Origin of the sequence: Nostoc sp. FACHB-892 (assembly GCF_014698795.1) — a bacterium.
GTDB lineage: Bacteria > Cyanobacteriota > Cyanobacteriia > Cyanobacteriales > Nostocaceae > Nostoc.
On the sequence record NZ_JACJTR010000008.1, the window covers coordinates 1 to 230,686 of the forward strand.

Below are 230,686 nucleotides of genomic sequence, written 5' to 3' on the forward strand. Positions count from 1 at the left end.
GTATTGCTCCGTCAGGCTTTCGCCCATTGCGGAAAATTCCCCACTGCTGCCTCCCGTAGGAGTCTGGGCCGTGTCTCAGTCCCAGTGTGGCTGATCGTCCTCTCAGACCAGCTACTGATCGTCGCCTTGGGAGTCCATTACACTTCCAACTAGCTAATCAGACGCGAGCTCATCTTCAGGCAGTTAACCTTTCACCTCTCGGCACATCCGGTATTAGCCACCGTTTCCAGTGGTTGTCCCAGACCTAAAGCTAGATTCTCACGCGTTACTCACCCGTCCGCCACTGTGCCCTAAGGCACCGTTCAACTTGCATGTGTTAAGCATACCGCCAGCGTTCATCCTGAGCCAGGATCAAACTCTCCGTTTTGTTATCTTTCGAGTTTGTGGCTCCGAAAAAAATCTTTTCCGGAATCCTAGTTATAATTTCGATTATCTTTTTGGGAAATCCCAAAAGCAAAATCTTTTGACGAGGATTGGTTTTTTCTTAAGCTTTCAAAGTATTATGTTTTTCAGGTTCAGCGGTGGTTGGCATCTCTCGCTTTCCCACTTAACTAGAGTAACTAGTCATCCCCTAGTTTGTCAAGGGGTAAATTTATTTTTTTTCTAAAAATCCAAATTGCTTGCCTGGCATCGGTTTCAGGTGAATGGGTTAAGTAACGAGAGGGATGCAGAAACGAAGTGAGCTAAACTTTCCTGTATGAATAATGCACGTTGCTAGTTATTAGTGTCCCTAGATTGGATCTAATTCAGGTTTAATGATGATAATAATCATTATCGAAAAAGGCACTGAGCAGTCTTGCTGGAGGGATTTACCCTGAATTCAAACGCCCGAACTAACTATATATAATAATTAATGCGGAGCTTGCTTGCGGTTTAAGACTCTCATTCTATGGTTGGCACTTGTATCGACATTCAAGTACTCGAAGAGGTTACGCGATCGCCATCGCTATGTTCGCAAAGCTTCTCTAAGATGAGGATAGGCATGATCCGTTACAGTGAGTCTAGCGCTGTAAAAGGATTTCACAATTTATGAGCGAAAAATTTGGGGAAGCGGGAAAAACAAAAACTACCGCAGTCATTGCGGAAATTTAAGTGCGATTGCATGATGATTGTCCAATCAGATTTTTTAATTAGAATTTTTGAGAAAAAGCTAAAAACTAGACTAGGCAATAAATACAGATGATCCGACCGCGCAAGGTCTTTGCTCAACATTGGCTAAAAAGTGAAAAGGCGCTCAATGCAATTATTCAAGCAGCAGAGTGTACAAAAAGCGATCGCTCCACCAAAGGTGATCGCGTCCTGGAAATTGGCCCCGGAACCGGTATTCTGACTCGTCGTTTATTACCTTTAGTGCAATCTCTGGTTGCAGTTGAAATAGACCGAGACTTATGTCAACTGTTGTCGAAGCAGCTTGGTAAAACTGAAAATTTTTTATTGCTGCAAGGCGATTTTCTCACTCTAGATTTACCATCTTATCTAGCAGCCTTTCCCAATTTCCACAAGCCGAATAAGGTAGTAGCCAATATTCCTTACAACATTACAGGGCCAATCATTGAGAAACTACTGGGTACGATCGCTAACCCCAATCCCGAACCATTTGATTCAATAGTGTTGCTGGTACAAAAAGAAGTAGCAGAAAGGTTGTATGCTAAACCAGGCTCAAAAACCTTTGGGGCGTTGAGTGTGCGGGTACAGTATTTGGCTGAGTGTGAGTTAATCTGCACAGTTCCAGCGGCTGCATTCCATCCACCGCCAAAAGTCGATTCAGCAGTGGTGCGGTTGCGTCCCCGAAAAATAGAAATACCAGCGCTTAATCCCCGACAGTTAGAGAATTTCTTAAAGTTGGGGTTTGGTTCCAAGCGCAAAATGTTACGAAATAATTTGCAATCAGTTATAGAACGCGATCGCTTGAACCACTTACTGGAACAATTAAAAATAAATCCCCAAGCCAGAGCCGAAGATATCAGCGTTCAGCAATGGGTAATCCTAGCAAATGAGTTAGGAGTTAAAAGTGAGGAGTGAGGAGTTATGAGTGAATATATAGATGATTGCTTTGATTCAAAACCCAAAATTCATCCATTCCCAACTAGCAACCCATAACCCTTAAATTTTAACTTTCAAAATGCGTTCTTATAGCCTAATTGCCCCTGCTAAAATCAATTTGTATCTGGAAATCATTGGCGACCGTCCCGATGGCTATCATGAGTTATCGATGATACTTCAAAGTATCGGACTGGCAGACCAAATTGATATACATTCCATAAGCACTGACAGTATTCGCATTCGCTGTAACCACCCACAAGTACCGATAGATAAAAATAATCTGGCATACCGAGCAGCAGAATTAATGGCGATGCAATTTCCCGAAGCCTTCGCTCAATATGGGGGTGTGGAGATTAACATAAACAAGCAAATTCCCGTAGCAGCTGGGTTGGCTGGAGGTTCGACAAATGCAGCAGCTGTGTTGGTAGGGATAGATTTATTATGGAAATTGGGATTAACTCAGCCAGAATTAGAGGAGTTGGGAGGTACACTTGGTTCAGATGTACCATTTTGTGTAGCGGGTGGAACTGCGATCGCAACAGGTAGAGGTGAGCAACTTTCTGCCCTACCTAATTTAGATAATATATATGTAGTATTGGGGAAATACCGCAGGCTGGAAGTTTCCACGGCTTGGGCATACAAAACCTATCGACAGCAGTTTGGTAATTCTTATATCAGAGATAACGACAACTTGGCAGCGCGTGCTAATGCAGTTCATTCAGGAGCAATAGTAAAAGCTGTCCTAGATAAAGATGCGGGAAAAATTGCCCAAAAACTGCACAATGATTTAGAGCGGGTGGTATTACCAGCCTATCCTCAAGTATTGCAACTGCGAGAAGTGTTTGCAAATCAAGAAGGCGTTTTAGGAACAATGATGTCTGGCTCTGGACCAACAGTATTTGCTCTTTTTGAGTCGCAACAGCAGGCAGAACTAGTTTTGCTGCAAGTGAGAGAAGCAATTATTGATGAGGACTTAGAATTGTTTGTAACTCGGACAATCACACATGGTATTAAAGTGGCTTCGTCTGTTTAAATAATTCTTTTTGCTTAATGAAGCATAGGGAATAGACAAGAATTATTTCTAATGGCCCAATCTAAAATCTAAAATCGTATGAGTGACCAAAATTTAACGCCACAAACGGATACTAAAATACAGGCGACAGCAAGTCCGTTACGCTGTTTAACTGGGGCGGTTATTTCTGGAGGAATGGGATATGCAATGTATTCTCTGATGATTGCGATCGCTACAAATTTTGCTACTAAACCTGTCCATTCAATTAATCCATTGGTGATTAAAATTTCTTCTGCTGTTCGGACTCTGGTTGTTGGTGTAGTTGCTTTAGGAAGCGGGATATTTGCTATAGTAGCAATTGGTTTGTTGGCTTTGGGAGTGCAATTATTAGTGCAGGAATTGACTAAGCAAAAAAGTAGTGAAAACTAGTAATTTGCTTTTATCTCAATTCATCAATTCGGGTGGATCTCTTGCGATCGCTGGATACCAGCCAATTTCCAACACATATTGTGTCAAAACCTTGAGCTTTAATACCAATTCTGTATAAAGATGCGTCAAACTATATGAGGGACGAACCGCATAGACGCGGAACGGCTTCCCGCAGGATTGGGCGCATTCGGGTAGCGTCTCGTAGAGAAAGACAAAAACAAAGGAGAAGCCAAGAAAATTTGGCGCAGTCTCACACAGAATTGGTATAACGGGACTTAGACAAAAATTAAGCCCAAATCTTGACTTTGACAGATTTCGGGTTGACACTTTATAAACTGGCTCAATATTCGCAAATTTGTGTGGAATTGATACCAGCAACACTGAAGTTGATAGCAGCAACATTACTTGTGAGCAAAATTATGAATACAACCAATAAATATTTTTTACCCCTTATTTTTGTGACAATTATTGTCAGCCTCAGCAGTTGTAGTTCTAACCCCACCGCTCGTAATATTGACAGTGGAACGCCATCTTCTAACATAACACCGACGAATAGCTCATCGTCTCAGACTTCCGACCAGATTCCTAGCGTAGCTCAATTAAGAGAAAAATCTCCTAATAAAGAATCTCCGAAGGAAAATACGCCTTCCTCATCAACTCCTAAAGTTGCCGCTAGCAGAACTACCAACGTGACACTATATACAAGTGATACTCAGTGTCAACAACTCATTCCCGAAAAGGTTTCAGTACCAGCTGAGGAACCAGTGACAAATGTAGTAAGTAAAATTTTAGAAAAACGAGATACAAGCGACTTTAGCTTGTCTGGGTATCGTGTCAACATCAAAAATGGCATTGCTATAGTTGATTTGCGAATATCCCCTGATTCAAAGCGACAAATAGCTTCTCTTTCTAGTTGTGAACAGTTTGCTCTGTTTGGTAGTCTCCGCAAAACCTTAACAAGTAATGCCCAATGGAATATTAAAGAGGTTCGCTTCACCGAGCGAGGTGAAGACATTGTTCTTTAGTTAAATACGGTAGTAAGTGCCATCATCAGCTAGCTAAAAAGATTTTCCAATATGAACAGTTACAGGACTCATATATCAGAAGTATACTAAAGCAGTGCATATTTTAGCCAATTGAAAACAGCTGTAAATAGTGGTATAATTAATGTCAGCCATAAGTTGATAGCAGCAATTCGCGGGTGTAATTCAGTGGTAGAATGTCATCTTCCCATGGTGAACGTCGTGGGTTCGAGTCCCATCGCCCGCTTTAAAATCATAACCTAGCTCTTTATGTTATTGCTCCCGTTGGCACAGTTGCTTATGAGTTTGTTGAGTCAGACTTAACTAAGCATCTATAGTCTGCGGGCATTGTTACTACAATGCATATACTACAGGTTGCCGATAACACGCCGATGTTTAACAGACTGATATTTCTATTAAACTTATCCGAAAATTCAAAAAGCAGTCTGTGTCTGGCTTAGAAATGATTTCAATTCCAGAAATTGATTATGTGTTGCCCCCAATACGTGGTAGGCACAACTGATGAATTGTATTGTCAGCAGATTTTTAGCAATTTACGCACAAACGTCTATGCACTCGCTAATAGATGACAGCTAATGGTAAAAAACAATTAGCGATTCGCAATTAGCACTATGGCAAATTTTCTCCAACCACCAAGGTTACGCATTGGTGAAGACACTGAAGAAGAACGACACGCCACTTGGCTGGAACTGTTTTATGACTTGGTTTTTGTAGTTGCAGTTTCTCAACTTGCTCACAATCTCAACGAAGATGTCTCTTTATCAGGATTATTTGGGTTTGTAGTTCTATTTATACCAGTTTGGTGGTCATGGATTGGCACCACATTCTACGCCAACCGCTTTGACAGCGATGATGTGGGACATCGGCTGCTGATTGGTATACAAATGCTGACAGCAGCAGCAATGGCTATTAATATCCACCACGGTTTGGGTGAGAGTTCCCCTGGTTTTGCCATTTCCTATGCTCTCGGTCGCGCTGTGCTTGTAATAGAGTACGTTCGTGCTGGAAGACATATCCCCTCCGCACGTCCTTTGACTACTCGCTACGCTATCGGTTTTGCGATCGCAGCTTTGCTTTGGCTAATATCAGCATCTGTACCCATTCCTTGGCGATTCGGATTTTGGACACTGGGAATCATTATTGACTTTACCACACCCTTAACGGGACGGAAGTTTCAGATGGGGTTACTTCCCCACGCTTCCCACTTACCGGAACGTTTCGGGCTATTTACCATTATTGTCTTAGGTGAAGCAATCATTGCAGTGGTCAATGGTATTTCTGAACAGAAATGGGATGTTTTAACTGCGATTTCCGCCGTGTTTGGTCTAATTATCGCCTTTAGCTGGTGGTGGGTCTATTTTGATAATTTGGGTGGTAAACCTATTGAGATGGCACGGACACATGGAAAAGTTGGTGTTGTCAATCTCTGGCTCTACACTCATTTACCGCTAGTGATTGGGATTACTGCTGCTGGAGTTGGTGTAGAACAAATACTGTTGAGTAAGCCAACTTTAGCACTACCTGACTCCCAACGATGGCTCATCTGTGCTTCAGTAGCATTATGCTCTCTTGCTGTCAGCATTCTACACAGATTTGGGGTAATCCGTTATTGCAAAATTCGTTCCCAGTATCGACTTGGGGGTGCAGTTGTGCTACTAGCGATCGCCATCTTTGGCAAAGGTTTGTTACCTGTTGCAGTCATTGCCCTTGTAGGTGTAATTTCTGTTGCTCAAGTTGTTCAAGATTTATATCAGAGTCGTCCCACTACCCGCTTGGTTGACCCAGAAATCTAGCTTATAGCGTAGTAGTAGTAGCGGACATCTGCGCGCTACTACTATGTATCAACGCGAAATCAAATTTGGGTAATTATCTGTAAGGCATCTATCCTATGGAGGGTTTTAAGCAAAACATAAATAAATATTTATATAGTTATTTAAAGATTATGTAATTTCAGCATTCAAGCCCGACGCTGTAATGCTGAAAATTCAACGCATAGCTGTCTATCAGGGGTAACAGAACCAATGGATGAATGTCAAGATTAGGAGATGTACCTTTGGGTAGTGAAGTCAAGTAGGTGAAATATTTATTAATATATTTAATAGGAAGTGTAAATTCAACGTCAGGAGTCAGAAAAAATTCTTAATGGCAGGTATTTCACATCAATCATCAGATTTTTCACCAATGGAACAGAAGATCATGAAAGACCAAGAACGATCAGACTCTAAAGAATTCGTCGGAAATCTCAAGAATGGAATCTGGCTGTTCGGATTGTCATCCTGGGTATTCGGCATTACTGATCGCAGTATTGCTTCATTTGCGGATGGTTATCTATCTGCTTTGGATTTGACGCAACTATTCACGGCGGCTACGTTCTTTGTAGCGTGGCTATTTTTGAAACCGACATCCAGAGTTTAAGATAGGCGACTGGTTTGAGTATCGAGTCCTGAAAGGTAGAGCAGAAGTAATCAGATTAAATGCACATGGTAGGTACGTGGAAAAAATGACAGATCATTTTAATTCCACTCCAAAACCAAACTCTTGAGAGGTTTTACATAAATAGCAGAAGCTTGCTCTAGAAGGGCTTTGGGAATTGCCGGGTTAAGAAAAAGACGAAATCAGATTTTTGGAAGAATGCCTCAAAAAAGAGCCACGTACTTACAACAGTCGCCAACTCACCGAAAAATGAGAATGCAAAGCTGCTAGGGGAGTCGCTTCGCTAATGCTGAATTAAATTGAGTTCCGACAGATTATCAGGGGCCTTTATTGTATTGGTAAGCAAGAAGTGTTTACGCACACAGCTTAGGGGATATCGCTAAAAAATCAGGCCGAGTTTAGAAACCACTCAAAATGGCTAATCTATGGGACTACACGCATTCTCACTGGTAAAACCGAAACTCCCAATCTATGTGATACGTACAGAGCGATCGCACCATCTCGATACCAACCACTGAGATAACGCTAAAGGAACAAAGCCAAATAATGATAGTTGTCCCCCATGAGTATGCCCTGATAACATAGATTGTGGTTTGTATTGTGTTATCTTTGCTAACTCATCAATTGATTTGGGTGTATCCAAAAAAATTTTTCTAATTTTCCGGAATTGATTCTGCTCAAGTGGTAGTCTCTATCAGACAAGCGATTTATACTGAAACTCTATAACGAAACCTTCGGGGTATATAACCCCAAATTAAAAGCCCGGTCTTCATGACCGGGCTTTTTTGACAATTACGAGTTAGGAATTGTTCTTAACCCCTAACTGTTCATTAAATTAAGCAAACGCAGCAGTTGTCACATCGTTATTCGATAGAATTTCTTGCAACTCTTCAGCGTCTACCGTTTCTTTATCAACCAACATTTGGGCTATCTGATCTAAAATGTGACGGTTGCCCACTAACACTTCTTTAGCGCGTGTATAGGCTACATCCACAAGTTTGCGGACTTCTTCATCAATGGCTGCGGCGGTTTCTTCAGAGAAATCACGCTCTGACATGATATCCCGTCCCAGGAACATATTACCTTGCTGACGACCAAGAGCAACTGGGCCTAAGCGATCGCTCATGCCAAATCGGGTAATCATCTGACGCGCAACCCGTGCTACTTGTTGCAAGTCATTAGAAGCACCAGTGGTAACTTCTTCTTCACCAAAGATTAATTCTTCAGCAATTCGACCACCCAAAGCTACTGCCATCTGATTTTCCAGATAAGCGCGGCTGTATAAACCAGTGTCCATCCGGTCTTCGCTGGGAGTAAACCAAGTTAAACCACCTGCGCGACCGCGAGGGATAATGCTAATTTTCTGCACAGGATCATAGTCGGGCATCAAAGCACCAACTAAGGCGTGACCAGCTTCGTGATATGCTACCAAGGTTTTGCGCTTTTCGCTCATTACCCGGTCTTTCTTCTCTGGCCCAGCTAACACGCGATCAATCGCGTCGTTGATTTCATCCATCGAAATCTCAGTCAAATTCCGGCGTGCTGCCAGAATTGCGGCTTCATTCAGCAGGTTGGATAAATCTGCGCCAGTAAATCCAGGGGTACGACGAGCAATTTTATCCAAATCTACATCTTTTGCCAAGGTTTTGCCACGGGCGTGAACCTTGAGAATTTCGCTGCGTCCGGCATAGTCGGGACGGTCTACCACAACTTGACGGTCAAAGCGACCAGGACGCAATAGGGCTGCATCTAGAACATCAGGACGGTTGGTAGCGGCAATAATGATGATGCCAGTATTACCTTCAAAGCCGTCCATTTCAGTGAGCAACTGGTTAAGGGTTTGTTCTCGCTCATCGTTACCACCACCTAAACCTGCACCCCGTTGACGACCTACTGCGTCAATTTCATCGATGAAGACGATACAAGGAGCATTGGTCTTAGCTTGTTCAAATAAATCGCGGACGCGGGATGCGCCCACACCTACGAACATTTCTACAAATTCCGAACCGGAGATTGAGAAGAAGGGTACACCTGCTTCACCTGCTACAGCACGAGCTAGGAGGGTTTTACCTGTACCTGGAGGGCCGACTAATAGTACACCTTTAGGAATTTTTGCACCAACGGCGGTAAAGCGATCAGCGTTTTTCAGAAAGTCTACGACTTCGTTTAATTCCAACTTGGCTTGGTCAATACCAGCAACATCACCAAATGTCACCTGAGTTTGTGGTTCCATTTGCACTCTGGCTTTTGATTTGCCAAAGTTCATCGCTTGGCTACCTGGGCCACTTTGAGCGCGACGTAGTAAGAAGAATAAGCCAACCAAAAGCAATACAGGGAAAAATAAGCTGCTTAGTGCCTTAAACCAAAATCCTTCGTCGGTTTGGGGCAAAACAGAAATATCAACGCCTTTTGAAGTCAGAGTATTGATCAGGTCTGGATCGTTGACTAAGGTCACAATCCGTTTAGCTGGGTCATATTTGGGTGTAACCAAGGCTGTAGAACGGTCTGCACTCAAACTGACTTTTTCTACTCTGCCTTGTTGAACTTCTTGAATGAAGCGACTATATCGCCATGTTTCTCTGCTTTGGGGTTGTTTGTCAAAAAATGCTGTTCCCAGCGCAATGACGACAATAAACAGCAGTGCGTACAGCCCTGCATTTCTCCATCTTTTATTCACTAAGGTCTATCCTCCTGTATTTTTCGCGCCATCGCGTAGCGTCTCTGCTCGGAAAAGTCATTATTAAGAATTATGTTAACTTATCTTAAGTGTAACAAAGTGACGTAGCTATCATGCTATGAAAAGCTCCCTTATTTGCTGAAAACTAGGATGGTAGGGATTATATTGTAACGACCCTGAAGGCTGATGAACGGTATGAATGGGAATAATTTCGACCACACTATTAGTGTAGGCGATCGCTTCAAATCTCTGCACTAGCTCCACCGTCCAAGGTTCTTCCCGCACAGGCTGTTGGTGGTTTTGCAACCAGTTTACAAGTTGCGATCGCACAATTCCCGGCAAAATTCCAGCCTTTATTGGTGGCGTGTACCAGCTGCAATCGTACCATCCCCAAAGGTTGCCTGTGCTGGTTTCTAGCCAATTTCCTTGAGCATCAACTAATATTGCTTCTTGAGCATCTAAACTAGTTTTTGCCAACCAAGCACTCAAATAGTTTCCAGTTTTATGAGAGGGGAGAGAACGATAAAATTCCGAACTGGCAACAGCGCAGAATACACCATTATTTTGTTTTTCTGTCAAATCTTGTGGTAATAATCTGCCAGTTATCCATTCCCGCCCATCGGGAAAAAGGGTAATTCTGAGAACGGGGAAGTGGGCGAGAAGAATTTGAGCGCCTTGACGCACAAGCTCCCAATCAGGTTGCTGCCAACCAAAAGTTTGTATTGAGGAGAGTAAGCGATCGCAGTGTGCTTGCCAATTAGTTAAATTACTATCTAGCAAGTTTTCATAAACTCTCAATGTTGTAAAAACAGTTGCCCCATAAAGTAATCCTGGATCGTTAATTTTTAACTCTAAACTTTGAGACTTAATTAGTTTCCCCTTATACCAAAAAACATCATTTTTCACAACCAGATTGCCTGTTGCTACAACTGTATTCCAAAGTGATGACTTGTAATGTTCATGCGCTCCATGAGATAAAACCTGTGAGCAGCAAATCGCTGAACGCCAGAATCAAGACTAAGGTGTTCACAGTCATGATTTCTTGCATATTCAATTAGCCATTGAAATAACTGTTGACCATAACCTTGTGAGCGCTTCAACTCATCAACAACTAAGTCATCAATATATAAAAACTTACCTGATGCTAAACACGTAGAAATGCGAAATCCAGCCACTGCCACAGCTTGCCCCTCAATTTCCAAGAATGCAAGTTGATATCCTTCTTTCATTTGATATCGAACTTGTTCTATAAACTTAGCTTGTTTAAGATGAGGACGCAGCTGAGACATAACAGGAAAACACTCTAATATTTTACAGTCAGATTCTGCTAATTGTATTGATATCACTATTACTCCTAATGATATTGCGTGTAAGGTATGGAGAGGATAGCAATTTTACAAAATTTTATTTGTTTGCAGCAAGATGCTATGAATGACAACTTAATCCTTTGGTGGAAATAAAATTTTATGAGTACCTTCAAGAGTTGTAATTACTTTTCCTCCCAAAGCTTCTATTTCCCTGATTGCTCGTTTCTGAGTTCTTTCATCAACTTGATTATTTAAAACCATTGACCAAGTAGAAATTTGAGCATATTTACTGTTAGGATTTCGACTCAAAAATTCAGCAGTTTTTCGGGAACTATTAGCTACACCCTGACTCTCTGCATCTGAAAAGTTACTAGCCCAGTCTGCCGCCGTTGCAAAAGACTTTTGAGATGCTTGATAATTGCCTAAAAATAGTAACTCATCAATTCCTTTATAACGCCATACGTAATAAGACTTTTCGGGAACGAAGGGAGATAGTGATTTTAGCCCTTTCTCTGATAGTGCGATCGCACGTTCTGGCATAGCAGCATACAATGAAGTGCTGATAGAAAGACTTCGATACGCTGCTAAAAATCGTGGGTCACGTTCTAGAATGACTTCAAAATATTCTGGACTTAAACTATAACCCGTTTTATCTCTAACTTCATCATCTCCGAAATATTGTGAAAAATTGAGATATACCAAGTCTGCAATGAAATTATCATAACCAAAACTAGGTGCTTTTTTGAGAAAATTAAGACGGAGATTTTCTGATTTTATTTCTTTCTCTAGAGTTTCTAAAGAGGCAGATTGTTTGCTATTTATTAGTTTTTGCAATTGGGGGAATTGAATCAAGCCAACTCCTAATATACATACACAAGCTACTATAGGTGTAGTAAAAGCTTGGCGCGATAACAACATATTCATTCCTCTTTTTTATTTTTTTGATCACAGCCACATAATTCTATATATAGTGGCATGGTAAAAGTCTGCTAGCAATTGCATATCTACGCTTTGCTAGGTCAAATACAAAATAGATTGACTAAAATAAGTTTGTTAATTAGTATAACATTATACTTTTTTCTTTGTCTTTAGATCAGGAATATGCTTATGACACTTTGTTTACAAGTAGGAACTAATTTATCCCGATTGATAACGAAGTGCTCAAAAGCTAATTCAAGAATTATTTCAGAGTCATGCCCCTTAAGAAAGCTAACGCAGTAACTCCAAAATCTAAAATAGTATTGTCCTTTGTCTAAGATAAACTTGGCTTTGAAAAATTGTAAACTTACATTTCTTTATAAAAGAATTTTTTGAATTATTAAGTTACTTTTAGTTTAGTTAATTTTATTAAGTAAGATTTTTGGAAATTTTGATATAACATATAATTGTATTTTGTTTATATTTAAATCTGTAACCTTCAAAATGTCATGGTAAATAATACGCTTAACGAAAACACGGAAAGTAATGTTCTTAGCGAGATTGGTGAAACTAATAGTCATTTTAGGAAACCAAGTAGTGAATTTAAAAGAAAAGTTAGGAAACTGAATACTAATGGAGAAAAATTCAATATTGATGACATTATTGATGCTATTCAAACAGCAATAGTTGAAGTTGTAGAATTAGAAATTACAACTTGGGTTCCAGAGTCTTCTGAACAACTGCAAGAGCAACAAATTGCTAAACCAGGTAATCGAATGCACACCATAATAAATCTAATTGATGGTGATATAAACAATGAAGTTGGTAGCCAGTTTGTTGGTAGTGGCCCATATACAGAACTCCGGGAATTTCATCTAAGCCAAATCAAGGAAAGTCGGGAGATTATGCAAAAAAATATAGAAAGTTTGCAGAAGTTGTATGGATTTTTTATAGAGATTATGAAATCTCGAAAAACTTCACAACAATCTCCATCCCGTCCATAGTAGTTATTTATTAATAGTCACACTGAAATACCTACAGCATAGGAATTTGTCTAAACCTGTAGGTTAATTTGTTTTAGAAAAATAAAGGAAACTATTACTATGTCTAACAGAATTCAAGAGCAGGCTAGAGATTTGCTGGGAAAATTAGTCTCATCTGTAAATGGATTAGTTGATGATATTACAGCTTTAGAAGTAAATACAATGGTTGTGGAGCAAATTACTGGCGCAAAGTTTAATGCTTGGCAAGCATATGAAGAGATTTATTCAATAAATGACAAAGACTACTTTGATGTCAAAGGAATTCCAAATCCAGACAATTTAAATTTAACAGAACAAGAAAAAACTCAAGCTGATGAATTACGAAAACGTTATACAAGTCTATTCTCGCAACTTGAAAGAGAGTATTTTTATATTCTCCTTGAAAAAAGTACTGAAGCTAGTGAGCCAGACTCCAGGATAATACAATATCAAGAGCGTCTTAAATATCAGGTGGAACATAAAGCAAATATTGTTCCAACGGATCAGGTATATATAAAGCTAGCTCGACCAATATTGCCTGCTCCAGCTCCTGTTGCAGATGAACAAGATAATCAAAAAAATTTGCGACAAAGGTGGCAAGAGATTGAAGAACTTTTGAATAATGGTAAATTTATTCGTACCTTGCGAAAAATGTCTGAACTTAAAGCTGCACTTGATGGTGGTCAAATCACAAGTGTAGATATTGACGTTATTTATGCTCAAACTGTTATGCAGCTAGATGGAGATATTATCAGCCGTTATCATAAAAAGCTATTTCAATTACCTGAAGGAGATAGAGATTTAATCCTAAAAATTCATAATGAAGGGGTAGTCGCTGGAGAAAAACAGTGGCGTGGAACGCTAGATTTTCTGATTGGTATTGTACAAAATATCGCAAAATTATCCCGAAATGAACGCTTATAAAACATACACAGATCATCAAGTTGATGTTCAACTAACCTTTATTGTACAAATTCCTCAAGGCACTCCTATTGAACTTAAAATTAAGGTTGAACCAGGACAATATAGTTTTTATCTAAATAAGATAGTTTTAAAAAAAATTGAGGCAGCGCGAAAAATAGGCGGTTCTCTGTATATTCCGCCAAAATTATTAGCTTATCTTTGGTATTATAATTGTTTTAGCGATAACATTTCTTTTAGGAAAAGTACTGTAGCATACAATAATTTAGTAATTTCTAAAAAAAACTTAAAAATTTTTGACAATACTTTTATAGTAAATTTTATCAAATTATTATGGAGTAAATCATTACAAAAAAAATCGACGTTACAATATGGACTTACTTTTAATTTTTATTATAGAGAAGATACATCAGCTTTATATTTTTGGAAAGAACAAGATATTGTTTTACAAAGTAATGTTTTATTCTACGGCGACATCATTCACAAAATCAAAAGTAACTTTATCCAAAATCCTGATTGTTTAAATGTTGTTTATGTCCATTATTGGCTTATTGAACAAATATTAGGCTATCTTCGGACTAAATTAAACCTACTAGCTTGGGAGCTAGCTTCGCTATTTCCTGGGGCTTTTATAGCTTGGAAATTACCTTTAATACAATCACTTACAATTTCATTATCAATACTTGCTGGGCTAGTAATATCATTTGTATTTGCTACTATTCGGTATTGGCTTGTTAATCAACTTCCGAGATGGACTTATATTGGTACTTACTATCGAAATTGGCTAGCGTGGGGATTAACTTGTGTTACTTCTGGTATTTTTCTTAGTCCCACTAATTTCTTGTTTTTGCTATTTTTGTCACTACTTGGGCCGCTATTACAATGGATTTTTAGTTTTTTATTAGGGCAAGTTGGTAAAGGTTTTCTGCGTTGGTTACTAGCTTGAAAATGGGGAACAGGGCAACCAGACTAAATAAGACTTTTTAATTACGAATTACATATTACAAAGTTTTTTCAACAACCTCCAAGATCAATTGAGCGATCGCTCAATTTTATTGAGTATTTATCACTAATAACCGCACTGCTGAATCCGATAGCCCTAATTTTTTGTTAGGACACAAACAAGCTTGTCAAGAATAAATAAGTTTAGCGATCAGAGTACTTATTCGCTCAAACTCTACCAAAGTCGAAGTGTTAATGCAAGAGGTTGAGCTTACTGAGTATAAAATTTACATTGGTATTACAAATAGTCTATCTTTGGTATAGTATTTTATGGGCTATGTAAAGAGTTGTAACAATAACTAATACTTGGCATAAAACTAACAGTTTGAACCCGATATCTGAATATAGCTATGTTGGTATTGTTCCATCTAGTTAAACCAAGATTTACACACTTTCATACAGAATTTCTCAAGTTAAAAAGGCTTTTGAAGTATCAAAAGTTCGCTCTTTCCTGCAACATTATTGCAAGATAAAACTTGCCCTGTCTAAATTGAGCAAAACTAGTTCTTTCATCCAAATTATTTAACGAAATGAGGTCACAAGAATGGTAACTCTCAGCGTAGAACAACAAGAATTAGAAGAATTAAAAGATCCGGCAGCAACCACATTCGATACTTCACAAGCACAAATAATTAAACCAGTATCTTTTACAAATGAGAATACTCGATTAGAAAGTCTAGCGCTACTAGAAACAGGTACGAATGTTGCATCTAATACTACAATCTCCAAGCCACTCTCTGGCAAGCAAAAAAGCGAGTTGGTCAGCACTTTGGCGCTTGAAGACAGAAATTTTAAAACTGCCTTGGGGCTTGGGGGTAAAGGGTTTAACACTGTTAAGTCGGTTAAAAGCGATGCGATTCAAGCTGATATTGTCTCTGAGGATGGAGGCAATGTTGACAATGTCATAACTGGTTTGGATAAAGATAGTAATCAAGTAATTAGAGGCACGCCAAATGCGGATATTCTCATTGGTGCTAATGGGGATGACATCATAACTGGTTTAGGTCTCAATGATATAGTCTTAGGTGGCGATGGAGATGACCTCATTAGCGGAGGAAGTGGAAACGACTTCCTCCTGGGCGCTGCTGGCAAAGATATCATCTTTGGAGACAATAGTGCCAGTGGAAATCCAGACTTAATTGCAAGTGGCAATGACACCATTTTTGGTGGTGATGGAAACGATAAACTCTATGGTCAAGGCCTTCAAGATGAAATCTATGGTGATTTTGGTGATGACTATATTGAAGGTGGAGCAGACAACGATAAAATTAATGGTGGAGACGGCAACGACGTACTTTATGGTGATGACATAGAGAACAATTCCGGTGTAAGTGGTAACGATACAGTTTCTGGTAACAATGGCAATGATATAATTTATGGTGGTCGAGGTAATGACTCTCTCCAAGGTGATGATGGAAACGATTTACTAGTTGCTGGACAGGGTTACGACTCTCTTAATGGCGGTATTGGTAATGATGTATTGATTGGTACTGATACAGAGTTCTATGGTCAACAGCAACAAGGATTTGGCTTTGGCGAACAAGATATTTTAATCGGTGGAGAAAATAACGACACATTTGTTCTTGGACTTGAAAAAGCAAATACTAGAAATGTAGATGGTAATGATAGTGTTATTAATAGTGTAGTTTTATACAATGATGGCAATTTTAACGCCAACGGTATTCAAGACTACGCTCTGATTAAAGACTTTGGTTTCATTAATGACGGTGTTATCCGTGGTGTAGATAAAATTCAGCTAGCAGGTTCAGCAAGCCAGTATTTACTGGGTGCATCTCTTGATAGTTCGATATCGGGTACGGGAATATTTTTTACCCAAGGTCAATTTGTGGCTGAACTCATCGGTATTGTTGAAGGAATTTCGCTCTCCAATCTAAGTCTTTCTAATAGCGATCAATTCATTTTTGTTTGACTAGAAATTCAGACTCAAGGTATTGAACCAAAATATTGTCTGAGCGTTACTGCACGTCTTAAAGGCTTCCAATTAAAAAAATATCCAACTTGTAGGGTGCGTTATATCTGCGGTGAATGCACCATGATTGATTAGATAAATTAAGATTTTGCGTTACTTGCCCACGGCATCCTACGCGAACATTAATGCACCCTACAAATTAAGATTGGATGATTTATTTTTTGGTAGTCATTTAATAGCAGAAGGCAAAAAAACTACCTTATTCCTACTTGCAAAAAAAAGGAACAAAAGCTTTATGGCTTCAGATATTGTTATCCAGTTTGCTGAAATACTCGAAAATCCGACAATCTTTCCTGATGAACAGGGAAAACTGGAAATTGTTGTTAAGAATCAAGGTGATACAGGGTTCAATGGGCCTGTAAACCTCAAATTGTATGGATCAACCGATAAAGTTCTTGACATCAATTCCCTAAACACACTCGAACAATCAAGGGGTGCAAGCGATTTACTCAGGGGCAAAGATGAGTTTTTGGGCAGTTTGAATGCTCAAACGGTTAATTTAGCGCCTGGTCAATCTAAAACATTTACTGTGGATTTTGCAGGATCTGAGTTCCGGACTGCAAGTGTTGTCTCTCCAGGACTCTACTATCTGATTGGACAGGTAGAGCCAGGTAGTAACGTTACTGAAAGTAATACCGCCAACAATGTAGCCAGCCAGTTAATTACTGGAGGTGACGTTGTGATTCAATGGAATTCAATTCTCTTAAATGCCATACAAGCATCGGGAACAGCACCTCCACTAGCGGCACGTAATCAGGCGATCGTTCAGGCGGCAGTTTTTGATGCCGTCAACGCAATTGACCGGAGTTATAAGCCTTATTTAGTAAACATCAGCGCGTCGGAAGCTGCCGGGGCATCAAAAGAAGCTGCGGCAGTTGAAGCTGCCTACCGAACGCTGGTCAATTTGTTCCCAAATCAAAAAACTACGTTCGATGAACAGCGGCAAAGGTCTCTTGCAGAAATCCCGGATGGTACGGCTGAGAACAACGGCATTGCGATCGGAAACAGGGTTGCCCAGCAAATACTGGATAACCGGAAAAATGATGGTTCAAGTACTGCACAAGGGCCATACACGCCGGGAACTGGCTTTGGTGATTGGAAGCCAACTTTTACCGATGGTGAAACAACAAATAATAGTACCAATTTTGCATCAGCAGCATTGCCTCAGTGGGGTCTAGTAACTCCCTTTGCTATAGACAGTGTTGTCCTGTTCCGTCCAGATACTTCCCCTGAATATGGTAGCCCTCAGTATACGAGAGATTTTAATCAAGTTAAGGCGCTTGGTGCTGAAAACAGCACTGTTCGCACCGCAGATCAGACGGAAATTGCCCAATTCTGGGCTTACGATCGCGGCGATACTTTCAGGCCACCAGGTCAGTTTAACGAACTCGCCCAAGAAGTAGCATTGGCTCAAAACAATACTCTGGAGGAGAATGCCCGTTTATTTGCGCTGCTGAACATTGCTCAAGCTGATGCGGGTATTGTTGCCTGGGACACCAAATATGTCTATGAGCAATTGCGCCCAATTACTGCAATCCGTAATGCGGATCAAGACAACAATCCCAATACGATTGCTGATCCTAATTGGGAGCCGTTACTAGATACCCCACCATTCCCCGATTACATATCTGGGCATTCTGTATTTGGTGGTGCATCAGCCGAAATTCTGAAACTTTTCTACGGTACTGATAACATCAGTTTTGATATTCCTTCACAAGAATTACCTGGTGTTGCTCGCTATTACGGCAGCTTTTCGCAGGCAGCCCAAGAGGATGCTGATAGCCGGATTTTTGGTGGTGTTCATATCGAAGCAGCCACTATAGACGGGGTGGGAGTAGGTAGGAATGTCGCCAGTTCCGTGTTTAATAGCTTTTTGACTCCGGTTTAGATACAGCAGTTTGCAGCTAAATGAAGTACAGAACCAAGGATTCACAAATCAAATTATTCTTCTCCCTCCTGCCTCCAGCATAGCTGCCTCCTGCCTCAAAACCAGTGACTTTGTACCTCATGCAAAAGAAAACTGCTGTATACTCACAGATTTTAAATTTTGGATTTTGGATTGAAGATTCAAAATCCAAAATTTAAAAAGTCTGAGAGCAAGCGAATTTCAACATGAGAATCAATTTAAAAGCCTAAAGCTAAAACTAAATGGAAATATCAAATATGGATTAAGGTTAAAAACCATATCTTTCGTAAGGGCACAGCAATGCTGTGCCCCTACAGCATCGTCTATTTACGTAGTTTACCGCCGTAGGCATCACAGGATAATTAAGAAAAGCCTGAAAACTTCCTATTTGAGATAATGCATATCACGATGCATTTGTACAGTGCGTAAGTTCTAATATTCTCCTTTTGATGAAAACTTATAGCTATCTTTATTCTCTACGACCCTACTCTTTCTCAAAGTTATGACTGTAGTTTTACAAGTCGGGAACCGCACTATCACATCTGAAGAAATTGTCCCTTTACTAGCTAGTTATCAATTGCTGCCTCGGTTGTTATTTGAATTAATTATTGATGAAGCGATCGCTCCTTTTACCCATACGCTTGAGGAAGAAGAGAGTGCTTATGAGAAGTTTTGTCAAAAAAATCACTTGGATTCAAATAGAGAACTTCAGACTTGGCTAAAACGCAATGGCATGACAGCACAACAACTACAAACTTATGTTAGGCGATCGCTAAAAATTGAAAAATTTAAGCAGGCTACTTGGGGAAACCAACTGGAATCTTACTTCCGAAGTCGCCAGTCGGAGTTTGATCAGGTGCTTTTTTCTTTAATTCAGACTAATGATTTGGCTGCCCAAGAACTCTATTTTCGTATCCTAGAAAAAGAAGCAGATTTTGCTGAACTCGCCCGCAAGTACTCTCAAGATGCTAATGCGTCTAATGGCGGGTTAATCGGGCCAGTTTCTCTAAGTAATTGCCACCAAACGCTGGCAAAGATGCTATCTGTTAGCCAACCTGGTCAACTTTGGCCTCCCACTCGCTTAGGGGAATCGATGGTGATCCTCAGAATGGAAAAGTTGATTCCAGCGCAGTTAGATGATCTCATGCGCCAGCGACTTTTGAGTGAACTTTTCGCAGCTTGGTTACAAGAGCAGTTCAATCAAATAGGTGAAATAGGTATGCTGCCCTAGTCAAACTATTTGTAGCTCAATAACTATTTTTTAATAATTGCCAACACTGCCCGGCGATCGCCCAATCTTCTTGAGTATGGATAACTAATACTCGCACTGCTGAATCGGGTGTGGCAATATCCTCATCAACAGGCTGCTGTTGATTTCTCTCAATATCAAGTTTCAATCCTAAAAAACCAAAGGCTTCACAGGCGGCTTGGCGAATTTCCGCAGAGTGTTCACCTACGCCTGCTGTGAACACCAAAGTATCTAACCCGCCCAAACTACTAAGCATTGCACCGATACCAGAACGCAGGCGGTGTACGTAGATATCCCACGCTAGTTGAGCGCGGAAATTACCTTGAGCAATCGCTTCTCTTACCTCACGCATATCGCTAGATACACCCGAAATTCCTTTTAATCCAGAGGCTTTATTTAATATATGATCCAACCTTTCGACGGAGTAATCACAGTACTGCAATAGGTAAATCAAAATTCCCGGATCAACTGAACCAGAACGATTACCCATCATCAATCCGTCTAGGGGTGTGAATCCCATTGTGGTATCAATGCTGCGACCGTTTTTAATCGCCGCCAAAGAGCAGCCATTACCCAAATGACAAATAATTAACCGCTCAGGGGGAACATCTTGACCGAGAATTTGGGCAGCATGTTGAGAACAATATTGGTGACTGATACCGTGAAACCCATAGCGACGGATACCTTGTTCTACCCACTCATAGGGCCCGGGATAGATTGCTGCGGCATCGGGTAGAGTGGCATGAAAACCAGTATCAAAGACTGCTACTTGAGTGACATCTTTTAAGATTTTTTCAATTGCTTCTATGCCTGATAAAGCGGCTGGATTATGTGCTGGAGCTAGGTTAGATAGACGAGCGATCGCCTTTTTAACATCCTCGGTAATTACCACACTATCTCGATAATCCTCTCCACCATGTACTATCCGATGCCCCACCACATCGATTTCTGACAACCGATCGATTACCTTGGTATCACCATCACTAAGTGTATTGAGTATATAAGAGAGGTGTGCCTGTGGAAAATCACCAGAAATTGATTTTTGCAGTGTTGCACCCGTACCAGTTTTCACATCAATTTCTGCCACACCCCGATCTTGAATCCAGTTGATTTTCCCTTCCCAAATGGGTTGGGCTGCTTGGGTAGGGAGAGCATTATCTGCAATCTCATACAGACAACTCTTTTGGCTGCTCGATCCGGCATTCAGCACCAATATCTTCATATAACAACATAAAAACACGATCTCCTTTGATCGTGTCACTAAGTGTAACCTTATGCTTCTACCCTATAGGCATAATATCCAGCAAAGGTGTGTTTTTAGGGATAAAACTTGCTGAATGATTTTTCAAAGCGATAGCTCATAGATTTTCTATCTCTGTAGTAGCATCTTTAAAGCGAATCAAACTCTCATCTGCAAGATTTGTTGGAGTGGTTAATTGCCCGTATAAATATTGATTTGTTATATTGTTTTTATTTAGTTGAACCATAATTTTTCTCCGATACTTCTGGTTTAATGTCCGAGGGAATTATTATCGAGGCTTCCCACAGTTTTGCAAGTAGTTATCAAAGCGAACTTCTGCTGTTTCGAGTGAACCGTTTTCATTCAAATAACGTACTTTAAAATTAGTAACTACAACATCGCCCGAATCATATCCAAGAATGCGATCAAGAAATTTTGTAGGAGGAACTTCATAAGGACCGCCGGGATTGACGGAACAGCATTCTGGATACAATCCTATATATTCATCGAAGCTTTTATACTTAATGTGCTTGGGATCTGGGAAGTTTTCTATCGGTAATGTATCCCGGCTATTTTGATAATCAAATACTGCTCTAATTTTTTCTTCGTTACTTAGGTAACGCATTTCTGCAAAACAGAAGCCAGAATAGTTTAAACCAAAATAAATAAAAAGAATTAGCAGCACGCCACCGACAAATAAAAACCTTTTCAAGATCAGACCTCAATGCTTGTGAGCCTCAGTTATTTTCACTATTTTCGGTCGATGTATATAATTTTTTAGCGATTGATTTTTCCTCAATGTAAACGACTCGTATTTATTACCTGTATAAACCCATTTGAAAATCTCACATCTGTAAATTTTCTTACTTACTTTATCCGAGTCATTTAAAACTCGTAATATCTTTTGTAACATCTCGCTGGGTTCTATCCATCAATGGAGCGATCGCACCCAAAAAACTATTTAGAACCCTGCCATCGGTGTTGAATGAGAGCATTTTTCAAATCCCCAATTGCTGACTTCGACCATCCACTCAATGTGCCGAAGATAATTCGATTTTGTGGAAACCAAGTTGTTTCAAAAGATTCACCATCTTGGCTCTCAAACCGTAACCGCCAGAATGGATCGCTTGAATCTGCTAATCCATATTCGTCAAGCTTCTGCTCATCAAATTTCTCCCTAACGGGATGATTCACCTCTATGCAGTAGACTTTCCACTTTGTTCGATGCACTTCACCCGACCAAAGTAACTGCTCAGGCAATGGGTCTTGTTTGAGGCTTTCAGCAACCATAAAAATAAAAGTGTTTGCCTTGCAAATATGATCGCTACTAATTCAACAGCATAATCTCATACTACTAAAGTTTTATTCTAGCTAACTCGGCAAATTATCAACCCGCATTAAATCCAATTCGCGTTCAAAAATTTCATCAATTGGCAACATTTGACCATCAACAGTCATAAATTTATGGTCTTTTGTTGCCCGAATTATTGAACCATCTTCCAAACAATACTCAAACACCTCTTGTTGTCCGCGATCGTGCCACTGTGCTACAGGTTGCGTGTAAATATTTCCATTATTATCAACGCTGTACACATTACATTCAATACGTTTTTCTACAATCTCTCCAATCAGCAGGAATCCATATTCTACTGTCAATATTTCCGTGTCATAGCTTAAACAATATTCAGCAAACTTCAACATTTGCTCAAATAATTCATCCGCAACTTTTTTCTGAACGCCATTTTTCGCTGCGCCATCCACGAATTTTTCGCGCTGTTTTTGCATCTCAGAAACTTTCTTCTTACCCATGGCCCGGCGCAGCAAGTCAGCTTGTCCTAAGGAATATCCAGCCATATCCTGAGCAATTTTCATGATTTGCTCTTGATAGACCATAATTCCATAAGTTTCGTCTAATATCGTTTCCAGAATGGTGTGTTGATAATCAATCTTTTCTCGACCATGTTTGCGGTTAATAAACTTAGGAATCAATCCTGCATCTAATGGCCCAGGTCGATAAAGTGCCAAAATTGAAGAAATATCTTCTATATTAGAAGGTTTCAAATCTCGCACTATCTGACGCATACCAGAGGATTCTAATTGAAATATCCCTTCTAACTCACCTGCTTCTAATAGTTCATAAGTTTTTTGTACATCTTTTGGTAGAGTACTATGTTCACCTTTAGCTAATATCTTCTGTGCTTTTCTTTCTTGATGGGTAATTTCATCAGGGTCAACACGATATCCTTTAGTTTCTTGAATTAAATCAAGGGTTTTTTGAATCAGTGTCAGGTTCCGCAAACCCAGAAAATCCATTTTCAACAAACCCATTGATTCCAAGTCTTCCATGAAATACTGGGTTATCACAGAACCGTCATTATTCTTCTGTAGCGGCACAATTTCATCAAGTGGATCGGCAGAAATTACTACACCTGCTGCATGAACACCAAAAGTTTTATTAGTTCCTTCAATTCGCATCGCCATGTCAAGCCAATGGCGAACATGGGGTTCTTTATCATATTTCTGTTTAAACTCTGGTTCTGGGGTTTGATCGGAAACCATCACCTTGAGTTTCGTTGGTTTACCCCGCACCACAGGAATTAATTTCGCCATTTTATCAGCTTCCCCATAAGGAATGTTCAATACTCTGGCGACATCTTTCAAAACTGCTTTAGATGTTAGGCGGTTAAAAGTAATAATTTGGGCAACTCTATCTGCACCATATTTCTCAGTTACATAATCAATAACTTTATCCCGTTGTTCAATACAGAAATCCGTATCAATATCAGGCATGGATTTCCGTTCTGGGTTCAGAAAACGTTCAAATAGTAACCCATGATGTACAGGGTCAATATTAGTAATTCGCATTGCATAGGCAACTAATGAACCAGCCGCCGAACCTCGACCAGGTCCCACAGGAATGTTATTATCCCTAGCAAACTTGATGTAATCCCAAACAACTAAAAAATATTTGGAAAAACCCATTTGTTGAATCATTTTTAGTTCGTATTCCAATCTTTCTTTATAGACGGAATCGACTTCTTGGCGAGATTTGCGATTTAAGCGTTCTAAAAGTCCACTCCATGCAACATCTTCGGCGTAAGTGTCAGCAGTATGACCAGAGGGAATTGGAGGTGTAGGAATCTGAGGCTCACCCATAATATGGTAAGGCTCGACTTTATCAGCAACTTCCTCCGTGGTAGCGATCGCTTCGCTGATCACATCATCCGGCAAATGGTCACGAAATAGCTGCTGCATCTCCTCACCAGATTTGAGATATTCTGTGCCACTATAACGCATTCGCTTATCTTCAATAATTAGCTTGCCAGTTTGAATACATAGCAAAGCGTCGTGGGCTTCAACGTCAAAACAAGAAATAAAATGAGAATCATTAGTCGCAACAATTTTAATGCCAAGCTCGCGCGCAATTTTGACGATTTCAACATTAACAATTCGGTCTTCTTGGGAGCCGTGGTCTTGAATTTCTAAATAATAGTCATCACCAAATACGTCTTTATACCACTGAGCAACTTTCCGGGCTGCATCTGGTCTATTACTGAGAATCGCTTGGGGAATTTCTCCACCCAAACAAGCACTGGTGACAATCAAGCCTTCATGATATTGTTTTAGTAAATCTTTATTAATACAAGGACGAGAAAAAATTCCTTTGCCTTGAACACCTTTGAGGTGAGAAATTGTAGTTAATTTGACTAAATTTTTGTAACCTTTGGTATTTTTAGCTAAAACAACTTGATGATATTTGGGACGGCGTTCTTGTTTCTCAATATCGCCGTTAATTATATACATTTCATTGCCGATAATCGGCTTAATATTTTGACTACGGCAGATTTTGATTAGTTCAACGGCTCCATACATGACACCATGATCGGTAAGGGCGATCGCTTTCATACCCAGTGCGATCGCTTGATTTACCAACTCTGGTAGCTGACTTGCCCCATCGAGTAGACTATAGTCACTGTGAATATGTAAAGGTACAAAGGACATAAGCATCTCCAACCACAAGCCAAGATATCTCTAGGGGCCTACCTTGTGGTATACCCTTTCAAGCCTGATTTTGCAAAGCAACGGAATATTACATTAGCAGTTTTTACCTAAAATTAAAGCTGTTCTTTTTTTGAAATTGCCACTGTCATCAATATTGTTTTAATAGTTACAGCAGTTAATCAGCATCTAACTAATGAGTGAAATAGAGACTACTTCTTTGCCTGAAACCAAAGCTAGCTCTTGGTGGCAGTGTACCCTCCTGAGCAAAGAGGCAGAGGGGAACGAGGCTATTAGCTGGGGGAGCAAGCCCTTCCCCTGTGCGACAAGCGTTGCGTACAGTTGCTATGCAAGGATTTGCACCGTTTAAATCTTTGGATGCATTTATCGTGGCGGTGCTGTTAGCAATGGCATTACAGGCGTGCTACTACCTCACCAGAGTAAAATTTGGTTCTTGGGTACACCCGCTAAAATTGTTCGCTGGCGGTTCTGATGCCTTTTTGACACCTTTTTCAACTTCTTCTTGTGCGGCGGCAATGCCCATAACCTTTGAAGTTTTGGAAAAAAAGTTGGTTTAAGGGAATCTTCTGTTGCCTTGGGGGTATTAGTAGGAGCAAATTTCAATATTGAAGCAATGTCTGCGTTGTATATTTCTCAATTGATTGAGCGACATCTGAGCCTAGAACAGCAGTTAATTGTCATCCTTACCTCGATTTTTGCATCTGTAGGTGCAACGAATATTCCCAATGCTGGGCTGGTAACAATGACACTGGTGTTCACTTCTGTAGGTTTACCTACCCAGTACATTGCTTTGCTAGTCACCATAGACTGGTTTTTGGATCGCTGCCGCACTGCAATTAATGTAATGTTATAGGAGATATAACTGTCAGTGCTTTACTTGACGGCAAAAAGCCTCGTTCTGTAGACGAGGCTTAGTTTTAGGGCTTTTCAGGTACTTAATGCTGTTGAGGCCCTTTGGCATCACATTCTTTAGCCCAGCAACGTTCTAGAAGTCGAAGACGCCAGATCAATGCAAAGCGTTGGGGATTCAATACTAATTTAGTATCCTGACTAAATAAAGGCTGGTTTAGATACTGCCAAAGAGGAAATTGAATTTTGGTGTGTTTTGGAGCCATAAGAACAACAAATATTATAAAAGTTTAGCGGCCATAGTTGGCATTTTGTTTAACAAGTGCCATACTGTTTTTCTAGTTAAAGGCTACACTGCGTTTTTGCAATTGTCTTGGTGGCAATTGCGGAATTTCAGTAAGTGAATTTATCTTGTTTCCGCTTTAATACTGAAATCGCACACAGCATTTTTCTGATTTCGCATTCTGTGACAAGTCATACTATTTCACAACATTTCTAGTATAGATACGTTGGTAAAAGCATATAAATCTATAACCCTACAGTCAATTTATTTGTTACAAAGATTTTTGGAAGCAATGGCATTGCTATCCAGAATTTTAACTAGGTAGCCTGTTAGAAAACCGAGTAGTGTGGCGTTGAGGTGTCGAATTATAGCTTATAAAAAACTTGTAATTTCTGTTACTAACTGTGAATCTATAATCAATTTGATCATAAGGCTGGTTCTATAGTAATTATTAGTTTTTAAAAGGAGCAATGTCTTGCTCCCCTTAATATTTAGACAATAGTAAAATTAGCGGCAGTGAGTGTTGTGGTACTAATGCCAGTCAGCGTTGCCAAGATTTCATCAGTAGCAGCCACTATGATGTTGTTACCAGTGACACAGCCGCCATTTGCCCGATGCTCCCGCCAGCCTTCTGCCACATCTGACTGGCTGACGGCAGTGACGTATTTAGGTTTTCCTTGCTGCATTGCCAACCCATTCAGGTGACATCTATCTTCTGCCGCCGGCTTGCTGATAAAGGTTGGCTGCCATAAAGGAACAAAACTGTGGGTTTCGCTGACTGTTCCCAAACAGCTAAATAAGTCCCTTTAAACAATAGATAGCTTTGTAGTGCAAAAGTATATTGTATGTAATCTAAAATTTAAAAACCCTCAACATTTGTTTAACGATAGATAATCTAGTAGATAACTAAAATTTACTTGGGTGTACTAAAGTTGCAAAGATTTTTGGAAATGCTATAAGTAAGTTCGTAGTAAAAACTTTAGTCGTTGTTACAAACCCTCAAAACTAACTTGACAAAGTAGTAATCTGCATATCTACAAAAAAATGGGACGGCAAGATGCCTATCCCACAAGAAAAAAGAGAATTTTTGTTATAAAACGCTTTGGCTATATTTGAGCTAAAGCGGTTTCGTTAGGTTAAGTTTCTCACTATTTAATAATGAGTGCCAGTTTTGCGATGGTTAATGGCAGTAACAGCATCAGGCTTGAGTAATTTTCCTTCATCCACAGTTGCATACACAACCCAATGGTCGCCACATTCCAGACGTTGATTGACTGAGCATTCTAAATATGCCAAAGCGTCGGTGAGAACGGTACAGCCGTTATCTGCAACTGCTGTACTAAAGTTGGCAAATCGGTCTTCTCCAGGCGCAAAAGATTTACGGAAATGCTTCATGTAATCTTGATGATTGCCTTCAGGTAGAATATTTAAGGCAAACTTACCGCCTGGATACATCAAAGATTCGATCGCTCGGTCTTTAGCGATCGCCACAGTTAATCCGGGTGGGTTGAAAGTGGCTTGAGAAACCCAAGCGCCTAACATTGCGGTAGACACTTCACCTTGTTTCGCTGTCACCACGCAAACGGAACCAACGATCCGACCAACAGCCTGTTCTACTGGAGTAGCAGCTTGTTGTGGTAAGCGTACCTTTTTAGCCTTTTTCAGTGCTTGGGCAAAATCTGTACCTAGTTCTTCACAGAACTTGAGAGTGACATCATCAGGTTTAAACTTCACCTTTAGGGTGTCAAAGCCAAAGCGATATCCAGCATCCCGGAGTTTACCTTCAATTAAGTCAAAGGCTTCGCCACTCCAGCCATAAGAACCAAATACCCCAGCGAGTTTGCTGTTGTCACCGCTTGATAGCACAATACCTAAAGCTGTATGAATGGGAGTTGGCGCATGACCACCAATGGTAGGAGAACCAATGATAAAACCCTCTGACTGTGCTAGGTTGATGCGAATTTCATCAGGGGTAGCAAATTCGCAGTTAATTGATTTGACTGCGACTCCACCTTTAGTTAATCCCAGAGCGATCGCTTGTGCTAAAGTCGCCGTATTCCCGTAAGCTGAAGCATAAAGTAAGGCAACAGAAATCTCGCGATCGTTGTGAGAACGGCTCCACTCTGCATAAGCTTTGGTGAGTTCGATTAAGCTGGTGCGTACCAATGGGCCGTGACCCACAGCATACATTCTCACTTGCAAATCTGATATTTTCTCCAAAGCTGCTTGCACATGAGGAGTTTGGGGAGCCATCAGGCAGTTAAAGTAGTAACGCTGGTCTTCTTTGAGCGCTTCCCAGTTATCATCAAACGCTTCATCACCACAGAGATGAGTTGCAAATAACTTATCTGTGTAGAGAATTTGGGTTTGCTGATCGTAGGTACAAAGTCCTTCTGGCCAACGTGGGCTGGGAGTGGGTAAGAATTTTAAAACATGACCCTTTCCTAAATCCAGAGTTTCTTTCCCCCGCATCACCAAGACTTTCAAATCCTGATCTAGGAAAGCAGCACGCAAATTGTTCGCACCGGGAAGAGAACAGACAAAAGTTACTTGTGGTGCCAGTTCTAAAATTGCTTTGAGGGTTGCAACTCTATTGGGGCTAAAATGACCCAGGATTATATAATCCAAACTTTGCAAATCTAAAGTCTGGCGCAATGCCTCTAAATAAATTTCGGTAAAGCTTTCTGGCGGTGGATCAATAAGTGCGGTTTTATCAGCTTCAATTAAATAGCAATTGGAGGTAGTACCTCTTTCAAGTGCGTATTCAATTTCAAACCGCAGACGTGACCAACTACGTGCTTTCAGAAGTTTAGTATTTGTAGCAATTGGTAGAACTTGTACGTCGCGTGGCTTGGAATTGGTCATAGCTGTTGGTGAATGGGGAATGGGGAGTGGGGAATGGGGAATGGGAAATGGGGAATGGGAAATGGGGAGTGGGGAATGGGAAATGAGCAAAGACTTGTACAAGTTCTTCTCTGCTCATAAGCTCCCCCGCGTCTTTATTCTCTACTCCCTACTCCCCACTCCCCATTCCCTATTTCTTAGTAGTAATTACCTACTTTGCGATGGCGAACGGCTGTCAATCCATCGTTTTTGGAGACACGACCTTCTTGGACGGTGCAGTATAAAATCCAGTGGTCGCTGCATTCCATGCTGCTCTGGATTTCACATTCCATGTATGCTAGAGCATCAGTCAGAATTGGGGAACCGTTTTTCGCGGTTTGAGTTTTTACCCCAGCAAAACGATCAGCACCAGGATGCAAGCGCTTGAGGAAGTGTTTTTTAAGTTCTTGATAATTGCCTTCTTCCAAAACGTTGAGGACGAAGCGATCGCCTACTTGCATTAAGGAATCAATGGCGCGGTCTTTGGCAACGGCAATTGTTAATCCTAATGGTTGCAAACTCGCTTGTGTTACCCAGGATGCCAGCATTGCACTTGAAGCATTATCTTTTTTGGTGGTGACTATATACAGTCCACTACTAATGCGACCCAATGCCTTTTCCATGTTGACATCAAGGGACTTGATTTGCTTGATGTTGCGATCGCGCACCAGTAATTGTCCGATGTCTTTACCCGCTTCTTCACACAACTGGAATGTAGATGCGCTGGGAACCTCTTTAATCCGAATGGGTGGGAAAGCTTCTTTGATGCCAGAGTTGAGAAATTGTCTGCGGAGTGTATCAATGGGTTCATCATCCCCACCATAACATTCAAACAGCCCAATCAATTGCTTGTTCTTGGCGACAGCTAACACCGAACTGATACCAGCTTGAGCGGCGGCAGAAGTAGTCGGGGGCATACCAATAATAATGCCAGCTGCTCTCCCGGCTAGTTCTTGAATTTCTTGGCTCTCAGCAGTACTCAGATCCAGTACTTCTACCCCAATGCCAGTTTTCAGTATACCTTCGGCAATTGCGTGACCAAGGCGTTCGCCATACCCATAATCTGAGACAAAAAACAAGCCAACTGTTGTTTCTGCTTTAGCTTGTTTTTGGCTCCAATTTTCGTAGCACCCCGTTAGAACATCTAGATGGTGATATAGTAACGGACCGTGACCGTTGGCGATAATATTAATCTTTCCGAGATCACCCATCCGCTTCATCGCATTCAGCAACGAACGAGCGTTAGGGCCCATTAAGCAGTCGTAGTAAAATCTAAAGTCAGCTTCGATTGCTTCTAAATCTTCGTCGAAGGTGCGATCGTCACAGAAGTGCATCCCAAAAGCATCACAGGTGTAGAGAATTTGGGTTTTGCGGTCAAAGCTAAAGATTGTATCTGGCCAGTGCAGGTTAGGCGCACTCACGAATTCCATTTCGTGTCCCTTACCTATATCTATGCGATCGCCAGTTTTGACAACTCGCTTAGAAAATGGATCGTGGACTAACCCTTCTAAAAACTGAAGCGCAACTTTTGATGCTAAAACGGTAGCTCTAGGAGCTAACTGAAGAACATCTTCCACCAAGCCGCTATGGTCTGGCTCTGTGTGGCTGACAATTATGTAATCAATTGTTTTAGGGTTAACAAGACTTTTTAGAGTCTCTAAATACAGATCGCGAAACTTCTGGTGAGAAGTATCAATTAAAACTGTTTGTTCACCCCTAATTAGATATGAATTGTAGGTTGTGCCGTTTTGCAGTCCGAATTCGATATCGAAGCGATCGCGATCCCAATCAAGAGAGCGAATCGCTGTTGTATTAGGGGCAATTTCTACAGTTTGTATAGTTAACCGATGCTGAACGTTCTCTGCGTGGGCATTGCCGGTCGTAGACATCGCTACCATTATTCGTCTCCGAGCGCAAATTAACAGGTTTTTCTTCTGCCCCCATTGTCCCTATTATTTTTATTTTAAGTTGTAATGAATGTCAGTTTTTGAAAAATTTAACTTGTATCAAATACTGCTATTTTTTAGCAATATTTGTAACTCCAAAAATATAGTAAATATTATTTTACTTATCAATACGCAGTGAAACTTTATTTATGCTAATTATCTTATATTTTATAGTCAAAAATTGTCATAATCCTACATTTTTTCGCATGAAATATTAAAAACACCTTAAAAAGCCAAGGCTGTTATAACTATATTGATTTTTGCAAATAACCTACTAAACCCTCAAAAAATAGCAAAAACCACAATAACTCCCTGTAATTATGACGTAAAATGTTGGGCAATTGCAAAATCAATGTCTTAAGAAAATAGATTTATATGTGTAGAAAAAGAAATTTTTTTATTTACTCTCTTCTCACTAAGTCGGAAAGGTAGGAAAGGTAGGAAAGGTAGGAAAGGTAGGAAAGGTAGGACAAGTTGCCTCCACCTTTTCAATCCGCATATAATAGGCTGATAGCATTGTTCTTTCAATAAACTATTTAACACTTTTTGCCTCAAATAAGGATTTTGCTACATAAAATATAAATTTTATGTAAACTTAAGAAAACAGATATTTTTTTGGAGACCATGAAGACACATTCCCAGAGCTGATTTGAATAAAAAGGAGCTAGGCTTGTATATCTTTATTTTGGATATCCAATGTCTAAACTAAGGTAAAAACCATTTTTAAAGTTTCGATGAATCTCCGTAACCATACGAATAATCCCAGAAATTTAATGATACAGTTCTGTATTATCGACCTTATACATTAATCAGGTAAACCCAGCCAATTATTGACGTTGTAGGCATAAGCTAGAGGCTTTGGCTATTAAACAAATATGCCTAAACAGTCTAATAACATCATTTTTGATACGCCTACCTTTTTACATCAATCTATTACTAATGATATATGGCAAGTTTTGATAGCGTTCTCAAGCTAATACTTATTGAATAGTAGCCTTTTAGGTGTCGGCATCTTTAATACTTGTAGCCTAGTGCCTCTAGTGTGTTATTAAATACCAATAAAACAAGTATATGCAATTAAAAAGTAAAAAAATTACCACAAATAAATTTAGGTTTTTCAGAGAGATTGAATTCTGCTTTTTCTAAGTTTTAATTTTTGCCTTGTTCGGTGAATAGGCATAAAAATGACAAAAATTAATTGTGTGAAAGGTTATTTTTTATGGGATGCCGATTGAAAGTCTTTTTAACTGAAGAAGAAAAGTTGACTTTAGAAGAGTTAAGAAAGGCCAAAGATGTTCCTCAACGCACCAAGGATCGTGCTCAAGTTTTACTGCTGAATACTCGTGGCTTAAAAAATGAGCAAATTGCTAAAGGCTTGAACTGGGCAATTTCAACAGTACGTCAAACCCTTCATCGTTGGGAAAAGATGGGTTTAGCAGGTCTGTGGGACGCTCCTGGTCGAGGAGGAAAACCCCGATATTCGGAATCAGACTTGGTTTATCTAGAAAATTGTTTAGCCCAAGAGCCGGAGACTTATAACTCAAAGCAACTCGCAAAAAAACTGGCATCTGAGCGTCAAGTAAGCTTGAGTGCAGACCGATTAAGACGGGTACTTAAAACAAGGGGAAGAAGGTTTGGAAGCCCACGTAAACAACCCCAGGAACAAAATAATTAAAGCCTAAATCTATCCTATAATTTATCCCACTTACAGAGGATTTTGCTGTTAGGAGATACAATAAAAACAATAGGTAAACCAATTTTGGAAGTGTTGAGGAAAGCTGAGTAACATAGCAATTAGCAACTTATCAATCGTTTCCGAAGTCTTTGGTGCAAAACGACACAGAAAAGCTTTTAGTTGTGACCATAACATTTCAATAGGGTTGAAGTCAGGTCAATAAGGGGAAATACAGCAGGTTGCAAGTAAGGTACAAAATGCAGGACTTAGGGTTTAAATATAAAGATAAAGAGTTTCTACCTCCTGCCTGAAAGCCCGTAGCTTTGTACTTTATACAAAGGAAAACTGCTGTATAACTAGCTGTCTTTACATGGCAAAAAACAAAATCCACCTTGATAGTAAATTACTAGGTGGACTTGTTAACTATTTTTAGTGGATCCGAGCAGAGTCGAACTGCTGTCCAAATTGGGTATTGACCCCCCGCTCATTCACAGGTTTAGCCTTTCTGACCCTCAAGGCGGGAATCGTTCATTATCCCGAACGTAGGATGCTCTGATTTAATCTTAGCTAGCAAGCCAACCAGAGAACGCTTGCTAGAGCATCCGTTGGGGGTTGGTCTTCAGTCCTTAACGGAGTCAAACTAAAGACGCTCGAACCTGTAAGAGGTTTTTAGGCAGCTGCTACTAGAGCAGGCTTACGAGCAAAGCTAACGATGTTATTCGCATTTACTTTTTGTTTGAGCCTTTGATTTCCGAGAGGAGACTCACTCTCGACCTGAATCACAGAGCAGCGTTCGCCAACCTGTCGAAACCGTGACGGACCCATGCGCTTCATAATTCAATTATAATACGCAATTCTTGAATTCGTAATTCGTAATTCGTAATTAATTAGGACTTACGCAAAACTATATGCGGTAGGGGCAATACCCTGCGGGAAGCCGCTTTGCGTCTACATGAATTGCCCCTACGTGACAATAAGGCTTTTGGCTATTGATTGCGTAAGTCCTGTTAATAATCAAGTTAGGATGTATAGCTCTAATTACTCAAAATAGCCAATCGCTAATTTTAAAACCATTAGCAATTGGCTATTTCCCATAATCCACAACAGGTATTTTCCTAAGTTAGTGCTTCAGCACCGCCTACAACCTCAAGAAGTTCTTGGGTAATTGCAGCTTGTCGGGCTTTGTTGTAAGACAGCGTAAGGGTGTTAATCAGTTCACCGGCATTTTCACTGGCATTACTCATGGCTGTCATCCGGGCTGCTAGTTCACTAGCCGCCGATTCTTGGAGCGCTCGCAATAGCTGGTTACTCAGATACAGGGGCAACAGTGAATCGAGAATCTGCACTGGATCTTGCTCAAAAATCATATCAGGAGCCAACGGACGGACTTGGCTAGTCACTTTCTCCCGTTCGACTTGAAATTGACCACCACGGGTTGTCAAGCGAAAGATTTCGTCATCGCCTGCTTCTAGTCCCTGTGGATCGAGTGGTAGTAAGGTTTGTATCACAGGACGAGAGCTAACCAAGGAGACAAATCTGGTATAGATTAATTCGATGCGGTCTACTTCTTCGGAAAGGAACAAGGAAAGTAGTTGATCGGCAATCTGGTTGGCTTCGGCTGCGGTAGGAATTTGCTCTAAGCCACTGTAAGTCTCATCAATAGGCTGATCGCGGCGTTGAAAGTACTGTGTAGCTTTACGCCCTACAAGCACAAATTTATAGTCTAAACCTTCTGCTTTGATTTCTTTGGCGCGGTTTTCTGCACGACGGATAACGTTACTATTGTAGCCGCCGCATAGACCGCGATCACCTGAAATTACCAATAGCCCGACTGACTTAACTTCTCTTTTTCTCAGTAGTGGTAGGTTTGCTTCTTCAAACCGCAGACGGCTTTGCAAACCATACAATACTTGTGCCAAGCGATCAGCAAAGGGGCGAGTCGCTAGCACTTGTTCTTGCGCCCGCCGCACTCTAGCCGCAGCTACGAGACGCATGGCTTCTGTGATTTTTTTGGTATTTTTGACCGACTGAATGCGATCGCGTATTGCTTTTAGATTGGCCATATTCTTGAGTTAGGAGTTAGGAGTTAGGAGTTAGGAGTTAAGAGCTAGGAGTATTTCATTAACTTTTAACTCTTAACTCTTCACTCCTCACTTTAATTACGCTGCTGCTTTGAAGGTCTTCTTGTATTCGGTAAGTGCTTCCTTTAAGGCAGCTTCTTCTGCATCACCTAGTGCTTTGGAGGCTCTTACTCCTTCGGCATACTGGGTTTTACCAGTCTTTAAGTACTCCCGCAGACCTTGGGTAAAGGTTGTGACTTTATCTACAGGAACGTCATCCAGGTAACCATTGATACCAGCGTAAAGAATTGCTACTTGCTCGTATACCGAGAGTGGCGAATTTTGTGGCTGCTTGAGGAGTTCGCGTAACCGTTGACCCCGTGCCAACTGGTCTTGAGTGGCTTTATCTAAGTCAGAAGCAAATTGAGCGAAGGCTTGCAAGTCGTCAAATTGGGCTAGTTCCAATTTAATCTTACCAGCAACTTTTTTCATTGCCTTGGTTTGCGCCGCAGAACCCACGCGGGATACGGAAATACCGGGGTTCACAGCCGGACGGATACCAGCGTTGAACAAGTCAGAAGATAGGAATATCTGACCATCAGTAATGGAAATTACGTTGGTGGGGATGTATGCTGAAACGTCACCAGCTTGGGTTTCGATGATTGGTAGGGCGGTCATACTGCCTTTACCTAATTCATCACTCAGCTTTGCTGCTCTTTCTAGCAAGCGGGAGTGAATGTAGAATACATCACCGGGGTAAGCTTCGCGTCCGGGTGGGCGACGTAGCAGTAGTGACATTTGGCGATAAGCTTGGGCTTGTTTGGAAAGATCGTCGTAAATTACCAGCGTAGCTTTGCCTTTGTACATAAAGTACTCAGCAATAGTTGCGCCTGTGTAAGGAGCTAGGTATTGTAGTGTTGCTGGTTCACTGGCACTAGCTGCGACGACGATGGTATAATCCATTGCGCCTTTTTCTTGCAATGTCTGCACCACGTTAGCTACGGTGGAAGCCTTTTGACCGATCGCAACGTATACACAAATTACATCTTCTTCTTTTTGGTTGATGATTGTGTCGATCGCGATCGCAGTTTTACCAGTTTGACGGTCACCGATAATCAATTCTCGTTGACCACGACCGATAGGAATCATTGAGTCAATAGCTGTGATACCCGTTTGCATGGGTTCGTGTACTGACCGACGAGCAATGATACCAGGTGCTGGAGATTCAATCAAACGGCTGTCTGAAGTCTTGATGTCTCCCTTACCATCAATGGGACGACCCAAAGCGTCTACAACTCGTCCAATTAAAGCTTCTCCTACGGGTACTTGGGCAATTCTACCGGTAGCGGTTACAGAGCTACCTTCTTGAATTTCTAGCCCTTCACCCATGAGTACCGCGCCCACATTGTCTTCTTCTAAGTTTTGGGCGATGCCAATTGTACCATCTTCAAATTCCAAAAGTTCCCCAGACATAGCCTTTTCCAGACCATAAATCCGGGCAATACCGTCACCTACTTGTAGGACGGTACCAACGTTAGCAACTTTGACCTCTTGATCATATTGCTCGATTTGTTGTTGGATAATGCTGCTAATTTCGTCAGGTCTAATTGATATGCTCATGTGTCTATCTTGTTTGCTTTTGAGACGGGAAAATTCAATAGTTAGGAGTGATGAGTTAAGAGTGATGAGTTAAGAGTGATGAGTTAAAAAAGCAAAGGTTAAAAGTTAAAAGTCAAAATAAATTATTGTTTACTTAACTCCTAACTCCTAACTTTTAACTCCTAACTCCTAACTTCTAACTCCTAACCTTCTAGCTGTTGGTTAAGCGCAATGAAAGGCGGCGCAGCTGACCCCGGATACTGGCATCAATTACTTGCGAACCTACTTTAATGATCACACCACCAATTAACTCACTGTCTACCTTGGTTTCTAGTTCTACCTGGCGAGCATTAGTTATGGCAATCACTTTTTCTGTGATTGCCTGCTGTTGAGCTTCTGTGAGGGGAACGGCTGAAACTACTTCCGCTAATACGGTTTGATTCAGCTGCCGCAACAGCGCCAGATATTGTTGAAAAATAGATTCCAAGAATGCAATGCGGCGTTTGTCTACTAGTACCAACAAAAAGTTGCGTAAGTAGGGGTTAGAGCCTTCACCGAGTATTTGTTTGATGAGAGCTTTTTTGTTCTCAGCCTGAATAAACGGGTTGCTGAAGAAGTTGTGTAGCTGTTTGTCTGCTCTTAACAGTCCCAGGAAAGTCCGCGCATCTTCCCCGAATTCTTCTGTCAAATTTTTCGATTGCGCTATTGACAAAAGTGCCTGTGCGTAGGGTTGGGCTACTTCAGCTGTCGCTACCTGACTTGTCATACATTGCCTCCCAGTTGTGCGATGCTGCGATCAATTAAACCTTGTTGAGCATCGTCAGCAATCCCGCCTTTGAGTTGTGATTCGACTTTCTGCAATGCTAGTGTAGCAACTCGTTGCCGTAGTTGAGCGATCGCTCGCTCTGTTTCGGTGTTTAAATCTGCTGCTGCTGTTTGTTTCAGGCGTTCTACGTCTTGCACTGCCTTCGCTAACAAGGCTTCTTTTGTCTTTTGAGCGTTTTCTACGGCCGATTGGCGAATACGTTCTGCTTCTGCCTGAGATTGCTTCAACTGCTCTTGTGCTTGGGAAAGGGCAGTCTTTGCCTCTTTTAAGCGCCCTTCGGCTTCCTGAATTGCGGTGGCAATATTGGATTGTCGCTCGTTCAGGATATTGCTTAAAACTTTACGTCCGAAGTAGAATAATATGCCAATCAGAATCGTTAGATTGATCAGATTGGTTTCAAAAATGTCTAGGTTTAGACCGAAACCACCTTCTGCTGCGCCTTCTGCCAATTCAGAGTGAACAGCGTTCGCTTCTGCGGCAAGTAATAAGAATGTCCCCATGATACCCATTTACAAGTGCGCTGCTCGCTTGCTAATACGTTGTATTTTCCTCTAGGGAAATGAAATTAAGTATCTTTTCCCGGTACAGAAATTTAAGTATCTTTCCCCAGAAGGGAAAAAGTGCCTTTTTTTGACACTTAAATTTTGCGCTCTGGACTAGGGCCCAGCTGCGCGTATGCTTTCACGGAGCCAGTCTGGTTAGCTTATCTAACTGGAGTTGGCCCCAATAGTTTTTCTAGAATCTGTCTGCTTAGAGCATCAACTTGTTGCTCTAAGGTACGAAAAGCTTCTTGCTTTTGTTGTTCTATTTCAACAGAAGCTTGTTCTCGTTGAGACTGAGCTTCTTTTTGGGCTTCAGCAATTTTCTCGGCAGTAATTTTCTTAGCTTCAAGTTGAGCTGCTTCTACGGTAGCTTGCGATTGTCTGCGAGCGTCTGCGAGTTGCTGCTCATATTCGGTAGCCAAGCGCTCGGCTTTAGCCAAGCTCTCCCGCGCCTCAAGGGTATTCGTTCGGATGTAACTATCGCGATCGTCTAGTACCTTGGTCAGTGGCTTATAGAAAATTGCATTCAACAAAGCTGCCAATAGCAGGAATTGCAATGCCATGAAGGGCAAGGTAGCATCGAAATCAAACATTTGTCTCCTCTTTGGCTGGAGTAGCAGTTTTCATGGCTAGCAACATCATCCAACCTTTCATATTTTAGAGACCCATAGCCAACAAGGGTCAACTGAACATTATAACTATTGAGATACCCAAAACATTTCGATTGTAGAGGCGTGATGATTCACGTCTCCACACTCGCGAAAATTTTCAGGTATTAGCCGAAAGGATTAGCGAACAGCAATACTAGGGCAATTACTAGACCATAGATAGTTAAGGATTCCATGAATGCCAAGGTTAATAGCAGAGTACCGCGAATTTTTCCTTCTGCTTCAGGTTGACGAGCAATACCTTCTACTGCTTGTCCAGCAGCGTTTCCTTGACCAATACCAGGGCCAATTGCAGCTAAACCAATCGCTAAAGCAGCAGCGAGAACTGAAGCAGCCTGAACTAATGGATCCATGTTGATTTTCCTTGCTTTGATTACAAAACTAACAAAAGTACGTTAACGATTAGAAACGTGGTTTTCACGCTGCACATGAGTTCATTTGATCGCGCTTTGCGATGTTTTGAGCGAAAATGCTCTTGGAACCGTGCTATCAACTGAGAAGTTTAATGCTCCTCATGTTCATCTCCGCCATGCCCCTCCATTGCCTCATGAATGTATGCTCCGGCTAGGGTGGCAAAAACCAGGGCTTGGATGGCACTGGTAAATAAACCCAAGGCCATTACAGGCAGAGGTACAAATAGAGGAACTAGCAGCACCAGCACCGCTACTACCAACTCATCCGCCAAAATATTACCAAATAGACGGAAGCTTAGGGAGAGGGGCTTGGTGAAATCTTCTAGAATTGCGATCGGCAACAAAACAGGTGTTGGCTCTATATATTTCTTAAAGTAGCCTAAACCCCGTTTGCTAAAACCTGCGTAAAAGTACGCTAAGGAGGTTAGCAATGCCAATGCAACAGTCGTATTGATGTCATTGGTGGGAGCTGCCAATTCGCCCGAAGGTAGCCTGATGAGCTTCCAGGGAATTAGTGCGCCTGACCAGTTCGATACGAAAATAAACAAGAACAATGTGCCAATAAATGGCACCCAAGGGCGGTACTCTTTCTCACCAAGTTGGTTTTTTGCCAAATCACGGATAAATTCTAAGGCATATTCCATCAAATTTTGGATGCCCTTGGGAATTCTTTGTGCGTTGCGAGTAGCAGCGATTGAAGCCACTACTAAAATGCTAATCACAAACCATGAGGTGAGAAAAACTTGCCCATGAATTTTAAGATTGCCCAACTGCCAGTAGAAATGATGACCTACTTCTAATGCAGCGAGGGGAAAAGAATTAAAGGCGTTTAAGACACTAAGCATTTGCATTCTTCAAGCTTTTTCCCCAACGAGCGAGGATGGGATTACTATCTTTAGTGAGCCTGACTTTTTAAGAATCAGGAATGAACGCAATTTGCACCATATAGACGAGGAGCGTGGCTTTGTAAGTTAAAAATCCCAAAAAAATGGGCAGAATCTGTAGCTCACGCCATTGACTTGCCACGATCATCACTCCAATAAAGAGAGCAAAACGAGTTTTGCTCAGACTGGTTTTCTCACTACCAAGCTGCTCAACGTCTCTAGCCAACATTTTTAAGTAAACCACACCTGTACACGCCCCAATTAAATAATTTAGGGCAATGTTTAAGGAATAAAAAATCCACACAGAGATAAAAATAACCCCCGTCAAGACAAGCGTGATTACCAACAATCGCTGGAAGAGTTGATGGAACTCTTGCATGGAGTTACCTGATTCTGTGTCTCCAGAACCAGTTTTAGCATCTTGTTGCGTTGTCGGAGTGGGCGCAATTGATTCGTCTGACAAGCTCACGGGACTTGAAACCAGTACAGTTAAATATGATGACTGCACATTCAGTCAGCTGAATCATATCACGATCCGGTAACAATACTTTAGGAAAAAACAATTAACTTCTTGGCAACGTTACACAGTCAGTAAGATCGCGCTCACAGAAGCGAGAGAGCGCCTGATGATGTGAGAGAGCGAGGGATTCAATAATCAATAGTTGTTGCCTGAAAATTCAAAATTTCTTCCAATTCCAGTTTTTTTGAGTGAATAATTCTCCTCCAAAGTCGTTACATAACATCTTGGTGTTTGAATTAAGTCGGTGTCAATAAAATCAACTGGTGCTTGAGGAGCGTATGAACGTGCCGCAAATCAAAAATCGTAGAGTAGCGGCAAGTCATTAAACATCGCACCACTGCTGAATTCCAGAAAGCTCCAACTTTTGGGATGTACAATACCCTGTTTCTTAGGCACTTTCCTAATTTACATTAATTTGCCAAAAGTGGTGATGGGCGATCGCTGCTCACGACGAGTATAAATTGACAAATCTTAACTTAGTATCAAATGTCAAGTGTAATTAAGCAGGTGTCAATAAAATCAGCTGCTGCTGAAGAAGCGTTCTTACCCCATCCAATCCCAGTTGCACACCTGTTAAAATATCTGCCACTGTTGAATTAGCATCACATTTTTGCATAAATTCAAACTCTGGTACAGATAAATTAACAATCTGGTAATCGTAATTAAAGAAACATTGGCTGGGAAATCCTTCAATACAAGGATTAAGTTCGGGAATGGCTGCCAGTAGGGCGTTATCGTCTGACCAGTCGGACTTAATTAAGGGAGGACGACCGAGGAAAAATTCGTAATGAGTTACTTCTGGATCTAGTAATTCTATCAGGCGGTAAACCTGGCGATCGCTCAAATCTTTTGCTCGTTCAACTAACTCTGGTGCTTTGCCCAAAAGTCTCTGCAAATCCCAGAAACTCGGATTTGAGAAACCAATAAATTCCAATCCCGAAGCATCTATTAATTCAAACAGCGTCTCAATGTTGTAGTCAATTTCCTGGGGATGTACGTACATATCCGCAAAGTTTTCATCTTTGTGATTTTCTAATGACCAACGCTGTTTATCGTATTTGACAATTCGGTTATTTTCTGGTAAGGAGGCAAATATTTGTCGTCCGACTTGGACACCATCGCGGTAGTCGCCTTTTTTGTCACCTTGAAGAAGTGCGATCGCTTTTTGCATGAGTTGAATTTCCCAGCGTCCCAATTCCCCGTACACAAAAATGTGCATTAAGCCGCCTGGGGCTAACTTTTTCGCCAAAGCTTGAATACCGCGAATTGGATCGGAGGTATGATGCAAAACACCAACACAGTTGATTAAATCAAACTCACCCGGTAACTGTTCCACATCAAACAAGCTGAGGTGATGAAATTCAACGCGGGTAGCCCCTGAACGCTGACAACGTTCTTTTGCTACAGCTAAAGCGCCAGTACTGAGATCAATTCCCACAACAGAAGCTTGAGGATTAAGGTGAACTAAGTACTCTGTACTCACACCAGTGCCGCAACCTGCATCTAAAATCCGAATATCTTGCCTTTGGGGTTTTTGACCTGTGCAGAAGTTATGAGCAGCTAGCCAATTCCAGCGCCAGTTGTAGCCTGGGGGTGGTTCATCCAACAGGGCTTCTGGCGGAAAGGGGTAAGTATTGTAGAGTTTGGCAACAGCAGCACTAACACTTTGGGAATCGGACATGATGAGGAATAACGCAGCATTTCTGAGTTTAACGGATAGTGGATCATTAGGGCAAAGATTACTATTACTTATTTCCTGCTAATTATCCAACAGCAAAGTCAGTAAATTCGCGTTTATAAGGAGCATGAAATCCTAATACAATATCTTCTTTAGATACACCAGCAGCAATTAATTCATTAGCGATGCCGATTTCTGTACCATCTCTTTGTATCCAAATTTTTTTGTCTTTGATATCAACATGAATGATGACTCCATAAATTCTCCGTTGTTCTTTCCAGCCAATATTTAAGACTTGATAATGATGGCGTTCTGCGTCAAACAACAATTGAACCTCTGTCCCATTAGCCACATCATTCGCGGAATGGTTACTTAAAATATCTTGAATGATTTGAGAGTAATTTATTCCTTCCATAAAACAATGTCCTGACTTAAGGAATTAAATATTAAAAGTTTAATTTGATATTCTTTTAAAGAATCTTGAATAAATTGACGTGAGAAAAAGTCTTGGTATGTATCTTGGCTAATAGCTAGATATAGAATGCGTTCTGGTTCTTCTTTTTTTAATGCTAGTCGATAATTCAAGGTTTGACCTAAAGCGAGATGAAATTCTGTTACTTCAGATGCACCTACAAAGGATTTAATTTCTACAGCTATTTTTTGACCTTGTTTTTGTGCTGCTAATAGTCTTTCTGCTCCTAAATCCACAAAAAATTCAATATCATCAACTTTTAGATGCAGTGGATCATGGGTAATTATCCAACCATCTTTTTCTAAAGCAGTGCGGACAGATTGATGAAATATATCTTTAGAAGGCATAGGTATCGTAAAATCTGGCAACAGTAGCGCTAGCAGTATGGGAGCCTAACATTTCACGAGCAATATTGCAGCAATTCTGAGTTTAGCGAATGCTGGACATTTCAGGTAGACAAATAATTGCGTAGGCGCAGCCCGTCGTAGACATCGCCATCAGCCCATATATTTTAGTTAGAGAAGTTGTTTCAGTAAAAACACTACTGCTTAAGTATCTATTATCTAATAAACTTAATTGGAATTTTGTATAAAAACTTACTTATCAAGGAGCATTAAATGGCTGTAGGAATGCCGGAATTCGTTGAGAATCCAGAAAATCGTTGCCCTGTAATTCTGTTACTCGATACTTCTGGCTCTATGTCAGGTCAGCCTATCCAAGAGTTAAATCGAGGACTTGCTGCTTTCAAAGCAGATGTACTAAAAGATTCCCAAGCATCGCTGAGTGTAGAAGTAGCCATGATTACATTTGGCCCTATAGTTAAACTCACGCAAGACTTTGTGACGATTGACCAATTTACACCGCCTACATTGGAAGTAGATGGTGTTACCCCAATGGGTGGGGCAATTGAGTATGCTTTGGATTTTCTAGAAAGCCGGAAACAGACTTATAAAGACAACGGTATTCTTTATTATCGCCCTTGGGTGTTTTTGATTACAGACGGAGCGCCAACTGACTCCTGGCAATCAGCCGCGCAAAGGATGAGAGAAGCAGAAGCACAACGTCGACTTTCATTTTTTGCGGTTGGTGTACAGGGTGCTGATATGAATATTCTCAAACAAATTTCTGTTCCTGAACGTCTACCAATTATGCTCAATGGCTTAGATTTTCGTGAGATGTTTGTCTGGCTTTCTGCTTCAATGAAACGGGTTTCTAGTGGCAAAGTGGGGCAAGCTGTAGCTTTACCGGCTATGGGATGGGGTCAAATTATCAGTTAGAGGAAATTTTGTGAAGTGGAAAGCTGTTGCACGTTCCGAGATTGGAACAAGTCATCAAAAACAGGGGATAGTTTGTCAAGATTATGGGAAATATTGCATCTTTGATGATGTGATTGTAGGCGCTGTTGCTGATGGTGCTGGTAGTGCTAAATATTCTGATATTGGTTCTAAGTTGGCGGTAGAAACAGTACTGAAATGCTTTTCTGATATTAATGAATTTCCTTATAAGCAAGCTTTTTCTCAACCACTTGACAAAGAAGAAGCTCAGAGAGTGTTTGCTAAGATTGTAAACCAAGTTATTACAAAATTACAGACGCAAGCAGATGAAGGAGATTATTCTGTTAATGATTTAGCTTGTACGTTGCTAGTTTTTGTGGCAACTCATGACTGGCTTGCAGCTATGCAAATCGGGGATGGATTTATTGTAATGTGTTCCCAAGATTCAGAATATAAACTGTTGTTTCAGCCAGATAAAGGTGAGTTTGCTAATGAAACAACTTTTATCACCTCAACAAATGCACTGAAAGAAATGCAGGTAAAGGTCATTCCCGAAAAACAAGAGTTTATTTGTGCTTCCACTGATGGACTAGAAAAAGTAGCAATTCGCTTAAGTGACTGGCAACCCTTCTCGCCTTTCTTTAAACCTTTGGAGGAATACTTACACGAACCTGTTAATCCAGAGGATGAAGATAAATATCTAACGCAATTCCTCAACTCTGAACGGCTAAATTCTCGCACTGACGATGATAAAACCTTACTTTTGTGCTTGTTTGATAGAGAGTAAAATTCAATGACAGTTCTCACCTGTGCCAGTACGGGTCAATCGATTGCTCTGCTGGGTGAACCAATAGCTAAGAGTGGTGAAGGTCAGGTTTGGCGAACTAATCACAATGGTTACTTAGCAAAAATTTACCACGACCAAACTCCTGAGCGTGTGCAAAAGTTGGCGGTGATGATAGCGCACCGACCCAAAGAGCCAAACTCTCATCTCAATCATATTTCTTTTGCTTGGCCTAAGTCGGTATTGAAAGATGCTCAAGGTGATTGTGTCGGCTTTTTGATGCCGGAAATTAAGGAAGCAAAACAACTTATTGATGTATACAACCCCCAGAGAAAAAAGGCTTTAAAACTTGGCGTTGATTGGCGTTTTTTGCACACAACGGCGCTGAATATCGCCTCAATTATTGAAGCAATTCACATTTCTGGCTATGTTGTGGGTGACATCAAACCGCAAAATATTCTTGTAAACGATCGCGCCTTACCTTCTATTATTGATACTGACTCATTTCAGGTTCGGAATCCGAAAAATAATAAGGTTTATCGTTGTCTAGTTGGTTCAGAGGGCTTTACACCACCGGAACTGATTGATAAAGATTTTTCTAGTATCGATCAAACGGAAGTACACGATCGCTTCCGGTTAGCAGTCATTATCTATCAGTTGTTGTTTGGTGGTCAAACTCCTTTTGCAGGAAAGTGGATAGGTGCGGGGGAAACTCCAGAAACTAATGAACTTATCCGTCAGGGTTTATGGCTGTATGCACCAAACCGTTTGATTCAACCTGTAGAAAGGACAATTCCTCTTGAGATTATTCACCCAGAGGTTCAGCGATGTTTTCTCAAATGCTTTAACGATGGTTATAAAAATTCTAACTTGCGTCCAACTGCTGGGGATTGGGTAAAGGCGCTCAGACTTGCTGTTAATGAGTTAACTATCTGTGGAAAGGTAGACAGCCACTACTACAGCCAAACTTATGGTAAGTGTTATTGGTGCGATCGTTCTACAAAACTTGGTGTTGATATATTTCCTGGGTTTGCTAGACCAAAACAACAATCTGCTTTTGCTGTATCAACATCACAACCTAAAGCTTTTGCCACAAATAAAATTATAGAAAATATCGCAATAGGAGGGCTAATCCATAACCTCCAAGGGCATTCCGACTCGATTCGTTCCATAGCTTTCAGCCCAGATGGTAAAATCCTTGCCAGTGGAAGTTATGACAAAACCATCAAATTGTGGAATGTTGGTACGGGAAGAGAAATCTACACCTTTCAGGGGCATTCCGACTCTGTTTATTCCGTAGCTTTCAGTCCAGATGGCAAAATCATTGTCAGTGGGAGTGATGACAAGACTATCAAATTGTGGGATGTAGGCACAAGGAGAGAGATTTACACCCTTCAGGGTCATTCCGACTGGGTTCATTCCGTAGCTTTCAGTCCAGATGGCAAAATTCTTGCCAGTGGGAGTCGTGACAAGACTATCAAACTGTGGGATGTCACAACAGGAAGAGAAATCTACACACTTCAGGGGCATTCCGACTGGGTTCGTTCCGTAGCTTTCAGTCCAGATGGCAAAACTCTTGCCAGTGCAAGCTTGGACAAAACTATCATGTGGGATGTCACAACAGGAGGGCAAATCCGCATTCTCCAAGCGCATTCCTCCAGGCTTCATTCCGTAGTTTTTAGCCCAGATGGCAAAATCCTTGCCAGTGGGAGTACCGAAACGACTATCAAACTGTGGGATGTTACAACAGGAGGGCAAATTCACATTATCCAAGGGCATTCTGACTCGTCGGCTGCTTCGGTTGCCTTCAGTCCAGATGGTAAAACCCTCGCCAGTGGGGGTTGTGGTGACATTAAACTATGGAATGTAGCTACGGCAACAGAAATCTACACTCTTAAAGGACATTCCGACTGGGTTTGTTCCGTAGCTTTTAGTCCAGATAGTAAAATCCTTGCTAGTGCTAGCTTTGACAAGACTATCAATTTTTGGCAGCTTATATCATCAAACAATACAGCTACTTCATCACCAATTAAGTTAACTCAATTTAATGTTCCTCAATCGGCAGTTTCTACACCTCATATTTCAGGAAAAACGCATCTAAAGTATATAAATCCTTTAATAGCAAAGGTTTGGGCGTTTTCCTGCTTAGGCTATTTTTTTATCAATATCGTTATCCAGCAAGCATTTCAGAAATTACGTGCGTTTGCCCTGCGTCATATTCAACCTGTAACAACTAAAATACTGATAAAAGCTACCGCTACAACTACTTCAAATACTGAACGAGTCATATTGTTGTTGTGTTTTAATTGCATCTTGTTGGTTTTATTTTTAATTGTTGGGATTGCAATCTTTGCGATTGTGCGTAACTAAAAGCTTATTCACTGACAATGTAATTGCCGCAATACGTAAATCTTGAGTGCCAACGCGAATTTTCTGTTTAACTAATTCAGCATAAACATTACAAGCTTTAGCATCAAATTCAAGTAATTTTATATTTTTGAAATATTCTATTTCATCCCATAATCCCTTGTAGCCCCATATTAATTTGTCATACTTAGAAGCTTGATTGTTATATTTATTGATAACATTCAGCCATCCTTTAACTTTTTCCTCGAATGTAATCACTGTATGTAATGGCTAAATTTTCAGGTTTCTGCTGTCTTATCCGTTGTGTAACTAGTGGATGACTATTTTGAAAGAACGACAGATGATCTGTATCTAATATCCACATAATACTTACTTTGTCTCATTGTCCAAATCAATTTGACTCCGTTCAGCTTCTATGTATTCCAGAACTTCAGTAAAAAGAGGATTATCTTTGTGCATTCCTGCAAATTTCATCCAAGGATGTTCGGTTTGGGGAGATTCAATTTCCAAAGTTACTATTTCTGGCTTTCGCTCTTGTAAAAGTTGAATTAGTTTCTCTAACGCTTCTTCTTTAGTCACACCAGAGCTTTTAAAATCTGGCAAGCCTAGCACTGTCGCACTAACTCCACCATCTGGTTGATTTTCAATCAGCACATCATAATTTAACTTGGGTACAGTATTATTAGGAAAAGTTTTTACAATTAAATTCATAATATTTTTAACCTTGAAGTTTTATATTGATTATAACTGCTGACCTACTTACTGCTAACATTTAGTTTTTACGTGTTAGCAACTGACAACCGCTATATCATATGTCTTTTGCGATCGCACCAATGATTTACAATCAATCAGAGTTTAATTTACGCTGTGAATGGGGGGCACAAGGAGTTGCTCAACTCGCTCCCATCAGTGATGTAATTGTAATAGTTGACATTCTCTCTTTTTCTACCTGCGTGGAAATTGCCACCAACAACGGCGCGATAATTTTTCCTTACGCATATAAAGATGAATCAGCCATAGATTATGCCAAGTCAGTACAAGCAGAGTTAGCAAGTCATAGAGAACGTTGGACTACAACTGGATATTCTCTCTCGCCAAAATCAGTAACTCATATTTCTGCTGGAACTAGACTAGTTTTACCGTCACCTAATGGTTCTTTTCTGACTTTACATACAGGGGATACCCCAACTTTGGCTGGTTGCTTGCGAAATTGCCAAGCTGTAGCGCAGTTTGCTCAAAAGTATGGTGATAAAATCGCTGTGATTCCTGCCGGTGAAAGGTGGAAAGAAGATGGTAGCCTCCGCCCTGCATTTGAAGATTTAATTGGTGCTGGGGCAATTCTCAGTTATTTACATGGCAGTTTATCACCAGAAGCCGAAGTTGCTGTAACAACATTTCAAGCTTTCCAGCAGAATTTATTGGGGTACTTAAAAAAATGCAGTTCGGGTAAAGAGTTGATTGAGAGAGGTTTTGAGTCAGATGTTGAACTGTCCGCCGCCTACAACATTAGTGATTGCGTGCCTTTGTTTACTGATAATACTTATGTAGATTCCAGGCTACAGGCTTAAGAGACTTCCAAATAAAAATATCTCCAAACTGACACAAAAATCCTCTCTATTTCTCCTCTCTCTGTGTTCTCTGTGCGGCAGTCGCTCATGGGGGAAACCCCCAAGACCGCGCTGCCTTGTCTCTGTGGTTAGTTTATTCCTTAGAAATCCCTAATTAAAGGTCGCACTGATTGGTTTGGCAATATTTGGCATTATCTATAAACTCTTGCAATTTATTCAAGGGAATTATCTGAAATGATGACCCACCTTGCACCTCAGCAGTGATGTAAGCAAACTTTTGTCCGCGATAATACTGGTCACGTCCAACTTTGCTAATATATCGGGACTTCTGGAAGTCATTGGCAATATTAGAATTATAAATATTTTGTAACAATTTCACTGCATTGGCATTTTTTGTGGTGAATTTGAGGCGTTTATCACCACTAACGGTTATGCCTTCTTTATTCACTGTCCCATTTTGAGAAGTGACATCAGCATAGAAGTATAAATTTCCCTTTGTACCGTCGTAGCCGTGGGCTTCGCTGTTGTATCTCAGAGTTGGTAGTAAAGGTCTGGTCTTTGCCCACTTCACAACGGTGCTGATGTTTTGCTCTGGAAGCGCATTTACGGGAGTGACAGCCAAAATAACTACGATCGCAGACAGAGTAGCATTGAATAAATAGTTAAATTTACAACTTTTGCTCATAGTATTTTCCCTATATAAAATGTTGATATCTAAAGCTTAATTCAACGGAATTTAAGAATTATTTTCCGTTGGCGTTATTTATGAATATTTAGCTGACAGTAGCAAAAACAACTTAACATCGACTAATGACTACTGTCCACTGAGACTGCCGTAGGCAATTTGATTTCAACTAAAATTTTGTATAAGTTGTAATAATCGTAGGGTGGACACTGCCACAAACATCAAAATAGAGGCTTCCGGCATCAGTAGACCGTGCCTAGCCTATTTCTTAGTTACAAAACTTAGATTTTGTCTCAGCCAAACAAGAGTATGTACTCTTAAAACTGGATGTATCTAAGCTACGGTTCTACACAGTTCTTAATAAACCAGCTTTGAGAACGCAAAACGTTCTAATCTAAAAGCTAACCGGGTTAATTTACTGGCAGTTTTGCAGGCACTACTCTCAAGCTTATAAAGCACAGACACACCGATGTGTCAAGCCTCAAAGCGATCCAGACTTAACACATAAATGATTATGATGGGAGTTTTACAAATCCGATGAGTGTTAAGGCAAGTGGTGGAAGCTCAGTTGCGCGTCCGCAACTATATCAAACCCTAGCTGTAGCGACAATTACCCAAGCCGAGCAGCAAGACCGCTTTTTGGGAAGTGGTGAATTAGATGAACTGGCAAGCTATTTTGCGTCTGGTGCAAAGCGTCTAGAAATTTCCCAGACGCTGACGGATAATGCCGAGATTATTGTATCTCGCGCTGCCAACCGGATTTTTGTCGGTGGTTCGCCAATGGCTTTTTTAGAAAAGCCCAGAGAAGTAGAAGTAGTACCTGTTAGTGCTGGTGCTAGTGTTCAGCAAGGGATGCAACTAGGAACTGTAACCTACGTTGAAAGTCGTGGTGGATTCTTAGAAAATTTACGATCAATATTTAACTCATCCCCCAGTGGCCCAACACCTCCGGGTTTTAGACCAATTAACATTGCTCGATATGGCCCAAGCAACATGGCCAAGAGCTTGCGGGATTTATCCTGGTTCTTGCGCTACGCTACTTACGCGATCGTTGCTGGCGACCCCAACATCATAGCGGTGAATACACGGGGTTTGCGGGAAATAATTGAAAATGCCTGCTCTGGTGAAGCAACGCTAGTAGCTTTGCAAGAAATCAAAGCCGCGTCACTTTCCTTTTTCCGCAAAGATGCTGAGGCTACAGAAATTGTGTCTCAGTACATGGATGTTTTGCTAGCAGAATTCAAAGCAGCCACACCTTCAAATAAAGTTCGCCAACGCCCCTCTAGCGACCAGCAAGGGTTGCAACTGCCGCAAATTTACTTTAATGCGGCAGAACGGCGTCCCAAGTATGTGATGAAAACTGGGTTGTCAGCTACCGAAAAAAATGAGGTAATCAAAGCTACATATCGGCAAATTTTTGAGCGCGATATTACCCGTGCTTATAGCTTGTCGATATCTGACCTAGAATCCAAGGTAAAAAATGGCGACATCTCCGTGAAGGAATTTGTCCGTCGTCTAGCTAAATCTCCCCTTTACCAAAAACAGTTTTACCAGCCTTTTATTAACAGCCGAGTCATTGAACTAGCTTTCCGTCACATTTTAGGACGGGGCCCAAGTAGCCGTGAAGAAGTACAAAAATACTTCTCGATTGTTTCTAACGGTGGTCTGCCAGCCTTAGTAGATGCCTTAGTAGATTCTGCTGAATACAGCGACTATTTTGGCGAAGAAACAGTACCCTACCTGCGGGGTCTTGGTCAAGAGGCACAAGAATGTCGCAACTGGGGACCGCAGCAAGACCTCTTGAACTACAGTGCGCCTTTCCGCAAGATACCTCAGTTTATTACCACATTTGCTGCTTACGAACAACCGCTACCAGACCAACATCCTTATGGTTCTGGGAATGACCCCTTGGAAATTCAATTTGGGGCAATTTTCCCGAAAGAAACTCGCAACCCCAGCACCAGTCCGGCTCCTTTTGGGAAGGATACCAAGCGCATCCTAATTCACCAAGGGGCAGGGATTAATAACCAGAATAGTAATCCCAAAGCGCGGGGTGAAGCTCCTGGTACTCTTGGACCAAAGGTGTTCAAGTTAGATCAACTGCCAGGTACTATTGGTAGAAAGGCAACCAAAGGTTCTAGCGTTAGATTCTCCGAAAGCTCGACGCAAGCAGTGATTAAAGCTGCTTACCTGCAAGTTTTCGGTCGCGATCTTTACGAAGGTCAGCGCCCGAAGGTATTGGAAATCAAGCTGGAAAACGGCGACATCTCTGTACGGGAGTTTATCCGTGCTTTGGCTAAGTCGGATGTATTCCGCAATCTGTACTGGACATCGCTCTATGTTTGTAAAGCGATCGAGTATATTCACCGCCGCTTGTTGGGTCGTCCGACTTATGGTCGTCAAGAACTCAATAAGTACTTTGACATTGCTGCCAAACAAGGCTTTTACGCGGTAGTTGATGCCATTATTGACAGCCTAGAATACACTGAAGCATTCGGTGAAGATACAATTCCTTACGAACGGTATCTGACTCCTGGTGGTGTATCAGGACGACAATTACGCGTTGGTAGCATTCGTGAAGATGTTGCGGCGAAAGTTCAGAAGGAAGTAACGCCGAGCTTTGTGACACTGGGTACAGTCACAGAAAAACGGTCAGAACCAGATGTTCAGTTCCGTGTTAACCAAGGCGTCAGCAAGCAACGTGAACAAACCAAAATCTTCAAGTTGGTGGCGAATACCAATGACAAAGTTGCAGTGCAAACTTTGATTAGTGCTGCCTATCGTCAGATTTTTGAGCGGGATATTGCACCATACATCGCCAAAAATGAATTTACGGCGTGGGAAAGCAAGCTGGGTAACGGCGAAATTAGTGTGAAGGAATTTATTGAAGGTTTGGGTTATTCTAACCTCTACCTAAAAGAGTTCTACACACCTTACCCCAACACCAAAGTGATTGAGTTAGGAACCAAACACTTCTTGGGACGTGCGCCATTAGACCAAGCAGAAATCCGCAAGTATAACCAGATTTTGGCTACTCAAGGTATTCGTGCCTTTATTGCTGCTTTGGTAAATAGTGTGGAATATAACGAGGTATTTGGTGAGGATACGGTGCCTTACCGTCGCTTCCCAACTCTACCTGCGGCAAACTTCCCGAATACAGAGAAGCTGTACAACCAGCTTACCAAGCAAAACGATGACGTAGTTGTACCGAGCTTTAAGCCAGTACAACCGCGTGTAGGAGTTAGCAACGATACGCCGCTTTTGACCCAAGCGATCGCAGATATAGCAGCGCAAACAAATGGTAAGCCCTCATTTGCTGAACTGGGTCGTTCCTACAACGATGGTAGCGGGCAACCTGTGGAAGTGGCTGTGCGTAAACATGCACGCATTTACCGTCTAACTGAAAACACAAACCAAGCCGAAAGACAACAGGCAATCAACGCCATTTACTGTCAGGTATTGGATGTATTTAACGGTGAAGTGCCTGATAATTTCCGCCGTACTGACTTAGACAGCAAACTCCAGAATGGTGAAATTTCCGTCCGGGAGTTTGTACGTGAACTAGCTAGTTCCGAAATCTATCGCCAGCGCTTCTTATTACCTTATCCTCATGCCAAGGTGATTGAGTTCCTCTTCCGCCACCTGTTGGGGCGTACACCCGCAGATCAGGAAGAAATTCGCCAGTATAACAATCTGCTAGCTAATACTGGTTTGTCAGCTACTGTAGAAGCAATAGTCGGAAGCCCAGAATATAGCCGCTACTTTGGTGAAGATGTTGTACCTTACAACCGTTTCCCAATAGGTAATAGCTAATAGGGAATGGGGAATAGGGTACAGATTATTTACTGTCCCCTGTCCCCTTTCCTTTTCGTAACGTTTCGTAATATTGCTCTCAGATTACAGCTAAAACCGAAAATTCTGATAAGCAATATTACAAAGTATTAAGAGCAGTCATAAATGCTCAACAGAATGCCGGAAAATGTTTTGCGGAAGGTAACTGAGTTTCAAAGCTTGTGTTCTTGTATTGACTCAAGAAAACTCGTAATTTATTAGCCGTAACAGTTATTAAACTGTTGTATCTAAAAGAACGAGAAAACAAACTCAGTGAACCGAATTAAAGTCGTACCAGTTTAATCAAATCCTGGTTTCATTCGTATTTGGAGGAATCCATTAATGAGTATCGTCACGAAAGCTATCGTGAATGCTGACGCAGAAGCTCGCTACCTCAGCCCTGGTGAATTGGATCGGATCAAATCCTTTGTTGCTACTGGTGAGCGCCGTGTGCGGATTGCTCAAGTTTTGACAGAAAATCGCGAACGTCTGGTTAAGCAAGCTGGCGATCAACTGTTCCAAAAGCGTCCTGATGTTGTGTCTCCTGGTGGCAACGCTTACGGTCAAGAATTGACCGCTACTTGTCTGCGTGACCTTGATTATTACCTCCGCCTCGTTACCTACGGTATCGTTGCTGGTGATGTTACCCCCATCGAAGAAATTGGTGTTATCGGTGTCCGTGAAATGTACAAGTCCTTAGGAACTCCTATCGATGGTGTTGCTGAAGGTATTCGTGGACTGAAGAATGTAGCTACTACATTGATGTCTGGTGATGATGCTGCTGAAGCTGGTACTTACTTCGACTACTTAGTTGGTGCCCTGCTATAAGGTGATGCTGTTTCTCTGCTGAAACAGAAGTATTGCAATACGGTTGGAAATAAGGAATTAATAACATGGCTCAAGACGCAATTACCGCTGTCATTAACTCCGCAGACGTTCAAGGTAAATACCTAGACTCTTCTGCTTTACAAAAGCTAAAAGGCTACTTTGCCACTGGCGAACTGCGAGTACGTGCTGCTAGCACCATCAGCGCTAACGCTGCTGCGATCGTTAAAGAAGCTGTAGCAAAATCTTTGCTATACTCTGACATCACCCGTCCCGGCGGCAACATGTACACCACCCGCCGCTATGCAGCTTGCATCCGTGATTTGGACTATTACCTCCGCTATGCCACCTACGCTATGTTAGCTGGCGATCCTTCCATTTTGGATGAGCGTGTATTAAATGGCTTGAAGGAAACCTACAACTCTTTAGGAGTTCCCGTTGGTGCTACCGTGCAGGCTATCCAAGCAATCAAGGAAGTAACCGCTAGCTTGGTTGGTTCTGATGCTGGTAAGGAAATGGGTGTTTACCTAGACTATATCTCTTCTGGCTTAAGCTAAGAACTAGTTTGCGCTTAAAAATTTAGGTGCGACTTTATTAAGGTCTGGAAATCAACTGTGAGTGCTAGAACGTTATATTGCTTATCTTGGTAAATTATCACTGATGAGTGTTGGTGGTCTAGTATTGATGTTTGATTTCCAGCCTTTGAATAATTAAAAGATTTGCACTCAAGATTTTGAGATAAAAAAGTTTTCACAAAGTTTACAGGAGATTTTCAAAACATGTCCCGTTTTTTTAAAATTACTGCTCTAGTTCCCAGCCAAACCAGAATTCGTACTCAACGCGAACTCCAAAATACTTACTTTACTAAATTAGTTCCTTATGAGAACTGGTTCCGTGAACAGCAACGCATTCAAAAAGCAGGCGGCACAATCATTAAGGTAGAACTGGCAACTGGTAAGCAAGGTACTAATGCTGGCTTGTCGTAATTACTGTAGATAAAACATTATTTTAGAGAATTAGTAAGAGGTCAGTAAAGACCTCTTTTTTTTGCTGCTTGTATTTTTGAAAATTAAAATAGCAAAGAAGTGGGGAAAACGAATAAGTGAAAATACGGTTGTAATAATGAGTATTTATAGCATTAAAATGCGAACAGTTTTCCCTATTTTTTCGGTTTTAAAGCTGTAATAAAACATTTCAAAGCTTAACTACGGAAAAGCTTGTGATTTAAATAACCCTTTAGGGAATCAGTTGTCAAGTTTCGCTGAAATTCACAAAGCAAAATTAGGTACAGTCATGAGGAGGCTTCCATGTACGGATTAGTAAATAAAGCAATTCAAGACATGGTATGCAGTCGCTTTGGCGAAGAGACTTGGAAAAAAATTAAGCACAAAGCAGAGGTGGACATAGATGTTTTTCTCAATATGGAGGGCTATCCCGATGACATCACCCACAAGCTCGTCAAAGCTGCTAGTGTCGTTCTGAGCTTATCTACCCAACAAATTATGCAAGCTTTTGGAGAATTCTGGGTTCAGTACACAGCCCAAGAAGGTTACGGCGAAATGATGGATATGAGTGGAGATACACTACCTGAATTTTTAGAAAACCTTGATAATCTTCATGCTCGTGTAGGAGTTAGTTTTCCCAACCTTCACCCCCCATCATTTGAGTGTACTGATATGGAAGAAAATTCTTTGAGCTTACATTATCGCTCTGATAGAGAAGGGCTAACGCCAATGATTCTTGGACTAGTTCAGGGATTGGGAAACAGGTTTGATACAGAAGTTGATATTACTCAAACCCAGAATCGGGATGAGGGTGCTGAACATGATGAATTTTTAGTGATTTATAAACCAAATTGAGTGTAGCATGGCTTCTCCTCACCTTACGCTTTCGCCAGAGCTTCTGTCGAAAGCTTTTCCCTTCCACTTTGCCTTTAGCCGTAATCGAGAAATTGTACAAGCTGGTGATGTTTTAGGGCGCATTAGTCCTGAACCACTAGTTGGTAAATTGATTGAGCAGCATTTCCAGATAAATCGTCCAAAAATTTTGGTTGATTTTGATGCTATTAGTAAACAATCTCGTGCACTGTTTATTTTAGAGTTTCTCCACAATGGAATGCAGCTCAAGGGTCAGATGATGTATCAACCAGAGCAGGAAGTTATCTTTTTTCTAGGCTCTCCCTGGATTACAGATACAATTAGTCTGGCTCCTCTGGGTCTTAAACTCAAAGACTTTGCGATTCACGACCCGATTGTTGATTTCCTATTTCTACTGCAAGCTCAGAACACCGCTTTGGCTGATGCTAAAAACTTAACAAGCGAACTTAAACAGCAAAGGGCAGAACTACGGAGTGCATTGCAAATCAAGGAGAATCTAGCAGAAATTGCTGAGGCTCAGGCTAAAAAATTGGAAAAATCCCTCCAAGAGCTACAGCAAACTCAAGCCCAACTAATTCAGGCTGAGAAAATGTCTAGTTTGGGACAGTTAGTTGCTGGAGTTGCTCACGAAATTAATAACCCCGTTAACTTTATTTACGGAAATTTAAAATATGCAAAAGATTATACACAGTCTCTATTAAGGCTTGTGCATCTTTACAAGCAGTTTTATGCTAATCCTGTATTAGAAATTCAAGAATACACAGAGGAAATTGAGTTAGACTTTTTACTAGATGATTTACCCAAAATCCTAAGTTCGATGCAAGTAGGAGCCGAAAGGATCTCTGAAATTGTTTTGTCTCTTCGGAATTTCTCTCGTCTTGATGAAGCGGAGAAGAAAACTGTTGATATTCACCACGGACTGGATAGTACTTTGCTTATTTTACAGAATCGGTTGAAGAATAACATTGATCATCCTGGTATAAAAGTGGTCAAAAATTATGGGAATTTGCCTTTAGTCGATTGCTACGCTGGCCAACTCAATCAAGTATTCATGAATATTATCAGTAATGCCATTGATGCGCTCGAAAACTATAACGATAAACGAACGATCGCAGATATTCACGCTAATCCTAATAAAATTACAATTACTACGCAAATCATCGAAACGAAGTGTGTTATCCGAATTGCTGATAATGGGTCAGGAATGACAGAAGCAATTAAGGAACGATTATTTGACCCGTTTTTTACAACTAAGCCTGTAGGCAAGGGTACAGGATTAGGCTTATCAATTAGTTATCAAATTGTAGTTGAAAAACATAGGGGAACATTAAGATGTATATCAGAACCTGGACAAGGAACTGAGTTTTGGATTGAAATTCCCTTGTCTATAGACAGAGAAGCAGTTAATTCCGTTAAATTATTAAGTTTTATGAATCATCATGATTCAGCAATGCTGACAGTAAGTGAGTAAAACTCACCACTTTATTATTTTGACTCTCCGAACTTCTGAACTAAAGAAGCCTTAGATTGAGGATAATTCTAAATTACCATTTAAATTACTGTATTTGATGTATAAAATTGTGCTTTTTAATTTTAAATGCAGCGATCGCAAAAATTGATCGAGCGGTGTATTGAAGTTTACTATTTTAAGATTTATGGTTGTAAAGCTTACTTATGAGTTATAAATTATGATTTATGAGTTTTACTGTTAACTCCTAATTCCTAACTTTTTACCTATACTGCTCGTGAATCTACGCCGCTTGATTCCAATTTTTGATAGTTCAGTCTCCAACTGGGCATTAGAAGCGCGGCTGTTGCGCTGGTTAACGTTGATTTGGCTGTTCGTCGGCTTGGTAATGCTATTTTCAGCATCCTATCCTGTCGCTGATGCTCGTCATGATGATGGCTTGTACTACTTTAAGCGTCAACTGGTTTGGGTGTTAGTTTCCTTAATTGGATTCAATATTATTGTTAATTTGCCTTTGCAGAAAATTTTGGGACAATCCCATTGGTTTTTATTAGTGTTTTTGACATTAATTTTCATTACACTGATTCCAGGATTGGGAAAGAAAGCTTTTGACGCAGCACGTTGGATAGCGATCGGGCCAATTCCGATTCAACCCTCAGAATTAATTAAACCCTTCTTGGTGCTGCAAAGTGCGCGGCTTTTTGGTCAATGGGAACGAATCAGTTGGCGGGTTCGCTTGGCTTGGTTGGGTATTTTCAGTCTGGTACTTTTAGGAATTCTTGCCCAGCCTAACTTGAGTACAACAGCACTTTGCGGCATGACGATTTGGCTAATTGCTCTAGCAGCTGGCTTACCTTACAAGTATCTGGGAGGAACAGCAATTGGTGGAGTGATGTTGGCACTACTTAGTATTAGTATTAAAGAGTATCAGCGTAGGCGGGTAATGTCATTCCTCAATCCGTGGGCAGATGCGAGAGGAGATGGCTATCAGTTGGTGCAAAGTCTACTAGCTGTGGGTTCTGGTAGAACTTGGGGTTCTGGATTTGGGCTTTCTCAACAAAAACTATTTTATTTACCAATTCAGGATACTGATTTTATTTTTGCGGTGTTCGCCGAAGAGTTTGGGTTTGTCGGCAGTATGGTACTGTTGGCACTTTTAGCTACATTCGCCACTCTTGGATTAATTGTGGCTCTGAAGGCTAAAAATACAATACATCGATTGGTCGCGATCGGCGTGACAATTTTGATGGTAGGACAGTCATTGCTCCACGTCGGTGTTGCTACAGGTTCTCTACCAACTACTGGCTTACCTTTGCCCATGTTTAGTTATGGTGGTAATTCTATGATTGCTAGCTTAATAGCTGCTGGGTTGCTGGTTCGGGTAGCACGCGAGAGTAGTGAAGCTGAGGTAGTACCGTTGCGAAAACCCCTGGTTGAAAATGGTCGTAGACGTCGAGCTTTTCAGAAAAATAGAAATTGAGTTAGCTAAAGCTCTTTGCAGGAATTCAATAGATTATGAAAGAATTAAAACAAACAATAATCAACTACTCCAGCACAGACCTTGAACAGCGCAAAAATTGGTATTCTCCGGCAGCAGAAGCTTACAACAAGGCAAGACCCCGCTATCCTCAGGATCTAATTAAGCAAGTTGTGGAAATTGCTCAACTCTCCACTAACTCCAAAATTCTAGAAGTTGGATGTGGGCCTGGAACTGCAACGGTAGCGATCGCTCCATTGGGTTGTTCTATAATCTGCTTAGAACCCAACCCAGAATTTTTTCATTTAGCTCAACAGAATTGTCAACCGTATTCCAATGTAAAGATTCAGAATACATCGTTTGAAGAGTGGGAACTTGAGCCATTTAAATTTGATGCCGTTTTAGCAGCAAGTTCTTTTCATTGGATATCACCAGAAGTAGGTTATCCAAAAGCAGCAAATGCCTTAAAAGAGAATGGCCACCTGATTTTGTTGTGGAACAAAGAACTTCAACCCAGCTACGAGGTGTATCAAAGTTTATCAAAAGTCTATCAACTACATACTCCATCTCTTGACCGATATGAAAACCAAGAAACTCAAGAATATATCTTGAGACAATTAGGAAATATGGCCATTGATTCGGGAAAATTCAAAGACTTGATATCTGGACAAGTTGTATCAAAAGTAACCTATACTGCCGATGAATATTTAACACTTTTGACCACCTATTCGCCGTACATAAAATTAGATCCACATAACAAAGAGTCTTTATTTTCTGAATTAAGACATTGCATAGAAGATCATTTTGGAGGCAGTCTGCAACTTTCATATATCTCTGCTTTTCACATCGCCCAAAAAGTTATCTCAGAGGTAAAGGACTTTTAAATGGACTACTGTTAGATGGAAGATTAGGCGCAAGTGGGTTAATACTAGGTGTAGGAGTAGGCTCTACTTTTTTGATAACTGTGATTGCAAATCCTCTTTCCTGAGATTGCTGTTTACCTGATATATCATTCACTAACAGTCCGATTCGAGGCGGGAAAGCTTGATTGACTGGAAGCTTTATTGAGCCAACTGGTTTAACATCATTGCCGTATGGCAGAAGTTTAACTTGAATATTTTCTCCCTCTACTCTCCAAGTCAGAGTAGCAGATTCCCCTTCGTTGAGAACCAGATTCGGTTGCTCACTACCGTTGATTCTGAAAGAGACAATTTTAAATGGTTTCGGTAATATAGCAATTTTTGAATCAGTCTTTTTAGAACTAATTTTTTCACTTCCATTATTAGGAAAAGCTTTTATTTCAAAGGCAAAGTTCCCGGCTTTAATAGCTGGTATAGAAATATTTGTACATTGCATCTGTGTATTTTGTTGTTTACACAGTTTTTGAAGTTTAGGATCGGCAATATTACCTTGATTAAATTTATAAGTAATTGGTTCACTATAAGATGTACCGTCATCTGCACTGCCAGAAATTTGGATTTGTTCCAACAAAAATGGACGAGCTATTGTCCAGCTTAAAAGAATATTTTCACCTTTTGTATACTGGGGTTTATTTGCTTGGAAACTAACGACTTCCGCAATTTGCTTTTCAACTACCTCTACTTCAGTTGTTTGGTTGGCTACTTGGTTATTTCGAGAAAACAATTGTATACCATTCCGATAAGAAGCTTGTAATTCAAAAGTATAATTTCCTTTTGTTCTTACTCCAGTTTTAACGTTGCTACAACTTAGTTCTTGTTTTTCTTTTACCTGACAAGGAGGTATTTCATTAGCACTTCCTTTGCCTAGTGTTTCAGGAATGCCATTGCTAAAGTCATAGGAAATAGGCTGAATGGGTTGCGAACCTTTGCCTGTCAAAACCAACTTTTGTAACTGTTTATAATTGTGAATGTCCCAATTCAAAGTTACCTCATCACCTTCAGTAATTTGAGAGTTACTTGCACTAAAATTTTCTAATCTCAAAGGTTCGGGGTTTAAAATTCGCCAAATGATAAACCCTATTCCTCCTAGTAACCCCAAAACTGCCAAAAGCAACAGAATAAATTGCCACCAAGGACGGGGTTTCCATACTAAACTTCCTTGAGGCAATGTGTTAGGTAAAGGTAAATTTTGTTGGTCTTTGATATCTAGTTGAAAGTTGACCACTAGCCCTGCACCAAACCACGGTCGTCGCCACCAAGGTCTGGGTTTGACTGTCAAATTAGCCACAGCGCTTCTATTAGGTAATAATCTTACCTCAGTCGGATCAAATTTGTAAGTATATAGTTCTTCCTCGTCTCGACTTTTTAAGCTTAATATCAGTTCACGGACAATATTGCCCTGGTTAGCCAGTGATAATTCGTACTTGCCAAGACTACGGCTAACTTTTCCCAAAATAGTATTAAATTCTATATCTAAGCGATAATTTGTCGGAATTTGGATGTATACCAAATCCAACAGCACTAAGTCTGGAGAACTTTCTGAATACAAACGGATTGTCGGAGAATAGCTTCCCGCAAGGGTATCTCCAGGTGGGTGAAATTTCAACAATATTTGACCTTGAGTACCAGGGTTGAGTTCTAGTGCCGTTACATCAGACACTAACCCTAAGCCCTCAAATCCAGTTGCAGGATAATTGATTGTAAACCAGTCATCATCTAAATCTGGGCAACTCAAGCGGAACCTGTCTACAAGATAAGAGCGATTGTCAACTATTACCTCCACTTGCAGAGGCTCACTAGGATTAAAAATTAGTGGCTTGTTGGGATTGGTGTTAGGTCTAATGGAAAATGTCGGGTCATTTGCCCGAATTGCAGTCTGTTCTTTTAGCAGAACCTTAATTTGATTTGGAAAGGTTATAGGAGTATCTTGTGGATAATGTAGAGGGGAATCTACGACTAATGTATAGTCATAGGTTCCTGGAAGAGCATTGGCAGCAATTTGAAACTCAAATGTTACTTCGTCGCTATTCTGTTGGGGAGCTAATGCTAAACTTTCTCTAGGAGAACTAGACCAGCCAGTTAAATTTTGAAATACTTCGTCAAAAACAAAATATAAGTCAATAACCGCACTCTGATCTCCCTGATTGATCACAACAACATAGAGTTGAATGGTATCTCCTGGCATTCCAAATTGAATTCCAGGTGGGTTGATAATAACTTGCAGTGGATTGGATTTAGCTTGCATCTGATCGACTCCCTTATTTGATGCGGTGTAGTTTGACCTGAAAATCTTCACCACCACTTACAATCATGGTTTCTTGATTAGTTTTCAAGTCGATACTATTGATTTTTTTAGAGCTTTGGTAAATTGTTTTACCTTCTGTTGCTTTTGTTTTATCGAGCTTATGTTCGGGGGTTAAATACCAAACCACTACTCGTCCATCATCGCCACCACTTACTAAGAGATTACCATCTTCACTAAATGACAGACTACGCACAGATGTTTTTGATGCTGACCATCGGTCTAGTGGTGAACAATTAAGTTCATTAAATTTTTCTTGCGGATTCGGATTTTTGAGAATTTGGCATTGATTTAAATTCCAAATTGTAATGAATCCCGCAGAATCGGAAGTTGCTAGGATTTTTTCTGCTGAGTTAGGAACAAAAGCTAATCCCCAAATATAGTCTTCACGCCCAACTAATGGGTCTAGCTTTTCTAGATTTTGCACTGATAAACTTGGGAATTGTTGATCAGATTGAGTTGGATTCCACTGCCACAAGATGAAACGCTTGAAGTTTCCAGAAATTACTAGAGTTTTTGCATCTGGGCTGAGATTTAGTGCCCGGACTTGGAAACCTGATAGTTTCAATGTATTTTGTACATCGATAACTCGCGGTTCTGCTAGAAAATCGTTGTTAGTCGCTGGTCTTGACCATACTCTAACTTTACCACTGCCATAACCACTGAATAAGTTAAGTGAGTTTGAGGTGAAAGCTAAATCAAAGACGCGATCGCCTTTTGCTTTAGGATCTTTAAGGTCTTGAAGTTCACTGATCTTTACACCTGAGGGTACATCTCTTAGTTCAATTACCCCATTATCTAGACCAACAGCAGCACGATTATTTTGTACCGGCATAAAGCGTAAGACTTGTACTGCGTCATCGGTAATCGCCATCAAACCCTTGGGCTGTTGAGATTTATCACACGCAAATCGCTCAGTGGATGTTACTGTATCATCGGGGTCTAAGCTATCAGCACCGATTCTCCAAAATCTTAAAGTGCAATCATCTGAACCACTAAGCACAGATGAGCCAATGCCACTAAAACGCACTGAGTTTACAGAGCGTGTATGCATTACATTTCTTGGTTGCAGTATCCATGCGAGGAGTGCAGCTAATAGTGCGATCGCAGCCAATTGTAACCATAGAGGTATGATTGGCAAAGTCTCCACTTCTAATGTCTGCGTAGCTGGGTCTGTACTTCCTAAACGTTGGTCAGATAATTCCGATTTAGCCTCTAATAATAGAGTTTTGCCGATTCCTACCCAAGGGCGTTTTGTTTTAACATCGAGGATAACTTTACTTGTTTCTCCTAAATGGAGATTGGCAATTTCGGGAAGCTTTTTAAAACTACATCTTCGCCAGTCTCTACCCTGTACTTGCACATTAATTTGCTGGTTGAGGTTGCTAGCGTTTTTAAATAGTAATTCAAAAGAAGCTGTATCAGACTTCCAGTCAGGTAACCATGCTGATTTACTTGGAATTTTGAGATGTTTTTGTCTGATGATAAAGTCTATAAAACCCACAGGCAAAACTTCAATGTTGCCTTCAGCACTAGTTGGATAACCATTATTGCTAACAGCTTCAATAGTAAAAGGATAATTTTGGCTGGGCGCTTGCACAACAGAAGGAGGTTGGCATTGAAATGTAGCTTCTGCTAAACCACCCGGATCTAAAGATAATCGCCGTTCTGCACTGCCAGTTAGCCAAGACGGATCAACGCCTGTAAAACGTAGTACCACCTCAGTTGGTTGTTGACCCAGGTTCCGCACCCGTACTGGTATATCCACAGAATTGCGAGGATAGACTTGGAACTCTCGCACAGGCAATTCTACACTTAAATGTGTTGGTCTATTGTCTCGCTCGATTTTTAGGCGCAGCACAAGTCTGCACTGTTGTGCTAATTGCGGTGAAAAAATCCTCACCATCAGGTTGACAGTACCCACAAATCCCGGAATGGGTGTATTGAATACAAAAACTTGGAATATGGTACTACTGCCTGGTGGTTTAGCTGCTGCCACCTCTGGCTCAAGCCGATACCAGCGATATCCTGTATTCCGGGTTTCTCCTGCGGCGGCAATTTCTATCTGAAAATTGACAAAGCGATCGCTGTCATTATTGACAGTTACCTCAAACGAGACAGGAGTATCACCTGGACGAAAAGTTAGGTTTTGAGTAGAAAGACTGGCATTAATAACACTTTTTTCCATATTATTACTTGTAATATTTTTTTAGATTCTGCATGATTAACATTATTAAAAAATTAATGTCTATTAAAACGTGGCAATAGTTATTTGCGTTTAAATATTTAAATGTTACATTTTTAAACATTTTGTAATACATATGTTAATTAAGAGTATTAATTTACAGAAAAGATATATATTTAAATTGAATTTCCGCCATTTTGGTACGATTTTCAACAAAATTGATAAACTAATTTATGGGTAAAAAATTTAAATTTGCAAGTTTAACCAGCATAAAATCGGGTTTTTGATTCCCATGCTATATGTAAGTTGCAAAGTCATGTAAAATTACATACTCATTATTGCTTTACAAAAGCATCAACTTGCTAGATGATAGCAACGAAAGGGAACATAATTAGTAAAAATATAGTATTTTTAACTATCGGTAGTTGTGTGAAAATCCTGTAATTACGCGGCTGGAGTCAGTTTGAGTTTCCCTCATCGCCTTAGCTCAAAGTAAAAAAATGACAACACTATATACCTCACACTTCCAAGTAAATTCCGCAACTTCCACCTCCTATAGCCATAATTTAGTCTTCATTGACATGGCAGTTGAAGACTATAACGATTTAGTCAATGGCGTGTTTGATAATACCCAAGTGTTCGTGCTTGACTCAACGCAGAACGGTATTGAAGAAATTACGAAAATCCTGACGAGTTGCAATCGCCCGAATTTGACTAATATTCATATTGTGTGCCACGGTGCCCCAGGTTACTTGCAATTGGGCAACACCCATTTAGGACTCGATACCCTCGACGAGTACAGCCAGCAACTGCAACAATGGCAAAAGATATTTTCAACCTCTGCTAAAAGCAATAACCCCTGGAACTTACTCATCTATGGTTGCAATGTGGCTTTAGGTGATGCGGGAGCAGAATTTGTAGACAAACTGCACCAACTCACCGGAGCGAATATTGCTGCTTCCCGTCAGCGAATTGGTAATGCAGCATTAGGCGGCAACTGGGAATTAGAAGTCCGCACCGTCGATATGGAACTGAGTTTAGTGTTTGCAGAAACGACGCGGCAGGCTTACGCAGGGGTACTGGCTACCTTCACAGTGAATAATACTGGAGACAAAGATGATGGCGATCGCAATAATGGCATCACGACACTCCGAGAGGCTATTAACTTAGCCAATGCTACTGCTGGTGACGATACGATCGCCTTTGGAGGAATATTCAAAGATGCCACCCCGGATGTTATCAGCCTTACTTCTGGGCAACTGACGATTACCGATGATCTGAGCATCTTGGGGACTGGGACATCTAAGCTGACTGTGAGTGGAAATAATGCCTCTACAGCATTCGAGATATCAGGACTAGCGACAGGTGTCACCATCAATGGCTTGGCGATCGCTAGCGGCGGTATTAAGGTTAATAGAACTTCCATCCTCAGCCTAGCTAAGACCAGCGTATCTGGAAATACAGCAGGAACTGGCATCTCTAATAGCGGCATCCTCAGTCTTGCTAACACTAGCGTCTTTGGCAATACGCAAGGCGGTATCTATAATGCTGGGACTCTTAGCTTAACGGAAAGCAGTGTCTATGGAAATACTGGGGGAAGCACGGTTTTTAATGGTAATGGCGGAGGCGGCATTTTTAATGACGCTTCCGTTGGTAAAACTGGTACTCTCAGCCTAACCAATAGCAGTGTCTCTGGCAATACGGCAAACTCCGGCGGTGGCATCTATAACCAAGGCGGCACTCTCACCCTAACAAATAGCAGTGTCTCTGGCAATACAGCAACCTCAGGCGGTGGCATTTTTAACGGAAATGATAATGGTTATAGTTTCGGATCTGCTATTCTAACTAACAGCACCATCTCTGGCAATACAGCGTTAGAGGATGGCGGTGGCATATACAATGACAGAGCCTACGTCAGTGACAATAGCCTTACCATAATCAGTACTACAATTAATAACAACACAGCTGACTCAGATAGTAATGGTACTGGTAATGGCGGGGGTGTTTTTAGTTCCTCTGATTCCTCTGCTAACGTCAAGGTTAGTAACACCATCATTGCAGGCAACTTCGACAAGTCCACCTCTGGTGATATACAGCCTGACGTGAGTGGTGGGCTGATTGACTCCGGCAATAACCTGATTGGCAATAATACTGGTAGCACTGCCTTTACCACCAGCACCCTCGTGGGCACAAGTGCTAGTCCCATTAACCCCAAACTCGGATTGCTGCAAAATAACGGTGGTGCAACCTATACCCAGGCGTTACTTGCGGGTAGCCCTGCTATTGATGCTGGCAAGAATTCTCTAGTTCCTAATGGTGTCACCACTGACCAACGCGGCGGTCGATTTAACCGCATATTCAACGGTGTCGTTGATATTGGTGCTTACGAAGTCCAGCCTTCCATCACCCCGCCACCTGTTAATGCTGGCACAGTGGTAACTAATACCAATGATTCTGGCTCAGGGTCATTGCGACAGGCTATCCTGAATGCAAATGCGACTGTTGGGGCAGATACAATTACCTTTGCGGGCGTGTTCACCGATGCTACCCCAGATATCATCACCCTCACCTCTGGGAAACTAACCATTACCGACGATATTACCATTTTGGGGACTGGGGCATCTAACCTGATCGTAAGTGGGAATAATTCATCGGGCGTGTTCGAGATATCGCGTTCTGGGACAGATGCCAGCATTGATGGCTTGAAGATTGCTAATGCTAATGATCCCTTAGGCAGTATTTTGCTTAATAGCAATACCAGCCTTAGCTTGACTAATAGCACTATCTCTGACAATAAAGGGGAGGTAGGCGGCATCTTTAACAAAGGCACTCTCAGCCTGACTAACACCACTCTCTCTGGGAATCGTGGGTCATCATTAGGCGGCGGTATCTTTAACAAAGGCAACCTTAGGCTAACGGGAAGCACTGTCTCTAATAATAGTGCAAGCGTCAGTTTCAACACAGCCTATGGCGGCGGCGTATTCAACACTGGCAAAGTCAGTATAAATAACAGTACTATCTCTAATAATGGTGCGTTCGCTAGCGGTCTTAATCGGGGAGGCCCTGACCCTTACCCATCTTACGGCGGCGGCATTTATAACTTAGGCACTTTCGATATCACTAGCAGCACTGTCTCTAATAATGGTGCCGCAGACGGTGGTGGCATCTTTAACTCAGGTACTTTTAGCCTGACTAACAGCACAGTCTCTGATAATAGTGCATACTATACCGGCGGCGGCATCTTGAATAGTGGCACTCTCACCCTTACCAATGACACCATTACCAATAACATAGCAGAGGGCTTTAGCTATAACGGTGTTCTTGGCAATGGTGGGGGCGTTGTCAGCAATGGCGGCACTGTTACCGTTGCCAATACCATCATTGCAGGTAACTCCTACACAGTTTATCCTGATGATCCCCGCGATACTGGTTTTTCCCGCGACGTTTCCGGTAACTTCACCGACGCTGGAAATAACCTAATTGGCGATCGCACTGGTAGCACTGGCTTTACTACCAGCACCCTCGTCGGTACTAGAACCAATCCCATTGATCCAAAACTCAGCCCCCTGCAAAATAATGGTGGTAAAACCTTTACTAATGCCTTACTTGGCGATAGTCCCGCCATTAACGCTGGCAATAATGCTCTGATTCCAGCAGGTATCACCACCGACCAACGCGGCGCTGGATTTAACAGAATATCTAAGGGTAAAGTTGATATTGGCGCATTAGAGTTTAACGGGCTGAATGGAACCAAGGGCGCTGATAATTTAGTGGGCAAGAAATATAGTGACATAATTAACGCTCAAGCCGGGAATGATACCATCACAGGGAACCAAGGCAACGACATCCTAACTGGTGGCGGCGGTAAAGATAAATTTGTTTACAACTTAGGTGACGGTGTTGATACCATCACCGATTTTGGTGGGTTAGGTAAAGGCTCAAATCCATCAGCAGCAATCATTGCCGAAGTGGATACCCTCAAATTTCAAGGTACTGGATTGACTGCCCGAAATCTGTTACTCACCCAGAATGACAACAATCTGGAAATCACCTTTGAAGGAGTGGCTGATGATAAAGTTATCCTGCAAAACTTTCCCCAGGAAAACCTAGAGAACGTATCGGCAGTAGGGAATATCCTGTTTAATGGGCAAACCAGCATTAGTGAAAGCTTCGATGTCTTCGATGCCAACTCCACCCAAAGCACCATCTCGAACAAGAACATAGTCACCTTTCTCAATGACCTGAACAACAATGTCAATGGGTTTGACAACTCAGCAGATATTATTAACGGTCAAGGGGGTGATGACCGTATCGACGGCAAGAGCGGCAACGACCTGTTGCGTGGTGGTGCAGGTAACGATACCCTGCTTGGTGGTGCAGGTAATGACATCCTTATTGGTGTTGCAGGTCAAAATAGCCTGAACGGAGGTGCTGGTGATGACATCCTAATTAGCAGTGGTTTGAGTGATACCCTGACTGGTGGTAGCGGTAATGACCAGTTCATTTACCAAAGCTTTAGCAATAATGATACCATTACTGACTTTAATCAAAGCCAGGATAAGTTAATTCTTACTGACTTGTTTAAGAGTAGAGGCTACAGTGGCAGCAATCCCATCTCAGATGGTTATCTACAGTTTGTGCAATCGGGTACTTCTACAGAAGTTCAATTTGCCTACTTTGGTAGCACTTTTTATACCTTTGCAACTTTGAATAACTTCACCGAGACAAATCTGGTAGTTGGTACTAACGTCATCGTCTAGCGCTCAATTCTAGTCTGTAGCGGCTTCGCACACTGGGGCGATGAAGACTTTGAACAAGAGCTATTGCTTAATTTTGGATTTTAGATTTTAAATCATCTAAAATCCAAAATCTATAACTCCTACAGTTGGCGCACTAATGGCTGACCATCTTTGACTTCACCAATCAAAACTAAATCGACACAGTTAACAAAAATACCATTTTCTAGAACGCCGGGAATGTTATTCAATGTCTTTTCTAGGCTGACTGGATCTTCAATAGAGTCAAATCTGACATCTAAGACAAAGTTACCTTGATCAGTAATTACTGGGCCAGCTTTTTTAACACCCATGCGGAGTTCTGGTTTGCCACCGAGTTTTTTAATGGCATTGGTAACAGGAGTAATTGCCATTGGAATCACTTCCACGGGTACAGCGAAACTAGAACCTAAGCGGTCTACTAATTTACCACTATCTACGACGACAATGAACTGTTCTGCCAGGTAATCTACGACTTTTTCGCGGGTATGTGCTGCACCACCGCCTTTGATCAAATTCTTCTGCGGATCAACTTCATCTGCGCCATCAATGGCAATATCAATGTGGTCAATAGCATCCAAAGTGGCGAGAGGTACACCGTATTGCTTCGCCAGTACTTCTGACTGAAACGAGGTAGGTATACCAATAATATCTTGGAGTTCACCAGACTTGAGGCGATCGCCTAAAAACTGAATCGTATACGCTGTCGTTGACCCCGTACCCAACCCCACAATAGAACCCGACTTTACCAGGGCTGCGGCGGCTTTGCCAACTTCTTGCTTCATCAACTTTACGGGATCTGTTGCTGTCATTCCCAAAACTCCTGAAAAACTGACTATAGTTCATAGTCCATAGTAGTAGGCAGATAACGTCAAAACATGAAAGGTAAAAAACAAGTTTTTACTGGTTTTTGCTTCCTTACTTAGGGACTTACAAAAAATAAAACATCCTAATATCCGGAACAAAGGAGATGATCAATGTAATATTAATGTATCTTAATATACGAGAAAAATGAAAAGCTCCCAGTATACTGAGCCTAATTTTGAGCAATTTTTTGCTAAGATTGCCCCGGAAGTAGCAAACACCTTCACAGAGGAGCAATTAGAAGCAATAAAAAAGGGTTTTGCCTCTCGTACTTGGACTCGTCATTCTTTAGACATAAGAGTTTCAGTGCCAATTCCGGGATTAAGGTTTTATGTGGTGTTGTTAGCAGGTCAAGAACGTCGCCCTAAAGTGCGTTTACGCTCTGAAAAAGGTTTATATCCTTTTTGGACACCTGGCAATATCTTGTTCCTTATAGGATTTCTAATTATTATATTGGCTTGTAGCTACACTATATTTTCTTTTACAGTGTCTTCACTTACTCCCATATCTAGCTCCAATTACCCTACTTCAATTCCTTGGATTTACGATAAATCAGAATGTGAACATACTGGTAGAATCTGGAATGATGGGAAGTGCTGGGATTCTGAACACAGCCCTAATTTTTAAAATTTATAGCTACACCCTAAGTCGCGGAAGCAACATTGCCCAGCCTAAATTCGTCATTAGCTGAGTTACAGGTTATTAAAAACACCAAATTTTACGTTAACCTCAGTAACGTAGTTTTTTAAATTCACGTTAGCAGCTAAAAGTGATTATGGTGATGCGTCAGCTTTCAATTGCTCTATCTTTAGTGGCACTATTACAATTACCAGCAATTGCTCAGATCCAAGTGCCAGAAACTACTTCTGGAACCCCATCTGATTCGATTCAACAGGTAACTGCTGTCAAATGGATGACAAACTTTTCCGATGGCAAGTTTTATCCAGAAAGGTTACTGAGTAGGGCCGAATTAGCGTCAATTATGGTAAAAGTATTTGGACTAAATAACAGGCAAGCTGTTAGCAAAGAAAATTTAGTTATTTCAGATGTTCCTCGTTCTCACTGGGCATTTAATGATATACAGACAGTCTTAAAAACTGACATCATGAAAGGCTATCGGGGCAATCAATTTTTCCCTAACCAAAGAGTGACAAGGGCTGAAGCTCTTGCTATTTTCGCCCAGGCTTACGGTGTATTTCAGTTTCCCGATGAGGCTGTTAATGAAATTCTGGCTTCATACCCAGATGAAAAGTCTATCCCAGCTTGGGCTAGAAAAGCGATCGCTACAGTAGCTACTGAAGGATTTCTCAATACAGATGTTCAAGGTAATATTTCCCCATTACGACCCGTTACCCGTGGAGATATGGCTTATGTATTGAGTAGATATTTACAACGACAACAGCAACAACCCGAAACACCAGAAGTTCCGATTATTCCAAATAGCCCACAATCACCTTAGCTAGACCTTGCTCAGTCAAGTACTTAAAATTACCTTTGACCCGATTCTCTATACCTGTCTCGAATCTGGCGAAGATATAAGGAATTAGATTGGGTTGGTTGTTGTAACACATAATTAGATTGTGGTGGTTGCGTCGGTTGCTGCAACCCATAATTCCCATAATTAGATTGTGGTGGTTGCGTTGGTTGCTGCAACCCATAATTCCCATATCCTACAGGGTTTGTGGGGGTGACAACACTTTGACTCGGAATCTGGTTAGAGTAAGGTGCAATATTATTTGGTGCGGCAGAGGTACCTGGGGGCGTTAATGGTGCTACATTAGGCACTACCTGACCATTATTTAAATTAGTATAGGGATTTTGCGGTAAGTTCGTACCCGTTGATGTATAACCTGTCCCAGTATTCAAACCATTACTAGGCAATACCTGACCGTTATTTAAATTACTGTAAGGATTTTGCTGTAAGTTTGTACCCGTTGACGTGTAACCTGTCCCAGGAGTTAACCCAGCACTTGGTAGAGAATTCTGACTGGGTAAGCTGTTAATGGGTGGCATTAACGTTGTTCCTGGCTCAGAGACTCGACCCAAGGCATTTGTCTGAGTTACAGTCCCATTGAAGCTAGAAAACTTCTGGTTTGTGGATTGGTTGAGTGCTGCTTGCAGAGGGCTAATGGAGACAGAATTTTGATTCTTATTGGTTTGATTCGCCAATCCACTTCCTGGGCTAGAAGATGTTTGTTCCGCCCCTGTTGGTTCAGATGCCGTAGTTAAGGTCTTAAGACCTAGAAACTGGTTATTACGATCAAGCATGCCAGTCCGCAATAAATTTTCTGTTTGTACAACAAAAGGATTTTGCATGGCTGGGGAGGTGCCACTATTAATACCTAAACCAGGATTTAATTTGGTATCATTAGCAGACTTTTGTTTATTAGTGACATCCTCTAATAAGTTTTTGCTATTTCCTTCAGTATTTTCCTTGGGGTTATTTGCCGTCCCTGAAGGAATTGGTTGCTGAAAGTCATTAAATAAAACTGGCAGGTTATCAATATCTGCTGCAATGGCTCTGTTTTCTTCTGACAGCGAAGAATCAACAGGGTTTTGTGAAGCGACTTGGTTTTTTTGCTTATAAACGAAAATATTTGGGTTTGACCAGTATTCCCAAGTTGTTAACCCTACTACTGATAAAAAAATTGCAGTGCCCCAAAAACCAGGTCGCCCTAGATTCCATAACCTGGCTTTGAGATAGCGTAAGTAGGCGGGAGGATAATGACGATTTGGCATGGGATTGGTTATTGAAATTTACTCGAAATCGGTAAAACTTGACGCAAGTTGAAAGCGTTGCTGTTTAATTTTTTTGCTTTTTCCAACAGGAAATATTTGAACTGAAGTTGGATAATACCTTTCATCCTAACTTCTCTATGAGTTATTAGTCATTTCCAATAGACATATAGTAGTCAAAAATTTACTTTTTAGCGGCTGGAGTCCTTTGACCAAAGAGGCAAGGGAGCAGGGTAGCAAGATTCTGAAATTCCCTTGCAATCGAAGGTTTTAGCAGCCCTACATTTATGAAGTTCTCCCCCTTACTCCCTGCTCCACTTCGGCTACGCTCAGTGATCACCTTTGCCCCCTGTCCTCTTCCTTGAGGAGATTTTCTAGAAAGTTATGGCAATTTATGATTATTTTTTGGGTATCGGTCACATTGGATAACATCAGGAGTTGACAACTGGTCTAATTTATTGTTGTGGCAAGACAAAAGTTCAACTTTTTTACTTTCTAGTTAGCAAACCGTGCGCTGCAATGCTTCGATACATACGCCTCTGAGGGCGCTGTGCTGCACCGTACTATTAACCAGGAGACTACAGCAATGATGAAAGCTGAAGATATCATGACTAAAAACGTAGTTACCATTCGTGGTTCGGCGACTGTTGCTGAAGCAGTGGGGCTGATGAAGGAAAAAAAACTACGGGCGCTAGTTGTAGATATTCGCCATGACAATGATGCTTATGGCATTGTCACAGAAACGGATATTGTTTATAAGGTAACAGCCTACGGTAAAGATCCGAAGCAAGTGTGGGTTTACGAAATTATGAGCAAGCCTTGCATTGTCGTAAATCCTGATTTGGGTGTGGAATATGTAGCGCGGTTATTTGCTAACACTGGTATTCATCGAGCACCTGTAATTCAAGGTAAGCTGTTGGGCATCATCTCGATTACCGATATTTTGACCAAAAGTGACTTTGTAGAAGCGCCAAAAGCCCTACTGCTAGAGGAAAGAATTCAAAAAGCCATTGAGCAGTCTCGGTCTATTTGCACCGAACAAGGTGCTTATTCTAAAGCCTGTGCAGCCGCCTGGGATGAGGTAGAAGAACTTCAAGCAGAAGCAGCTCATCAAAAAGCTGAGGGGATGGTATCAGCTAAAGTCTCTTTTGAAGAATACTGTAAAGAAAACCCAGATGCACCGGAATGTCGAAATTATCATCCCTAATTGAAGTGTGAGGATGAAGAAAAAGGGGGCATTGGGAATTGGAAAGAGGCAGGGGGCAGGGAGCAGAGGGGGAAGAGGTAATTTTTTATTCTTCCCTCTACTTCCTGCTATCTCGATTTAACGTCTAGCAACTCGCATCAATAAGAATAGACCTATTCCCAAAAAAACAAAGTTGGGCAACCAAGCCCCCATAAAGGGGGAGAGGACACCTGCTTGCGCGATCGCACCACTAATAAAGAAAATTAAGTAATACGAAAAAATAACAACGACACTAATCCCAAAGCTGGTTCCTCTCCCAGTTCGCTGGGGTATGCTTCCCATCACTGCACCTACCAAGCCAAAAACTACACATACAAAGGGTAGTGAGATTTTCTGTTGAATCCGTACTTGGAGTTTACGAATTTTTGCGCGATCGCCACCAAGATATTCTACTTCTAGTTGATCTAGTGATTCGGCAATATTCATCTCACCATAGTCGCGGCTTTTTTCTGCCAGACTTAACGGCGTACGCGGTAGTTGTAGTTGCTGGTGTTCAAATCTGACGATGTTACGATAAGAGCGATCGGCAGCGACAAAATAGATGGTTCCATTGTAAAAATCCCAGACATTTTGAGAAGCATTCCACTGAGCAGATTCTGATACCACAATTTGATTCAGATTTTTTGTTGAACGGTCTATAATCGTCAAACCTGACATTCGTTTACCATCAAATTGGTCGGCGTAAAATAAGCGTGTCAGTATCCTATTCTTAGAGCCATCTTTCTGTGTAACATCCTGATATTCAGGATAGAAAATATTTTGCTGTTTGAAAGTTGGCTTGTCTGATTTGAGGGCCTTTTCTAAAGTCATCGCCGCTTGGTAATTTGCTGCTGGTGCAATTTGTTCGTTAAAGACAAATGTCATTCCTGTAACCACAAGACTTAACATCACAGCAGTTAGCACCATGCGATAGACACTCACCCCACAGCCCCGCAGGGCAATTAATTCGCTCTCGCTAGAAAGACGACTGTATGTCATCAAAGTCGCCAGCAGTGTAGACATGGGAAAGGCTAAAACAATAAAGTTGGGAAACTTTAACAAAAAAACCTGAATGGCAATGTCTATAGGTAGCCCAGATTCTACGATTTTTCTGACTAAATCAAATACAGCATCAATGGTGACACCAATTGATGAAAAAGCTCCGACACCAAAGAAAAACGGCGCTAACAATTCGCTGGCAAGATAGCGATCCATGATCGTAAAAGGCAGCAGCGAATGGAGGCTGTAGAAAGATGCGAGCTTTTTTGATATCATAAGCAATTTGAAAATTCAAATATTAGTAACCCTGGCGAAGAAAAGTATATCTACTGTCATTAAAATTTAATTTTAAATAACTGAAAATTAACTAATAAATTCATGTTTAAAAATGAATAATAGCCTTTAAAATTATGAACTAAAAAACTGTGAATTTAGACCTGAAAATTATCCCCTAAATAATATTGCCGCACCAGGGGATTACTGTAGAGTTCGTCAGCACCGCCAAAAGCGAGAATTTGTCCCTCGCGCATGATGTAGGCGCGATCGGTGATAGCTAGGGTTTCGCGGACATTATGATCTGTAATTAAGATTCCCATGCCGCGATCGCGCAGTTGGGCGACAATTTGCTGAATTTCTGAGACTGCGATCGGATCAACTCCGGCAAATGGTTCATCCAAAAGTAAAAATTTTGGCCCTTCTTGTCCAGCCGCTAAAGACCTCGCTAATTCCGTCCGCCGTCGCTCACCACCAGAAAGTTGAATTCCTTTGCTATTGGCTAATTTTTCCAACCGAAACTCCCGCAGTAAAGTTGTGAGTCGCCTTGACCACTCCCATCGTGGCACATTCGTTTGCTCTAGTACTAACAGAATATTATCCTGTACCGAGAGTTGGCGGAAAACGCTTGGTTCTTGTGCTAAATAGCCAATACCCAATCGTGCCCTTTTGTGCATTGGCATTCCTGTAACGTCCAAATTACCCAACCAAACTTTTCCTTGGTTGGGCTTTTCTAAACCTGTAGCAATATAAAATGTCGTCGTTTTACCAGCCCCATTGGGGCCTAGTAAACCAACGATTTCGCCCTGAGCAACAGAAAGATTGACACGATTGACAATTACTCGCTTGCCGTAAGATTTGTGAATATTCTCTAAAACAATTTTCATTGCTCGTGCCCTTTCTTAATGGGAGATGCTAATTAGAACGCCTCAAAGCTGGAGTCTGGGGGGCAGGTGTTGCCGATTGTCCACCATTATCTGATTCCTCGACCATGTAGATGGACTCTACCTGACGGTTGGATTGGGGTAAGGCAACAAATCGTCCTTCATCAATTAAATAAGTTACCTTCTCAGCCCGCATACTGTTACCGCCCTGTTGCAAAATATAGACGTTGCCACTGAAATCAATTCGGCGTTCCTTACTAAAGTACTGTGCTTGGGCAGATGTTGCCTGAAGCTGGCGAGAAGGATACAACATTTGCACGTTACCGCGAGCTGTGATTACTTGATTTTTGGCGTCATATTCTTGCACATCAGCGCGGATGGTAAGGGGGCGGTTTCCTCCAGATGTTTGTGCAGTAGCGGTTTGCACTTGGGTAGGGAAGGCAAAAGTGCCCAAGAGTGCAGCTGGCAGCATTAAAGCTAATCCAAAGCGACGCATCTGGGATATGGGCAATTGATAGCAGGGCATCATAGCAATTGGGGATTCAGGATTTCAGCTTGCACTCTAATTATCTCAAGTACTTTATCCAGATATGAAATATATAATCTGGAGTGATTTACGATAACTACTGGCTGAAATAGTGACGCTACCCCCAAACTCAAGGTTTCAGGAAATTGGCATTTAAGTGAAAATGAGGTAAGCACAATACCCTTCAAGAAACCGCTTTGCGTCTACATAAATTGTGCCCACCAAGCATTTCGGACAACGCATAATTAATTTACCAGATGTCTAATCAGTAGACAGCACAATTTTGGGCAAAGATAAAACTTGATTTTCACCCAGATCACCAGATGTAATCTTATCTGGTCCTATTTGTTGTAATGTTGTCAACAATGCTGCGCTCTGACTCAATAGTTCATCTACGTCAACGCCCCCGTAACTAGATGGGTAACGGCGTAAGCGATTACCGCCTTCTCCTAATAGAATTACTGCACCTCGCCAGTTCCCATTTTCCAAATGATACAGCGCCACAGAAATTTGGAGAATACCTTGATAAAAGCTTTTTTCCGGTTCGCCAGCTTCAATCCACAAAGCCTCTAAAGTGTCATGGCAGGCGTAGAACTGACCAGAATTGAACTGTTCTACACCTTGCCAAAACTCTTGGGGGATGATTTCGCTCATCCCATGCTGTCTCGTACTTCTTTAATAGTTTCGAGAGAAATGTCTTGTTTTTCTCCAGCAAACTCGTTGTCAGGGGTGAGGAACAACATACAATGGCACTCTTTACGTTCTCTCATTGGCACACAGGGACAGTTCCAATACGTGGCATGAACTTCAGCTTCTTTATCTTCGTAATGGCGACAGGGACATAAAGGCGCACCTAGTTCATCTTTATGTTTGGCTAGTCCTTCAATCACAACTGCGGTAACTGAAGGTTCAGAACAGAAGTATGTTCCAGTCCGCTTGGCGTATTGTTCGGAAAAATGCCGCATTGCCTCTAGACTCTTATCGCTGGATTTTGTGTTATGTTCTGATGTGATCATGTGGATCGGTCGCTCATAATTTAAATATTTCTTTGCATTGTACCTCAGCCTCATGTGGCGATTACTGGGTGAATTTCCCCAACCTTACCCGCCCAAATTGTTTTACGTAGCATAAACAGCAATATACCGTAAACGTTCAAATATTTAAAAATTAAACCAGAGTTGTGTTCTCTAACTCTAAACTCTATTATGACAACTACGCCAAGCTTCAATTCCTGGGTTATCTGTCCCCAACCCAATCCTCAAGCAAACTTGCGTTTATTCTGCTTCCCCTACGCTGGTGGTAGCGCGGCAATTTTTCGCACTTGGCCTAATAATCTACCTAGTAATGTCGAAGTCTGTGCTGTGGAATATCCGGGACGGGGAAGACAGATTAAGTCACCACCCTTAACGCGATTAGAATCTCTTATTGAAGCGATCGCTCCAGTTCTGTTACCATACTTAGACAAACCATTCGCCTTCTTCGGTCACAGTATGGGCGGATTAGTTAGTTTTGAGTTGACCCATCTACTTCGCTCTCAGTATAATCTTACTCCCTTTCACATCTTCATCTCTGCTCGTAGCGCCCCGCAATTGCCACTTACCAAAGCACCCCTCCATGTCCTTTCAGACTCTGATTTACAGGACGAGCTATGCAGTCTTAACGGTACACCTAAAGCAGTGTTGGAAAACCCGGAACTGATGCAGATGTTCCTCCCCATTTTGCGGGCAGATTTTGCAGTTCTAGAAACTTATATTTACACTCAAAAACAGCCACTGGAGTGTCCTATTACTGTTTTTGGTGGTTTGCAAGACCAAGAAGTTAGTCATGAAGCTTTGCAAGCATGGCGAGAACAGACTATTGCTGGTTTCTCATTACATGAGTTCAACGGCGACCACTTTTTTATCCATTCACACCCAGAATTATTATTTAAATTTATATATCAAGAATTGCAGATGTGTAAGCGTAGCTGGTAGTAGTTATCACGCACAAAGGAGTTAGGAGCCAGAATATAGAATTTTCCTGACTCTCTGAACTTCTGATATACAATATTTCTACTGTTTATTTTTGGGTAGCGATCGCTAATTTTGCCCCTTCAACTTGACGTACGCGATCCATCACAGCCACTACCTTCCCGTGACCAACTTTTTCATCAGCATTAATAATTACCAACACTTCTGAGTTAGAACCAACTAGAGCACGTACTTGCGCTGTTAAATCATCAACAGTGGTTGGTTTGCGGTTTAAGCTTACTACTCCTTGTTCATCTACCGTGATAGTAACTTTAGAGGGAACTTGTTGTTGTTTTGCTGTGGCTGCCTTCGGTAAATTTACTGGCAAACCTTCTGAGCGTGTTAAAAACAGAGTTGACATGATAAAAAATGTCAAAATCGCAAATATCACGTCAATCATCGGCACGATATTAATCTGTGCTGGGATATCTGGTTCATCTTGTAGACGCATACGTTTTTTCTCCTCGTTCATAGCGACGACGGTAAAGTAATTCTAGCTGTCCCCCATACTCCTGAATTAGGGCGATTTGCCGTTGGTACAGTCCCCGGAAGGTATTGGAAAACAAGAGTATGAATATAGCAACTATCAATCCTGCTGCTGTTGATACTAGGGCTTCACTAATCCCAGCTGTAACACTTGCCGTTCTGCTACCTCCCACGTCACCAAGATTTAGCGAAGCAAAGGAGGTTATCAATCCTAATACTGTGCCGAGAAGACCTAACAGTGGTGACAGACTAATGATTGTATCGAAAAGGTTTTGGAAACGTTTTAACACAGGTATCTCAGCCTGCGATTCGCTTTCTAACGCCAAACGAAATTCCTCTGGATTTGGCTCTTCTAATTCTAAAGCCGCTAGAAAAATCCGGGCGAGTGGCAAGTCTGCATTTTTCTGAAGTTTATCCATTGCACCGACAACATTATCGAGACGGTAGAGATTCAAAACATCTCGCACCACGCGGTTTTGACGCTTATTGATCCTTACCCAAAACCTGATCCGCTCGAAGATTAGTGCCACACCCAATACCGAAAACGCCAACAGGGGCCACATGACCACACCGCCTGCTGCAAACAAATTCTGAATTCCCATGTAGTGCCTCTATAACGTCGTCCACAATACAAAATCAGACTACCAGAATCTAGAGAAAAGCTGAAACTTTTTCTCAATAAAATATAAAATATAATGATAAATTTTTCAAATGTAATGTTCATGACTTTTATTTACTTATCCGTTTGTTTTACATAAAATAATTTAATTGAATTGAAACAAAAATTAACTTTGTCCAAAAACCATGATATTGGTGGTTTGAAAAGATGTTTTTGCTAGTGCAGGGTTCCGTAACGCGATCGCAAGTAATTTTAATTTTTTACTTGATATTTGTAACCTTGCATTCTAAGATAGCTAAGTTAGTGAGAATGGGTAGCAATAGCTATGAGCTTTTCTGGCATTAATGTCGAGCAACGTTCCAAAGAAGTTGAGGCTCTCAAGTCTTTTCTGACTTACAGTCTGATAGGTTCACTGGCGCTGCATATCGGCCTACTGTCCTCAGGCATAAGTAATTATTTGACGAGAGTCCCTACGGGAGAAGAAGAACCAATAGAGGTGGCGATCGTGGATTCTCCGACTGCGGAACCAGAAAAACCGCTCGAAAAAATTCCAGAAGAACCCAAAAAATTACCAGAAGTTATTCAGAAACAGTCTATAGAAACTCCACCATTACAAAAACCAGTACAAGAATTTATTGAAAAACCAAAAATTCAGCCAGTTGAACAACCAAAACAAACTACTCAAACTCAGCCAGTTGAACAACCAAAACAAACTACTCAAAACCCACAGCCAACAAATACGCAAATTGCTCCCAAGCCATTCGTCCCTCTGACAACTGTTGCTCCTCAGAGTAGTGGCGGTGGTGGTGGTGGTGGCGGTGGCGGCTCTGGTGTTGGTTTAGGCTCAGGTAGTGGTATTGCTGTAGGTACAAGCACTGGTACTGGCACTGGTGGAGGTACTGGCACTGGCACTGGCGGAGGCATTGGTAGCGGTACTGGCACTGGTACTGGTAGCGGTACTGGCAGTGGCACTGGCAGTGGAATTGGTAGTGGCACTGGCAGTGGAATTGGCAGTGGCATTGGCAGTGTTACAGGTAGCGGCACTGGAAACCGTCCTACAGTAGCAACAGCGCCTACACCTCCAAAAATTAACAGTTCAGGTAATGGTAATGGTCGTGCAGCCTGCCGCGAATGTAATGCCAAATATCCAGAGGCAGCAAGACGGCGAGGAATTGAAGGCAGAGTAGAAGTAGCTGTAGATACTGATGCACAAGGTAATGTTACCAATGTGCGGGTTGCTCGTTCCAGTGGAAACCGTGACTTGGATGAAGAAACCATGAGACAGGCGCGTAACTGGAAATTAAAACCCGCAGAAGGTGGTAGACAAGGGGTAGCTATAGCCACTGAATTTGCCATCAAAGGTTCACGGCGATCGCGCCAAGTTCAAGAACGCCAAGCACAAAGACAAGCAGAAGAAAGAACTCGGCAGACAACGACTGCCAACTCTACACAGGAAACTCCAAGACGTAGGCGCAGAGAGATGATACCTGCATCTAATCAAGCTACAGCCACAAAACCAGCAATATCTGGATTTAGTAGACGGTTGGAACCTCAAAGAGCAGAAAGTACTCCTAGAAACTCATCATCTAGAGTTAGGACAACTCCCACTCAAGGAAGTGCAAGAGAGTCTTTACGCCGCATCCGGCGTGAGCAAACGGTTACCGATTCATCACAAAAGCCCCAACCAACTGCAAATCGCCGTCGTCGGCGGCGGACAGACAACGCTAGTCAGAACAAGTTGCGGGAATCTTTGCGCGGTTTACGTCAACAACCTCAATCGCAACCTGCTGCTCCCAGTCAAGAGTAAGTTAGCAGTTAACTGTTAATTGTTAACAGTCAACACTCACCTATATCCCATCCCCTTTTAGGGACGGGATATAGGTGAGTGTGACAGTTTCAGTCTGAAAAAAATTTGGCTAAAGGATTTTAGGACTTGTGTGTATACCCTAGCCTCGGGAGGTAGAATTTGGTTGAACTCACCTTAATCTAAAACCGTAGATGGACGCGGATGGATGCAAATAATTTTGATAATTAATCATCTGTGTTTATCTATTTTAATTGGTTATGAATGAAGAAGTCTTCAGCAAGGTGATCAGCTATGTTTACGAAAGGCTATGTCTACGCATTTCTCATCTAGAGCAACTAATACCCGACTCTCTACAACAATATAAGGGGGTATTGTTGTCAATTGAGATTATGGTAAGCGTAAATAGTTCACTTCCTTCTTTTGAGGTGAGTGATGCAGCCTAAAGTTATTTTTGGGAATGCTGCAAGCGAAGGTGCAAATCGCTGGGGCTGGTTTATGGGTTACTTCATCACTCCAGATGATGATCCTCGCTCAACTACAGCGCTGGAAATAAAGTGGGGTGTCCATAAAGCGGGAGACTGTAGGAACGAGTGGGGAGTAAACAACACCGCCGCTACTCTTTCCATTTTGATTAATGGCGAATTTTGCCTTCAGTTTGAGGATAGAGAGATGATTCTATCTCGTGAGGGTGATTATGTGTTGTGGTATGCAGGTGTACCACATTGTTGGGTTGCTCAGTCCGACTGTACTATTCTGACGGTGAGATGGCCTTCAACACCATGTGATAGTGTAGCAGTGCGATCGCCACAAGAATAATTTTCAATCCACATTCCGCACTTCTTAAGAATAAAGCGGTAACTATTTGCTTTGATAGAAATAACTGAAAGCTTCCTTGACTAAAACCTAAATAACATTTTGTGTTAGCAACGTGCGTTACCGCACGAATTTCCATGTTGATTTGCATCGAAGCTCATATCCCCTTTCCTCGTCCTTTGGTTTATGCCACTTATCGAGACAAGCTAACGGAACTTGTGCCGTATATGTCAAAGGTTAGACAAATTAAGTTCAAATCAAGCCAAGAGCAAAACGGACTTTTATACCTAGTTCATGATTGGTATGGTGGTGCCAATCTTCCAGCGCTAGCGCGTGCTTTCCTAAGCGAAGATTTGCTCAATTGGACAGAAGATTCTATTTGGAATAATTCTGAATATACAACTAGTTGGCAGATCAAAACCCACGTTTTTAGTGAAGCAGTTCACTCTACAGGCAAAAATCACTTTCTCGAAGATGATAAAGGAACGCTAATCCAGAGCCGGGGTGAACTAATTATTGACCCGCAGCAGATCAAGGATACACCACAACAGTTAACAGTGGCGATCGCCCGCATTGTTGAGAATTCATTAGGAAAACAGATTACACCTAATTTCCAACAAATGAGTGAAGGAGTTCGTCACTATCTGAAGAAAGTGCAATAAAGTACGAACTTAAATGGTTGCCAATTTCACAACTTATTAGTCAACAGCCTATAGGACTTACGCATTGACAAGAAATACCAAATATTAGTCAAGCTTAAAAACCATATCTTTCGTAAGGGTACAGCAATGCTGTGCCCCTACAGCATGGTCTATTTATGGTCGCAGGATAATTAAGAAAAGGCTGAAAACTTCCTCAAGATAGGTAATTTACATCACGATGCATTTGTACAGTGCGTAAGTCCTAGCCTATAGCTTTTGATGACTGACATATCAACATAGCCAATATTCCAAATATTAAGCCAAGTTACAGGACTGCCGTACAAAACTGAAAAGAATTGCCTCTTTAATTGCAGCAAAGTTGAGAGTTTGACTTTAGACTATTCACCCTAAATTAAAAAATGTTAATCAAAAATCTCATCTTCAAGGATGTATTCAATATCTCTAAAGACTGATGGTTTAGTGTTAATTTTCATAGTTAATTGAAATTAACTTAATATTAGGAGTCGTTATTGTGGAAAGTATTAGCAAACAACTCATAATTATTGGCGGCGCTGAAGATAAAAAGGAAGATTGTGAAATCTTGCGTGAGTTTGTACGACGTGCTGGGGGTACGAAGGCAAAAATAGTAATTATGACAGCAGCGACAGAACTACCTAGAGAGGTTGGAGAAAATTATATTAGAGTATTTGAACGGTTAGGAGCTGAAGATGCTCGTATTGTTGATACGGAAACTCGTGATGATGCATCTTCTTCTACGGCATTAGAAGCTGTCAGTAAAGCTACAGGAATATTCTTTACTGGAGGAGATCAAGCTCGGATCACAAGCGTTCTTAAAGATACTGAACTTGACACAGCTATTCACAAGCGTTTTGCTGAAGGGGCAGTTATTGCAGGCACAAGCGCAGGAGCAGCTGTGATGCCAGATAAAATGATTGTAGAAGGCGATTCTCAAACTAACCCTCGGATGGAAATTATAGAGATGGGGCCAGGTTTAGGGTTTCTGCCTGGAGTAGTAATTGACCAACATTTTCTACAGCGTGGACGCTTGGGGCGCTTAATTTCAGCTTTGATACAAGAGCCTGCTGATTTAGGATTTGGTATTGATGAGAATACTGCGATGGTAGTTACTGATAGACAGGTTGAAATCATTGGTGAAGGTTCAGTTACAATTGTCGATGTAGAGTCTACATATGACAATATGGGCGAAATTTTAAAGGATGAGGCTTTAGCAATTTGTGGAGCAAAGCTTCATATATTACCGCGTGGCTACAAATTTGATTTGAAAACTCGCCAACCTATTTTAAATAATGTGTCTGTATTAGCAGGTTCAGGAAATACTTAACTTTGAACAGATACATTTCAACCCACTAGATAAATGGTAAGAAAAAACATTTAAAGCGGAATATGTTTGTTGGTTTTTAAGCCAATTTATTTACCGTGCTAGTTGCAATCGCCTCTTTCTAAGTCTATCCCTTACCAAAGAGTTAAAACCTTTCAAAAACCGTTAGTCATGCTTAATAAGCGTGCCATTCGTCTCAGAACGGAATGGCACGCTTATTAAAGTTTAACTGAAAATTTGTATCTCCAAAAAATGCGATCACTACTTTATCACTCTCTACTTTTTCAAAGTTTTAGAATTATTAAAGAAGAATTCCGAATCTAGGAATCAGCAATTTTTCAGTGGGTAATTCAACAAAAAGCTGGAACTAACGAAATCAGGAAATTTATTGCGAATTGCGAATTGGACTTATACCATCTCTATAACCTTAGAACGTTGGGATTGAGTAACTTGCTCAATGATATTTGCTGCCCGTTTCACGCCGCCTGAAAGTTGAATTGACTGCTGAATTCTGCGGGCATTGTTTTTGTAAGAATTTTTTGTCAACACTCGCTTAATTGCTGATCGCAGGTTGGAAATATTTAGTTTTTCTAGAGAAATCACCTCTCCTACTCCAGTGGAGTGAATTCGCGCGGCAGTTCCTGGTTGCTCAAAGGTGATCGGAATCGCTACTACAGGTACGCCATAGCTAAGTGAATCTAATGTCGTATTCATCCCTGCATGAGTTATTGTCAGACTAGCGTGCGCTAGTATATCTGGTTGCGGAGCATACTCAACGACTAAAGGAGAACCCGAAAGCGAACGCACTGCTTCTTCACTCATCCCACCCCCATGAGCGATTACTAGTTGTACATCCAGTCCTTTACAAGCAGCAGCAATACAACGAAATACTGCTTCTTTGGTGTTTTGCACGCTTCCAAGAGAAGCGTAAATCATCGGCTGTCCAGTCAACTTCTCATAGGGAAATGTAACTAATTGTGGTGAAGCATTTCGCAACGGGCCAACATAATGTAGGTGCGGTGGCAGGTTGGCAATGGGAAACTCAAATAAGCCAGGTTGTTGACTAATATGGGCAAGTTGTGCATTAGAAGCATTACTTATAATGTTCTTGATGCTAGCCAAAGTAATAGCAACTAATGAGTGACCAAAAAACTGGTAATGAAATCGTTTGAGCGTGATGGGAATGAACTTAACTTTGTTCAAGTTATCAATGGGGCAAAAATGTACCAAAATGAAACACTTGAATGGGTCGTTTAAAAAATAATATTCAAGCGTTAATTGCAGCTTTTCTGCTCGATTTAATTGGCTGCACTCTAAATATAAAACTAGGTTGTTTGACTTCTATAAAGCTAGTACCGCAAGGCGGAAGTCAAAAGGATTATAGAATTGGCTTTTTACTTTTTAGCGATTTTTAATGGTTGCTCTATCTATGCTGTGGCGTACTAGATTGATATTGGGGTATCATTATTGGCTACTGGCAAGAGTTCTCCCCTCCCAACTTGATTTTTCCACAAGTAATACTGTTGTTTATGAGAGTTATTCTGCCTTCTAAAACAGACTAATATTAAATACCTTTGTGCTGATAAACACAAAGGTATTTAACGCTACATAAAACTAAAGAATCTCGCTGCTCGATGCCTAAATCTTTAAGATATGCTCCAGCATTTGCGAGGGATGCCATGCCATTGATATCGTAGTATTATTTGTAACGTTATCTCCGGGGTTATCAAAATTATTGAAGCGTTAATATAACACAATCTAGTAATAAAAATTAGGTATAATTTAGTAAACAAAACCCAAGCAATTTTATATCAATAGAGCAGTTGTATTTAGTGATTTTAGGTAAGCTACACGAGCTATTGTTTAATTACTTAAAGTTAGGCTGAGTTTAAAATACCAATGCATTAGTACCTTCATTAAATTTCATGAATTTCAGACTGGTTTGCATTTTTCAACACCAGGTCTGCACAACACGACCTTTCACTTGTTGTCCTAACCAAGGTGTATTTTGTGAAAGTGTATAAAGATTTTTTCGTTCGACTTTCCAGGTTTCTTGGGGATCAAATAAAGTAAGTTCTGCTGGTTGATGAGGTACGATCGCACTGACTTTTTGCCCCAAACATTCTGCTGGATTGGTACTCAATGCCCGCCATAATTCTAAAGCTGTAAATTCCTCAGTTTCAACGAGATATTGCCACAGCAAGGGTAATGCTAACTCTAAACCAATTGCTCCTGGAGGTGCTTCGGCAAAGGCTTGGACTTTTTCTTCGTAGCTGTAGGGTGTGTGGTCAATAGCGATCGCATCTATCACACCCGCACGCACCCCTGCGCGTAACGCCGCCACATCACTAGGATTTCCTAAAGGCGGGTCTAAATGCAAGCTAGTGTTATAACTCTTAACTGCTTTTGTATCAAGTAAAAGGTGCATCCAGGTGGTGCTGGCGGTGATGGGTAAACCAGCAGCCTTAGCTGAAGCAATCAGTTCCACGCTGCGAGATGTGGAGACGCGCATAATATGGACTGGTGTACCGATGGCTGCAACCAATTCAAGCATTGCTGCGATCGCAGTAGTTTCAGCGCTGGCGGGTATTGGGGGTAAACCAAAACGCAGAGCATCTGGCCCTTCTCTCATTACACCATTTGCTGATAACTGGCGATCGCTAGGCCGAAATGCCACAAGTTTACCCAACGGCTGGAGATATTCTAATACTCGCCGCACCAGCGCCAAATTTTCAAAGGGTTTACCATCGGTAAAACCAACAACTCCACTAGAGGCTAAATCTGCAAATTCCGTCATTTGCTTTCCAGCAACATCTAGAGTGATAGCACCCCACAGATGAAGCAGGGGGAGAGGAGAAGCAGCACTTTGACTACGCCCTTTTCTTTGAGAGGCAACGCCTTCGACGCGGCTCAGGCTAAACTCAGTAATTGGGGGAGCCAAACTAATTTTCTCCCTCTCTCTCATCTCTTCGCATCTCTTCTGCTGCAACTGTGCCACAAGTGCAGGGTTATCAATAGCTGGGGATGTATCAGGTAAGATGTTAACTCTGGTAAAGCCGCCAGCAGTAGCAGATTGTAACAGAGATAACAGGGTTTCCCGTTCTTCAAATCCTGGTTCACCGGAGTGACTGTACAAATCCACTAATCCAGGCCCGAGAACTAATCCCTGACAATCTCTGATTTGAGTATCGGGACTTATATCCGCAATGTGCGAAGCTACTGCTTGGATAGAACCATTACCAATCAGCACATCAAAGAGTTCGTCGATTTCAGAAACCGGGTCAATTACCCGTACTTTTTGCAGCAATTCAGTCATAAAACTTTTTAGTTAGGAGTTAAGAATAAAGTTAGGAGTTAGGAGTTATAAGTTATGAGTTATCAGTTATTTGTTCCTTGCTCATCATTTTTAACTTTATTCATCACTCATAATTTTTCACTCCTAACTTTTTTACAATGCCCCTGCTGCTGTTTTATCTAATACGCCTCCACCGAAGTGAGCGGTGATGTTCATCGCTTGCAATACTGGTAAACCATCGATTCCAGCAGGGTAATCGATAACGCTGACTGCGCCATTACCCTGGCGAAAATTCCAGAAATTTTCTAGCGGTAAACCCAGAATGTGACAAAGTAAGGTTTTATTAGTTGCGTCGTGAGCTACTACTAATACAGTTTTGAATTGATTAGTTACTGCGGCTTCCACAATTGATTGCCAAGCTGCAACACTACGTTCCCACACCTCTTGCAAATTTTCCCCTTCAGGCATTTGCACTTGGGTTGGTACTAACCGCCAACGCTGCAACTCTCCGGGAAACTCTTGCTCTATCTCTGTTTCTAATTTTCCTTCCCAGAGTCCGTGGCTGATTTCTCTTAAACCAGCTTGCAAGTCTAACTTTACATTAGGATGTTGTTTTAAAATAATCTCTGCTGTTTCTTTAGGGCGCAGCATTGTGCTACTTACAGCAAAATCAATCGCTACCTCTTTGAGAAATTCACCTGCTTTTTGCGACTGTTGTCTACCGTTGTCGTTGAGGGGGACATCAATTTGCCCTTGAAACCTGGTTTGGCGATTCCATTCGGTTTCACCGTGACGCACCAATAGCAACCGTATCCCTTGATGATCTGGTCGCAATGAGGGTAAAGTTTCCCCAGTGTGTTGCGTCTGATTTAAGGATTCTAGCTGGACTGGTTCGCCCAATCCCCCAGCAAAATTTAGTACAGTGATGCCACAGTTAGATTGCTGGATTGAATGGTAGCGACTTGCAGGTATTCCCAAGGCTGTGCTAATTAGGGCGCGATTAATGCCGTTATGTCCCACTATCAAAATAGTTTCACCTTGATGTTGAGACAAAATTTCTTGCCAAAACTGCCGCGCTTGTTCGTATAAAGCAAGAACAGGAAAATGTTCTCTTGTTCCTTCTGTATCATTTAGCAGCATCCGCAATTGATCGGGGCGTTGATGCCAAGTGCGATAGTCATCGGCAAACTTCTGCTTAACTTCAGCAGTCAGCAGTCCTTCCCATAAAGGGAGGTCTATTTCTAGCAGTAAATCAGAAACTTGAATTACAGCAGATTGTTCAGGATGAGTAGCTAACTCACTATGGATAATATCTGCTGTGTGTTTCGCTCGTTGCAGGGGACTGCTATAAATCGCATTAAATAAAATATTGCTGAGGGCTTTGCCTACTTTACTGGCATCGTTACGACCTTTTTCAGTTAATGTTGACGCATCAGTGCGTCCCTGAATACGCCGCTCGGTGTTATAAGCGCTTTGACCGTGGCGCACAATGATGACCTTAGTCATCTAAAAGCCCTCCTCTTATCTAGACGATTAATTCTACTGCAAAATGATTGCACAATTAGCGGCTAAGGAAGGTGCATTTAGCTAAGACGGCATTTACATCGCTGCTGGAATTGCTGTCTCTATCGCCTTGAATATCCCACTAGCCTGTATTTTTGGAGACATGAGGGAGAATTATTTGAGATGCACTGGATTCTATTTAAGTTTTTGGTGATAATACCTAATTTACATGACTTTTAGCCTGAACTGAAAACAGCAGGCTTTCCTATGGATAAAGTTTCTGTATTTGGGCAGAATGCAAGCTCTGATGAGATAGTGACTGCCAGCAGTAACTTTAACTTTTCACGTTATGTAGAAAAGTTCACGAAAATCTAACCCTCTAACCCCCTTCCCGACACGGGAAGGAGGAAAATTCAAAGTCTCTCTCCTTAAAGGAAGAGAGAAATAGAAGTGAGGTTTTCAGATACCGTGAAAAGTCAGGGTAATAACCAAGGTCAAAAAAAAAGGAAAGGGTAGAGAAGAAGAGCCAATACATAAAGTATTGGCTCTAAAACAACAATAAATAAGGGATCTACATTCAAAACTACAGCATCAAATTTTATAGCTGAATTATTCTCCCTCTAAATCGAACTGTACTTGCAATCGGTCATTTTCACTCCCAGACTGAGCCGGCGCTAAGAAAACAGAAATGTCTGGTAATGATAATGATTCGTTAAACTCGATTCTAACTGGAGTTTTATTCTCTCTTGTATTATTATTGTTGGAAATGCTTGTTCGATTAGTTTGCTCAAAAAAACTTCTAAAGTCATCTTGGGCTGTTCTATTATTAATTCCAACTAGAGAATCACCAGTTAATCTGTATTGTCCTGGATTTAAGCTTGATATTGGTGACGACTGTGCGTACACCTGGCTTTCTAAGCTTGCAAAGCCTGCCATAATCCCTAAGAAAGCAATAATTTTGGTGTTCATTTGTTTCATCCAAATTATCTTTAATATTGCTCGTCTATTATTCTCTGGGAAAATTATTTTGATTTACTCTATTGTTAGGTGCTACTACAATAATTTTATTGCGTATATACTTAGCTTGTCAATGATTACGTTGTTTTAAGCATTACCAAGCTATAGCCTTGGCATCTCTTAGTAAATTGGATTATCTAGTTCAGTTGCCAAGCAATCGCAGTTAATTTCGTTAAAATATACCAAGCTTAAATCAGGGATATTGTCAGGTACATCAGGTACATCAGTTACATTGGCTCGTTTAGTGGCAATCACTGTCTGACAACAAGCTTCTTCTCTACGATGCTGTGCGATCGCATCTAGCCCAATTTGCCACAAGACCGAAAAGCGATCGCTAATCAATATCATTCTTGTTCTAAAATCCCTGGTAATCAAGCAGACATAATACAACTACCTAAAGGCTCAAAATTTAGTGTTATGGAAACAAAGCCTTCTTGGGTGATGGGCTTAAAATAAGAAAGCGGTAAACTCAAAAGATAACAAGATAGCAATTCCTTTGACTATCAGTTAACCTCAACTTTCGCTTCCCATACTTGGGAAAGTATATGCCACAGCTTCTAATCATTGTGTTTTTTGTTCTGTTAGGTTCAGCACTTTGTTCTAGTGTAGAAACAGCCCTCTTCTCTGTTTCGATACTGAGAGTCAGACAATTAGCACAATCAAATAACCCATCAGCAGTGAGACTTTTAGCGATTCGTGAAAACATGAATCGGCCTATTGCGACTATTGTCATCCTCAACAATACTTTCAATATCATTGGGAGTATTCTCACAGGTAGCATTGCTACTCAAGTATTAGGAGACAAATGGCTTGGTGTATTTTCAGGAATATTGACATTCTTGATTATCATTTTTGGTGAAATCATCCCCAAGACAATTGGAGAGCGTTATTCTGAGCAAATCGCTATATTTGCAGCCCTACCTGTGGCTGGACTTGCTATCGCTTTTACACCCTTAGTCTGGATTCTAGAAAATGTTACTGCACCCTTTGCCAAAGGGAAAAAACGACCAACGACGAATGAGGCTGAAATAAAGCTGTTGGCGAAAATTGGACATCAAGAGGGAATTATCGAAAGTGATGAGGCAGAAATGATCCAGCGAGTGTTTAGATTAAATGATGTGACAGCATCTGATTTAATGACACCCCGAATTATGCTGACGTACATCCACGGGGATATGACTCTTGCTGAGGCGAAAGCAAACATTATTGCGTCTCAACATACCCGGATTATTGTGATAGATGAATCTCTTGATGAAGTAATTGGATACGCCTTAAAACAGAATTTATTGACAGCAATGATTGAAGGAAGTAACAATCGAAAAATCGCTACTTTGACTCGAAAAGTTAACTTTGTCCCGGAAATAATTCGGGCAGATAAACTGTTGAAAAACTTCATAGAAGCTCGTGAACATCTAGCAGTAGTGGTAGACGAATATGGAAGCATCGCTGGTGTAATCACTTTGGAAGATGTGCTTGAGGTGATAACTGGTGAAATTGTAGATGAGACTGATAGAACTGTTGATTTACAAGAAATTGCCCGCAAGAAGCGAGAAAAAATGTTGCAGTCTATGAATACTGGAAATTAAGCTTAATTCTGCCTGGATATCACAAATAATCTGCATTGTCTCGACGCTGACTGTGCAGACTCTTTTTCAATGTAGCTTCAGTAAAAAACTACAGATTGCTGATAACACGGATTTTATATTTAGTAGTAGATTGATACTATTGCAAGTATACTGATGCAAATATAGGACTCATATTTGATTTTTGAACAAAACTCAGTACACCTTTATTCCTTCTTCCCAGCCCCCAGTCTCCAATAAAGAGTCCCTTACCTCTACGAGTGATTCAGAAATCAAATCGGATTGTTATATTTACAAATTATAATTATATAAAAAGTAGAAACATTGTATTTGTTGTGTGTTTTAATAAAGTTAGATAAATAAGATAATAAAAACTTGAAAATGTTCAGTATCCTACTTTATAACCACAATCTACTTGGTTAAGCGATCGCTCTTGCATTTATGGTGAAATAAACTAAAGTAACTAGTTCAGCAATCAGCTGTCTTTTCACTAACCTCCATCTTCCATCAGTTGCCAACTTGACATCAAATGCACTAAGCTAGCTCTAGCGCAAGGGGCTTCGCGCTGACTCTGTTTGGTTGGGCAAAAAATGGATTTTAGTCAAACTTTAATTGCAAAAAGTGATGCCATTCTTGATCAATGGGTAGAAGCGGTTTACCAAGATGAACAAATTGAAGCTACTAATGAACTTACTTTTAAAGCTGTACGAGATAGCTTACCCCGCGTTTTAAAGGCGTTAGCAACAGTACTTTCTGAATCTGAAACGAGCGATTTGCAGACAGTAGTAGATGCAAGTTTAGAACACGGTACACTTCGCGCCCAACAGGGATTTGAGCCAGAGGAAATTGCACGAGAGTATCGTTTACTCCGGTTTGTGATTTTTGCTTTTTTAGAAGAAGATTTATTACAAGGATCTGCACAAGAAGTACTAAGAGCTGTTCGCCTGATTGATACAGTAATTGATGAAGCGATCGCCCGTTGTTTTAACAGTTATACTCAAGGGAGATTACAAGAGCTTAAACAGCTCCAAAGTCAGTTGCGGTTGACTAACCAAGAGCTAACTCGTTTGGTTCGCGCCAATCAAGATAGCCTCTCTCATTTGGCTCATGAACTGAAAACGCCCCTCACTTCAATCATCGGTTACGCAGACTTATTTCTGCGCCAGCAGCGTCAACAAGCAGAACTCAAAGACAGCTATGCAAATCTTGAAAGTATTGAGCGAGTTCTCAAGAATGGTAGACTTCTTGTCCGATTAATTAACGATACTCTGGAAATTTCGCGCTATGATGCCGGACAGATGAAATTGCAGCCTACTTTAACTGATGTGCGTAGTTTAATCAACTTCATTTTAGAAATGATTGAGCCATTAGCGCGTGCTAAAGAATTATCTTTGGTTGTTGAATGCGAACATGCTCCAAGTCAAGTTAGCACAGATCCTCTTCGGCTTCAGCAAATTCTAACAAATCTGCTGAGTAATGCAATTCGCTACACAGAATCTGGTTCAATTCATTTAGAGTGCTGGACGATATCTCAACAGCAGTGGGCTATCTCAGTTACTGATAGTGGTATTGGTATTTCTCCAGATGCTCAAGCACAAATCTTCAATCCCTATTTTCGTGAAGTAACTGCTCGCCAAGTGCAAAGTTCTGATGGTACAGGATTAGGTTTAGCAATAGTTTCTCGATTGGTTCAGTTAATGCATGGTGAAATTAAAGTAGATTCACAGCTAGGAAAAGGGTCTACATTTACAGTAATTTTGCCATTAGAAACAATGCCTACGACAGGCTACACCTAGGCTCAGATATGACTATCGAAACGCTTTGGAGTCATTAGTCATTAGTCATTGGACTAATGGCTAAATCCGTGGATGGTTATTTGGACACCCCTTGAGGGGATGCAATTCCCGCCGATTTTTTTGACTTTTGCCTTGCTGTACTAGCCGTGCTTGATCGTAGAGATTCCAACTCATACTGTCTTTTTCTGACTTAACCGCAACAATTGTGACCCTCTTCAGTTCGAGAAGACAAACGTGTTACAGAATATTAACTCGCACATGGCCTTAACAAAGTACTCCTAAGATTAAAACATTAACAGATATCAAACATCATCTAAGTAAGGAGAATAAGATGGCTGACACAAATAATCTCACAGGTGCGAGTGAGCAGGCTCTTGTGTTCATCGCTCCCCTGACTAGTATCACTAATGCAAACACTGCTCAGGTATTGGAAGTTACTGGTCAAGGAGAGGTCACTGTTCCTACTACTTTAACTGAGGTGCAACTGGGGATTGAAGTACAGGGAGAAACCGCAACCGAAGTTCAAGAACAAGTTGCCGAACGTTCAACAGCAGTAGTTGATGTGCTGCAAAACCTTGGGGCACAAGAACTTCAAACTACATCTATTCAACTAAATCCCGTCTTTAGCTTTGAAAATGGTACTCAAACCTTAACTGGCTTTCGAGGAATCAATACACTTCAGTTTGAGTTACCAACGGAGCGAGCTGGGGCAGCAATTGACACAGCTATCCAAGCAGGCGCGAATGTAATACAGAATATAAGCTTTACTGCCTCAGACGAAGCATTGCAGCAGGCACGCCTGCAAGTTCTTAGCGAAGCTGTTAAAGACGCTCAAGCTCAGGCTGGGGCTGTTTTTAATACCTTGCAGTTAACCCCCGGAGAGATTATTAATATTGATATTAACTCAGCTAACAATCCTAGCCCATCTCCTTTGCTGTTTAATGTAGCAGAAGATAGGGCTTTGACAGCAGGTGCTACAACTCCGATTATTGGTAGTCCTGAGACGATAGAAGCTAGTGTTTCTTTAGATATCAGTTATTCTCCAAATTCAGTAGGCACTCTCGCTTCGGCTACTGATATCACAGGTGCGAGTGAGCAGGCGCTTGGGTTCATCGCTCCCCTGACTAGTAGCACTAATCCAAACACTGCTCAGGTATTGGAAGTTACTGGTCAAGGAGAGGTCACTGTTCCTACTACTTTAACTGAGGTGCAACTGGGGATTGAAGTACAGGGAGAAACCGCAACCGAAGTTCAAGAACAAGTTGCCGAACGTTCAACAGCAGTAGTTGATGTGCTGCAAAACCTTGGGGCACAAGAACTTCAAACTACATCTATTCAACTAAATCCCGTCTTTAGCTTTGAAAATGGTACTCAAACCTTAACTGGCTTTCGAGGAATCAATACACTTCAGTTTGAGTTACCAACGGAGCGAGCTGGGGCAGCAATTGACACAGCTATCCAAGCAGGCGCGAATGTAATACAGAATATAAGCTTTACTGCCTCAGACGAAGCATTGCAGCAGGCACGCCTGCAAGTTCTTAGCGAAGCTGTTAAAGACGCTCAAGCTCAGGCTGGGGCTGTTTTTAATACCTTGCAGTTAACCCCCGGAGAGATTATTAATATTGATATTAACTCAGCTAACAATCCTAGCCCATCTCCTTTGCTGTTTAATGTAGCAGAAGATAGGGCTTTGACAGCAGGTGCTACAACTCCGATTATTGGTAGTCCTGAGACGATAGAAGCTAGTGTTTCTCTAGACATTCTTTATTTTCCAGCTCCAGTAGGACTCTCGACTTAGTACACCACGGCGTAAATAGAGCAACCATTTAAAATCTCTAAAGAGCTTATTCCGTAACACTTTTGACTTTTGACTTTCGCCTTGTAGTACTAGCTCTTTGTGAATTTCAATGAACTTAAGCTGGTGCGTTACACTCCATGAACGCACCCTAGCAATTACCTACTCGTCAATTTGACCAACGCGGCGGATATTCAAAATATCGCTCATTTTCTTAATTTGGACAAACACTTGCTCTAGTTGAGAGCGATCGCGTATATCTATTCCTAAGTCGATCAATGCAGGTTGACCAACAGAGGTTTTCACCTGAGCATGACGAACATTGATTCCTTGGTCACTCAACCTTGACAAAATATCCTTTAGCACCCCTACGCGATCAAGAGCTTCAATTTGAACATCCACAGGATACGTGTGCGGACGACCACTATTTTCGGCGGCTGGGTTCCACTTAACTGGTACTAAGCGCTCATACTCTACAGTCTCCAGATTATTACAGCCTTGGCGATGAATTGAAATCCCCCTACCTCGCGTCACCACACCAATAATCGGTTCGCCAGGAATTGGGGTACAACATCCAGCTAAATAATATACCAACCCCTCTACCCCAATAATTGGCGAATCTGTGGAGCGGGAGGTGGTTGGCGGTGCATCTCGTAAAGCTTTTGATGTAGTTGGTTCTTTGGGAATAAATAAAGGCACGGTGGAAACTGGTTGATGTGCCTTCGCCACTTCTCGCCAACGATTTAGCACCAAGTTCAAGGTAACTTCTCCGTAACCCAAACCGGCAAGTAAATCGTCTACGCTGTGGTAGTTACACTTTTGGGCGACAGTCTCCATTGCATCAGACTTCAACAGACTATCAAAACCAGTTTTACCAAGTTCCTTTTCTAACAATTCCCGTCCACGGGCGACATTTTCTTCGCGGCGCGATCGCTTGTACCATTGTTTTATCCGATATTTCGCCGCCGAACTTCTGACAAAGTTCAACCAATCCAAACTCGGATGGCAGTTCTTTTGAGTGAGAACCTCTACAATATCGCCATTATGTAGCCGCGTTGATAGAGATACCATTCGTCCATTCACCCGCGCCCCTGAACAATGGTTTCCCACTTCCGTATGAATGCGATAAGCAAAATCTACAGTGGTCGAACCGGGGCTTAAAGGCACAACATCCCCCTTAGGGGTGAAGACATAGACATCATCTTCAAATAGATTATCTTTGACGCTATCAAGATATTCTTGTGCATCTTTAAGATCAGTTTGCCATTCCAGCAGCTGTCGCAGCCAAGTAAACTTGTCATCTGTCGCTGTCAAATGGCTAATACTAGAACCTCCTGTTTCTTTGTACTTCCAATGAGCGGCAATCCCATACTCGGCGATATGATGCATTTCGATTGTCCGAATTTGCACCTCTAAAGGACGGCCAGTTAGTCCAATCACCCCAGTATGCAGCGACTGGTAACGATTAGGTTTTGGCAGTCCAATGTAGTCTTTAAATCTCCCAGGAATTGGGCGAAAAGCATCATGAACCACCGCCAACGCCCGATAGCATTCTTCATTGGTTTGAACAATAATCCGCAGCGCCGCCAAATCGTAAATTTCATGAAATTCCTTTTGCTGGCGGTGCATTTTTTGGTAAATGCTATAAAGGTGCTTGGGACGACCGCTAATTTCCTGAAAGCGGATTCCGGCTTGCTGCAAACGCTCTTGCAACATATTCGTAGCTTTAGCCAATTTCTCTTCTCGCGCCGTCCGTTTTTCGGAAACATGCTCTTGCATTTGGCGGTAGGCTTCCGGTTCCAAATACTTAAAAGCCAAATCTTCCAGTTCCCATTTAATTCGCCAAATCCCCAAGCGATTGGCTAGAGGCGCGAATATATCTCGCGTTTCTTGGGCACTGCGGCGGCGACTGGCCTCTGACATATATTGTAAAGTTCGCATATTATGCAAACGATCTGCCAATTTCACCACAATAACCCGAATATCTTGCGCCATTGCCAAAAACATCCGCCGGAAGTTTTCGGCTTGGCTTTCGGTTTTGCTAGTGAAATTGATTTTAGAAAGCTTGGTGACACCTTCAACCAATTGCCGCACTTCTGGTCCAAAGCGTTCTTCTATTTCTTGACTTGTTACTTCTGTATCTTCAACGACATCATGAAGAAATCCAGCTGCTATCATAGCAGCACTGCCACCCAAGTCACGCAACAATTCAGCCACAGCAATGGGATGAGCAATGTATGGTTCTCCTGATTTGCGGTATTGACCTTGATGCAGTTGGTAAGCAAATTCAAATGCGCGACCAATTAAGACGGCATCACTATGCCTTCGGTCATCTTCCACCACGCTGTTACTTGTAGATGACTCCTTCAAACATTTCTTTAACCATTCTGGAATGGTTAGATCAACTGATGAATTTATAGCTAGACTGCTCATAAAATCGGGTTTGGATAGGATCGGTAGATAAGTGAATGATAAATAAAACTGGCAGCATCAACCTAAGAAGATGCTGTAGCCCAGAGTCGGATAGAATAAACCGTGTAAGGATGATTGTCCAATTGCCGACGGTAGTTATCCAGTTTGAGTTTCAAGGATCATAAAGAAAGAATAATCCATTGATGGCAAACAAAGCCTCAAATAACGATTTGAGGCTTTTAGTGCTGATAAGTCTTTAAGAAAGTTTATTGTAGAAGAAAAATTACTTGACATTAATACTATCTTAACTAGCACTGGATGTCTTTAAACCGTGAGAAATATCAGGCACTCGTAACCTTGCTAGAGCAATTACGCTCCGATGCCACAACTACCCAAATCGTTGCGTCCGAACTGCGACAGCGTGTAGCCTCGTTGCAGCAATTTTTCGGGCAGCAGATTGTGCCCTTGGCTGATGAAAACTGGCGAGTCCAGTCTTATCAAACGGAAATGAGCAAGCAGTTGCGCTTGTTGGCAATAGATGTAATGTTTTTGCAAGGAGCGCGGCAAGCATCTACTGCACAAACGAGACTTCAAACGATTAGCGATCGCTTGACAACCCTCATTCAATACTGTAATGCCATTTTGCAACCAGAAGCGGAAGGAGAAAAATAACAATTGTTCACCTTTTTCTCTAATTAATCCATCATCTCATTTACAACCGTTCGTGAAAAGTTATTTTGGCAACAAGTTGGGAATAGGGAAGAGGTATTTAAATTTTTGCTTTGGGGATCGCTCTGACAATGGTCACTAAGATTAAACGTTTTAGTTTTGACCAATTTGGTTATGTACAGGGGCCATTGAAGTGGGCGCTGGCTTTTACAGCTTTCCTTTGTGCGATCTTTTAGATGGTAACTGGATATGCGATCACAAATGTTGTCTTAGGGAACTCCAAAAAATAAATTATTCAATTTCTGGACTTCACTACGACTTTCCCTGCCCCTATAGCGAGGGTATATTTTTTATTTGGAAGTCCCTAAGCTAATCGTTGTTTAAATTGCACCATTTTCATGGTAATAAAAGCTGCAAAACCTCTCCATTGCTCCCAGCAAGAACTGGCCCCCTGCGATCTCAATGTGCTTTCTTATATGCTTAACGGCTTACCCAAGCTGCTATTTGATCTTACGCAGATTGCTTTCGAGTGGGGAGCTTGCTGTTTATTTGCTTACTACCCGTGTTACTATTTTTGAGTAAAGGCGATGCAGGAGCGAAAGCGCCAATTAGTCACTAGGGAGAAATAGCGATCGCACCCTAATTTTAAATTCTTTTTGATTCAACTTGGTACTTGTCGTGGTGGCATATTGTCTTAGCCTTTTGTAAATCTTTTCTTCACGTTGTTGACATGACTTAAAGTTGCTGAATGTGGATTAATCATAGTAAAATCCGTAGCTTTTTGACTACCAAATAGTTTTTTGAATGGTGATATTGCGATTGTCAATGTGACAAAATTTCGGATTTTAAATTTTGGATAATGGAATTGAAGAGTCAAAATCTAAAATTCAATGGCAGAGCCAGTGACTTGATTGCTGGGGTCAATCTAAAATCTGAAATCTAAAATCCAAAATTGCCTTACTTGATTACGTTCGCAAATTATTCGTAAATATCAGCTTTTCAGGCGCTTTTCAAACAATACAAACTAAATTGAAGGAAACCTTATTAATGGCTTTGACACAAGGCGATATTGCTTTTATCTCTTTCAATGCCGATGAAGATGGCTGGTCTATTGTCACCTTTGTAGACATAGATCCGAATACAACTATTTACTTTAGTGACGGCACAGCTGCGAGTCCGACCGCTATTGGTAACAGTGAATCCTCGTTTGTATGGAATACGGGATCTCAGAAAATTGCTGGTGGTACTGTAGTTCGCTTTAGTGCAATTGATAGTACTAGTCGCGCATCATCTATTGGTACATTTACAGTTGTTACCTCAAGCGAGTTGGGACTCAATACAACTGATGAGACTGTTTATGCCTTTCTGGGAAATAGTGCTACTGCCCCAACCACAATTCTAACTGCCGTCTCAACTGAGGCGAATAATAACAGTCTGACTACTGTTGGACTAACTGATGGAGTTAATGCGATTAAACTCACCAGTAGCACTGACTATGGTCAGTATACTGGTTCCCGTACTGGACAAACCAGTTTGGTAGGCTATAAGGCGCTTGTTAACAACAGTGCTAATTGGACAATTGATACCGAAGGTGACGGGGCTAGGATAGTTCCTAACACCACAAACTTGGCGATCGGCAGTGGAAATCCCACAGTCAACTTATCTCTCAACACTAACTCAGGAACTGAAGCAGGAACAACCCAAATCATTGTCACCGCTACTGCATCCAGTGCCGTATCTAGTAATCAAACAGTCAATTTAGGTGTAACAGGAACAGGTATCACCACCAGTGATTACAACCTTAGCAACAATATCATCACCATTCCTAGCGGACAAACCGCAGGTTCTGTCACCTTCAGCGTTGTAGATGATGCTGTAATTGAAGGCACAGAAACCGCTACATTAACCATCAGTAATCCTTCCGCAGGTATTACACTAGGCACTACTTCCCAAAACATTGCGATCGCTGATAATGATATTGCTGCCTTCCCAACCGTCAACTTATCCCTGAGTACTACTGCTGGCTCGGAAGCAAACACAACAGCTATCACCGTTACTGCTACTGCATCCAGTGCCGTATCTAGTAATCAAACAGTCAATTTAGGTGTAACAGGAACAGGCATCACCACCAGTGATTACAACCTTAGCAACAATATCATCACCATTCCTAGCGGACAAACCGCAGGTTCCGTCACCTTCAGCGTTGTAAATGATGCTGTGGTTGAAGGCACAGAAACCGCTACATTGACCATCAGTAATCCTTCCGCAGGTATTACACTAGGCACTACTTCTCAAAACATTGCGATCGCTGATAATGATATTGCTGCCTTCCCAACCGTCAACTTATCCCTGAGTACTACTGCTGGCTCGGAAGCAAACACAACAGCTACCATCGTTACTGCTACTGCATCCAGTGCCGTATCTGGTAATCAAACAGTCAATTTAGGTGTAACAGGAACAGGCATCACCACCAGTGATTACAACCTTAGCAACAATATCATCACCATTCCTAGCGGACAAACCTCAGGTTCTGTCATCTTCAGCGTTGTAAATGATGCTGTGATTGAAGGCACAGAAACCGCTACATTGACCATCAGTAATCCTTCCTCAGGTATTACGCTAGGCACTACTTCTCAAAACTTCGCGATCGCTGATAATAATATTGCTGGCTTTCCAATTATCACGGTTTCTAGTAACAATACCGGGCCCGCCACTACAATCTTTGGAAATGGTGGCACAACTACCCCAATAACGGTACTCGATAACAACACTATCAGTAATTTAGTGTCGAATGCTCCCACAATACTACAGAACAGTACTATTACTTCTAGCCCTGGGCAATCGACGATTACTACTAACAACGTCGGAAACCTTAACTCAGTTAGTGATCTAACTAGCTTTAACAACTCCACTGTAGTCAATTCCCTAACTGGGAGCAATCTCGTGGTCGGCACTGATGCCAGTGAAAATATAAATGGTAGCCCAGGCAATGACTACCTTGATGGCAAGGGAAACAACGACACCCTCCGTGGAGGCGATGGCAATGACACAATTTTAGGCGGACTTGGCAGTGACTCCCTTTTTGGAGGCAAGGGCAATGACCGCCTCATTGGTTGGGGGGGTGGGTCAGGCGAAATTGATCTACTCAACGGTAATCAAGGTGCAGATACTTACGTCTTGGGTGATGCCAGTTCAGTTTTCTATGCCAGTTCGGGTAACGGTGACTATGCCGATATTGCCAGCTTTAAGGCTAGGGATCAAATTGAACTCAAGGGACTTGCTAATAATTACTCACTAGGGTCTGCATCAACGGTGTCTGATGACAAGTCTGCTGTCGGCATCTTTACCAACAATGGAACAGAGTTAATTGCTGTTGTTAAAGATGGGTTAAAGCTCAATACAAATTTGGCAACCGATACTGGCTTTGTATTTGTTTAACCTGTTTGCGTAATTCCCCATCCCTTTAGGGGGTGGGGATGTAAGCGAGTCAAAAACGAAACGTCCTCAAAGTATTTTTCCCACTAGCTGGAACAATCTTGAGGACAGTTGAGTTTTTGACAACATATATTATGTAAGTCCTAGTTAAATTACAATGATCGAGATCACGTTAAAAGCAAAAGCCCCGCTCAATTTTGAGCAGGACTATGTGAAGTTTTATTGCTAAAATTAGAAATGTTTATCTTAGAAAAAGTTCATTATTGTAATAACACTAACGCTAGTCAACATCATTAAAGCGCCCATGATTATAGATTCACCTAAGCGATTGGTAGATTTTGAAGTGTTCATTTAAGTAAAATCCTTTTTATTAATTGTTCCTTAACCATATCAAAATCAGTATAAATATCTATAAAAGCATTGTAAAACTTAAATTACCGCAAAGTTTCTTAGTAATTGCTTAATTTATACTTAAATATTTTTACTGAGAATGCGCCATTCTCGTAGTTTCCCCTATACCGTTCGGTTAAGGAATTTCTTGGTTGAGGCAGACAGGCGGCAGTTCGGGAATAGAACCTGTTCCTGAGAGAAAAATTATTCAACAATAACCCTCTTTCCTCAAAAGCTTCCCCTGCTCCCCCTACCGAACCGGATCACTAATTTCTCTACAACCCATTCTCCAGTTCCACAATGTAGTAATTTCCGAACAGAATAATTACCTTATCTCCGACCGGAATACGCGCCTTGGTGAGGTAAAATAAATTTCAATCAAGGTAAAATTATTTGAACAGAAAATTATCATGACAACTTCCACGCCATCTATAAACCAAGCGATCGCTTTTGACTTAGAAAAATTAAATCAGCAATTTGAAACTGCCACTCCCAAAGAAATACTGGCATGGTCTATAGAGAATATCCCAACGGGACTGGTGCAAACAAGCGCCTTTAACGTGGATGACATGATAATTACCCATATTCTTTACAGTGAACTGAAGCATCCCGTTCCTGTAATCTTTCTCGACACCTTGCACCACTTTGCCGAAAGCTTAGAATTAGTAGCCAAAGCCAAACAAGTCTACAACCTGGATTTGCAAACTTTCAAAACCCCAGACGTAGACACCCGCGAAGCCTTTGAAACCAAGTATGGCGACAAACTTTGGGACAAAGATATTGCCCAATTCCACCACATTACAAAAATTGAACCACTGTTACGGGGTCTAGACGAACTCAACAGTGTCGCTTGGATTACTGGTCGCCGCCGTGATCAAGCAGTAACCCGTGCGAATATGCCCATATTTGAATTCGACGGTAAAGGTCGGCTGAAAGTAAATCCTATCGCTACTTGGACACGCCAAGATAGTTGGCTTTATGTGGCTGAACACGGAGTCATCTACAACCCCCTCCACGACCAAGGTTATCCCAGCATCGGCGACCAACCCATCACCACCAAAGTAGGCGAAGGCGAAGACGAACGCGCCGGACGTTGGCGGGGAAGTGATAAAACAGAATGCGGAATTCATATTTAGTTGTTATGTATTAGTCATTAGTCATTAATATTTAGACAAATGACTAATGACTAAGAACAAATATGATTAAAATCCTCCATCTCTCCGACATCCACATGGGAAGCGGCTTCTCCCACGGACGAATTAATCCAGCAACCGGATTAAATACACGACTGGAGGATTTTGTCAATACCTTGTCTATATGTATTGACCGAGCGCTGACAGATGCTGTTGACATGGTGATATTTGGTGGCGATGCTTTCCCGGATGCCACACCACCGCCTTATGTACAACAAGCTTTTGCCAGCCAATTTCGTCGTCTCATGGATGCCAATATTCCAACAGTGTTGTTGGTAGGTAACCACGACCAACATTCCCAAGGACAGGGAGGAGCGAGTTTAAATATTTACCGCACTTTGGGAGTGCCAGGATTTGTTGTCGGTGACACATTAACCACTCACTGCATCGAAACCCGTAATGGCACAGTGCAAGTAATTACCCTGCCTTGGCTAACGCGTTCGACTCTGATGACTCGTCAAGAGACTGAAGGCTCGTCTTTGGCAGAAGTCAACCAACTGTTAACAGAACGTCTGCGAGTTGTTCTAGAAGGGGAAATTCGCCGTCTTGACCCCGATGTGCCTACTGTCCTTTTGGCTCACTTGATGGCTGACAATGCTAGCTTGGGGGCAGAACGCTTTTTGGCAGTAGGTAAAGGTTTTACTCTACCCCTATCTTTGCTGACGCGACCTTGTTTTGATTATGTAGCGTTGGGACACGTTCACCGCCACCAGAACCTGAATAAATCCAACAACCCGCCTGTGATTTATCCAGGGAGCATTGAGCGAGTAGATTTTAGCGAAGAGAAAGAAGACAAAGGCTATGTGATGATAGAACTGGAGCGGGGGAGGGCTGAATGGGAATTTTGTCCCTTAACAGTTCGGACTTTCCGTACCATTGAGGTGGATGTCTCGAAAGCAGATGAGCCGCAAGCGGTTTTAATGAAAGCGATCGCTAAATATAATATTGAAGATGCTGTAGTGCGGTTAATTTACAAACTGCGCTCTGAACAGATGGATTTAATTGACAGTTCCTGTCTACATACTGCTTTAAGTCCTGCTCATACCTACACCATTCAAGCAGAATTAGTGAGTCAGTTGGCTCGACCCCGGATTCCTGAATTGAGTGCGAGTAGTAGCATCGACCCAATGGAAGCCTTGAAAACTTACTTAAATAACCGCGAAGACCTCAAAGACATAGCAACATCAATGCTAGATGCTGCACAGAAGTTGCTAGCAGATGATGTAGAAGTTTGGCTAGAAGCAGCAACTAGTGAATAGGATAGATAGATATAAATTATATTTAGTACAGCGTGTAGAGACGCGTTACCAAAACTGGATAAAGTCCATCCAATTTTGCGTCTCTACTAAATCTGACAATTCAAGGTCATCTGTAAAAACCTAACCCTCTAACACCTTTCCGGACGCGGGAAGGGGAAATTTCAAAGTATCTCTCCTTTTAGGCTAAGGTATACACACAAGTCTTTCTGAACACAATTTACGGTTAAGTCTCAGAGCTACTTAGACACCTCACCCTGATTTTACTACGTAAAACCTGTCCTTCTCCTTACTAAGGGGGGATGTCCGATAGGATAGGGTGAGGTTTTGGGGGACTTTTGGGTAATCGGATAACTTGTGTGTAGGTCGTAGCCTTAAAGGAGAGAGATTTAGAGACAGGTTTTTCTACAGGGTGCTAGAACCCTTTGATAGATTGTCCGATACAGGTTAGGATAATCCATCAATTAGAGGAAAAACTTTAAGCACGCTTCATCGCGCTGCAACACAAAAATCACCTAAATTTATATTTGGGCAGATTTTTGAGGAGTTTGCTACTCTACTATCAATTGTTTTTCTTCTAGCCAGAGGAAATTTTGTAATCAGTAAACAAAATATTGAGCCTTGAATAAGCTATTCTTTACGGGTAAATCTTTTCGTTTTATAGCTTTTGTCTTACCGCTAATTACGTGGTGGGGATACAAAGAAGTACAAAACCAATTTGTACAGCCCCAAGCAGTTGTAGTGCTGGGTGGTTCAACGAAACGTTTAGAGCGAGAGAAGTTTACGGCCCAATTTGTCCGCCAGCATCCAAACATACCAATTTGGATTACTGGGGGTAGTCCACCTACATTCACACAACGAGTGTTTACCAAAGCTGGTGTTGATCCCAAACGTTTACACTTGGACTATGAGGCCGTAGATACAGTTACTAATTTTACTACTTTGGTAGATGATTTGCAAGCTCGTGGCATCAAGAGCGTTTATTTGATTACTTCAGATTTCCATATGCGTCGGGCTTGTGTCATCGGCGAAATTATTTTGGGTAGTCGAGGTATTTATTTAAAACCAGTGCCCGTTCCTTCAGAAAAACCCTCTGAATCTATTGAAAAATCTATTAGAGATGGAGCTAGAGCGATAATTTGGATAGCAACTGGTTACACTGGTGTAGATGCAGCTAAAAATAAACGGTAAATTATCAGTGCGAATTCGCATAATTTTGGTCTAACTCAATATAGGCAAATTAAGACAATTAATGCCAATAATAATAACTAAGTAATAAAAAACACATGAAACTACAATTATCCAAAAACTAGCGCAACACCAACCTTCAAACAACACAATATAAAAACCAATTAATAATTTTTACTCATTTGGTTGCTTGGTAAATACTTTGCGTCCATCAAAGTTTCGAGCTGCGACTTGGGTAACTCGAATCTATCTGTGTAGTTCAGGGAAAAAACGCCCCAACTTCTCTCACAATTTGATACCCTAGCTTAAATAGATTTGAGAAAAATTAAAGCGTGGAAATTCAACTTGGGCGGGGAAAAACAGCTCGCAGAGCTTACGGAATAGATGAAATTGCTTTAGTCCCCGGTAACAGAACACTAGATCCCAGTTTGGCAGATACTAGATGGCGTATTGGCAATATTGAGCGAGAAATCCCGATAATTGCCAGTGCGATGGATGGTGTAGTAGATGTTCGTATGGCTGTACGTTTGTCACAGTTAGGAGCATTAGGTGTCCTCAATTTAGAAGGTATTCACACTCGCTATGCTGACCCAGAGCCAATATTAGATCGGATAGCCTCTGTGGGGAAAGATGAATTTGTTGCCCTGATGCAAGAACTCTATGCCGAACCAATAAAGCCGGAATTAATTGAAAAACGTATTCAGGAAATTAAAGAACAAGGTGGCATTGCGGCGGTAAGTGCGACTCCAGCCGGTGCAAGTAAATACGGCGAGGCGGTGGCAAAAGCTGGGGCAGATTTATTTTTCGTACAGGCTACGGTAGTTTCTACTGCACATCTGTCGCCAGAGTCTATAGTACCACTTGATTTAGCAGAATTTTGCCGTTCCATGCCTATCCCTGTGGTGCTAGGTAATTGCGTGACTTACGAAGTTACGTTGAATTTGTTGAAAGCTGGGGCGGCTGGGGTATTGGTGGGAATTGGGCCTGGTGCCGCTTGTACCTCCCGTGGTGTGTTGGGTGTTGGTATACCACAGGCAACTGCGATCGCGGATTGTGCTGCTGCACGAGATGATTACTACAAGGAAACTGGTAACTATATCCCCGTTATCGCTGATGGCGGTTTAATCACCGGTGGCGACATTTGTAAATGCATCGCCTGTGGTGCTGATGGTGTGATGATTGGTTCCCCCTTTGCTAGAGCCGCAGAAGCCCCAGGACGAGGTTATCATTGGGGTATGGCGACTCCTAGCCCTGTTTTGCCTCGTGGCACCCGCATTCGCGTTGCTACCACTGGTAGCCTAGAGCAAATACTCGTTGGGCCAGCAGGGCTAGATGATGGCACTCACAATCTTTTAGGAGCCTTAAAGACCAGTATGGGCACTTTAGGAGCCAAAAATATTAAAGAAATGCAGCAAGTAGAAGTTGTGATTGCGCCTTCCCTATTAACCGAGGGTAAAGTTTACCAAAAAGCTCAACAATTAGGTATGGGGAAATAGAATTGGGGTATGGGGCATGGGGCATTGGGCATGATGTACTAGTTCATCTCCCCCTGCCCAATTCTTAAAAAATTTCTCCAGCCCCCTAAACAATTGCTGGAAAAATTCGATATGTCGCCTACAATAGAGATAGCGGAGACAAATGTTTCCGTTCACTCCTCACACCACACTCCGCCCGGACTACTGTTCGGGCGGTTCCTTATGTTTGTAAATAAATTTTAGAGCTTCTTTGCAAATGTACATCCTTGGACTCCCAAGCTGAGGTTTATTGCTATGGTAGAATTTTCACCAAGTTCAGATATTATTGGCGAAGGTTTTAGGCATGTCAACAGCCGCACAAGTTACCGATTCTAGTTTTAAGCAAGAAGTACTCGACAGCGATGTACCCGTTTTAGTTGACTTTTGGGCACCCTGGTGCGGACCATGCCGTATGGTAGCTCCTGTTGTCGATGAAATCTCCGAACAGTACAAAGGTCAAATCAAGGTCGTCAAAGTCAACACGGATGAAAATCCCCAAGTTGCTAGTCAGTACGGCATCCGCAGTATTCCCACATTAATGATTTTTAAGGGTGGACAAAAAGTGGATATGGTGGTGGGCGCTGTGCCTAAAACTACATTAGCTTCCACTCTTGAAAAGTATCTTTGAAGCTCAATTGGCAATAAAATCCTTTTGAGCTATCCATGTTGTTCTAACTTTAGGTTAATTTTTATAAACAAGTTTGAGAGGCGCGAATTTTGCCGTCTATCAAACTTGTTTACATTTGTATATAGTTTCAGGTTCCGAATATTTTTAGGAGTTTTCTAGCTCAAAAACAACTCCTTAATTCCCGTACTACCAATTTCCACCGCTAGCGCCGCCAATAGAAAGCCCAAAAGTTGGGTCACAATCACTCCACCTTCTGCACCAATCCACTGGTCAATCAGATTTGCTAAACGCAAAATCAACCAAGTAATAAACATCGCCCCTAATATACCTACCACCACAGCAATATGTGGACTCTGTGATTTCGACATCAGCAACATCACCGTCGTCAAAGTCCCTGGCCCCGCTAGCAGTGGTAAAGCTAGTGGAGTAATTGCGACATCGCGTCCTTCCTCAATAATCGGCTGATCTAATTCTCCCCGCAGCATTTGCAAAGCAATTAACAGCAACAATAGACCTCCAGCTATTCGCAAAGAGCCGATACTGATTTCTAAATAATTTAAAATTATTTGCCCAGCAAAAGCAAATAGCAAAAGAACTGCGATCGCAACGATAATTGCTTTATCTATAACTTGGTTTCTTTGGTCTGGCATCATGCCCTTAGTCAAAACTAAAACAATCGGTATATTGCCCACGGCATCCGCCAAGACAAACACAGCGATAAATGTTTGAATGAGAATAGAAATATCCACAGGAGACAGCTTTTATCAAGGTTTGATCACAACCTAATCTTTATCTTGCTCAGTTTACTAGAACCCAGAGGAAGATTAAGATCAGTAATAAAACAAGTCTGTTGAAGAAAATCTTGGCTGACGCATTTCTAATTAAGTTCCACAGATGTTGAAGTAGCGATATATTTTGATAATCTCTTTTCCATCAATCAACTGTTCGTTGTTGAATCTATGAAGCCTTATTTAGCCGCCGCTATTCAATTGACCAGTGTGCCCGACCTACAGAAAAATTTGGCACAGGCAGAAGAATTAATAGAGCTTGCCGTGCGTCAAGGTGCTGAATTGGTAGGTTTGCCAGAAAACTTTTCCTATATGGGAGAAGAAAAAGACAAACTCGCGCAAGGTGATGCGATCGCTCTTGAAAGCGAAAAATTTCTCAAAAAAATGGCTCAACGCTTTCAAATTACGATCTTGGGCGGCAGCTTTCCAGTTCCCGTAGACAATACAGGCAAAGTTTATAACACCACTCTACTCATTGACCCAAACGGTCAAGAACTTTCTCGCTACTACAAAGTACACCTATTTGATGTTAATGTCCCCGACGGCAACACCTATCGGGAATCCAGCACGGTTGTGGCTGGTACAGAACTACCACCTGTCCATTTTTCAGAAAAACTTGGTAATTTAGGGCTTTCCATTTGTTATGATGTCCGCTTCCCTGAACTGTACCGTCATCTCGCAGATAAGGGAGCTGATGTTATCTTTATTCCCGCCGCCTTTACCGCCTTTACTGGCAAAGACCACTGGCAAGTACTACTACAAGCCAGAGCCATCGAAAATACCGCCTACGTCATTGCTCCTGCCCAAACAGGCAATAACTACGCCCGCCGTCTAACCCACGGCCACGCCGTTATTATCGACCCTTGGGGCGTAATTTTAGCCGATGCTGGGGAAAAACCGGGAATTGCGATCGCAGAAATCAAACCCACTAGGTTAGAACAAGTCCGCCGTCAAATGCCCTCTTTACAGCATCGGGTGTTCTAGGGACTGGAGAGCAGGGGGAGCAGGGGGCAGGGGAAGCAGGGGAAGCAGAGAAGAAAGAATAACTAATGCCCCATGCCCAATACCCAATGCCCCATGCCCCATGCCCAACCCTTATGAATAAAACAAAAAACCGGGTAATCACCCGGTTTCTGACAACATTTAAATCCTCAGTTTTTTAGGAGCATAGTAGCACTATGCCCCGATTTATTTTTTGTCAAAATTAAACTTTAGCAGCTGACTTGGTAACAACGTTGAGTTCACCTTTAGCATACTTAGCAGCAAAATCTTCTAGAGAGATTTGCTTAATCTTGCTTGCGTTACCAGCTGTGCCAAATTGCTGATAGCGTTCAGCACAAACCTTCTGCATATATGTGATAGAAGGCTTGAGGAAGTGACGGGGGTCAAACTCCTCTGGTTTTTTAGCCAAAGCTTCACGTACAGCAGCAGTAATAGCCAAACGGTTATCGGTGTCGATGTTTACTTTACGTACACCACTCTTAATACCTTTTTGGATTTCTTCTACAGGTACGCCGTAGGTTTCAGGAATTGCACCACCATACTGGTTAATCAGTGCAAGCAAATCTTCAGGTACAGAAGAAGAACCGTGCATTACCAAGTGGGTGTTAGGCAGACGGCGGTGAATTTCTTCAATGCGGCTGATTGCCAAAATTTCCCCAGTAGGCTTGCGGGTAAACTTGTAAGCACCGTGGCTTGTGCCAATAGCAACAGCCAAAGCATCTACTTGGGTTGCTTCTACGAAGTCAACAGCTTCATCGGGGTCAGTTAACAGTTGAGAGTGGTCGAGTGTACCTTCAAACCCGTGACCATCTTCAGCTTCACCAGCACCAGTTTCTAGAGAACCCAAACAACCGAGTTCACCTTCAACGCTGACACCCAAAGCATGAGCTACATTTACAACTTCGCGGGTAACATTAACGTTGTACTCGAAGCTAGCGGGAGTTTTCGCATCAGCTTCTAAAGAACCATCCATCATTACGCTGGTGAAGTTGTTCTTAATTGCTGAGTAGCAGGTAGCAGGCGCATTACCATGATCTTGGTGCATGACAATGGGAATGTGAGGATAGGTTTCTACAGCTGCCAAAATCAGGTGGCGTAGAAAGTTTTCTCCTGCATAATTACGAGCGCCGCGTGAAGCTTGCAAAATTACGGGGCTATCTGTCTCGACAGCAGCCTTCAGGATTGCCTGAATCTGCTCCAAATTGTTAACGTTGAAAGCTGGGATGCCGTAACCGTTTTCAGCTGCGTGATCCAACAGCAGCCGCAGTGGTACAAGCGCCATAGATAGTCCTCCTAATGTGGTTGTCAGCTAGTCGGTCTGAGAAAAGCGTATTTATTACGCTAAATCTTAAGAGTTTTTTCAACTTATAGGAAATTATAACTAGTGTCGTGTATCTATGTTGAAAAAGTTTACGCCATCGTTATTATAAATGTGTTCTATACTTGCTCTCTACTGCTGTACTATGCCCTATACTTGCTCTGTGTTGCTGTACATTTAGTTACCCTACAGCTAGTAGCTCTGGTAGCCCACTATCCCAAATGGTTATTTTAAAGCGATCGCACTCCTAACTATTTTGGTAAATCTACAAGCGATCGCATCAGGCAAAAGGCTCTAGTTTCTGGACAAATGCTGCGTGTTCAGGAGATTGCAAGCCTGTTTGTAAAATACTCAACACGGACTGCATATTCCCCGCTAATAACTCTGCAACCGCTAACCACAACCCTGGAAAAATTTGACTTCGCAGAATTCCGTTACTATCAGTAGCCAACTCTACATACTCACCCTGTTCCAAATAGAACCAGGCCAATTTTTGATCGAGTACTTGCCAAACGATATATTCTTTGACTCCATTGCGACGATAGGCTTGCTTTTTAGCATGGAGGTCGATGGCGACACTACTAGCAGAAATTTCGACAATTAACTCTGGTGCGCCTTCAATATAATCATCGTCACTCAGCCTTGCTTGACCTCCCGCTTCTGGGTTGATCAGAAGTACAGCATCTGGTTGAGGTTCGTTATCTAAATCTAAGCGCACAGTGGGTTCTACTCCTAAAGCTACACCAGGTGTCGCAACTTCGTAAGTACCGAGCCATGTAAGAATCCAACCATGCGGTTGACCGTGACTTCTAAAACGTAAAGCAGCAGGCATGATGTAGACAATTCCCTCAATCAATTCGGCTTTTTTCAAGTTAGGCATGGCATTGTAGCGACGCTCAAATTCATAAAGACTGAGTTTGTCGCCATTTTCCAAAAGGGGAATTGTCCAATGCTGTGGAATTGTTTTTACCATGACAATGGTGTTTGGGATTAGTCTATGCCTATCCTACCGAATTGCAGAAATTTCTTGGATGCTGCGATCGCCTTCTTTTAATCTAAATAATATTATGTTGATTTTATGGGTCGCCCGGGATTCGAACCCGGAACTAATCGGTTAAAAGCCGAGTACTCTACCGTTGAGTTAGCGACCCTTTCTTTGCATTTCGCAACTTTGCAATCATAGCATATACATCTATAGATTTGTAAAGGGGTTTAGAAAAAATTAGCCGTCAACCTTACAGATGCTGTATAACTAGCTCCTGGTGCTAACACAGTCAGGTTATCACCAGTATTGAGAGAGTTACGGGTGGCACTCCACGGTTCTAAACAGTAGAATTCTTTGCCTTTGACTGTCCAAAATACCAAGTAGGTAGAGAAATCATCATAATCCAAAGTGAGTTTTAACTTCCGGCTGCGATCTATGGCAGTGGCCGATTTACTCGTTAACTCTCCAAAGGCAAAATCAATTTCATCACGGCTAAAGTCAAAATTGCCGTCAAAAGAGTGAAATTCCTTAGTTTGATTATCTTGATACTGCTTAGAGGGAATTTCAACCTCTAGCTGAGTTTTATCACCACACAGAAAGTAGGGATGAAAACCAGCCGAAAAAGGCATTGGTGTGGATGACAAGTTTTTATACTGCTGCCGGACTTCTAAGGTATTACCTTGAAGTTCGTAGGTGAAAGCCAGTTGAAAATCAAAAGGATAAACTGCTTTGGTTTGCTCATTGCTATCAAGAACGACAGTGAGACTAGCTTTATCTCCAGTTTCTTGTTCTGTTGCTTTCCAGGGCAATTCACGGGCAAAACCGTGTTGTTTGAGTGTATATTGTTGCCCGTTGTAAGTGTAAGTATTATCTGGTAGATTGCCACAAATAGGAAACAAAATTGGATTCCCACCTCTGACACTCAACTCAGGATGAGTAAAACGTTCTGTGTCCAGGTAAAAAATTTCTTGCCCTTGAATGCGCCAACGAGTGATGATCCCACCGCGTTCTGGTACGACTTCTAACTGAGAACCTCCGGCTTCATCAGAAAGAATGTAGGTCTTGTACTGTTGCTGTTGAACTGCAATACTAAACACAAATTTTAGTCCTACTTAATTGGGCATGGGGTATTGGGCATTGGGCATTGGGCATTAGGCATACTCTAAATCCCCACTCCCTATTCCCTACTCCCTACTCCCCACTCCCTATAATTTACTCGTCTTCTGCAAACACGAAACGATATAACTCGCTTGGGTCTGGTTCTGGGCTGCTTTCGGCGAATTTAACCGCGTCGTCGATTACATCCTGAATTTTACGATCAATGGCTTTGATTTCTGCCTCGTCCGCCAGATTTTGCTCCAGCAAATAAGCTGCTAACTTCTTAATTGGGTCACGGGCGAACCAAAATTCTTTCTCAGCTTTGCTTCGCATTTCATCAGGGTCAGCCAAGGAGTGACCCCGGAAGCGGTAGGTAAGCGCCTCAATTAATGTTGGGCCTTCACCTGCACGGGCACGGGCTACAGCTTCTTGAGCCACGGCTCGGACAGCTAGTACATCCATACCATCTACTTCTACGCCCACCATGTTAAACGCACTGGCTTTTTTATAAATCTCTGGCTGGGAAGTTGCCCGTTCGTGAGACATCCCAATAGCCCACTTGTTATTTTCGACTACAAAAAGAATTGGCAGTTTCCATAAAGCTGCCATATTTAGCGTCTCGAAAAACTGACCATTGTTAGCTGCACCGTCGCCAAAAAAGCAAGCCGTTACTTGGTCAGCATTTTTATCTCCTAGGACTTCGCGGCGGTATTTGCTTTGAAAAGCCGCTCCAGCTGCCACAGGAATTCCCTCAGCCACAAAAGCATAGCCACCTAGCAAGCGATGTTCCGCAGAAAACATGTGCATGGAACCACCGCGCCCTTTGCTGCAACCTGTGGCTTTACCAAATAATTCTGCCATTACTTCTTTTGCTGGTACTCCCGCACTCAGAGCATGAACATGGTCACGGTAGGTACTGCAAACGTAATCTTCACCCGGTCGCATTGATTGCACGACACCACTACAAACGGCTTCTTGACCGTTGTACAAATGGACAAAACCAAACATTTTGCCTCTGTAATACATTTCAGCGCACTTATCTTCAAACAAGCGCCCTAATACCATGTCCTCATACAACCGTAACCCTTCTTCTTTAGTAATGTGCGTAGTAGCAGGATTAAATGTGGGTAAAGTACGCTCTTGAACCATTATTTTTGAGTATTCCTCTTGTAAAACTTAAAGTTACGGTCGTGAAGTACTTACACTGTATATAAAGTATCAGTGTAGGTTTCGCGTCTCATTCGCCGATGCTCTGCCCTTGTGTATTCATTGCTGAATACTAGGAACTAAATCCGGTCTGAGTCTTACGCAGCGTTTCTGGCCTTGTGACCTTTATCTCCTTAAGGAAGAACCCGCGCAGCCGCCTACCTTCCGTAGGCAGTTTGATTTTCTTCGTACAACAACACCGCTTGGATTTACTGCAATGGCATACCAGCGATAGCGTGTTAAATAAGTTGGTCTGATAACAACCTCAGCTTTTAACAGGCTAGCGTTTGCAAGACTCAACAATCAAACTTTATTTATGCACCAAAAAAGGCCCTTAGGGAATAGCTGAATTTTTAATGTTTGATTTTTAAGTTTTCAGTCACTGCTCTGTGAGGAGTTGACTCTAACGACGATATCTGTCGCTTTAAGTTTTTCTCTCTCACCGAAGCAGTTTTGAGCGCCGTTAGCGGTAGCGAGTCGTTTAGCCCATAACGAGTACTGAGTAAAAACTAATATGACTCGGCTTAGGCATCAAATCAGTTCTAAGTAGTGAGTAATTACTACTTTTTACTCAGCAATTAGCACTCACCACGGGCTAAAAGCCCCGCTACCGCTAACAGCGCTCCTAAATATTCCCTTTCATAGACTAGCAATCAAGATAGACTGCTTTCTGCATATCCATTAACAATTTAAAAAAAAGAGACAAAACTCTCTACACTCAAATAGATAATTGTAATTAAAGATAAATTATGATATTATTTTCTTCTATAGTTATCAGGGTCAACCCCCAAAAGTAGTATCTTACTAACCTCCTAGTGGGAAAGTCCTTAAAAAATCAATCATCAATAGATTCTTGCAACCACAACAATTATGCCGTGATTAAAAGCGGTAGTTGTGGTTTGTGCTATCGAAGGCTGATAATAGTTGTGTTAAACAAAAATACTAAGAATTAAGACAGAAAATTGAGGTTTTCTAGGCGAAAGCAAAAAATTAGTACTAGAATGTGACTCAAAATTTCGGGAAGGTACAAAACAAGTTGTTGCAATATACACTTGTAGAGTAAATTCTATACGGCATTTTTATGGCACGGTTTTACAGGCCTGGAAAGCTCTAGGTGAATTATGTTGATCACGGTGCAGGGGAAGTAGGCTGTGCGAATTCCGCTAGATTACTACCGAATTTTAGGACTACCGTTGGCGGCAACAGATGAACAATTGCGACAGGCATACAGCGATCGCATTGTACAGTTGCCACGACGTGAGTATTCTCATGCAGCAATTTCTTCTCGTAAACAACTCATAGAAGAAGCTTACGTGGTTTTATCAGATCCAAAACAACGCAGTACCTACGATCATCTCTATCTTGCCCACGCCTATGACCCTGATAACCTTGCTGCTGCCACAGTAGCACTGGAAAATCGTACAGAAAGCACCAAAAGGGGTATTGACACCCAAAGTCTTGGTATTGAAATTAACCAAGACGAATTAGTTGGCGCTTTATTAATTTTACAAGAGTTAGGGGAATACGAACTTGTACTGAAACTAGGTCGTCCGTACTTAGTAAATAAAAATGGTGCTACAAGTGCAAGAAAAGGTCATAGTTTAGCAGACGAAGAAATTTCCGAAAGTCCTGAACATCCAGATGTTGTTCTCACTGTTGCTCTTGCTTGTCTAGAATTAGGTCGTGAACAGTGGCAGCAAGGTCACTATGAAAATGCCGCCATATCTCTAGAAACTGGTCAAGAACTGCTAGTACGTGAAGGGTTGTTCTCTAGTGTACAGGCGGAAATTCAGGCGGATCTTTACAAGTTGCGTCCATATCGAATTTTGGAGCTGCTGGCACTACCTCAAGAAAAGACTGCTGAACGAAGCCAAGGCTTGGAATTATTACAAAACCTTTTAGAAGATCGTGGTGGCATTGATGGCACGAACAATGATGAATCTGGTTTAAATATAGATGACTTTTTGCGATTTATCCAGCAGTTACGCAACCACTTAACAGTCGCAGAGCAGCATAAATTATTTGAAGCTCAAAGCAAACGTCCTTCTGCTGTTGCCACTTACTTAGCTGTTTATGCCTTGATAGCACGGGGATTTGCTCAACGGCAACCTGCTTTAATTCGTCAAGCAAGGCAAATGCTCGTGCGCCTCGGCAAACGCCAAGATGTACATTTAGAACAGTCGCTATGTGCATTACTTTTGGGACAAACTGAAGAAGCAACTCGTGTTTTAGAACTTAGTCAGGAGTACGAAGCTTTAGCTTTTATTCGGGAAAAATCTCAAGACTCTCCAGATTTGTTACCAGGGCTGTGTCTATATGCAGAACAGTGGTTGCAACACGAAGTATTTCCCCATTTTCGAGATTTGACAAATCAGCAAGCTTTCCTAAAAGATTACTTTGCTAATCAACAGGTACAAGCTTATTTAGAAGCACTCCCAACTGATGCAGAAACAACTAATGAATGGGCTGTTATTAACCCCCAGTATTTTCCTAAGGCACAGACAAATAAGCCTCATTTCCACAACAATTCAACTAAGACCTCAGCACAATTTAATCACAGCAGAACACCTGATCTAGATTTGCCAGAAACACCAACGCCCGAATATTCAAACTTATCATCACCCCTGTGGAGTTCATCTGGAAGTATAAAATCAGAGGTTCCTGCTGCTGAACGGATGACGACCAGAGGCACTAATCAGCAGTTGAATGGTTCAGCTAAAAGTGCTGCACCTGGTCATAACCAAAAGCGTAGGCGGAGAAAACCTACTCAATCTACTATCCGAGAGCGTATCCCAGATAATCGTCCTCATTCTCGTCGTCCGCGGCGGCGGCGAACTTTTGCTAACACCGTAGAAGGAAAAACACGGCTGGTATGGAGAGTGTTTATTTCTTTGGTGAGTCTATTAGTTCTCTGGGTGGTAGCCACAACAACTTTTGGATGGTTAAAAAATCTGTTTTTCCCTACACCACCTATACGTGGTTCAGAGTTGTCTGTACAGATAAATCAACCACCAATACCTATTCCTACTCCAAATAGTAAACCAGGAGCATTAGATGGCCCTTTAACAAATGCAACGGCAGAGGAAGTTATTCGGACTTGGTTCTCGACCAAAGCCGCAGCTTTAGGGCCCAATCATGAGATTAATAATTTAGAGCAGATTTTAACTGGTTCTGCTTTATCTCAATGGCGGCTGATTGCTCAACAGTATAGGTCAGACAATCGCTACGGCAAGTACGACCATAGCCTGAAAATAGAATCTGTTGAGAAAATTGATTTATTTGCAGATCGTGCCGCAGTGGAAGCTACGGTTAAGGAAGTTACACAGTTCTATGAAAATGGCCAGTTTCAAAACTCTTCTAACGATGATTTGCGAGTTCGGTATGATTTGATTCGAGAACAAGGGAAATGGCGCATTCAGAGTATATCTGCTGTGAATCGAATAATTAGATAAGGTTAAATTTTTAGGCAAGTTTGGAAAGCCATTGCATCAACTTAGTAGTAAAAGCTGGGGAAAGCATCTTTACTAGGTCTACCACGTCCAGTATGTTTTTTTACCTCCTTAACCTGGATATTAGCTAGTTGGTGTAAGGGCAACTTAGAACTGAGCCGTTACGCAACCAGAGCATCTTTTGAGCAAGCAAATTTTTGGTTTAGCAACTGCCGAAGTTCAAATTAGTATTTTTGCAGCAGTTAGAGTACCTGGGACTCTCGATACCCAACGAAATTTAAATGTTCTGGACGCATCCCTTCTCCTAAAAGATGCTCTGTCGCTTTGCCTACGAAAAAATTTTCAAACAAATATAATGGCGCACTTACGAACCCTAAGCCGTTTAAAATTATTGCTTTTACAACTTAACCAGCACTAATGATTTCTTGAGGGTGAGTTCCCAGGAGTCGGTTAATTTGTTCTACTAGATTCATCTCATCACAGATGCCTGCGATTATGCCGCAGTGGTCAATATCCTGTACTCTGATATCTAATGGTGATGCTGTCATGCTTCTCAAATGCAGCATTTAGGTCATTTTCAAAAATACAGCATTTACGAGCCTACCTGTGGAATTTGGGGTCAACAGTCTTTCGTGTTATTCCATCCCCTAAAAGGGGATGGGATGAGCTTAATCTTCCTTAGGGACATCCAAAAATTAAATTACTCAATTCCTACGTCCAATACGACTGTCCGATTTCTGCTTCCCCTGCTCCCCCTGCTCACCAAAGCGATTGATTATTTTTTTCTTTGGAAGTCCTTTAGCATCTTTGGCGATTTGTAAAAGAAACTTGGGTATCTTCAGATGGATAAGAGTAAACAAGTTAATGGAAGTCTATTTTAATTCATTTCATGATGCTTGTCTCCAGAAACTATTGGGAAACATAACCATACGAATAATCAAAGAGAATTACTATGTCCTTCAAAATTTTGGCTTTAGACGGTGGCGGTATTCGTGGAGTCGTTGCAGCACGAATACTTCAACAAGTAGAACAAGAAATTAGAAATCAGGGGAAAGGGAACTTCTTACACGAATACTTTGATCTTATTGCTGGCACTTCTACTGGTTCAATATTAGCAGGAGGGATTGCTGTAGGAAAACAGAGTGATGAACTCATTAATCTGTATAAAAATAGAGGTAAAGATATATTTCCGCCAAGTAGAAAAGATCGTTATAAAAACTTTCCGTCCATCATTAAATCAATTATTGATGTATTCTCACCATCTAAATATTCTCATGATGGAATTATTAGCGTCCTCAAAGATGCCTATAAATCCACAAGAATAAAAGATATTGAAAAACCTATTATTTTAATTCTTGCTTACGATACTTTGTATCGTAATACGACATTTTTTACAAACTGTCATCCCGATCTAGAAGATAGATGGTACGATGACTGTTATTTATGGGAGATATGTACCGCTTCTGCCTCAGCTCCTACTTTTTTCCCACCATATAAATTAGAACCTGTAGATAAAGAAAAATTTGGCGATTGGGAATTCCCTCACATTGATGGAGGAATTTCCGCTAATAACCCTGCTCTCGCAGCTTTGAGCCTAGTTATGAGGATTAGTCAATCTTCAGTATCCCCACCAATCAAGCAAAAATATAAACTTGATAATCTACGATTAGAAGATATTTCTATTCTTTCTATTGGCACAGGTCAAACTGGTGAACCATATCAATATGAGCAAATAAGCAAATGGAGAGGCTTAGACTGGGTAAAAAATCTGACTAACATTTTTATGGAACCTACATCTGAGATTGATAGTACTATTTGCCGACAAATTATGGGTGGGTACGATTCCAAACGTTACTTACGGCTTCAGTTTGATTTAAATGAAACATTCCAACCCAAACCAAAAGAGACTTATAAAGATCCTCGCATTGTATTACCTCCAGAAGAGCGAAAAAACCGATTTACAGGGAAAAAAGTTAGTGAAGAAATAGATAACACTAATTCGGAGATTATTCAGCAGTTAATAGATACTACTTCTGCATTCATTGATCAAGGTCTTACGTACTATACTAGAAACAACTCTGGTTCTCCGATAAAAAAGGCGATCGCCTCTTTTATTAAAGATAACTAGTACAGCGCGGCGGAAATAAACAACCCATTGTAAATCAACGAAACGCCTACACTATATTCATTTTGACTTTTGACTTCCGCCTTGCGTTACTAGTGTATTCACGTAGGCATATTAATATTAACTAATATTAGGATCAGATATCTCGTATTTCTACGATACTTATGTAGAAATACGAGCTATTTTATTGAAAACTTTATTAATATCAGTGTGAATTACAGATGTGAATAGAAGAAATTCTTGCTATTTCAAATTACTTACATTAATCCTTAAATATTTTATAAATCAGTATTATTGTGTATACATTGTGACTTTAATTTGGGTATATTGAATATAAGGACAAGTTAGACAAGTTCTACAGAACTTAATGTTTTTAACTTTTCTCTACTAGCTTTGGCTACTAAATAATCCAGATTTGTTCTCTTAATGACAGTAGAGAACAAATCGGGTTAAATCAAGCTGACTAAGTTCTGTGAAAACTCTTATTTCACCAAACAACAGGTTACATTTTCTTAATTAATACACTATCTAAATCAGTTTTTTAACTGATTATTACAGCAATAAAGCTGCTGTTACAAAATTTTTTCGTTTATTTTAGGTTGAGATAACAATGTTAGTAATTTACAGTGGTGAGCGTGGTAGTGGCAGATAGAAGGAGTGTGGAGTTTTCCTTCGACTGCTTGCATAAATTTTCTCATGTTGTACTCAAAAAAGTGACATTTTTCGTATTAAAGTCGGGAGATAAGTTTAAATCGCGGCAATGAACAAATAATTACTAATTCGTAATACTCGCCTCTGGCAAGAAGCAAGCTACGTAATTCGTAATTGAAGGATACAGAGTCACTTGATTAATCATTACAAATTATTTTGACTTCGTTAATGACACAATTGAATGGGATGAGTTCGACTTGACGAGTACCCCCATGCCCGTAGGTCAAACTCACACTTAGATAGCTATCTGGCTTGTAGGGCAATCGTTCCGCCCATTCAACTGCCACAATTCCTGGTATGACTTCAATACCTTCCCAGTAACTTTCTAAATTCAAGGCTGCAACTTCTTGTGGATTTAAGCGATATAAATCTAGGTGGTAAAGGGGGAGGCGTCCTTCCGTGTACTCATTAATCAGGGTGAAAGTTGGACTGACAATAGGTTCAGCGATTCCCAAACCCTTGCCAATACCTTGAACTAGGGTAGTTTTACCAGCACCTAAATCACCTTCTAGTAAAATTACACTGCCAGGGGTCAGGGATTCACTGAGAGTAATACCTAAGCGTAATGTCGCTTCTGTATCTGCAAGGAAAAGTTTCATAATTAGTCATTAGTCATTAGTCATTAGTCATTAGTCATTAGTCATTAGTCATTTGTTTAGACTAATGACTAATTTTGATTTTCCTTAATTTTGAATTTTGAATTTTGAATTCCCCGAAGGGACTGACTTCTGCCGTACCACCGTAATAGCACTCGTGCTAGTTTCTGCGGATTGTGACGGACAAAACCCGTTTCATCTTCATACAAAACATTAGCTGCAACAATCCTTCGCCCTAGCTGAGTTACGGCTTCTCTATCTAGGAAAACCGGATGGGAGTTTTGTTCGGCGTAGCGGATGAGTGATTGCTCTGAGGGGGATTTTTTGTGGATTAGCACAGCATCGAATAGCCGTCTTTGCCCACAAGCAGCATCAATTGCTCTGATGTGATCGGCAACAGTGTAACCTTCAGTTTCTCCTGGTTGAGTCATTATATTGCAGATATAAATACGGGGGGCATCTGTTTGAGCGATCGCATCGGCAATTTCTGGTACTAATAAATTAGGAATCAAGCTTGTATAAAGGCTACCTGGGCCAATAATAATGTAATCAGCTTCTTTAAGTGCCTTAATAGCTGCTGGTACTGCCGGAGGATTAGCTGGAATACAGCCAACTTTGACAATTTTACCGCCAGCTTTGGGAATGCTAGACTCTCCATCAATGCGGCGACCATCGGCTAATTCTGCCCAGAGGTGAACATCACTGAGAGTTGCTGGTAGTACTTGTCCCCGTACTGCTAGTACTTTGGAACTAGCTGCAACTGCTTGTTCTAAATCTCCAGTAATGTCACTCATTGCCGTTAAAAACAAATTGCCAAAACTGTGACCCGTTAACCCATCTCCAGCCCGAAAACGGTATTGAAACAATTCTGTTAATAACTTTTCTTCATCTGCTAGCGCAGCCAAACAATTGCGAATATCCCCTGGTGGTAGCACTCCAAATTCTTGACGCAACCGCCCAGAAGATCCACCATCGTCGGCGACAGTAACAATAGCAGTAATATTAGCGCTGTAGGTTTTTAGTCCCCTCAACAACGTAGAAAGTCCCGTACCACCACCAATTACCACTATTTTCGGGCCTCGGTACAATCGATGATGCGCCAGCAAGACATCGATGAGTTCTTCTCCGCCTTCTGCTCTTAGTACCTTGGTAATTGAGCCTACAGTGCGAGTTTGTCCCCAAAGCACTAACAGCAAGCCGCCAAGCAGCACCAAAGGCCCACTAACATAGTTGGGTAAAATGTTGGTGATTACTCCCAGGAAACCCCTAAACAACTCAATCATCCAAAAAATTGGGGTCAGCTTAATCCAGATAGCTAACCCCAAACTCGCCAGCAGTACACCCCCAACACTGATTAACAACCAACGTTTTACCGACAGTCCAGGGGATAACCATTTGAACCACTGGTTAACCCGATAGGAAGTACGAGAGCGCGACTGCTTTTGCAGGGCGTTGAGGGCTTGTCTGAGAAAACCAATTGACATACCTGATTTACAGCAGTGCTACAAACAATAATTAACAGAAAATGTACACCACTTGGTTTAAAACACTAGGCGTGAAACTATTATATTTGTCAATCCCATTAGACTAAGAGCAAGTGGTCATGATTGCCAGTATTCCTAGTTAAACAATACCCTGGCTTGGTAAAAGTGAATTTAATGGAAAAACGAATTTTAGGATTAGATCCAGGACTGGCAATTTTAGGATTTGGGGTAATTACCTGCACGCAAATTCCTAACAAGGTACAAGAAACTACAGTAAATATGCTGGATTTTGGGGTAATTAAAACATCAGCAGATGTAGAAATGGGACAGCGCCTATGTACTTTGTTTGATGATTTACACACCGTGATGGAAGAATTTCAACCAGATTTGGTTGCGATCGAGAAACTATTTTTTTATCGAATGTCAAGTACTATTCTGGTTGCACAGGCGCGGGGTGTACTCATTTTGGTCTTGGGCCAGCGTCGTCTTCCCTATGTAGAGTTTACTCCTGCTCAAATTAAGCAAGCTTTAACAGGGTATGGCAATGCTGATAAATTAGATGTGCAAGAAGCGGTGGCGCGGGAGTTGGATTTAGATGAAATTCCCAAGCCTGATGATGCTGCTGATGCTTTGGCGGTAGCTTTGACAGCTTCGTATCAGCTGTAGAGGTATGTACATAAACAATAAAAGGCGTTGCATAAATACGGGATGAATTGGCGGTTAAAACCATTGAAAATTCGTTCTAAATTAAGCGAAATCATCCCATAATTCAGCAACACCAAAAAATAATAGTAGATAAAGATATTTTAAGTATTTTAAAAAACTAGTACCCCTGAGTTAGCTTTGTGCCAACTATCGGTACAATCAGCTAGTCGATAGTTATGTGTCATACAAATCACTACAAAGCTAGAGGGAAGTTCAAGATGGTTGCATTTGCTTTAAAACCAAAACAGATAGTTGGAGGCATAGTATCCACATCGCTACTTAGTTTAGCGGTCTTAGAGGTTCTTACCACTACAGCGATCGCCAACCCGCCGGCTGCGTCTGTTGAAACTAAGGTGAAAGTGCCTAGTACAATGACCTCTGAACCCTTTAATATTAACCGTTACTTAAAAGTACCGCCCAATTTCTCGATCTCTGTTTATGCTCGCATTAAGAAAGCTCGCTTTATGGCAGTTGCTCCCAATGGGGATCTTCTAGTGTCACAACCGAGTACGGGTAAGGTATTAATTGTCCGGCCAAATGGCAACAAAGACCCAATTATTTCTGACTTTGTGACGGGTCTACGCAGACCACACGACATTGTGTTTCATAAAATTAACGACACTACATACGTTTATATCTCTGAGACTCATCAAATTAACCGCTTCATCTACAAGTTTGGAGATACAATCGCAAAAAATCGCCAAATCGTCATAGCTGGTTTACCAGACAGCAGCACATCAGAACTCAAAGGAGCTTATGGTCACGAACTAAAAAATATCGCACTTGATGCCAATCACAAACTGTACGTGTCGATCGCCTCTGCATGCAATGCCTGCAAAGAAGATACTGTCAGTAACCCAAAACGTGGTGCGATTTACCAATACGACGCTAATGGAACTAATCGGCGGCTTTTTGCCCAAGGGTTACGCAATGCCGAAGGATTAGCATTCTTACCTGGCACAAATGACCTTTGGGTAGTCGTTAATAATCGAGATAACATTGCTTATCCGTTCAACGATAGCACTGGCAATTACGGTAAAATTATCCGTTCTTACGTAGACAACCACCCGCCAGAGCCGTTCACGAAAGTTCGAGATGGCGGCAACTATGGTTGGCCATTCTGCAACCCCAATCCTGACACATCAACTGGCCTCAACAATATGCCCTTTGACCGCGACTATCAGTGGAATGCTGATGGAAGTGTTAATTGCAATGCAATGGACAGGATTGATAAGGGTATCCAAGCTCATTCGGCTCCCTTGGGACTAACATTCTTACAAAATACCAAGTTTCCCAGCCTGTACTCAAATGGAGTAGTAGCGGGGCTGCATGGTTCATGGAATCGGCAGAAGAAAACGGGCTACAAAATATCTTACTTTCCCTGGAACAGTAATACAAAGACTTTAGGGGAGGAGATGGATTTAGTTAACGGTTGGTTAGTTTCAGCAACGCAACAAGTCTGGGGGCGACCGGTGGATATGGCAGTCGATCAGCAAGGTAATTTGTTTATTTCGGATGACTATAGCGGCACTATTTACAAGCTTTCCTACACGCCGTCAGTACAGGTTAAGGTCTATAGAGATTCTAATTTGACTGGAGTTTCTCAGTCTTTCCCTACAAGTCCAGGAGTATACAAAGCCATTGAAGGTGACTTAAATATTGTTGGGAATGACGCTATTAGCTCATTAAGTGTACCACCGGGTAAAGTGGTACGTGTTTGCCAAAATGAAACTGGTGGTCAATGCCGTGAGTTTAGTGCTGGTGATTATAAATCTCTTGGAGCTGACTTAGATAACCAAATATCTTTTATAGAGGTTAAATAGCACCACTTGCTGAAGTTTAGATTTTAAATTTTGGATTTTGGATTGAGTAGTTTAAAATTCAAAATTTAAAAAGGTTAGGACTTACGCACTGTACAAATGCATGGTGATATGCATTACCTAAAATAGGAAGTTTTCAGGCTTTTCTTAATTATCCTGCGATGCCTACGGCGGTAAACTACGTAAATAGACAATGCTGTGCCCTTACGAAAAATATGGTTTTTAACCTTAATCCGTATTTGGTATTGCTTGTAAATGCTTAAGTCCTAAAGGTTTGAGAGCAAGCGAATTTAAACGGGAGAAAAATTTTATTAATTGCTCCACCTGAAAAAAGGACGGGCAAAATACCCATCCCAGAAAATTCACTTTTATTCAGATAGCAAAACTTTTATTGCACTTGGGTGGGGAAAGCACCAGGTCGCACAGCTATGTTAAGATTTTGCCCATTGCGACGTAATTCCATACGTAAATCGCCCCCGACTTGGCTATTCTCTACTGCCCTTTGGACACTGCTGGCATCTTTGACTGATTGCCCACCAAGCTTTTGGATAACATCGCCAGCACGTATTCCCGCTTTAGCAGCTGGTGAATTTGGTACAACTTGTACAACTAATACACCATTATCTTCATTCATGCTCAAACCGCTATTGGGATCTGAGTTGATACTTTGTTTTAGCTGAGGTGTTAACCCCACCATTTGAATTCCTAAATAAGGATGTTCTACTTTACCTGTAGCTATAAGTTGATTGGATATGCGTTGTGCTGTGTTGATGGGAATAGCAAATCCTAATCCTTGTGCCCCTTGAATTATAGCTGTATTCATACCAATTACCTGACCACGGGAATTTAGCAAAGGCCCGCCAGAGTTACCGGGATTAATGGCTGCGTCGGTTTGAATATACTCTACTCGCTTATCGGCAGCGCCGATTAAATTGCTACTGCGTCCGGTAGCACTAATGATTCCGGTAGTTACTGTATTATCTAGTCCAAGGGGATTACCGATCGCGATCGCCCATTCTCCCGGTTGCAGTTGATCTGAGTTACCTATGGCTACTGAAGGTAGATTGTTTGCCTCAACTTTGATAACAGCAACATCGGTTAATTCATCTTTTCCTAACACCTTACCTTCCAAGGCGCGCCCATCCTTGAGTGTCACTGTCACCGTATCAGCACCATCTACCACATGGGCGTTAGTAAGAATCCGACCATCGGCACTGATAATAAAACCTGAACCAGTACCCCGTTCTACCCTTTCTCGTGATTGTGGCAGTTGGGAACCAAAAAAGCGGCGAAAAAACGGATCGTTAAATTCATCTGGTATCCGGCTTCTTACTGTTCGGGAAGAGTTAATCCGTACTACTGCTGGCCCGACATTTTGCACCACCCGTGTTACAAAGTTAGGATCTGTCGCGGCTACTACTGGAGGAGCGGCATTTACTCGGCTAACTGCCAAATTAGATGCACTCTCAGACACCTGCCGAGAATTTCCAGCCATATAGCCCCCTGCCAAAGTCATACCTGATCCCAGAAGCACCAGCGATAGAGAGGCGGCAGCCTTTTTCCAGGGTGCTCGATTATGAGATTTGGCATCAGCAGTGTTATGTAAAATGCTATTTAATGGGTGTTCTCTGTCGCGAGATTCGTTTTGCATTGCTGTCTGGAAGGATATTTATATCTATTACTAATGTAGATATGATTTATGACAGTTTTGTTGCAAAGGTATTGCGTTGTTGTGAAAGCTTTGGTATTTTACTGAACCATATTGGAATATAGTCATTCTTAGAGGCGCACAGCTTCGCGCTACGTGTTCTTTACTTACCATGCCTGAAGGAAGAAAAATGGCACAGGGGAAAATCTTACTTAAACCTGGCACTTTATGGACAAGTGTTAAAGAACGGACTGAACACGCTTTACAATGCGGGGCGCTACTGTCGATACCAACCGAATTTGAATTTGTCGAACAGGATGGCGTGCGCTTTTTGGTACGGATTTTGTCTAACTTGAATCGCAAAAAAGCAGCCAAGGAGAAACAGAAAAAACAATCTGCTACCTCTGTTCAAGAGTTTAATCCTTTTTTGCCCTACGAAGAGGATTTATTTGTGGCGGATATTTCTAATACTCATGTATGTATTTTGAATAAATTCAATGTTGTTGATTATCATCTGTTAATCATCACCCGTGCCTTCGAGGAACAGGAAAGTTTGCTGACTCTGGAAGATTTTGCGGCTATGTGGTCATGTTTGGCTGATTTCGATGGTTTAGCATTTTACAACAGTGGCAAAACCGCAGGTGCTAGTCAGCGACACAAGCATTTGCAATTAGTACCACTTCCACTTGCACCTTCAGGACCACAGATACCTATTGAACCTCTACTAACAGCAGCACAATTTCAGGAATCAATACCTTCTGGTGTGGTGGGCTTTACTAACATAATACCAAAACTTCCTTTTGTACACGCTTTCGCACCATTAAATCCCGATTGGATGCAGTCGCCGTTCACGGCGGCGCAAGCAACACTGGAAGTTTATCGGACTTTGCTAGATGCTGTGGGTTTAGATACAAGGCAATCTGGTGCTTACAATCTGCTAGCGACACGAGAATGGATGTTGATCGTACCGCGATCGCACGAGCATTTCCAATCTATATCTGTGAATTCATTAGGATTCGCTGGTGCTTTACTAATGCGAAATGCAGCAGAAATGGAGATTCTCAAAGCTCAAGGCCCAATGACTATCCTCAAGAGTGTTGCTGTATAACTACAATTAGCAAGAAAGCCATTATTCCTTCTGCTTCCTGCCTCCTGCCTGATCGCTTGACTTGATAAGGCGATCGCTACAAACTGTGAACAAGTGGCTGATAATTAGATATGTGATCTTTGACGACAAGCCGCTCTGTATCTATGCATCCTTTGGAAATATACTTTTTCAGTAGCTTACCCACAATTGAAATACCTTGCTCAATCTCCTCTGGGGAGAGACAGAAAGTCAGACGCATCGCTGGATAACCCTGCTTATCGGGGAAAAATGCCGAACCGCACGCCAAGTAGACATTTTGTGCAAAAGCTTCCTTACGAATTGCCCCAATCGGAATATCATCTGGTAACTGTACCCAGAGAAATAATCCCCCTGTGGGAACTGTCCATCGGATTTCTTCAGGAAAATAACGCTCCAAAGCTTGCAGCATAGTATTACGACTTTGGAGATTATCAGTGCGAAGTCGACTGAGGTGACGGCGGTAGTGTCCTGAAGCGAGGTATTCGCTAACTATTGTTTGCGAAATACTGGATGTGTGCAAGTCATGGAGCAACTTCTGCTCAATAATTGCTTGATAATGCTTACCTGTAACTACCATATAGCCCACTCGTAAACCAGGCATTAAAGTTTTAGAAAATGTGCTTAAGTAAGTCACTAAATTATTTTTATCTAAAGCTTTAATTGGTGCTGGCACTGCATCGAAGTTTATTCCTTCATAAGCATTATCTTCCAAAATTGGGCATTCATATTTTTCAGCTAATGCTAGTAATTGTTTACGATGATTTTGTGTAGTTGTCAATCCAGTTGGATTGTGAAAGGTACTAATCGTATAAATTAATTTCGGGCGGTGGCTGTGGAGATATTGCTCTAATAAATCTAAATTCATTCCCTCCGCAGTCATGGGAATACCAATAATCTTAGCTCCTAAGTTTTCTAAGATAGAAATTGCACCATAATAAGTGGGAGCTTCGACAATTACCCAATCTCCAGGTTGTACATAATAATTCATCGCTAATGACAACCCTTGCTGAGAGCCATTAGTAATAATTAAATCCTCTGGAAAAACCTCTAATCCTTGATGTACTAACATCTGGGCAATTTGTCTGCACAGAGTTAGTTGTCCTTGGGGCATCTCGTGGGGAAAAAAGATATCAGCATCATCTTGTCTTAATGCTCGTCTAGCAATGAGGTTGATATCCTTTGGGGGACGGGGATAACCGTAGCCAAAATTAATTATTCCTGGCTCCGTTTGTGCTTGCACCAGTGGAGTATACATCTCATAAAAAGAACACTTTCCTGGTTTTGTAATTATGACATTTTGGGCTGGTGCAAATTTAGATTCTAAGTTAGCGCTCTTAACAGAAACGCTGCTAACAAAGTATCCTGAACCCTGACGAGCAGAAACAATTCCATCTGCTTCTAAAACGTTATATGCTTCAATAATCGTGAGTTTGTTAACTTGTAAACTTTCTGCAAGAGAGCGGATTGAAGGGAGGCGATCGCCACTTTTGAGTGCGCCAGATTTAATCAGACGACTGATGCGATCGCGGATTTGCAAATAAATAGGTTTGGGTGACTGCCGTTCTAATAAAATGTTCATTTTGGCGCACTCGTCAATGATTAAATAATCACCAATATTGGCAATATAAACTATTTCTATTAACTTTACCTAGTACAGTTGGGAGTTTTTTCACTATACCAGTTGGGATGCTGCTTAACTGTACTAGATTAAATCTGCCAAAACTGTACCTTCTCAGTTAAAAATTCTTAGGTGAAAGTAAAAGTAATAGTTCACTCTTTCTCAGGTGCTTTCACTATGAATAAATCTAATTTTTTGTTAAATTTACGAAAATATTGGCAGCATTTTGTTATATGGATGAATAGTGGTTCTGACCTCCAAGTGTGGCCGGAATCAGACCGTCGTGGTAACATTTCCTGTTGGCACGCTTATGATCCGATCACAGGACACTCTGTCTGTTTTGGTTCTGAAGAAGAAATGCGAATTTGGATTGACAAGTGTTACCAGAGATAAAATCTTTCGCTAATCAATATGACAAATAGGCACTTCGGAAGAATCGATGACATTTGAAAACATCTGTCATTAGCTAAAATTCTGAGAGTTGAAACGCTAGGATACTCGACCAAATCCGCCTCCTCCAGGAGTTTCTATGACAAAAACATCTCCGGGTTTCATCTCTGCTGTTGCTGTGCTGTCTAAATTCTCTTCAATTCCATTCTGACGTTGTATCCAATTGCGTCCGACAATTCCGGCTTTCCCGCCATTTAATCCAAAGGGAGGGACAACCCGATGGCCAGAGAGAATATTAGCTGTCATGGGTTCTAAAAACCGGATGCGGCGGACAACTCCATTACCACCAGAATATTTTCCTTTACCACCGCTATCAAGACGAAGACTAAAGCTTTCTAAAAGTACAGGATAACGGGTTTCTAAAACTTCTGGATCGGTCAAACGGGAGTTCGTCATGTGAGAATGAACACCATCAGTTCCATCAAAATCAATTCCTGCTCCAGAGCCGCCGCAGATAGTTTCATAATATTGATATTGCTGATTACCAAAAGTAAAATTATTCATCGTTCCTTGAGAAGCAGCCATGACACCCAAAGCACCATATAAGGCATCGACAATGGTTTGAGAAGTTTCGACATTACCCGCTACCACTGCTGCTGGATAAGTTGGATTTAGCATACAGCCGACGGGGATAATAATTTCTAGAGGGTTAAGACACCCGGCATTCAGAGGAATATTATCATCAACCAAAGTCCGAAAGACATATAAGACTGCGGCTTGAGTTACAGCTTTTGGTGCATTAAAATTACTATTTAGTTGTGCAGAAGTCCCAGTAAAATCAATGGTAGCACTACGATTTTCGGAATGAATCGTCACTTTAACTTGAATTATTGCCCCATTATCCATTTCATAAACAAATGAGCCATCTTTGAGGAAGTTGATAGCTTTTCTCACCGACTCCTCAGCATTAGCTTGCACAAATTTCATGTAAGCTTGAACAGTATCGAGCTTGTATTGGCCAACCATTTTAGCGAGTTCTTGTACTCCCCGTTCATTTGCGGCAATTTGTGCTTTAAAATCAGCGATATTTTGGTCAGGATTACGAGCAGGATAAGTATGAGTTGAAAGGTGCTGTCTTACTGCAATTTCTCGAAAATTGCCCTCTTCAACCAAGAGAAAATTATCAAAAATAATTCCTTCCTCTTCTATTGTGGTACTGTGGGGAGGCATTGAACCGGGAGTAATTCCACCGATATCTGCTTGGTGTCCGCGAGAAGCAACAAAAAAGAGGGGAGTAGGGAATGGAGTATTTTCACGATTCTCTAGAAAAACAGGGGTAATTGCAGTTACGTCAGGAAGATGTGTTCCCCCATTATAAGGATTATTAGATAGATATACATTCCCTGGTTTTAGGGTGTCTCGTTTTTCGTTAATTAAACTACGGACACTTTCGCTCATTGAGCCTAAATGTACAGGAATATGGGGAGCATTAGCGACTAATAATCCAGAAGAGTCAAAAATAGCGCAGGAGAAATCTAGCCTTTCTTTGATATTTACAGATGCTGCCGTATTTTGGAGAACAATTCCCATTTGTTCTGCAATAAATTGATAGAGATTTTTAAATATTTCTAAACGGACGGGATCGGGTTGAGATGTTGTGTACATTTTTAACTTTTCCAGCATAACAGCTAGTTTATATACGTTCTAAAATTAGATGATTTCGTGCAGTTAATTTCGCTTGCCAATTAGGTTCTACTACAATTGTGCTAATTTTTTCAACAACGATCGCAGGCCCATTAATACTATCTTCTGGTTGTAAATCTTCTCGTCTGTAAACAGGAGTATCATACCATCTATCAGTACTAAACATCCTTACGATCTCAATAGTTCGGGGAGGTTCAACTATAGAGCGTGTACGAGTAATTAAGGGTTCTTCGGGAGTCTCCATTTTCTGAATTACTTCTACTGAGGCTGATTCGACAATTAAAGTTTTATCTAATTGAATAAAACCATAGCGGGATTTATGTTCATACTCAAATTCTTGCCGCATCGATACCACATTATCGGCAAAGTTAACGGTTAAAGTAGAGTTAGTTCCTTCATATTTTAAGTTGACTTTTTTTACTATTTCTGTTTGAGCATTAACTTCATTTATTTCACTTCTAGCTTGAGTTTCTAAATATTCCATTAACTGGTGTAATTTAGGAATTAATGCTTGGGTTAAAGGCTGTTCTACTCCTCCTTCTCTAATGGCCCGGACATCAGCTAATCCCATTCCATAAGCAGAGAGAACACCAGCATAAGGATGAAGAAATATTTTTTTCATTCCCAAGGTATCGGCAATTAAACAAGCAACTTGCCCACCTGCACCGCCAAAACAACAAAGCACATATTGGCTAACATCATAACCCCGTTGCAGACTGATTTTTTTAATTGCGTTTGCCATATTTTCTACTGCGATCGCAATAAATCCAGCCGCTACTTGTTCGGGAGTAGAATGATTTAATGTCGCGGCTTGAATCTCTTGGGCTAATTGTGTAAATTGCTGAATTACAGTATCTTTATCTAAAGGTAAATTCCCATCAATTCCAAAAACCGAGGGAAAATATTGTGGGTGGATTTTGCCTAACATCACATTAGCATCAGTAACCGTTAATGGCCCCCCGCGTCGGTAACAAGCAGGGCCAGGATTTGAACCAGCAGATTTAGGGCCGACACGATAACTAGAACCATCAAAAAAGAGAATTGAACCGCCTCCAGCCGCAATAGTATTAATTGCTAATACGGGAACTCGCATCCGCGCCCCAGCAATTTCCGAATCTAGTTGTCGTTCATACTCTCCTTTAAAGTGGGCGACATCTGTACTTGTTCCTCCCATATCAAAGGTAATAACTAACTCAAAACCTGCTCTCTTACTAGTTTGAACTGCGCCGACAATACCACCAGCCGGGCCACTTAAAATACTATCTTTGCCCTGAAATTGTTGGGCTGCAACTAAACCGCCGTCAGATTTCATGAACATTAATTTTACTCCAGGTAGCTGACTCGCTATTTGGTTGACATAGCGACGGAGAATAGGAGTTAAATACGCATCGACTACTGTTGTATCTCCTCGGCTAACTAATTTCATTAACGGGCTAACTTGATGAGATACAGATATTTGTGTAAAGCCGATTTCTTGGGCGATTAGGGCTGTTTGTTGTTCGTGTTCAGGATAGCGATCGCTGTGCATAAAAACAATAGCACAACTCCGAATTCCGGTGTTGTAAATTGCTTGTAAGTCATCTTTGACTTGTTGAATATTTACAGGAATTAATTCATTGCCATGAGCATCATAACGTTCATCAATCTCAATTACCTGCTCATAAAGCATGGTTGGTAAAACGATATGACGAGCAAAGATGTTAGGGCGGTTTTGGTAGCCAATTCGCAGCGCATCTTTAAATCCTTTGGTAATGAGAAGAACGACGCAATCGCCTTTCCTTTCTAATAGTGCATTTGTTGCTACTGTTGTCCCCATTTTTACTACTTCTATCGCTTCAGTAGGAATGGGTTCGTTGCTGGAAATATTCAGAATATCCCGTATACCTTGGATAGCTGCATCTTGATATTGTTCGGGATTTTCTGAAAGTAGTTTATAGACTACAATCCATTCTCCTTGAGGTAGAGGAACAATTAAAAAACGTTCAGGATGTTTTGATAGTTTATCTATAATTGCCTGATTATTTGTAACGGCAACAATATCTGTAAATGTACCACCGCGATCGGCAAAAACTTTTAACATTGCTCTATTTCCTTAATGCTGTCATATATGAAGTTTTAACTTTAATCCAGCAAGGTAAGTGTTCAGGTAGATGATACCCTAATGGCAGTCGTGAAGCTATGACTATACCGTTTCTTTGTGAAGCTGCATATATTTACCCCCCAGCTACGCCGCCCCCCGAATTCGCGGCAGAGCCACAATGAACTACAGTTCTTCTACCTGAAAACAAGATTTATAAAAGTTTTTTCGATCGCTATTCCCACACATCTATATAATAAGAAAACAGTCACTATGAGCTATAACTATATTTTGAAACGTATATGTGCATACAGACAGCAAATCCTAAAAGAAAATAAAGAAACCTGCCTTTCGTTCAACCAAATAATAGGATACTAATAGTAGTAGCATATACAAAAAATCCATTTTTAGCCTTATTTAACTCATATTTGAGTGCATCTGAGTACAGCTTAATATATTGCAAAATATCTTGACGAAATCTTAGCAAAGGCTTACGGGTAAGGTTTCTTGTAGCGTGAACAGAAATTCTTAACCCCTGCCCCAAAAATACTAGTACCCCCATCGTTAAATACTAGCGCCCCTAACCCCAGACAAATTTTAACTTTATGTTAAGTCGGGGTTTTAGCGTTTGAGTACAACCTTAATCAATCCAATAAATCCAATCAGCATTGGGTTTCCTATCGAGTTGGAAGTCACCTGATATAAGCATAAAAATAGCAGATGACTCTTTTACCAGATAGACATTACCGATGCAACAGTCTTTAGACAGTATTAGCGATGTCTCCGACGGGCTTCGCCTACCCCCCAGTACCAAAACACAGGATTCTGTACATACATCCATGCTGAAAAATTTACTCTCTGGCGTTTTTTTTGAGCCATTATTGAGTGATTTTCGCATTATCTTTGAGCGCGATCCAGCAGCACGGAATTGGCTAGAAGTGGTGTTTTGCTATCCAGGATTGCACGCACTCTGTTTGCATCGTCTTGCTCACTGGTTACATGGTCGAGGAGTGGGTTTTATCCCCCGTTTCATTTCCCATTTGGGGAGATTTTTGACCGGAATTGAAATTCACCCAGGTGCAAAGATTGGTCAGGGTGTGTTTATCGACCACGGAATGGGTGTTGTCATTGGCGAAACTGCGATCGTGGGCGACTATACACTGATTTACCAGGGCGTTACCCTTGGCGGAACTGGTAAAGAAAGCGGTAAGCGTCATCCCACAGTGGGTAAAAATGCAGTAATCGGGGCGGGTGCGAAAGTTTTGGGTAATCTGCAAATTGGCGATCGCGTCCGTATTGGCGCAGGTTCCATTGTATTGCGGGATATCCCCAGCGATTGCACAGTTGTGGGCGTTCCCGGTCGAATTATTTCTCGGAATGAAAACGCCAGCCTTTCTCCCTTAGAACATGGAAAGCTACCCGATGTGGAAGCAACCGTGATTCGTTCTTTGCTCTCGCGCATTGAGCAACTCGAAAAACAACTGCAAACTTTAAGGCAAGAGTCATTAGTCATTAGTCATCAGTCATTAGCAAAGGACAAATGACATAGACGCATCTGCGGCTACTCTTCGAGAACGCCAAGGGCGAACCCGTAGGGTAGGACAAAAGACAACTGACAACTGACAACTGACAAAGGACAAATGACAAATGACAAATAATACTTTAGGGGATCAAGTTTTGCAGATTCCTTTGAGCGATCGCTGGCGAATCTATCACCGACTGCAAGAGTTAAAAATTAAAAGCTACTGTCCCCCCGATGGTTCTTTACGAGTACAAGTGAACAATTTGCTGGAAGCGATTCTAATTCGCAGTACAGTTATGCAACTTCTTGCTTCTCGTCAGGAATTATTAGAGTGGCTAGAGCGTTGCTGGCTTTACAGTGATGAGTCATGAGTCTTCTAATTCAGACCCTATTAATCTTGAATTCATGACGAAATTACTGTACTTCATCCTTTTTGTTCATAGATGCACAAAGCTCAAATAGGTTTAGAGTTTGAAGCTACTGTGTGCTTGCAGAATTTATTGCAGACTGAGATGGATTCGATAGGGTTTAGATTTTATTTCTGCTAGTAAATCTAAAATTACCCTGACATATAGCAACAATTAAAAAGGCAAAATTTCCAGGTGGAAACTGGAAATTATGATTTTTAATCCTTTTCCCAAATTAGAAATTGAAAGTTCAATCATTTATGGCGACTCGGAACCGAGATATAAAACTCCTCACTTTTTTGCACAACGAACTTGAACTTTCAAATGCCGATATTGCTGTAGCTCTGCGACACCGTGAATTAGAAAACGGGCCACTACCGATGCTCCTCTGGCAGTATGGTTTAGTTGACTTGGAGCAGCTAGGAAAGATTTTTGACTGGCTAGCAGAACACAGTTAGCTAATTTGTACCTTGTAGCTTTGAGTCCCATTACCTGCCGAAATTACACACCAATGCTCTAGAAAATCTGAGGTTACTAAGATGATTACATCCTTAATTGCTGGATTCTGTGTTTTACTTTGTTCAGGGTTTGCTAATAGTTATATTAGTTCATTGCTACTCGAAGAAGTTTCAACTGACATCGGTAAAAACGATTAGTAAATTATACATTGTTTTAGTTCCTTGTCATACAGATGTGATGCTAATAATGGGGCAATAATTAAGGATCATGTATCCTACATTATGAATTGTGATATTTTTAGCATTTGCCATCGCTGGAGATTGTAGAGAGAAAGGTTATTAAGAATACTTCCAAGAGAGGGATATTTGCAATGAATCAAATCATAATTAATGACACTACATTACGTGATGGCGAACAAGCAGCAGGTGTTGCTTTTAACCTAGAAGAAAAGGTTGCGATCGCTAAGTTTCTCGATGCCATTGGTATACCAGAATTAGAAGTCGGTATACCAGCAATGGGTGACGAAGAAATGCGGGCGATCGCCGCAATTTCTGACTTGGGTTTACAAGCAAAACTCCTCGGCTGGAACCGCGCTGTCATCTCAGATATTAAGGCTTCTATTGCTTGCGGACTGAACCGGGTACATATTGCCATTCCCGTCTCTGGTATCCAAATCGCCGCTAAATTCCACGGTCAATGGCGAATTAGTTTACAAAAGCTCAAAGACTGTATCAGCTTCGCGGTCGATCAAGGTCTTTGGGTAGCAGTCGGCGGAGAAGATTCTTCTAGGGCTGATGAAAACTTCCTCTTAGATGTAGCGCTTTATGCCCAAGAATGGGGTGCATCCCGGTTCCGCTTCTGCGACACCGTAGGAGTTCTTGACCCTTTCACCACCTACAACAAGGTCAAACGGCTGGTTTCAGCTTTGATGATTCCCCTAGAAATCCACACCCACAATGATTTTGGTCTGGCAACAGCCAACGCCCTTGCGGGTATCAAAGCTGGAGCCTTATCGGTGAATACCACAGTCAACGGATTAGGTGAAAGGGCGGGAAATGCAGCTTTAGAAGAAGTTGTCATGGCGATCAAACGCATTTACGGCGTTGATTTGGGCATTGACACACCCGGTTTGCTGGAACTGTCTCAACTAGTTGCAGCCGCATCAGGAGCTAGCGTACCACCCTGGAAAGCGATCGTTGGCGAAAATACCTTCGCTCACGAATCTGGTATCCATGCTCACGGAGTACTACAAAACCCCATTACCTACGAACCATTTGCTCCCGAAGAGGTGGGTTGGGAACGGCGTTTAGTATTAGGTAAACATTCTGGACGGCATTTGGTTTCAAACTTGCTAGAACAGCATGGAATTTTCTTGAACTCCCAAGAAACCCAATCTGTTTTAGATGCAGTGCGCCATCAATCGGTACAGAAAAAACGCAGCCTGACGACAGAAGAACTATTGAATTTGGTTAGAGAACAGAGGTACTCTCATGCAACGCGATGAATTAGAACTAAACTTGCCACCTGCTTTTGAAATTGGTGAAAAAGTCAGAGTTCGGAAACTGCTCAAGAACGATGGTACTTTTCCTGGTAAAGAAGTTGGGCAAGTTTTAGTGAACAAAGGAGATATCGGCTACATAGCTAGTATAGGAACATATTTGCAGACTTCCTATATTTATGCTGTGCATTTCTTGGAAACAGGATTCGTCGTCGGCTGTAAGAAAAAAGAACTAGAATCTGTTGAGGAATCTCATGAAAGTAATGCTACGCATGAATGATGCCGGTACTTTAGTAGTCTACGTTGCTAAAAAAGACCTTGAAGAAGAAGTAGTCAAACAAACCGATGGAAATGATGGCAAAGTTCTCACCCTAGCAAATGGTTGGGAATTAGAATTTCGTGATTTGCCAGACACAGCAAATTTACCTCAAACAGTAGAAGCTAAACGCCTCGCTTAAAAATAGTTAGGAGTTAGGAGTGATGAATTATAAATCTTAACTTCTAACTCTTAACTAATGACGAATTACGAATGACGAATGACCAATGACTAGTTACTAACTTTTTATCAATTATGGGTGACAAGTATTTGACGTTATCAGAATTGAACCTTGAGGGACAGTTACTAGGTTTTGTTGGTGGCGAACCAGGAAAATATAAATACTTACAATTGGCAGTTCCATCTGGAGATGTAGAAATAAAATTGCCTAAAGAGTTGCGCCGTTCTCTAAGTTCATCTTTAGTTCCTGGCCAGAAAATTCGCGTTTGTGGCCATAGTAAGGTAGACTCGCGCACAAGTAAAATTAAAATTAAAGCTTATCGGGTGACGCCAATTGATGGGTGTCCAAAGCAAGATTTACCACCTCAAATCAAAGCGAGGATTATGGTATGTCAAAAGGGCGGTTGCCTTAAACGTGGTGGTAAAGGATTATTATCAGAGTTAGAAAAAACTTTGTGCGATCGCGGTTTGTTAGACAAAGTTACCATTGAACATACCAGTTGCCAAAAATGCTGTGGTAGCGCTCCCAACTGTGTTTTACAGCTTGGTAAAAAGAAATACAAGAATATTCATCCTGAAGCGATCGCATCTTTGCTAGAAAGTCACTTAACTTAAGTTACAAAAATGCTTATAATCTAATTACATAGGTGGAAAAGGTAGATTCCTACTTCCACCTATTTTTAGTGTAAAAACTAATACCTGCCTCTACATCGGCATTGCCGCAATAGCGATTGTAATTTAAAGCTTGGTTGTGCCGTCTTTTAAAGTTTGATTTTGCCACCGCATTGTCTCAAATTCCATTAACTCCGTTCCACGAATATCCACAATATAAGCAGTTTTTAAAGCCTGAGTTTGCCGAAATAGCAATTTTAAAGTTTGACATTGCCGAAATAGTTTGAACTTGTTATGGTGTTTTTATAGGTAAAATTGTACTAATTTTAGAGGAGATAACCATGCTCTATGATGTCGAGTTTCAAGCATGGTGTAATAATTTGCGGCTCTCCCAACAACAAAGAGATTTGGTTAACCAAATTAGGACTTCCCCACCTGCTCGTAAAGTCCAAGGAGGAGGAAGAAACGTTCATGGTTCCTATGCTAGCTCAAAGATGGGTAGAACGATTCAATTTGAGTCTCATACTGTTGAATTACCGGCTATTACTCAATTTTATGAATATGACGACCAAGTTTTAGAATATTGGGATCAACCGATTAAATTTAGTATTAAATGTTCACCACAAGGTAAACAAGCCACAACTATCGGTCATTATCCCGATTTCTTTGTAATGAGAAAGGATTGTTGTGGTTTTGAAGAGTGGAAAACAGAGAAAAGACTGGAAAAACTTAGTGAGGAACAGCCTTATCGCTATCAAAAAATAGAAAGACAATGGGCAAAAGTGTTGAATGTTAAGAAAAATCCGATAAAAACAGCCCAAAATATGTTAATTTTTGGGCGGAAGATTAAAGTATATCTATTTGATAGTGATTATAAATTCATTTCCCAAGATTGTCAAAGATATCTTGAGAGGACTGCCAAAAAACGATTATCCAGTATTAAACAGTCGTCTATTCTTTGAGTGCTGGCTATCTTATGCTATGGATAACAGCTTAACAAGTATGCGAGATTTGTTTAACAGGTTAAATAACACAGGGTTTGAGGTAGATATTTCTACTTTCTCTAAAGCAAACTTACATCGAAGCCAAAAACCTTTTCAAGAAATTTACCAAAAATTAAATGAATTAGTACAGAAGAAAGTTCAAAAAAAGTTACACGATAAATATGCAATTTGTCCAATAGATTCAACAATTATTACTCTCACCAGTAAATTGTTATGGGTATTAGGACACCATCAAGTAAAACTTTTTAGTTCTCTAAATCTAGCTACTGGAAGTCCATCAGATAACTTCATAAACTTTGGACATGACCATGATTATAAGTTTGGTTCTAAAATCATGTCTAGTCTCCCAATAAATGCTGTTGGGGTAATGGATAGGGGTTTTGCTGGATTAAGATTTATCCAAGAATTAGTACAAGAAAACAAATATTTTGTTTTGCGGATAAAAAACAATTGGAAATTAGAATTTGAGAGCTCAAATGGGTTGGTCAAAGTCGGTGCATCTGATGATGCTCAAGCCTATAGAGTAATTAACTTTTGTGATTTAGAGACGAAAACCGAGTTTCGCTTAGTTACTAATTTGCCTGCTGATGGAGAGGCTGGTGTTAGTGATGATGAGATTAGGGATATTTATCGATTACGTTGGGGAGTTGAATTGTTATGGAAGTTTTTAAAGATGCACTTAAAACTTGACAAATTAATTACTAAGAACGTCAATGGTATCACCATACAAATTTACGTTAGTTTAATAGCTTATCTAATTTTACAGATATTATCTATCCCACAGCAATGGGGACATACGCTATTAGATAAATTCCGCTATTTACAATCTTGCATGTGTCAGAAAATCAGTTATGTTCATTGGTTTGAGGAGATGATGTCATGTTGACTATTTTAGGCTTTTTAGAGTTAGTGTAACTAGATATGTAAAGTTTTGTATTAGCATTCAACATTTCTGGAGTCCAGAAGTCTTGAAAGACGGTTTCGACTTTTTCTTCGGGTTCAAGGGTGGGTAGCCGCTCTTCGATAAATTTCTCAAGCAGATCCCGCTTGCTGCGTAGTTGGACTTCTTTCCCGATTAGCTCAAGGATAGACGCTTTCTGATTTTGGTAATCTTCCTGGGTAGCATCATCCTTGATGTCTCGCTGGAGGTTAGCCAGCAGCTTGAGAATATAGGAGACGTTAATTTCGTCTCGCTGGATCAGTTCCAGTTCAAAATCGACTTCTTCAACCAAAGATTCTTTCTCTTCATCGGGTTTGGATCGCGTTCTATCATAGATGTCCAGATATTTGCTTTTATAATCTTCAAAGGTTTGTTCATCCAGATTTAAGTCGGAAAAACTAAATTCAGTAAATGATTTACTTACATTCTGTAAACGGATAAGATTACGAAAGGCTTTAACGAACTCAACTTGGTCGTCTTCACTAATCAGTTTATTGACATCGTTAGGGATAGTGGCGATCGCTCTCAGTTCTTGCACCCCATCATTAAATTTTTCAATGTAGTATTCGTAGGGTTCAATGAAAATTTCTTCGCTGGCGTTGGTGTCGGAAAAGAGGGCAACGGCTTGATCAGTGTTCTCTTTGAGGTTACGGAAAGAGACGATATTCCCTTGGGATTTAAGTTCGCCCAAAATGCGATTAGTGCGGGAGTATGCTTGAATTAATCCGTGATACTTCAGATTTTTGTCAACGTAAAGTGTATTGAGCTTTTTGACATCAAAGCCGGTGAGAAACATATTGACGACTAACAGAATATCGGCGCGTTCCTGATCCTGAAAGTTTTCTCGATCGCGGTCTTTCATCCGCTTGGCGATATCTTTATAGTAGGCATAGAAAGCCTGACTATCTTTGGCTGAATGTTAGGTTTGGTACATTTGGTTATAGTCCGCGATAAATTGATTCAGTTTGTCGCGGCTATGGCTACGGTTGCTTGTATCTGCGCTGATATTAAAATCAGGTTCTCCAATTAAGCCGTTTGCGTCTTGGTCTTCTTCGTTATAGCCAGGGGTAAAAATTGTGATCACTCGTAGGTCATGTAATCCCTGTTTTCGTTTGTTTTTGAACGTGTCGTAATAGGTAATTAGGGTGTCTACGCTGCTGGCGTAGAGCATGGCGGAGAATTTTTTGCCGTGGGTTTTACGGTGATGGTTGGCAATAATCCAATCGACAATTAGAGAAATTCGGTCGGGATTTTCAAAGAATTCTCGGTCTAATTTTGGCTCTGTGATGAGAGTGCCGTCTTTGCGTTTGATTTTTCCCCAATACTCGACGGAAAATTTAAGAACGTTTTCATCAGCGATCGCATTGGTGATCACATATTTATGCAGACATTCCTGGAATAGGTCTTTGGTGGTGCGTTTACCATGTTCGTTGCTAGCAGCGTTATCGGCAAAGATGGGAGTCCCGGTAAAGCCGAACATTTGGGCTTTGGTAAAGAATTTGACAATATTTTTGTGAGTTTCGCCAAATTGAGAACGGTGACACTCGTCAAAGATGAACACAATGCGCTTATCTTTCAAGCTCTCCATTGCGACTTCATGGCGAGGCTTTTTGATGGCGGTGTTGAGTTTTTGGATAGTGGTGACAATGAGGCGATTATCCCCAGCCATTTGTTCTACCAGTTGGCGTGTGTTGTCAGTGGTGTCTACGCAGTCGGGGCTGAAATAATTAAATTCTCTGCTGGTTTGGTAGTCAAGGTCAGCGCGATCAACCACGAACAGCACTTTATGCACTTTGGGGAGTTGGGTGAGAATTTGGGCAGTTTTGAAACTGGTGAGGGTTTTGCCTGAGCCAGTGGTATGCTAGATATAGCCGTTTTTATCGGTATTCTTCACTCGCTCGATAATGGCTTCTACTGCGTAGTATTGGTAAGGACGCAGCACCATAAGCACTTTGTCGGATTCGTGCAGGACGATGTATTTACAGATCATTTTGGAGACATGGCATTTCTCCAGAAAGCTGTCGGCGAATTCTTCCAGTTGAGTTATGTGGTTGTTTTCTTGGTCTGCCCAGTAGAATGTTTGTTTAAATTCTTGTTTGCGGTTGTTGGCGTAGTAGCGGGTATTGACACCGTTAGAGATGATTAGAGATGACGAAAATTTGGACGTATTGAAGTAGTCCATTGTCTGCGCCGTAGGAATGGCGTTGGTAGCGGTTGATTTGGTTAAAGGCTTCTTTGAGTTCCAGTCCTCGGCGTTTCAGTTCAATTTGCACGAGGGGTAAGCCGTTAATCAGCAAGGTTACGTCGTAGCGGTTTTTGTAATTGCCTTGCTGGGTGATCTGGTTGGTGACTTGATATTGGTTGTGACACCAATGTTCGGTGTTGAGGAATTCTAGGTAAAAGGTTGTGCCATCGTCGCGGCTGAGTTCCATTTTGTCGCGAAGGCGTTTGGCGCGATCAAAGACGTTACCTTTGTCGAGGTGGTTGAGGATGCTTTTAAACTCTGTGTCGCTGAGTTTGATGTGGTTATGTTTTTCCAGTTGGGTTTTGAGGTTGGCTTTCAGGTCTTCGGCATTGCGAAGGGTGAAGGGTTCGTAGGCTAATCCTTTTGTTAGACGTTCAATCAGTTTTTGTTCAAGTTCGGCTTCGGTTTGGGGCATAGGGGAATGGGGAATGGGATAAAAGTATTACCTACTACCTATTCCCTAATGATGTCTGTTGGGGTTTCTGGGGTGAGGGTTAAACCGCGATAGACTTGTTCAATGGGGAAATTGAGGTTAATGCTTTTGAGTTCGATTGTGTCGCCTGCTTTGTAGTTGATAATCAACCAGTCGCCTGCGTCGTTTTTGTGATACAGGTCGATTTCGATGCTGGTGGAACTGACTAGTAGGTAATCGATTAAGGCTGGGTTATGGCGGTACATTCGGAATTTGCCGCCTCTGTCGTAGGCTTCGGTGCTGGCGGAGAGGACTTCGACAATGAGGCAGGGGTAGGTAATATATTGGGTTGTGGTTTTATCGCGATCGTCGCAGGTAACGCTGGCATCTGGGTAGGTATAGTTATTAGTTCCTACAATATTAACTCTCAGGTCTGAGTTACCTGTTATGCAACTACTAGCGTCTAAATGAGTATCAAACATAGTCGTAAATCGAATTGCAATGCGGCTATGATTAACGCTGCCGCCAGTCATGGCGTAAACTTCGCCGTTGATATACTCGTGCTTTTCCAGTTGGGTTGCTTCCCAGGCAAAGTACTCGTCTGGGGTGAGGTGGGGGGCGTTGTCTTTGGCTGCGATCATTGTGGGGAAACTCCTGGATTGGATGACTCGCAAACTTTCATATAGAAAAATCTCTGCTGCACTTTATTTTACACAAATAGATTTATCGGTAATGCCCTACTCTTCGTCTAACAATGCTTGTTCATCAAGGAAGTGCGACAACAACCATAAGTTGTCCACAGTGACAACCCAAAGTTGACCAAGACAGTGTCACTTAAAGGATAAGATGGCCGTTTTTAAAGGATAAAGTGGCCGCCCCAATCAAGCTAGAATGCTTATTTTTCCGTGTACAAAATCTGTAGCGTTCGCATTCAATCCTTTCAAATACGCTTTGGTCAAAGGTTCTGTTCTGCGGCCACTTTGGGGTTTAAAAACGCCACTTTATCCTTTAAGTGACAAACTAAAACAATCCTGCGATGAGGTAAAACAAATTGCTCTCCAGCTTCATAATCAGGGAACTTACCCCTCAGAAACTCTCGTTGCAAAGTTTATGACTATGCCTGGATACTTGAGGTATAAGAAAGTTCGTGCCAAATTACAAGAAGCACAACTCGAAGTCTGTAAATAAGCATATAGCAGCTAAACTATATTCCAACTTTACTGTCTTATCTATAAAAATTGACAAGCATAAGTTGACTACCAAGAATTACAAGCATAAAGTGACCATCTTGGACAACTTATGGTTGTTGTCGCACGACGACAAATAATTAGTCACTGTACAACAAATGGACGTAACTGGATTCGAACCAGTGACCTCTACGATGTCAACGTAGCGCTCTAACCAACTGAGCTATACGTCCTTACCACACGATTTATAACCATAGCATACATTTGCTTAATATGCCAAAAGAAAAGGCGCAAATTAAGGAAATTCTGTAATTGTAGCCAAAATAATATATTCTTAAGAGTCCCCAGCCTTAGCCATTAAGCTTTCTTGGGGTAGTTTACGACAAAATTAAATCAACAATTCATCTCTGTCTGGGATAGTTGATGAGCGATCGCTCCGGGAGCAATTTTTGGTCATATCTTTTTCCTAGATAACCCTAGTGTATGATCGATAAGGTTATTCGGTTCTGGTGGGGAGCAGCTACCAGAGGTAACGGGGAAAGTTCGGTGCAAATCCGGCGCTGTCCCGCAACTGTAAACCAATTTGAGATGTAATCTAAAATCCCAAATAGAGTGAGTCAGGATGCCCGCCGAAATAGATTAATTAGTTCCACATATCTGCGAGGTACAGATGACTACTATTATCAATATTTCCCCAACTAGTCCCTTAGGTGTTGCTGACCATACTTTATTTGTTTGCAAAACTTGTGCTAGCGTTTGGCAAGATGGAAAACGTTTAGGTGAAAGTGGCGGTCAAAAACTTCTATCCCAACTTCAGCAGCTTGCACAAGATTGGGACTTACGAGATGAATTTCCAATTCAAGAAGTTGAATGCATGAGTGCTTGTAATCGTTCCTGTGTAGTTGCCTTTGCTGCCAAAGGCAAATTAACATATTTGTTTGGTGATTTAGCTGTTGATGGTAGTGCATCTGCGGTATTAGAATGTGCTAGTCAATACTATGGCAAAGCAGATGGTTTATTGCCTTGGTCAGAGCGTCCAGAAGCCCTAAAAAAAGGCATTTTGGCAAAGATTCCACCTTTATCTCAATGATGCGCGTTTTGATACTGGGTGGAACGGGAGATGCCGCAGAACTAGCTGCCCAAGTAGCGAATATTCAAGGGTTAGAAGTAATCACCTCTCTAGCTGGCCGCACCCGTGAACCATCAGCTCCATTGGGCGATTTACGGGTTGGAGGCTTCGGTGGTGTGGCTGGATTGGCTAGTTATCTGCGAGTAATGCAAATTGACTTATTAATTGATGCAACCCATCCTTTCGCTACTCAGATTTCTTTCAATGCGGCAGATGCTGCAACCGAAGTCGGAGTACCCCATTTGATGTTAATACGCCCCCCTTGGGAAAAAGAAAGTGGTGATCGCTGGATTGAAGTTGACAGTATTGAAACCGCAGCAGCATTTCTGCAAAACCAGGCACAGCGCGTATTTTTGACAGTTGGCAGGCAAGAACTCGCCGCCTTTGCTCACTGCGAGAAAATTTGGTTTCTGATGCGGATGATTGACCCTCCTACCGATGATGCTTTAGTGCCACCAGGAGTAATATTGTGCGATCGCGGGCCCTTTACCCTCAATAATGAAAGGCAAATCCTGATTCATAACAAGATTGATACCATCGTAAGTAAAAATAGCGGTGGTGATGCAACAAAGCCCAAAATTATTGCAGCGCGAGAACTGGGCTTGAAGGTTATTATGGTAAATCGTCCAGCCATACCGCCAGGTGAGCAAGTTACTGATGTTGATGGTGCTTTGACATGGCTATTTGACAAGTTGCGCGACTAGTGGAAAAGGCAAAAGCCACCGATCAGACTTTTAGAAGTGCTAAGATTTCCCCTTAGGAATTGACCCTTCAATTCCCTCAACATACCAATCCATCGCCAGTTGTTCCTGATCATCCAAAACCTTACCTCTTGGTATTCGCACTACCCCTTTTTGGTCTTTCACCGGGCCATCAAAAGGATGTGCAGTACCTTGGATAAACTCATCGCGCTTCGCATTCACCAGTTGTTGCACATCCGCCGGAATTACCTGATTCATTGGGGAAATATCTACCATTCCTTGAGCAATGCCATCCCAAACCTCTTGAGACTTCCAAGTATTACTCATTACAGCCAAGGCTTTATCTGTATAGAATTTGCCCCATCTGTTAATAGCTGATGTCAGGTGGGCTTTTTGACCAAACTTACTCATATCAGTGTTGTAGCCAAAAGCATAAATGCCTTTCTCTTGTGCCAATTGGACAACAGCACCAGAATCGGTATGCTGCGTAAGTACATCCGCACCTAAATTGACCAAAGCTTGAGCCGCTTCTCTTTCTTTAGCTGGATCGTACCAACTTTGTACCCAAAGTACTCTAACTTTTGCTTGGGGATTTGTTAACCTTACTCCTTGAGTAAATGCACTGATTCCCCGAATCACTTCTGGAATTGGGTATGCGCCAATAAAACCAACTACATTTGATTTTGTCATCTTGCCAGCAATCATGCCGGTTAAATAACGTGGTTCTTCAACGCGTCCTAGATAAGTGCCGACATTGGCAGCACGTTTGTATCCTCTACAGTGTTCAAAGACAACATCACTAAAGTCCTTGGCAACTTTAATTGTTGGGTTCATATACCCTAAGGAAGTTGTAAAAATCAACTTATTACCATCTAATGCGAGTTGCCGAATCACCTTTTCAGCTTCAACACCTTCGTTGACATTTTCCACAAAGGTAGTTTTTACCTTATCTTGAAGATTGGCTTCCATGTCTCTGCGACCTAAATCATGGGCATAAGTCCAGCCAAAATCACCTACATAATCGGCATAAACAAATCCCACCTTTAGAGGTTCGTTTACCTCTACAGGCGACGCTGAGGGAGATACCTCACCCTGCGATTTGGAATTTTTGCCTTGAGAGCAACTATTTAAAGCAAAGCTAGATCCTGCTAAAGTGACATACTTTAGAAAATTCCGACGATCCATATTTTATTAATAGGTTTACCCATTAAAAAGATTTTTATGATTCCTGGTAATGGCAGACACGGTTTAGATTAGCTATTTACTTAATTTTAACTTTTTATTTCTGCCGTCAATTTACTTAAGAAAGAAGTCAAATGATGGTAATATTATAGACAATTAAAATATTTTTTCAGAAAGCAGATATTGAAAGCCAGTTTTTTGATATGAAGTGCGATCGCAGGATAATTAAGAAAAGCCTGAAAACTTCTTATTTTAGATAATTCGCATTACGATGCATTTATACAGTACGTAAGTACTAGGTATAATGCCATTTATGTTAATGACACCTATAACAGATGTACGCCCCTACGTTTGCGGAGCGTCCCGCAGGGATGGGATGTTTTTTACTGGAAGTCTCTTATTTCGAGAAAGTTTCCTTAGAGGTCGTTTGAAAAGTGTTTCGCTGTGATAGGCACTTTTAGATCCCCCATAACTCACCTTTTTTAGAGGGGAACCGGAGTTAAAGTCCCCCTTTTTAAGGCAAGCCACTCTTGTTGCATCTGGCGTGGATTCAGAGGTATCTAAAACCTTTTATACCGACAACAGGACTTTTCAAACAACCTCTTAGCGATTTGCTACCAATTTCTGAGCAATTTTTTGCTTAAATAGGCGATAAAAAAACAATGGATTACCAATAATATAACGATCCCATAGACGAGTAGGTTCAGTAACTAGGCGTGTTAACCACTCGAAGCCATTATTCGTCAGCCACTCGGGGCCACGATATGTAGAGTTAGTATAAAAATCTAGACACGCGCCTAAAGGTAAAAATACACGAGCTTCAATTTTATTGAAGTTATCTAAAATCCACCTTTCCTGTAATGGCATACCAAAACCGATATATAAAATATCTGGTCGAAAATTATTAATTTTTTCTATTATTAAATCATTCTCTTTTCCTGATTTATCAAAATAACCATGATGTCCGCCTATCCGAAGGTTAGGTGCAATTGATACTAACTTTGTAATTGCTTCATCGACTATCCCGGGTTTTCCAGCTAATAAAAATAATGAGATATTTTCTTTTTCACATTTCAATGCTAAATCTTCTATATAATCTGGTGCTGTCATGCGATGTGCAGAATCCAGAGAATAACCACTTAAGTTAGCCGCTAACAATACACCAAATCCATCGCAAAATACTAAATCTGCGTTATTCAAAAAATCTCGATACCAAGGCTTTTCATAAGCAAAATTCATTGCTCTAATATTTACATTTTCGACAATTGTCTTTTTTGGTTTTTTGACTGATTCTACTAAATAATCGATTAGTTCTTGTACTTTAACTTGATGGAATCTTGTATCAAACAACTTGATTTCAGGGAAAGTTTTTGTATTCATTGTTTCCATTGTTATTTCCTCTTTGTCTACTTTACACAAACTTATGGTTAATCAATGATCATCAGAATATGGCTCTTAACCTACGACTGATGCATAAATGTATTTTAAGGATGCAAGATAATTGCTGATATCCAAGTGTTTAACACTTATCCGTGCATTATTTCCTAGAGATATTCTCAAATTTTTATCTGCAATCAAAGATTGCATTGCCTCTGACAACTGTTGAATATCACCCGGATTAAGTAATAAACCATTCTGGTTTTGAGTAACTACTTCGGGTATTCCTCCTACTTTCGTAGTTATGACAGCTAAACCCCAACTCATTGCTTCTAGTAGTGCCATCGGCAAACCTTCGTTGTAAGAAGGTAAAACAAATACATCAGCTTTAGTTAAAAGCTCGTCGCGTTTTTCTTTGTCCACCCAGTCAAGGATAGTGATGTGGTCAACAAGATTTAGAGTTTGAATTAAACTACGAGCTTTTTCTACATCTCCATCCCCTGCCATAATCAACTTTGCTTTACTTTTCTCTTCGGCAGGTATAGAAGCGAATGCGTTAATTAAATCAAATGCACCTTTACGTTGACCAATGCGCCCTAGAAATAAGAAAAATACCTGGTTAGAATCTATATGCTGTGGGATTTGGGCAGGAATTCTTACCGCGTTAGGCAGAACAATAACTTGCTCTGGCTTCAAACCAAGATTTTCGATATAGAATTTTTTCCAGCTATCTGATAAAACAATAAAACGGGTACATTTACTAAAAGACCAACTAAGCCATTTCTGAAGCAATTGAGGAAGCTCAGAGTAAAACAAATGAAAGTCAGCACTATGAGCATGAATAATTAGCGGTTTTTTAAATAGCCAACAAACAAGACTAGTGATTGAGTGACGAAAAGCGCTACCTCTCTCTGAAACATGAACGTGAATTAGGTCTGCTTTATTATTTAATAAGTTCCAAAATAACTCCCCTATTGCCTGCACAAACACTAATACTTTTTTGGGAGCAGAGCCATTGGGTAAAGTAGTTATATGTGTAAATTTAATGTCAGAAGTAGCTTCAGTGGCTTCTTCAAGGATGAGCTTTTGCACGGAAACTATTCCACCTTGCCGCTCCAAGCTTTCGCCTAACATAGTAATCTTTATAGGACTCATAACAAAAGAGCTTATTTAGGGTAGATAAATTCATCAAATATTTATGTACAGCACATTGTACTTAAACTATGATTAAGTTATGTATTTGTCAATGATAGTCATTAAGAGCTTTAGTGTAATAAAGATTACCATGTCGCAAAGGCCGGGCTAAACGTTGTTTACCCGTGGCGTGTACTTTATTCTTAAAACTGATTGAATTATCCGTTGACAGGGCGGAAAACTAATGAACTTATTTGAGCTTTTAGCAGGGGAAGACAATCATCTAGCCCTAGTTACGCCGTCTGAGCGATCGCTAACCTATAAGCAATTGCGCGAGAATATTGTTGGACTGGTATCGCAACTTAACAGCTTTGGATTAAAACGGGGCGAACGCATTGCCATTGCCATGAATAACGGTTCACCAATGGCTATTACCTTTTTGGCTACTGCCCTGTGTGGCACTGCTGCACCCTTAAATCCTAAATATAAACAAGAAGAATTTGCCTTCTATTACGAAGATATTCAAGCAAAAGCACTGATTACCTTGTCTGAGGAGCCAAAAGCAGCTATTGCCGCCGTCACACCAGACATGATGCTGATTAACGCCAAGGTAAACACGGACGGTACATTGAGCTTTGAATTAATCAAAGCAGGCTCAGAACCAGCAGAAGCCTCAAACCCCGCAGCCCCCAACGCCGATGATTTGGCGATGATTCTGCATACTAGCGGCACCACCAGCCGTCCCAAGCGTGTGCCGATTCGTCATCGCAACTTAATCGCCTCAGCCGGCAACATTATGGGTGCTTACTCACTCACAGCAGATGATACTACACTTTGCCTAATGCCCCTGTTCCACATTCACGGATTGGTAGGCTGTTTACTGGCAACTCTCGCATCCGGCGGCACATTAATTTGTCCCAATGGTTTTAATGCCCTAGAGTTTTGGAAACTGGTAGATACCTACAAACCTACCTGGTACTCCGCAGCGCCAACCATGCATCAAACAATTTTGACCCGCGCTAGCCGCAACACAGAAATTGTCAAAGCTAACCGCTTTCGTTTCATTCGCTCTAGTAGCGCTCCTTTGCCTCCGATTGTTATTGAACAACTAGAAGCAACTCTTAATGCTCCCGTGGTGGAATCTTACAGCATGACTGAAGCATCTCACTTAATGACCACCAACCCCCTACCGCCAAAAGTGCGGAAACCGGGTACTGTCGGTTATGGCTTCGGTGTGGAAGTCGGCATTATGGACTCCGAAGGCAATTTATTATCTCAAGGAAGCTTGGGCGAGGTGGTGGTAAAAGCACCGAATGTCATAGATGGCTACGAAAACAACCCGGAAGCTAACGCTACAGCTTTTGTAAACGGTTGGTTCCGCACAGGGGATCAGGGTACATTGGATGCAGACGGTTACCTCCGCTTGACTGGACGCATTAAAGAATTGATTAACCGGGGCGGGGAAAAAATTTCTCCTTTAGAAGTAGATGATGTCTTGCTGCGCCATCCCGCCGTCGCTGAAGCCTTAGCTTTTGCTGTCTCCCACAAATCTTTAGGAGAAGATATCCACGCTGCTGTTGTCCTTAAGGGAGAAGTCGGTGAAAAAGAACTTTTAGCTCACTGTTCAACCATGCTGGCAGACTTCAAAGTTCCTAAACAAATTCACATTTTGGAGCAACTACCTCGTGGCGCTACTGGGAAACTGCAAAGGTTGGCTATGGCGAAATTGCTTAACATAGGCTGAATCAGCGATACACTAGGGAAAATTCCTTGAGGAAGCTTTGATGGCACGGTCAAACGGGGTTAAAACTGAAATGTCTGCACAGGAATTACCTACAATATCAGATGAAGATACAGAAACAATTGAAGATTCGCCAGAAGTAGTGGAGGATGTTCAGGATATTGACGACATCTTGAACTCACTCAAAACTTTGCTCAGTAGCCTAGAAAAACTCCAAAAAGTCAGGCAAGAAGTGGGCGATATCAAACCGTTAATCGGGCGGATGCTTGATGGTGAACTGGTTGCTGGTGAAGAACTTGAGCAACTCAAGACAGGTGTGAGCAGTCTTTCTCGCCTTGTTCGGGCTTATAATGACCATCAAATAGCGTTAACTAAAGCACAATCGGCTAGAAACTTGCTAGATCAAGTCCTTAAAGAGCGTAAAGCTAATTGAAATAAGAAGCAAGCGATCGCATTTTTTTTAAGAGGCGATCGCTGTAAATTAAAGGTGTAACTCAAACTCGCGGCTATCCCTATGAGGTCTTTACAAGACTACACTACTGTTATCCGTCCCGATAGCAATGGTACATTTGTTGCATATGTACCAGCGATTTCCGGTTGTCACGCTTGGGGACAAACGCCAGATGAAGCACGTGCTGAACTTGTCTATGTTTTTGAAATGATTCAGGAAGAATACGAAGAACAAGGACGTTCTCTACCCAAAGACGTTGAACTGGTAATTGCAAATGCCAGCTAAAGCCAGTGAATTAGAACGGGTGGCGCGGAAACTCGGTTTTGAAAAAGTACGGCAGAAAGGCTCTCATGCTCGTTGGCAACATCCAGATGGACGAGCAACCACAATTCCTATTCATAGCAATGCTGAAATTGGTAAGTGGTTATTTTATGAAATTCTAAAGCAGTTGGGTATTACAGAGGAAGATTTTAACCAACTGCGATAAATACTGTGTATTAGTATTACAAAACCGTATTTTACCTATTTATTGTCAAGTGATCGCTTCATAAATAATAACTATCCACATGAATCAACAATTAGAATTGCCATCTCAGGAATTTTCTTCTTGCACTTCCAAATCCTTGGACAGTTCATCAACATTCATTAATAACATGAAATTGCCAGTTCATCGCTGGTTTAGATTTAGTGCAGGTTTCTCTGCACAATGGGTTGAAACTATAATTAGCCAAGCTAAAGAACTAGGAGAAATTACTGTCTTAGATCCATTCTCTGGTTCTGGTACAACCTTACTTGTATCTGAAAAGCTTGGAGTTGAATGTTTGGGAATTGAGGCTCATCCCTTTGTTGTGCGTATAGCAAGAGCTAAACTTTTATATCAAACTGACGCTGATACTTATCTTGAACATATAGAACAAGTTATAAAACGTGCCGAAAATGTTCAACCCTATATAGATACATACCCAAAGCTGATTCATGAATGCTTTAGTATATCTTCACTTGAGTCTCTAGATAGATTGCGCCAATCTTGGGAAAAACTTGCTGATGATTCATCTGAATCTCAGTTAGTTTGGTTAACGCTTGTATCAATTCTTCGTCATGTTTCTCATGCTGGAACTGCACCTTGGCAGTACATTTTACCAAATCAAAAGAAACAATATTCTTTAGATACAATGTCTGCTTTTCGTCTAATGGCAGAGAGTATAGCTACAGATATGAGAATTGCCGGGAAAATGGCGGCTTCTGTTGCTACACTTATTCAATCTGATGCTAGGACTTGCCAGGGTGTACCTGATAATTTTGCCAACTTGGTAATCACATCACCACCGTATGCTAATAACTATGATTATGCAGATGCTACACGTTTAGAAATGTGTTTTATGAAAGAAATTTCCGGTTGGGGTGATTTACAAAGTGCGGTGAGGCAATACTTAATTCGTTCATGTTCGCAGCATGTAACCAATAAAAATGTAAACATAGACGAAGTTCTAGCATCTCATGAATTAGATCCAATCAAAGCTAGTATTATTGAAATCTGTTACAAATTGTCCCAAGAACGACATTTACATGGAGGTAAAAAGAATTATCACTTGATGATTGCCTGCTATTTTTTGGATATGGCTAGAGTTTGGATAGCACTTCGCAGAGTCTGCAAAAGTCCTGCAACAATTTGTTTTATGATTGGTGATTCTGCTCCCTATGGTGTTTATATTCCGGTGATTGAATGGATGGGTTTATTAGCACAAGCAGCAGGGTTCAAATCTTTTAATTTTGAAAAAGTTCGTGACCGAAATATAAAGTGGAAAAATCGCAAGCATACAGTTCCTCTTTGCGAAGGTTGTTTGTGGGTTTACGGATAGGGTAATCACAACACAAATTATTTTTGCACGAATGTAATGGCAGAGTCATTTTCACATAAATGGGGTCAGATTTTAGGGCATTTCATCCAAGAATTTATTCGTGAGACACTTCAACAAGTGGCTGATGAGCATGGTTTTTACTTAGATTATCAGAGAAAACGCAAGGCACGAATCACTAAAAAGGTATCATGGCAGGATCGCTACGGTAACTATCATGACCTTGACTATGTACTGGAACGAGGAGGTACAGAAGATACTCTTGGTCTTCCAGTAGCATTTATTGAGACTGCGTGGCGGCGTTACACCAAGCATTCTAGAAACAAGGTTCAAGAAATTGAAGGAGCGCTTATTCCTTTGGCAGACACCTATAGTCACCTTAACCCATTTTTAGGAGCTATTCTAGCAGGTGTCTTTACTCAAGGAGCGCTTGACCAATTAGAATCTAAGGGCTTTAAAATTCTTTATCTTAAGTATGAAAACATCGTTAAATCATTTATATGTGTTGGTATAAATGCATCTTTCAATGAAAGTACGCTAGAAGCAGACTTCCAAAATAAAATTGAGCAATGGAAAAAATTATCAGAGCAGGATATTACTAATATCAAGAATCAAATGCTAAGTCTTGAAAAATTCCAGATAGATAAATTTATCAATACCCTAGAGCAGTCATTTGCTAGACTAATTCAACAGGTAAATGTCATTGTCCTACATGGGCTATCTCAACAAAGTGCCACTGTCGAAAATGCTATTGAATATATTCATAATTATCCAGAGAATAAACCTACATTTGCCCCACCATTAAAATACGAGATTAATATTCGTTATAATAATGGTGATTTAATTCACGCCATATTTAACAATAAAATTGAAGCACTCAAATTTCTAAGAACATTTATTTAAAGTGCTAATTAAATAATTCGTAATTAAGTAATGATGAACGTTGCACCCGCCATTGTAATACTAGGTCAAAATAGCGTCACAGTAGCACGCAAAATAATCACTGTGCTACCAGGGGCGACATTATACGGTCTAGCGGGTCGCACATCTGGAGTTGATGTCAGCTTTACTAACTTTGGCGAGACGTTGCGCGAGTTATTTGCCCAAGGAACGCCGCTCATTGGCATTTGTGCCGCCGGCATTTTAATTAGGACGCTAGCTCCCGTACTCTCGGATAAACAACAGGAACCACCTGTGCTAGCTGTGGCTGAAGATGGTAGTGCTGTTGTCCCCCTCTTGGGCGGACTTGGTGGAGTAAACGATTTAGCCCGTCGCATTGCCGAAGCGCTTGATGTCAAGCCTGCAATTACGACCACAGGCGATTTACGTTTGGGTACAACGCTGTTATCTCCTCCCCCCGGATACCATTTAGCAAACCCAGAGGATGCTAAGAAATTTATCTCAGATTTGCTAGCCGGGGCACAAGTCAAGTTAGAAGGCACAGCGCCTTGGTTAAGCCATAGTAAACTACCCATAGATCCACAGGGAGATTTGACCATTCAGGTTACGGAACGTTTGGTGACTCCTACAGCCAACTGCCTTGTCTACCACCCAGCAACGATCGCGATCGCAATTAGTGCCCCCATTGATGATGCAGTAGCTTTAATACAGCAACTACTAACTGATGCCAAACTAGCAAAAGCATCAGTCGCCGGGATATTTGCACCCATCACCACCGCAGCCGATCCCGCCATCCATGCCGTAGCTAGCGCCTTGGGAGTGCCTGCCCGCTTTTTTACCCCAAATCAGCTAGAAAGTCTATTATCACAAGGTTATAGCCCCGCCCAAGCAATAGCGATCGCAGCCACAGGCACATCCCCCTTATCTTCCTTATCTCCCCATATAGCGATCGCCATTGCCACTCAACCAATTGACCCCAACACCATCGGTCAACCACGGGGACGGTTAGCGATTATTGGCACTGGCCCTGGTGGCTCGCAGTGGATGTCTCCCGAAGTGAGGGAGATACTCAAGTCGGCAACTGACCTAGTGGGTTATAAAACTTATTTAGATTTAGTTAGTTCTCTAGCTGATGGCAAGCAACGGCATGAGTCTGACAACCGCGAAGAAGAAGCACGGGCAAAGATGGCCCTTGATTTGGCGGCAACTGGGCGATATGTAGCTGTCGTTTCATCTGGTGATCCTGGTATCTATGCAATGGCAACAGCAGTTTTTGAAGTATGCGATCGCTATGCCAAACCCGAATGGGACACTATCGACATTCATGTAGCCCCAGGGATCTCAGCTATGCAGGCAGCAGCAGCAGCTATTGGTGCGCCCCTTGGGCATGACTTCTGTGCTATTTCCCTATCTGATATTTTGAAGCCTTGGTCTGCGATCGAGCAACGCATTACTGCTGCTGCCGAGGCTGATTTCGTAATTGCTTTCTACAATCCTGTTTCCAAAGAGCGTACCTGGCAACTAGCAGAAGCGAGAAATATTTTACTGCGACATAGAAGACCGGATACACCAGTAGTGTTAGCACAAAATCTCGGTAGACCAGGACAAACGGTGAAAGCGATCGCACTTGACCAGTTAACACCAGCAAGCGCTGATATGCGGACAATTATCCTCGTTGGTTCCACAAAAACCCGAACCATCAAGCGCAACGATGCTAATATCTGGGTTTATACGCCGCGTCGCTATACCGAACCGCAGGCATGATAAGCGCTGAAGAGAGCAGGGGAGAAATCCGGGCTTAACTGAACCGCATGGGGAACTATGATGAAAAGTTTTTCCACCTTCTTGGGTATTTTCTTGCTGGGGGCAAGTCTTACTATCAGCAGAGATAATTTTCATCAATGATCAGGAGAATAGAAATGGAAAATAAACAACTCCCACCTCAGTCTCAATGCCGAGGTGGGAGTTGTTTAGCTACGAATTATCTCTACATTGGAGATGCATTTTATATTTTGGGAGAAGTAATTGAAACGATTGATGAAGTAAAGCAAATCACTCAATAAAAGGAAGGAGCTATAAATGATTGAGCCAAAAAAACTCATCAAAGGAAAGCTGTACGAGTTTCGTGGGGTGCAAATGCGCTACAGTCACCCCTGCCAATATGCAGCGCAGGCTCGGTTTGCGTTCATTGACTCAAAGGGTCAACGCAAAGAATTGGGGATACTGCTTGTAAAGCGGGAACTACTTGAGGTTAGAGAGTTAGCAAATAACTAAGCACGCACCCCGTCCCTTTGTTTCAATACTTTTGAATTTGTCTATTTTCAACTCCAATTGGGTTTGGGGTAAAGGTTTTTTCTGTACCCCATACAACCTGCCCCTTATCACTAAAAAGGGTTTCATCTCCCCTTTTCCCATTAACCGAGCAGTATTGGGCTACAACACCAATTTACACATTCGGGCAGTTCATCATAGCTGACAAAATGTTTGGTTTTATTAAGAAGTGTAAAGTTATGTTACACTTAGTTACGAGTCGGGAGTTGCTCGCAACCGGCATCTGATAACAAGCTAATTTACCCAACATTCCCACAGAACTTACAAAATGACTCTATCGACTCGTCCCGATCTAACTTCTGCCGATCAGGTACTGTCATCTTTAGCAACTGGGCAACAGCAAACTGTAACAGAAGCCCAAATGATGCAGGCTGTGCGTACTTTGCTGATTGGATTAGGAGAAGATCCAGACCGTGAAGGACTAAAAGATACTCCGAAAAGAGTGATGAAAGCCTTACAGTTTCTCACAAAAGGATATCATGAATCTTTGGATGAACTGCTAAACGGAGCAGTATTTACAGAAGATGCCAATGAAATGGTATTGATACGGGACATCGATATTTTTAGTTCCTGCGAACATCACATTTTACCAATTATTGGTCGTGCTCATGTTGCTTACATTCCTAATGGCAAAGTCATAGGATTATCTAAAATTGCCCGTATTTGCGAAATGTATGCACGACGTTTACAAGTCCAAGAACGTCTGACCGTACAAATTGCTGACGCTTTACAACGATTACTCAAACCTCAAGGGGTAGCAGTGGTAATAGAAGCAACGCATATGTGTATGGTAATGCGTGGTGTGCAGAAACCCGGTTCTTGGACTGTTACTAGTGCAATGCGCGGTATTTTTGCAGAAGATATGCGGACTCGTGAGGAATTTATGAATTTGATCCGACACAATTTTAATTTTCATTAAATAACTTTGGATATGAGCATCACCAGTTTTTAAACTGACGTTTGCCCCTTAAAATCTAAACAGTTTTGAAGGGAAAACTTTGGGATCTTCAGGCTAGATTTTGAGGAACCATTAACCTGTTATAGTTTGAGTTATTTTCACCAACCTACTTACCTAATACCAAACTATCAACAGATACAGAAAAAGTGGGGATAATGATAGGTTGAGACTATAGAAAATAAATAAAAACCCATTGTGAATAATTCAGCATTAATTACCTTTACCCTATTAGCGTGTATAGTTCTGTCGCCAGTTAGCAAAGCTGATACTGCCCAAAGCTCGACCAATCATGCCATCAAAATGTCTTCATTTAACCTCAGTTCCCAAAAATGGAAAAACCGTGTGCTAATAGTCTTTGCATCGTCTGTTGATAACCATATCTATCAGCAGCAAATGCAACTATTGCAAAAGTATACCAGGGGTTTGGCAGAGCGGGATTTAGTTCTCGTTGAGATTTTGGCAACAAATGAAAGCTATGCCAACAGACAGCCAATAGATGAGTCTTCTGCTGCCAAGTTGCGCGACTCCTTTGGTGTTGACAAAGAAAATTTCCGTGTGATTTTGGTGGGTAAAGATGGTGATATTAAGCGAAGTGATGCTACACCAGTGCAGGCGACAGCAATTTTTGAGGAAATCGATGCTATGCCCATGCGTCAGCAAGAAATGCAAGAGCGACGCAGAAAGTAGGCGTTGCAGAAAATTGGGATGAATTGGGGCAAGCAGGGGAGGCAGGAGAAAAGCCACCAAATTGTACAACTCGTAATATTCCTGATACGCTTTACTTGCACTGTAAGATTTAATCGGATAATTTAAGCGATCGCAATTCTTTTTTAAGGAAACCAATGAACAAATTCATACTGAGTTTGCTTTCTTCCCCTATAATGATTAGCTCTATTCTCTCTATGGGAGTAATGCTCAATCAAGCACAAGCTATAGAGCCACAACTAGAAGCCAACACCACAGACCGTCTATCTTGTATACGCAACAAACATAAAGTGGGTTTAGTATGTGCAAGAGCTTCCGTATTGGCTCAAATTCCTAGTTATCAGCGCGAAATAGAGTTTTCTCAAGAAGATTCTCCCATGCTAGAGTTCAATGTCGAGGAAAGCGATGTGGCAGTCAACTTATTTAACTGCGATTGTCCTGCTTGTATAAATTCTTTACGTCAGATGCGTGGCGTGACACCCTTGGTATATTAGGATTTTGCAAATATACCTTTGTTTATAAGCAACATTCCCAAACTTTAGTGAGGGCATAACAATAACATTGTTATGCCCTCAGTAATATGTTGTATTCAAAATAATTACGCTGATTTTTCCACTCGCAAACCAAAGTAGGTCAAAACAAGCTCAGTGGAACCACTATTGACAACTTCATGTACTTCTCCCGGTTCTATCGCTATACAGTTCCCTGGAAGCAGGGGATATTCTGTACCATCAATGTGAATTACTCCCGAACCAGCTTCTACAAAGAATACTTCGCACATATCTTGATGCGCGTGTGCTGGTGCGGTTTGTCCAGGGGCAAAACGTGCTTGAGAAAAGTTAGTTAGGTGAGGCAAATCGCCAAAGCGTAGCATCACCTTTTTCTTGATTTCGGCATTGTGAGAAACAGATTCTTCTGGCAGGTTTTTCAGAGAAGTAGTAATCATTCGGGTCTTAAATCGTTAGATAATTCCACAATACCCCTAGAGCCATCAATCCTTACCCGTTGACCATCTTGCAGGAGCCATGTAGCGCCTTTAACATCCATCACTGCGGGAATCCCATATTCACGAGCCACGATCGCACCGTGAGAAAGCCGTCCACCAACTTCGGCAATTAAGCCTCCAGCCCTTAATAATAAAGGGGCCCAGCCGGAATCTGTGTAAGGTACTACCAAAATCGTATCTCGATCAATGTCTGGCACATCTTGTAAATTTCGCAACACCTTCACCCTGCCTTCAGCTTGCCCGTGGCTGGCCCCAATACCTTGTAAGAATTGGTCAGAGTAGAGGGCAGAGGGAGCTAATGGGTGAGGGGGTGCATTGCCGTACACTAAAAGAGGTATTTGAATGAACTCGCTATCTTGGACAAATTGCGATCGCCTTGATTCCACTAACTCATCCAACTGCTCAATTAACTTGGAATCCCCATCCACAATTAAACGCCGCACTTCATCAAACTCTAGAAAAAAGATATCTCCCGTTTTCTGAAGTAAGCCGGACTTTAACCAAATTTTCTCTAAAGCTACAAAACTCCAACGCAATTCAGCCAAAAGCCGGGAATAAACTTCGGTAACTCGTCCTTTAATATCCACACGCCGTTGCACAAATCCACGTTTGCGCTTACCCGCAAAAATGCTATTAATCGCGTCTTTAGCGCCTGATTGTGGTTCGTTACCCTGCATTAACTGCACAAACATTTGCTTAATCATCTGGGGATTTTCCCGCCAAGTGGGAACGGAAATATCAGTTCCCACTTCACTTAAATAGCCGTAATCCTGAAGCAACTCGTCAAATTCTTGCAGGATCTTTTCTCCCTCTGGGGTTTGCTTTAATTGCTCAAATACTTGCTGTGGCTCAAACTCAAGCAATACTTGCTTGGCATCTGTTGCTATTGCACTTAGCGATCGCAATGCCGCTACCTCTGGAGTAACGCTATTATCAATTTGCCCATCCTTCACCCGAAAAATCGCCTGCCGCAGGGCAGCACTTAAGGGAGCTAAAATGCTGTAATACGTTCCTCGATGCAGCAACTCTAGAATCGAGTCAATTCTTGCCAACAGCTTGGCTGGTTCCAAATTCTCTACATTTTCCTGCGCCAATTCCGACAAAGCAGGAATGAAGCGTTTGTGATAATCTTCCTTGAAGTCCTTTTCTAAACTTAATTCCCGCCTTAGCAACTTTCCTAGTCCTGGCAAGTTCTCCCAAGTTGACTGCAAGGATGGTTTACTTAATTTAGCTCCTCTGGTTAAAAATTCCAGACTTTCCGGCGGCAATCCCATCCGGATAAAGATGCTCCCTAAGAGAGATGCATTAAAGTAAGCTCTGGAATAATGCAGAGTTGCTGTTTCATTAAAATCTAACCCCAAGGCGCGATCGCCCAAAACTAGAGTAAAAAATTCTCCCCAAACTCCACAAGTTAATGGACGATTAATTGACCATGTTAAGGGGTGAATTACTCCGGGGATCACTTCGGCGGCGATTTTGCGTGTCCAGATGGGCAGTAGAGTAGTGATCGGTCGAGATTGCAACACCCACAGAGTTTGACCGTCATAACTCCATTCAATATCTTGAGGAGTGCCATGATAACGTTTTTCGAGTTGATAGGCTAAGTATGCAACTTGCTTAATTAATGCTTGTGGGATTCGTCCTTGACCCTCTAATTGCACAGAGGAAGAATTTTCTGTTTCAATGACAAAAGCGCGATATTGTTCTGGTGTAACTTTTCCCGAAACGACTTGTGTCGGGCTGCCTGGAAGGGCTTCAATAATGATTGCATCACCTTGCTGAGTAATGGGATCGCGGCTGAAAGCAACGCCAGAATATACACTTTGGACTTGTTGTTGAATCAACACAGCCATTGCAGTATCATTTAAGCCGCGATCGCGCCGATATTGCACGGCAGATGGATGATTGTAGGAAGCTTGAACTTGGGCGATCGCTGATTGCAATGCCTCTGGGCTGGTAACATTTAAAACTGTTTCATACTGCCCAGCAGCCGAAGCCTGTTCTGAGTCTTCTCCAATGGCAGAAGAACGCACCACTAAGGGAGATAATTGTGATGGTTGGAGAAATTCTGTCAACCCTTTAGGATCATCGATTGGGGCAAGTACCCACCCCTTCGGCACTGGATAACCCCAGCGCTTAATTTGAGATAATGTAGCCGCCTTTTCTCCGACAATTGCAGCATCCAACTCTTCATCTAAAGAAACCATCGCGCAATCGCCACGTAAAAATTCCAACATCGCAAGAGATTCTGTTTGTGCCTCTTGGGCTGGCAGATTCATATCATCTGGAATTTTTGCATAAATCCAGGCCATTAAACCAGCCAAGACCACAGCAGCAAAGATTCTGGGGTAATCGCTAATATGCAAAACTATCACAAACAAAGGAAAGAGAAGCAAAACCCCAAATTTAACTATTTGTCTCGATTGCAGAATTGTAAAGCTAATACCTGCAAAGAAAGATACAAATACTGCCACTAATGGGTCATGTACCACAAATCCCCAGACGACATTTGTCGTACCTGCCCCTTTGCCTATCGAGTATCTACCTATTACCAAAGCGATGAGGGCAATCAATTCCCAAAACGATCCCTCTGGGAAGAAAAGGCGGGTGAGTAAGACTGCTGCGATTCCTTTAAAAGCTTCTGACAAGACTGCCAGAATTCCTACAAACTTACCGCCATGATAAAAAGCAGCTGATACACTAATGTTTTTTGTACCAACTTGTGATAATTGCTTACGCGTCAGCGCGTAAGTTATCCATGCAATCAGGGGTAATCCGCCCAAGAGGGGGCAGGCAATTAAAATAACTAAGACACCCCAAGGTTCAAACATTCTGGATTTTGGATTTTAGATTTAAATTTTCCATCTAAAACCTCAAATCTAAAATCTAAAGTTTTTCTGAAATTTTTGATGGTTATAAAGGCGTTTTTATTTACTAGTTCCTGAATGGACACTTGGCTAAGACGGAAACCGTTTAAGACAAGTGCCCTTCTAGGTTACTAATGGTTTTAGTTTAGCGCATAGGCAGCTTGCAGCGCCCAAATTATCAGAGCAGCGATCGATCCCAGAAGCAACACGGTAGAGATAGTGACTACTTTTGGGGAATCTGCACCCTCAAATTTCATAATTCCGCGATTTAAGTCGGACATAGCTTTGTAATCCTCTGTTGTTGGAGCATGAAACATTTGTCCGTTTTGATTGTAGTCCTTCTATTTACGGATAATGTTAAATTCCTCCTATTATTTTGTTTCCGCTTCGCAATTTTTCCATCACCACAATTGCTTAGTTCTTTGGAGGTATTAGTTGTATTTATACAAATGTGGGAGTGGGGAGTCGGGGCAGCGAGCAGGGGAGGCAGGGGGAGCAGGGGAGGACAAGGGGACAAAGAGAATAACCGATGCCCAATGCCCAATTCCCAATCTCATCCAATATGTACTAAAATCAATGACTTGAGTCACAAAGAGAGCAATCATGGCATCCATCCGCGAGTTGCACCAACAGCTGGTTAAGAAAGAACGTTCTGCCGTTGAAATTACCCAAGAAGCTTTAGACCGCATTCAAGCGTTAGAGCCGAAATTGCACAGCTTTTTATGTGTGACTACAGAACGGGCATTAGAGCAGGCAGGTGCTGTAGATGCCAAAATTGCTGCCGGAGAAGAAATTGGGCTGCTAGCAGGCATTCCTGTTGGGATCAAGGACAATATGTGTACCAAGGGAATCCCTACCACCTGTGCTTCCCGGATTTTGGAAAATTTCGTGCCGCCTTATGAATCAACGGCGACGCAAAAACTGGCAGATGCTGGCGCGGTAATGGTAGGCAAAACCAACTTAGATGAGTTTGCGATGGGTAGTTCCACAGAAAACTCTGCCTACCAAGTCACGGCTAATCCTTGGGATTTGTCACGAGTTCCAGGTGGTTCTTCTGGGGGTTCTGCTGCGGCGGTGGCGGCTCAAGAATGTGTAGTTGCTCTTGGTTCTGATACTGGCGGTTCGATTCGGCAACCGGCATCTTTTTGCGGTGTGGTGGGAATGAAACCGACTTATGGCTTGGTTTCCCGTTATGGTTTGGTAGCTTACGCTTCATCTTTGGATCAAATTGGCCCATTTGGAAACACAGTAGAAGATGCGGCAATATTATTAAGTGCGATCGCAGGTTACGATCCCAAAGATTCCACCAGTCTCAAAGTTGGCATTCCCAACTACGCCGCCAGCTTAAAACCAGATTTCAAACCCAGAGGTCAGCTAAGAATTGGCATCATCAAAGAAACTTTTGGTGAAGGTCTAGACTCTGTAGTGGAACAAGCTGTTACCAAAGCAGTAGACCAACTACAAAGTTTGGGAGCAGAGATTCATATAATTTCCTGTCCCACCTTTCGTTATGGCTTACCCACCTACTACATCATCGCCCCATCAGAAGCGTCAGCAAACCTAGCTCGTTACGATGGCGTTAAATACGGTTACCGCGCTCCTGATACCGATAATCTGTTATCGATGTACACTCGCACCCGTGCCACTGGTTTTGGTACAGAAGTCAAACGCCGGATTATGATCGGTACTTACGCACTTTCGGCTGGCTATTACGATGCTTATTACCTGAAAGCGCAAAAAGTCCGCACCTTAATTAAGCAAGACTTTGAAAAGGCTTTTGGCGCAGTTGATGTGTTAGTTTGTCCCACATCCCCCACTACAGCATTCAAAGCAGGGGAAAAGACTACTGACCCCTTGAGTATGTATTTAACTGACTTGATGACTATCCCTGTGAATCTTGCTGGTTTACCCAGTTTAAGTTTGCCATGCGGTTTTGATGATCAGGGGCTACCGATAGGATTACAGCTAATTGGCAATGTGCTACGAGAAGACCTACTGTTTCAAGTAGCTTACGCTTATGAGCAATCCACTACTTGGCATCTGCGTAAACCGCAAATATCTTGAAATTGGGAATTAGGAATTGGGCAAGAGGACAAAGGGACAAGGAGAATTGGAGACAAAGGGAAACACTTGTTTCAAGTTCTCACGCCTTGTCCCCTTGTCTCCCCTGCTCCCTCATCTCCCCCACTCACTGATTAATTACCATTGACTGTTGACCATTGACTTTTGGAGTCAGAGATTCAGATGTAATTTGTGGTGGATTAAGTATATATAAAAGACCCGTAGATGCAGCTACTAATAATAGAATATAGGTGAGGACAAGAGGTATGTATGTATTTGATTTGTTGTCTGAATTATTATGATCATTATTGGAGTCTTGGCGGACTACATTGCTTATAAGAGTATGTGATAAAGCATTTCCATCCAGCCCTAAAACATCTCCATAGCGACGGATGAATCCTTGAATAAAAATAGGCTCAGGCAATTCTTCAAATCGTTGTTCTTCTAAAGCTTGCAAAACACCTGCTCGAATGAGCGTTTGAGCGGCTATTTCTTCTATGCATATAGATTTTTCTTGTCTTACCTGTCGCAATTGTGTGGTTATTTCTTTTAGCTGCTCTACTTGAGCTTGGTTTAAGAGCGTCACTGTCTTCTCCTGTATAGGCTAATTCTCTATTCATATAGTGAGAAAGCTTAAATATGCATACGTATTATTACTGAATAATTGATTTTAAGGTAAAATCTTTTGAGAATGCTTGAAATCTAGATATAAAAATGCTACAGCTATCTAACTAAGTAATTTCCTTGTAAATATAAACACTTTATATTCTCTAAAAAGTTAGGGCATGAAATTTAATAAACTGCAATTTATAATACAAGTATTTTCCCAACTGCTATTCTGGGGTGGAATCATTGCAGTGTTGGCGTACTCTGCCATCTGTCTATTTCTTTTTATTGGGCAACCTCGGTTCATTTTTTTTCCCTCTGCTGTCATTGAAAAGACCCCAGAGTTTTTTAATCTACCTTACAAAGAGGTTTGGTTACCTGTACCAGTTAAAGCAGGCAAGGTGGAACACATTCATGGTTGGTGGATAGAAGCCAAGCAACCCAATGCTAAGGTGTTGCTATACTTACACGGAAACGGTATCAATATTGGCGCAAATATAGCTCATGCTAATCGGTTTCATCAGCTAGGGTTTTCGGTATTGCTGATTGATTATCGGGGTTATGGTCGCAGTGAGGGGATGTTTCCCAACGAAAAGCGTGTTTATGAAGATGCATTCACAGCTTGGAATTACTTAGTGCAGCAACAAGAGATTCCACCTAGCCAAATTTTTCTTTATGGACATTCTCTTGGGGGTGCAGTAGCCATCGACTTAGCAGTGAAACAGCCACAAGCCGCCGGTTTAATCGTGGAAAGCTCTTTTACATCTATCCGCGATCTAATAACTTATCGAAACGTGTTTTGGATGTTTCCTGTGGATTTAATCTTGACACAGCGCTTTAATTCCATTGAAAAATTGCCAAAGTTAAAAATGCCAGTTTTATTCATTCATGGTGCTGCTGATTCGACTGTACCTTCTTTCATGAGCCAAAAATTATATGCCGTTGCTCCCGAACCAAAGCAACTATTGTTGGTTCCAGGAGCAGATCATAATGACACAGCAGTAATTGCCGGTTTGCAATATTTGCAATGGGTAGAGTCTTTTTTTGAAAAAGTGTGATCTAGTAGCTATTCCCTTTGGGTGCGGCTATTGTCATAATACGTATCTTCATAATGAGTAATATTAAAGACTTATTGCAGATATTTATGGAAATAATCATTAGACTTGTCGCTAAATTCTGCAAAAAAAATTACAGATTCATCACCGAAATGAAATATGCTGTAACTATTCAAGCAAACTTGATTATAAGTTTTAGGATTAAATTAGAAGATTTCTAAATACATTTTATTAGTTACATATGTTTCAACGAGTTTTGATTTGCACAGACTTTTCCGACGGTTTGCATCGTCTAAGACATCTTGTTTCTAGTCTTGCGCTTACGGGGATGAAGCAAATAGTTTTTTTGCACGCTGTTCCATTATCGGAAAGAGGCATTATTCCACAAGTCGATAGTGAAAAAATAGAACAAGCTCAAACTCGATTCGCAGAAGCTGTTGGCGAAAGCCCCACTGATGTAGAAGTAAAAATAGAAGTTCAATCGGGAAAGCCTGTTGATACCATCCTTAATGTTGCCCAAACTTATCAGTCTCAATTGATTATCTTGGGTTCTCAAAGCCGCAGCTTATTCACGGAAAAATTGGTGGGTAGTACAATGGCTAACTTATCTCGTCGAACACCTATTCCCTTACTGGTACTGCGTCCTCAGTTAATTGGTGCTTATACTTCTGAGGAATTAATACTCCGTTGTCAGCACCTTTTCCGTTCTTTGCTAATTCCCTACAACGGTACTCAAGAGGCGGATTATTTGGTAAAACAAGTAAAGCAATTGGCTCAACAACAATCTGGTAAATATCTACAACAATGCAAGCTTTGCTGGGTTTTAGAAGATAGTGGTCGTCGAGAAATACCAAGGAAAATCTCACCACAGCAGGCTGAACATACTCTATCTCAGATTAAAGCTGATTTGGAGGGGATAAATTTACAAGTAGAGACAGAAGTTCGGGAAGGATACTTTGTTACCGAGATTTTAGAGGCGGCTGCAATGGGTGATATTAGTGCGATCGCAATATCTTCAGGAACGATAGGTAAACTCCAAGAATGGTTGGTTTCCAGTTTTACAGCTGAATTATTGCGTTTTAGCTGGTATCCCGTACTCTTTTTTCCAAGCCAACGTGGCTAAACCTGTGCCACAGACTTACTAGCCGCTATCATTGTTAACCCATCCCTACCCTACTAAAAGTTGAGGCTAGGGACTGCCGCGATATGTTCAAAAATCTTCATCAAAATTCTATTCCGATATATCGTGATATATTGCGATATATCGTATATTAGAGAAAGTTGATTTGAGATTGATTTATGTTTAGACACTTTCGGTCACGTTTTGGCGCACCTGCATGGGCAGGAGTTGACGAAGATGATTCATTGCTTGTCAGGTTTTGGTTTGGGCATGGCAAGCATCATGGTAGAGATCATGACAAACACTTTGGCAATGAAATGTTTGGTCGTGGTTGGGGAGATGAATATCGGACTCGTCGGGGTGATATTAAGTTCATCCTGCTGGAATTGTTATCCGAGCATCCTAGTCATGGTTACGACCTGATCAAAGATGCGGAAACTCGCTATGGTGGTTTCCGTCGCCTCAGCCCTGGCTCGGTGTATCCAACACTCCAATTGCTGGAGGAAGGTGGTTATCTCAAGAGCGCACAAGAAGGTGGCAAGCGGATTTACACTATTACTGATGAGGGTAGACAATTATTGGCAGAACGTGCCCAACAGGATACTTCAGATTCTCCTTGGGATACCTTCAAAAGCTTCGTGAAAGGTAAGCCCCAAGAGTTTATTGAGTTGCGGAATGCTGCAACCGAATTGGCTGCTGTTGTGGTGCAGGTTGCTCGTAGTGGCAATGTGGAGCGAATAAATCGGGTGCGTGAGCTTTTAGAGCAAGTTAAACGGGAAATTTACGCGATTCTTGCCCAAAAATAAGTAGAGACAGGTTAGCAAATTCGTGTCTCTACCTTGATGTTCTCAGATTTTGTGCTTATGAGTTAGAAGCGATCGCACTTAAATCTGGTTCAATGAGTGAGTTGAGCAATGTCCACAACTGCAAATCAGTAAAATCTGGAATTGCCATAAATGCGCCGATTTCCTGTAAAACTTGGGGATCGTGGGTGGAGGCGATGCCAATAGTGCGGATATGTGCGCCCACCGCCGCCCGAATTCCGGAGGGAGAGTCTTCTAAAGCGATCGCTTCCTCTGCTGTAATCGCCAAATTATTCAGGGCGACTTGGTAGGGTGCAGGGTCAGGTTTACCTGCTACACAATCATCCGCTACAACAACTGTATGGAAAGCTTCTTTTATTCCCAAAACCTCTAGCATAAATTCTGCATTTAATCTAGGAGCATTAGTTACTAATGCGCGTTTTAACTGATGTGTCTCTGTCCATTTTAATAGTTCGGAAAATCCACTTAGCGGTTTGAGATCCGGGGCGAGTTTGCGGAAAAGCGCCTCTTTTTCATCTGCAAATTTTTCCCCTTCTGCTATTGATAATTGTGGCAGAATATCCTTAACAATTTCTGGATTTAGCCGTCCACTAATTCGGGATTTATAAAATGTTTCGTCAATTTCTATGCTGTAATTTAACAGCATTTCCTGCCAAGCTTGGTAGTGTATAGGATCAGTATTGACAATAGTCCCGTCTAGGTCAAAGAGAATTGCAGCTAGCATGATTTTTGGGTAAAATGTAAATAATTGTTAACTTAATTTAAATAGTTTACATTGTTTTTTTGTCCTTATACAGCGTAAAAAGCTATAAATTAATCTGCTAAATCCTAAAATCTATACTGGATAGGGCATATAAGCGCAGACAGGTAGAGCCTCTCAAAAAACTGCCGTATAATTGATAACCTTCAACGTAAGCAAATGCTAGCCGATCCAAACTTTTTTCGCGTTGATGATTTACTAGTGCAGATTTACAACTCTGAAGTCGAAATGGCCCAGAATGTTGCAGAAATCGCGCAAAAGCATTTACAGTCAGTTCTCAAACAACAAGATACAGCTGCTGTATTGTTAGCAACAGGTAACTCCCAACTCAAATTTCTTGATGCTTTGATTGCATTGGGTGGTGTAGATTGGTCACGAATTATTCTGTTCCATCTAGATGAATATTTAGGAATTACTGCTGACCATTCTGCCAGTTTCCGGCGCTATATGCGAGAACGTGTAGAGAAGCGGGTTGCTCCTAGGCAATTTCACTATATAGAAGGTGATGCTTTGCAACCAGTAAACGAGTGCGATCACTACACTAAATTATTGCAAGCACAACCAATAGACTTATGCTGTCTTGGTGTTGGCGAAAATGGACATTTAGCTTTTAACGATCCAGCAGTAGCAAATTTCCAAGATCCTTACAGTGTGAAACTAGTAAAACTAGATACAGTGAATCGTCAGCAACAAGTAAGCACAGGTCACTTTCCGAATCTAGAAACTGTTCCACAATATGCTTTTACTGTCACTATCTCAACGATTTGTTCAGCTAAAAAAATTCTCTGCCTCGCTCCAGAAAAACGTAAAGCGAATGTGGTGAAAGCAATGTTGCAGGGTTCTATAAATACAGACTGTCCGGCTTCTGTTCTGCGTCAACAACCCCAAGCGACGTTATTTTTAGATGTCAATTCTGCTAGTTTGCTGTCGTGAAAAACGAAAACTGCTGTATAATCCTACCAAACACATACTGTTAGCAGTATTGAATGCTGCTATCAACAGAAAGTGCATCCCCCTCCTAGCACCAATCAAAAAAAATCCCTAGACCTTTTCTTAGTATGCGGACTCCAAAGTTTAGGACAACATTGTGTTGCAGTCCTCAAGGAGTACGATGTTAAAGTTAGCGCCATTGATGATGTGCAGCCCGAACATTGGGAAGTCCCAGAAGTACCAAGCTTACTAGAAAAGTTAATTATAGGAGACTGCCGCCAGCCAAGTGTTTTAGAGCAGGCAGGTATAAGGCAGTGTCGTTCAATACTTTTAGTGACCAGAAATGAGCGGATAAACATAGAAGCCGCCTTTGCAGCACGGCGACTTAATCCACACGTTCGCCTGATTGTCCGTTCTGACAAACAAAATTTTAACAAACTCTTGGGGGAAAATCTCGGCAATTTTGTTGCCTTTGAGCCTACCCATCTCTCAGCTCATGCCTTTGCTCTGACAGCCCTCGGCTCTGAAGCTATTGGATATTTCACCTTAGAGGGGCAACTATTGCAAGTGATCAAGCATCAGGTACAAGCGAAGGATAGCTGGTGCAATGGCAAGCCCTTACATAGACTTAATCTTACAACTCGCCGTATCTTGAGCCACACAACTGTTTCATCTGATCCACTCAGAGAATTGTTTGGGTTTGATCCAGAAGCAGAAGTGCAGGTAGGAGACACAATCGTTTACATTGATGTTGCATACGAACTAGCTTTATCTGAGCAACATCCAAATAAATCTTATCGCCAAAGTTGGCAGTGGCAAGAGTTTATCCAAGGCATCACAGCAAAAAATCTTAAGCAGAAAATAATACAATTTTGGCAATCTTATTACCAAAGCCAAAATCAAATCCGGCGAATTGCGACAATCTATGCGATTACTGTACTCATCCTGTGGTTTCTTGGAATAGTTCTTTACCGCTTGTATTATCCTGACATCACCCTGCAAGAAGCTTTCTATGCAACAGCAGTCTTGCTCTTAGGAGGATACGGAGATTTATTTGGCGGTGTTGAGTTTAGCTCGCAATCAGAATCTTCGGGCCATATCCCTTGGTGGTTGCGGTTCTTTAGCCTGGGACTGACGTTGACAGGCCAAGCTTTTGTAGGAGTATTATATGCACTGGTAACTGATGCTCTTGTCACTTCAAGATTCCAGTTTTTCAATTCCCGTCCTCCAATACCACAACGCAACCATGTGGTGATTATTGGCTTAAATCGCTTGGGATTGAGGGTGGCTGCTCTTTTGCAAGAACTCAACCAGCCGTTAGTAGGAATTCATACTACTACTCTCGACCAAGACACTTTACCGGATATGCCGCTTATTGTTGGCAATGCTAGCGAAGCATTGGCTAAAGTTAATCTCTCCCGTGCTAAAAGCATCGTTTTAGTTGGGGACGATAATATGGAAAATCTGGAAATTGGTTTGATGGCTCATGGAATGAACCCCACCACCAGCTTGATTATCCGCTCTCAAGATCGCCATTTTAGTGATAATATAGCCCCTTTGTTTCCCTATGCTCAAGTTCTGTGTGGCGCGGCTTTATCGGCAGAAGTCTTTGCTTGTTCTGCTTTTGGAGAAAATGTTCTGAGCTTGTTTCACTTGAGCGAGCAAATAGTCATGGTGACGGAATACAAAATTGAAGATGGCGATACTCTCAACGGGTTGCTTCTATCTGAAATAGCCTATGGCTACAATGTTGTGCCGATTCTTTACCAGAAATATCAGCGAGACAATTACTCGTTAATGCCTTGGTATGATGTTAAGCTTTATGCTGGCGATCGCTTGATTGTTTTAGCCACAAGCAGTAGTTTGCAGCGAATTGAATGGGGCGAAATGCTGCCTCGCCTTTGGCAAGTGCAGATTGAAAAAGCTCTGACTGCAAATGCTATTATGTATGGTGCTGAAGAAATAGTCTTGATTACGGGATGTAGTTTTGCTAATGCTAGGCAATGGATGAATAATTTGCCTAAAGTCTTGCCAATATCGCTTTATAAACATCAAGCTCAACGTCTTGTACGTGAGTTAACAAAAATACAAGTTTTGGCAAATGTAATGTTCATCAGGCAAGACAATAGCTCGACTTGAGCAAAGTGGTGTGTCATTGTAGGGGCACAATATCATATTGTGCCCCTACGCATCTCATCTAAGCACTGTAATAGCCTGAAATGGTCACAAATGCCGACTGTACGGCTTCTATCTACAGTGGGTAATACTATCTACGAGTGCTTGTTACTTCATTAGGATCTCTATAAGCCTGAACTTTTTCGCGCTTACCAGTCAGACCTGCTAAACCGGCTAAACCAAGTAAACCTAGCCAACCCCAATCGAAACCGCGATCGCTAGTTCTCTCGACAGTTATAACGCCTGTATTCCTATTAGTACCTGTTGTGTCAGTACCTGTAGTTCCAGTACCTGTTGTGTCAGTACCTGTTATACCAGTGCCTGTGGAATCAGTGCCTGTAGTTCCTGTTGTACCAGTGCCTGTGGGATCAGTGCCTGTAGTTCCTGTTGTACCAGTGCCTGTAGTTCCAGTACCACCAGTGCCTGTAGTTCCAGTGCTTGAGCCAGTTCCTGTGGTTCCAGTGCCTAACCCAGAACCTGAGCCAGTGCCAGTTCCTGTGGTTCCAGTGCCTAACCCAGAACCTGAGCCAGTGCCTGTATTTCCAGTGCTTGAGCCAGTTCCTGTGGTTCCAGTGCCTAACCCAGAACCTGAGCCAGTGCCAGTTCCTGTGGTTCCAGTGCCTAACCCAGAACCTGAGCCAGTGCCTGTAGTTCCAGTGCTTGAGCCAGTTCCTGTGGTTCCAGTGCCTAACCCAGAACCTGAGCCAGTGCCAGTTCCTGTGGTTCCAGTGCCTAACCCAGAACCTGAGCCAGTACCTGTGGCATCAGTACCTGAGCCAATGCCTGTGGTTCCAGTGCTTGAGCCAGTTCCTGTAGTTCCAGTGCCTAACCCAGAACCTGAGCCAGTGCCAGTGCCTGTGGTTCCAGCGCCTGTGGTTCCAGCGCCTGAGCTACTGCCACCACTAGCAGCTCCGCTGCCGGAGCCTCCACTTTGGGCAGAAACAGAAAGAGGTAAGGACAAAGAAGCGAAACTTATGGCAAAGACAGTAGCCAAAACAGCTTTAGATAAATCAAAAGGCTTCATAGTTATGGTTCCTTTTATGTTTTAGATTTCTGTGGTTGATTGATTTTCAAAAGTGATATTGTCTACTCAAATCCACTGCTAAATTAGAGGAGTTTTGACAATACAGTAGGAGTCTTTCATTTAATTTGTTTTGGAAAAGCTGAAAGCATTTGAAGCTCCCATAACAACTTACTATTCGTCATATTCAAACTAATTCATAATCAGTAATTATTTATTGTATGATATAATTGTGAACTCATTAGCAAACCCACTTGTTCACAAAAACAAGGAATAATAATATTTATTTTTCATAAACTTACATTCACTTGCATCTTAATTTATAATTACTTATTGTGAATTATTTTGCTATTCCCTATTCAAGATAGCTGCTAGTCTTTTATCTGGCTTCTACCATAAGAGTATAAAAATTCTATCGCAAGAATTAGTTTGGCATTAAACTTATTTGATTAACGTGAAGATAATGAAATTTTTTCGAGCTTGCAATTAGATAAGCATACCTCAAGATAAACACAATCTTCACACTGAGGATTTTTCCCTGGATTGGTACATCCACAGGGAGGGTTTACAAAACACTCAGAAGGATCTTTATGTTTTTGAAATTTTTTGGATATAAAGTACAAAGCTGCTTCTTGTAAGCAAAAAACAAAATCTTTAACCATAAAATTTCTACCAATTATAGTGAATCTAAGGATTTGTTAGTTACTTATCTAAATTCATTAATTAAGTATGCAAGAATAAATAAAACTATGCTACGTATTAATGTAGAACTAATTAAATGAAATGGCTTCTTATAAATAGCGATTAAAGCCATAGATAGAAGATATGATGTTTAGCTTGCTTTCCCAAAAGTTCAGTAAAACCTTTTCTTTATTCACATCTACCTACTTGATAATTACAAGCGATCGCTAAATAAAAAAGTATTTTTGATTGACCAAAACTAATTAGTTTATTTGACATTATTCTTAGTTAAGTTTCAATCAAATATAATTTTAAAGCTGCCAGATACTATGAACAGTTGAAACTACATTAAGAATACTATACAAGTCTATTTCACCTGATAGATTATAACTTCATACTCCAGATGTGCATTACATTAGACTTAAGGAATATTTTATTGTAATTTCTAATGACTGATACAAATCCTTTGCGTGTCGTTTTAGCTCGTATGGAGTTAATTATTTGCTTCACCACGTTACTCAGAAGACGTTTGAAGAATTCGGATCATCCGCCCTGATGGTTCAAAAAGTGCATATCAAAGCGAATGGCATTTATGATAAGCTGATGCGTGCCTAAATTGTATAAACCTCTTTACGGTGGTTAAGTATTGACGGTTAACGGTTATCAGTCATCAGTTATCAGCCTTCATGTAAATGTTCAAGTTAAGTGCGTAACAGCTTATTCAGTTGATTACACTTTCTCTTTAGGTGGTGTTGCGATACCGCGCTTAACTAGACTCGCTTCAAGTTCCTTAATGAATTTTAAGTCTTCCTCCAATAGAGGCTGGCTTTCGCTAAAAGAAAAGTCCTTACTTACAGAGGGATTTTTCTCAAGGAAAGCAAATGCTTGCCGAAATTGACGCGGATTTGCTTTAATTAGCGAGTCAAAGTGACAGGAAATAATCTGCTGAAAATCCCAACTTGCAACTCTATCAGCCCAGTCGAGGACTTGCCTTGGTGCTTGGGGAAGAATGAGGATTTGCAGAATCGGTGCGACAAATGGTCGCCCTTGACCTCGTAAAGCATCGAATGCCTGCTTCCAGGTTTCTTGCCAGCGAAAAGGAAATAAACCAAAGTATGCTTTTAGCGATCGCTGTGGTGCTTTGAGAGCATCACGAAACATCTGTCCGATTGCAGTAACTTCTAGCGCACTTGGACGTAAGTAAAGCGCAAACAATGAAATTCGTTGCCATCCCTTGCGGCGGTTGTCTTCATTGTCCTCGACCGTCTCCAAGGCGTTTTCCCTTGCATGAAACAGTAGGGGATAAGGATCTAATTGTATGATTTCTGGTGGGTCTTCAGGTACAGAAAGTATAGAATCAGTTACAAGCAGAGTGCGCGATCGCTTGTGAAGTACTGCAACTTCTGCAAAAGATCCTCGTCCCAAATTGATATCCAATATTGCATAGTCAAACTCCAGAGCGAAGGGAGCAAGGCTTGAGTCCTCTGGCAGTTCTTGAGTTCGTTTTTGGGGAAAGCCTAGCCAACTAAGCGGCAGGTTGAACGGGAAACTCCACTGGTGCGGGGCAACAAAGACTTGTGCTTGAGGAAAGCGGCGAGAAAAGGGGCCCACGAAGACTTTATGCTCCAGACCAGAACTGGTTGGCAGTACGATGTACTTAACTTCACCGTGCTTTGCTACTAACTCATTAACTAAGCGGATACACTCAGTTGTTGGAGCGACAGGTGCATAGACCAGAAGTCCTCCGGCAGCGAGCTTGACGATAGTCATGCGAATCGGCACGATGGTGTAGAGAATACCGTGTACCTGATCGAATGTCCAGATAGTGTCAAAAACTATTTCCTTGCGAAGTGTCCGCCGCCTGCCGTAGGGATAGAGTGGGACAGTAGCCCAGAATGGCCATGACCAATCTTTTGGGTGGTTCATCGTCGTTCCATTGTCCTGGCGTGGGCCAGTTGTGAGAGTGCTGTAGTTGCGACAAGCAAGATTGACTTAGCACACTTGTCGGGCGAGAGCAACTAGCTAGAACTAAAATTATAACGCATCTTACATAAGCGATCGCTGTGCAAAAGCTCTCACATTGCCGGAGGCTGGTGTAGCATTCGATGACCTACACTGCTACCAACAAATCGCACACCACAGACATACACCCACTAAGAGTTTGTTTGAAAAGTCTTTGGCTGTGATTTTAGGCACTTGTTGATCCCTCCTAACCCCCTCAAAAAGAGGGGCTAGGGGGGATCTAGGTTTCAGGCTTCAGTGCGTAAGTCCTAAAGAAATCGGACAGTCCCATTGAACACAGGAATTGAGTAATTTAATTTTTGGATGTCCCTAAACAAAGCGACCGCTTGATTGTTTGCGTTGAATCCCAATCACACTTGGACGCGGTGGCCCGTCAGAATTCCCTTCAATGTTACTGGGCCAATTACTACCACGAGGTACACTGCGTTTTTGAGTAAACAAAGTACCATCCAAGTTCAAAATCTCAATATCTCGGCTGAGAGTTTGCTGAGGGGTGAATGGTACTTCTTCTCCAGGATGCTGCACTGAAATAATCAGTGTATCGCCAACGAAAGTAGGCCCGGTCAACTCACAGCGTGGTGGCCCATAAGCAAAAGGTACAACTTCTCCAGCATCAGGGCCACTGGTGGGAATGAAGAAAAGAAAGTTATTGCCAAAAACCCCAATCAGGTTAGAAGTTCTGACATTAAAATTAGAATCATCCGCACTGGGTGAATTAGAACCCACTACCCGATGGTCTACCCGTAATACTTCTGGGTTAGCGCCTGTGCTGAAACCATTGTGCGCTTCAGTAGACATATCAGTGACACCCCAAATGTTACCTTGGCTATCAAATGCTAAATTATCTACATTAGCAAAGCCATCTCCCGGTTCTGCTCCCGCTTCACCACCTTTAGCAAATCGCTGCCAACGGAAGGTTGTACCTGTGCCATCAGCACTATCTTCGATAATCTTAAAAAGTTCCCCTGAAGGTTGAGCAGCGTTGACTTTAGCACTATACTTGGAAACTACAAAGATTCGTGAATCAGGATATCCATCTCCTGATGGCGCACCATCTGTGTAAGCGATAAAGACTTCGTTATGATTTCTCGGATTGATTTCTATGTCTTCAGGACGAGCCGTTGGAGTTCCGCCGATGAGATTAGCAGCTAAAAAAGCATCAACTAATACCGCACCCTGGCTCGTGTAGAAATCTGACAACTTCTTACCCTTATAGGCAGGTAAAGCTTCAGTCTCACCATAAGAGCTAATAGTTCCGCCTGAATCAGTAACTGTTTTTATCGTGACAACAATTGATCCACCATTTTCAGTTTGTCCTAAAATCCCACTGCGTTTAGGTAGCCGAGTATTACCATTATTAGAAGCCTGTCCTAATGCGGCAATTTCTACAGAAGCAAGAGTTGAAGGTGGAATCGGATTTGTCGGCGTATTTAGTTTGAGAGGTATCCATTGTCCTGTACCGTTGGGATTGTAACGGGCGACATATAGAGTGCCGCTTTCAAATAAGCGACTATTGTTTTTATCAGTGGGATTTGTAACTGTACCAGAACTGACAAACTTCCAAGTGTGCCCGCCGCGTCGATCATCTCCCATATAACCCACTAATGGTTTCCCAGCTTTCGCACGCACAGCGATATTTTCATGACGGAAGCGACCTAAAGCAGTATGTTTGCGTGGGCGGAAACTTTGATTCGATGGATCGATTTCTACCATCCAGCCGTATTTTTCACCAACTAAGCCAAATGTAGCGCCTGTTGTGCCTTCGATGTAGCTTGTTTGTGTGCCATTGGGCTTGACAAGTTCCTGAACTCCGACAAAAGAGCTTGGACTGGCTTGAAAGTTTTCTTCGGCTGACAAAACAGTTCCCCAAGGAGTTGTACCCCCAGAACAGTTAAATCCGGTGCCGATGATTTTGTTACCGAGTCCGTCAGAACTGAGGGGGAAAACTTCTGTCGCACTTGGTCCAGTACCAATCAGATAATTGTTATCTCCTCGCTGGTAACTTCTGCCACCCCAAGATGTGATGTTTTTATAATTATCAGTGCGATCGCGATTAATTGCTAAACCAGAAAGTCCGTGAATGCGGCGGTTATTCGGGTCACGAACCACAGCAAAGCGGCCACTGCGATTTGGGCGGGCAATCCGCACAACAGAGCCACCAATGTTATACATGAATTCACCCAAGACTTCGATATTAGTTCTGTCTTCTGGTAAATCTCGACCAATGATTAGGGGGTAAGATGTGGGGAATCCTCCTAAACCGCTATCAGTTAAAAAGCCAGGTACAGTTGTAGAAAATGGGTAGGAGATGTATTCGTGATTGTTCCAAAGGTAGCCGTCATTGGGGCTTCTACCATCAATGGGAATAAAGCTGGTGTAGTCGCTATTGTAGCCAAAGTAATCTTCTTGATTTGGAAAAACGCGATCGCCCCAACTCACAATCACATACCGTTCGTATTCCGGTGGAACCACAACATCATCTACTATGCTATAGCTACTTAACTGGGCATTAGCAGAGGGTTGTAATACACTTCCTTGCCCAATTCCTGTTGGTAAGTAGCTTGTTTGTTGTGTGTAAATCGGTAAAGGATGGGGCAACCGAATTGGGGTAAATTTTAAGGGTTGAACCGCATTAGCAGCATTACCGCCCAAAAGTTTTTCTCCAAAAGCAGGAACTAGGACAGTTGCACCAGCGCTTGCACCAAAGAAAGCGAGTAACTGTCTACGTGTAAATTTAGTCATTAGGTTACCTCTTGTTAGGAATAGCGGAAATGATTAGCCTAAAATTTTTACCATTTCTTCTCTAGAAATGATTAATTTTATCCATCGTTATCAGTTGAGTATTTGCTGCATCTAGTAACTGGGATTTTCATTCGATTGATATTAACAAAGATGCAGATATAGCAGTAATTAATATTGTTCTGGAGACTTACTAATTACTTTTAATTTTGCAACTATTCGGCATAAAGAATATTAATTTACATTCATAACTATGTAGGTATACCTTTACCAATAACATCAATCTTAAGAAATAACTATATTTCTACCTCAAGGATGTTTATTGGATAGCTTGTTATTTTTAATGTCTACTTAAAGTTTTTTTAACCTTCTACTTTTTAATTTGAGTTATAGATAGTTTTTGCAGTGAATTTTTATGTAAATACCCATAAAAAATACAGTATTGAAAGTTGAAGCTAAAAATTAAGGAGTAAATAATGAATATAGTTATTTCCGCTACTGTTAGTATCTTTGCAAGTTTGGCTCTACCTAATGCTGCTGTAGCTGCAATCATCAACGGTGGCTTTGAAAATAGCTTTGACAATTGGCAAACGTTAGGCGATTACAGAATAGAGACTTCAGCTTTCGGGAGCAAAACAGTAGAAGGAAATTCTCAAGCTTTTCTATCAACTGCTTATAATGAAGTAGTTGGTGTTGACGAAAATGGTAGAGAAGTTATAGGAGGAAGTGCCGCTCCTGCTACCTACATCACAGGGATTGCTGAAAACTCATTAGAGAACTTTTTAGATGTATCATCCTTCTTTGGAGAAGACTTTCTAACAGATGCGATTGAAGGTTCTGCTATTAAACAAACATTCACAGCACAAGCAGGAGAAACCTTATCTTTTGCTTGGAACTTCCTTACCAATGAATCAATTGGCGATAATAGCAATCCTAATTTTAATGATTTCGCTTTCGCAACTGTGAGTAATAATTCTCAAAACTTATTTTTCAGATTAGCAGATACCACTACAGATTTTTTGGCTAGAGATTCTGATTCCAACTTTTTTGAAGAAACCGGATTTAAAACTTTTTCCTTTACCCTACCAACTGATGGAGAATATACTTTAGGCGTTGGAGTTGTAGATGTAGGTGAACCAACAATAGTTTCAGGACTGCTTGTCGATAAAGTGCAAGCTGTTCCCGAAACAAATTCAACATTCAGCCTGTTAATTTTGGGAATTGTAGGACTATTTTCTGCGCTCAAACATAGTCAGAAATCGCGCTATTAATTTAGGTAGAAAATTAGGATTTTATTGGAATAATCAACGCTTAACCTGATTGCAAAGAAGCATTAAAGTTAAGCTGTTACACTTTGCTGTGATCCAAACGCGACAATAAGGGGAGTATATGCAGAACTTGAACTTTGATCGCTTGTTATCAAATCGGGTGAGACGGCGACAAGTTTTGATTGGGACTGGAGCCTTAACTGGTTTGGCGATCGCCAATCAATGGCCTAATAAAGTTCTCGCCCAGCCCCGATTTTCTAATTATCCCTTTAGTCTAGGTGTCGCTTCCGGTGAACCACTTCCAGATAATGTAGTGCTGTGGACACGTTTAGCTCCCGATCCGCTCAATGGTGGTGGGATGCCACAATATAATGTTCCAGTGCAGTGGCAGGTTGCTACCGACGAAAAGATGCGGCAAGTTGTCCGCAGTGGCACACAGATGGCTACTCCAGAATTTGGCCACTCTGTTCATGTAGAAGTGCAAGGATTACAACCCGCCCGTTGGTATTGGTATCAGTTTAGGGTGGGCAATGAAGTTAGTCCAATCGGGCGAACTCGTACTGCTCCTAACCCGCGCGATCGCGTTGAGCGCTTCCGCTTTGCCTTCGCTTCCTGTCAAAGCTGGCAAAGTGGTTATTATGCCGCCTACAAAAATATGGCTCAAGAGGATTTAGACCTAGTGGTTCACCTCGGTGATTATATTTATGAAGGCGCGCCAAGTACAACTGCGCCGCGATCGCACGATGGCAATGGTGAGCCATTTACCTTGCAGGAGTATCGAAACCGTCACGCTCTCTACAAGACTGACCCACATCTACAAGCAACTCATGCGGCATTTCCTTGGCTAGTCACTTGGGACGACCACGAAGTTGATAATAATTGGGCAGACGAAATCCCTCAAGACCCCGAAGTACAATCACGCTCGGTGTTCCTTGCCCGTCGTGCTGCTGCTTTTCAGGCATACTACGAACACATGCCACTGCGGGACTTCTCAAAGCCTAGAGGTCTTGATTTGCAGCTCTACCGACGGTTGACTTTTGGCGACCTCGTTGAATTCAATGTCCTAGATACCCGCCAGTACCGTACCGATCAGCCCTGTGGTGATGGACGTAAGCCGCGATGCGCTGAAGCTACTGCTCCAACTGCCACAATGACTGGTTCCGAGCAAGAGCGGTGGCTGTTTGAGGGACTAAATCGCTCTGGCGCACGCTGGAACGTCATTGCACAACAGACTATCATGGCTCAGTTTGACTACAATACTGGAGCTGAAAAAGTCTTCAACCTTGACCAATGGGACGGTTATGTTGCCTCTCGCAATCGCATTCTCGGTTTCATCCAGCAACGCCGCCCCTCAAACCCCGTAGTCATTACTGGTGACTGGCATTCTAGCTGGGTTAATGACCTTAAGGCTAACTTTGACGACCCCAACTCACAAACAGTAGCGACTGAGTTTGTCGGTACTTCGATCAGTTCAGGTTGTCCCTGGACATTTGACGTAGAAGCAGCATTGCCACAGAACCCGTGGGTGAAATATTTCAATGGTAGACTGCGCGGTTATGTTCGCTGCGATCTCAACCGCGATCGCTGGCGTACTGACTACCGACTGCTGCCTCAGTCTCAACCTACTGAAATTACAGTGTCAGATCCAAATGCACCTGTCATTACAGCAGCTTCTTTCGAGTTGCCAAATCAGGGAGTTGTAGCGCAAGTCTAGTAGTCTGGCAATGCAACATCAGCCTCAAAATGAAAAACTCCACCCACAAAGGGATGGAGTTTTTGGGCATTCAAGCCCCTAAATTTATTTATGCGTAGGATAGAAACATTTATTTCGAGGCGCACAAGCGCGAGAAATAATACGTCTTTGTTCCAGAGCCAATACATTTATGTATAGAACCCATTTGAGATATATACAGGAGGGCAATCGAATTTGGCTGAACTACGAGCTAAGTTACAAATTTTATAGATTGATCGTCAGGATTTTTTTCTTGCTTTTTTTGTCGCTCAACACGACTGTATTGTAGGGTAATGTATCCGTTCCCAGCGGAATTGGCAGCTTAAAACTGGGGCTTTTATGATCGAGTTCGCCTAAATCAATGCTTTTCCTTATATCGCCATCTGTTGCAAGATTTGCGGTAAGTTCGCCTTTATAATCTTCAATTAAAAAGTCTCTAAAGAAAAGGACTGCCCCACCCTCAGGATCTATACCAAGGATGACCGTACCGCTGAAAGTTGTGCCTTTTCGTTCTTCATCAACCGTTGCCACTGTGATTTCCGAGGGGTCTTGACCGGACTTATCTGCCATAAACTTTTTTCTTTTGCGAATTCTCAACAATTGAAAATGATTTTACAAGAGCGCTATGGGCGATCGCAAAACTCTCAGGACGTATTTCTGCATCGGTCTTGCAAATGTATAGCCAAGTTATCGAGCCGTGAAGCGTAAAGCCCCCGTCATTCATGCGGGGGATATAAGCGAATAGCTGAATTTATTCCTATGATCGAGAACCCTAAGTTTCTTCGTGTCGGAGAAAAGGTTCTTAAACGTTCACAACGTCGAGTTTCTAGAAAAGTGAAAGGTTCAAAAAACAGAGGCAAGGCAAGACAGATTTTAGGTAAACGCCACCTCAAAATAAGTAGGCAACGTAAAGACCATGCTGTGAAATTAGCACGGTGCGTAGTTCAGTCAAACGACTTGATCGCCTATGAAGATTTGAGGATTAAAAATATGGTGAAAAATCACTGTTTAGCCAAGTCTATTAATGATGCATCTTGGTATCAGTTTCGTGTCTGGGTTGAATATTTTGGAAAAGTATTTTTAAGAGTCACGGTTGCGGTTAATCCGCAATACACAAGCCTTGAATGCTCTAGCTGCGGCGGAATCGTGAAGAAAACTCTATCCACCAGAACGCACGTATGTTCTTGTGGATGTGTAATGGATAGGGATGAAAACGCAGCAAGAATAATCCTTAGTCGAGGATTGGGTACTGTAGGGCATACAGGAACCTTTGCGCTAGACGCAAGCAACGCTTGGGGAGATGAAACCTCTACTCTCGTTGGTGAAAACCTGCAAGAGCAAGTTATGTCTTAGATTCAAGAATCCCCGTCGATTTATCGCGGGGAGTGTCAATTCTGGTTATACGCCTAATTGGAAGATTGAGTAGGGATGAGTAGGGGCCCAAAGCGATCACGTTAGCGAAGCGAGGCGTTAGCCTAGCGTTGCTGCAAAGCAGATCGCATCGCAGAAACCTGATAAAGGGGAGACGTTGAGAAGTTTCCGGATAACTTGATCCGACCTTGCCTCGGCAGTAGAGTGCCCCCTGCCTTCTTCATTGACTACCACGGCTTTGAGCTTCACTCCAAACTAATTTTCCACAACCCCTCTAGCGGATTGGGCTGTTGCAATTGACTATCACTCGTGCTGGGCCAATTATTGTCATATACCAACCCAACACTGAATATATTATTTACAGGATATTGCCCTATTTTTCCAAAACCTTCAATATTGTTTGAGTCAGTGATTACCTGTTGGTTCAGCTGTATAGTTATTTGGTTGCCGTCATCAAAGTAAATTGTGGCTCGTTTTTTATGAAAGCGTACCTGAACTTTATAAACCCCACCAGTTGCATAATAGTAAGCTCTCGCAGGCAACTTTTGACCATCGATATTCTGGCCTTTCAACTCGACTGCGATCGCAGGCGTACCTAGCAGCAACAGGACTGGCAGAAGGAACCCTAACATTTTCATTGGTTTGTTAACAAACGCTGTTTATCAAACTATTTCCCACTTTAAAACATAAATTTTAGCTGCGGGGTACACTTTCGCACTAACTCATGCGGGATGATCTATATAAAGTGTAGGGAGATGGAAAAGTATGGCTGAACACCCATTTCATGACCAACTGAGTTTAGAAGAACAAGCTGAGAAACTCGGAAAGCAAGCAGTAAGCTTGGGTTTGATTCCCAGCTTTGTGGTGCATTACTTTCCTGATACCTGGGTATTTTATATACCTAATGAAAGTAAATCAGAAGCACTGACACCAGAAGAGGCATACTTTCGTTTAAAGAAATTGATTGAAGAATAGATTTTTTGGCGACAAGTTTTTGAAGACAACAGCTTAGGCACAGCAATTGTTAAGTAACAGTAGTTATGGCGAAACCTGCAATTTTAACTGTCGATGATGATCCAGAAGTGTTGCAAGCAGTGTCACGAGACTTGCGGCATCAGTATGGCGATCGCTTCCGCATTGTCCGCGCAGATTCCGGTATTACTGCTCTGGACGCGGTGCAGCAACTCAAATTACGGAATGAAGCAGTTGCTCTATTCTTGGTGGATCAAAGAATGCCACAGATGGGAGGTGTGGAGTTCCTTGAACAAGCAAAAGGCATCTTTCCTGATGCGAAACGTGCTTTGCTGACGGCGTATGCAGATACGGATGCTGCAATTAAGTCAATTAATAGTGCCAGACTTGATTACTACTTACTTAAGCCCTGGAATCCACCAGAAGAAAGATTATATCCGATTTTAGATGATTTGTTAGATGACTGGCTAGCTGGATTCCGCCCACCCTTTGAAGGGATTCGAGTCATTGGTAATCGCTGGTCGCCTTTTTCCCATCAGGTGAAAGACTTTCTAGCGCGTAACCAGATTCCCTATAAGTGGTTGGATATTGAACTGGAGCCGGATGCAGCAAAATTAGTAGAATACGCAGAAGCTGATGGCAGACAGCAATTACCCTTGGTGCTGTTTCCCGATGGTTCCCGATTAATCCAACCATCGAATTTAGAGATTGCTGCCAAAATCGGACTGCAAACCCAGGCAGAGCGCCCATTTTATGACTTAGCGATCGTGGGTGGTGGCCCTGCTGGGCTAGCAGCCGCCGTTTATGGAGCTTCTGAAGGATTGAGTACTGTCTTAATTGAGCGTGAAGCACCAGGTGGACAAGCAGGTACGAGTTCACGCATTGAAAACTATCTGGGGTTTCCTATTGGCTTAAGCGGCAGCGATTTGGCCAGGCGGGGAGTCACTCAGGCGCGGCGATTTGGGGTAGAAATTCTCACTCCTCAAGTAGTAACTGGAGTCAAGCTACAAGATCCTTATCGGGTTCTACAATTGGCCGATGGCAGCGAGATTAGTTGCCATGCACTTTTAGTTGCAACTGGCGTTTCCTACCGTTGGTTAAATGTCCCAGGAGCCGAGAAGCTGACAGGGGCAGGAGTTTATTACGGTGCTGCTATGACTGAAGCGATCGCCTGTACCAATGAAGAAGTTTACTTAATAGGTGGGGCAAATTCTGCCGGACAGGCAGCAATGCACTTTTCTAAGTATGCCAGCAAAGTGATCATGTTGGTGCGGGGAGAATCGCTTTCATTGAGTATGTCCCAATACTTGATTGACCAGATTGCGGCTACTGAAAATATCCAAGTTTGCACAAGTTGTAGCGTTGTGGAAGTGAAGGGAGATGATTCTTTAGAAGAAATTGTGATTAAACACGCCAAGACTGGACAAACTGAAACCGTACCAGCGCGATCGCTTTTTATCTTCATCGGTGCTAGCCCTAAAACTGATTGGCTCGATGGTGTTGTTCGACGCGATGCTCAGGGATTCATAATCACAGGCCCCGACTTGATGCACAATGGCAAACCTCATCCAGGTTGGGGTTTGGAACGCTCACCTTTCTTACTAGAAGCCAGCGTTCCTGGCATATTTGCAGCCGGAGATGTCCGTTCCGGGTCAATTAAGCGGGTGGCATCCGGTGTGGGTGAAGGTTCGATCGCCATTCAATTTGTTCACCGCTATTTAAGCAATGTTTAGCTAGATCGGGAAAAACTAAGGAGATTGATTAATGTTGTGTATTGAAGACTTGATCAACTTAGACCCGTTTCAACGGCTTCCTAAAGAGCGATTGGAGTGGGTGTGCGATCGCGCTGGTACAGTTGAACTTCGTGCCGGAGAAGTGTTGGTGCATGAGGGAGACTCTGGACGCGGCTTATTTATCCTAGTCAAAGGAAAAATGAATATTACCCGCCGCACTGAAGGAGTTGAAATTCCCATTGGGCAACACGAAGCCCCATCCTTTTTTGGTGAAATTCCAGTCCTCACAGATGAGCCTGCACCTGTGACAATGCGAGCATTCAAAGATTGCTACCTCTATGAAGTTAAGCCAGACGACTTCCGTAAGCTGCTGCATGAATGTCGTGATTTTGAGCGGATGGTCTTCCGCATTATGGAACGTCGTCTGCGGGGACTAGAATCTTTCATTCGGGGGCGAGAAAAAATGGCAGCTTTAGGGACACTTGCCGCCGGTCTAGCTCATGAACTTAACAACCCAGCCTCAGCCCTTGTTCGGACTTTAGGAGAAATGCCAGCCGCGATCTTAGAGCTACAACGAATGAACTTAGTTTATGGGCAACGCAACGTTGAGGAAGCGCATACTCAAGACTGGTTGAGATTGCGCGATCAAGGCTATGATGCGATTTTAAATAATCGTCTAGATCCAGTGACACTAAGCGATCGCGAAACCATGTTGCTGGATTGGTTAGAAGATTATGGTGTGAAGCAGGCATGGAAATTAGCAGAACCTTTAGCAGAAGGCGGCATTGAGGTCGAAACTTTAGATCATCTCATGGAACGTTGGCGCAATGACGGCACTGAATTGCGTGAAATGGGATTGCACTGGCTATCGCTCTCTTTTGAAGTCATGTCGATGATTAAACATGGTTTGCGAGGAGCCGAAAGGATTTCCGAACTTGTGCAAGCGATGAAGTCTTATTCTTACCTCGATCAAGGCGTTCAGCAAGAAGTAAATGTACATCAAGCTTTAGAAGATACCCTGCGATTGTTTGCTCATAAACTCAAGTGCGGCATCCAAGTACAACGCAATTACGATCAACATATTCCTAGAATCCTGGCTTATGGCAGCGAACTGAATCAGGTGTGGACAAACTTAATTGACAACGCCATTGATGCAATGGAGGGTAAAGGAGTGCTAGAAATTACAACACACCATTGCGATCGCTTTGCCCATATTGACATCATCGATTCTGGTAGTGGAATTCCACCTGAAATTAAAACCCGCATTTTTGAACCTTTCTTCACTACCAAATCAGTAGGGCGTGGTTCAGGACTCGGTTTAGAAACCGTTCGCCGGATTGTAGAAAATCGTCATCACGGTACGCTCTCATTTGAGTCGCAGCCAGGTAGAACTTGTTTCACCATCTGCTTGCCTTTGTCAAATCAATGAATCATTTATCTGGCGGCGCTTTTATTAATTGCTGGACATGGGGTTGACGTAAAAAGCTAGCTTCGATTCTGTTCCAGTTAATATCTAGAACTTTTGATACCGACAAGAAGACTTTTCAAACATCCTCTAAAAGGGGATGGGATAACACGAAAGACTGTTGACGGCCTAAAAAGGTCAGCTTGTTTTCAAGTATATATACTTATAATAATTTTAGCATTTACCTTATGACTTATGACAATCCTCCAACTGATTGAACCCGAAATTAAAAATCTGGGTGAGTCTTTTGCCCGCCGCAGTTTACCATATCCTAATCGCCAAATGGTTGGGCCGTTTATCTTTTTTGATCATCTTGGCCCGTCGGTTATGCCCCCCAATCAAGGCATTGATGTCCGACCACATCCCCATATCAATCTTGCAACGGTGACTTATTTATTTGATGGTGCTTTGATGCATCGTGATAGTTTGGGTACCGTGCAAGAAATCCAACCAGGTGCAGTGAACTGGATGACAGCTGGAAAGGGAATTGTACATTCAGAGCGATCGCCCGACCATGATCGTTATAATGAAGCCATCATTCATGGCATTCAAACTTGGGTGGCTCTGCCTGTTGAACACGAAGAAACCGAGCCAAACTTTATTCACTATCCTGCTGAAATCCTTCCTACTTGGGAAGAGAATGGCGCTCTCATCAAACTGATCGCGGGAAAAACACTTGGCTACGCTTCACCTGTGAAAGTTTTCTCACCTATCCTCTATTTAGATGGAGTGTTGTCTGCCAATGCTCACTTCACTATTCCTACTGATTATTCAGAAAGAGCAGTATACAGTGTCACAGAAGGATTGAGGATTAATGATGAACCAATAGAGCAATATCGTCTCGCTATCCTACAACCAGGCGAGCAGATCAAGGTTTCTGCTACTGCCGCTGCTCGGTGTATTGTTATTGGGGGTGAGCCGTTAGGTACACGCTACAAATGGTGGAATTTTGTTTCTAGCCGATCAGAGCGAATAGAGCAAGCTAAAACTGATTGGCGCGACTGCCGCTTTGCTTCTGTGCCAGATGAAACAGAGTTTATTCCACTGCCAGAAGTAGTGACAGAAGCTAATCCTTTTTCTTGACACTGTTGCCGTCAAAGAAATCTGTGTAGAAGTATCCCTGCGGTCGGTTTTATACTGGTCGCAACTCATGAAGCAACGCGTTAGGTGGTTCGCTGACTTGTACTGAATCCCCAACTGATTTGCTCCTCTAGCAATAACTGCCTCCTTTAATAGTGGTATCGGTTTATAGTTAGGTTTTTTCGTGCTTACTTATTTACTGAGTTAGTTAAAATACATTAGCCACTGCTGGTTTTGTATTCTTGATTACCCAATAAAGTTAATATATTCTATGCCTTTAGTTATAGAAGCAAACCTAATCTTCTATATCTATAGGTAGATAAATAAAATAGTAATAAAAGTTTAAATCTTAAAAAGAGAAAATTAAACTTGTAAAATATCCCTATAGCTTTAGGTTTATCCTTTTACAAGAATCAAATACGTCTCATTTGTCAACATTTAAGAAGGCTGCTTCTTCAAACCTAGTAATCTTACTTAAAAAGTGTTGCATTAACCGTCAAATAGCTGTATTGTTAAAGGTGATTTCTCTAAAAACATTAACGATACACACGCAAGTAGTAAGGATGAAAAAATGACTTTGCTTAATTGATTAACAGTGCTAATCTCCCTTTTCCCAGATTCTCCTTTACGAATAAGTATTTCATTTACCTAATGTGCTAATTTTTCGTTTTTAAGGGATCTATTCAAAGGTAGCAGTTGTTAACCATGACATTATATCCTTAGATACACATGATATCTTTAGATAAGATCGCTGTAATGTTTACTTGAGATAGTAGCTCTCCTACAAAAATCAACTAAAAGCCATAGTAAATTTGGATTTACCTTTAAACATCTAAAATGCTACCAAGGTAAAATCTAAGTTATGACTTAAACCAGGACATTTCCCCCTAGCCTCCGAAAGTACTAGAGGGATCATCCCAGTTTTAGTTGTTTATCAGGCTGCTAAAAAATTAACCTTTGTGGGTTAGCTTTTTGTGCATTTTTCTGCAAAATCTCGGGCAAGAGAAATTCAGAATTTAGCTGCTGCACTTTCGTGCAACTGCTCTTTTACCATGAACTACAACTAATTTCAATTATGACACTTAAACTCCCTCAAAATCAACCTTCAGTTAAGCAACCTTTTGTAAGGTATAAGGCTTACAATACTGATTGTTTGACAAATGTAGTACTAAAACTAGAATTTTGCCTTAATAACCGAAATTTTGGCTTAATATATAAATTCCTTTCTCTATTAATTAAAAAATTGCAAATTCGCCACGAAATTAGCGTTTTTAAATCTTAACACGCTAGGCTCATTTTCTCGCTAACGTAGGTGCTAGCTACAATCTTTAGAACCTCAAAGAGGCTTAATTTTGGGTTTTAATAGATAAAATTTGCTAATGTAAATTTTTATGTGGCAACATACATACATTTTGCTAAAAACGCGAAATTCAATAACTAGCAACTTAGGTTAGCAAATCTGAATTCTGTAGATTCTTGATAACCTATGCACCTCCAATCAAGAGAAATAGACATATGCGGGAATTACTTGTTCACGCATTGATGATTTCTTTCAAGTTAAAGCAGGATAGTTGCATTCCAAGCAAGATATGTACATAGAAAGCAGAGATCAAAATTTTTAATCCTGTAGCCCGTTTTTGAAGATGAGTAAGTGCTATCTATATTCTTCGAGTATCAATTCGCGATCGCTTATTCTTTCGCACTGAACTTTGGGATTTATTGCTGGCTTGTTGTGGTAACTCACGCCAGCATCGGATAACTGTACCAAGTATCTGCAATCTTTTAAGCGGTGTGATCCCAGACTGAATTTTTCATTCTAAGAACTTTATTAAGATTACCAAGATTGCAATATAGGACAGAATAAATATTGTTCACAAACTTAGTTGTATACAACGCCAATTGCCGTTATTAACTTAGAAATTGCCCTAGTTAATTGCAACTACTAAAGTTATTTAGTATTTGCAAATAATTAGTAATTAAATTACAGAAATACAAATGTTAACTGATTTATGCTTAAAGTGGGTAAAACAGAGTTTGTAATAGAATTTGAATTAAAAAACATATATTTATGAGCAAATCAAATGATCAAGGTCACTATTTAAGAATGAGGTTTACAATGACAAAACAATATTTTTGAAATAAATTTATAGCAAAACAAATAGCAGGTATTTAGTAATTTGAGCGAATACTTACAACTAGAACCAGCTGTATGCATAGTTTATAGGCTCAAATACTTTTGTTAACTAATTTTAAATTAGCTGTAAGAAGCTAATTAAATTAAAATGCGACAGCCTAATTGGTGTATTAGGTTTTGATTTTTCATGCAAAGTTTTAGCTTTTAAAGAGTATAAAAATCAAAATAATCAAATATAAATTTTACGTAAACCTATCAATTTATTCTATCGAATATATTGACTTATAAAAGAAATAAGAGTAACCTAAATCTAGAAAGTAAAAAATAAATTTTGTAAAGTAAGCCTACAGACAGAATAGAACCTATAAGCTTAGGTGAATTAATCTTATTAACACAAACATCTTAAAGATGTGTTAAAAAACCTGTTATAAATCCAGATTTTTGGCACAGATTTAATATGTCTGCCTTACAAAGAGAACTGTAATAGTATAGAGAGAGGTACATTAAATGAGTACTGATTCTAATAGTTTGATAACGCAGCACCATTTTTCAACGTTAGTAGAATTGCTGACTTACAGAGCAAAAAATCAATCTGAACAGAAAGCTTATACTTTTTTACAAAGTACAGAGACAGAAGCACTATCGTTGACTTATAAAGAGCTACATTTGCAAGCGCAAGCGATCGCAGCTAGTCTGCAATCTTTAAATCTAGTTGGCGAACGTGCTTTGCTCCTATATCAACCGGGTATAGAGTTTATTGCTGCTTTCTTTGGATGTTTATATGCCGGCGTTGTTGCTATTCCTGCATATCCACCTAGACGAAATCAAAAGTTGTCCAGGTTGCAGGCTATAGCGGCAGATGCCCAAGCCAAGGTTGTACTTACTTCTCAATCTCTTTTGCATAGCCTGCAAACCAGCTTCAATGAAGAGGATTTAGAACTTTCTGGATTGCATTGGCTAGCTACCGATGGCTTGAGTAACGATCTAGCCCAAGCATGGCAACCGCCGGAACTCAACGGTAATACCTTAGCTTTCCTCCAATACACATCTGGCTCTACAGGAACACCAAAGGGCGTAATGATCACTCATGGGAATCTGCTGCATAACGAGCGGATGATCGAGAAAGCCTTTGGACATACAGACAAAACTATTGTTGTTGGTTGGTTGCCTGTTTTCCATGACATGGGACTCATTGGAAATGTGTTGCAGCCCATATATTTAGGGGTTCCTTGCATTCTCATGTCTCCAGTTGAGTTTCTCCAAAAACCAATTCGCTGGTTGCAAGCAATATCCCGCTACAAAGCTACAACGAGTGGTGGGCCAAACTTTGCTTATGACCTCTGCATTCGCAAGGTGACACCCGAACAGTTAGCGACTCTCGATCTCAGCAGTTGGGAAGTTGCCTTTACTGGTGCTGAACCTGTCCGGGCTGAGACTTTGGAGCAGTTTGCTTCTACTTTTGCACCTTGTGGCTTCCGCAAGGAAGCATTTTATCCCTGCTACGGTATGGCAGAAACTACTCTGATAGTAACCGGGGGTGAGAAAACAGCTTTACCAATCACTTGCAACGTAGAAAAAGCAGCATTAGAGCAAAATCGAATTGTCAAGCAGCCCGACGGCCGCAAAGATAGCCAGATAATAGTAGGTTGTGGGCAAAGTCCTTCTGATCAGAAGGTGATCATTGTTGATCCCCAATCATTAACCCTCTGCGATCCTGAGCAAGTGGGAGAAATCTGGGTAGCTGGGCCGAGTGTTGCTCAAGGTTATTGGAATCAACCTGAAGAGACAGAAAAAACTTTCAATGCATACTTAGCAGATACAAATGTTAACAATAGTGCAGTGTCAGGCCCATTTCTTCGCACGGGAGACTTAGGATTTTTGCAAGATGGGGAGTTGTTTATTACAGGGCGGCTCAAAGATGTAATTATCGTCAGAGGGCAAAATCATTATCCCCAAGACATTGAACTGACTGTTGAAAAAAGTCATCCATCTCTGCGAGCCGGTTGTGGAGCAGCATTTGCTATTGATTTCAAGAATTCTGAACGACTAGTTGTTGTTCAAGAAGTAGAACGGAGTTATCTGCGAAAGTTAAATGTTCAAGAAGTCATCGGACAACTCAGACAAGCAGTAGCTGCTCATCACGGTTTAGAAGTTTTCGCTAGCGTACTCGTCAAGACTGGAAGTATTCCCAAAACTTCTAGTGGCAAGATTCGCCGCCAAGCTTGTCGGAGTGCATTTCTTTCTGGAACTTTAGATGTTGTAGAGGATTGGAGTGAAAATCCTCAAAACAAATCTAAGTTTATCAATCTACAAGCTGATGTTGATTCTATGTTAGGAAAACTAACAGCTGGTAAACAGCTATGAACAAACTTACATCTTCACAAGTTCAGTTTTTAGGAACTCATGTCAAAGGCTGAAAGTGGCAAAATAAGTTACTTGATTCAACTTGTAACAATCTTATTGCACAAAGCATACACCTTCATCAATACATAGGAAAGACTAAACAATGGAAACGCAAAATCTTCAAGTGAACACCATGTCTAGAGTTTCAGAGATTAACAAAGTCGATGCACCCAAACAGATACGGACAGCAGCAGAGATTCAAGCTTGGACAATCTCTTATTTAGGTGAACTGCTGGAAGTTGATCCCGAAGAAGTTGATATTACAATTCCCTTTGATCGCTATGGTTTAGATTCTTCAGCAGCGATTGGTTTAACTGGTGATTTAGAAGATTGGTTAGGATCTGAGGTTGATCCAACCCTCCTTTACGATTACCCAACTATCGAAGGACTTGTTAACCATTTGAGTGCCAATTTGAATTGAAGCCTTAGAAATCTATCTTACTTGGTTTACTTGAAAATACCTGATTTAAGAGGAAGGAAAATTGTGACTACAGCTAATCTATTGAATGAGAAACCCAAAGTTGTAAATGTCCCAGTGGACAAACAAAAGAAGCATTTTCAAGTCATCGATAAAACGTACCAGAACAATACAGAATCTGATTACACCGAGAAAATCGAAGCTCTGGGTAAAAACTTTGACTATAGCCGCAACGGTGATCATTTCTGGGGCGATCGCCAGCTTTCTACTCTATATGGGACTCCTCTTTACGAACAAGCTTCTCACTCCCAAAAACTAGCTCTTAACCACCTTTACTGGGTGGGGCAGTATCAACATACTGCATCTTCTGAAGCAAACACCATGCTCTACAACCAAATTACATCTGGTGTTTTTGCTCACGTTGGCGGATATGAAACTCTCTGCCAAGAGCTAGACTTTGAAACCAGTCAGGAACGTTACCACATCAACACGTTCCATAAAATTGGTTACAAAACGAAGATTGCTTTACTGGGTAAAGAATCCCTTGGCAATCCTCTCCATAAAAAGTTGAATAACCAGACTAACAAAAATCTACTGCCAAAATTACCAGAACTTCCCAATAAAGAAGCACTTCAGAATTCCACCTTTCGCTTTCTCACCAAACTGATGCATCCAGGTAAGGGAGGCTACTATTCACAGTACTTGAACGAAAAAGGTGACACAATTCCGACAACCACTGGTGGACTGGCTGGACTCACTGCATCTCCATCAGCCTTTAAATACCTGAGTTTAAATTGGGGTAGCTCTCCCTTCTTAGCCGCTCAATATTACTCGGTGCGGATGGTTGCAAATATGTCGTTAAAAGCATACGAGTACAACTACTACAAACAGTTCAGGGATTTAGATAAAAAAGGTGAGTTCATCCCAGATCCAATCGCTGTATCTTATTATCACTTGTTGGATGAAGCCTTCCACACCACAATGTCTCAGACCATTGCTCAAGAGGTATATAAGGATTTTCCGAAGCCAACAGTATACGAGAAGTTGCTGTCTAACGCGGTTATCTTTTTGTTACAACGGGGACTTTTGGGCGGACTGTCTGCGGCACTACCAGCTACATTCCGGGATGATGTAAATTTCATGCCTTCGTATTATCGCCTGTTGACATCTCCTCTATTTAATAAAATGTCCCAAGAAGACGCACTCCATTGGATGGAAAAGTGTTTGTGTCAAGAACACGAAGGTTTCCATGTCAATCTCAAGTATCAGCAAACTCTGCTGAATGATTTGAAACGCTTCTTCGGTCATCTTGAATACCTGTGGCCAGTTAACCGCGAAATGCGCGTGATGGCTGAGGGTGGATCGATAGAAAAGGCAATCAAACGTAATCAAATAGCCTTTAAGCAATTCGCTAGCTCTGTTGCTGCGTAGAGCGATCGATCGCACCTTTAAGCGTATAAAGCAGCAATACATCAGTATTGAGGACTTAATTAGTGGAACCCATTGCTATTGTCGGTATTGGCTGTCGCTTTCCTGGCGCTAGCAGTCCAGAGGCTTTCTGGCATCTTTTGCATCATGGTATTGATGCTATATCCGAAGTCCCTATGGAACGATGGGACGTAGATAGTTTATACGATCCCGAACCTGCTACACCGGGAAAAATGAGTACTCGTTATGGCGGATTTATCGAAGGCGTAGATAGTTTTGATCCGAGCTTTTTCGGTATTTCGCCCCGCGAGGCAGAGCGGATAGATCCCCAACAGAGAGTGGTTCTGAAAGTTGCTTGGGAGGCTTTGGAAAATGCAGGAATTGCACCTTCTAATCTCTCTGGTACTCAGACAGGAGTCTTTATTGGAATTGGGAACTATGATTATGGAATTGTGGTTTCTAAGGATTTAGAACGCATCAATGCTTATGATGGCACTGGTAATACACTTGGTATTGCTGCAAATCGCTTGTCTTATCTGCTCAATCTGCGGGGGCCAAGTTTAGCGATTGAAACTTCTTGTTCTTCGTCTTTAGTGGCGATTCATTTAGCCTGTCGCAGTCTGCAAAATGCAGAGTCCGATTTATGCTTGGTGGGAGCAGTTAGCTTAATGTTGTCGCCACAACAGACAATTATCTACTCCCAAGCTCGGATGATGGCATTGGATGGTCGTTGTAAGACCTTTGATGCTAGTGCTGATGGTTATGTTCGCGGCGAAGGATGCGGTATTGTTGTGCTGAAGCGTCTTAGCGATGCGATTAGAGATGGCGATCGCATTCAAGCTGTCATCCGAGGTTCGGCAATTAATCAAGATGGTTTGAGTAATGGATTGACTGCTCCCAATGGCCCTTCCCAACAGGCTGTGATTCGTCAAGCTCTCGAAAATGCCGGAGTAGAGCCAGCGCAAATTAGTTATGTTGAGGCTCACGGAACTGGTACATCCTTGGGAGATCCGATTGAGGTTAGATCCTTAAAAGCAGTATTGGCAGAGGGACGCAGCACCGATCAACCTTGTCTAATTGGCTCAGTCAAAACAAATATCGGTCATCTGGAAGCTGCTGCTGGGATGGCTAGCTTACTCAAAGTAGTACTGGCGTTACAGCACAAAGAAATTCCAGCGCACCTGCATCTGAAGCAGTTGAATCCATATATTTCCTTGAGTGGAACACCCTTTGCGATCGCCACAGAACGTCAACCTTGGAATGTGAGTACAGAGTCTCGTTTGGCAGGCATTAGTTCCTTTGGTTTTGGCGGTACTAATGGGCATATCATTGTCGAGGAAGCACCCTTACAAATTCAAAATTCAAAAGATGGTACTGAAAGCAAAGGGGCAAATGACATTTCCCCTTTCTCCCTGCCCCCTGCCCCCTTGCCTCTTGTTGAACGTCCTTTACACTTGTTGAGTCTTTCGGCAAAAAGTGAGCAGGCATTGCAAGATTTAGCCCAGCGCTATGAAGCAAATCTGGCAACGCACCCAGAATTATCTCTGGCAGATATTTGCTTTACTGCTAGTACGGGGCGATCGCATTTTGACTACCGCCTAGCTGTGACAGCTCAATCTGTGGAACAGTTACAACAGCAGTTGAGTGCTTTCGTTACCGGGCAGCAGCCTCATGGATTAGTAACTCGTCAGGTTATCAATCGCAAACAACCGAAGATAGGCTTCTTGTTCACTGGGCAAGGTTCTCAATACGTGGACATGGGACGCGAGTTATACGAAACGCAGCCCACTTTCCGCCAAACCCTCCAGCAGTGTGATGAGATTCTGCGTCCTCATCTCAAAAAATCTCTCTTAGAGGTGATTTATCCCAGCAATAAAAATGCGGGTGTTTTGGTAGATGAAACTGCCTATACTCAACCAGCACTATTTGCTCTGGAATATGCCTTGTATAAACTGTGGCAATCTTGGGGCATTAAACCTGCTGTGGTGATGGGACATAGCGTTGGTGAATACGTTGCTGCTTGTGTAGCAGGCGTGTTTAGCCTAGAAGACGGATTGAAATTGATTACTGCACGGGGACGGCTGATGCAAGCCCTACCTGCCAATGGGATGATGGCGGCAGTCATGGCTAGCCCTGAACAAGTAGCAGAACAGATTGCACCCTACTGTGCCGATAATTCGTTAGCAAAACGGGACACAGTAGTATCTATAGCCGCTATCAATGGGCCCCAGAGCGTCGTGATTTCTGGAAAGCGCCAGATGGTTGAAGCAATATGCCAATCCTTAACAGCATCTGGAGTTAAGACAAAACCATTAACGGTGTCTCACGCTTTCCACTCACCATTAATGGCCCCAATGATGGAGGAATTTGCAGCAGTTGCCAAGACTATTAAATACTCCCTTCCTCAAATTAAGTTAACTTCCAATGTCACCGGAAAACTAGTTAGTGAAGAAGTAGCCAATCCTGAGTACTGGTGTAATCATGTGCTACAACCTGTGCTATTTGCTGAGGGAATGCAGACTTTAGCGCAGCAGAAATGTGACGTATTACTAGAAATTGGCCCCAAGCCAACACTGTTGGGTATGGGCAGACAGTGCTTGTCTGAGGCACAAGTAAAACAACTGCTATGGTTGCCCAGTTTGCGCCCAGGCCAATCTGATTGGCAGCAATTACTCCAAAGTTTGGCAGAACTGTATGTGCAAGGGGTTGCTATTGACTGGAAAGGATTTGACCGAGATTACAACCGTAAGCGCGTAGCACTACCGACTTATCCCTTTCAGGAACAACGCTACTGGGTTGAATCTGTTGATAATCAGCCTGCCCAGACAGAAATCCCTGTTGTGAATATTGCACAGACTCCCATGTTACACCTGTTACAGCAAGGAGAGATTCAACAGCTAACAGAACAACTTACTAAAACGGCGAATCTGTCTGCTGATGAACAAAAATTTCTCCCGAAGCTGTTAGAAGCATTGGTGAAGCAGCACAAGCAGCAATCAATCGCTGCCTCAATTCAAGATTGGTTCCACAATATTGAGTGGCAATCTAAGGCAAGAGAGATAACGGAAGTTGACAAAAAGCCACAAATCGGTACTTGGTTGATTTTGGCTGACATTGGAGGAGTAGGAAAGGCTCTCGTTGAACATCTGCAAAAACAAGGTAACTCTTGTATTTTGGTTTATCCAGGAGAATTTTATCAGTCAAAAGGAGGCTCTACCTGGGTTATCAATCCTGCAAGTACAGCAGATTTTGAGCGGTTGCTGAATGAAATTAGAACAGTTACTCAAAGCCAGCTACAAGGTGTTATTCACCTGTGGAATTTAAATACAGCTAAATCTGAGGTAACAGTAGCGGAGTTAGAGAAATCCCAGGTGTTGGGCTGTGGCAGCGTCCTATCTCTAGTGCAGACTCTTGCTCGTCACAGTAATATTGATTCACCTCGGCTGTGGTTAGTGACCAGAGGCGCACAGCCAGTGCAAACTTTACCAGAAGTTACCCAAGCATCATTATGGGGTATGGGTAAGGTAGTAGCACTTGAGCATCCAGAACTATTCGGTGGCATGGTGGATTTATCTCCTGAGCCAACATTAGAAGAAATATCTTTGCTATTGTCAGATATTGCAGATGCTCAAGGTGAAGACCATTTTGCATATCGTGGCGGACAACGTTATGTAGCTCGTTTGGTACGTAAACAACTACCAGCCAATGTTGAAAGTTGCTCAATATCCGCAAACAGCACTTATCTGATTACAGGTGGACTGGGTGCGTTAGGGCTGAAAGTAGCAGAGTGGTTGGTGGAACAGGGAGCTAGACAACTGGTGCTAACTGGACGTAGACAACCTAATTCTGAAGCAGAAACTGCGATCGCTCACCTAGAAAAGATGGGAGCTACAATCCTAGCAGCCCAAGCTGATGTTACCCAAGAGCAAGATTTATTGCAACTATTACATCAAGTACGGACAACAATGCCACCTCTAGGTGGGATTATTCATGCAGCAGGAGTTGTGGGATATGAAACATTGCAATCTCTGCAATGGGAATCGCTAGAGGCAGTATTGCGTCCCAAAGCGATCGGTACTTGGCTTTTACACCAACTCACCCAGGATATAAAACTGGATTTCTTTGTTGTCTTCTCTTCTATTGCCTCAGTCTGGGGTTCTCGTGGACAAGCTCATTACGCGGCTGCCAATGCTTTCTTAGATAGTTTTGCCCACTATCGCCAAGGGCAAGGAATGCCGACGTTAAGTGTGAACTGGGGGCCTTGGGCTGATGGTGGTATGGCTTCTGATGAAGCTCAAACTTGGCTGGCTCGGATGGGAATTGGCATATTGCAACCAGAACAAGCGCTCACGGCTTTGGGTTTGTTGCTGGGATCAAATACAGTCCAGGCAACGGTGGCTCAGGTGGACTGGGCGCTGTTCAAAGGGCTATACGAGGCCAGAGGACGGCGAACCTTACTTGAGGAATTGTCAGTTCAACCATTAGCTGATAGCCAGCCGCAGTCGATTGCTACATCAGTTCTGGTGGCAGAGTTAGAAGCAGCCCCAGCCAGCGATCGCCCAGCCATGTTAACTGCTTATCTCCAGTCAGAAGTCGGTAAAGTACTAGGCTTTGAACCATCACAACTACCTAACCCAGAGCAAGGCTTTTTTGATTTGGGTATGGATTCGCTGATGGCAATTGATTTAAAGAGCCGGCTAGATAAGAGATTAGGAACAACATTACCCTCAACAATTACATTTGAGTGTCCCACAATTGCCGATTTGGTCAAATATTTGGGTCGAGAGGTATTTTTCTGGGACAGCACAGCCAGCGATGTCACAACTTCGCCAGATGAAGAGGAACGGGCTGCAACAGTGGAAATAATTCAGCAACTATCAGAAACTGCACTTGAAGCCTCAATTGCAGAGGAACTGGCAGGGTTAGAATCTTTACTGCAAAGGACTTAACATGGGTGAGCATTCTCCAAAAGTAGACCAGTTGAATTCATCGCAGCGCTTGCTTTTGGCGTTAAAGGAAGCGCGGGCTAAACTTGAGGCGGTGGAGCTATCCAAAGCGGAGCCGATCGCTATCATTGGCACGGCTTGCCGATTTCCAGGTGGAGCTAATGATCCAGAGGCATTTTGGCAACTGCTGACAAACGGGGTAGATGCGATCGCAAAGACACCCAGCGATCGCTGGGATGTTGACGCATATTATGATCCCAATCCTGATACTCCAGGGAAAATGTATACCCAGTATGGGGGATTTTTACAGCAAGTAGATCAATTTGACGCTCAATTCTTTGGCATTTCTCCCCGCGAAGCTGTGAGAATTGATCCCCAGCAACGCTTGTTGTTAGAGGTGACTTGGGAAGCTCTGGAGAATGCAGGTTTAGTTAATAACAAGCAAGCAGCCAGCCAAACGGGGGTTTTTGTCGGAGTAACGACAAATGACTACGCACGCCTGTTGATGCCCTACGGGGATCTGAGCCAAATGGATGCTTATTACCTAACAGGTAATCCCCTAAATGCGATCGCTGGACGTTTGTCATACACTTTGGGGCTACAAGGGCCTTGTATGGCAATCGATACAGCTTGTTCGTCGTCTCTAGTAGCCATTCACACGGCTTGTCAAAGTCTGCGGAACGAAGAATGCACCCATGCTCTAGCAGGTGGAGTCAACCTAATTCTCTCACCAGAAAACAATGTGGCGCTCTCCAAAGCCAAAATTCTTTCTGCTGATGGTCGGTGTAAAACTTTCGATGCCTCGGCTGATGGTATCGTCAGAGGTGAGGGTTGCGGAATCATAGTACTTAAGCGCCTTAGTGATGCGATCGCTGATGGAGATAATATCCTCGCTTTGATTCGAGGATCGGCTGTTAATCAAGATGGTGCTAGTAGTGGTTTTACAGTTCCCAATAAAGCGGCTCAGGAAATTTTGCTCCGCCAAGCCTTGACAAGGGCAAGAGTAGAACCATCAGAGGTAGACTATGTAGAAGCTCATGGCACAGGTACACCACTGGGAGATCCGATTGAAATCAGAGCATTGGCTGCTGTGTTTGGTAAAGGGCGATCGCTAGAAAACCCCCTAAAAGTTGGTTCAGTAAAAACCAATATAGGACATTTAGAATCAGCCGCCGGAGTTGCCAGTGTAATTAAAGTTGTATTATCTCTGCAACATCAGCAGATTCCTCAGCAGTTACACTTACAGCAACTCAATCCCTACGTTGACTGGAACGAATTGCCAATATCTGTAACAACAAGTCTAACGGCTTGGACTGCAACCCAAAAGCGGCGGATTGCTGGAGTTAGCGCTTTTGGAGCTAGTGGTACTAATGCTCATGTAGTCTTAGAAGAAGCGCCTTTATTACAGCCAAAGACAGAATCAACAACGCAGCGATCGCTACATTTGTTAACTCTCTCAGCTAAGACAAAGGAAGCTCTCAAGCAATTAGCTGCTCGTTATCAAACACATCTAGCTGCCAACCCCATAGATTTAGATTTAGAAGATATCTGCTTCAGTGCTAATACTGGACGCGGTGATTTCAAACATCGTCTAGCTGTGCTTGTATCTTCAACCACAGAAGCTTCTCAAAAGCTGTCTGCCTTTGCTCAAGGGCAAGAAGTTGCAGGAATTATTTGCGATCGCATGGAAGGAGCAACTTCTCCAAGAATAGCTTTTCTATTCACCGGTCAGGGATCGCAGTATGTCGGTATGGGGCGGCAACTCTATGAAACCCAACCAACTTTTCGTGTAGCACTCGATCTCTGCGATGAAATATTGCGATCGCAATTCGATTTATCTTTGCTGAAAGTTCTCTATCCGCAAACAGAGGATGTAAGTAATTCCCACATTTTAGATGAGACAGCTTATACTCAACCCGCCTTATTTGCCTTAGAGTATGCCCTCTTCCAAATGTGGAAATCCTGGGGTATAGAGCCAGCAGTGGTAATGGGGCATAGTGTTGGAGAATACGTTGCCGCTTGCGTAGCCGGAGTTTTTAGCTTAGAAGATGCTTTAAAGCTGATTGCTACACGGGGACGATTGATGCAAGCTTTGCCTCAAGATGGGGCAATGGTGGCGGTGCTAGCAAATCCAGAGTTAGTAAAGACTGCTCTAGAACCTTTTAGCGATCAGGTATCAATTGCTGCATTCAATGGCCCTAAGAGTGTGGTGATTTCTGGGAAACGGGAAGCCGTAAAATCAGTTTGCGCTGTTTTGCAACAAAGAGCAAAAACAAAAGAACTGCAAGTTTCTCATGCTTTCCACTCGCCCCTGATGCAGCCAATGCTGACAGAGTTTCGGCAGGTAGCAAGCGAGGTTACTTTCTCGACTCCGCAATTGAAACTTATTTCCAATCTGACTGGAGAACTGATCACAGACGAAATAACTACTCCTGAGTATTGGTGCAATCATATTCTCAATCCTGTGCAATTCGCAGCTAGCATGAAAACGCTGTTGCAGGAATATGAAGTATTTCTGGAAATCGGTTCCAAACCAACATTGTTGGGCATGGGTCGCCAGTGTGCATCAGAGGAGGGACAAGTATGGCTGCCAAGTTTACGTCCTGGACAAGACGATTGGCAACAACTCCTGCAAAGCTTAGGAGAATTGTACGTCCGGGGAGTATCAGTAGACTGGAAAGGTTTTAATCAAGATTATCAGCCTCGCCGAGTATTATTACCAACCTACCCATTTCAACGAGAACGATTTTGGGTAGAAACAGTTAACAAGGCAATAGAGGTAAAATTCCTCCCATCAAAAGAGCAAAATACAGATTGGTTGTATGAAATCGCTTGGCAATCCAAAGCCCTCAACTCTGTCCAAGCCGGAAAATCAGGTAGTTGGTTTATCTTCGCTGATCAAGGCGGGATGGGGCTAAAGCTAGCTCATCTGCTGGAGTCACGGGGTGAGTATTGTATCATCGTTACTGCCGGGTCAAGTTACAAGAAGTTACAAGATGAGCATTATCAGATTGATCCGTCGAATCCTGAAGATTTCCAACGTTTGCTCCGGGAGAGTATAAGCCAATATCAACCGCCTTATCGTGGTGTTGTCCATCTGTGGAGTTTAAATGATCAACCATCAGCATTAGAAGTTTCTCAGGGAGAACACTGTGGTAGCGTGTTGCATCTGCTGCAAGCGCTGACTCGAACTGAATGGGTTGAATCGCCCCGGTTGTGGTTGGTGACTCAGGGCGCTCAAGCAGTAGGGAAATTAACACCACTGCAAGTGCAACAGTCTACTTTGTGGGGTTTGGGACGAGTGATTGCTCTGGAGCATCCAGAATTGCGCTGTTCTCGCTTGGATTTAGATCCATCCGCCACACAAGAACAAGTGTCAAATTTATTGGCGGAACTGTTAGCACAAGATGCAGAAGACCAAATAGCATATCGTCAAGGCGATCGCTATGTTGCCCGCTTAATACAACATACCTCCAGCATATCTGCAATTAACCAAAGAAAGGTCATCCGCGAGAATAACAGCTATCTGATTACCGGCGGTTTAGGAGCATTGGGATTGAAGGTAGCCCACTGGCTGGTGGAGCATGGAGCGCAGCACCTCGTGCTTACAGGACGGCGTGGAGCTTCTGAAGCAGTGCAGCAAGAAATTAACAAGTTAGAGCAAGCGGGGGCGCAAGTACTGGTTGTTCCAGCCGACATCTCAAATCGAGACGATGTTAGTAAGTTGTTGGCGAATGTGAAAAATTCCATGCCTTCCTTGCGAGGTATTATCCATGCTGCCGGCGTGTTGCAGGATGGAATGCTGCTAGGGCAAACTACGGAAAGTTTTAGCAAGGTGATGGCTCCCAAAGTAGCTGGAGCATGGAATTTACATACCTTGACTCAAGATTTAGAGCTAGACTTTTTCGTTTGCTTCTCATCTGTATCTGCCTTACTAGGTTCCCCCGGACAAGGAAACTATGCTGCCGCTAATGCTTTCATGGACGCGCTGGCGCATCACCGCCGCGCCCTAGGATTACCAGCAGTCAGCATCAACTGGGGTCCTTGGAAAGATGCAGGCATGGCAGATGCTTTAAGCAGTCGAGAACAAGCGCGTTGGGCAGAGCAAGGTATAAGTACAATTGGGCTAGAGTCAGGATTGCAGATATTGGAGGATATTCTAACTCAGGATGTCGCTCAGATAGGTGTGCTACCAGTAGACTGGTCTAAATTCTTGGGACAACTGCCACAAAATTTAGAATTTTCCTTCCTTGAGGTATTTGCTTCACAGGTAGAACCAGCACAAACTGCAAAATCTGAGTTTCTCGAACAATTAGAAGCAGCTCCTGCTAAAGAAAAGCGATCGCTATTATTAACTCACGTTCGCTCCCTAATTGCCAAAGTCTTAAATTTGAAATCACCTGAAGAAATAGACATATATCAAGGTTTTACAGACCTGGGTATGGATTCGCTTATGGCTGTGGAGTTAAAAAATCGCCTCCAAACCAGCTTGGAATATTCGATTCCTGCATCCTTAGTTTTTGACTATCCCACAGTAGCAGCCTTAGTTGACTATTTAGCTGGGGAAATGCTGGCAACATCTGATGTCGTTGAGAGCGAAGTTGTAGAGCAAATTATCCCTGAATCAAATTTTGACGATTTATCCGATAGTGAGGCCGAAGCGTTACTACTTACCAAATTAGCAAGCATGAGGTATTAAAAGCAATGAGTGTAAATTCCGAGCAAGCACAGTCTCCATCTCCAATCAAGCAGGCGCTTCGAGCTATAGAAAGCTTACAAACCCAGCTTGACGCGCTCAAGTACGCCCAACAGGAACCAATTGCGATCATTGGCACGGGTTGCCGATTTCCTGGAGGAGTAGAAAATCCAGAGGCTTTCTGGCGGCTGTTGCGCGACGGAGTTGATGCCATTACCGAGGTTCCTGCTGACCGATGGGATCTGGAAAAATACTACAATCCAGAACCGGATATGCCTGGTAAAGTATGTACCCGCGAAGGTGGTTTTTTGACAGGAGTTGATACCTTTAACCCTGAGTTTTTCGGGATTTCAGCACGGGAAGCAGTAAGCATAGATCCTCAGCAACGGCTTTTGCTAGAGGTTAGCTGGGAGGCTTTAGAAAATGCTAATCAAGTACCAGAGCATTTACATAACACAGCTACAGGGACTTTCATCGGTATTTACTTAAATGACTACAGCAAAGTCATGTCATCGTTAGGAGATGTATCCCAGATTGATGCTTTTTCTGCGATCGGTAACTCTTTAAGTGTAGCTGCTGGGCGCTTATCCTATTTTTTAGGACTAAAAGGCCCTAGTATGGCTGTCGATTCGTCCTGTTCTTCCTCTTTGGTATCAGTACATTTGGCTTGTCAGAGTTTGCGCTTAAAAGAATGCAATCTAGCTTTAGCTGGCGGAGTTGGGTTAAATCTCGTCCCAGACACAAGCATTGCTCTTTCCAGAACACGGATGCTCAACCCTGATGGGCGCTGCAAAACATTTGATGCTGCTGCCAATGGCTTTGTCAAAGGAGAAGGGTGTGGCCTTGTTGTCCTCAAGCGCCTCTCGGATGCTTTGGCTGACGGGGACAAAGTTTTAGCCTTGATTCGCGGTTCTGCGGTTAACCATAATGGACGCAGTAGTAGCTTAATTTCTCCCAACGGACTATCTCAGCAAGCCGTGATTCGCCAAGCCTTAGAGAATGGCGGCGTGGAACCAGCGCAAGTAGACTATGTAGAGGTTCAAGGCACAAGCACATGTGTAGGAGAACCGATTGAGGTAGCAGCCTTAGAGGCAGTGTATGGCAAGAATCGTCCTCAAGACAAACCTTTGGTTATTGGTTCGGTAAAAACCAACATTGGACATTTAGAACCAGCTTCTGGTATTGCAAGTTTAATTAAGGTGGTGCTTGCCTTACAACATGGGGAAATTCCAGCCCATCTGCACTTCAAACAACCGAATCCTCATATTAACTGGAATGAGTTGCCACTGAAAGTTCCTGCACAACGTATGCCTTGGCAGATAACAGAAAAGCGGCGGTTAGCGGGAGTAAGTGCTTTTGGCTTTAGTGGCACTAACGCCCACGTAGTTCTAGAAGAAGCTCCGGTTTCAAAGCCAGTAGAAAGAACAGTGGAACGTCCCCTGCACCTGCTGACTTTATCAGCGAAGACAGACGAGGCACTTGTGCAGTTAGCTCAAAGGTATGAAAAGCACTTCGCTAATAATCCAGATTTAGCTGTGGGAGATATTTGCTTTAGTGCTAATACCGGGCGATCGCACTTTCAACATCGCTTAAGTGTGGTAGCATCTTCATCTACCGAACTCTGTGACAAACTAACTGCCTTCAGCGCTGGGCAAAAAACAGTCGGATTATTCCAGGGAAAAGTTACAGATTCCCCCAAAATCGTCTTCCTTTTCCCCGATACAGGTTCAGAATATGTCGGAATGGGTCGTCAACTCTATGAAACCCAACCAAAATTTCGGCAAGCTTTCGACCGTTGCAATGAGATTCTGCGTTTTTATTTAAAATGCTCCTTGGTTGAGATTCTGTATCCCGAATCAGGAACAAGTTCTCTGCTCAAAGAAGCTGCTTACAGCCAACCTGCCTTATTTGCCCTCGAATACGCCTTATCCCAGTTATGGAAATCTTGGGGTATAGAACCCGCCGCAGTTATGGGCTACGGTGTTGGGGAATATGTTGCAGCCTGTGTTGCTGAAGTTTTCAGCTTGGAAGATAGCTTGAAGTTGGTTGCTGAACGTGGGCGCTTAATGCAAGCATTACCCGAAGTTTTTACTTTTGAAAACCAAGCCATCCTCAAAGAAGTCACCTACTCTCAACCACAAATTCCTTTAGTTTCTCATCTGACTGGTGAATTAACTACTAGTGAAATAGCTACCCCTTTATATTGGAGCCGTCAAGGGCAACAACCCTTGAAATTTGCCGCCAGCATAGATAACTTAGCTCAACAAGGTTACGAAATATTTGTGGAAGTTGGGCCAAAGCCGACTCTAGTTGATGGCTTGCCTAATATTGAAAAAGTTTGGCTTTCGACTCTGAATCCTGGTAAAGATGATTGGCAACAAATACTTGAGAGTTTAGGTTCTTTATATGCGCGTGGGGTAAAAGTAGAGTGGTTAGGTTTTGACCAAAATTACTCACATCAATATGTAGAACTACCCACTTATCCTTGGCAACGAAAGCGCTACTGGTTTGAGCCTAATAACAATGGACATAAAAAAGTTGACATTTCCTCTCAAAATCATGACTTTCTCGCTCAGATAGATAACCAACAACTGATCGAGCAGTTACAAATAACCGGAGAACTCTCAAAAGAGGAATTAAATTTGCTGCCTAAACTGCTTGGGTTGTTAATGAAGCATCCTCAGCAGCATGATGAATCAAAAGGGGAAAAGCAAACAGATATAGCACAAGCGATTAATGCTCAATTTTTGACAGTAGAAGATATTCAAGTTTGGTTAACTAACCAAATTGCTAATGATTTAGGAGTCAAGCCTGATGAGATAAATATTCGAGTACCTTTCGATAGCTACGGATTGGATTCTGTATTAGCGATCGCGATCGCTAACGCTGGTAAACAATATCTTGGAATTGATATGTCTCCACTTCTCTTGGTGCATTATCCCACCATTGAGTCGCTTTCACAGCACTTAGCCCAAGAGTTAGAAGCTTCTGACTCAGAAATTTTTGAAATTTAATTGCAAAACTTGTTTAAAACAATTACAAATTAATGGAGATTAAGAATCTATGAACGTATCAGAACTTTTAGAAGATTTAACTCAAAAAGGCGTTCAGTTGTGGACTGACAATGGTAAACTAAAAGTCAATTCTCCAAAGGGATTGCTATCAGCAGAACAACGCACTGAATTAGCTCAACGCAAGACAGAAATTCTGGCGTTTCTGCAAAGAAGTAACGAAACTACTAATGATAATTCTGGAACTAAAACTCAAGACCTCAGCTTGCAAACAATTGGTCGTTTAATTGGAGGTTTTTGCCGTAAAGTTGCAGGTTTTACCCCTCCCATTATTGATCCAAAGGCGATGGCCAAAAAGCTAAAAGTTGCTTTTAGACCTTTGCCAGATGGATACAATGAAGAAACAATTTTGAAATTTAGAGAAGAGTTAGAAGATAAGCTCCGGGGCAATGGAGTTCAAATCTTAACTTGGGAAGAAGCAACTAAACAGGTTGATTACGAAATTACTATTCCTTTGATTAATTGGAAAAAGAACATTACCACAAATGTCATTAAAACAGGTGTTAGTGCTGTTGTTGATGTGGATAAACATCCTTCTTTAATTGGAAAAATGAAGATATTTGTGGTAGAGTTACTTTATAAATTCTATTCTCGATTTATTTTAAAAGACCGACAGCTATCTGCTTCTAAAATTATGCAGTTTATTAGTTGGGCAGAAGAAAATATCCTACCACTTGAAGACCCAACAAATACTCAAGTTATTATGTTAACGAAGCTTAATAAAGAGTTTGTTGATCCAAGTATTCCATATCAGAAAAAAATTCCTATTGGTGTAAACACTCTAATTAGAACATTTTCTGAAATTGTAATTGGAGTTTCAAATGAAAAGATTTCCATTTTAAATATGAACTTGTCAGACTCTGTATTTTCTGCTGAGTCGGTTGATCAATTCGTTTGTAACTCTTTAATTCCTAAAATTTATGTCCCAATTCTGCCACTATCTCTGAGCCGATTTGAGATTGGTGAGTATGATCCGAAAGAATCTATTTATGCAAAACAATTAGTCAGATTAGGTAAGGAGTTAGCATCAACAGGTCTACTACCTTCTGGTTTTAAAATTGACGATGTGATTAAAAGAAAGTCTCACCGAGATATTGTAGATTGGATGGCTAATGGTAGAACAGGCGTTTCTTATGGTTTTGTTGCCTACGCCGAGCCGCCACAATATATAGGTGCTGTAGAAATATCTGAGCAAGAGTGGGAAAATCTATCTTCTATTGAAGGATTCAGTTGTGATGAACTGCGCCAGAATGAAATCGGTAGAAGATATATCAAAACCAGAATTGGGGGAAAAGAGGTATTTAAACAGCTACCAGATATCTGGGTGATTAGTTCTCGTTCAGGCGCGAATAAAACAAACCTGAATTTAGAAACTGATGTGTTGAGGTTGGGGCTGCAAGATAGATTATTACTGCAATTACCAAAAGGTATGGATCTAGTAGTGGGTGATATTAAACCCTCTTATGATCTTTATGTCATGGTTGCGATCGCACTAGCTGCGGCTTTGTATGCGCCAGAACTTATTAAAAATGGTACACCAATGGTTCATTTCCACGGGTATCCCTCAACTCAGTGGTTTGAGCCAGATAACGAGTATTGCACTGGAGTACACAATCCCTCAGTTCCTTGTGGAACCTATGAATCAGGAGTTTTCAACTTCTTAGGCATACACGATTTAGTCAACAAATATGGCAGCGATATTGCCCTAGCCAGCCTGATTGAACCAGATCATGGCACAAATATCATCGCCTCTGACTGGGAGTATTTAATCGCCAGAATCAAAACTGGAGTTGAAAAGGGACAAATTGATTTGGGTGGTAAGCATTTCCCTTCTCTCAAAGAAACCATCACTACTCGCTGAACTGGGTTGGTACTAATGAATGAGGATATTAAGCAATCATGTCAATAATTGCAGGTCAGACAGTACTTTTAACAGGTGCATCACGCGGAATTGGAGCCTTTATTGCTCGCGGTTTGGCAAAAGAAAATGCAACTATAGTTGGTGTGGCGCGATCGCAAGAAGGACTGGATCAATTATCTGCCGAAATCAAAGCTTTAGGTGGTCGCTGGTTAGGCATTAAATATGACCTCAGTAACCTAGAAGATATGCCAAATCTGGTTGAGCAAATCAATAAACTTGCAGGACCTATTGACATTTTAGTTAACAACGCAGGTATCGAGATTTACAAAAACTTTCAAGATTACTCTGCCTCAGAACTACAGTCAGTATTGACAATTAACCTGCTGTCTGCGATGGAATTATCCCGTTTGTTATTGCCAACAATGTTACGTCAGAAAAGGGGCCACATAATTAATATCGCTTCTCTATCTGCTAAAAAAGGAAATCCCTACAACAGTATTTATTGTGCCAGTAAAGCCGGTTTGCTCATGTGGAGCGATTCTCTAAGGCAAGAATTGTCAGGTACTGGTGTAGATGTTTCGGTGATTTGTCCGGGATATGTTTCTGGTCAAGGGATGTTTGCTGATACTGGTATACCTGCGCCAAGTTTAGCAGGTACATCGAAGCCAACAGACGTAGCGATCGCAGTAATCCAGGCTATTAAGCAAAATCAGGCAGAAGTGATTGTTAATCAAGACCTGATGACAGCAAATTTTACAAAACTCTTACTGGCCTTATGGCAAATTTTCCCCCGATTTGGAGATAAATTTTATCAGTGGATTGGGGTAAATAAACTCAACCAAAAACGCGCTGAAAATCAAATGCAAGTTGCGTTTAAAGCTGATGAAAGTAGAACAATGGTCGGCGCAACACCAGATTTGAAATAAATCTGTTGATTTGGTAGCGATCGCTAATACAAACCTTATAAAAAAAAGCGATGAAAAAAGTATATTTGATGATTTATGATGCTGGTGCAGGCCATCGCAGCACTGCCAAGGCTTTGCAAAAAGTTATCGAGGAGCGAAAACTGCCTTGGGAAATCCATTTAGTCGAGGCTTTTATAGAAATCCTTGGAACCTCTGCATCGCAGGATTTTTATAATAAGTTCGTACTCCAAAAAACTTGGGCAAAACTTATTAACGAACCCCTATTGGTTCCCTTATTCAAGCTACAAATCCGCCTTCAACATTCTGCTTGGTTAGCACGTTTGAAAAAATACTGGCAGCAGCATCAGCCTGATATGGTAGTTTCAGTGCAACCGTATATTAATCGAGTGCTTTGTGAAAGTTTGCAAGCAGCATCTCCAGGTGTACCATTCGTCACATTTATCACCGATCATGCCGATTGTCCGCCCCACTTTTGGATTGAAAAGCAAGAGCAATTTTTGATTTGTCCGACTGAAAAGGCAGTTGAACAAGCCAAAAACTTTGGTTATACACAAGATAAAATTTTCCGCACATCAGGAGTAATCATTCAGCCTCGTTTTTATGAACCCGTTTTGTGCGATCGCCAAATTGAAAGAAAACGCTTAGGACTAGACCCAAATTTAGCTACTGCTTTAATCACTTTTGGTAGTCAGGGTTCAAACGTGATGCTAGAAATTGCCGATTCTCTGGAAAAATCACAATTAAACCTGCAACTTATTTTTATTTGCGGACGCAATGAAGAATTAGCAGTCACCTTGCGCCGTCAACAAAGCCGTTTACCAAGGTTTGTGGAAACTTTTACCAGCGAGATTCCTTACTATATGCATCTGTCTGATTTCTTCGTTGGTAAATCTGGCTCTGTAGGTGTTAGCGAAGCTGTGGCGATGAACTTGCCAGTAATTACAGATTGCAATGCCTTAAGCTTGTTTCAAGAACGGCCTTCGGCTGAGTGGATTGCAGATAATGAAATTGGGATTGTAGTCCGCGATTTTCGAGATATTAACCAAGCTGTAGCAAAGTTAATCGAGCCGGAAACTCTGGCTCGTTACCGTGCAAATGCTGCCGCCATTAATAATAAAGCAGTGTTTGAAGTTGTAGATATTTTAGAAGGAATCTTGGAACAACCACAGTTAGAAATACACAGAGAAGGCGATCGCACTCCTAATCTTCGTTATGCATAAAAGAAACTTTGAAGTTCTGAGCAAAAAATAACTGAGGGGTGAAATAAATGATATTTGATTGGCTAATCGTCGGGGCGGGATATTCAGCCTGTGTAACGGCGGAACGGATTGCAACCCAGTTAGGACAGAGGGTGCTGATTGTAGAGCAGCGAGATCACATTGGTGGGAATGCTTATGATTACTACAACGAGCATGGTATTTTAGTTCATAAATACGGGCCTCACATCTTTCACACCAAGTCTAAGAAAGTCTGGGATTATCTCTCCCAATTTACAGAATGGAGACACTATTATCATCATGTACTAGGAGTTGTAGAAGGAAAGAAAGTTCCGATTCCTTTTAATCTGAATTCTCTTTATGCTCTTTTTCCTCCCCACTATGCACAAAAGCTAGAAAACTTACTTCTAGAAAACTTCGGTTTTGGGGTTAAAGTACCTATTTTAAAACTGCGTGAAAGTGCCAGTGGAGACTTAGCTTTTTTAGCTAATTATATTTATGAAAATGTCTTCCTTCGCTACACCATGAAGCAATGGGGAGTGAAACCAGAGGAACTTGATAAGGGAGTAACCGGAAGGGTTCCAGTTTACATCAGTCGAGATGACCGTTACTTTCAAGATCCTTACCAAGCTATGCCTAAGCTTGGCTACACCGAAATGTTTCGCCGAATGCTAGCTCATCCTAACATTAAGGTGCTTTTAAATACAGATTATCGAGAAATTATCAAAGACGTTAAGTTTAACCGGATACTCCATACTGGATCGATTGATACTTTCTTTGATTATATGTATGGCGAGTTGCCATATCGTAGTTTGCGCTTCCAGTTTGAGACTTTGGATCAAGAATTATACCAAGAAGTTGGTACAGTTAATTACCCCAACGATTACGATATCACCCGCATCACCGAACAAAAGTATTTATCGGGGCAAACTTCTCCTAAAACTACCTTAGTGATGGAATATCCCCAGGCTTATGTACCGGGGAAAAATGACCCTTATTATCCCATTCTCAATGAGGATAATCGCGATCGCTTAAATCTTTACCTCAAAGAGGCAGAAAAACTCAACGGTACAGTACTATTTGCCGGACGACTTGGAGATTACAAGTACTACGACATGGATCATGCAGTGCTGCGAGCATTAGGTTTGTTTGAAAAAGAGATTGCAAATTCAACATCTGAACCACAAGTTGTTCTTGCAAGATGAAAGAAATGCAGCGATATCTCTTTCCTAATATTTCTGTAGTTGTGAATTCTTTCTTGATAACAGTTCAACAAATAACTACTGTTCAAAATTGTATTTATGAAAACAACGCAATTATCATCATCTCCAAAAAAAGAGTTTTTGATTAATGTTCTCACTTCCCAAGGTGGTGGGGGGCATTACGCTATGTACAATGCACTACGCGCAGTTGTTGAGCAGCAACAACTACCTTGGCGTTTTAGTGTAACCGATATAGACGAAATAGCGGATGGTTTAGCAGAGCAAAAAAAGATAGTCAGTGCCTACAAACTATTTGGATTTTCTGGGCATGACTTGTATAACCTGATGCTGAAAAGCGGCTGGACATGGCTTTGGCCGTTAAAGATGCGCCTAAATAAACTACTTGTCAAACTAAATCACGATGTCGGTGTCAAAATATTTGAGGAATACTGGCGTGAGCAACAGCCAGATTTAGTAGTTTCCGTAGTCCCAATGTATAGCAAAGGGTTATGGGAAAGTGTACAAAAGGCAAAACCAGGAACCCCTGTAGTAACTATTATTGGAGATTATGCTGATTCTCCGCCTGCATTTTGGATAGAACCAGACACAGGAATTAATTTTGTCTGTGGAACTGAAAAAACAGTAGAACAAGCTCGTTCTATGGGAGTAAAAGAGGAACTAATTATTAAAACTTCGGGAACGATTGTTCATCCTCGCTTTTATGAACCCATTGTGTGCGATCGCCGTGCCCAAAGGCAACGTTTAGGTTTAGATCCAGACTGTCTCACCGGACTTGTGTTATTCGGTGCTAATGGTTCTAAAGTAATGTTAGAAATTGCCAAGCGTTTGGAGAGTTTTGGACAAAAACTACAACTCATCTTTATTTGCGGACGCAATGAAGAACTAGCCCAAGAACTACGCGAAAGCCAAGGTATTCAAAAGCGGTTTGTTACCAGTTTTACCAAAGAGATTCCTTACTATATGCATCTTTCAGATTTTTTAATCAATAAACCAGGTGCTTGTAGTATCAGTGAGGCTCTGGTTATGAAGCTGCCAATGATTACGGAACGTAACTTTTCTACTCTCATCCACGAACGCTACAACGCTGATTGGGTAGAACAGAAACAAGTGGGTCTAGTTGTCGATGATTTTCGTAATATCGATAAGGCAGCGAAGAAGTTTCTAGAGCCGGAAAATTTTGCTCGCTACCGTGCAAATATTGCTGCTGTAAACAATCAAGCGGTGTTTGAAATTTGCGAGAACTTGCAAAAGATTCTCGCTGATAGGTACAAAACAACAGAGACAGCATCACTTGAGTATAGGTAACAGCAGACATGAATCAAGCGCGTGTTAAAGCGATGACGCTGGCGGCAATGTGTTTCGCCCTCTTCATGTCTAATACCGACGATACCTCCTTGAATGTAGCACTTCCCAGTATTCAGGCTAGTTTTGGTTCTCATGTATCAGGGTTGCAATGGATTATTAATGCCAATACCCTACCTGCGGTTAGTTTAGCGTTACCGAGTGGTGCGTTAGGAGATAATTTTGGGCGTAAGCGAGTCTTTCTGACAGCATTGGTAATCTATACTTTCGCCTCTATAGTTTGTGGTTTTGCTCCTAGTTTAGGTATTTTGATTAGTGGGCGATTTCTTCAAGGAATTGGTGCTGCTGCTTTAGTCCCGACTTCTTTATCTATCCTCGGAGATACATTCCCTGATCCGAAGGAGAAAGCTAAAGCTATTGGTATTTGGTCTGCGGTATCAGGAATTGCCCTCATTACTGGCCCTGCCCTTGGCGGAGTATTTGTAGATATTTGGGGATGGCAGAGTATATTCTTTTTTAATGTACCAGTCGGCGCGATCGCCTTTGTGTTGACTTGCAGTGTTGTTAGAGAAAGTAAAAATTTAACGCAGCAGCGTCTTGATGTACCTGGTTTGCTATTGAGTATAATTTTTTTGGCTTCGCTCACCTACGCCATAATTGAGAGCAACAACCTAGTATGGCACTCGCCGCTGATTGTCTTGCTGTTGGCTATTGCCGGGTTCAGCCTTATAGCATTTTTGATTGTGGAATCCCGCAGTAGCCACCCAATGCTGCCACTACAGTTGTTTAAAAATCAAACCTTTGCTGTAGTCAATTTTGTTTCGGTTTTAGTATTCTTTACTTTTTTGAGCTTGCTGTTCATCTTCAGCTTATTTTTACAACAAGTGCAAGGCTATTCAGCAACAATGGCGGGTTTGTGCTTTGTGCCGTTGAATGGAGCTTTTGTCATCGCATCGCTGGCTTCGGGATGGTTGACTGCTCGGTTTGGGTGGCGCTATGTGATCGCGGCAGGATTGACTATGGGGAGCGTAACTACTCTGTCGTTCATCCGAGCCAATGCAGATACAGAGTATGTAACAGTTATGTGGAACCTCGTTTTATGTGGCTTTGGTAGTGGCTTGGCAGTCTCGCCTCTAGCAGCAGCAGCTATAAGTTCTGCACCTCTAACCAAGGGAGGGATTGCTTCAGCGATACTTAATAGCAGTAATCTGCTCGGTGGTATTTTGGGAATTGCTTTAATCGGAACCATTCTTGCCCAACAGTTAACTTCAGATTTGGTGCGATCGCTTTCTGCCTGGGGTGTACCTGAAAATATCCAAAAAACGTTGATTGCTGATGCTTTGCACGGTGGAGTTAATATTCCTAACGACCTTCCCGCCAACATTTCTGAGCTTGCTGTGCGTCAAGCGATTAGTAACGGGTTTGTCTCAGGTCTACACACAGCTGTACTCATAGCTAGTCTTGCCCTACTAATTGGAGCATTTTTAATTCTGGCGTTTGTTCAGCAAACTTTAAAACCAGCTGTCAATGATTCCCTGCTTTCTGTAAGTGAACCTCAAAGTGATAAAGGGATTTACAAGAGGTACTAATAGATCCATTAGCAAACATCTAAATTCTTGAAAGAAAGGAATAAAAAAATGAGTGATTTTAAACTGAACGTCTCCTTATATACACCTGGTGGCGACATAATTGTAGGTGGTTTTTCAAATTATGAAGCCCTTTTCGGTCGCGGGGGAAATGATGCTTTCTATGGTGAAGCTTCTGGTTCCAGCACCAGTCCAAAAGAAAATATTGATTTTTGGTTTGGCGATGTCTTTGATAACTCGCCCCAAGAGTATGAAATTATCCTGAATATTCAGCAAGGTAATCCATTACTGATCTTAGACAGAGATATCCCATCAGTGGGAGCAGACAAATTTATTCTTGGAGATGAATCTCAGCCTTACTATACAAATAGCGGTACTCCAGATGCCTTATTGACGACTAACTTTCTCGGTTTGAACGAGTACGTCGTCATCTATGATTTTAACTCCACTAATGATCTCATTCGCCTCAACGGTACAGCCGAAGACTATCGATTAGTAGAAGTTAATGGATTAAAGGTTGAAGGAGTCGAACAACTCTTTTATGGCAAGGCTATATTTTCAGTACAACAGGGATTACCAGATTTGGTTGCTTATGTAATTTCCAAACCAGAAGTGGAGTTAGATTTAAAGGGAGAATATTTCGATTTTATCGGTAAAAAGCCAGCAAAGAAACCAGAATCCAAAAAGATTGCTCAGTTAGGCACTACAGGTATTGACTTTAGTACTGCTGCTGATACAGACGCTGCTGGAAATGTTTACATTACAGGATATACTACAGGGCCAATAGCAGGAACTAATCAGGGTTCTACAGATATTTGGGTAGCTAAGTATGACAACGTTGGTAACCAATTGTGGATCAAACAATTTGGCTCTTCCAATTCAGATCAGGCTTATTCTGTGGTTACAGACAAAGAAGGTAACTTTTATTTAGCAGGAGACACAGGCGGTAGCTTGTTTTCAGCCAAGCAATCAACTGAACTTGATATTTGGGTGGCTAAATATGATAGCAATGGCAACCAATTGTGGGGTAAGCAGTTTGGCCTTGATGTAACAGATGGTTATTCTAATAGCTCCTTTGGTCTGGATGTAGATTCTTCGGGTGATGTCTATTTATCGGGCTTATCAATTAAAGAAAATACCAGAAGAGACATCTTAGATTTTTCGATTCAGGATGATTCTTGGATCACTAAATTCGATAATCAGGGCAACCAGCAGTGGTTTACACAGCTAGGAAAAGATACACCAATAGGGAATTTTCTTTTTGATGAAACTTATGATGTGACTGTTGACAAAGATGGCAACAGTTACGCTACCGGATGGACTCAAGGTTTAGTTCGAGAATCAGACCCATCAAGAGATTTATTGAAGTACGATGCTTGGCTAACGAAGGTCAAGCCCAACGGTGAGGTAGAGTGGGTTAAACAATTTGGCAGTCAAAATGAAGGTGTTGAGGTGGGCTGGGCTGTTGACACCGACAGCAAAGGCAATATCTACGCTACAGGATGGACTTCTGGCAATATAGGCACAGATCCCACAAAGGTTAAAACAATAGAGAATAGCGATATTTGGCTGACTAAATTTCGTCCCGATGGCACTCAAGAGTGGACTAAACAGTTCGGCACAACTGGTAATGATGGCACTTACTTAGGTGACATCGAGATTGATGCCAAAGACAACATCTTTATCACCGGAAATTCTATCCCGAAGGCAGACACAAAAACTGCTAAACAAACAACTAATGCCTTTATCGCCAAATTCGACACGAGTGGCACAAATCAGTGGTTTCAGGAGCTTGGCAGCAAAACAAAAGTTACTTACGCTTCAGGTGTGACTGCTGACGATACTGGCAAGCTGTTTGTGACAGGATTTACTGATGCGTATTTAGGGTCTACCTCTACTGGGAGTAATGGTACATCTGTGGACGCTTGGCTAGCTATTGTTGATGCAGAAAAGGGAGATGTGAAAAAATTTGATGGGCTGGCTAAGGATGTCCTCGGCACTACCAATCCTGGCTCAATTTCCACTCTTGATATCAGTAGTAATATTGTGGTTAACGAGCTATTGCCCAATGGTGATAATATTATTAACCCGGACGCGGGGCTGGATAGAAACTATGATCCATTTAGCTATGGGCAATTTACTTCTGAGCTTGGCGACATATTCAGTCCTACTACCCAAAACTCTTTTGCTTCAGTCTTGTCTGCGGGAGTTAATAGTGGTAATGCTCCCTTCCTCAGTAACGATGATTTGAACTTTTTGAAAGGTTAAATTTGGAGACGCAAGTAGCATCAGACATTTGTTCAGCTAACTTTTAACCGAACCGCCAATAATTCCTCTCTTCCCCTCTTAAAGAAAGAGACTAGGGCGACTTCATTATCATCAGAGAAAATATAGAACCCTGATTCAACTGAAAAGCCATGAGTTTGAGCGTAGACGCTCGAACTCATGGTTTTTTTTGCTTCTTTCTCGAATATCAGACAAGTCTTCAATTCCTACTGCTACATTATTTTTTAGTGCATCCTGAATGATCTGTTTGCTTATATTGTGGTTCAGCCATTGTTGAAAGCGTCTTTCTTTGGCAGACAACCAGTAAACATTCAGGTCTAAAATTTAACAAGCAAGGACGGGCGAGACTGATAATCATTAAACTCAGCCAGTAATACTTCTGCAAAAAAATCAATCACAGACCTGCCTTGATGACGACACGGCAATTGCTTCAAGTCGGCAAAGCCGCTCAACACGCTGCCTTAAGTTTGCACCACCGTCAACAAATTGGCAATGTCTCTAAACCTATCGCGTTAAGTGTGAGTCTCCTTCTCCGTAAGAGTATGCGTTCTTTACGCTTGCTTGCAACAAGCCACTTTGCGTCTACGTTTTTCTTTCTTATACTTCAGTCCTAACATGGTTTAACGGATCTTCATACAGGATTGGTATAACTACTTAGAAAAATAAATAGTAAAGTGCGAGTTTGATGGAAAGCCCTTTATTTTTTGCTTTTTGCTTTTGTCTGAGTCTTCTAGCAGGTATTTGCTGTCCGATAACATATCATAAAATGTTTTACTTTTACATAGGAAATTATCTAGGTTTTTTATAAAGTTTTGATGAACTATTGATAATGCCTTGACAGACTAAGTATGAATTTACAATACTACTAACAACTGCTTCGTTCGTAGAAAAACGCTGATTTAAGCCTGTACACTTTTGAAAAATTTTTCCTTTAAGTTAATTATTTCATTTATCTGCGATTACACTTTCTTTGAAAAGGGAGCATCAATTTAAAGTTTTTGCTTTTGCAATAAATAAAGCATATTTTACTAAGACATGAGGCTCTAATGTTTCTTTGGCATAGTGGACTTGTGCCAGGATTTAATTAAATCTTCAGCGTTGCATATTCGCAGGATAACTTAGCTTAGGGCAGACAAAGCATTATAGTACTGCACGTACTATAAGATAGCTTCACCATGTTTATTTGAGCATAGATATTGACTGCATAGGAACATCTCTTTGAGGAATATTACTTTATGAATTAATGATTGTTCTAGGTTCTCAATCCCTGTACTTTATCATACTCTATCTGCACCTAGTCAAATAATTTACTAGAAATTTCCTGATTTATACAAACAGAAAAAGAGAAAATAGGTAAATTTTTGAAGCGTCTTTACACGAACTAATGGAAATTAGTAGCAAATCTATGATTTCCGTTTTTAGAAAATTCAAATCTTTGAAACAAAGGACTTAACAAAGTGGATGATTTTCAACTTAAAGTTGCATTATATACACCGGCTAGCGATATTCTTTTAGGAGGATTTACAAATTCTGAAGCCCTTTTCGGTCGTGCAGGGAATGATACTATTTACAGTGACATTCCTGATATAAGCAAGAATCAAAAACAAAATATTGATTTTTTGTTTGGTGATCTATTTGATAACTCACCAGAAGAATACGGAGTTATTCTTGATATTCAGCAAGGTAATCCATTATCCATCCTAGATAAAAATATCCCATCAGTAGGAGCAGACACATTTGTTCTTGGAGATGAATATCAGCCTTACTATTCAAATAGTGGTACTCCAGATGCCCTACTTACCACAAATTTTCTTGGTTTAAACGAGTTCGCTGTCATTTATGATTTTAGCTCCGTTCAAGATACCATCCGCCTCAACGGTACAGCAGAAGATTATCGATTGGTAGAAGTTAATGGATTAAAGGTTGAAGGAGTCGAACAACTTTTTTATGGCAAGGCGATCTTTTCGGTACAACAAGGATTGCCTGACCTGGTTGCTTATGTGATTTCAAAACCAGAAGTAGATTTAAGTTTAACAGATAAATATTTTCAGTTTGTCGGTGAAAAACCAGCAAAAAAAGCAGCGCAAAAAAAGATTGGGCAATTAGGGACTACTGGTATCGATGTTGGTCTTAGTACTGCTACAGATCCTTCGGGCAATGTCTATGTAACAGGCTCAACTACCGGGCCTTTAGAAGGAACTGCTAATGGCTCTACAGATGTCTGGGTAATCAAATATGACAACAAAGGCAACAAGCTGTGGGGTAAGCAGTTTGGCACTTCCAATTCTGACCAAGCTTATTCCGTTGTCACAGACAAGGACGGTAACTTTTACTTGGGGGGAGACACGGGAGGTAGCTTGTTTTCATCCAAGCAATCAGACGAGCTTGATGTTTGGGTGGCTAAATATGACACCAATGGCAACCAGTTGTGGGGTAAGCAGTTTGGAACTAATGTGACCGATGGTTTTTCCAATAGCTCCTTTGGTCTAGATGTAGATCAAGCAAACAATGTCTACTTATCAGGATTATCAATTAAGGAAAATAAAAATCTAGAGATATTCAATTTTGCTGTTCAAGATGATTCTTGGATAACTAAACTTGATACCAATGGTAATCAAGAGTGGTTTACGCAGCTTGGGAAGTCTACGCCGCTTGGGAATTTTGTTTTTGACGAAACTTACGATGTTACCGTCGATAAGGATGGTAACTCCTACGCCGCAGGCTGGACTCAAGGCCTAATAAAAGAGTCCAATCCATCTCAAACTCTTTTGAAGTATGATGCCTGGCTGACAAAGGTAAATCCTACTGGTCAGGTGGAATGGGTTCAACAATTTGGAAGTAAAAATGAGGGTCTTGAAGTTGCGTGGGCTATTGACACCGACAGTAAGGGTAATATCTACGCTACAGGATGGACTAACGGCGATTTAGGTACAAAGGATAAGAAGGGTAGCAAAATCGGGTCTTACGATGTTTGGCTCACCAAATTTAGCCCAGATGGGACTCAGCAGTGGATTAAACAGTTTGGCTCTAAAGACGATGATGGCACTTACTTAGCTGACATGGTGATTGATTCACAAGACAACATCTTCGTGACAGGATATTCTAACGGTAAGTTAGGAAAAGGTACCAAAGATACGGCTTATAATGCCTTTGTAGCAAAGTTCGACACCAATGGCGCAAATGACTGGATTCAACAGTTTGGCAGCAAGTCGAGGCTTGACTATGCCACAGGTCTGACTGCTGACGATACTGGTAAGCTGTTCGTTACAGGATTTACTGATGGCTTGTTGGGAACTAATAATACTGGGGTTAAAGCTTCGGGTGTAGATGCCTGGGTAGCTGAACTTAATGCAAATAACGGAAAATTGCAAAAATATACTGGCGATTCAAAGGATATTATCAGCATTGCCGATCCTGGTCCAATCTCCACCATTGATATTAGTAATGATTTTCTGATTAACGAAGAATTGCCTAGTGGTGATAATATTATTAACCCGGCTGAGGGAATCGATACGAACATCACTCCATTCAGCTATGGACAATTCACTTCTAACCTGGGTAATATATTTAACCCTGATGAGCCAAACTCTTTTGCTTCAGTCTTGTCTGGGGGAGTTTCTAGCGGCAATGCCTCTTTCCTCAAGAATGATGATTTGAACTTTTTGAAAGGTTAAATTTAGGAGCGCAAGAAGAGTTGAAACCTATGCGGGCAATACTTGTGTGTACACCGTAGCTAGAAATTGAGGGGAAAGATAGTAGGGCAACTTCAATAATGGAAAACCATGTAGCATTATTGCCGATGGGTTGAATCTGGATTTGCTCCTGATCGCTCCAGGCTAACAAATGCGATCGCTGGGTCAAATCTTAAGGGGGAGCAGGGGGGAGAGGAGAATTACCAAACAATAACCCTCTTCCCTCCCCCGGTTTTGCGTTGAAAGGTGTACTTGGCGTAATCACCAACTTCTTTAAGAAACTTAAACATTAGTAAACTAATTTCAGCTCAACAAAACTATTAATCAGGACGATAATAGCTGCTGTTAGCATCAACATTGTTCAAAAGGAATGCTCATTTTTAAATATAATTGTGAGCTAGGATACAAAATTTTAGCAAGAATATATAAACTGGGCTAACCTCCTTTTATAACTTTAGTAAGAATAAAACTAGATAAAACTTGCTTGAAATAGTTCGCACATCATTATTCAAAGCTTAAATTTCTTGATCTCTACCAATAGCCAGTTCTTTCTTGCTATGCTTCAACTGTTTCCAAAGCACCCTTATTTGCTGGTAAGCTTCTTCTGGAGAAAGTTTTCCGCCTGTTTCTAGGCAAGTGATGTAACTAATTTTTTGGGCAAATTCTTGGAGGTTGGCATTAAATGCTAAAGTCTCTGGCTGGAATTTACCATAGTATCGGCTACGAGGGTAAAGAAAGCTATCTTTGTCTTGCGAGTTGTTTTGTGTCATTAGTTTGTTGCTCACAATTTTTATTAAAAGTTTTAAACTTGATTTTTCTACGTGTAATTACAGATTATAAAATCCAAATTCCAGAAGAAGTTAATATTATAATTAGAAATATACTTATACGGCTACTGTAAGAAGATAGAAATAACTCATCCAGTTCATAAAAAGTTAACTGTCTAAGCTTCTTACTTAATAATGATCGCGTATGCTTTTCTTGCTTTGGCTACTGCGCTTTTTGATTCACCTGTAACAAAATTTCTAAACTTACAACGCGTCTGGTAAAATACAGCAGATCGCTTGCTTTAAAACTGCTTTTTCTCCCACTCCAGAAAGGAGAACACTAACGGGTTCGTTGGCTGGTGGTGTAATAGCGGGTACGAACACAGATGCGATCGCGAACTCGGTTATACCATGTCCGCATTCCTTAGTTACAATTCTCACAGTCATTGCACCCCACCCCCAACCCCTCCCCGCAAGCGAGGAGGGGATTTGTGAAGCTCAAAACACAATAATCGCCCACATACTAACTCCCAACCCGATCGCTGCTAGGTGTTGCCAAAGGAGCGATCGCAGTGGTTGCTTTGCAATTTTCTGCGTTAATAATATAGTCAGTAACACTGAGAAAATTATCGTTGCACCTTGCAAAAAGGCAATGACAGCCGGGTGAGCAACCAATATTGGCAACTGTTCATCACTCAAACCAAGAGTAGCAAAGGTTACAGGTAAAATCCGCCCACCTTCGCCTAAGCCCAAACGCAGATAGTGAGCCAAGTTTCCCCCTAACACCAATGGTAGGTAGCCATAGGCAAGTTCTACAAATGTGCGAGACTTACGGTTAAAGTTGAACAGTTGTAGTAAGCCATAAGCCGCAAAGATAAAAATCGCTGGCATAATTAACACTAGCAGCGATAATCCCAAATGCTGCCAAAACTGAGTTAAATCCAGTTCTAGCCCCAACCAAGATTGCAATTCTGGCAAGCGATGCAGATATATCCCACCCAATAGCAAAAACAATAATGCTACTTCATAGGTGCGGGGTACATGAGTTGTCCACAGTTCAATCCCAGGGGGACGCAAGTTGAATTCGACGGAACGATGGGGACAGGCTTTAAGGCAAGTCATGCACAGTACGCAATCTCTATTATCTTCTAACTGCGCTGGGTGCGAGTATAAAGGACATCCATTAGTTTCCATCCCTTCGCCCTTTTGCGGTCCACCTTTATAACACTGATAGGTGGTGCAACTGGCAGAACAAATCCCTTGCTGGGCGCGGAGTTCCGTCATTGAGAGTTTGGCAAATAAACCATTCATCCCGCCGATGGGACAAAGATATCTACACCAAAATCGCCGCTCAAAAATCGCAGAGAAAATCATCGCTCCAGCAGTAATTAACAGTAGCAAACAAGCGCTCAGGTAGGCAGTATTTTCTAAATGCCAAAGTTCTTCCCATAAGAAAATTAGGGAGAACAAACCAAACATGAACCATCCGCCCCATTTTTCAGCTTGCTGTCTAGGCCAGCGCTTGAGTTGTCGAGGCCACAGCCAGAGAGATAACTTTTGGGTAATTTCCCCGTAAATCATGAAAGGACAAACAGAACACCAGATACGACCCAAAAAGGGAAAGAGAAATAGGAAGAAAGGCCACCACCAAGCCCAAAATAGATTTAATACGAAATTGCGATCGCGGGTTTGCGGTCCAATAAATAAGACTGCAACTATAATCGCAAAAGCCGTTGCAGTAAAACCATAGTTAATGCGATCAGGCCACCAGGGACTACGCAAAAATCGCCGCAAACGAGGATAGGCATTTAACAGATTCACCCGAAATCGTTTTTTCTTCGTTTCGGCTGGCCAGAAAATTTCTTCTGTTAATTCATTAGCACCCTCCGCTTGCACAATCGCTCTTTCTACGAGATTTTTTAATTCCTTGAGATTGCCAGGAAAATCATAAGACTGGAGACGACGTAAAGCTTCTGGGGTGATGTGCGGTTTAGGAATGCCTCTAGCCCGAATGTAAAGACTAGTATAATATTCTACCTGTGCCTGAATATCAGCTTTCCGCACCCGTAGCGGTGGGACTTTAATAATGTGACCGATACAACGTTCAATTGTCGGCTGAGTTTTTTCTGAAACAATCAAAATTCTGGCTTTACTGGGACGAGGTTCAGTTGCTGCTTCTCCAGAACGGCTAACGGGGGTATATGTGCCAGTTTTGAGCAACTGTGTCACGGGAGGTAATAATTCTTCGGGCAATTCTTGGATGTTGTTGAGAACTAAAGTACCTTCTCCCAACCATTCCAACAATCCTGGTTTACCGCCGGCGCGACCGAATAAATCTGCACCGCTAGTTTGCAGAATACCGCAATTTACTTTAATAATTGGTTCTCGTCGTTTTGGAGAACCAAAGTGGATGAGGGCTGCTATATTATCTTTTTCTAACCCTGGTTCTCCAAAAATATCCACTGATTTGCGGTCAGCAGCCGATAAACGAATTTGCTCACGTAGCCTTATGGCATAGCGACTTGTACCGACAATTCCGCGTTGCGCTTTGGTGACTAAATATGGTCGCAAAGCTACAGAACGTTCTTGTTCATAGCCAAGTGCAGATGTTGCCTGAGCTAATTCTTGAGCCAATTGGCGAGAAAAAGCCTGAGCAATTTCGGGGTATTGAGTGGCTAATTCACGAAATTTATCACCGGGTACAACCCACAAATTACATTCAGTTACTGTAGTAATTGTGAATGGAGTTAATTCATCCAACAGCAATTCTTTGAGTTCAATCACTGCACCGGGGAGAAATCCACAAGCAAAGGCTGGGTTAGTTTTATTGGTGCTATTGCTTTCGAGTTGACCTTTTTGGAGAATATAAAGGGCTTCTGGACGAGTGCCTTCCCTAACTAAATCAGTTTTGGCACTCACTACTTGTTCTTCAATTACTTGAGCGATCGCATTTAACACCTCATGTGAAAGAATTCCTAGAGTACTGCGTTCTTGTAGCCATGTAACCATTTCTGGAGATGTCATATTAATTTCTCCGTATAGGCTGCTGTATAAAACGAATTATCCCTTGAAAACTAGGTCAAAATATCTGTATCTAGCGGTCGATGCGTAACAATACAGAATTGGTGTCAGTGAAGTTATGAGTAGTTATAGAAAAAGAGGCAAGGGAGCAAAGAGAAAAGAGGAGAATGCTTTCCCCTTCCTCTTAGTTAAATGTCTGGTTCTTGCAGCCATCGGGCGACCATACCCGCCAAAACTCCACCCAAAATTGGAAACACAATGAAAATCCAAAGGTCAGCCAATGCCCAATCACGAGTAAAGACAGCTGTGGCTAGCGATCGCACAGGATTAACACTAGCATTTGTCACCGGAATCAGGATCAGGTGCGCCAAGGTAAGCCCTAAACCTATGGGTATGGGTGCAGACACTTTGAAAACGGGAGAAGATGTGACGCTTAAGATCAACAGCACAAATCCACAGGTAACAATCAATTCGGCTAATGCACAAGCCCACCAGCTATAGTTACCAGGGGAGTGAATTCCCACCCCATTAGAACCAAAGTTGGCTGTTGTAAACCCAGGCTTGCCCATGCAAATCAAAAATAGGATAGTAGTTCCCCAAATTCCGCCGAGAACTTGACTTCCTATATATGGCAAAACGTCTCGGAAAGAAAATTGCTTGGCTACCCAAAAACCAATTGTGACGGCCGGGTTGATGTGACATCCACTGATCGACCCAAAAGTATAGGCAGCAGTCAACAAACTTAAGCCAAAAGCGATCGCCACCCCAGTAACTCCAACCCAAGGTACTGTACCAGAAATAACCGCAGTACCCACGCCCATTAGAACCAACCAAGCTGTACCTAGAGCTTCTGCAAAACATCGTTTGGCTAACGAGTAACGATTCATGAGAAATGCTATAACTGGCTAGACGTAATTGATACTTGTATACATTAGCCGAATAACACTAAGATAAATACTCGCTTCTTGATTATTAAGTATAAAACGTAACGATATACTGTTGGTTGCCTGATTGACAAACTTGAGCAGAAATTAAATTTATCCATATTGAAAACTGCTGTAACTTGTCACGACTCATGTGCAGCTATTGCATATTAATATTGGGGAATAGATCGGGAGAAATTATGGCACTATATCTAGACTCAGCGATCGCATCTGAAGCTGAAGTTGTTAAGCTTTGGGGATGGGTGAAAGGCATTACAACCAATCCCACGCTGTTGTCTCAAAGCGATACGCCACCAGAAACCACACTCAAAAAATTGGTTGCCTTGACAAATGGCCCCTTATACTATCAACTCGTGGCAGCTGATAAAGCCGGGATGCTAGCTGAAGGTAGAAAAGCTTTCGAGATTATTGGTTCACAAACAATTTTGAAGATTCCGGCAACACCGTTAGGTTTTGAAGTGGTGGCGAGTCTATCACCAGAAATTACCTGTTCGGTGACAGCAATTTACAGTGCAGCACAGGCAGCAGTAGCACGGGAAGCGGGAGCTAAAATTGCCATAGCTTATGTAAATCGTGCGACGAGGTTGTTAGGTGATGGTATTGCTTTGGTGCGAGATATGGCTAGCGTACTCAAAGGCAGTGATACGGAAATCTTGGCAGCTAGTATCAAATCTCCCGAAGAAGCAGCTGCATCATTGCAAGCCGGGGCGGATCATTTGACTTTACCATTGGCAATGTTGCAAGCGATCGCTACTCACGAATTCTCACAGAAAACTGTTGAAGAATTCGCTAAAGGAGGCATCGGTTTAAGATAATTCGTAATTGGTAATTAAATATGAGTTTGTCAGATGTCCCTAATCTTTGGGTTCCCTTGGCACTTTTAGGTTTAATTATTGTCGCTGCTGTATTTTTCAGCCGCAGCAGCTGATATTTAACTCTTACAGTGAAGATGGAGGTTCAGTTCTATGTTTGCTGTTGTCACACCCGATACAATCCATTTACCTCCAGGCGCAGTAGTACGCCTACCCGGAAGTTGGCAAGACTATCAAGCACTGAATGAACAACTAGGCGTAGGCGTAGCCCGTCGTAGACATCGCTCTTCTCCTCGCATTAAGTATCGAGATGGAGAAATTCTTTTGATGGCACCGCTACCAGAACATGGGCGTAAAGTAAGTGTAATTGCAGATGTAGTCAAAGTTTTACTTTATCATCTGGGACGAGAATACGAAGCATTTACCCCAATCACAATGGAACTGCCACAAAAAAGTGGTATAGAACCAAACTACTGTTTTTATATTGATAACTGGCAAGCGATTGCAGGGAAAAACCGCATTAATTGGGGTGTTGATCCATCACCCGATTTAGTGGTGGAGATAGACATCACCAGCTACACCGATGTCAATGACTACCTGCCTTATCGAGTACCAGAAGTTTGGTTGTTCAGGAAAAACCAGCTTGTGATTTACAGATTGCAAGGCGATGTCTACACTGTTGAAACCAGTAGCCGCTATTTCCCTAACATTAATGTGTCAGAGGTAGTTACAGAGTCTTTAAAAATTGCCTACGAGCGTAATACTAGCGCTGCTATTCGGGAATTGCGCCAGAAATTGGCAAGTGAGAATTAAATATTGTGCGATCGCTTTCAGGAGGTGATTGTCGAATGGAAAGAGTAGAACAGTATCGCCAAAGCATACGCCAAATATTAATGTCTCACGCTACTTTTGAGAGTGGTAATTCAGATATTGAGTCTCAGCTTGTCTTTGATACAGAACATGACCACTACCAGCTTTTAGAAGTTGGCTGGGAGGGACTTAAACGAGTTTACAACTGTATCATCCATTTGGATATTAAAGATGGAAAGATTTGGATTCAGCGCAATATGACTGATGTAGATATTGCGCGAGAATTAGTAGAAATTGGCGTGCCGAAAGAAAATATTATTCTGGGTTTACATCCGCCGTATAAGCGTCCGTATACAGGGTATGGAGTAGCTTAAAGGAAAGCAACGATAGCATATCAAGGATCACCGCGCAGACAATTTTCATCAACGACCACTACTTGGTACGATAAAGTGCAGAGTGTCACAACTTACTTTCAAGTAAATAAAAAGGAATGCGTAAATGGGTAAAGGGAGGTTAGAAGCATTCAGTGATGGGGTGATTGCCATTATCATCACCATTATGGTGCTGGAAATCAAAGTGCCGCATGGGTTTGATTTAGCTGCGCTGCGTCCCCTGATTCCAGTATTTCTCAGCTATGTGCTGAGTTTTATCTTTCTCGGCATCTACTGGAACAATCACCATCATCTCTTACAAGCAGTCCGACACGTTAATGGGCATATCCTTTGGGCTAATCTGCATTTGCTATTTTGGTTGTCGCTAATCCCCTTCGTCACTGGCTGGATGGGTGAGAATAGCTTTGCTGCTATGCCAGTAGCACTTTATGGCACGGTATTGTTGTTGTCTGCGATCGCTTACTTCATCCTTACCCGCACCCTAATTTCTCATCATGGCAGCGATTCGACATTAGCGATCGCAGTGGGTCGAGATTTCAAAGGAAAAATATCGATGGTGTTGTATGCAGTGGCAATTCCACTTGCCTTTGTGAACTCATGGCTTGCCTGTATACTATACGTTCTGGTTGCAGTTATGTGGCTCATCCCCGACCGTCGCATTGAGAATACTCTTACTCTTTAAACGAATTACGAATTACTTACAAGTGCAATACCTAAATACAAAAAATATCAGAAATGCAAAACCAGTCGCAGCATAAAATACGCTATTAATTCCGCCAAAACCAAAGGCATAGCCCATTAACAACGGCCCTAATGTTTGTCCTAATCCATAGAATGTTCCGTTTACGGATATAATCGTTGCTAAATATTCTTTTGGTGCTAAATCTGCTAAAAGTGTTTGGATAGTAGGAAAACCAATACCAAGCCCAATACCAAAAATTGTACTAGGGATTAATAGTAACCAGATGTTTGACACAAAGGGAACTATTAACATAGCTAAAGCATAAAAAACATAAGATGCACTAATTAAACTTGTGCCACTAAATCTTCTACCTAATCTACCTAATTGGGATGCTGTGATAGTAATTGCTACAGAAACACTAGAAAGTAGCAATCCAATAATCGTAGGCGGCGCTTTAAAAGTATCGTTAATTAACTGTGGTAAATAGGTAACGTAAGCGCCATAAAGAAACACAAAATTAGCCGCACTGGCAATAAAAAGTCCAAATAGCTGACGATTTTTTAGAACTTTGACGGCATTACTTAAATACTGTTGAAGGTTGCGATCGCCTTTTGGTTCTGGATTTTTGAGTGCAAACAAAACTAGTAACCCAAGAGGAATCGCTAATATTGGCAGCATGAAGGGATAATACCAGCCTGCTGTTGCTAATGCACCACCAATTATTGGATAACTTGATGTGCCGACGCTGCTAATACTTGCATTGTAACCCATTGCAGCAATTCGTCTGTCTCCTGTGTATAAATCGCCAATTAAGGTGATACTCAGAGAAAGCAAAGAAGCAGCACCAATTCCTTGCAGCAAACGCAACCATAGCAATAAATTAAAATCACGAGCAAAGGCGCAGGCTGTACCAGCTATGCCAAATAAAAACAGTGAAGGAATAATAATTCTCTTTCTGCCCCATCTATCGGCAAGAATACCAATAATTGGCCCTAAAATCAGAGATGGGAATGTAAATGCTGTAATCAATAAACCTAAATTTTTCGGGTTGATATTTAAGTCTTTGGCTAACTTGGGAAAAGCCGGAGTCACGCTAGAAACTCCAATAACAGCAATCAATGCAACTGCACAAATAATCTGAAAATTTAGCTCTAGATAAATTGGCCTCTGTCGTTGAAATTGGCTGTTATCTTCTGGTGAATTCATGATTTTACTTTGGTGTATAAATAATCAAGAACGCGAAGCATCTCTTAAGAGGCTTCGCGTTTATGTGCAAAAAAGAGTGCCTAATTGATTGTCGTCTTAAGCTGCAACTTTTTCCTCAAATGGTTTAAAGGTTTTTTTGTTAGCACCGCAAATCGGACATTCCCAGTCATCGGGAATTTCTTCAAAAGGTGTACCAGGTGCAATTCCCGAATCAGGATCGCCAGCAACCGGATCGTAAATCATGCTGCATTTTTTGCAAATCCATTTCCGAGTTTTGGCATCTTCACCTGCAACTCTGGTTGCTGTTTGTCCTCCATTTAATACTTCTAAGGCTTCAGCGTAGCGATCGGCGTGGTAATTTTCGATAAATTTTAACAACCCAAAACGGTGTGCTGCTTCCCGAAATGTGTCGGCATGATCGCTAGATTCTTTAGCTTGTTTAAGAAATTCTTCAGCCGCAGAATTGTCGCGTTGGCTCTGCCCGCCGTAGGCATCGCGTTGAGCATCTGCGGCA

At 41.7% G+C, this 230,686-nt stretch carries 187 protein-coding genes, 3 tRNA genes, 1 rRNA gene, 1 other RNA gene, 5 pseudogenes and 1 riboswitch (1 of these 198 cut by a window edge); of the genes and pseudogenes, 111 read left to right on the forward strand and 86 right to left on the reverse strand.

Annotated elements, in window-relative coordinates; translation table 11 throughout:
* Nucleotides 1-367, reverse strand: a 16S ribosomal RNA gene (locus H6G96_RS12770); the annotation flags it as partial.
* A gap of 812 nt (nucleotides 368-1,179) precedes the next feature.
* Between H6G96_RS12770 and rsmA the strand changes: the two genes are divergently transcribed.
* The 3 genes from rsmA to H6G96_RS12785 all read left to right on the forward strand — a co-directional run bounded on the left by rsmA (nucleotide 1,180) and on the right by H6G96_RS12785 (nucleotide 3,484).
* Nucleotides 1,180-2,022, forward strand: coding sequence for a 16S rRNA (adenine(1518)-N(6)/adenine(1519)-N(6))-dimethyltransferase RsmA (rsmA, locus tag H6G96_RS12775; RefSeq protein ID WP_190911813.1), 843 nt, complete (start codon nucleotides 1,180-1,182; stop codon nucleotides 2,020-2,022).
* Between the two features lie 100 nt (nucleotides 2,023-2,122).
* Nucleotides 2,123-3,076: a 4-(cytidine 5'-diphospho)-2-C-methyl-D-erythritol kinase gene (gene ispE / locus H6G96_RS12780; protein WP_190911814.1), complete on the forward strand. Its 954-nt coding sequence runs from the start codon at nucleotides 2,123-2,125 to the stop codon at nucleotides 3,074-3,076.
* Between the two features lie 78 nt (nucleotides 3,077-3,154).
* Nucleotides 3,155-3,484 carry a DUF3082 domain-containing protein gene (locus tag H6G96_RS12785; protein ID WP_190729961.1) on the forward strand — a complete coding sequence of 110 codons (330 nt, stop codon included), beginning with the start codon at nucleotides 3,155-3,157 and terminating at the stop codon, nucleotides 3,482-3,484.
* A 15-nt stretch (nucleotides 3,485-3,499) separates the two neighbouring features.
* Here H6G96_RS12785 and H6G96_RS12790 read toward each other — a convergent pair whose 3' ends face one another.
* Nucleotides 3,500-3,811, reverse strand: a complete 312-nt coding sequence (locus H6G96_RS12790) for a hypothetical protein (RefSeq protein WP_206757669.1) — start codon at nucleotides 3,809-3,811, stop codon at nucleotides 3,500-3,502.
* Between the two features lie 92 nt (nucleotides 3,812-3,903).
* Here H6G96_RS12790 and H6G96_RS12795 point away from each other — a divergent pair, with 92 nt between their 5' ends.
* The 4 genes from H6G96_RS12795 to H6G96_RS12810 all read left to right on the forward strand — a co-directional run bounded on the left by H6G96_RS12795 (nucleotide 3,904) and on the right by H6G96_RS12810 (nucleotide 6,942).
* On the forward strand, nucleotides 3,904-4,509 hold the full coding sequence (locus H6G96_RS12795) for a sporulation/spore germination protein (protein ID WP_199339517.1): 606 nt from the start codon (nucleotides 3,904-3,906) through the stop codon (nucleotides 4,507-4,509).
* Between the two features lie 172 nt (nucleotides 4,510-4,681).
* A tRNA-Gly gene (locus tag H6G96_RS12800) sits at nucleotides 4,682-4,753 on the forward strand.
* Nucleotides 4,754-5,138: 385 nt separating this feature from the next.
* Nucleotides 5,139-6,320 carry a low temperature requirement protein A gene (locus H6G96_RS12805; RefSeq protein WP_190911815.1) on the forward strand — a complete coding sequence of 394 codons (1,182 nt, stop codon included), beginning with the start codon at nucleotides 5,139-5,141 and terminating at the stop codon, nucleotides 6,318-6,320.
* A gap of 403 nt (nucleotides 6,321-6,723) precedes the next feature.
* Complete coding sequence (locus tag H6G96_RS12810) at nucleotides 6,724-6,942, forward strand: hypothetical protein (RefSeq protein ID WP_190911816.1); 219 nt, start codon at nucleotides 6,724-6,726, stop codon at nucleotides 6,940-6,942.
* Between the two features lie 487 nt (nucleotides 6,943-7,429).
* Here H6G96_RS12810 and H6G96_RS12815 read toward each other — a convergent pair whose 3' ends face one another.
* The 5 genes from H6G96_RS12815 to H6G96_RS12835 form a co-directional block, all read right to left on the reverse strand.
* Nucleotides 7,430-7,603 (reverse strand): hypothetical protein, encoded by a 174-nt coding sequence (locus H6G96_RS12815; RefSeq protein WP_190911817.1) that lies wholly within the window; start codon nucleotides 7,601-7,603, stop codon nucleotides 7,430-7,432.
* 192 nt (nucleotides 7,604-7,795) lie between these two features.
* Nucleotides 7,796-9,637 carry an ATP-dependent zinc metalloprotease FtsH3 gene (ftsH3, locus tag H6G96_RS12820; protein ID WP_190729958.1) on the reverse strand — a complete coding sequence of 614 codons (1,842 nt, stop codon included), beginning with the start codon at nucleotides 9,635-9,637 and terminating at the stop codon, nucleotides 7,796-7,798.
* 111 nt (nucleotides 9,638-9,748) lie between these two features.
* On the reverse strand, nucleotides 9,749-10,543 hold the full coding sequence (locus tag H6G96_RS12825) for an aminotransferase class IV (protein ID WP_190911818.1): 795 nt from the start codon (nucleotides 10,541-10,543) through the stop codon (nucleotides 9,749-9,751).
* Between the two features lie 17 nt (nucleotides 10,544-10,560).
* Nucleotides 10,561-10,926: a GNAT family N-acetyltransferase gene (locus tag H6G96_RS12830; RefSeq protein WP_199339523.1), complete on the reverse strand. Its 366-nt coding sequence runs from the start codon at nucleotides 10,924-10,926 to the stop codon at nucleotides 10,561-10,563.
* 150 nt (nucleotides 10,927-11,076) lie between these two features.
* Nucleotides 11,077-11,862, reverse strand: coding sequence for a hypothetical protein (locus H6G96_RS12835; protein WP_190911820.1), 786 nt, complete (start codon nucleotides 11,860-11,862; stop codon nucleotides 11,077-11,079).
* Nucleotides 11,863-12,371: 509 nt separating this feature from the next.
* Here H6G96_RS12835 and H6G96_RS12840 point away from each other — a divergent pair.
* The 6 genes from H6G96_RS12840 (at nucleotide 12,372) to H6G96_RS12865 (ending at nucleotide 19,934) form a co-directional block, all read left to right on the forward strand.
* A complete protein-coding gene (locus H6G96_RS12840; protein ID WP_190911821.1) occupies nucleotides 12,372-12,866 on the forward strand; it encodes a hypothetical protein in 495 nt (164 codons plus the stop codon).
* A gap of 99 nt (nucleotides 12,867-12,965) precedes the next feature.
* Nucleotides 12,966-13,808 carry a hypothetical protein gene (locus tag H6G96_RS12845; RefSeq protein WP_190911822.1) on the forward strand — a complete coding sequence of 281 codons (843 nt, stop codon included), beginning with the start codon at nucleotides 12,966-12,968 and terminating at the stop codon, nucleotides 13,806-13,808.
* Nucleotides 13,795-14,751 carry a hypothetical protein gene (locus H6G96_RS12850; RefSeq protein ID WP_190911823.1) on the forward strand — a complete coding sequence of 319 codons (957 nt, stop codon included), beginning with the start codon at nucleotides 13,795-13,797 and terminating at the stop codon, nucleotides 14,749-14,751. Before H6G96_RS12845 ends, H6G96_RS12850 begins: the two co-directional genes overlap by 14 nt.
* Nucleotides 14,752-15,351: 600 nt before the next feature.
* A complete protein-coding gene (locus H6G96_RS12855) occupies nucleotides 15,352-16,737 on the forward strand; it encodes a calcium-binding protein (protein WP_190911824.1) in 1,386 nt (461 codons plus the stop codon).
* A gap of 295 nt (nucleotides 16,738-17,032) precedes the next feature.
* Nucleotides 17,033-18,685: a vanadium-dependent haloperoxidase gene (locus tag H6G96_RS12860; RefSeq protein ID WP_190911825.1), complete on the forward strand. Its 1,653-nt coding sequence runs from the start codon at nucleotides 17,033-17,035 to the stop codon at nucleotides 18,683-18,685.
* Between the two features lie 520 nt (nucleotides 18,686-19,205).
* Nucleotides 19,206-19,934 (forward strand): peptidylprolyl isomerase, encoded by a 729-nt coding sequence (locus H6G96_RS12865; RefSeq protein ID WP_190911826.1) that lies wholly within the window; start codon nucleotides 19,206-19,208, stop codon nucleotides 19,932-19,934.
* Nucleotides 19,935-19,950: 16 nt separating this feature from the next.
* Here H6G96_RS12865 and H6G96_RS12870 read toward each other — a convergent pair whose 3' ends face one another.
* The 5 genes from H6G96_RS12870 to H6G96_RS12885 form a co-directional block, all read right to left on the reverse strand.
* Nucleotides 19,951-21,174: an acetate kinase gene (locus H6G96_RS12870; RefSeq protein ID WP_190911827.1), complete on the reverse strand. Its 1,224-nt coding sequence runs from the start codon at nucleotides 21,172-21,174 to the stop codon at nucleotides 19,951-19,953.
* A gap of 136 nt (nucleotides 21,175-21,310) precedes the next feature.
* The gene (locus tag H6G96_RS42365; protein WP_277932913.1) at nucleotides 21,311-21,439 is read right to left on the reverse strand and encodes a hypothetical protein; all 129 of its coding nucleotides are present in this window, start codon (nucleotides 21,437-21,439) and stop codon (nucleotides 21,311-21,313) included.
* A 42-nt stretch (nucleotides 21,440-21,481) separates the two neighbouring features.
* Nucleotides 21,482-21,904 carry a hypothetical protein gene (locus H6G96_RS12875; protein WP_190911828.1) on the reverse strand — a complete coding sequence of 141 codons (423 nt, stop codon included), beginning with the start codon at nucleotides 21,902-21,904 and terminating at the stop codon, nucleotides 21,482-21,484.
* A 245-nt stretch (nucleotides 21,905-22,149) separates the two neighbouring features.
* Nucleotides 22,150-22,482: a hypothetical protein gene (locus H6G96_RS12880; RefSeq protein WP_190911829.1), complete on the reverse strand. Its 333-nt coding sequence runs from the start codon at nucleotides 22,480-22,482 to the stop codon at nucleotides 22,150-22,152.
* An 81-nt stretch (nucleotides 22,483-22,563) separates the two neighbouring features.
* Complete coding sequence (locus H6G96_RS12885; RefSeq protein ID WP_190911830.1) at nucleotides 22,564-25,194, reverse strand: DNA polymerase III subunit alpha; 2,631 nt, start codon at nucleotides 25,192-25,194, stop codon at nucleotides 22,564-22,566.
* Nucleotides 25,195-25,526: 332 nt separating this feature from the next.
* On the opposite strand from H6G96_RS12885, the pseudogene H6G96_RS12890 reads away from it, so the two are divergent.
* Nucleotides 25,527-26,127: pseudogene (locus H6G96_RS12890) on the forward strand (cation:dicarboxylase symporter family transporter); the annotation flags it as partial.
* A gap of 20 nt (nucleotides 26,128-26,147) precedes the next feature.
* Here H6G96_RS12890 and H6G96_RS12895 read toward each other — a convergent pair.
* The 4 genes from H6G96_RS12895 to H6G96_RS12910 all read right to left on the reverse strand — a co-directional run bounded on the left by H6G96_RS12895 (nucleotide 26,148) and on the right by H6G96_RS12910 (nucleotide 31,125).
* A complete protein-coding gene (locus tag H6G96_RS12895; RefSeq protein WP_190911831.1) occupies nucleotides 26,148-26,327 on the reverse strand; it encodes a hypothetical protein in 180 nt (59 codons plus the stop codon).
* A 508-nt stretch (nucleotides 26,328-26,835) separates the two neighbouring features.
* Nucleotides 26,836-27,132 (reverse strand): DUF4915 domain-containing protein, encoded by a 297-nt coding sequence (locus tag H6G96_RS12900; protein WP_199339518.1) that lies wholly within the window; start codon nucleotides 27,130-27,132, stop codon nucleotides 26,836-26,838.
* 364 nt (nucleotides 27,133-27,496) lie between these two features.
* Nucleotides 27,497-29,209 (reverse strand): diflavin flavoprotein, encoded by a 1,713-nt coding sequence (locus H6G96_RS12905; RefSeq protein WP_190911832.1) that lies wholly within the window; start codon nucleotides 29,207-29,209, stop codon nucleotides 27,497-27,499.
* A gap of 176 nt (nucleotides 29,210-29,385) precedes the next feature.
* Nucleotides 29,386-31,125, reverse strand: coding sequence for a diflavin flavoprotein (locus H6G96_RS12910; protein WP_190911833.1), 1,740 nt, complete (start codon nucleotides 31,123-31,125; stop codon nucleotides 29,386-29,388).
* A gap of 1,267 nt (nucleotides 31,126-32,392) precedes the next feature.
* Between H6G96_RS12910 and H6G96_RS12915 the strand changes: the two genes are divergently transcribed.
* A complete protein-coding gene (locus tag H6G96_RS12915; protein ID WP_190911834.1) occupies nucleotides 32,393-32,848 on the forward strand; it encodes a helix-turn-helix domain-containing protein in 456 nt (151 codons plus the stop codon).
* 430 nt (nucleotides 32,849-33,278) lie between these two features.
* Here H6G96_RS12915 and ssrA read toward each other — a convergent pair.
* The 12 genes from ssrA to H6G96_RS12975 all read right to left on the reverse strand — a co-directional run bounded on the left by ssrA (nucleotide 33,279) and on the right by H6G96_RS12975 (nucleotide 42,857).
* Nucleotides 33,279-33,671, reverse strand: a transfer-messenger RNA (tmRNA) gene (ssrA, locus tag H6G96_RS12920).
* A 292-nt stretch (nucleotides 33,672-33,963) separates the two neighbouring features.
* On the reverse strand, nucleotides 33,964-34,911 hold the full coding sequence (locus H6G96_RS12925) for a F0F1 ATP synthase subunit gamma (protein WP_190911835.1): 948 nt from the start codon (nucleotides 34,909-34,911) through the stop codon (nucleotides 33,964-33,966).
* Nucleotides 34,912-35,007: 96 nt separating this feature from the next.
* Nucleotides 35,008-36,528, reverse strand: coding sequence for a F0F1 ATP synthase subunit alpha (gene atpA / locus H6G96_RS12930; protein ID WP_190911836.1), 1,521 nt, complete (start codon nucleotides 36,526-36,528; stop codon nucleotides 35,008-35,010).
* A 190-nt stretch (nucleotides 36,529-36,718) separates the two neighbouring features.
* Complete coding sequence (gene atpH / locus H6G96_RS12935) at nucleotides 36,719-37,273, reverse strand: ATP synthase F1 subunit delta (protein WP_190911837.1); 555 nt, start codon at nucleotides 37,271-37,273, stop codon at nucleotides 36,719-36,721.
* A complete protein-coding gene (locus H6G96_RS12940) occupies nucleotides 37,270-37,842 on the reverse strand; it encodes a F0F1 ATP synthase subunit B (protein WP_190911838.1) in 573 nt (190 codons plus the stop codon). Before H6G96_RS12940 ends, atpH begins: the two co-directional genes overlap by 4 nt.
* Before the next feature lie 194 nt (nucleotides 37,843-38,036).
* Nucleotides 38,037-38,468 (reverse strand): F0F1 ATP synthase subunit B', encoded by a 432-nt coding sequence (locus tag H6G96_RS12945; protein ID WP_190894666.1) that lies wholly within the window; start codon nucleotides 38,466-38,468, stop codon nucleotides 38,037-38,039.
* Nucleotides 38,469-38,650: 182 nt separating this feature from the next.
* Complete coding sequence (gene atpE / locus H6G96_RS12950; RefSeq protein ID WP_012411162.1) at nucleotides 38,651-38,896, reverse strand: ATP synthase F0 subunit C; 246 nt, start codon at nucleotides 38,894-38,896, stop codon at nucleotides 38,651-38,653.
* Nucleotides 38,897-39,045: 149 nt separating this feature from the next.
* Complete coding sequence (atpB, locus tag H6G96_RS12955; RefSeq protein ID WP_181984851.1) at nucleotides 39,046-39,807, reverse strand: F0F1 ATP synthase subunit A; 762 nt, start codon at nucleotides 39,805-39,807, stop codon at nucleotides 39,046-39,048.
* Nucleotides 39,808-39,868: 61 nt separating this feature from the next.
* Complete coding sequence (locus tag H6G96_RS12960; protein ID WP_190911839.1) at nucleotides 39,869-40,309, reverse strand: ATP synthase subunit I; 441 nt, start codon at nucleotides 40,307-40,309, stop codon at nucleotides 39,869-39,871.
* Between the two features lie 550 nt (nucleotides 40,310-40,859).
* A complete protein-coding gene (locus H6G96_RS12965; protein ID WP_190911840.1) occupies nucleotides 40,860-42,041 on the reverse strand; it encodes a class I SAM-dependent methyltransferase in 1,182 nt (393 codons plus the stop codon).
* Nucleotides 42,042-42,123: 82 nt separating this feature from the next.
* On the reverse strand, nucleotides 42,124-42,453 hold the full coding sequence (locus H6G96_RS12970) for a XisI protein (protein WP_190911841.1): 330 nt from the start codon (nucleotides 42,451-42,453) through the stop codon (nucleotides 42,124-42,126).
* The gene (locus tag H6G96_RS12975; RefSeq protein ID WP_190911842.1) at nucleotides 42,441-42,857 is read right to left on the reverse strand and encodes a XisH family protein; all 417 of its coding nucleotides are present in this window, start codon (nucleotides 42,855-42,857) and stop codon (nucleotides 42,441-42,443) included. Before H6G96_RS12975 ends, H6G96_RS12970 begins: the two co-directional genes overlap by 13 nt.
* Before the next feature lie 270 nt (nucleotides 42,858-43,127).
* Here H6G96_RS12975 and H6G96_RS12980 point away from each other — a divergent pair, with 270 nt between their 5' ends.
* The 3 genes from H6G96_RS12980 to H6G96_RS12990 are packed head-to-tail and all read left to right on the forward strand — an operon-like array spanning nucleotide 43,128 to nucleotide 46,938.
* Complete coding sequence (locus tag H6G96_RS12980; protein ID WP_190911843.1) at nucleotides 43,128-43,787, forward strand: VWA domain-containing protein; 660 nt, start codon at nucleotides 43,128-43,130, stop codon at nucleotides 43,785-43,787.
* Nucleotides 43,788-43,797: 10 nt separating this feature from the next.
* Nucleotides 43,798-44,571, forward strand: a complete 774-nt coding sequence (locus tag H6G96_RS12985; RefSeq protein WP_190911844.1) for a protein phosphatase 2C domain-containing protein — start codon at nucleotides 43,798-43,800, stop codon at nucleotides 44,569-44,571.
* 6 nt (nucleotides 44,572-44,577) lie between these two features.
* Complete coding sequence (locus tag H6G96_RS12990) at nucleotides 44,578-46,938, forward strand: hypothetical protein (protein ID WP_190911845.1); 2,361 nt, start codon at nucleotides 44,578-44,580, stop codon at nucleotides 46,936-46,938.
* Here the strand turns inward: H6G96_RS12990 and H6G96_RS12995 are convergent.
* Both H6G96_RS12995 and H6G96_RS13000 read right to left on the reverse strand, forming a co-directional pair.
* The gene (locus H6G96_RS12995; RefSeq protein ID WP_242063269.1) at nucleotides 46,897-47,193 is read right to left on the reverse strand and encodes a hypothetical protein; all 297 of its coding nucleotides are present in this window, start codon (nucleotides 47,191-47,193) and stop codon (nucleotides 46,897-46,899) included. The two genes, H6G96_RS12990 and H6G96_RS12995, sit on opposite strands and share 42 nt — an antisense overlap.
* A 111-nt stretch (nucleotides 47,194-47,304) precedes the next feature.
* On the reverse strand, nucleotides 47,305-47,646 hold the full coding sequence (locus tag H6G96_RS13000; RefSeq protein ID WP_190911846.1) for a hypothetical protein: 342 nt from the start codon (nucleotides 47,644-47,646) through the stop codon (nucleotides 47,305-47,307).
* Nucleotides 47,647-47,768: 122 nt separating this feature from the next.
* Here H6G96_RS13000 and H6G96_RS13005 point away from each other — a divergent pair, with 122 nt between their 5' ends.
* The gene (locus tag H6G96_RS13005; protein ID WP_190912026.1) at nucleotides 47,769-48,503 is read left to right on the forward strand and encodes a 2-phosphosulfolactate phosphatase; all 735 of its coding nucleotides are present in this window, start codon (nucleotides 47,769-47,771) and stop codon (nucleotides 48,501-48,503) included.
* Between the two features lie 154 nt (nucleotides 48,504-48,657).
* Here the strand turns inward: H6G96_RS13005 and H6G96_RS13010 are convergent, their stop codons facing one another.
* Nucleotides 48,658-49,188, reverse strand: a complete 531-nt coding sequence (locus tag H6G96_RS13010; protein ID WP_190911847.1) for a hypothetical protein — start codon at nucleotides 49,186-49,188, stop codon at nucleotides 48,658-48,660.
* 537 nt (nucleotides 49,189-49,725) lie between these two features.
* Between H6G96_RS13010 and H6G96_RS13015 the strand changes: the two are divergent.
* From H6G96_RS13015 to H6G96_RS13050, 8 genes and pseudogenes are all read left to right on the forward strand, one after another.
* Nucleotides 49,726-52,983, forward strand: a pseudogene (locus tag H6G96_RS13015) (phycobilisome rod-core linker polypeptide); the annotation flags it as partial.
* Between the two features lie 378 nt (nucleotides 52,984-53,361).
* On the forward strand, nucleotides 53,362-53,847 hold the full coding sequence (gene apcA, locus H6G96_RS13020) for an allophycocyanin subunit alpha (RefSeq protein ID WP_190911849.1): 486 nt from the start codon (nucleotides 53,362-53,364) through the stop codon (nucleotides 53,845-53,847).
* A 65-nt stretch (nucleotides 53,848-53,912) separates the two neighbouring features.
* Nucleotides 53,913-54,401, forward strand: coding sequence for an allophycocyanin subunit beta (gene apcB, locus H6G96_RS13025; RefSeq protein WP_100899351.1), 489 nt, complete (start codon nucleotides 53,913-53,915; stop codon nucleotides 54,399-54,401).
* A gap of 222 nt (nucleotides 54,402-54,623) precedes the next feature.
* Complete coding sequence (locus H6G96_RS13030; protein WP_190911850.1) at nucleotides 54,624-54,830, forward strand: phycobilisome linker polypeptide; 207 nt, start codon at nucleotides 54,624-54,626, stop codon at nucleotides 54,828-54,830.
* Between the two features lie 321 nt (nucleotides 54,831-55,151).
* A complete protein-coding gene (locus H6G96_RS13035) occupies nucleotides 55,152-55,703 on the forward strand; it encodes a heme NO-binding domain-containing protein (protein ID WP_190911851.1) in 552 nt (183 codons plus the stop codon).
* 7 nt (nucleotides 55,704-55,710) lie between these two features.
* Complete coding sequence (locus H6G96_RS13040) at nucleotides 55,711-57,192, forward strand: ATP-binding protein (RefSeq protein WP_190911852.1); 1,482 nt, start codon at nucleotides 55,711-55,713, stop codon at nucleotides 57,190-57,192.
* Between the two features lie 274 nt (nucleotides 57,193-57,466).
* A complete protein-coding gene (locus H6G96_RS13045; RefSeq protein WP_190911853.1) occupies nucleotides 57,467-58,669 on the forward strand; it encodes an FtsW/RodA/SpoVE family cell cycle protein in 1,203 nt (400 codons plus the stop codon).
* 35 nt (nucleotides 58,670-58,704) lie between these two features.
* A complete protein-coding gene (locus H6G96_RS13050) occupies nucleotides 58,705-59,550 on the forward strand; it encodes a class I SAM-dependent methyltransferase (RefSeq protein ID WP_190911854.1) in 846 nt (281 codons plus the stop codon).
* Here H6G96_RS13050 and H6G96_RS13055 read toward each other — a convergent pair.
* Both H6G96_RS13055 and H6G96_RS13060 read right to left on the reverse strand, forming a co-directional pair.
* On the reverse strand, nucleotides 59,525-61,831 hold the full coding sequence (locus H6G96_RS13055; protein WP_190911855.1) for a hypothetical protein: 2,307 nt from the start codon (nucleotides 61,829-61,831) through the stop codon (nucleotides 59,525-59,527). The two genes, H6G96_RS13050 and H6G96_RS13055, sit on opposite strands and share 26 nt — an antisense overlap.
* Nucleotides 61,832-61,844: 13 nt before the next feature.
* A complete protein-coding gene (locus tag H6G96_RS13060; RefSeq protein WP_190911856.1) occupies nucleotides 61,845-64,076 on the reverse strand; it encodes a hypothetical protein in 2,232 nt (743 codons plus the stop codon).
* A 497-nt stretch (nucleotides 64,077-64,573) separates the two neighbouring features.
* On the opposite strand from H6G96_RS13060, the gene H6G96_RS13065 reads away from it, so the two are divergent.
* Nucleotides 64,574-68,833, forward strand: a complete 4,260-nt coding sequence (locus H6G96_RS13065; RefSeq protein WP_242063270.1) for a DUF4347 domain-containing protein — start codon at nucleotides 64,574-64,576, stop codon at nucleotides 68,831-68,833.
* A gap of 119 nt (nucleotides 68,834-68,952) precedes the next feature.
* Here H6G96_RS13065 and rpiA read toward each other — a convergent pair whose 3' ends face one another.
* Nucleotides 68,953-69,660 (reverse strand): ribose-5-phosphate isomerase RpiA, encoded by a 708-nt coding sequence (rpiA, locus tag H6G96_RS13070; RefSeq protein ID WP_190729931.1) that lies wholly within the window; start codon nucleotides 69,658-69,660, stop codon nucleotides 68,953-68,955.
* A gap of 199 nt (nucleotides 69,661-69,859) precedes the next feature.
* Between rpiA and H6G96_RS13075 the strand changes: the two genes are divergently transcribed.
* On the forward strand, nucleotides 69,860-70,339 hold the full coding sequence (locus H6G96_RS13075; RefSeq protein ID WP_190911857.1) for a hypothetical protein: 480 nt from the start codon (nucleotides 69,860-69,862) through the stop codon (nucleotides 70,337-70,339).
* A gap of 154 nt (nucleotides 70,340-70,493) precedes the next feature.
* A complete protein-coding gene (locus H6G96_RS13080) occupies nucleotides 70,494-71,171 on the forward strand; it encodes an S-layer homology domain-containing protein (RefSeq protein ID WP_190911858.1) in 678 nt (225 codons plus the stop codon).
* Nucleotides 71,172-71,200: 29 nt separating this feature from the next.
* Here the strand turns inward: H6G96_RS13080 and H6G96_RS13085 are convergent, their stop codons facing one another.
* Nucleotides 71,201-72,451 carry a hypothetical protein gene (locus tag H6G96_RS13085; RefSeq protein ID WP_190911859.1) on the reverse strand — a complete coding sequence of 417 codons (1,251 nt, stop codon included), beginning with the start codon at nucleotides 72,449-72,451 and terminating at the stop codon, nucleotides 71,201-71,203.
* Between the two features lie 583 nt (nucleotides 72,452-73,034).
* On the opposite strand from H6G96_RS13085, the gene H6G96_RS13090 reads away from it, so the two are divergent.
* On the forward strand, nucleotides 73,035-73,655 hold the full coding sequence (locus tag H6G96_RS13090) for a CP12 domain-containing protein (RefSeq protein WP_190729927.1): 621 nt from the start codon (nucleotides 73,035-73,037) through the stop codon (nucleotides 73,653-73,655).
* Nucleotides 73,656-73,772: 117 nt separating this feature from the next.
* Here H6G96_RS13090 and H6G96_RS13095 read toward each other — a convergent pair whose 3' ends face one another.
* From H6G96_RS13095 to H6G96_RS13115, 5 genes are all read right to left on the reverse strand, one after another.
* Nucleotides 73,773-74,888, reverse strand: a complete 1,116-nt coding sequence (locus H6G96_RS13095; protein ID WP_190912028.1) for an LptF/LptG family permease — start codon at nucleotides 74,886-74,888, stop codon at nucleotides 73,773-73,775.
* Between the two features lie 215 nt (nucleotides 74,889-75,103).
* Nucleotides 75,104-75,832, reverse strand: coding sequence for an LPS export ABC transporter ATP-binding protein (gene lptB / locus H6G96_RS13100; RefSeq protein ID WP_190911860.1), 729 nt, complete (start codon nucleotides 75,830-75,832; stop codon nucleotides 75,104-75,106).
* Between the two features lie 28 nt (nucleotides 75,833-75,860).
* Nucleotides 75,861-76,358: an LptA/OstA family protein gene (locus H6G96_RS13105; RefSeq protein WP_190911861.1), complete on the reverse strand. Its 498-nt coding sequence runs from the start codon at nucleotides 76,356-76,358 to the stop codon at nucleotides 75,861-75,863.
* A gap of 258 nt (nucleotides 76,359-76,616) precedes the next feature.
* Nucleotides 76,617-77,009, reverse strand: coding sequence for a DUF309 domain-containing protein (locus H6G96_RS13110; protein ID WP_190911862.1), 393 nt, complete (start codon nucleotides 77,007-77,009; stop codon nucleotides 76,617-76,619).
* Complete coding sequence (locus H6G96_RS13115; protein ID WP_041565931.1) at nucleotides 77,006-77,371, reverse strand: ferredoxin thioredoxin reductase catalytic beta subunit; 366 nt, start codon at nucleotides 77,369-77,371, stop codon at nucleotides 77,006-77,008. The genes H6G96_RS13110 and H6G96_RS13115 overlap by 4 nt, the downstream gene beginning before the upstream one ends.
* A 189-nt stretch (nucleotides 77,372-77,560) precedes the next feature.
* On the opposite strand from H6G96_RS13115, the gene H6G96_RS13120 reads away from it, so the two are divergent.
* Nucleotides 77,561-78,328 (forward strand): thioesterase II family protein, encoded by a 768-nt coding sequence (locus tag H6G96_RS13120; protein WP_190911863.1) that lies wholly within the window; start codon nucleotides 77,561-77,563, stop codon nucleotides 78,326-78,328.
* Nucleotides 78,329-78,413: 85 nt separating this feature from the next.
* Here H6G96_RS13120 and H6G96_RS13125 read toward each other — a convergent pair whose 3' ends face one another.
* Nucleotides 78,414-78,815 carry a biopolymer transporter ExbD gene (locus H6G96_RS13125; protein WP_190911864.1) on the reverse strand — a complete coding sequence of 134 codons (402 nt, stop codon included), beginning with the start codon at nucleotides 78,813-78,815 and terminating at the stop codon, nucleotides 78,414-78,416.
* The gene (locus H6G96_RS13130) at nucleotides 78,799-79,452 is read right to left on the reverse strand and encodes a MotA/TolQ/ExbB proton channel family protein (RefSeq protein ID WP_190911865.1); all 654 of its coding nucleotides are present in this window, start codon (nucleotides 79,450-79,452) and stop codon (nucleotides 78,799-78,801) included. Before H6G96_RS13130 ends, H6G96_RS13125 begins: the two co-directional genes overlap by 17 nt.
* Before the next feature lie 342 nt (nucleotides 79,453-79,794).
* Here H6G96_RS13130 and H6G96_RS13135 point away from each other — a divergent pair, with 342 nt between their 5' ends.
* The 5 genes from H6G96_RS13135 to H6G96_RS13155 all read left to right on the forward strand — a co-directional run bounded on the left by H6G96_RS13135 (nucleotide 79,795) and on the right by H6G96_RS13155 (nucleotide 84,093).
* Nucleotides 79,795-81,276: an energy transducer TonB gene (locus H6G96_RS13135; RefSeq protein ID WP_190911866.1), complete on the forward strand. Its 1,482-nt coding sequence runs from the start codon at nucleotides 79,795-79,797 to the stop codon at nucleotides 81,274-81,276.
* A gap of 257 nt (nucleotides 81,277-81,533) precedes the next feature.
* Nucleotides 81,534-81,719 carry a hypothetical protein gene (locus H6G96_RS13140; RefSeq protein ID WP_190911867.1) on the forward strand — a complete coding sequence of 62 codons (186 nt, stop codon included), beginning with the start codon at nucleotides 81,534-81,536 and terminating at the stop codon, nucleotides 81,717-81,719.
* A complete protein-coding gene (locus H6G96_RS13145; protein WP_190911868.1) occupies nucleotides 81,709-82,092 on the forward strand; it encodes a signal peptidase I in 384 nt (127 codons plus the stop codon). Before H6G96_RS13140 ends, H6G96_RS13145 begins: the two co-directional genes overlap by 11 nt.
* 134 nt (nucleotides 82,093-82,226) lie before the next feature.
* Nucleotides 82,227-82,751 carry a hypothetical protein gene (locus H6G96_RS13150; protein ID WP_190911869.1) on the forward strand — a complete coding sequence of 175 codons (525 nt, stop codon included), beginning with the start codon at nucleotides 82,227-82,229 and terminating at the stop codon, nucleotides 82,749-82,751.
* A gap of 508 nt (nucleotides 82,752-83,259) precedes the next feature.
* On the forward strand, nucleotides 83,260-84,093 hold the full coding sequence (locus H6G96_RS13155) for a cyanophycinase (protein ID WP_190912029.1): 834 nt from the start codon (nucleotides 83,260-83,262) through the stop codon (nucleotides 84,091-84,093).
* A 405-nt stretch (nucleotides 84,094-84,498) separates the two neighbouring features.
* On the opposite strand, the gene H6G96_RS13160 is transcribed toward H6G96_RS13155, so the two are convergent.
* Entirely contained in the window at nucleotides 84,499-85,293 is a 795-nt protein-coding gene (locus tag H6G96_RS13160; protein WP_242063271.1) for a glycosyltransferase, read from the reverse strand.
* A gap of 41 nt (nucleotides 85,294-85,334) precedes the next feature.
* Between H6G96_RS13160 and H6G96_RS13165 the strand changes: the two genes are divergently transcribed.
* Complete coding sequence (locus tag H6G96_RS13165) at nucleotides 85,335-85,505, forward strand: hypothetical protein (RefSeq protein ID WP_190911870.1); 171 nt, start codon at nucleotides 85,335-85,337, stop codon at nucleotides 85,503-85,505.
* Between the two features lie 536 nt (nucleotides 85,506-86,041).
* On the opposite strand, the gene H6G96_RS13170 is transcribed toward H6G96_RS13165, so the two are convergent.
* The 4 genes from H6G96_RS13170 to H6G96_RS13185 form a co-directional block, all read right to left on the reverse strand.
* Nucleotides 86,042-87,406 (reverse strand): dihydroorotase, encoded by a 1,365-nt coding sequence (locus H6G96_RS13170; protein WP_190911871.1) that lies wholly within the window; start codon nucleotides 87,404-87,406, stop codon nucleotides 86,042-86,044.
* A 132-nt stretch (nucleotides 87,407-87,538) separates the two neighbouring features.
* Nucleotides 87,539-88,891 carry a histidine phosphatase family protein gene (locus tag H6G96_RS13175; RefSeq protein WP_190911872.1) on the reverse strand — a complete coding sequence of 451 codons (1,353 nt, stop codon included), beginning with the start codon at nucleotides 88,889-88,891 and terminating at the stop codon, nucleotides 87,539-87,541.
* Between the two features lie 606 nt (nucleotides 88,892-89,497).
* A complete protein-coding gene (locus H6G96_RS13180; protein ID WP_190911873.1) occupies nucleotides 89,498-89,857 on the reverse strand; it encodes a hypothetical protein in 360 nt (119 codons plus the stop codon).
* Between the two features lie 168 nt (nucleotides 89,858-90,025).
* Entirely contained in the window at nucleotides 90,026-90,253 is a 228-nt protein-coding gene (locus H6G96_RS13185) for a hypothetical protein (protein ID WP_190911874.1), read from the reverse strand.
* Between the two features lie 197 nt (nucleotides 90,254-90,450).
* On the opposite strand from H6G96_RS13185, the gene H6G96_RS13190 reads away from it, so the two are divergent.
* From H6G96_RS13190 to H6G96_RS13200, 3 genes are all read left to right on the forward strand, one after another.
* On the forward strand, nucleotides 90,451-91,491 hold the full coding sequence (locus H6G96_RS13190; protein ID WP_190911875.1) for a hemolysin family protein: 1,041 nt from the start codon (nucleotides 90,451-90,453) through the stop codon (nucleotides 91,489-91,491).
* Between the two features lie 587 nt (nucleotides 91,492-92,078).
* Nucleotides 92,079-93,284, forward strand: a complete 1,206-nt coding sequence (locus H6G96_RS13195; RefSeq protein WP_190911876.1) for a HAMP domain-containing sensor histidine kinase — start codon at nucleotides 92,079-92,081, stop codon at nucleotides 93,282-93,284.
* A gap of 331 nt (nucleotides 93,285-93,615) precedes the next feature.
* The gene (locus H6G96_RS13200; protein WP_190911877.1) at nucleotides 93,616-95,082 is read left to right on the forward strand and encodes an SIMPL domain-containing protein; all 1,467 of its coding nucleotides are present in this window, start codon (nucleotides 93,616-93,618) and stop codon (nucleotides 95,080-95,082) included.
* A gap of 159 nt (nucleotides 95,083-95,241) precedes the next feature.
* Here H6G96_RS13200 and H6G96_RS13205 read toward each other — a convergent pair whose 3' ends face one another.
* Entirely contained in the window at nucleotides 95,242-97,512 is a 2,271-nt protein-coding gene (locus H6G96_RS13205) for a bifunctional (p)ppGpp synthetase/guanosine-3',5'-bis(diphosphate) 3'-pyrophosphohydrolase (protein WP_190911878.1), read from the reverse strand.
* 297 nt (nucleotides 97,513-97,809) lie between these two features.
* Here H6G96_RS13205 and patD point away from each other — a divergent pair, with 297 nt between their 5' ends.
* From patD to trxA, 7 genes are all read left to right on the forward strand, one after another.
* A complete protein-coding gene (patD, locus tag H6G96_RS13210; protein ID WP_190911879.1) occupies nucleotides 97,810-98,163 on the forward strand; it encodes a heterocyst frequency control protein PatD in 354 nt (117 codons plus the stop codon).
* A 1,044-nt stretch (nucleotides 98,164-99,207) separates the two neighbouring features.
* Nucleotides 99,208-101,598 carry a Calx-beta domain-containing protein gene (locus H6G96_RS13215; protein WP_190911880.1) on the forward strand — a complete coding sequence of 797 codons (2,391 nt, stop codon included), beginning with the start codon at nucleotides 99,208-99,210 and terminating at the stop codon, nucleotides 101,596-101,598.
* Nucleotides 101,599-102,395: 797 nt separating this feature from the next.
* Nucleotides 102,396-103,121 carry a phosphoadenosine phosphosulfate reductase gene (cysH, locus tag H6G96_RS13220; protein WP_190911881.1) on the forward strand — a complete coding sequence of 242 codons (726 nt, stop codon included), beginning with the start codon at nucleotides 102,396-102,398 and terminating at the stop codon, nucleotides 103,119-103,121.
* 62 nt (nucleotides 103,122-103,183) lie between these two features.
* On the forward strand, nucleotides 103,184-104,437 hold the full coding sequence (locus H6G96_RS13225; protein ID WP_190911882.1) for an exonuclease SbcCD subunit D: 1,254 nt from the start codon (nucleotides 103,184-103,186) through the stop codon (nucleotides 104,435-104,437).
* Between the two features lie 618 nt (nucleotides 104,438-105,055).
* Complete coding sequence (locus H6G96_RS13230; protein ID WP_199339519.1) at nucleotides 105,056-105,625, forward strand: YdcF family protein; 570 nt, start codon at nucleotides 105,056-105,058, stop codon at nucleotides 105,623-105,625.
* 329 nt (nucleotides 105,626-105,954) lie between these two features.
* Nucleotides 105,955-107,118, forward strand: a complete 1,164-nt coding sequence (locus tag H6G96_RS13235) for a GuaB3 family IMP dehydrogenase-related protein (RefSeq protein ID WP_190731615.1) — start codon at nucleotides 105,955-105,957, stop codon at nucleotides 107,116-107,118.
* Between the two features lie 322 nt (nucleotides 107,119-107,440).
* On the forward strand, nucleotides 107,441-107,764 hold the full coding sequence (gene trxA / locus H6G96_RS13240) for a thioredoxin (RefSeq protein WP_190731613.1): 324 nt from the start codon (nucleotides 107,441-107,443) through the stop codon (nucleotides 107,762-107,764).
* A 155-nt stretch (nucleotides 107,765-107,919) separates the two neighbouring features.
* Here trxA and H6G96_RS13245 read toward each other — a convergent pair whose 3' ends face one another.
* Nucleotides 107,920-108,513 carry a MarC family protein gene (locus H6G96_RS13245; RefSeq protein ID WP_190911883.1) on the reverse strand — a complete coding sequence of 198 codons (594 nt, stop codon included), beginning with the start codon at nucleotides 108,511-108,513 and terminating at the stop codon, nucleotides 107,920-107,922.
* 210 nt (nucleotides 108,514-108,723) lie between these two features.
* Between H6G96_RS13245 and H6G96_RS13250 the strand changes: the two genes are divergently transcribed.
* Nucleotides 108,724-109,536 (forward strand): carbon-nitrogen hydrolase family protein, encoded by an 813-nt coding sequence (locus tag H6G96_RS13250; protein WP_190911884.1) that lies wholly within the window; start codon nucleotides 108,724-108,726, stop codon nucleotides 109,534-109,536.
* Nucleotides 109,537-109,756: 220 nt separating this feature from the next.
* Here H6G96_RS13250 and fba read toward each other — a convergent pair whose 3' ends face one another.
* From fba to pdhA, 5 genes are all read right to left on the reverse strand, one after another.
* Nucleotides 109,757-110,836 carry a class II fructose-bisphosphate aldolase gene (fba, locus tag H6G96_RS13255; RefSeq protein ID WP_012411833.1) on the reverse strand — a complete coding sequence of 360 codons (1,080 nt, stop codon included), beginning with the start codon at nucleotides 110,834-110,836 and terminating at the stop codon, nucleotides 109,757-109,759.
* Nucleotides 110,837-111,152: 316 nt separating this feature from the next.
* The gene (locus H6G96_RS13260; protein ID WP_190911885.1) at nucleotides 111,153-111,845 is read right to left on the reverse strand and encodes a Uma2 family endonuclease; all 693 of its coding nucleotides are present in this window, start codon (nucleotides 111,843-111,845) and stop codon (nucleotides 111,153-111,155) included.
* Between the two features lie 106 nt (nucleotides 111,846-111,951).
* A tRNA-Lys gene (locus H6G96_RS13265) sits at nucleotides 111,952-112,023 on the reverse strand.
* A 61-nt stretch (nucleotides 112,024-112,084) separates the two neighbouring features.
* Nucleotides 112,085-112,954: an aldose epimerase gene (locus H6G96_RS13270; RefSeq protein WP_190911886.1), complete on the reverse strand. Its 870-nt coding sequence runs from the start codon at nucleotides 112,952-112,954 to the stop codon at nucleotides 112,085-112,087.
* A 115-nt stretch (nucleotides 112,955-113,069) separates the two neighbouring features.
* On the reverse strand, nucleotides 113,070-114,104 hold the full coding sequence (pdhA, locus tag H6G96_RS13275) for a pyruvate dehydrogenase (acetyl-transferring) E1 component subunit alpha (protein ID WP_190911887.1): 1,035 nt from the start codon (nucleotides 114,102-114,104) through the stop codon (nucleotides 113,070-113,072).
* Nucleotides 114,105-115,312: 1,208 nt separating this feature from the next.
* On the opposite strand from pdhA, the gene H6G96_RS13280 reads away from it, so the two are divergent.
* Nucleotides 115,313-117,613 (forward strand): IMS domain-containing protein, encoded by a 2,301-nt coding sequence (locus H6G96_RS13280; RefSeq protein WP_190911888.1) that lies wholly within the window; start codon nucleotides 115,313-115,315, stop codon nucleotides 117,611-117,613.
* Nucleotides 117,614-117,885: 272 nt separating this feature from the next.
* Here the strand turns inward: H6G96_RS13280 and H6G96_RS13285 are convergent.
* Nucleotides 117,886-118,158: pseudogene (locus H6G96_RS13285) on the reverse strand (DUF4277 domain-containing protein); the annotation flags it as partial.
* A 404-nt stretch (nucleotides 118,159-118,562) separates the two neighbouring features.
* Here H6G96_RS13285 and H6G96_RS13290 point away from each other — a divergent pair.
* The gene (locus H6G96_RS13290; RefSeq protein ID WP_190911889.1) at nucleotides 118,563-119,738 is read left to right on the forward strand and encodes a patatin-like phospholipase family protein; all 1,176 of its coding nucleotides are present in this window, start codon (nucleotides 118,563-118,565) and stop codon (nucleotides 119,736-119,738) included.
* An 845-nt stretch (nucleotides 119,739-120,583) separates the two neighbouring features.
* Here the strand turns inward: H6G96_RS13290 and tsaE are convergent.
* Together tsaE and H6G96_RS13300 are read right to left on the reverse strand one after the other, a co-directional pair.
* Nucleotides 120,584-121,045: a tRNA (adenosine(37)-N6)-threonylcarbamoyltransferase complex ATPase subunit type 1 TsaE gene (tsaE, locus tag H6G96_RS13295; protein ID WP_190911890.1), complete on the reverse strand. Its 462-nt coding sequence runs from the start codon at nucleotides 121,043-121,045 to the stop codon at nucleotides 120,584-120,586.
* A 68-nt stretch (nucleotides 121,046-121,113) separates the two neighbouring features.
* Nucleotides 121,114-122,526 (reverse strand): gluconeogenesis factor YvcK family protein, encoded by a 1,413-nt coding sequence (locus H6G96_RS13300; RefSeq protein WP_190911891.1) that lies wholly within the window; start codon nucleotides 122,524-122,526, stop codon nucleotides 121,114-121,116.
* Nucleotides 122,527-122,700: 174 nt separating this feature from the next.
* On the opposite strand from H6G96_RS13300, the gene ruvC reads away from it, so the two are divergent.
* A complete protein-coding gene (gene ruvC / locus H6G96_RS13305) occupies nucleotides 122,701-123,192 on the forward strand; it encodes a crossover junction endodeoxyribonuclease RuvC (protein ID WP_190911892.1) in 492 nt (163 codons plus the stop codon).
* Nucleotides 123,193-123,449: 257 nt separating this feature from the next.
* Entirely contained in the window at nucleotides 123,450-125,054 is a 1,605-nt protein-coding gene (locus tag H6G96_RS13310; protein ID WP_190911893.1) for a sugar dehydrogenase, read from the forward strand.
* Nucleotides 125,055-125,439: 385 nt separating this feature from the next.
* On the opposite strand, the gene H6G96_RS13315 is transcribed toward H6G96_RS13310, so the two are convergent.
* Nucleotides 125,440-126,702, reverse strand: a complete 1,263-nt coding sequence (locus tag H6G96_RS13315) for an HhoA/HhoB/HtrA family serine endopeptidase (protein ID WP_190911894.1) — start codon at nucleotides 126,700-126,702, stop codon at nucleotides 125,440-125,442.
* A gap of 187 nt (nucleotides 126,703-126,889) precedes the next feature.
* Here H6G96_RS13315 and H6G96_RS13320 point away from each other — a divergent pair, with 187 nt between their 5' ends.
* Nucleotides 126,890-127,807, forward strand: a complete 918-nt coding sequence (locus tag H6G96_RS13320; RefSeq protein ID WP_190911895.1) for a phosphorylase — start codon at nucleotides 126,890-126,892, stop codon at nucleotides 127,805-127,807.
* A 76-nt stretch (nucleotides 127,808-127,883) separates the two neighbouring features.
* Here H6G96_RS13320 and H6G96_RS13325 read toward each other — a convergent pair whose 3' ends face one another.
* Complete coding sequence (locus H6G96_RS13325) at nucleotides 127,884-129,404, reverse strand: PLP-dependent aminotransferase family protein (protein ID WP_190911896.1); 1,521 nt, start codon at nucleotides 129,402-129,404, stop codon at nucleotides 127,884-127,886.
* A gap of 216 nt (nucleotides 129,405-129,620) precedes the next feature.
* Between H6G96_RS13325 and H6G96_RS13330 the strand changes: the two genes are divergently transcribed.
* Entirely contained in the window at nucleotides 129,621-129,836 is a 216-nt protein-coding gene (locus tag H6G96_RS13330) for a hypothetical protein (protein ID WP_190911897.1), read from the forward strand.
* A gap of 96 nt (nucleotides 129,837-129,932) precedes the next feature.
* On the opposite strand, the gene H6G96_RS13335 is transcribed toward H6G96_RS13330, so the two are convergent.
* Complete coding sequence (locus tag H6G96_RS13335) at nucleotides 129,933-131,498, reverse strand: hydantoinase B/oxoprolinase family protein (protein ID WP_190911898.1); 1,566 nt, start codon at nucleotides 131,496-131,498, stop codon at nucleotides 129,933-129,935.
* A 28-nt stretch (nucleotides 131,499-131,526) separates the two neighbouring features.
* Nucleotides 131,527-133,617, reverse strand: coding sequence for a hydantoinase/oxoprolinase family protein (locus tag H6G96_RS13340; RefSeq protein WP_190911899.1), 2,091 nt, complete (start codon nucleotides 133,615-133,617; stop codon nucleotides 131,527-131,529).
* A gap of 836 nt (nucleotides 133,618-134,453) precedes the next feature.
* Between H6G96_RS13340 and cysE the strand changes: the two genes are divergently transcribed.
* The 9 genes from cysE (at nucleotide 134,454) to H6G96_RS13385 (ending at nucleotide 140,498) form a co-directional block, all read left to right on the forward strand.
* Nucleotides 134,454-135,158: a serine O-acetyltransferase gene (gene cysE, locus H6G96_RS13345; protein WP_242063280.1), complete on the forward strand. Its 705-nt coding sequence runs from the start codon at nucleotides 134,454-134,456 to the stop codon at nucleotides 135,156-135,158.
* Between the two features lie 103 nt (nucleotides 135,159-135,261).
* Complete coding sequence (locus tag H6G96_RS13350; protein WP_190732975.1) at nucleotides 135,262-135,507, forward strand: Asr1405/Asl0597 family protein; 246 nt, start codon at nucleotides 135,262-135,264, stop codon at nucleotides 135,505-135,507.
* A 296-nt stretch (nucleotides 135,508-135,803) separates the two neighbouring features.
* Nucleotides 135,804-136,001 (forward strand): DUF2949 domain-containing protein, encoded by a 198-nt coding sequence (locus H6G96_RS13355; RefSeq protein ID WP_190911901.1) that lies wholly within the window; start codon nucleotides 135,804-135,806, stop codon nucleotides 135,999-136,001.
* A 371-nt stretch (nucleotides 136,002-136,372) separates the two neighbouring features.
* Nucleotides 136,373-137,506 carry a homocitrate synthase gene (gene nifV, locus H6G96_RS13360; RefSeq protein ID WP_190911902.1) on the forward strand — a complete coding sequence of 378 codons (1,134 nt, stop codon included), beginning with the start codon at nucleotides 136,373-136,375 and terminating at the stop codon, nucleotides 137,504-137,506.
* Nucleotides 137,493-137,780 carry a nitrogen fixation protein NifZ gene (locus H6G96_RS13365; RefSeq protein WP_012407236.1) on the forward strand — a complete coding sequence of 96 codons (288 nt, stop codon included), beginning with the start codon at nucleotides 137,493-137,495 and terminating at the stop codon, nucleotides 137,778-137,780. Before nifV ends, H6G96_RS13365 begins: the two co-directional genes overlap by 14 nt.
* Nucleotides 137,755-137,958: a putative nitrogen fixation protein NifT gene (gene nifT / locus H6G96_RS13370; protein ID WP_100900485.1), complete on the forward strand. Its 204-nt coding sequence runs from the start codon at nucleotides 137,755-137,757 to the stop codon at nucleotides 137,956-137,958. Before H6G96_RS13365 ends, nifT begins: the two co-directional genes overlap by 26 nt.
* Before the next feature lie 113 nt (nucleotides 137,959-138,071).
* A complete protein-coding gene (locus tag H6G96_RS13375; RefSeq protein ID WP_190911903.1) occupies nucleotides 138,072-138,611 on the forward strand; it encodes a (2Fe-2S) ferredoxin domain-containing protein in 540 nt (179 codons plus the stop codon).
* 338 nt (nucleotides 138,612-138,949) lie between these two features.
* Nucleotides 138,950-139,570 (forward strand): TnsA endonuclease N-terminal domain-containing protein, encoded by a 621-nt coding sequence (locus H6G96_RS13380; RefSeq protein WP_190911904.1) that lies wholly within the window; start codon nucleotides 138,950-138,952, stop codon nucleotides 139,568-139,570.
* Nucleotides 139,476-140,498: an IS4 family transposase gene (locus H6G96_RS13385; protein ID WP_190911905.1), complete on the forward strand. Its 1,023-nt coding sequence runs from the start codon at nucleotides 139,476-139,478 to the stop codon at nucleotides 140,496-140,498. The genes H6G96_RS13380 and H6G96_RS13385 overlap by 95 nt, the downstream gene beginning before the upstream one ends.
* On the opposite strand, the gene H6G96_RS41335 is transcribed toward H6G96_RS13385, so the two are convergent.
* Together H6G96_RS41335 and H6G96_RS41340 are read right to left on the reverse strand one after the other, a co-directional pair.
* Nucleotides 140,458-141,414: a hypothetical protein gene (locus H6G96_RS41335; RefSeq protein WP_242063272.1), complete on the reverse strand. Its 957-nt coding sequence runs from the start codon at nucleotides 141,412-141,414 to the stop codon at nucleotides 140,458-140,460. The two genes, H6G96_RS13385 and H6G96_RS41335, sit on opposite strands and share 41 nt — an antisense overlap.
* Before the next feature lie 57 nt (nucleotides 141,415-141,471).
* Nucleotides 141,472-142,365 (reverse strand): DEAD/DEAH box helicase family protein, encoded by an 894-nt coding sequence (locus H6G96_RS41340; protein ID WP_347242232.1) that lies wholly within the window; start codon nucleotides 142,363-142,365, stop codon nucleotides 141,472-141,474.
* 150 nt (nucleotides 142,366-142,515) lie between these two features.
* Between H6G96_RS41340 and H6G96_RS41345 the strand changes: the two genes are divergently transcribed.
* Nucleotides 142,516-142,698, forward strand: a complete 183-nt coding sequence (locus H6G96_RS41345; RefSeq protein ID WP_242063273.1) for a hypothetical protein — start codon at nucleotides 142,516-142,518, stop codon at nucleotides 142,696-142,698.
* On the opposite strand, the gene H6G96_RS41350 is transcribed toward H6G96_RS41345, so the two are convergent.
* Nucleotides 142,685-143,212, reverse strand: coding sequence for a type I restriction endonuclease (locus H6G96_RS41350; protein WP_190911906.1), 528 nt, complete (start codon nucleotides 143,210-143,212; stop codon nucleotides 142,685-142,687). The two genes, H6G96_RS41345 and H6G96_RS41350, sit on opposite strands and share 14 nt — an antisense overlap.
* A gap of 38 nt (nucleotides 143,213-143,250) precedes the next feature.
* A complete protein-coding gene (locus H6G96_RS13405; protein ID WP_190911907.1) occupies nucleotides 143,251-143,850 on the reverse strand; it encodes a Uma2 family endonuclease in 600 nt (199 codons plus the stop codon).
* A gap of 250 nt (nucleotides 143,851-144,100) precedes the next feature.
* On the opposite strand from H6G96_RS13405, the gene H6G96_RS13410 reads away from it, so the two are divergent.
* Nucleotides 144,101-144,397 carry a hypothetical protein gene (locus H6G96_RS13410; protein ID WP_190911908.1) on the forward strand — a complete coding sequence of 99 codons (297 nt, stop codon included), beginning with the start codon at nucleotides 144,101-144,103 and terminating at the stop codon, nucleotides 144,395-144,397.
* 158 nt (nucleotides 144,398-144,555) lie between these two features.
* On the opposite strand, the gene H6G96_RS13415 is transcribed toward H6G96_RS13410, so the two are convergent.
* A tRNA-Val gene (locus tag H6G96_RS13415) sits at nucleotides 144,556-144,629 on the reverse strand.
* A 251-nt stretch (nucleotides 144,630-144,880) separates the two neighbouring features.
* Nucleotides 144,881-145,045: riboswitch (cobalamin riboswitch) on the forward strand.
* 21 nt (nucleotides 145,046-145,066) lie between these two features.
* On the opposite strand from H6G96_RS13415, the gene H6G96_RS13420 reads away from it, so the two are divergent.
* Entirely contained in the window at nucleotides 145,067-145,486 is a 420-nt protein-coding gene (locus tag H6G96_RS13420; protein WP_190911909.1) for a DUF1636 family protein, read from the forward strand.
* A complete protein-coding gene (locus H6G96_RS13425) occupies nucleotides 145,486-146,229 on the forward strand; it encodes a cobalt-precorrin-6A reductase (protein ID WP_190912031.1) in 744 nt (247 codons plus the stop codon). Before H6G96_RS13420 ends, H6G96_RS13425 begins: the two co-directional genes overlap by 1 nt.
* A gap of 39 nt (nucleotides 146,230-146,268) precedes the next feature.
* Here H6G96_RS13425 and H6G96_RS13430 read toward each other — a convergent pair whose 3' ends face one another.
* From H6G96_RS13430 to H6G96_RS13440, 3 genes are all read right to left on the reverse strand, one after another.
* Nucleotides 146,269-147,411, reverse strand: a complete 1,143-nt coding sequence (locus H6G96_RS13430; protein WP_190911910.1) for a BMP family ABC transporter substrate-binding protein — start codon at nucleotides 147,409-147,411, stop codon at nucleotides 146,269-146,271.
* Nucleotides 147,412-148,011: 600 nt separating this feature from the next.
* Nucleotides 148,012-148,797, reverse strand: a complete 786-nt coding sequence (locus H6G96_RS13435) for a WecB/TagA/CpsF family glycosyltransferase (protein ID WP_190911911.1) — start codon at nucleotides 148,795-148,797, stop codon at nucleotides 148,012-148,014.
* A gap of 66 nt (nucleotides 148,798-148,863) precedes the next feature.
* Entirely contained in the window at nucleotides 148,864-149,940 is a 1,077-nt protein-coding gene (locus H6G96_RS13440) for a glycosyltransferase family 4 protein (RefSeq protein ID WP_190911912.1), read from the reverse strand.
* A gap of 223 nt (nucleotides 149,941-150,163) precedes the next feature.
* Here H6G96_RS13440 and H6G96_RS13445 point away from each other — a divergent pair, with 223 nt between their 5' ends.
* From H6G96_RS13445 to H6G96_RS13500, 12 genes are all read left to right on the forward strand, one after another.
* The gene (locus H6G96_RS13445) at nucleotides 150,164-151,663 is read left to right on the forward strand and encodes an acyl--CoA ligase (protein ID WP_190911913.1); all 1,500 of its coding nucleotides are present in this window, start codon (nucleotides 150,164-150,166) and stop codon (nucleotides 151,661-151,663) included.
* A 40-nt stretch (nucleotides 151,664-151,703) separates the two neighbouring features.
* Nucleotides 151,704-152,093, forward strand: coding sequence for a hypothetical protein (locus H6G96_RS13450; RefSeq protein ID WP_190911914.1), 390 nt, complete (start codon nucleotides 151,704-151,706; stop codon nucleotides 152,091-152,093).
* 81 nt (nucleotides 152,094-152,174) lie between these two features.
* Nucleotides 152,175-152,396, forward strand: coding sequence for a type II toxin-antitoxin system HicB family antitoxin (locus H6G96_RS13455; RefSeq protein WP_190911915.1), 222 nt, complete (start codon nucleotides 152,175-152,177; stop codon nucleotides 152,394-152,396).
* A complete protein-coding gene (locus H6G96_RS13460; RefSeq protein WP_190911916.1) occupies nucleotides 152,386-152,598 on the forward strand; it encodes a type II toxin-antitoxin system HicA family toxin in 213 nt (70 codons plus the stop codon). The genes H6G96_RS13455 and H6G96_RS13460 overlap by 11 nt, the downstream gene beginning before the upstream one ends.
* 79 nt (nucleotides 152,599-152,677) lie before the next feature.
* Nucleotides 152,678-153,970: a DNA methyltransferase gene (locus tag H6G96_RS13465; RefSeq protein ID WP_190911917.1), complete on the forward strand. Its 1,293-nt coding sequence runs from the start codon at nucleotides 152,678-152,680 to the stop codon at nucleotides 153,968-153,970.
* Nucleotides 153,971-154,006: 36 nt separating this feature from the next.
* Nucleotides 154,007-154,870 carry a DNA methylase gene (locus H6G96_RS13470; protein ID WP_190911918.1) on the forward strand — a complete coding sequence of 288 codons (864 nt, stop codon included), beginning with the start codon at nucleotides 154,007-154,009 and terminating at the stop codon, nucleotides 154,868-154,870.
* 30 nt (nucleotides 154,871-154,900) lie between these two features.
* Nucleotides 154,901-156,631: a precorrin-3B C(17)-methyltransferase gene (gene cobJ, locus H6G96_RS13475; protein WP_190911919.1), complete on the forward strand. Its 1,731-nt coding sequence runs from the start codon at nucleotides 154,901-154,903 to the stop codon at nucleotides 156,629-156,631.
* Nucleotides 156,632-156,786: 155 nt separating this feature from the next.
* A complete protein-coding gene (locus H6G96_RS13480; protein WP_190911920.1) occupies nucleotides 156,787-156,930 on the forward strand; it encodes a hypothetical protein in 144 nt (47 codons plus the stop codon).
* A 16-nt stretch (nucleotides 156,931-156,946) separates the two neighbouring features.
* A complete protein-coding gene (locus H6G96_RS13485; RefSeq protein WP_190729342.1) occupies nucleotides 156,947-157,141 on the forward strand; it encodes a hypothetical protein in 195 nt (64 codons plus the stop codon).
* Nucleotides 157,142-157,466: 325 nt separating this feature from the next.
* Entirely contained in the window at nucleotides 157,467-158,117 is a 651-nt protein-coding gene (gene folE / locus H6G96_RS13490) for a GTP cyclohydrolase I FolE (protein WP_190911921.1), read from the forward strand.
* Nucleotides 158,118-158,351: 234 nt separating this feature from the next.
* On the forward strand, nucleotides 158,352-158,843 hold the full coding sequence (locus H6G96_RS13495) for a DUF4174 domain-containing protein (RefSeq protein WP_190911922.1): 492 nt from the start codon (nucleotides 158,352-158,354) through the stop codon (nucleotides 158,841-158,843).
* A gap of 155 nt (nucleotides 158,844-158,998) precedes the next feature.
* Nucleotides 158,999-159,355 (forward strand): hypothetical protein, encoded by a 357-nt coding sequence (locus H6G96_RS13500; protein WP_190911923.1) that lies wholly within the window; start codon nucleotides 158,999-159,001, stop codon nucleotides 159,353-159,355.
* A 104-nt stretch (nucleotides 159,356-159,459) separates the two neighbouring features.
* On the opposite strand, the gene H6G96_RS13505 is transcribed toward H6G96_RS13500, so the two are convergent.
* From H6G96_RS13505 to H6G96_RS13515, 3 genes are all read right to left on the reverse strand, one after another.
* On the reverse strand, nucleotides 159,460-159,807 hold the full coding sequence (locus H6G96_RS13505) for a cupin domain-containing protein (protein WP_190911924.1): 348 nt from the start codon (nucleotides 159,805-159,807) through the stop codon (nucleotides 159,460-159,462).
* Entirely contained in the window at nucleotides 159,804-162,698 is a 2,895-nt protein-coding gene (locus tag H6G96_RS13510) for a glycerol-3-phosphate acyltransferase (protein WP_190911925.1), read from the reverse strand. The genes H6G96_RS13505 and H6G96_RS13510 overlap by 4 nt, the downstream gene beginning before the upstream one ends.
* A 176-nt stretch (nucleotides 162,699-162,874) precedes the next feature.
* Nucleotides 162,875-163,015, reverse strand: coding sequence for a hypothetical protein (locus H6G96_RS13515; RefSeq protein WP_041565237.1), 141 nt, complete (start codon nucleotides 163,013-163,015; stop codon nucleotides 162,875-162,877).
* Between the two features lie 322 nt (nucleotides 163,016-163,337).
* On the opposite strand from H6G96_RS13515, the gene gatA reads away from it, so the two are divergent.
* Entirely contained in the window at nucleotides 163,338-164,798 is a 1,461-nt protein-coding gene (gene gatA / locus H6G96_RS13520; protein WP_190911926.1) for an Asp-tRNA(Asn)/Glu-tRNA(Gln) amidotransferase subunit GatA, read from the forward strand.
* 124 nt (nucleotides 164,799-164,922) lie between these two features.
* Here the strand turns inward: gatA and H6G96_RS13525 are convergent, their stop codons facing one another.
* Nucleotides 164,923-165,381: a helix-turn-helix transcriptional regulator gene (locus H6G96_RS13525; protein ID WP_347242227.1), complete on the reverse strand. Its 459-nt coding sequence runs from the start codon at nucleotides 165,379-165,381 to the stop codon at nucleotides 164,923-164,925.
* Nucleotides 165,382-165,580: 199 nt separating this feature from the next.
* On the opposite strand from H6G96_RS13525, the gene H6G96_RS13530 reads away from it, so the two are divergent.
* The 3 genes from H6G96_RS13530 to H6G96_RS13540 all read left to right on the forward strand — a co-directional run bounded on the left by H6G96_RS13530 (nucleotide 165,581) and on the right by H6G96_RS13540 (nucleotide 168,382).
* Nucleotides 165,581-166,459: an alpha/beta fold hydrolase gene (locus H6G96_RS13530; protein ID WP_190911927.1), complete on the forward strand. Its 879-nt coding sequence runs from the start codon at nucleotides 165,581-165,583 to the stop codon at nucleotides 166,457-166,459.
* A 238-nt stretch (nucleotides 166,460-166,697) separates the two neighbouring features.
* Nucleotides 166,698-167,579, forward strand: a complete 882-nt coding sequence (locus tag H6G96_RS13535) for a universal stress protein (protein WP_190911928.1) — start codon at nucleotides 166,698-166,700, stop codon at nucleotides 167,577-167,579.
* 176 nt (nucleotides 167,580-167,755) lie between these two features.
* Nucleotides 167,756-168,382, forward strand: coding sequence for a PadR family transcriptional regulator (locus H6G96_RS13540; protein WP_190911929.1), 627 nt, complete (start codon nucleotides 167,756-167,758; stop codon nucleotides 168,380-168,382).
* 55 nt (nucleotides 168,383-168,437) lie between these two features.
* Here H6G96_RS13540 and H6G96_RS13545 read toward each other — a convergent pair whose 3' ends face one another.
* Nucleotides 168,438-169,124: an HAD-IA family hydrolase gene (locus tag H6G96_RS13545; RefSeq protein ID WP_190911930.1), complete on the reverse strand. Its 687-nt coding sequence runs from the start codon at nucleotides 169,122-169,124 to the stop codon at nucleotides 168,438-168,440.
* A 195-nt stretch (nucleotides 169,125-169,319) separates the two neighbouring features.
* Between H6G96_RS13545 and H6G96_RS13550 the strand changes: the two genes are divergently transcribed.
* A complete protein-coding gene (locus H6G96_RS13550; RefSeq protein WP_190911931.1) occupies nucleotides 169,320-170,093 on the forward strand; it encodes a glucosamine-6-phosphate deaminase in 774 nt (257 codons plus the stop codon).
* A gap of 72 nt (nucleotides 170,094-170,165) precedes the next feature.
* Nucleotides 170,166-172,229 (forward strand): NAD-binding protein, encoded by a 2,064-nt coding sequence (locus tag H6G96_RS13555; RefSeq protein ID WP_190911932.1) that lies wholly within the window; start codon nucleotides 170,166-170,168, stop codon nucleotides 172,227-172,229.
* 127 nt (nucleotides 172,230-172,356) lie between these two features.
* On the opposite strand, the gene H6G96_RS42825 is transcribed toward H6G96_RS13555, so the two are convergent.
* The 3 genes from H6G96_RS42825 to H6G96_RS13570 all read right to left on the reverse strand — a co-directional run bounded on the left by H6G96_RS42825 (nucleotide 172,357) and on the right by H6G96_RS13570 (nucleotide 178,731).
* The gene (locus H6G96_RS42825; protein WP_347242233.1) at nucleotides 172,357-172,578 is read right to left on the reverse strand and encodes a WGxxGxxG family protein; all 222 of its coding nucleotides are present in this window, start codon (nucleotides 172,576-172,578) and stop codon (nucleotides 172,357-172,359) included.
* A gap of 2,118 nt (nucleotides 172,579-174,696) precedes the next feature.
* Entirely contained in the window at nucleotides 174,697-175,893 is a 1,197-nt protein-coding gene (locus H6G96_RS13565) for a DUF4336 domain-containing protein (protein ID WP_190911934.1), read from the reverse strand.
* A gap of 405 nt (nucleotides 175,894-176,298) precedes the next feature.
* On the reverse strand, nucleotides 176,299-178,731 hold the full coding sequence (locus H6G96_RS13570; protein WP_190911935.1) for an alkaline phosphatase PhoX: 2,433 nt from the start codon (nucleotides 178,729-178,731) through the stop codon (nucleotides 176,299-176,301).
* Between the two features lie 473 nt (nucleotides 178,732-179,204).
* Here H6G96_RS13570 and H6G96_RS13575 point away from each other — a divergent pair, with 473 nt between their 5' ends.
* Nucleotides 179,205-179,999 carry a hypothetical protein gene (locus H6G96_RS13575; RefSeq protein WP_190911936.1) on the forward strand — a complete coding sequence of 265 codons (795 nt, stop codon included), beginning with the start codon at nucleotides 179,205-179,207 and terminating at the stop codon, nucleotides 179,997-179,999.
* A 118-nt stretch (nucleotides 180,000-180,117) separates the two neighbouring features.
* Nucleotides 180,118-181,710 (forward strand): alkaline phosphatase D family protein, encoded by a 1,593-nt coding sequence (locus tag H6G96_RS13580; RefSeq protein ID WP_190911937.1) that lies wholly within the window; start codon nucleotides 180,118-180,120, stop codon nucleotides 181,708-181,710.
* 243 nt (nucleotides 181,711-181,953) lie between these two features.
* Here the strand turns inward: H6G96_RS13580 and H6G96_RS13585 are convergent, their stop codons facing one another.
* The gene (locus H6G96_RS13585; protein ID WP_190911938.1) at nucleotides 181,954-182,298 is read right to left on the reverse strand and encodes a hypothetical protein; all 345 of its coding nucleotides are present in this window, start codon (nucleotides 182,296-182,298) and stop codon (nucleotides 181,954-181,956) included.
* Nucleotides 182,299-182,496: 198 nt separating this feature from the next.
* Between H6G96_RS13585 and H6G96_RS13590 the strand changes: the two are divergent.
* Nucleotides 182,497-183,081 (forward strand): annotated as a pseudogene (locus tag H6G96_RS13590) (transposase); the annotation flags it as partial.
* A gap of 263 nt (nucleotides 183,082-183,344) precedes the next feature.
* Here H6G96_RS13590 and H6G96_RS13595 read toward each other — a convergent pair.
* Nucleotides 183,345-183,731, reverse strand: a complete 387-nt coding sequence (locus H6G96_RS13595; RefSeq protein ID WP_242063275.1) for a hypothetical protein — start codon at nucleotides 183,729-183,731, stop codon at nucleotides 183,345-183,347.
* Between the two features lie 133 nt (nucleotides 183,732-183,864).
* On the opposite strand from H6G96_RS13595, the gene H6G96_RS13600 reads away from it, so the two are divergent.
* From H6G96_RS13600 to H6G96_RS13680, 17 genes are all read left to right on the forward strand, one after another.
* Nucleotides 183,865-184,074, forward strand: coding sequence for a hypothetical protein (locus tag H6G96_RS13600; protein WP_190911940.1), 210 nt, complete (start codon nucleotides 183,865-183,867; stop codon nucleotides 184,072-184,074).
* A gap of 65 nt (nucleotides 184,075-184,139) precedes the next feature.
* Nucleotides 184,140-185,804: an FAD-dependent oxidoreductase gene (locus H6G96_RS13605; RefSeq protein ID WP_190911941.1), complete on the forward strand. Its 1,665-nt coding sequence runs from the start codon at nucleotides 184,140-184,142 to the stop codon at nucleotides 185,802-185,804.
* Nucleotides 185,805-185,835: 31 nt separating this feature from the next.
* Nucleotides 185,836-187,233, forward strand: coding sequence for an ATP-binding protein (locus tag H6G96_RS13610; RefSeq protein WP_190911942.1), 1,398 nt, complete (start codon nucleotides 185,836-185,838; stop codon nucleotides 187,231-187,233).
* 231 nt (nucleotides 187,234-187,464) lie between these two features.
* Nucleotides 187,465-188,352: a pirin family protein gene (locus H6G96_RS13615; RefSeq protein WP_190911943.1), complete on the forward strand. Its 888-nt coding sequence runs from the start codon at nucleotides 187,465-187,467 to the stop codon at nucleotides 188,350-188,352.
* Between the two features lie 2,638 nt (nucleotides 188,353-190,990).
* Nucleotides 190,991-192,847, forward strand: a complete 1,857-nt coding sequence (locus tag H6G96_RS13620) for a fatty acyl-AMP ligase (protein WP_190911944.1) — start codon at nucleotides 190,991-190,993, stop codon at nucleotides 192,845-192,847.
* Nucleotides 192,848-192,989: 142 nt separating this feature from the next.
* Nucleotides 192,990-193,307, forward strand: a complete 318-nt coding sequence (locus H6G96_RS13625; protein WP_190911945.1) for an acyl carrier protein — start codon at nucleotides 192,990-192,992, stop codon at nucleotides 193,305-193,307.
* A gap of 63 nt (nucleotides 193,308-193,370) precedes the next feature.
* Nucleotides 193,371-194,735 (forward strand): hypothetical protein, encoded by a 1,365-nt coding sequence (locus H6G96_RS13630; protein ID WP_347242228.1) that lies wholly within the window; start codon nucleotides 193,371-193,373, stop codon nucleotides 194,733-194,735.
* Between the two features lie 62 nt (nucleotides 194,736-194,797).
* Nucleotides 194,798-199,681, forward strand: a complete 4,884-nt coding sequence (locus H6G96_RS13635; protein WP_190911946.1) for a type I polyketide synthase — start codon at nucleotides 194,798-194,800, stop codon at nucleotides 199,679-199,681.
* 1 nt (nucleotide 199,682) lies between these two features.
* A complete protein-coding gene (locus H6G96_RS13640; protein WP_190911947.1) occupies nucleotides 199,683-204,377 on the forward strand; it encodes a type I polyketide synthase in 4,695 nt (1,564 codons plus the stop codon).
* Between the two features lie 5 nt (nucleotides 204,378-204,382).
* Nucleotides 204,383-207,388, forward strand: a complete 3,006-nt coding sequence (locus H6G96_RS13645; RefSeq protein WP_190911948.1) for a type I polyketide synthase — start codon at nucleotides 204,383-204,385, stop codon at nucleotides 207,386-207,388.
* A gap of 49 nt (nucleotides 207,389-207,437) precedes the next feature.
* Entirely contained in the window at nucleotides 207,438-209,306 is a 1,869-nt protein-coding gene (locus tag H6G96_RS13650) for a hypothetical protein (protein WP_190911949.1), read from the forward strand.
* A 38-nt stretch (nucleotides 209,307-209,344) separates the two neighbouring features.
* Nucleotides 209,345-210,232: an SDR family oxidoreductase gene (locus tag H6G96_RS13655; protein ID WP_190911950.1), complete on the forward strand. Its 888-nt coding sequence runs from the start codon at nucleotides 209,345-209,347 to the stop codon at nucleotides 210,230-210,232.
* 50 nt (nucleotides 210,233-210,282) lie between these two features.
* The gene (locus H6G96_RS13660; protein WP_190911951.1) at nucleotides 210,283-211,452 is read left to right on the forward strand and encodes a glycosyltransferase; all 1,170 of its coding nucleotides are present in this window, start codon (nucleotides 210,283-210,285) and stop codon (nucleotides 211,450-211,452) included.
* Nucleotides 211,453-211,499: 47 nt separating this feature from the next.
* Entirely contained in the window at nucleotides 211,500-212,654 is a 1,155-nt protein-coding gene (gene glf, locus H6G96_RS13665; RefSeq protein WP_190911952.1) for a UDP-galactopyranose mutase, read from the forward strand.
* Nucleotides 212,655-212,750: 96 nt separating this feature from the next.
* On the forward strand, nucleotides 212,751-213,977 hold the full coding sequence (locus H6G96_RS13670; RefSeq protein ID WP_190911953.1) for a glycosyltransferase: 1,227 nt from the start codon (nucleotides 212,751-212,753) through the stop codon (nucleotides 213,975-213,977).
* Nucleotides 213,978-213,985: 8 nt separating this feature from the next.
* Nucleotides 213,986-215,563 carry an MFS transporter gene (locus tag H6G96_RS13675; protein ID WP_190911954.1) on the forward strand — a complete coding sequence of 526 codons (1,578 nt, stop codon included), beginning with the start codon at nucleotides 213,986-213,988 and terminating at the stop codon, nucleotides 215,561-215,563.
* A 48-nt stretch (nucleotides 215,564-215,611) separates the two neighbouring features.
* Complete coding sequence (locus H6G96_RS13680; protein ID WP_190911955.1) at nucleotides 215,612-217,828, forward strand: SBBP repeat-containing protein; 2,217 nt, start codon at nucleotides 215,612-215,614, stop codon at nucleotides 217,826-217,828.
* A 335-nt stretch (nucleotides 217,829-218,163) separates the two neighbouring features.
* Here the strand turns inward: H6G96_RS13680 and H6G96_RS41365 are convergent.
* Nucleotides 218,164-218,352, reverse strand: a pseudogene (locus tag H6G96_RS41365) (hypothetical protein); the annotation flags it as partial.
* Between the two features lie 951 nt (nucleotides 218,353-219,303).
* On the opposite strand from H6G96_RS41365, the gene H6G96_RS13690 reads away from it, so the two are divergent.
* Nucleotides 219,304-221,520 carry an SBBP repeat-containing protein gene (locus H6G96_RS13690; RefSeq protein WP_190911957.1) on the forward strand — a complete coding sequence of 739 codons (2,217 nt, stop codon included), beginning with the start codon at nucleotides 219,304-219,306 and terminating at the stop codon, nucleotides 221,518-221,520.
* A gap of 533 nt (nucleotides 221,521-222,053) precedes the next feature.
* On the opposite strand, the gene H6G96_RS13695 is transcribed toward H6G96_RS13690, so the two are convergent.
* The 4 genes from H6G96_RS13695 to aqpZ form a co-directional block, all read right to left on the reverse strand.
* Nucleotides 222,054-222,308, reverse strand: a complete 255-nt coding sequence (locus tag H6G96_RS13695; protein WP_190911958.1) for a hypothetical protein — start codon at nucleotides 222,306-222,308, stop codon at nucleotides 222,054-222,056.
* Between the two features lie 261 nt (nucleotides 222,309-222,569).
* A complete protein-coding gene (locus tag H6G96_RS13700; protein WP_190911959.1) occupies nucleotides 222,570-222,752 on the reverse strand; it encodes a hypothetical protein in 183 nt (60 codons plus the stop codon).
* A 51-nt stretch (nucleotides 222,753-222,803) separates the two neighbouring features.
* A complete protein-coding gene (locus tag H6G96_RS13705; protein ID WP_190911960.1) occupies nucleotides 222,804-225,329 on the reverse strand; it encodes a sigma 54-interacting transcriptional regulator in 2,526 nt (841 codons plus the stop codon).
* Nucleotides 225,330-225,514: 185 nt separating this feature from the next.
* Nucleotides 225,515-226,213 carry an aquaporin Z gene (gene aqpZ, locus H6G96_RS13710; RefSeq protein ID WP_190911961.1) on the reverse strand — a complete coding sequence of 233 codons (699 nt, stop codon included), beginning with the start codon at nucleotides 226,211-226,213 and terminating at the stop codon, nucleotides 225,515-225,517.
* A 236-nt stretch (nucleotides 226,214-226,449) separates the two neighbouring features.
* Here aqpZ and H6G96_RS13715 point away from each other — a divergent pair, with 236 nt between their 5' ends.
* The 4 genes from H6G96_RS13715 (at nucleotide 226,450) to H6G96_RS13730 (ending at nucleotide 228,966) form a co-directional block, all read left to right on the forward strand.
* Nucleotides 226,450-227,085: a transaldolase family protein gene (locus H6G96_RS13715; RefSeq protein WP_190911962.1), complete on the forward strand. Its 636-nt coding sequence runs from the start codon at nucleotides 226,450-226,452 to the stop codon at nucleotides 227,083-227,085.
* A 150-nt stretch (nucleotides 227,086-227,235) separates the two neighbouring features.
* The gene (locus H6G96_RS13720; RefSeq protein WP_190911963.1) at nucleotides 227,236-227,895 is read left to right on the forward strand and encodes a Uma2 family endonuclease; all 660 of its coding nucleotides are present in this window, start codon (nucleotides 227,236-227,238) and stop codon (nucleotides 227,893-227,895) included.
* 35 nt (nucleotides 227,896-227,930) lie between these two features.
* Nucleotides 227,931-228,266 carry a XisI protein gene (locus tag H6G96_RS13725; protein ID WP_190911964.1) on the forward strand — a complete coding sequence of 112 codons (336 nt, stop codon included), beginning with the start codon at nucleotides 227,931-227,933 and terminating at the stop codon, nucleotides 228,264-228,266.
* A gap of 124 nt (nucleotides 228,267-228,390) precedes the next feature.
* Entirely contained in the window at nucleotides 228,391-228,966 is a 576-nt protein-coding gene (locus H6G96_RS13730) for a TMEM175 family protein (RefSeq protein WP_190911965.1), read from the forward strand.
* A 12-nt stretch (nucleotides 228,967-228,978) separates the two neighbouring features.
* Here the strand turns inward: H6G96_RS13730 and H6G96_RS13735 are convergent, their stop codons facing one another.
* Together H6G96_RS13735 and H6G96_RS13740 are read right to left on the reverse strand one after the other, a co-directional pair.
* A complete protein-coding gene (locus tag H6G96_RS13735) occupies nucleotides 228,979-230,172 on the reverse strand; it encodes an MFS transporter (RefSeq protein ID WP_190911966.1) in 1,194 nt (397 codons plus the stop codon).
* Nucleotides 230,173-230,268: 96 nt separating this feature from the next.
* Nucleotides 230,269-230,686, reverse strand: partial view of a rubrerythrin family protein gene (locus H6G96_RS13740; protein ID WP_190911967.1) — the 3' portion only. It continues 317 nt past the right edge of the window; the window shows 418 of its 735 coding nt (coding positions 318-735); its start codon lies off the right edge, out of view; its stop codon occupies nucleotides 230,269-230,271.

Excerpts from the sequence above, each read along its gene's own strand:
- rsmA (WP_190911813.1), top strand. The coding sequence starts at position 1,180 with ATGATCCGACCGCGCAAGGTCTTTGCTCAACATTGGCTAAAAAGTGAA.
- ispE (WP_190911814.1), top strand. The coding sequence starts at position 2,123 with ATGCGTTCTTATAGCCTAATTGCCCCTGCTAAAATCAATTTGTATCTG.
- H6G96_RS12785 (WP_190729961.1), top strand. The coding sequence starts at position 3,155 with ATGAGTGACCAAAATTTAACGCCACAAACGGATACTAAAATACAGGCG.
- H6G96_RS12795 (WP_199339517.1), top strand. The coding sequence starts at position 3,904 with ATGAATACAACCAATAAATATTTTTTACCCCTTATTTTTGTGACAATT.
- H6G96_RS12805 (WP_190911815.1), top strand. The coding sequence starts at position 5,139 with ATGGCAAATTTTCTCCAACCACCAAGGTTACGCATTGGTGAAGACACT.
- H6G96_RS12810 (WP_190911816.1), top strand. The coding sequence starts at position 6,724 with ATGAAAGACCAAGAACGATCAGACTCTAAAGAATTCGTCGGAAATCTC.
- H6G96_RS12830 (WP_199339523.1), bottom strand. The coding sequence starts at position 10,926 with ATGTCTCAGCTGCGTCCTCATCTTAAACAAGCTAAGTTTATAGAACAA.
- H6G96_RS12835 (WP_190911820.1), bottom strand. The coding sequence starts at position 11,862 with ATGTTGTTATCGCGCCAAGCTTTTACTACACCTATAGTAGCTTGTGTA.
- H6G96_RS12840 (WP_190911821.1), top strand. The coding sequence starts at position 12,372 with ATGGTAAATAATACGCTTAACGAAAACACGGAAAGTAATGTTCTTAGC.
- H6G96_RS12845 (WP_190911822.1), top strand. The coding sequence starts at position 12,966 with ATGTCTAACAGAATTCAAGAGCAGGCTAGAGATTTGCTGGGAAAATTA.
- H6G96_RS12850 (WP_190911823.1), top strand. The coding sequence starts at position 13,795 with ATGAACGCTTATAAAACATACACAGATCATCAAGTTGATGTTCAACTA.
- H6G96_RS12855 (WP_190911824.1), top strand. The coding sequence starts at position 15,352 with ATGGTAACTCTCAGCGTAGAACAACAAGAATTAGAAGAATTAAAAGAT.
- H6G96_RS12860 (WP_190911825.1), top strand. The coding sequence starts at position 17,033 with ATGGCTTCAGATATTGTTATCCAGTTTGCTGAAATACTCGAAAATCCG.
- H6G96_RS12865 (WP_190911826.1), top strand. The coding sequence starts at position 19,206 with ATGACTGTAGTTTTACAAGTCGGGAACCGCACTATCACATCTGAAGAA.
- H6G96_RS12870 (WP_190911827.1), bottom strand. The coding sequence starts at position 21,174 with ATGAAGATATTGGTGCTGAATGCCGGATCGAGCAGCCAAAAGAGTTGT.
- H6G96_RS42365 (WP_277932913.1), bottom strand. The coding sequence starts at position 21,439 with ATGGTTCAACTAAATAAAAACAATATAACAAATCAATATTTATACGGG.
- H6G96_RS12880 (WP_190911829.1), bottom strand. The coding sequence starts at position 22,482 with ATGGTTGCTGAAAGCCTCAAACAAGACCCATTGCCTGAGCAGTTACTT.
- H6G96_RS12885 (WP_190911830.1), bottom strand. The coding sequence starts at position 25,194 with ATGTCCTTTGTACCTTTACATATTCACAGTGACTATAGTCTACTCGAT.
- H6G96_RS12895 (WP_190911831.1), bottom strand. The coding sequence starts at position 26,327 with ATGGCTCCAAAACACACCAAAATTCAATTTCCTCTTTGGCAGTATCTA.
- H6G96_RS12905 (WP_190911832.1), bottom strand. The coding sequence starts at position 29,209 with ATGACCAATTCCAAGCCACGCGACGTACAAGTTCTACCAATTGCTACA.
- H6G96_RS12910 (WP_190911833.1), bottom strand. The coding sequence starts at position 31,125 with ATGGTAGCGATGTCTACGACCGGCAATGCCCACGCAGAGAACGTTCAG.
- H6G96_RS12915 (WP_190911834.1), top strand. The coding sequence starts at position 32,393 with ATGGGATGCCGATTGAAAGTCTTTTTAACTGAAGAAGAAAAGTTGACT.
- H6G96_RS12925 (WP_190911835.1), bottom strand. The coding sequence starts at position 34,911 with ATGGCCAATCTAAAAGCAATACGCGATCGCATTCAGTCGGTCAAAAAT.
- atpA (WP_190911836.1), bottom strand. The coding sequence starts at position 36,528 with ATGAGCATATCAATTAGACCTGACGAAATTAGCAGCATTATCCAACAA.
- atpH (WP_190911837.1), bottom strand. The coding sequence starts at position 37,273 with ATGACAAGTCAGGTAGCGACAGCTGAAGTAGCCCAACCCTACGCACAG.
- H6G96_RS12940 (WP_190911838.1), bottom strand. The coding sequence starts at position 37,842 with ATGGGTATCATGGGGACATTCTTATTACTTGCCGCAGAAGCGAACGCT.
- H6G96_RS12945 (WP_190894666.1), bottom strand. The coding sequence starts at position 38,468 with ATGTTTGATTTCGATGCTACCTTGCCCTTCATGGCATTGCAATTCCTG.
- atpE (WP_012411162.1), bottom strand. The coding sequence starts at position 38,896 with ATGGATCCATTAGTTCAGGCTGCTTCAGTTCTCGCTGCTGCTTTAGCG.
- atpB (WP_181984851.1), bottom strand. The coding sequence starts at position 39,807 with ATGCAAATGCTTAGTGTCTTAAACGCCTTTAATTCTTTTCCCCTCGCT.
- H6G96_RS12965 (WP_190911840.1), bottom strand. The coding sequence starts at position 42,041 with ATGTCCGATTCCCAAAGTGTTAGTGCTGCTGTTGCCAAACTCTACAAT.
- H6G96_RS12970 (WP_190911841.1), bottom strand. The coding sequence starts at position 42,453 with ATGGAAGGAATAAATTACTCTCAAATCATTCAAGATATTTTAAGTAAC.
- H6G96_RS12975 (WP_190911842.1), bottom strand. The coding sequence starts at position 42,857 with ATGCCTTCTAAAGATATATTTCATCAATCTGTCCGCACTGCTTTAGAA.
- H6G96_RS12980 (WP_190911843.1), top strand. The coding sequence starts at position 43,128 with ATGGCTGTAGGAATGCCGGAATTCGTTGAGAATCCAGAAAATCGTTGC.
- H6G96_RS12990 (WP_190911845.1), top strand. The coding sequence starts at position 44,578 with ATGACAGTTCTCACCTGTGCCAGTACGGGTCAATCGATTGCTCTGCTG.
- H6G96_RS13000 (WP_190911846.1), bottom strand. The coding sequence starts at position 47,646 with ATGAATTTAATTGTAAAAACTTTTCCTAATAATACTGTACCCAAGTTA.
- H6G96_RS13005 (WP_190912026.1), top strand. The coding sequence starts at position 47,769 with ATGATTTACAATCAATCAGAGTTTAATTTACGCTGTGAATGGGGGGCA.
- H6G96_RS13010 (WP_190911847.1), bottom strand. The coding sequence starts at position 49,188 with ATGAGCAAAAGTTGTAAATTTAACTATTTATTCAATGCTACTCTGTCT.
- apcA (WP_190911849.1), top strand. The coding sequence starts at position 53,362 with ATGAGTATCGTCACGAAAGCTATCGTGAATGCTGACGCAGAAGCTCGC.
- apcB (WP_100899351.1), top strand. The coding sequence starts at position 53,913 with ATGGCTCAAGACGCAATTACCGCTGTCATTAACTCCGCAGACGTTCAA.
- H6G96_RS13030 (WP_190911850.1), top strand. The coding sequence starts at position 54,624 with ATGTCCCGTTTTTTTAAAATTACTGCTCTAGTTCCCAGCCAAACCAGA.
- H6G96_RS13035 (WP_190911851.1), top strand. The coding sequence starts at position 55,152 with ATGTACGGATTAGTAAATAAAGCAATTCAAGACATGGTATGCAGTCGC.
- H6G96_RS13040 (WP_190911852.1), top strand. The coding sequence starts at position 55,711 with ATGGCTTCTCCTCACCTTACGCTTTCGCCAGAGCTTCTGTCGAAAGCT.
- H6G96_RS13050 (WP_190911854.1), top strand. The coding sequence starts at position 58,705 with ATGAAAGAATTAAAACAAACAATAATCAACTACTCCAGCACAGACCTT.
- H6G96_RS13055 (WP_190911855.1), bottom strand. The coding sequence starts at position 61,831 with ATGCAAGCTAAATCCAATCCACTGCAAGTTATTATCAACCCACCTGGA.
- H6G96_RS13060 (WP_190911856.1), bottom strand. The coding sequence starts at position 64,076 with ATGGAAAAAAGTGTTATTAATGCCAGTCTTTCTACTCAAAACCTAACT.
- H6G96_RS13065 (WP_242063270.1), top strand. The coding sequence starts at position 64,574 with ATGACAACACTATATACCTCACACTTCCAAGTAAATTCCGCAACTTCC.
- rpiA (WP_190729931.1), bottom strand. The coding sequence starts at position 69,660 with ATGACAGCAACAGATCCCGTAAAGTTGATGAAGCAAGAAGTTGGCAAA.
- H6G96_RS13075 (WP_190911857.1), top strand. The coding sequence starts at position 69,860 with ATGAAAAGCTCCCAGTATACTGAGCCTAATTTTGAGCAATTTTTTGCT.
- H6G96_RS13080 (WP_190911858.1), top strand. The coding sequence starts at position 70,494 with ATGCGTCAGCTTTCAATTGCTCTATCTTTAGTGGCACTATTACAATTA.
- H6G96_RS13085 (WP_190911859.1), bottom strand. The coding sequence starts at position 72,451 with ATGCCAAATCGTCATTATCCTCCCGCCTACTTACGCTATCTCAAAGCC.
- H6G96_RS13090 (WP_190729927.1), top strand. The coding sequence starts at position 73,035 with ATGATGAAAGCTGAAGATATCATGACTAAAAACGTAGTTACCATTCGT.
- H6G96_RS13095 (WP_190912028.1), bottom strand. The coding sequence starts at position 74,888 with ATGGATCGCTATCTTGCCAGCGAATTGTTAGCGCCGTTTTTCTTTGGT.
- lptB (WP_190911860.1), bottom strand. The coding sequence starts at position 75,832 with ATGAAAATTGTTTTAGAGAATATTCACAAATCTTACGGCAAGCGAGTA.
- H6G96_RS13105 (WP_190911861.1), bottom strand. The coding sequence starts at position 76,358 with ATGATGCCCTGCTATCAATTGCCCATATCCCAGATGCGTCGCTTTGGA.
- H6G96_RS13110 (WP_190911862.1), bottom strand. The coding sequence starts at position 77,009 with ATGAGCGAAATCATCCCCCAAGAGTTTTGGCAAGGTGTAGAACAGTTC.
- H6G96_RS13115 (WP_041565931.1), bottom strand. The coding sequence starts at position 77,371 with ATGATCACATCAGAACATAACACAAAATCCAGCGATAAGAGTCTAGAG.
- H6G96_RS13120 (WP_190911863.1), top strand. The coding sequence starts at position 77,561 with ATGACAACTACGCCAAGCTTCAATTCCTGGGTTATCTGTCCCCAACCC.
- H6G96_RS13125 (WP_190911864.1), bottom strand. The coding sequence starts at position 78,815 with ATGCGTCTACAAGATGAACCAGATATCCCAGCACAGATTAATATCGTG.
- H6G96_RS13130 (WP_190911865.1), bottom strand. The coding sequence starts at position 79,452 with ATGGGAATTCAGAATTTGTTTGCAGCAGGCGGTGTGGTCATGTGGCCC.
- H6G96_RS13135 (WP_190911866.1), top strand. The coding sequence starts at position 79,795 with ATGAGCTTTTCTGGCATTAATGTCGAGCAACGTTCCAAAGAAGTTGAG.
- H6G96_RS13140 (WP_190911867.1), top strand. The coding sequence starts at position 81,534 with ATGAATGAAGAAGTCTTCAGCAAGGTGATCAGCTATGTTTACGAAAGG.
- H6G96_RS13145 (WP_190911868.1), top strand. The coding sequence starts at position 81,709 with ATGCAGCCTAAAGTTATTTTTGGGAATGCTGCAAGCGAAGGTGCAAAT.
- H6G96_RS13150 (WP_190911869.1), top strand. The coding sequence starts at position 82,227 with ATGTTGATTTGCATCGAAGCTCATATCCCCTTTCCTCGTCCTTTGGTT.
- H6G96_RS13165 (WP_190911870.1), top strand. The coding sequence starts at position 85,335 with ATGGGTCGTTTAAAAAATAATATTCAAGCGTTAATTGCAGCTTTTCTG.
- H6G96_RS13170 (WP_190911871.1), bottom strand. The coding sequence starts at position 87,406 with ATGACTGAATTGCTGCAAAAAGTACGGGTAATTGACCCGGTTTCTGAA.
- H6G96_RS13175 (WP_190911872.1), bottom strand. The coding sequence starts at position 88,891 with ATGACTAAGGTCATCATTGTGCGCCACGGTCAAAGCGCTTATAACACC.
- H6G96_RS13180 (WP_190911873.1), bottom strand. The coding sequence starts at position 89,857 with ATGAACACCAAAATTATTGCTTTCTTAGGGATTATGGCAGGCTTTGCA.
- H6G96_RS13185 (WP_190911874.1), bottom strand. The coding sequence starts at position 90,253 with ATGATATTGATTAGCGATCGCTTTTCGGTCTTGTGGCAAATTGGGCTA.
- H6G96_RS13190 (WP_190911875.1), top strand. The coding sequence starts at position 90,451 with ATGCCACAGCTTCTAATCATTGTGTTTTTTGTTCTGTTAGGTTCAGCA.
- H6G96_RS13195 (WP_190911876.1), top strand. The coding sequence starts at position 92,079 with ATGGATTTTAGTCAAACTTTAATTGCAAAAAGTGATGCCATTCTTGAT.
- H6G96_RS13200 (WP_190911877.1), top strand. The coding sequence starts at position 93,616 with ATGGCTGACACAAATAATCTCACAGGTGCGAGTGAGCAGGCTCTTGTG.
- H6G96_RS13205 (WP_190911878.1), bottom strand. The coding sequence starts at position 97,512 with ATGAGCAGTCTAGCTATAAATTCATCAGTTGATCTAACCATTCCAGAA.
- patD (WP_190911879.1), top strand. The coding sequence starts at position 97,810 with ATGTCTTTAAACCGTGAGAAATATCAGGCACTCGTAACCTTGCTAGAG.
- H6G96_RS13215 (WP_190911880.1), top strand. The coding sequence starts at position 99,208 with ATGGCTTTGACACAAGGCGATATTGCTTTTATCTCTTTCAATGCCGAT.
- cysH (WP_190911881.1), top strand. The coding sequence starts at position 102,396 with ATGACAACTTCCACGCCATCTATAAACCAAGCGATCGCTTTTGACTTA.
- H6G96_RS13225 (WP_190911882.1), top strand. The coding sequence starts at position 103,184 with ATGATTAAAATCCTCCATCTCTCCGACATCCACATGGGAAGCGGCTTC.
- trxA (WP_190731613.1), top strand. The coding sequence starts at position 107,441 with ATGTCAACAGCCGCACAAGTTACCGATTCTAGTTTTAAGCAAGAAGTA.
- H6G96_RS13250 (WP_190911884.1), top strand. The coding sequence starts at position 108,724 with ATGAAGCCTTATTTAGCCGCCGCTATTCAATTGACCAGTGTGCCCGAC.
- fba (WP_012411833.1), bottom strand. The coding sequence starts at position 110,836 with ATGGCGCTTGTACCACTGCGGCTGCTGTTGGATCACGCAGCTGAAAAC.
- H6G96_RS13260 (WP_190911885.1), bottom strand. The coding sequence starts at position 111,845 with ATGGTAAAAACAATTCCACAGCATTGGACAATTCCCCTTTTGGAAAAT.
- pdhA (WP_190911887.1), bottom strand. The coding sequence starts at position 114,104 with ATGGTTCAAGAGCGTACTTTACCCACATTTAATCCTGCTACTACGCAC.
- H6G96_RS13290 (WP_190911889.1), top strand. The coding sequence starts at position 118,563 with ATGTCCTTCAAAATTTTGGCTTTAGACGGTGGCGGTATTCGTGGAGTC.
- tsaE (WP_190911890.1), bottom strand. The coding sequence starts at position 121,045 with ATGAAACTTTTCCTTGCAGATACAGAAGCGACATTACGCTTAGGTATT.
- H6G96_RS13300 (WP_190911891.1), bottom strand. The coding sequence starts at position 122,526 with ATGTCAATTGGTTTTCTCAGACAAGCCCTCAACGCCCTGCAAAAGCAG.
- ruvC (WP_190911892.1), top strand. The coding sequence starts at position 122,701 with ATGGAAAAACGAATTTTAGGATTAGATCCAGGACTGGCAATTTTAGGA.
- H6G96_RS13310 (WP_190911893.1), top strand. The coding sequence starts at position 123,450 with ATGGTTGCATTTGCTTTAAAACCAAAACAGATAGTTGGAGGCATAGTA.
- H6G96_RS13315 (WP_190911894.1), bottom strand. The coding sequence starts at position 126,702 with ATGCAAAACGAATCTCGCGACAGAGAACACCCATTAAATAGCATTTTA.
- H6G96_RS13320 (WP_190911895.1), top strand. The coding sequence starts at position 126,890 with ATGGCACAGGGGAAAATCTTACTTAAACCTGGCACTTTATGGACAAGT.
- H6G96_RS13325 (WP_190911896.1), bottom strand. The coding sequence starts at position 129,404 with ATGAACATTTTATTAGAACGGCAGTCACCCAAACCTATTTATTTGCAA.
- H6G96_RS13330 (WP_190911897.1), top strand. The coding sequence starts at position 129,621 with ATGAATAAATCTAATTTTTTGTTAAATTTACGAAAATATTGGCAGCAT.
- H6G96_RS13335 (WP_190911898.1), bottom strand. The coding sequence starts at position 131,498 with ATGTACACAACATCTCAACCCGATCCCGTCCGTTTAGAAATATTTAAA.
- H6G96_RS13340 (WP_190911899.1), bottom strand. The coding sequence starts at position 133,617 with ATGTTAAAAGTTTTTGCCGATCGCGGTGGTACATTTACAGATATTGTT.
- cysE (WP_242063280.1), top strand. The coding sequence starts at position 134,454 with ATGCTGAAAAATTTACTCTCTGGCGTTTTTTTTGAGCCATTATTGAGT.
- H6G96_RS13350 (WP_190732975.1), top strand. The coding sequence starts at position 135,262 with ATGACAAATAATACTTTAGGGGATCAAGTTTTGCAGATTCCTTTGAGC.
- H6G96_RS13355 (WP_190911901.1), top strand. The coding sequence starts at position 135,804 with ATGGCGACTCGGAACCGAGATATAAAACTCCTCACTTTTTTGCACAAC.
- nifV (WP_190911902.1), top strand. The coding sequence starts at position 136,373 with ATGAATCAAATCATAATTAATGACACTACATTACGTGATGGCGAACAA.
- H6G96_RS13365 (WP_012407236.1), top strand. The coding sequence starts at position 137,493 with ATGCAACGCGATGAATTAGAACTAAACTTGCCACCTGCTTTTGAAATT.
- nifT (WP_100900485.1), top strand. The coding sequence starts at position 137,755 with ATGAAAGTAATGCTACGCATGAATGATGCCGGTACTTTAGTAGTCTAC.
- H6G96_RS13375 (WP_190911903.1), top strand. The coding sequence starts at position 138,072 with ATGGGTGACAAGTATTTGACGTTATCAGAATTGAACCTTGAGGGACAG.
- H6G96_RS13380 (WP_190911904.1), top strand. The coding sequence starts at position 138,950 with ATGCTCTATGATGTCGAGTTTCAAGCATGGTGTAATAATTTGCGGCTC.
- H6G96_RS41335 (WP_242063272.1), bottom strand. The coding sequence starts at position 141,414 with ATGAAAGACCGCGATCGAGAAAACTTTCAGGATCAGGAACGCGCCGAT.
- H6G96_RS41350 (WP_190911906.1), bottom strand. The coding sequence starts at position 143,212 with ATGCCCCAAACCGAAGCCGAACTTGAACAAAAACTGATTGAACGTCTA.
- H6G96_RS13405 (WP_190911907.1), bottom strand. The coding sequence starts at position 143,850 with ATGATCGCAGCCAAAGACAACGCCCCCCACCTCACCCCAGACGAGTAC.
- H6G96_RS13410 (WP_190911908.1), top strand. The coding sequence starts at position 144,101 with ATGCTTATTTTTCCGTGTACAAAATCTGTAGCGTTCGCATTCAATCCT.
- H6G96_RS13420 (WP_190911909.1), top strand. The coding sequence starts at position 145,067 with ATGACTACTATTATCAATATTTCCCCAACTAGTCCCTTAGGTGTTGCT.
- H6G96_RS13425 (WP_190912031.1), top strand. The coding sequence starts at position 145,486 with ATGCGCGTTTTGATACTGGGTGGAACGGGAGATGCCGCAGAACTAGCT.
- H6G96_RS13430 (WP_190911910.1), bottom strand. The coding sequence starts at position 147,411 with ATGGATCGTCGGAATTTTCTAAAGTATGTCACTTTAGCAGGATCTAGC.
- H6G96_RS13435 (WP_190911911.1), bottom strand. The coding sequence starts at position 148,797 with ATGGAAACAATGAATACAAAAACTTTCCCTGAAATCAAGTTGTTTGAT.
- H6G96_RS13440 (WP_190911912.1), bottom strand. The coding sequence starts at position 149,940 with ATGAGTCCTATAAAGATTACTATGTTAGGCGAAAGCTTGGAGCGGCAA.
- H6G96_RS13445 (WP_190911913.1), top strand. The coding sequence starts at position 150,164 with ATGAACTTATTTGAGCTTTTAGCAGGGGAAGACAATCATCTAGCCCTA.
- H6G96_RS13450 (WP_190911914.1), top strand. The coding sequence starts at position 151,704 with ATGGCACGGTCAAACGGGGTTAAAACTGAAATGTCTGCACAGGAATTA.
- H6G96_RS13455 (WP_190911915.1), top strand. The coding sequence starts at position 152,175 with ATGAGGTCTTTACAAGACTACACTACTGTTATCCGTCCCGATAGCAAT.
- H6G96_RS13460 (WP_190911916.1), top strand. The coding sequence starts at position 152,386 with ATGCCAGCTAAAGCCAGTGAATTAGAACGGGTGGCGCGGAAACTCGGT.
- H6G96_RS13465 (WP_190911917.1), top strand. The coding sequence starts at position 152,678 with ATGAATCAACAATTAGAATTGCCATCTCAGGAATTTTCTTCTTGCACT.
- H6G96_RS13470 (WP_190911918.1), top strand. The coding sequence starts at position 154,007 with ATGGCAGAGTCATTTTCACATAAATGGGGTCAGATTTTAGGGCATTTC.
- cobJ (WP_190911919.1), top strand. The coding sequence starts at position 154,901 with ATGATGAACGTTGCACCCGCCATTGTAATACTAGGTCAAAATAGCGTC.
- H6G96_RS13480 (WP_190911920.1), top strand. The coding sequence starts at position 156,787 with ATGGAAAATAAACAACTCCCACCTCAGTCTCAATGCCGAGGTGGGAGT.
- H6G96_RS13485 (WP_190729342.1), top strand. The coding sequence starts at position 156,947 with ATGATTGAGCCAAAAAAACTCATCAAAGGAAAGCTGTACGAGTTTCGT.
- folE (WP_190911921.1), top strand. The coding sequence starts at position 157,467 with ATGACTCTATCGACTCGTCCCGATCTAACTTCTGCCGATCAGGTACTG.
- H6G96_RS13500 (WP_190911923.1), top strand. The coding sequence starts at position 158,999 with ATGAACAAATTCATACTGAGTTTGCTTTCTTCCCCTATAATGATTAGC.
- H6G96_RS13505 (WP_190911924.1), bottom strand. The coding sequence starts at position 159,807 with ATGATTACTACTTCTCTGAAAAACCTGCCAGAAGAATCTGTTTCTCAC.
- H6G96_RS13510 (WP_190911925.1), bottom strand. The coding sequence starts at position 162,698 with ATGTTTGAACCTTGGGGTGTCTTAGTTATTTTAATTGCCTGCCCCCTC.
- H6G96_RS13515 (WP_041565237.1), bottom strand. The coding sequence starts at position 163,015 with ATGTCCGACTTAAATCGCGGAATTATGAAATTTGAGGGTGCAGATTCC.
- gatA (WP_190911926.1), top strand. The coding sequence starts at position 163,338 with ATGGCATCCATCCGCGAGTTGCACCAACAGCTGGTTAAGAAAGAACGT.
- H6G96_RS13530 (WP_190911927.1), top strand. The coding sequence starts at position 165,581 with ATGAAATTTAATAAACTGCAATTTATAATACAAGTATTTTCCCAACTG.
- H6G96_RS13535 (WP_190911928.1), top strand. The coding sequence starts at position 166,698 with ATGTTTCAACGAGTTTTGATTTGCACAGACTTTTCCGACGGTTTGCAT.
- H6G96_RS13540 (WP_190911929.1), top strand. The coding sequence starts at position 167,756 with ATGTTTAGACACTTTCGGTCACGTTTTGGCGCACCTGCATGGGCAGGA.
- H6G96_RS13545 (WP_190911930.1), bottom strand. The coding sequence starts at position 169,124 with ATGCTAGCTGCAATTCTCTTTGACCTAGACGGGACTATTGTCAATACT.
- H6G96_RS13550 (WP_190911931.1), top strand. The coding sequence starts at position 169,320 with ATGCTAGCCGATCCAAACTTTTTTCGCGTTGATGATTTACTAGTGCAG.
- H6G96_RS13565 (WP_190911934.1), bottom strand. The coding sequence starts at position 175,893 with ATGAACCACCCAAAAGATTGGTCATGGCCATTCTGGGCTACTGTCCCA.
- H6G96_RS13570 (WP_190911935.1), bottom strand. The coding sequence starts at position 178,731 with ATGACTAAATTTACACGTAGACAGTTACTCGCTTTCTTTGGTGCAAGC.
- H6G96_RS13575 (WP_190911936.1), top strand. The coding sequence starts at position 179,205 with ATGAATATAGTTATTTCCGCTACTGTTAGTATCTTTGCAAGTTTGGCT.
- H6G96_RS13580 (WP_190911937.1), top strand. The coding sequence starts at position 180,118 with ATGCAGAACTTGAACTTTGATCGCTTGTTATCAAATCGGGTGAGACGG.
- H6G96_RS13585 (WP_190911938.1), bottom strand. The coding sequence starts at position 182,298 with ATGGCAGATAAGTCCGGTCAAGACCCCTCGGAAATCACAGTGGCAACG.
- H6G96_RS13595 (WP_242063275.1), bottom strand. The coding sequence starts at position 183,731 with ATGTTAGGGTTCCTTCTGCCAGTCCTGTTGCTGCTAGGTACGCCTGCG.
- H6G96_RS13600 (WP_190911940.1), top strand. The coding sequence starts at position 183,865 with ATGGCTGAACACCCATTTCATGACCAACTGAGTTTAGAAGAACAAGCT.
- H6G96_RS13605 (WP_190911941.1), top strand. The coding sequence starts at position 184,140 with ATGGCGAAACCTGCAATTTTAACTGTCGATGATGATCCAGAAGTGTTG.
- H6G96_RS13610 (WP_190911942.1), top strand. The coding sequence starts at position 185,836 with ATGTTGTGTATTGAAGACTTGATCAACTTAGACCCGTTTCAACGGCTT.
- H6G96_RS13615 (WP_190911943.1), top strand. The coding sequence starts at position 187,465 with ATGACAATCCTCCAACTGATTGAACCCGAAATTAAAAATCTGGGTGAG.
- H6G96_RS13620 (WP_190911944.1), top strand. The coding sequence starts at position 190,991 with ATGAGTACTGATTCTAATAGTTTGATAACGCAGCACCATTTTTCAACG.
- H6G96_RS13625 (WP_190911945.1), top strand. The coding sequence starts at position 192,990 with ATGGAAACGCAAAATCTTCAAGTGAACACCATGTCTAGAGTTTCAGAG.
- H6G96_RS13640 (WP_190911947.1), top strand. The coding sequence starts at position 199,683 with ATGGGTGAGCATTCTCCAAAAGTAGACCAGTTGAATTCATCGCAGCGC.
- H6G96_RS13645 (WP_190911948.1), top strand. The coding sequence starts at position 204,383 with ATGAGTGTAAATTCCGAGCAAGCACAGTCTCCATCTCCAATCAAGCAG.
- H6G96_RS13650 (WP_190911949.1), top strand. The coding sequence starts at position 207,438 with ATGAACGTATCAGAACTTTTAGAAGATTTAACTCAAAAAGGCGTTCAG.
- H6G96_RS13655 (WP_190911950.1), top strand. The coding sequence starts at position 209,345 with ATGTCAATAATTGCAGGTCAGACAGTACTTTTAACAGGTGCATCACGC.
- H6G96_RS13660 (WP_190911951.1), top strand. The coding sequence starts at position 210,283 with ATGAAAAAAGTATATTTGATGATTTATGATGCTGGTGCAGGCCATCGC.
- glf (WP_190911952.1), top strand. The coding sequence starts at position 211,500 with ATGATATTTGATTGGCTAATCGTCGGGGCGGGATATTCAGCCTGTGTA.
- H6G96_RS13670 (WP_190911953.1), top strand. The coding sequence starts at position 212,751 with ATGAAAACAACGCAATTATCATCATCTCCAAAAAAAGAGTTTTTGATT.
- H6G96_RS13675 (WP_190911954.1), top strand. The coding sequence starts at position 213,986 with ATGAATCAAGCGCGTGTTAAAGCGATGACGCTGGCGGCAATGTGTTTC.
- H6G96_RS13680 (WP_190911955.1), top strand. The coding sequence starts at position 215,612 with ATGAGTGATTTTAAACTGAACGTCTCCTTATATACACCTGGTGGCGAC.
- H6G96_RS13695 (WP_190911958.1), bottom strand. The coding sequence starts at position 222,308 with ATGACACAAAACAACTCGCAAGACAAAGATAGCTTTCTTTACCCTCGT.
- H6G96_RS13700 (WP_190911959.1), bottom strand. The coding sequence starts at position 222,752 with ATGACTGTGAGAATTGTAACTAAGGAATGCGGACATGGTATAACCGAG.
- H6G96_RS13705 (WP_190911960.1), bottom strand. The coding sequence starts at position 225,329 with ATGACATCTCCAGAAATGGTTACATGGCTACAAGAACGCAGTACTCTA.
- aqpZ (WP_190911961.1), bottom strand. The coding sequence starts at position 226,213 with ATGAATCGTTACTCGTTAGCCAAACGATGTTTTGCAGAAGCTCTAGGT.
- H6G96_RS13715 (WP_190911962.1), top strand. The coding sequence starts at position 226,450 with ATGGCACTATATCTAGACTCAGCGATCGCATCTGAAGCTGAAGTTGTT.
- H6G96_RS13720 (WP_190911963.1), top strand. The coding sequence starts at position 227,236 with ATGTTTGCTGTTGTCACACCCGATACAATCCATTTACCTCCAGGCGCA.
- H6G96_RS13725 (WP_190911964.1), top strand. The coding sequence starts at position 227,931 with ATGGAAAGAGTAGAACAGTATCGCCAAAGCATACGCCAAATATTAATG.
- H6G96_RS13730 (WP_190911965.1), top strand. The coding sequence starts at position 228,391 with ATGGGTAAAGGGAGGTTAGAAGCATTCAGTGATGGGGTGATTGCCATT.
- H6G96_RS13735 (WP_190911966.1), bottom strand. The coding sequence starts at position 230,172 with ATGAATTCACCAGAAGATAACAGCCAATTTCAACGACAGAGGCCAATT.